The 230686-nt window shown below is 64.0% G+C and carries 199 protein-coding genes, 6 tRNA genes and 1 pseudogene (2 of these 206 only partly in view); 136 read left to right on the top strand and 70 right to left on the bottom strand.

What is annotated here, in order from left to right; genetic code table 11:
* The 3 genes in view from urtC to urtE are tightly spaced (at most 17 nt apart) and all read left to right on the top strand, a layout consistent with a single transcriptional unit that may run on beyond the window.
* Nucleotides 1-219, top strand: partial view of an urea ABC transporter permease subunit UrtC gene (urtC, locus tag OX460_RS00840; protein ID WP_180278740.1) — the 3' end only. The gene continues 903 nt to the left of window position 1, outside the view; the window shows 219 of its 1122 coding nt (coding positions 904-1122); the start codon falls outside the window, past its left edge; the stop codon is at nucleotides 217-219.
* Nucleotides 216-1046, top strand: coding sequence for an urea ABC transporter ATP-binding protein UrtD (urtD, locus tag OX460_RS00845; RefSeq protein WP_251348099.1), 831 nt, complete (start codon nucleotides 216-218; stop codon nucleotides 1044-1046). Before urtC ends, urtD begins: the two co-directional genes overlap by 4 nt.
* A gap of 17 nt (nucleotides 1047-1063) precedes the next feature.
* On the top strand, nucleotides 1064-1762 hold the full coding sequence (urtE, locus tag OX460_RS00850) for an urea ABC transporter ATP-binding subunit UrtE (RefSeq protein WP_289897304.1): 699 nt from the start codon (nucleotides 1064-1066) through the stop codon (nucleotides 1760-1762).
* A 2-nt stretch (nucleotides 1763-1764) separates the two neighbouring features.
* Here urtE and OX460_RS00855 read toward each other — a convergent pair whose 3' ends face one another.
* Both OX460_RS00855 and OX460_RS00860 read right to left on the bottom strand, forming a co-directional pair.
* Nucleotides 1765-2349 (bottom strand): chromate transporter, encoded by a 585-nt coding sequence (locus OX460_RS00855; RefSeq protein ID WP_251348101.1) that lies wholly within the window; start codon nucleotides 2347-2349, stop codon nucleotides 1765-1767.
* Nucleotides 2346-2933, bottom strand: a complete 588-nt coding sequence (locus tag OX460_RS00860) for a chromate transporter (protein WP_289897305.1) — start codon at nucleotides 2931-2933, stop codon at nucleotides 2346-2348. Before OX460_RS00860 ends, OX460_RS00855 begins: the two co-directional genes overlap by 4 nt.
* A gap of 219 nt (nucleotides 2934-3152) precedes the next feature.
* On the opposite strand from OX460_RS00860, the gene OX460_RS00865 reads away from it, so the two are divergent.
* Nucleotides 3153-3374, top strand: a complete 222-nt coding sequence (locus OX460_RS00865) for a hypothetical protein (protein WP_099667305.1) — start codon at nucleotides 3153-3155, stop codon at nucleotides 3372-3374.
* A 417-nt stretch (nucleotides 3375-3791) separates the two neighbouring features.
* Here OX460_RS00865 and OX460_RS00870 read toward each other — a convergent pair whose 3' ends face one another.
* Both OX460_RS00870 and OX460_RS00875 read right to left on the bottom strand, forming a co-directional pair.
* Nucleotides 3792-4391: a response regulator gene (locus tag OX460_RS00870; RefSeq protein ID WP_251348103.1), complete on the bottom strand. Its 600-nt coding sequence runs from the start codon at nucleotides 4389-4391 to the stop codon at nucleotides 3792-3794.
* 362 nt (nucleotides 4392-4753) lie between these two features.
* Nucleotides 4754-5296, bottom strand: coding sequence for a phosphohydrolase (locus OX460_RS00875; RefSeq protein ID WP_289897306.1), 543 nt, complete (start codon nucleotides 5294-5296; stop codon nucleotides 4754-4756).
* 200 nt (nucleotides 5297-5496) lie between these two features.
* Here OX460_RS00875 and OX460_RS00880 point away from each other — a divergent pair, with 200 nt between their 5' ends.
* Both OX460_RS00880 and OX460_RS00885 read left to right on the top strand, forming a co-directional pair.
* On the top strand, nucleotides 5497-8634 hold the full coding sequence (locus OX460_RS00880) for an NAD(P)-binding protein (RefSeq protein ID WP_289897307.1): 3138 nt from the start codon (nucleotides 5497-5499) through the stop codon (nucleotides 8632-8634).
* Nucleotides 8635-8680: 46 nt separating this feature from the next.
* Nucleotides 8681-9592: an alpha/beta hydrolase gene (locus OX460_RS00885; protein WP_289897308.1), complete on the top strand. Its 912-nt coding sequence runs from the start codon at nucleotides 8681-8683 to the stop codon at nucleotides 9590-9592.
* Here OX460_RS00885 and OX460_RS00890 read toward each other — a convergent pair.
* Entirely contained in the window at nucleotides 9577-12468 is a 2892-nt protein-coding gene (locus OX460_RS00890) for a hybrid sensor histidine kinase/response regulator (protein ID WP_289897309.1), read from the bottom strand. The genes OX460_RS00885 and OX460_RS00890 overlap by 16 nt on opposite strands.
* A 156-nt stretch (nucleotides 12469-12624) precedes the next feature.
* Here OX460_RS00890 and OX460_RS00895 point away from each other — a divergent pair, with 156 nt between their 5' ends.
* Nucleotides 12625-13254: a LysE family translocator gene (locus OX460_RS00895; RefSeq protein WP_289897310.1), complete on the top strand. Its 630-nt coding sequence runs from the start codon at nucleotides 12625-12627 to the stop codon at nucleotides 13252-13254.
* On the opposite strand, the gene OX460_RS00900 is transcribed toward OX460_RS00895, so the two are convergent.
* Entirely contained in the window at nucleotides 13217-13951 is a 735-nt protein-coding gene (locus OX460_RS00900; RefSeq protein ID WP_289897311.1) for a YceI family protein, read from the bottom strand. The genes OX460_RS00895 and OX460_RS00900 overlap by 38 nt on opposite strands.
* A 582-nt stretch (nucleotides 13952-14533) precedes the next feature.
* Between OX460_RS00900 and OX460_RS00905 the strand changes: the two genes are divergently transcribed.
* Genes OX460_RS00905 through OX460_RS00915 form a run of 3 tightly spaced genes read left to right on the top strand, consistent with a single transcriptional unit; the run spans nucleotide 14534 to nucleotide 30637 of the window.
* Nucleotides 14534-26176: a hypothetical protein gene (locus OX460_RS00905; protein ID WP_289897312.1), complete on the top strand. Its 11643-nt coding sequence runs from the start codon at nucleotides 14534-14536 to the stop codon at nucleotides 26174-26176.
* Nucleotides 26177-26228: 52 nt separating this feature from the next.
* A complete protein-coding gene (locus OX460_RS00910; RefSeq protein WP_289897313.1) occupies nucleotides 26229-29534 on the top strand; it encodes a hypothetical protein in 3306 nt (1101 codons plus the stop codon).
* Nucleotides 29535-29542: 8 nt separating this feature from the next.
* Nucleotides 29543-30637, top strand: a complete 1095-nt coding sequence (locus OX460_RS00915) for an OmpA family protein (protein WP_289897314.1) — start codon at nucleotides 29543-29545, stop codon at nucleotides 30635-30637.
* Between the two features lie 116 nt (nucleotides 30638-30753).
* On the opposite strand, the gene OX460_RS00920 is transcribed toward OX460_RS00915, so the two are convergent.
* A complete protein-coding gene (locus OX460_RS00920) occupies nucleotides 30754-31146 on the bottom strand; it encodes a hypothetical protein (RefSeq protein ID WP_289897315.1) in 393 nt (130 codons plus the stop codon).
* Nucleotides 31118-33811, bottom strand: coding sequence for a M1 family metallopeptidase (locus tag OX460_RS00925; RefSeq protein ID WP_289897316.1), 2694 nt, complete (start codon nucleotides 33809-33811; stop codon nucleotides 31118-31120). The genes OX460_RS00920 and OX460_RS00925 overlap by 29 nt, the downstream gene beginning before the upstream one ends.
* Nucleotides 33812-34063: 252 nt before the next feature.
* Between OX460_RS00925 and OX460_RS00930 the strand changes: the two genes are divergently transcribed.
* Nucleotides 34064-34687 carry a glutathione S-transferase family protein gene (locus OX460_RS00930; protein ID WP_099667313.1) on the top strand — a complete coding sequence of 208 codons (624 nt, stop codon included), beginning with the start codon at nucleotides 34064-34066 and terminating at the stop codon, nucleotides 34685-34687.
* An 83-nt stretch (nucleotides 34688-34770) separates the two neighbouring features.
* Here the strand turns inward: OX460_RS00930 and OX460_RS00935 are convergent, their stop codons facing one another.
* From OX460_RS00935 to OX460_RS00950, 4 genes are all read right to left on the bottom strand, one after another.
* A complete protein-coding gene (locus tag OX460_RS00935; protein ID WP_289897317.1) occupies nucleotides 34771-36876 on the bottom strand; it encodes a prolyl oligopeptidase family serine peptidase in 2106 nt (701 codons plus the stop codon).
* Nucleotides 36877-37055: 179 nt separating this feature from the next.
* A complete protein-coding gene (locus OX460_RS00940) occupies nucleotides 37056-37715 on the bottom strand; it encodes a hypothetical protein (protein WP_289897318.1) in 660 nt (219 codons plus the stop codon).
* 12 nt (nucleotides 37716-37727) lie between these two features.
* A complete protein-coding gene (locus OX460_RS00945; protein WP_289897319.1) occupies nucleotides 37728-38357 on the bottom strand; it encodes a DUF4304 domain-containing protein in 630 nt (209 codons plus the stop codon).
* A gap of 130 nt (nucleotides 38358-38487) precedes the next feature.
* Entirely contained in the window at nucleotides 38488-38916 is a 429-nt protein-coding gene (locus OX460_RS00950) for a RidA family protein (RefSeq protein WP_289898398.1), read from the bottom strand.
* Between the two features lie 128 nt (nucleotides 38917-39044).
* On the opposite strand from OX460_RS00950, the gene OX460_RS00955 reads away from it, so the two are divergent.
* Nucleotides 39045-39977, top strand: a complete 933-nt coding sequence (locus tag OX460_RS00955) for a LysR family transcriptional regulator (protein WP_289897320.1) — start codon at nucleotides 39045-39047, stop codon at nucleotides 39975-39977.
* Here the strand turns inward: OX460_RS00955 and OX460_RS00960 are convergent.
* Nucleotides 39961-41649, bottom strand: coding sequence for a CehA/McbA family metallohydrolase (locus tag OX460_RS00960; protein WP_289897321.1), 1689 nt, complete (start codon nucleotides 41647-41649; stop codon nucleotides 39961-39963). The two genes, OX460_RS00955 and OX460_RS00960, sit on opposite strands and share 17 nt — an antisense overlap.
* A gap of 324 nt (nucleotides 41650-41973) precedes the next feature.
* Here OX460_RS00960 and OX460_RS00965 point away from each other — a divergent pair, with 324 nt between their 5' ends.
* The 7 genes from OX460_RS00965 to OX460_RS00995 all read left to right on the top strand — a co-directional run bounded on the left by OX460_RS00965 (nucleotide 41974) and on the right by OX460_RS00995 (nucleotide 52745).
* Complete coding sequence (locus tag OX460_RS00965; RefSeq protein WP_289897322.1) at nucleotides 41974-43284, top strand: MFS transporter; 1311 nt, start codon at nucleotides 41974-41976, stop codon at nucleotides 43282-43284.
* A gap of 10 nt (nucleotides 43285-43294) precedes the next feature.
* Nucleotides 43295-45859 carry a nitrite reductase large subunit NirB gene (gene nirB, locus OX460_RS00970; RefSeq protein WP_289897323.1) on the top strand — a complete coding sequence of 855 codons (2565 nt, stop codon included), beginning with the start codon at nucleotides 43295-43297 and terminating at the stop codon, nucleotides 45857-45859.
* A 12-nt stretch (nucleotides 45860-45871) separates the two neighbouring features.
* The gene (nirD, locus tag OX460_RS00975; protein ID WP_099667321.1) at nucleotides 45872-46225 is read left to right on the top strand and encodes a nitrite reductase small subunit NirD; all 354 of its coding nucleotides are present in this window, start codon (nucleotides 45872-45874) and stop codon (nucleotides 46223-46225) included.
* Nucleotides 46222-47460: an FAD-dependent oxidoreductase gene (locus OX460_RS00980; RefSeq protein WP_289897324.1), complete on the top strand. Its 1239-nt coding sequence runs from the start codon at nucleotides 46222-46224 to the stop codon at nucleotides 47458-47460. The genes nirD and OX460_RS00980 overlap by 4 nt, the downstream gene beginning before the upstream one ends.
* A gap of 22 nt (nucleotides 47461-47482) precedes the next feature.
* Complete coding sequence (locus OX460_RS00985; protein ID WP_289897325.1) at nucleotides 47483-50152, top strand: nitrate reductase; 2670 nt, start codon at nucleotides 47483-47485, stop codon at nucleotides 50150-50152.
* Nucleotides 50153-50214: 62 nt separating this feature from the next.
* On the top strand, nucleotides 50215-50745 hold the full coding sequence (gene cysC / locus OX460_RS00990) for an adenylyl-sulfate kinase (protein WP_289897326.1): 531 nt from the start codon (nucleotides 50215-50217) through the stop codon (nucleotides 50743-50745).
* The gene (locus tag OX460_RS00995; protein ID WP_289897327.1) at nucleotides 50742-52745 is read left to right on the top strand and encodes a diguanylate cyclase; all 2004 of its coding nucleotides are present in this window, start codon (nucleotides 50742-50744) and stop codon (nucleotides 52743-52745) included. Before cysC ends, OX460_RS00995 begins: the two co-directional genes overlap by 4 nt.
* 7 nt (nucleotides 52746-52752) lie before the next feature.
* Here OX460_RS00995 and OX460_RS01000 read toward each other — a convergent pair whose 3' ends face one another.
* The 3 genes from OX460_RS01000 to OX460_RS01010 all read right to left on the bottom strand — a co-directional run bounded on the left by OX460_RS01000 (nucleotide 52753) and on the right by OX460_RS01010 (nucleotide 55372).
* The gene (locus OX460_RS01000; RefSeq protein ID WP_251348125.1) at nucleotides 52753-53670 is read right to left on the bottom strand and encodes a pyridoxal-phosphate dependent enzyme; all 918 of its coding nucleotides are present in this window, start codon (nucleotides 53668-53670) and stop codon (nucleotides 52753-52755) included.
* Between the two features lie 84 nt (nucleotides 53671-53754).
* Nucleotides 53755-54258 carry a MarR family transcriptional regulator gene (locus tag OX460_RS01005; RefSeq protein ID WP_077406479.1) on the bottom strand — a complete coding sequence of 168 codons (504 nt, stop codon included), beginning with the start codon at nucleotides 54256-54258 and terminating at the stop codon, nucleotides 53755-53757.
* Nucleotides 54259-54613: 355 nt separating this feature from the next.
* A complete protein-coding gene (locus tag OX460_RS01010) occupies nucleotides 54614-55372 on the bottom strand; it encodes a DeoR/GlpR family DNA-binding transcription regulator (protein WP_180278743.1) in 759 nt (252 codons plus the stop codon).
* A 225-nt stretch (nucleotides 55373-55597) separates the two neighbouring features.
* Here OX460_RS01010 and glpD point away from each other — a divergent pair, with 225 nt between their 5' ends.
* The 8 genes from glpD to glpK all read left to right on the top strand — a co-directional run bounded on the left by glpD (nucleotide 55598) and on the right by glpK (nucleotide 64788).
* Nucleotides 55598-57121: a glycerol-3-phosphate dehydrogenase gene (gene glpD / locus OX460_RS01015; protein ID WP_289897328.1), complete on the top strand. Its 1524-nt coding sequence runs from the start codon at nucleotides 55598-55600 to the stop codon at nucleotides 57119-57121.
* 106 nt (nucleotides 57122-57227) lie between these two features.
* Nucleotides 57228-58322 (top strand): ABC transporter ATP-binding protein, encoded by a 1095-nt coding sequence (locus tag OX460_RS01020; RefSeq protein ID WP_099667328.1) that lies wholly within the window; start codon nucleotides 57228-57230, stop codon nucleotides 58320-58322.
* 1 nt (nucleotide 58323) lies between these two features.
* Nucleotides 58324-59424, top strand: coding sequence for an ABC transporter ATP-binding protein (locus OX460_RS01025; RefSeq protein WP_289897329.1), 1101 nt, complete (start codon nucleotides 58324-58326; stop codon nucleotides 59422-59424).
* A complete protein-coding gene (locus OX460_RS01030) occupies nucleotides 59424-60308 on the top strand; it encodes a sugar ABC transporter permease (RefSeq protein WP_070256601.1) in 885 nt (294 codons plus the stop codon). Before OX460_RS01025 ends, OX460_RS01030 begins: the two co-directional genes overlap by 1 nt.
* Nucleotides 60305-61111: a carbohydrate ABC transporter permease gene (locus OX460_RS01035; protein WP_099667331.1), complete on the top strand. Its 807-nt coding sequence runs from the start codon at nucleotides 60305-60307 to the stop codon at nucleotides 61109-61111. Before OX460_RS01030 ends, OX460_RS01035 begins: the two co-directional genes overlap by 4 nt.
* Nucleotides 61112-61139: 28 nt before the next feature.
* Nucleotides 61140-61415 (top strand): DUF2160 domain-containing protein, encoded by a 276-nt coding sequence (locus tag OX460_RS01040; protein WP_099378823.1) that lies wholly within the window; start codon nucleotides 61140-61142, stop codon nucleotides 61413-61415.
* A 63-nt stretch (nucleotides 61416-61478) separates the two neighbouring features.
* Nucleotides 61479-63206 carry an extracellular solute-binding protein gene (locus tag OX460_RS01045; RefSeq protein WP_034779106.1) on the top strand — a complete coding sequence of 576 codons (1728 nt, stop codon included), beginning with the start codon at nucleotides 61479-61481 and terminating at the stop codon, nucleotides 63204-63206.
* Between the two features lie 88 nt (nucleotides 63207-63294).
* The gene (gene glpK / locus OX460_RS01050; protein ID WP_289897330.1) at nucleotides 63295-64788 is read left to right on the top strand and encodes a glycerol kinase GlpK; all 1494 of its coding nucleotides are present in this window, start codon (nucleotides 63295-63297) and stop codon (nucleotides 64786-64788) included.
* 19 nt (nucleotides 64789-64807) lie between these two features.
* On the opposite strand, the gene OX460_RS01055 is transcribed toward glpK, so the two are convergent.
* Complete coding sequence (locus OX460_RS01055) at nucleotides 64808-65368, bottom strand: YdcF family protein (RefSeq protein ID WP_289897331.1); 561 nt, start codon at nucleotides 65366-65368, stop codon at nucleotides 64808-64810.
* 54 nt (nucleotides 65369-65422) lie between these two features.
* Complete coding sequence (locus OX460_RS01060; protein WP_289897332.1) at nucleotides 65423-66067, bottom strand: cysteine hydrolase family protein; 645 nt, start codon at nucleotides 66065-66067, stop codon at nucleotides 65423-65425.
* Nucleotides 66068-66179: 112 nt separating this feature from the next.
* Here OX460_RS01060 and OX460_RS01065 point away from each other — a divergent pair, with 112 nt between their 5' ends.
* Nucleotides 66180-67172: a helix-turn-helix domain-containing protein gene (locus OX460_RS01065; protein ID WP_289897333.1), complete on the top strand. Its 993-nt coding sequence runs from the start codon at nucleotides 66180-66182 to the stop codon at nucleotides 67170-67172.
* Here OX460_RS01065 and OX460_RS01070 read toward each other — a convergent pair.
* The 4 genes from OX460_RS01070 to OX460_RS01085 all read right to left on the bottom strand — a co-directional run bounded on the left by OX460_RS01070 (nucleotide 67155) and on the right by OX460_RS01085 (nucleotide 69821).
* Nucleotides 67155-68015 carry a tetratricopeptide repeat protein gene (locus OX460_RS01070; protein ID WP_289897334.1) on the bottom strand — a complete coding sequence of 287 codons (861 nt, stop codon included), beginning with the start codon at nucleotides 68013-68015 and terminating at the stop codon, nucleotides 67155-67157. The two genes, OX460_RS01065 and OX460_RS01070, sit on opposite strands and share 18 nt — an antisense overlap.
* 135 nt (nucleotides 68016-68150) lie before the next feature.
* Nucleotides 68151-68717 (bottom strand): carboxymuconolactone decarboxylase family protein, encoded by a 567-nt coding sequence (locus OX460_RS01075; protein WP_289897335.1) that lies wholly within the window; start codon nucleotides 68715-68717, stop codon nucleotides 68151-68153.
* A 108-nt stretch (nucleotides 68718-68825) separates the two neighbouring features.
* On the bottom strand, nucleotides 68826-69173 hold the full coding sequence (locus OX460_RS01080; RefSeq protein ID WP_099667338.1) for a hypothetical protein: 348 nt from the start codon (nucleotides 69171-69173) through the stop codon (nucleotides 68826-68828).
* 147 nt (nucleotides 69174-69320) lie between these two features.
* A complete protein-coding gene (locus OX460_RS01085; RefSeq protein ID WP_070222192.1) occupies nucleotides 69321-69821 on the bottom strand; it encodes an Lrp/AsnC ligand binding domain-containing protein in 501 nt (166 codons plus the stop codon).
* A 106-nt stretch (nucleotides 69822-69927) separates the two neighbouring features.
* Between OX460_RS01085 and OX460_RS01090 the strand changes: the two genes are divergently transcribed.
* The 16 genes from OX460_RS01090 to OX460_RS01165 all read left to right on the top strand — a co-directional run bounded on the left by OX460_RS01090 (nucleotide 69928) and on the right by OX460_RS01165 (nucleotide 86301).
* Complete coding sequence (locus tag OX460_RS01090; protein WP_099667339.1) at nucleotides 69928-71217, top strand: D-amino acid dehydrogenase; 1290 nt, start codon at nucleotides 69928-69930, stop codon at nucleotides 71215-71217.
* A 13-nt stretch (nucleotides 71218-71230) separates the two neighbouring features.
* Complete coding sequence (gene alr / locus OX460_RS01095) at nucleotides 71231-72349, top strand: alanine racemase (protein ID WP_289897336.1); 1119 nt, start codon at nucleotides 71231-71233, stop codon at nucleotides 72347-72349.
* 88 nt (nucleotides 72350-72437) lie between these two features.
* Nucleotides 72438-72995 (top strand): NAD(P)H-dependent oxidoreductase, encoded by a 558-nt coding sequence (locus OX460_RS01100; protein ID WP_099667341.1) that lies wholly within the window; start codon nucleotides 72438-72440, stop codon nucleotides 72993-72995.
* Nucleotides 72996-73147: 152 nt separating this feature from the next.
* Complete coding sequence (locus tag OX460_RS01105) at nucleotides 73148-74722, top strand: sensor domain-containing diguanylate cyclase (RefSeq protein WP_289897337.1); 1575 nt, start codon at nucleotides 73148-73150, stop codon at nucleotides 74720-74722.
* 154 nt (nucleotides 74723-74876) lie between these two features.
* Nucleotides 74877-76310 (top strand): cytochrome ubiquinol oxidase subunit I, encoded by a 1434-nt coding sequence (locus OX460_RS01110; protein ID WP_099667343.1) that lies wholly within the window; start codon nucleotides 74877-74879, stop codon nucleotides 76308-76310.
* Nucleotides 76300-77307 (top strand): cytochrome d ubiquinol oxidase subunit II, encoded by a 1008-nt coding sequence (cydB, locus tag OX460_RS01115; protein ID WP_289897338.1) that lies wholly within the window; start codon nucleotides 76300-76302, stop codon nucleotides 77305-77307. Before OX460_RS01110 ends, cydB begins: the two co-directional genes overlap by 11 nt.
* 44 nt (nucleotides 77308-77351) lie before the next feature.
* Complete coding sequence (locus OX460_RS01120; protein ID WP_306558458.1) at nucleotides 77352-77444, top strand: DUF2474 family protein; 93 nt, start codon at nucleotides 77352-77354, stop codon at nucleotides 77442-77444.
* A complete protein-coding gene (locus tag OX460_RS01125) occupies nucleotides 77444-77977 on the top strand; it encodes a hypothetical protein (protein WP_289897339.1) in 534 nt (177 codons plus the stop codon). The genes OX460_RS01120 and OX460_RS01125 overlap by 1 nt, the downstream gene beginning before the upstream one ends.
* A gap of 45 nt (nucleotides 77978-78022) precedes the next feature.
* Entirely contained in the window at nucleotides 78023-78448 is a 426-nt protein-coding gene (locus OX460_RS01130) for a hypothetical protein (protein WP_289897340.1), read from the top strand.
* Between the two features lie 127 nt (nucleotides 78449-78575).
* Nucleotides 78576-78917 (top strand): hypothetical protein, encoded by a 342-nt coding sequence (locus OX460_RS01135; RefSeq protein WP_289897341.1) that lies wholly within the window; start codon nucleotides 78576-78578, stop codon nucleotides 78915-78917.
* Nucleotide 78918: 1 nt separating this feature from the next.
* Nucleotides 78919-80277, top strand: coding sequence for a TolC family protein (locus tag OX460_RS01140; RefSeq protein WP_289897342.1), 1359 nt, complete (start codon nucleotides 78919-78921; stop codon nucleotides 80275-80277).
* 2 nt (nucleotides 80278-80279) lie between these two features.
* The gene (locus OX460_RS01145) at nucleotides 80280-81662 is read left to right on the top strand and encodes a copper oxidase (RefSeq protein WP_289897343.1); all 1383 of its coding nucleotides are present in this window, start codon (nucleotides 80280-80282) and stop codon (nucleotides 81660-81662) included.
* A gap of 196 nt (nucleotides 81663-81858) precedes the next feature.
* Nucleotides 81859-83514 (top strand): methyl-accepting chemotaxis protein, encoded by a 1656-nt coding sequence (locus tag OX460_RS01150; protein ID WP_289897344.1) that lies wholly within the window; start codon nucleotides 81859-81861, stop codon nucleotides 83512-83514.
* Between the two features lie 78 nt (nucleotides 83515-83592).
* A complete protein-coding gene (locus OX460_RS01155; RefSeq protein WP_289897345.1) occupies nucleotides 83593-84366 on the top strand; it encodes a transporter in 774 nt (257 codons plus the stop codon).
* A 93-nt stretch (nucleotides 84367-84459) separates the two neighbouring features.
* Nucleotides 84460-84987, top strand: coding sequence for a hypothetical protein (locus OX460_RS01160; protein ID WP_289897346.1), 528 nt, complete (start codon nucleotides 84460-84462; stop codon nucleotides 84985-84987).
* A gap of 15 nt (nucleotides 84988-85002) precedes the next feature.
* A complete protein-coding gene (locus OX460_RS01165) occupies nucleotides 85003-86301 on the top strand; it encodes an NAD(P)/FAD-dependent oxidoreductase (protein WP_289897347.1) in 1299 nt (432 codons plus the stop codon).
* Nucleotides 86302-86357: 56 nt separating this feature from the next.
* On the opposite strand, the gene OX460_RS01170 is transcribed toward OX460_RS01165, so the two are convergent.
* Nucleotides 86358-86873: a DUF6265 family protein gene (locus tag OX460_RS01170; protein ID WP_289897348.1), complete on the bottom strand. Its 516-nt coding sequence runs from the start codon at nucleotides 86871-86873 to the stop codon at nucleotides 86358-86360.
* A 147-nt stretch (nucleotides 86874-87020) separates the two neighbouring features.
* On the opposite strand from OX460_RS01170, the gene OX460_RS01175 reads away from it, so the two are divergent.
* Nucleotides 87021-87620, top strand: a complete 600-nt coding sequence (locus OX460_RS01175; RefSeq protein WP_289897349.1) for a hypothetical protein — start codon at nucleotides 87021-87023, stop codon at nucleotides 87618-87620.
* A 27-nt stretch (nucleotides 87621-87647) separates the two neighbouring features.
* On the opposite strand, the gene OX460_RS01180 is transcribed toward OX460_RS01175, so the two are convergent.
* Nucleotides 87648-88361: an ATP-binding protein gene (locus OX460_RS01180; RefSeq protein WP_099667356.1), complete on the bottom strand. Its 714-nt coding sequence runs from the start codon at nucleotides 88359-88361 to the stop codon at nucleotides 87648-87650.
* Between the two features lie 282 nt (nucleotides 88362-88643).
* Here OX460_RS01180 and OX460_RS01185 point away from each other — a divergent pair, with 282 nt between their 5' ends.
* Nucleotides 88644-89039 (top strand): hypothetical protein, encoded by a 396-nt coding sequence (locus OX460_RS01185; protein ID WP_077406391.1) that lies wholly within the window; start codon nucleotides 88644-88646, stop codon nucleotides 89037-89039.
* 83 nt (nucleotides 89040-89122) lie between these two features.
* On the opposite strand, the gene OX460_RS01190 is transcribed toward OX460_RS01185, so the two are convergent.
* Nucleotides 89123-90106: a diguanylate cyclase gene (locus tag OX460_RS01190; RefSeq protein WP_077406388.1), complete on the bottom strand. Its 984-nt coding sequence runs from the start codon at nucleotides 90104-90106 to the stop codon at nucleotides 89123-89125.
* 306 nt (nucleotides 90107-90412) lie between these two features.
* Nucleotides 90413-92902, bottom strand: coding sequence for an ATP-binding protein (locus OX460_RS01195; RefSeq protein ID WP_289897350.1), 2490 nt, complete (start codon nucleotides 92900-92902; stop codon nucleotides 90413-90415).
* 427 nt (nucleotides 92903-93329) lie between these two features.
* Here OX460_RS01195 and OX460_RS01200 point away from each other — a divergent pair.
* The 3 genes from OX460_RS01200 to OX460_RS01210 all read left to right on the top strand — a co-directional run bounded on the left by OX460_RS01200 (nucleotide 93330) and on the right by OX460_RS01210 (nucleotide 93720).
* A tRNA-Arg gene (locus OX460_RS01200) sits at nucleotides 93330-93406 on the top strand.
* Between the two features lie 82 nt (nucleotides 93407-93488).
* A tRNA-Arg gene (locus tag OX460_RS01205) sits at nucleotides 93489-93565 on the top strand.
* A 78-nt stretch (nucleotides 93566-93643) separates the two neighbouring features.
* Nucleotides 93644-93720 (top strand) — tRNA-Arg (locus tag OX460_RS01210).
* Between the two features lie 113 nt (nucleotides 93721-93833).
* Here OX460_RS01210 and OX460_RS01215 read toward each other — a convergent pair.
* Complete coding sequence (locus OX460_RS01215; RefSeq protein ID WP_289897351.1) at nucleotides 93834-96002, bottom strand: hypothetical protein; 2169 nt, start codon at nucleotides 96000-96002, stop codon at nucleotides 93834-93836.
* Between the two features lie 270 nt (nucleotides 96003-96272).
* On the opposite strand from OX460_RS01215, the gene OX460_RS01220 reads away from it, so the two are divergent.
* Nucleotides 96273-96349: transfer RNA gene (locus tag OX460_RS01220), tRNA-Arg, on the top strand.
* 55 nt (nucleotides 96350-96404) lie between these two features.
* On the opposite strand, the gene OX460_RS01225 is transcribed toward OX460_RS01220, so the two are convergent.
* Nucleotides 96405-97280, bottom strand: a complete 876-nt coding sequence (locus tag OX460_RS01225) for an AraC family transcriptional regulator (protein WP_289897352.1) — start codon at nucleotides 97278-97280, stop codon at nucleotides 96405-96407.
* Between the two features lie 114 nt (nucleotides 97281-97394).
* On the opposite strand from OX460_RS01225, the gene OX460_RS01230 reads away from it, so the two are divergent.
* Both OX460_RS01230 and OX460_RS01235 read left to right on the top strand, forming a co-directional pair.
* Complete coding sequence (locus tag OX460_RS01230) at nucleotides 97395-98351, top strand: phytanoyl-CoA dioxygenase family protein (protein WP_289897353.1); 957 nt, start codon at nucleotides 97395-97397, stop codon at nucleotides 98349-98351.
* 94 nt (nucleotides 98352-98445) lie between these two features.
* Nucleotides 98446-99591 (top strand): alpha-hydroxy acid oxidase, encoded by a 1146-nt coding sequence (locus OX460_RS01235; protein WP_289897354.1) that lies wholly within the window; start codon nucleotides 98446-98448, stop codon nucleotides 99589-99591.
* Here the strand turns inward: OX460_RS01235 and OX460_RS01240 are convergent.
* The 3 genes from OX460_RS01240 to OX460_RS01250 all read right to left on the bottom strand — a co-directional run bounded on the left by OX460_RS01240 (nucleotide 99588) and on the right by OX460_RS01250 (nucleotide 101752).
* Nucleotides 99588-100094 carry an ATP-binding protein gene (locus tag OX460_RS01240; protein WP_289897355.1) on the bottom strand — a complete coding sequence of 169 codons (507 nt, stop codon included), beginning with the start codon at nucleotides 100092-100094 and terminating at the stop codon, nucleotides 99588-99590. The genes OX460_RS01235 and OX460_RS01240 overlap by 4 nt on opposite strands.
* 192 nt (nucleotides 100095-100286) lie before the next feature.
* Entirely contained in the window at nucleotides 100287-100943 is a 657-nt protein-coding gene (locus OX460_RS01245; protein WP_289897356.1) for a hypothetical protein, read from the bottom strand.
* Between the two features lie 41 nt (nucleotides 100944-100984).
* On the bottom strand, nucleotides 100985-101752 hold the full coding sequence (locus OX460_RS01250; protein WP_289897357.1) for a CPBP family intramembrane glutamic endopeptidase: 768 nt from the start codon (nucleotides 101750-101752) through the stop codon (nucleotides 100985-100987).
* 179 nt (nucleotides 101753-101931) lie between these two features.
* On the opposite strand from OX460_RS01250, the gene OX460_RS01255 reads away from it, so the two are divergent.
* The 7 genes from OX460_RS01255 to OX460_RS01285 all read left to right on the top strand — a co-directional run bounded on the left by OX460_RS01255 (nucleotide 101932) and on the right by OX460_RS01285 (nucleotide 107047).
* The gene (locus OX460_RS01255; RefSeq protein WP_289897358.1) at nucleotides 101932-102495 is read left to right on the top strand and encodes a GNAT family N-acetyltransferase; all 564 of its coding nucleotides are present in this window, start codon (nucleotides 101932-101934) and stop codon (nucleotides 102493-102495) included.
* A 62-nt stretch (nucleotides 102496-102557) separates the two neighbouring features.
* Nucleotides 102558-103097 (top strand): GNAT family protein, encoded by a 540-nt coding sequence (locus OX460_RS01260; RefSeq protein WP_289897359.1) that lies wholly within the window; start codon nucleotides 102558-102560, stop codon nucleotides 103095-103097.
* A complete protein-coding gene (locus OX460_RS01265; protein WP_289897360.1) occupies nucleotides 103094-103804 on the top strand; it encodes a response regulator transcription factor in 711 nt (236 codons plus the stop codon). Before OX460_RS01260 ends, OX460_RS01265 begins: the two co-directional genes overlap by 4 nt.
* The gene (locus OX460_RS01270; protein WP_289897361.1) at nucleotides 103801-105024 is read left to right on the top strand and encodes a HAMP domain-containing sensor histidine kinase; all 1224 of its coding nucleotides are present in this window, start codon (nucleotides 103801-103803) and stop codon (nucleotides 105022-105024) included. Before OX460_RS01265 ends, OX460_RS01270 begins: the two co-directional genes overlap by 4 nt.
* A gap of 72 nt (nucleotides 105025-105096) precedes the next feature.
* Complete coding sequence (locus tag OX460_RS01275; RefSeq protein ID WP_289897362.1) at nucleotides 105097-105972, top strand: alpha/beta hydrolase-fold protein; 876 nt, start codon at nucleotides 105097-105099, stop codon at nucleotides 105970-105972.
* A gap of 89 nt (nucleotides 105973-106061) precedes the next feature.
* Entirely contained in the window at nucleotides 106062-106538 is a 477-nt protein-coding gene (locus OX460_RS01280) for a hypothetical protein (RefSeq protein WP_289897363.1), read from the top strand.
* Nucleotides 106535-107047, top strand: a complete 513-nt coding sequence (locus tag OX460_RS01285; protein ID WP_289897364.1) for a DUF1993 domain-containing protein — start codon at nucleotides 106535-106537, stop codon at nucleotides 107045-107047. The genes OX460_RS01280 and OX460_RS01285 overlap by 4 nt, the downstream gene beginning before the upstream one ends.
* A gap of 3 nt (nucleotides 107048-107050) precedes the next feature.
* On the opposite strand, the gene OX460_RS01290 is transcribed toward OX460_RS01285, so the two are convergent.
* From OX460_RS01290 to OX460_RS01300, 3 genes are read right to left on the bottom strand one after another with little or no spacing between them, the layout of a single operon-like run.
* Nucleotides 107051-107506 carry a hypothetical protein gene (locus tag OX460_RS01290; RefSeq protein ID WP_251348169.1) on the bottom strand — a complete coding sequence of 152 codons (456 nt, stop codon included), beginning with the start codon at nucleotides 107504-107506 and terminating at the stop codon, nucleotides 107051-107053.
* Nucleotides 107503-108480: a D-2-hydroxyacid dehydrogenase gene (locus tag OX460_RS01295; protein ID WP_289897365.1), complete on the bottom strand. Its 978-nt coding sequence runs from the start codon at nucleotides 108478-108480 to the stop codon at nucleotides 107503-107505. The genes OX460_RS01290 and OX460_RS01295 overlap by 4 nt, the downstream gene beginning before the upstream one ends.
* On the bottom strand, nucleotides 108477-109439 hold the full coding sequence (locus tag OX460_RS01300) for a LysR family transcriptional regulator (protein WP_289897366.1): 963 nt from the start codon (nucleotides 109437-109439) through the stop codon (nucleotides 108477-108479). Before OX460_RS01300 ends, OX460_RS01295 begins: the two co-directional genes overlap by 4 nt.
* Before the next feature lie 190 nt (nucleotides 109440-109629).
* On the opposite strand from OX460_RS01300, the gene OX460_RS01305 reads away from it, so the two are divergent.
* From OX460_RS01305 to OX460_RS01330, 6 genes are all read left to right on the top strand, one after another.
* On the top strand, nucleotides 109630-109800 hold the full coding sequence (locus OX460_RS01305; RefSeq protein WP_156894740.1) for a hypothetical protein: 171 nt from the start codon (nucleotides 109630-109632) through the stop codon (nucleotides 109798-109800).
* Nucleotides 109797-110657, top strand: coding sequence for an alpha/beta hydrolase (locus OX460_RS01310; RefSeq protein WP_289897367.1), 861 nt, complete (start codon nucleotides 109797-109799; stop codon nucleotides 110655-110657). Before OX460_RS01305 ends, OX460_RS01310 begins: the two co-directional genes overlap by 4 nt.
* Before the next feature lie 271 nt (nucleotides 110658-110928).
* The gene (locus OX460_RS01315) at nucleotides 110929-112173 is read left to right on the top strand and encodes an efflux RND transporter periplasmic adaptor subunit (RefSeq protein ID WP_289897368.1); all 1245 of its coding nucleotides are present in this window, start codon (nucleotides 110929-110931) and stop codon (nucleotides 112171-112173) included.
* A gap of 2 nt (nucleotides 112174-112175) precedes the next feature.
* The gene (locus OX460_RS01320) at nucleotides 112176-115376 is read left to right on the top strand and encodes an efflux RND transporter permease subunit (RefSeq protein WP_289897369.1); all 3201 of its coding nucleotides are present in this window, start codon (nucleotides 112176-112178) and stop codon (nucleotides 115374-115376) included.
* Nucleotides 115377-115420: 44 nt separating this feature from the next.
* Nucleotides 115421-116866, top strand: coding sequence for an efflux transporter outer membrane subunit (locus OX460_RS01325; protein ID WP_289898399.1), 1446 nt, complete (start codon nucleotides 115421-115423; stop codon nucleotides 116864-116866).
* A 265-nt stretch (nucleotides 116867-117131) separates the two neighbouring features.
* Complete coding sequence (locus OX460_RS01330) at nucleotides 117132-117608, top strand: fasciclin domain-containing protein (RefSeq protein WP_289898400.1); 477 nt, start codon at nucleotides 117132-117134, stop codon at nucleotides 117606-117608.
* A gap of 79 nt (nucleotides 117609-117687) precedes the next feature.
* Here OX460_RS01330 and OX460_RS01335 read toward each other — a convergent pair whose 3' ends face one another.
* From OX460_RS01335 to OX460_RS01360, 6 genes are all read right to left on the bottom strand, one after another.
* The gene (locus tag OX460_RS01335) at nucleotides 117688-117954 is read right to left on the bottom strand and encodes a hypothetical protein (RefSeq protein WP_152257397.1); all 267 of its coding nucleotides are present in this window, start codon (nucleotides 117952-117954) and stop codon (nucleotides 117688-117690) included.
* 55 nt (nucleotides 117955-118009) lie between these two features.
* The gene (locus OX460_RS01340) at nucleotides 118010-118348 is read right to left on the bottom strand and encodes a hypothetical protein (RefSeq protein WP_099667380.1); all 339 of its coding nucleotides are present in this window, start codon (nucleotides 118346-118348) and stop codon (nucleotides 118010-118012) included.
* A gap of 115 nt (nucleotides 118349-118463) precedes the next feature.
* Nucleotides 118464-119486 (bottom strand): serine hydrolase domain-containing protein, encoded by a 1023-nt coding sequence (locus OX460_RS01345; protein ID WP_289897370.1) that lies wholly within the window; start codon nucleotides 119484-119486, stop codon nucleotides 118464-118466.
* 205 nt (nucleotides 119487-119691) lie between these two features.
* Nucleotides 119692-120024 carry a hypothetical protein gene (locus tag OX460_RS01350; protein ID WP_289897371.1) on the bottom strand — a complete coding sequence of 111 codons (333 nt, stop codon included), beginning with the start codon at nucleotides 120022-120024 and terminating at the stop codon, nucleotides 119692-119694.
* 41 nt (nucleotides 120025-120065) lie between these two features.
* The gene (locus tag OX460_RS01355; RefSeq protein ID WP_289897372.1) at nucleotides 120066-120419 is read right to left on the bottom strand and encodes a hypothetical protein; all 354 of its coding nucleotides are present in this window, start codon (nucleotides 120417-120419) and stop codon (nucleotides 120066-120068) included.
* Nucleotides 120420-120641: 222 nt separating this feature from the next.
* The gene (locus OX460_RS01360) at nucleotides 120642-120953 is read right to left on the bottom strand and encodes a hypothetical protein (RefSeq protein ID WP_099667384.1); all 312 of its coding nucleotides are present in this window, start codon (nucleotides 120951-120953) and stop codon (nucleotides 120642-120644) included.
* Nucleotides 120954-121264: 311 nt separating this feature from the next.
* On the opposite strand from OX460_RS01360, the pseudogene ligD reads away from it, so the two are divergent.
* A pseudogene (gene ligD / locus OX460_RS01365) lies at nucleotides 121265-122155 on the top strand (non-homologous end-joining DNA ligase); the annotation flags it as partial.
* On the opposite strand, the gene OX460_RS01370 reads toward ligD, so the two are convergent.
* Entirely contained in the window at nucleotides 122139-124472 is a 2334-nt protein-coding gene (locus OX460_RS01370) for a PAS domain S-box protein (RefSeq protein WP_289897373.1), read from the bottom strand. The pseudogene ligD and the gene OX460_RS01370 overlap by 17 nt on opposite strands.
* 141 nt (nucleotides 124473-124613) lie before the next feature.
* A complete protein-coding gene (locus OX460_RS01375; protein WP_289897374.1) occupies nucleotides 124614-125591 on the bottom strand; it encodes an SDR family oxidoreductase in 978 nt (325 codons plus the stop codon).
* A 127-nt stretch (nucleotides 125592-125718) separates the two neighbouring features.
* On the opposite strand from OX460_RS01375, the gene OX460_RS01380 reads away from it, so the two are divergent.
* The 6 genes from OX460_RS01380 to OX460_RS01405 all read left to right on the top strand — a co-directional run bounded on the left by OX460_RS01380 (nucleotide 125719) and on the right by OX460_RS01405 (nucleotide 129219).
* Nucleotides 125719-126300 carry a TetR/AcrR family transcriptional regulator gene (locus tag OX460_RS01380; protein ID WP_289897375.1) on the top strand — a complete coding sequence of 194 codons (582 nt, stop codon included), beginning with the start codon at nucleotides 125719-125721 and terminating at the stop codon, nucleotides 126298-126300.
* A 67-nt stretch (nucleotides 126301-126367) separates the two neighbouring features.
* Nucleotides 126368-128020, top strand: a complete 1653-nt coding sequence (sulP, locus tag OX460_RS01385) for a sulfate permease (RefSeq protein WP_289897376.1) — start codon at nucleotides 126368-126370, stop codon at nucleotides 128018-128020.
* On the top strand, nucleotides 128017-128406 hold the full coding sequence (locus tag OX460_RS01390; protein ID WP_289897377.1) for an Imm1 family immunity protein: 390 nt from the start codon (nucleotides 128017-128019) through the stop codon (nucleotides 128404-128406). The genes sulP and OX460_RS01390 overlap by 4 nt, the downstream gene beginning before the upstream one ends.
* Before the next feature lies 1 nt (nucleotide 128407).
* Nucleotides 128408-128692, top strand: coding sequence for a hypothetical protein (locus tag OX460_RS01395; RefSeq protein ID WP_289897378.1), 285 nt, complete (start codon nucleotides 128408-128410; stop codon nucleotides 128690-128692).
* Nucleotides 128682-129059: a DUF2750 domain-containing protein gene (locus tag OX460_RS01400; RefSeq protein ID WP_289897379.1), complete on the top strand. Its 378-nt coding sequence runs from the start codon at nucleotides 128682-128684 to the stop codon at nucleotides 129057-129059. Before OX460_RS01395 ends, OX460_RS01400 begins: the two co-directional genes overlap by 11 nt.
* Entirely contained in the window at nucleotides 129052-129219 is a 168-nt protein-coding gene (locus OX460_RS01405; RefSeq protein WP_289897380.1) for a hypothetical protein, read from the top strand. Before OX460_RS01400 ends, OX460_RS01405 begins: the two co-directional genes overlap by 8 nt.
* A gap of 4 nt (nucleotides 129220-129223) precedes the next feature.
* On the opposite strand, the gene OX460_RS01410 is transcribed toward OX460_RS01405, so the two are convergent.
* Nucleotides 129224-129703, bottom strand: coding sequence for a GNAT family N-acetyltransferase (locus tag OX460_RS01410; protein WP_289897381.1), 480 nt, complete (start codon nucleotides 129701-129703; stop codon nucleotides 129224-129226).
* Between the two features lie 260 nt (nucleotides 129704-129963).
* Between OX460_RS01410 and OX460_RS01415 the strand changes: the two genes are divergently transcribed.
* The 11 genes from OX460_RS01415 (at nucleotide 129964) to OX460_RS01465 (ending at nucleotide 143476) form a co-directional block, all read left to right on the top strand.
* Complete coding sequence (locus tag OX460_RS01415) at nucleotides 129964-133026, top strand: PAS domain-containing hybrid sensor histidine kinase/response regulator (protein WP_289897382.1); 3063 nt, start codon at nucleotides 129964-129966, stop codon at nucleotides 133024-133026.
* On the top strand, nucleotides 133023-135188 hold the full coding sequence (locus OX460_RS01420; RefSeq protein WP_289897383.1) for an ATP-binding protein: 2166 nt from the start codon (nucleotides 133023-133025) through the stop codon (nucleotides 135186-135188). The genes OX460_RS01415 and OX460_RS01420 overlap by 4 nt, the downstream gene beginning before the upstream one ends.
* A 175-nt stretch (nucleotides 135189-135363) precedes the next feature.
* Entirely contained in the window at nucleotides 135364-137586 is a 2223-nt protein-coding gene (locus OX460_RS01425) for an EAL domain-containing protein (RefSeq protein WP_251348195.1), read from the top strand.
* Nucleotides 137587-137727: 141 nt separating this feature from the next.
* The gene (locus tag OX460_RS01430; RefSeq protein ID WP_289897384.1) at nucleotides 137728-138594 is read left to right on the top strand and encodes an urease accessory protein UreD; all 867 of its coding nucleotides are present in this window, start codon (nucleotides 137728-137730) and stop codon (nucleotides 138592-138594) included.
* A gap of 25 nt (nucleotides 138595-138619) precedes the next feature.
* Nucleotides 138620-138922 carry an urease subunit gamma gene (locus tag OX460_RS01435; protein WP_034751936.1) on the top strand — a complete coding sequence of 101 codons (303 nt, stop codon included), beginning with the start codon at nucleotides 138620-138622 and terminating at the stop codon, nucleotides 138920-138922.
* A 94-nt stretch (nucleotides 138923-139016) separates the two neighbouring features.
* A complete protein-coding gene (locus tag OX460_RS01440; protein ID WP_289897385.1) occupies nucleotides 139017-139346 on the top strand; it encodes an urease subunit beta in 330 nt (109 codons plus the stop codon).
* Nucleotide 139347: 1 nt separating this feature from the next.
* Nucleotides 139348-141048: an urease subunit alpha gene (gene ureC, locus OX460_RS01445; RefSeq protein ID WP_289897386.1), complete on the top strand. Its 1701-nt coding sequence runs from the start codon at nucleotides 139348-139350 to the stop codon at nucleotides 141046-141048.
* 13 nt (nucleotides 141049-141061) lie between these two features.
* Nucleotides 141062-141577: an urease accessory protein UreE gene (ureE, locus tag OX460_RS01450; protein WP_251348199.1), complete on the top strand. Its 516-nt coding sequence runs from the start codon at nucleotides 141062-141064 to the stop codon at nucleotides 141575-141577.
* Complete coding sequence (locus OX460_RS01455; protein WP_289898401.1) at nucleotides 141577-142257, top strand: urease accessory protein UreF; 681 nt, start codon at nucleotides 141577-141579, stop codon at nucleotides 142255-142257. The genes ureE and OX460_RS01455 overlap by 1 nt, the downstream gene beginning before the upstream one ends.
* A 23-nt stretch (nucleotides 142258-142280) precedes the next feature.
* On the top strand, nucleotides 142281-142916 hold the full coding sequence (gene ureG, locus OX460_RS01460) for an urease accessory protein UreG (protein ID WP_289897387.1): 636 nt from the start codon (nucleotides 142281-142283) through the stop codon (nucleotides 142914-142916).
* Nucleotides 142916-143476 carry a HupE/UreJ family protein gene (locus OX460_RS01465; protein ID WP_289897388.1) on the top strand — a complete coding sequence of 187 codons (561 nt, stop codon included), beginning with the start codon at nucleotides 142916-142918 and terminating at the stop codon, nucleotides 143474-143476. Before ureG ends, OX460_RS01465 begins: the two co-directional genes overlap by 1 nt.
* On the opposite strand, the gene OX460_RS01470 is transcribed toward OX460_RS01465, so the two are convergent.
* Nucleotides 143473-144084 carry a 1-acyl-sn-glycerol-3-phosphate acyltransferase gene (locus OX460_RS01470; RefSeq protein WP_077406249.1) on the bottom strand — a complete coding sequence of 204 codons (612 nt, stop codon included), beginning with the start codon at nucleotides 144082-144084 and terminating at the stop codon, nucleotides 143473-143475. The genes OX460_RS01465 and OX460_RS01470 overlap by 4 nt on opposite strands.
* A gap of 249 nt (nucleotides 144085-144333) precedes the next feature.
* On the opposite strand from OX460_RS01470, the gene OX460_RS01475 reads away from it, so the two are divergent.
* The gene (locus tag OX460_RS01475) at nucleotides 144334-144555 is read left to right on the top strand and encodes a hypothetical protein (protein WP_077406246.1); all 222 of its coding nucleotides are present in this window, start codon (nucleotides 144334-144336) and stop codon (nucleotides 144553-144555) included.
* Nucleotides 144556-144721: 166 nt separating this feature from the next.
* Here OX460_RS01475 and OX460_RS01480 read toward each other — a convergent pair whose 3' ends face one another.
* The 5 genes from OX460_RS01480 to OX460_RS01500 form a co-directional block, all read right to left on the bottom strand.
* Nucleotides 144722-145786 (bottom strand): alkene reductase, encoded by a 1065-nt coding sequence (locus OX460_RS01480; protein WP_099667401.1) that lies wholly within the window; start codon nucleotides 145784-145786, stop codon nucleotides 144722-144724.
* A 68-nt stretch (nucleotides 145787-145854) separates the two neighbouring features.
* A complete protein-coding gene (locus OX460_RS01485; protein ID WP_034751927.1) occupies nucleotides 145855-146151 on the bottom strand; it encodes a helix-turn-helix transcriptional regulator in 297 nt (98 codons plus the stop codon).
* 140 nt (nucleotides 146152-146291) lie between these two features.
* Nucleotides 146292-147464, bottom strand: coding sequence for a helix-turn-helix transcriptional regulator (locus tag OX460_RS01490; protein ID WP_289897389.1), 1173 nt, complete (start codon nucleotides 147462-147464; stop codon nucleotides 146292-146294).
* A 73-nt stretch (nucleotides 147465-147537) separates the two neighbouring features.
* Entirely contained in the window at nucleotides 147538-148113 is a 576-nt protein-coding gene (locus OX460_RS01495; RefSeq protein WP_099667403.1) for a hypothetical protein, read from the bottom strand.
* 158 nt (nucleotides 148114-148271) lie between these two features.
* The gene (locus tag OX460_RS01500; RefSeq protein ID WP_150131136.1) at nucleotides 148272-148631 is read right to left on the bottom strand and encodes a DUF1304 domain-containing protein; all 360 of its coding nucleotides are present in this window, start codon (nucleotides 148629-148631) and stop codon (nucleotides 148272-148274) included.
* A gap of 211 nt (nucleotides 148632-148842) precedes the next feature.
* On the opposite strand from OX460_RS01500, the gene sugE reads away from it, so the two are divergent.
* Nucleotides 148843-149163 (top strand): quaternary ammonium compound efflux SMR transporter SugE, encoded by a 321-nt coding sequence (gene sugE, locus OX460_RS01505; RefSeq protein ID WP_034783172.1) that lies wholly within the window; start codon nucleotides 148843-148845, stop codon nucleotides 149161-149163.
* A 23-nt stretch (nucleotides 149164-149186) separates the two neighbouring features.
* A complete protein-coding gene (locus tag OX460_RS01510; RefSeq protein WP_289898402.1) occupies nucleotides 149187-149516 on the top strand; it encodes an SMR family transporter in 330 nt (109 codons plus the stop codon).
* A gap of 161 nt (nucleotides 149517-149677) precedes the next feature.
* Here OX460_RS01510 and OX460_RS01515 read toward each other — a convergent pair whose 3' ends face one another.
* A complete protein-coding gene (locus OX460_RS01515) occupies nucleotides 149678-150631 on the bottom strand; it encodes a succinylglutamate desuccinylase/aspartoacylase family protein (RefSeq protein WP_289897390.1) in 954 nt (317 codons plus the stop codon).
* A gap of 147 nt (nucleotides 150632-150778) precedes the next feature.
* Between OX460_RS01515 and OX460_RS01520 the strand changes: the two genes are divergently transcribed.
* Nucleotides 150779-151891: an acyltransferase gene (locus OX460_RS01520; protein ID WP_289897391.1), complete on the top strand. Its 1113-nt coding sequence runs from the start codon at nucleotides 150779-150781 to the stop codon at nucleotides 151889-151891.
* 3 nt (nucleotides 151892-151894) lie between these two features.
* On the opposite strand, the gene OX460_RS01525 is transcribed toward OX460_RS01520, so the two are convergent.
* On the bottom strand, nucleotides 151895-152359 hold the full coding sequence (locus OX460_RS01525) for a hypothetical protein (RefSeq protein ID WP_099667406.1): 465 nt from the start codon (nucleotides 152357-152359) through the stop codon (nucleotides 151895-151897).
* A 137-nt stretch (nucleotides 152360-152496) separates the two neighbouring features.
* Here OX460_RS01525 and OX460_RS01530 point away from each other — a divergent pair.
* From OX460_RS01530 to OX460_RS01585, 12 genes are all read left to right on the top strand, one after another.
* Nucleotides 152497-152573: transfer RNA gene (locus tag OX460_RS01530), tRNA-Val, on the top strand.
* A gap of 89 nt (nucleotides 152574-152662) precedes the next feature.
* A tRNA-Val gene (locus OX460_RS01535) sits at nucleotides 152663-152739 on the top strand.
* A gap of 210 nt (nucleotides 152740-152949) precedes the next feature.
* Nucleotides 152950-154857, top strand: coding sequence for a threonine--tRNA ligase (gene thrS / locus OX460_RS01540; RefSeq protein WP_289897392.1), 1908 nt, complete (start codon nucleotides 152950-152952; stop codon nucleotides 154855-154857).
* Between the two features lie 51 nt (nucleotides 154858-154908).
* Nucleotides 154909-155430: a translation initiation factor IF-3 gene (gene infC, locus OX460_RS01545; protein WP_071650129.1), complete on the top strand. Its 522-nt coding sequence runs from the start codon at nucleotides 154909-154911 to the stop codon at nucleotides 155428-155430.
* Nucleotides 155431-155656: 226 nt separating this feature from the next.
* On the top strand, nucleotides 155657-155854 hold the full coding sequence (rpmI, locus tag OX460_RS01550; protein ID WP_038493025.1) for a 50S ribosomal protein L35: 198 nt from the start codon (nucleotides 155657-155659) through the stop codon (nucleotides 155852-155854).
* A 26-nt stretch (nucleotides 155855-155880) separates the two neighbouring features.
* On the top strand, nucleotides 155881-156240 hold the full coding sequence (gene rplT / locus OX460_RS01555; RefSeq protein ID WP_010399214.1) for a 50S ribosomal protein L20: 360 nt from the start codon (nucleotides 155881-155883) through the stop codon (nucleotides 156238-156240).
* Nucleotides 156241-156387: 147 nt separating this feature from the next.
* Complete coding sequence (pheS, locus tag OX460_RS01560; protein WP_034751917.1) at nucleotides 156388-157404, top strand: phenylalanine--tRNA ligase subunit alpha; 1017 nt, start codon at nucleotides 156388-156390, stop codon at nucleotides 157402-157404.
* 78 nt (nucleotides 157405-157482) lie between these two features.
* Entirely contained in the window at nucleotides 157483-159909 is a 2427-nt protein-coding gene (pheT, locus tag OX460_RS01565) for a phenylalanine--tRNA ligase subunit beta (RefSeq protein WP_289897393.1), read from the top strand.
* A 170-nt stretch (nucleotides 159910-160079) separates the two neighbouring features.
* Nucleotides 160080-160427, top strand: coding sequence for an integration host factor subunit alpha (locus OX460_RS01570; RefSeq protein WP_010399205.1), 348 nt, complete (start codon nucleotides 160080-160082; stop codon nucleotides 160425-160427).
* Nucleotides 160428-160437: 10 nt separating this feature from the next.
* Nucleotides 160438-160842 (top strand): MerR family transcriptional regulator, encoded by a 405-nt coding sequence (locus tag OX460_RS01575; protein WP_077406208.1) that lies wholly within the window; start codon nucleotides 160438-160440, stop codon nucleotides 160840-160842.
* Between the two features lie 210 nt (nucleotides 160843-161052).
* Nucleotides 161053-161685: a response regulator transcription factor gene (locus OX460_RS01580; protein ID WP_034783185.1), complete on the top strand. Its 633-nt coding sequence runs from the start codon at nucleotides 161053-161055 to the stop codon at nucleotides 161683-161685.
* Nucleotides 161686-161829: 144 nt separating this feature from the next.
* Nucleotides 161830-163245: a CHASE3 domain-containing protein gene (locus OX460_RS01585; RefSeq protein ID WP_077406205.1), complete on the top strand. Its 1416-nt coding sequence runs from the start codon at nucleotides 161830-161832 to the stop codon at nucleotides 163243-163245.
* A 95-nt stretch (nucleotides 163246-163340) separates the two neighbouring features.
* Here OX460_RS01585 and OX460_RS01590 read toward each other — a convergent pair whose 3' ends face one another.
* Together OX460_RS01590 and OX460_RS01595 are read right to left on the bottom strand one after the other, a co-directional pair.
* Nucleotides 163341-164150: a Crp/Fnr family transcriptional regulator gene (locus OX460_RS01590; RefSeq protein ID WP_034783188.1), complete on the bottom strand. Its 810-nt coding sequence runs from the start codon at nucleotides 164148-164150 to the stop codon at nucleotides 163341-163343.
* A 226-nt stretch (nucleotides 164151-164376) separates the two neighbouring features.
* The gene (locus OX460_RS01595) at nucleotides 164377-166434 is read right to left on the bottom strand and encodes a methyl-accepting chemotaxis protein (RefSeq protein ID WP_289897394.1); all 2058 of its coding nucleotides are present in this window, start codon (nucleotides 166432-166434) and stop codon (nucleotides 164377-164379) included.
* Nucleotides 166435-166620: 186 nt separating this feature from the next.
* Here OX460_RS01595 and OX460_RS01600 point away from each other — a divergent pair, with 186 nt between their 5' ends.
* Nucleotides 166621-168297, top strand: coding sequence for a peptide chain release factor 3 (locus OX460_RS01600; RefSeq protein ID WP_077409182.1), 1677 nt, complete (start codon nucleotides 166621-166623; stop codon nucleotides 168295-168297).
* A gap of 48 nt (nucleotides 168298-168345) precedes the next feature.
* Here OX460_RS01600 and OX460_RS01605 read toward each other — a convergent pair whose 3' ends face one another.
* Complete coding sequence (locus OX460_RS01605; protein WP_289897395.1) at nucleotides 168346-170238, bottom strand: EAL domain-containing protein; 1893 nt, start codon at nucleotides 170236-170238, stop codon at nucleotides 168346-168348.
* A gap of 739 nt (nucleotides 170239-170977) precedes the next feature.
* Between OX460_RS01605 and rnk the strand changes: the two genes are divergently transcribed.
* Nucleotides 170978-171385, top strand: coding sequence for a nucleoside diphosphate kinase regulator (gene rnk / locus OX460_RS01610; RefSeq protein ID WP_162835757.1), 408 nt, complete (start codon nucleotides 170978-170980; stop codon nucleotides 171383-171385).
* A 65-nt stretch (nucleotides 171386-171450) separates the two neighbouring features.
* Here rnk and OX460_RS01615 read toward each other — a convergent pair whose 3' ends face one another.
* The 3 genes from OX460_RS01615 to OX460_RS01625 form a co-directional block, all read right to left on the bottom strand.
* On the bottom strand, nucleotides 171451-172479 hold the full coding sequence (locus tag OX460_RS01615; protein ID WP_175444840.1) for a transporter: 1029 nt from the start codon (nucleotides 172477-172479) through the stop codon (nucleotides 171451-171453).
* Between the two features lie 126 nt (nucleotides 172480-172605).
* Entirely contained in the window at nucleotides 172606-173304 is a 699-nt protein-coding gene (locus OX460_RS01620; protein WP_251348214.1) for a YXWGXW repeat-containing protein, read from the bottom strand.
* Between the two features lie 199 nt (nucleotides 173305-173503).
* Nucleotides 173504-173740 (bottom strand): hypothetical protein, encoded by a 237-nt coding sequence (locus OX460_RS01625; RefSeq protein ID WP_251348215.1) that lies wholly within the window; start codon nucleotides 173738-173740, stop codon nucleotides 173504-173506.
* Nucleotides 173741-174062: 322 nt separating this feature from the next.
* Between OX460_RS01625 and OX460_RS01630 the strand changes: the two genes are divergently transcribed.
* The 5 genes from OX460_RS01630 (at nucleotide 174063) to OX460_RS01650 (ending at nucleotide 180898) form a co-directional block, all read left to right on the top strand.
* A complete protein-coding gene (locus tag OX460_RS01630; protein WP_289897396.1) occupies nucleotides 174063-176384 on the top strand; it encodes a hypothetical protein in 2322 nt (773 codons plus the stop codon).
* Nucleotides 176385-176403: 19 nt separating this feature from the next.
* Nucleotides 176404-178737 (top strand): SUMF1/EgtB/PvdO family nonheme iron enzyme, encoded by a 2334-nt coding sequence (locus OX460_RS01635; protein ID WP_289897397.1) that lies wholly within the window; start codon nucleotides 176404-176406, stop codon nucleotides 178735-178737.
* 65 nt (nucleotides 178738-178802) lie between these two features.
* Nucleotides 178803-179522 (top strand): SIMPL domain-containing protein, encoded by a 720-nt coding sequence (locus tag OX460_RS01640; protein WP_289897398.1) that lies wholly within the window; start codon nucleotides 178803-178805, stop codon nucleotides 179520-179522.
* A gap of 78 nt (nucleotides 179523-179600) precedes the next feature.
* Entirely contained in the window at nucleotides 179601-179999 is a 399-nt protein-coding gene (locus tag OX460_RS01645) for an OsmC family protein (RefSeq protein WP_034783198.1), read from the top strand.
* On the top strand, nucleotides 179996-180898 hold the full coding sequence (locus tag OX460_RS01650) for a pirin family protein (RefSeq protein WP_289897399.1): 903 nt from the start codon (nucleotides 179996-179998) through the stop codon (nucleotides 180896-180898). The genes OX460_RS01645 and OX460_RS01650 overlap by 4 nt, the downstream gene beginning before the upstream one ends.
* Nucleotides 180899-180905: 7 nt before the next feature.
* Here the strand turns inward: OX460_RS01650 and OX460_RS01655 are convergent, their stop codons facing one another.
* From OX460_RS01655 to OX460_RS01675, 5 genes are all read right to left on the bottom strand, one after another.
* The gene (locus tag OX460_RS01655; RefSeq protein ID WP_289897400.1) at nucleotides 180906-183383 is read right to left on the bottom strand and encodes a TonB-dependent receptor; all 2478 of its coding nucleotides are present in this window, start codon (nucleotides 183381-183383) and stop codon (nucleotides 180906-180908) included.
* A 115-nt stretch (nucleotides 183384-183498) separates the two neighbouring features.
* Nucleotides 183499-184491 carry a FecR domain-containing protein gene (locus OX460_RS01660; protein WP_099667416.1) on the bottom strand — a complete coding sequence of 331 codons (993 nt, stop codon included), beginning with the start codon at nucleotides 184489-184491 and terminating at the stop codon, nucleotides 183499-183501.
* Nucleotides 184467-184985 (bottom strand): sigma-70 family RNA polymerase sigma factor, encoded by a 519-nt coding sequence (locus OX460_RS01665; RefSeq protein WP_289897401.1) that lies wholly within the window; start codon nucleotides 184983-184985, stop codon nucleotides 184467-184469. Before OX460_RS01665 ends, OX460_RS01660 begins: the two co-directional genes overlap by 25 nt.
* A 105-nt stretch (nucleotides 184986-185090) precedes the next feature.
* A complete protein-coding gene (locus tag OX460_RS01670; protein ID WP_289897402.1) occupies nucleotides 185091-185693 on the bottom strand; it encodes a metal-dependent hydrolase in 603 nt (200 codons plus the stop codon).
* A 486-nt stretch (nucleotides 185694-186179) separates the two neighbouring features.
* A complete protein-coding gene (locus tag OX460_RS01675) occupies nucleotides 186180-187778 on the bottom strand; it encodes an FHA domain-containing protein (protein ID WP_289897403.1) in 1599 nt (532 codons plus the stop codon).
* 346 nt (nucleotides 187779-188124) lie between these two features.
* Here OX460_RS01675 and OX460_RS01680 point away from each other — a divergent pair, with 346 nt between their 5' ends.
* Nucleotides 188125-188544: a DUF2177 family protein gene (locus OX460_RS01680; RefSeq protein ID WP_099667419.1), complete on the top strand. Its 420-nt coding sequence runs from the start codon at nucleotides 188125-188127 to the stop codon at nucleotides 188542-188544.
* Here the strand turns inward: OX460_RS01680 and OX460_RS01685 are convergent.
* From OX460_RS01685 to OX460_RS01695, 3 genes are all read right to left on the bottom strand, one after another.
* Nucleotides 188525-189475 carry a protein phosphatase 2C domain-containing protein gene (locus OX460_RS01685; RefSeq protein WP_289897404.1) on the bottom strand — a complete coding sequence of 317 codons (951 nt, stop codon included), beginning with the start codon at nucleotides 189473-189475 and terminating at the stop codon, nucleotides 188525-188527. The genes OX460_RS01680 and OX460_RS01685 overlap by 20 nt on opposite strands.
* A gap of 149 nt (nucleotides 189476-189624) precedes the next feature.
* The gene (locus OX460_RS01690) at nucleotides 189625-190077 is read right to left on the bottom strand and encodes a glycine zipper domain-containing protein (RefSeq protein ID WP_099667421.1); all 453 of its coding nucleotides are present in this window, start codon (nucleotides 190075-190077) and stop codon (nucleotides 189625-189627) included.
* Between the two features lie 120 nt (nucleotides 190078-190197).
* The gene (locus OX460_RS01695; RefSeq protein WP_099378762.1) at nucleotides 190198-190728 is read right to left on the bottom strand and encodes a GNAT family protein; all 531 of its coding nucleotides are present in this window, start codon (nucleotides 190726-190728) and stop codon (nucleotides 190198-190200) included.
* 173 nt (nucleotides 190729-190901) lie between these two features.
* On the opposite strand from OX460_RS01695, the gene OX460_RS01700 reads away from it, so the two are divergent.
* On the top strand, nucleotides 190902-192350 hold the full coding sequence (locus OX460_RS01700; RefSeq protein ID WP_099667422.1) for a M20/M25/M40 family metallo-hydrolase: 1449 nt from the start codon (nucleotides 190902-190904) through the stop codon (nucleotides 192348-192350).
* A gap of 56 nt (nucleotides 192351-192406) precedes the next feature.
* On the top strand, nucleotides 192407-193312 hold the full coding sequence (locus OX460_RS01705) for a LysR family transcriptional regulator (RefSeq protein WP_289897405.1): 906 nt from the start codon (nucleotides 192407-192409) through the stop codon (nucleotides 193310-193312).
* 110 nt (nucleotides 193313-193422) lie between these two features.
* Here OX460_RS01705 and OX460_RS01710 read toward each other — a convergent pair whose 3' ends face one another.
* From OX460_RS01710 to OX460_RS01725, 4 genes are all read right to left on the bottom strand, one after another.
* On the bottom strand, nucleotides 193423-194868 hold the full coding sequence (locus tag OX460_RS01710) for an MFS transporter (RefSeq protein ID WP_289897406.1): 1446 nt from the start codon (nucleotides 194866-194868) through the stop codon (nucleotides 193423-193425).
* Between the two features lie 160 nt (nucleotides 194869-195028).
* Nucleotides 195029-196357, bottom strand: coding sequence for a virulence factor (locus OX460_RS01715; protein WP_289897407.1), 1329 nt, complete (start codon nucleotides 196355-196357; stop codon nucleotides 195029-195031).
* Between the two features lie 130 nt (nucleotides 196358-196487).
* Nucleotides 196488-198617 (bottom strand): DUF3274 domain-containing protein, encoded by a 2130-nt coding sequence (locus tag OX460_RS01720; RefSeq protein ID WP_289897408.1) that lies wholly within the window; start codon nucleotides 198615-198617, stop codon nucleotides 196488-196490.
* 139 nt (nucleotides 198618-198756) lie between these two features.
* On the bottom strand, nucleotides 198757-199614 hold the full coding sequence (locus OX460_RS01725; RefSeq protein WP_289897409.1) for an MBL fold metallo-hydrolase: 858 nt from the start codon (nucleotides 199612-199614) through the stop codon (nucleotides 198757-198759).
* A 187-nt stretch (nucleotides 199615-199801) separates the two neighbouring features.
* Here OX460_RS01725 and OX460_RS01730 point away from each other — a divergent pair, with 187 nt between their 5' ends.
* The 9 genes from OX460_RS01730 (at nucleotide 199802) to OX460_RS01770 (ending at nucleotide 211687) form a co-directional block, all read left to right on the top strand.
* Nucleotides 199802-200038: a hypothetical protein gene (locus OX460_RS01730; protein WP_152283466.1), complete on the top strand. Its 237-nt coding sequence runs from the start codon at nucleotides 199802-199804 to the stop codon at nucleotides 200036-200038.
* A 122-nt stretch (nucleotides 200039-200160) separates the two neighbouring features.
* Nucleotides 200161-200409, top strand: coding sequence for a hypothetical protein (locus OX460_RS01735; protein ID WP_034751890.1), 249 nt, complete (start codon nucleotides 200161-200163; stop codon nucleotides 200407-200409).
* A gap of 359 nt (nucleotides 200410-200768) precedes the next feature.
* Nucleotides 200769-201656, top strand: coding sequence for a methylisocitrate lyase (prpB, locus tag OX460_RS01740; protein ID WP_289897410.1), 888 nt, complete (start codon nucleotides 200769-200771; stop codon nucleotides 201654-201656).
* Between the two features lie 69 nt (nucleotides 201657-201725).
* Nucleotides 201726-202880, top strand: a complete 1155-nt coding sequence (gene prpC / locus OX460_RS01745; protein ID WP_289897411.1) for a 2-methylcitrate synthase — start codon at nucleotides 201726-201728, stop codon at nucleotides 202878-202880.
* A gap of 11 nt (nucleotides 202881-202891) precedes the next feature.
* Entirely contained in the window at nucleotides 202892-205486 is a 2595-nt protein-coding gene (gene acnD / locus OX460_RS01750; protein ID WP_289898403.1) for a Fe/S-dependent 2-methylisocitrate dehydratase AcnD, read from the top strand.
* Between the two features lie 61 nt (nucleotides 205487-205547).
* The gene (gene prpF, locus OX460_RS01755) at nucleotides 205548-206747 is read left to right on the top strand and encodes a 2-methylaconitate cis-trans isomerase PrpF (protein WP_289897412.1); all 1200 of its coding nucleotides are present in this window, start codon (nucleotides 205548-205550) and stop codon (nucleotides 206745-206747) included.
* Nucleotides 206748-206916: 169 nt separating this feature from the next.
* Nucleotides 206917-208470 carry an MBOAT family protein gene (locus OX460_RS01760; protein WP_251348234.1) on the top strand — a complete coding sequence of 518 codons (1554 nt, stop codon included), beginning with the start codon at nucleotides 206917-206919 and terminating at the stop codon, nucleotides 208468-208470.
* A gap of 12 nt (nucleotides 208471-208482) precedes the next feature.
* Entirely contained in the window at nucleotides 208483-209709 is a 1227-nt protein-coding gene (locus OX460_RS01765; protein ID WP_251348235.1) for a hypothetical protein, read from the top strand.
* Nucleotides 209710-209800: 91 nt separating this feature from the next.
* Nucleotides 209801-211687 (top strand): propionate--CoA ligase, encoded by a 1887-nt coding sequence (locus OX460_RS01770; protein ID WP_289897413.1) that lies wholly within the window; start codon nucleotides 209801-209803, stop codon nucleotides 211685-211687.
* 44 nt (nucleotides 211688-211731) lie between these two features.
* Here the strand turns inward: OX460_RS01770 and OX460_RS01775 are convergent, their stop codons facing one another.
* Nucleotides 211732-212445 carry a S24 family peptidase gene (locus OX460_RS01775; RefSeq protein WP_099667431.1) on the bottom strand — a complete coding sequence of 238 codons (714 nt, stop codon included), beginning with the start codon at nucleotides 212443-212445 and terminating at the stop codon, nucleotides 211732-211734.
* 149 nt (nucleotides 212446-212594) lie between these two features.
* Between OX460_RS01775 and OX460_RS01780 the strand changes: the two genes are divergently transcribed.
* From OX460_RS01780 to OX460_RS01865, 18 genes are all read left to right on the top strand, one after another.
* Nucleotides 212595-213005 (top strand): hypothetical protein, encoded by a 411-nt coding sequence (locus tag OX460_RS01780; protein ID WP_289897414.1) that lies wholly within the window; start codon nucleotides 212595-212597, stop codon nucleotides 213003-213005.
* A gap of 24 nt (nucleotides 213006-213029) precedes the next feature.
* Complete coding sequence (locus OX460_RS01785; protein WP_289897415.1) at nucleotides 213030-213572, top strand: hypothetical protein; 543 nt, start codon at nucleotides 213030-213032, stop codon at nucleotides 213570-213572.
* A 337-nt stretch (nucleotides 213573-213909) separates the two neighbouring features.
* Nucleotides 213910-215115: a phage tail tube protein gene (locus OX460_RS01790; protein ID WP_289897416.1), complete on the top strand. Its 1206-nt coding sequence runs from the start codon at nucleotides 213910-213912 to the stop codon at nucleotides 215113-215115.
* Between the two features lie 76 nt (nucleotides 215116-215191).
* Entirely contained in the window at nucleotides 215192-215644 is a 453-nt protein-coding gene (locus OX460_RS01795; protein WP_099667435.1) for a hypothetical protein, read from the top strand.
* 8 nt (nucleotides 215645-215652) lie between these two features.
* Nucleotides 215653-215988 carry a hypothetical protein gene (locus OX460_RS01800; RefSeq protein ID WP_289897417.1) on the top strand — a complete coding sequence of 112 codons (336 nt, stop codon included), beginning with the start codon at nucleotides 215653-215655 and terminating at the stop codon, nucleotides 215986-215988.
* A gap of 115 nt (nucleotides 215989-216103) precedes the next feature.
* Nucleotides 216104-220657 (top strand): tape measure protein, encoded by a 4554-nt coding sequence (locus OX460_RS01805; RefSeq protein ID WP_289897418.1) that lies wholly within the window; start codon nucleotides 216104-216106, stop codon nucleotides 220655-220657.
* Nucleotides 220654-222147, top strand: coding sequence for a hypothetical protein (locus OX460_RS01810; RefSeq protein WP_289897419.1), 1494 nt, complete (start codon nucleotides 220654-220656; stop codon nucleotides 222145-222147). Before OX460_RS01805 ends, OX460_RS01810 begins: the two co-directional genes overlap by 4 nt.
* An 8-nt stretch (nucleotides 222148-222155) precedes the next feature.
* Nucleotides 222156-222998, top strand: a complete 843-nt coding sequence (locus OX460_RS01815) for a hypothetical protein (protein WP_289897420.1) — start codon at nucleotides 222156-222158, stop codon at nucleotides 222996-222998.
* The gene (locus OX460_RS01820; RefSeq protein ID WP_289897421.1) at nucleotides 222991-223281 is read left to right on the top strand and encodes a hypothetical protein; all 291 of its coding nucleotides are present in this window, start codon (nucleotides 222991-222993) and stop codon (nucleotides 223279-223281) included. The genes OX460_RS01815 and OX460_RS01820 overlap by 8 nt, the downstream gene beginning before the upstream one ends.
* Nucleotides 223278-224006, top strand: coding sequence for a hypothetical protein (locus OX460_RS01825; RefSeq protein ID WP_289897422.1), 729 nt, complete (start codon nucleotides 223278-223280; stop codon nucleotides 224004-224006). The genes OX460_RS01820 and OX460_RS01825 overlap by 4 nt, the downstream gene beginning before the upstream one ends.
* On the top strand, nucleotides 224006-224875 hold the full coding sequence (locus tag OX460_RS01830) for a hypothetical protein (RefSeq protein ID WP_289897423.1): 870 nt from the start codon (nucleotides 224006-224008) through the stop codon (nucleotides 224873-224875). The genes OX460_RS01825 and OX460_RS01830 overlap by 1 nt, the downstream gene beginning before the upstream one ends.
* Nucleotides 224875-227031, top strand: coding sequence for a hypothetical protein (locus OX460_RS01835; RefSeq protein WP_289897424.1), 2157 nt, complete (start codon nucleotides 224875-224877; stop codon nucleotides 227029-227031). The genes OX460_RS01830 and OX460_RS01835 overlap by 1 nt, the downstream gene beginning before the upstream one ends.
* A 14-nt stretch (nucleotides 227032-227045) precedes the next feature.
* Nucleotides 227046-227228 (top strand): hypothetical protein, encoded by a 183-nt coding sequence (locus OX460_RS01840; protein ID WP_289897425.1) that lies wholly within the window; start codon nucleotides 227046-227048, stop codon nucleotides 227226-227228.
* 76 nt (nucleotides 227229-227304) lie between these two features.
* Nucleotides 227305-227733, top strand: coding sequence for a hypothetical protein (locus OX460_RS01845; RefSeq protein ID WP_099667445.1), 429 nt, complete (start codon nucleotides 227305-227307; stop codon nucleotides 227731-227733).
* Between the two features lie 14 nt (nucleotides 227734-227747).
* A complete protein-coding gene (locus OX460_RS01850; protein ID WP_289897426.1) occupies nucleotides 227748-228245 on the top strand; it encodes a glycoside hydrolase family 19 protein in 498 nt (165 codons plus the stop codon).
* Nucleotides 228242-228568: a hypothetical protein gene (locus OX460_RS01855; protein WP_289897427.1), complete on the top strand. Its 327-nt coding sequence runs from the start codon at nucleotides 228242-228244 to the stop codon at nucleotides 228566-228568. The genes OX460_RS01850 and OX460_RS01855 overlap by 4 nt, the downstream gene beginning before the upstream one ends.
* Nucleotides 228569-228711: 143 nt before the next feature.
* Nucleotides 228712-228876, top strand: a complete 165-nt coding sequence (locus OX460_RS01860; RefSeq protein WP_180278751.1) for a hypothetical protein — start codon at nucleotides 228712-228714, stop codon at nucleotides 228874-228876.
* Nucleotides 228877-229456: 580 nt separating this feature from the next.
* Nucleotides 229457-230686, top strand: the 5' portion of a protein-coding gene (locus tag OX460_RS01865) for a nucleobase:cation symporter-2 family protein (RefSeq protein ID WP_289897428.1). Its footprint extends 270 nt past the window's final position; only the first 1230 of its 1500 coding nucleotides appear in the window; it begins with the start codon at nucleotides 229457-229459; the stop codon falls past the right edge of the window.

The raw sequence follows: 230686 nt of genomic DNA on the forward strand, positions 1-230686 counted from the left end.
GCGGTAGGCGGGCGCGGCACCTTGCTCGGCCCGATTTTGGGCGCCTTCACCGTCAACGGCTTGAAAAGCTGGTTCACGGCCGCCATGCCGGAACTGTGGCTGTTCGCGCTGGGCTTGCTGTTCATCGTCGTCACCCTGTTCATGCAGCAAGGCATGCTGGGCGTGTTGAGCAAGCTCAAACGTAAAAAAGCCGCCGTCGTGGCAGAGGAGGCCGCATGAGCATCCGCATGCTGCCCGGCATGGCCAGCGCCGAAGCGGGCCCCACGTATGCGCGCGTGAAGGGCGAGGGCGTCGACACGACGCATGGCGCCATTCTGTATCTGGAAGATATCAGCGTGTCCTTCGACGGCTTCAAGGCCATCAACAAGCTCAGTCTCGATATTTCCGTGGGCGAATTGCGCTGCATCATCGGGCCTAACGGCGCGGGCAAGACGACGATGATGGATGTGATCACGGGCAAGACGCGGCCCACGTCCGGCACGGCCTGGTTCGGGCAAACCATGAATCTGGCGACCATGACGGAAGCGCAGATCGCCCACGCGGGCATCGGCCGCAAGTTCCAGCGTCCCACCGTGTTCGAGCAGCACACGGTGTTCGACAACCTGGAACTGGCGATGAAGATGGACAAGCGCGTGGCGCCCACCCTGTTTGCGCGCCTCACGTCCGAGCAGGCAGGCAAGATCGAAGCGGTATTGCGTTTGATCCGCCTCAATGGCCACGAAGCGCGGCCGGCCGGTTTGCTGTCGCACGGGCAAAAGCAGTGGCTGGAAATCGGCATGCTCCTGATGCAGGAGCCGCAGCTGATACTGCTCGATGAACCGGTGGCCGGCATGTCGGATGCGGAAACGGCGCGCACGGCGGAATTGCTCAATGAATTACGGGGCAAACATTCGATCATGGTGGTCGAGCACGACATGGGTTTCGTGACGGAAATCGCCCGGCAAGGCATCGTCACCGTGCTGCACGAGGGTTCCGTGCTGGCGCAGGGCCGCATGGACGAGGTGCAAGCCGACGAGCGGGTCATCGAAGTCTATCTGGGAAGGTAATAGGGAGATCGCAGACCATGCTGGAAGTCGAACAATTGAATCAATACTATGGTTCCTCGCATACCTTGCGCGGCATCAACTTGTCGGCGCGCAAGGGCGAGTGCCTGGCCTTGCTGGGCAGGAATGGCGTGGGCAAGACGACCTTGCTGAAATGCCTGATGGGCGTGCTGCCCGTGGCGCAGGGCAAGGTGCTGTTTCACGGGCACGATATCACGAAGCTGGCGCCGCATGCGCGGGCCAAGCTGGGCATCGCCTACGTGCCGCAGGGGCGCGACATCTTTGCGCGCCTGACGGTCGAGGAAAACTTGCTGATGGGCATGGCGGTGAAGCGGGGCAGGCAAGCTGCGCGCATCGATCCCCACGTGTATGAACTGTTTCCGGTATTGAAAGAGATGCTGCAGCGGCGCGGCGGCGATTTGTCAGGCGGGCAACAGCAGCAACTGGCCATCGCCCGCGCCCTGCTGGCCGAGCCGCAGCTGATCATCTTCGACGAGCCGACGGAGGGCATCCAGCCGTCCGTCATCAAGGATATCGGCAGGGTCATTTCCTTGCTGAAACAGCGCGGCGACATGGCCATCGTGCTGTGCGAGCAATATTTCGATTTCGCCCGCGAACTGGCCGACGAATTTATCGTGCTGTCGCGCGGCAGTGTCGTGGCCAGCGGCAATGCAGAACAGATGGATGGCGAGGAGGTGAAGCGGCACCTTGCCGTGTGAGGTCAGATGAGCTGGAACCAGCCCAGCACGGCGCCGGCCGCCAGCAGCCACAATAAATGGATCTTCGTGCGCCAGATGATGAGGCCAGCCACGATGGACAGGGTCCACAGGGGCCAGTCGGTGCGCCATTGGTGGTTGGCGCCGCCCAAAATCATGCCCGTGGAAATCAAGAGGGCGACGACGATGGGCGCCATGCCTTGCTTGAAGGCGCGCACGGGGCGCAGGTCGCGGTTGCGGTAGCCCCACTGGGCTGCCACGTAGGTGAGGGTGGTGCTGGGCAACATGATGCCCACCATCGTGATGAACACGCCAAGCCAGGCGGCCGTGTAGCTGCCCGCGTTCATGCCCACGTTCCAGCCCATCAGGGCGACGAACAGCACGTTCGGGCCGGGTGCGGCCTGGGCGATGGCGATCGACTCGTTGAATTGCGCCTGCGTCAGCCAGCCATGCTGCTCGACGAGGAAACGGTGCATTTCGGACGTGGTGGAAATGGCGCCGCCGATCGACATCAGCGACAGCATCAGGTAATGGCCGAACAGGTTCAGCCAGTCGCCCGCGCTCAGCACCAGTTGCAGGGGCGGCGTCATGCGGACAGCTTTCGATACGTGAGCAGGCAGCCGATGCTGCCCAGGCCCAGCAGGATGTACAGCAGGGGCCAGCGGAAGATCGCCACCATCAGCACGCCCAGCACGGTGATGGACAAGGTCAGCCACAGGGGCAGCGGATGCCTGACCAGCGCGGTCGCCAGTTTCACGCCCGTGGCGGCGATCATGCCGGCCGAGACGGCCGCCATGCCGCGCAGGGCACCCGCCATCTGCGGATTGTCGCCGAAGCGCGTGTACAGCACGCCCAGCACGAGCACGATGACGAGGGGCACGGCCAGCATGCCGGCCAGCGCCGTCAGCGCGCCTTTCAAGCCGAAATAGCGCCCGCCCACCATCAGGGACAGGTTGACGACATTCGGCCCTGGCATGATTTGCGCCACGGCCCAGTCTTCCAGGAATTCCTCCTGCGTCAGCCAGCGCTTGCGCTCGACCATCTCGCGCTGGATCACGGCCAGCACGCCGCCAAAGCCTTGCAGGGCCAGCCAGGTGAACGAGAAGAACAGGTCGGCAAGCGAGGCGGGCTGGGGGCGGGGGAGGTCGGGCTGGGTGGTGGCGGGGGCAGGCATGGCTGATTATCGCCGTGGCTGCTCGCGCTTGTCCATCGCTTTCGGCTGCGGTTGTGCCTGGAAGAAAAAAACCGTGGCTCATGTTTCCCTGCCATTGACATCGAGAGTTTATCGGCAATACTTTTATCGGCACCATGATCGCTGTCCCTGTCCGCGCTGTCGCGGTTCGCACCGCTACGCCGTCTCCCCCCTCCGTCCCCTTCGCAGGAGTTGTCCATCATGCCTCAATCCACAGAAACGCTGCATATGCCCGTCAAAACCGTGGTGCCGCATGCCCGGGTCGACCAGAAGATGTGCGATATCGTCAATCTGGGCATCGCCGTGCAGGCGGCCTTCAGTACCTTGTGCGCACTGGAATACCTGAAGTCATACAATGTCGCCCCGGAACTGATCGAGCGCGTGCTGCTGCACCCGGAGCAGCGCCGGCAGACCGTGCATTGAGTATCCGCACGGCAACTGTGTTGCCGGCGGCCGCGATCCGCTGTTGTCGGATTGATCATTACGGCTCAGTTATGCACAAATGATGAGTTAACGAAATTGGCGAAATAATTTTCTTGTGATTATGTGTGAGTTTCTAAGTGATTGATTTTAATGGATTTTATTTTTGCTGTTTGATTGAGCAGTTTATTGAAAGCCGCACGGGCTGTGGCTTTGAAGGCTGTCAATAGGCGCTTATCCACAAAGATATCCACAGTCCGTGTGGATATCTGAAAAAGCGCTTAACAATCCGCCACTTAGGAAATTGACGCCGCTCAGCCCATGCAATCGGCGGGCAAGATGGGCCGGAATGGGGCATGCCGCAAGCCTGTATGCCTATCCAGTGCTCTTGTTTTTATGACTGAAAGTAGCGGCGCAGGGTCAGGGCGTGCCGCCGGCCGGCGCCGCTGGCGTATCGCCGCACTGGGCCAGGGCGGCGGCCAGTTCGGCGACCTGTTGCTGCGCTTCGCGCAAGGTGGCGTAGGTGCGCAGCGAGGCGATCACGGTGGTAAACAACTTGCGCGTGGTGAGGTCGGTCTTGCACCAGAAATCGTTGATGTCGTAGTCGATGATGATGCGGTGTTCCAGCGCCTGGCCGGGCTGGCCCGTGCGCAGGATGATGCGCACGGCGCTGTTGTGCAAGTCTTCGCGTACCTGGCGCGCCACTTGCAGGCCGGCATCCTGGGTTTCCATGATGACATCGAGCAGCACCACGGCGATATCTTGTGTGCCACGCAGCAAGGCCAGCGCCTCGGCGCCAGAATACGCGTGCAAAAAGCTCAGCCGGCGGCCCTGGAAGCTGGCCTGGCTGAGGGCGAACTTGGTCACCACATGCACGTCGACATCGTCATCGACGATCAGCACGCGCCAAGGCGCCGCGTTGGCGGGTTCCGCCGCCGCTTCTGCCCGTTCCAGCGGTTCGTCGACCAGCCAGTCGGGTTCGTCCGCCCCCTTGGCGGAATTATCGCTATCCATATTCATGCGTTTATCCACCGTTGATCGTCGTCGCTACTCCACACTATGCCAGTCTGCGGGGTTTGTCAAAACAATGCTGTTCAAGCAAGACGGCCTGGGCCAGGGATTGCCAATGCACCGCAAAATATATTTTCATGGTGACAGAGAAAGTTTGTTCTAGCGCAAACTCCTGATTGCAAGTCATTGATTTCATTGGGGTAAAAAATTGCCTGTGAAATCAGCAAATTGTTGAAACCCGCATCAATACTGGTGTTGCGGCTTGTCAAGAGGGGCTTATCAACAACTTTATCCACAGTTGCTGTGGATATCTAAAAAAGCCGTGCAAAAACCGGGGCTTAGCGCCCGTTCGTGCGGCTGGGGGCGAGCATTCATGCGGCGAGCCCGAGGCCGCCCAACTGGGCAAACGCCTGCAGGAAGCGCTGCTTGGCTTCGGCCGGACCCATGGCCTCGATTATACCGGGCAAGGGGGCGATGCCGTCAAGGTAAGCCCAGCGCTCGGCCGAGTGCGGCATCAGGTCGCGCTTTTCCGTGGCCAGCGCGATCAGGTCGGCCCGTTTGATGGGCGCGTAATCGGAAAAGTCTAGGCCATACGTGGCGGCGATGATGGCGCTGACCTTGTCTTCCAGCACGGCAAACTCCGGCAGCAGTACTTTCAGGGGCTTCACCATGTCACCCAGGTAGGCTTCGGCCGCATCGTGCAGCAGGGCGGCCAGGCGCAAGGGGGGCGGCACCAGCTCGGCGACGATCAGGCTGTGCTGGGCGACCGAGTAGAACACTTGCGTCTGTCCATTGAAGCGGCACTGGTAAGCGAGGCCGTGGGCGATGTCTTCGATGGCGACCTTGTCGATATGCGGGCGCAAGGGATAAAAACGGTTGCCTGAATAAGTGGATACGTAGTCGGTAGTAATCATTTCTGGATCAGCTCGCCTGCTTTGCACGGATGATCCATCCTACACCGGATGGCCGCCGCTTGCCTCCCGCCTGTCCTGCCCCCTCCCGACCGAGCCTATGCATCTTGGCAAATCCTTTAATTTATTTCATATCATTCATTGATATTTCTCAAATACACTGTGGAAATCTTGTTTGAATGAAACTTAAGGGGGGCAGGGCAATGACGGCGATACCTACGGCAAGACCTTCGTATATCTATCAGGGCGGTTCGGTGATGATGCACTCGCCGCTGCAATTGAAACAGTCGGAAATGTACGGCTATTTCGTCCGGGGCGACCTGGCGAAGCTGCAAGCGACCGTGAATACCACCCTGAACCAGGTGGCGGGCAGCAAGATGACACTGAAAGCCCTGTCGCCGTATGTGATGCTGACGTTTACGCGCGTCAACCATGCGGATTCCGCCAACCCCGTCGACCAGGCCAAGGGCTGGATCACGGAAGTCGATATCGTCACCTGGATCATGGTCGGCCAGATGGATGCCGCCGGCAAGCTCGCGCATATCTACTGGTATCCGTGCCATATCTTCGTCGATGACGCCATGGCCCTGATCAACGGGCGCGAACTGTTCGGTTATCCGAAGTATCTGTGCGACTACGAGATCCCCGCCGCCGGCAGCGAACCGCTGCGCTGCTCCGTGGCCGCCAAGGGTTTCCAGCATTTTTCGCCGGAAACAAAACTGGCCCTGCACCCTTTGCTGGAAGTCAACGCCACCGTGCAGACGGGGCAGCACAAGCCCATCAACAGTTTCCTGGAACTCATCGAGCAGGCGTTCCAGATTTTCCTGTCCATCCCCGATTTCTTTGACATGGATCAGGCCGGCTGGGCCGATGTTTTGTCGCTGCTGCGCAACCCGCGCATCGACCAGATTTTCCTCAAGCAATTCCCCGACAGCGCGGGCGTGAAAGCCGTGTACCAGGCCCTGGTGGCTGCGCCGGCCGAGATCAACCGCCTGCACAGCGCGCGCCTGCTCGGCTACGAATACGAATGCACGCTGCACGCCTTCGACAGCTTCCCGCTGGATCAGACCTTGGGCCTGAAACTGGGACCGCAGGCGGCGATCTTGCCGTTCCAGGTGAATTTCGATTTCACGGCCATGCCGGGCGAGGAACTGGTCGACAATTCCCGCATCGCGCCGGAAAAGATCGCCATCCTCGGCGGCGGCGTGGCGGCCATGACCACCGCGTACTATCTGACGAACCAGCCGGGTTGGCAAAACCGGCACGCCATCACCGTGTACCAGCTGGGCTGGCGCCTGGGCGGCAAGGGCGCCAGCGGACGCAATGCGCAAGCGGGCCAGCGCATCGAGGAGCACGGCCTGCACATCTGGTTCGGCTTTTACGCGAACGCCTTCAGGATGATCAAGGAAGCGTATGCGAGCCTGGACCGTCCTCCCGGCGCGCCGCTGGCCACCTGGCGCGACGCTTTCAAGCAGCACGATTACGTGGCCCTGTCGGAAGACGTCAAGGGCAAGTGGCGCAACTGGTCCATCGTCTTTCCCACCTTGCCGGGCGAGCCGGGCGAGGGCGGCGAAGACATCACCCTGTGGCAGATGGCCGTCGCCATGGTGGGCTGGATCGAGCAATGGATACGCCAGATCCGGCAAGTGGCGGACGCCGATGCGCGCATCGTGCGCGCCAGCGCATCGCAAGGCGAGGGCGTGTGGCCGGGCTGGCTGCGCCGCCTGGCCGATGAAGTGGTGGGGCAGGCCGATGAACTGGGACTGGACGTGGGCTTGTCCGTGGGCGCGCTGGCGGCGCTGGTGGCCGACCTGGCGCCGGACTCCACGCGCCACGACCAGGCCCGCCATCAGCTGCTGGCCAGCACCCTGAACGGCATCCGCGCCTGGCTGCGCCTGCGCTACCGCGCGCTGATCGATGGCGACGACGAATTGCGCCGCCTGTTCATTTGCCTGGACCTGGGCATCACGGTCATGAAGGGCATGTTCCAGGATGGCGTGTTCAAGAACGGCTTCGACGTCATCAACGATATCGACTTGCGCGACTGGCTGCGCAAGCATGGCGGCGACGAGCAGTTCAGCGTCAACTCGGCGCCCGTGCGCGGCTTCTATGACCTGGTGTTCGCCTACGAGGGCGGCGATTTCGCGAAACCGAACATCGAGGCGGGGACGCTGTTGCGGGCGATGGCGCGCATCGGCCTGGCCTACAAGGGCGGCATCATGTTCAAGATGCAGGCCGGCATGGGCGACACGATCTTCACGCCGCTGTACCAAGTGTTGAAAAAAAGGGGCGTGGAATTCAAATTCTTCCAGCGCGTGGAGGAGCTGGTGCCGGGCGCGGGCGACATCGACAGCATCCGCATCACCGAGCAGGTGCAATTGAAGGACCCCGCCGCCGGCTATGCGCCGCTGGTCGACGTGAAAGGCCTGGCGTGCTGGCCCAGCGCGCCCGATTACGCGCAGATCGAAGCGGCGCAGGCGGCGCTGCTGCAGGCGCAGGACGTCAACCTGGAATCGTACTGGAGCGACTGGCCGCAGCAGTACCAGCAAGCGTTCGGCCGCGCGCTGCCCGCCACGGTATTGAAGAAGGGCGTCGATTTCGACAAGGTGGTGTTCGGCATTTCCATCGGCTCGCTGCCCGCCTTGTGCCCGCAACTGCTGGCGCAAAGCCCGGCCCTGCAACTGGCGGCCGACAAGGTGAAAACCGTGGCTACGCAAGCCTATCAGGTGTGGCTCAACAAGGATTTGCGCCAGATGGGCTGGACCACGCAACCGAAGGGCCAGCAGCCCGTGCTGTCGGCCTTCACGGAGCCGTACGACACGTGGGCGCCGATGGATCAATTGTTGGCGCGCGAGGATTGGCCGGCGGGACTGGCGCCGAAAAACGTCTCCTACTTTTGCAGCGCCTTCCCCGTCGACAGCTATCCGCCCGTCACCGACACGGATTTCCCGGCCCGCTGCGCGGCCAGGGCGAAGCAGGGCGCGCTGCACCAGCTGGAGCACGAGATCGGCGCGCTGTGGCCCGAGGCGGGCGGGCCGGGCGCGTTTCCATGGCAATGGCTGGTCGACGCGAAGGCGGCCACGGGCGCGGCCCGTTTCGACAGCCAGTACTGGCGCGCCAATGTCGATCCGTCCGAGCGCTATGTGATGTCGGTCGTGAACAGCACGCAGTACCGGCTGGCCACCGACCAGTCGGGGTTCAGCAACCTGTTCCTCACGGGCGACTGGATCAAGACGGGCATCAACGCGGGCTGCGTGGAGGCGGCCGTCATGGCCGGCATGCAGACGTCGCGCGCCATGACGGGGTATCCGGCCGTGATCCAGGGGGAGACGGATTTTTAGTGATTTCGCTATGATGGCGTTTCATTGTTCCCTGCGCGAGCGAATCATGCAACGCCTGATGCTGTTGTTTCTGATCTGTATCAACCTGCACGCGGTCGCCGCGCCGCCCGGCGCGATCATGCTGTGGCCCGGCGCGCCGCCTGGTGGCGCGGCGCCCGGTCCGCAGCGCGACAGCGCCAAGGGTTCCATCACGCAGGTCGAACAAGCGTATCTGATCGCGCACCGCCCGGCGCAGCCGAACGGTATCGCCATGCTCCTGGTCAGCGGCGGCGGCTATGCGCATATCGAGGCGGGCAAGGAGAGCGGCCCCACCGCCCGCTGGCTGCAGGCGCAGGGCGTCACGGCGTTTGAACTCGTGTACCGCCTGCCGCAGGAGAGGGGAGGCGTCAGCGCGCCGTTCCAGGATGGCCAGCGCGCCATGCGCGTGATCCGTGCGCGCGCGGCGGAATGGGGCATCGACCCGGCGCGCATCGGCATGCTGGGATTTTCCGCCGGCGCGCACCTGGCCGGCATGACGGCCGTGCAGCCCGACGCGGCCCGCTACGCGCCCGTCGATGCGGTCGATGCCGTCTCCGCGCGCCCCGACTTTGCCGTGCTGCTGTATCCCGTGCTGACCATGCAGGCGCCATTCGACACGACGCACGCGAAAAAGCAGTTGCTGGGACGTCACCCCGCGCAGGCGGCGCGCGACGCGCTGTCGGTGGAATTGCACGTCGATGCGCGCACGCCGCCCGTGTTCATTGCGCAGGCGCTCGATGACCCGATTGCGCCGCCCGAGAACAGCCGGCTGATGGCGGCCGCCCTGCGCCGCGCGGGCGTGCCCGTCGAACTGCATTGGTTCCAGCGCGGCGGCCATGGCTGGGGCCTGGGCAAGCCGGGCAGCGAGCCGGCCGCCTGGCCGCGGCTGTTGCTGGCGTGGCTGCAAGCGCATGGCTGGATGGCTCAGCCAGCGGGCTGAGTTTCCAGGTCGCGCCGCGCCACGCTCAGCGCCTCCTGCAACTGCGGCAGGAACTGTTCCACGTTATCGAGCTGGCCGTTCGAGGCCAGGGTTTCCATCTGGTGGCACAGGCCGTGCAGGGTGGGGCGGCTCAGGTAGCCGGCGCTGCCCTTCAGGGCGTGGAAGGCGGCGGCGGCCGCGCTGGCGTTGCCATCGCGCACGGCGTGGCAAGCCAGGTCCAGGCGCCGCGGCGCTTCCGTCAGGAACGCTTGCGCGATGCGCTGCAAATGCTGCGGCGACAGGCCGGCCAGCGGCAAAATATGCACGGGCGCCGTCATGGGATCGGCCGGCGCGGGAGGTGCGTCGTCGGCGTCGTCCAGGCCGAACTGGCGCGCCAGGCTGTCGTCCCCGGTGGGCGCCGCTGGCGGCAGCGCGTGGCCGCGCGCCAGCAGCAGGTCGATGAGGGCGTCGATTTTCTCGAACAGCAGCGCTTCGTCGACGGGTTTGCTGAGGAAGTCGTCCATGCCGGCGGCCAGATAGCGTTGCCGGTCATGTTCGCTGGCGTTGGCCGTCAGCGCGAGGATGGGAATGTGTGCGTCGGGAATGGGGAATTCGGCGTTGCCGCCGTCGCGGATCAGGCGCGCGGCCTGTTCGCCATCCATCAGCGGCATGCGGCCATCCATCAGCACGCAATCGTAGGTGCCCGCACCCAGCGCGCGCAGCGCCTGCTCGCCGTTTTCCACGATGGTCACGGCATGCCCCATGCTTTCGAGCAGGGTGCCGATGATGATCTGGTTGGTGCGCACATCTTCCGCGCACAGGATGCGCAGGCGGCAGGCGTGACGCGCGTGGCGTGCCGGCCGGCGCGCGTCGGCCGCCGGCGCGCTGCCCGGCGTCAGCGGCAAGGTGAAATGGAAGCGCGAGCCGATGCCGACGCGGCTTTCCACGCCGATCGTGCCGTTCATCAGTTCGACCAGCTCCTTGCAGATGGCCAGGCCCAGGCCCGTGCCGCCGTAGCGCCGCGTGGTGGAATGGTCGGCCTGCTCGAATTTCTGGAACAAACGGGGCAAGGTGTCCGCGTCGATGCCGGGGCCCGTGTCGCTGATGATGAATTCGATCTCGCTGCGGCCGTCGCGGCGCGGCGGGGTGCGGGCGCGCCGCACTTCCAGCAGCACTTCGCCATTCGCCGTGAATTTCAGCGCATTGCCCAGCAGGTTGATGAGGATTTGCCGCAGGCGCGTGGGATCGGCGCGCACGTAGCGCGGCAAGTCCAGCGCCAGTTCGCGGCGCAGCAGCAGGCTCTTGGCGTCGGCCTGGCCCTGCACGATGCCGGCCGCGTCGCCGATCAGCGCCAGCAGGTCGAAGTCCACGGTTTCCAGGGTCAGCTTGCCGGCGTCGATCTTCGAGAAATCGAGGATGTCATTGAGAATGGTCAACAGCGACACGCCATTGTGCAAGCCGATGCGCAGGTATTCCTGCGTGCGGCCTTTGACGGACTGGTCGCGCAGGGCGAATTTCAGCATGCCGATCACGCCGGCCAGCGGCGTGCGGATGTCGTGGCTCATGGCGGACAGAAAATCGATGCGGTGGCGGCTGACCACTTCCGCGTGCTCCTTGGCTTTCAGCAGGGCGTCGTTGCTGAGGGTGAGCGCCAGGGTGCGCTCCTGCACGCGCTGTTCCAGGTTGTTGCGCAGCAGGCGGATCTGGTCGGCCAGGGCAAAGGCCAGCAGCAAGCCGTCGAACGTGCCGCCGAGCAGGGTCACCAGCTGGGCGTTGGCCACCATGGCGGGCATCAGGCCCAGGTTGGCCGGCAGGATCAGGAAGCCGGGCAGCATCAGGGCGACGAAGGCCAGCACGAAGAAGCGCGCCGGCTGGTAGCCGCGGCACCAGACGACGATGCCGCAGACGAGCGCCAGCAGCATCCAGATGCTGATGACGATGGTGGCCAGCGTGTGTGCATACGACAGGGCGAAGAAGCAGCTGGGCAGCAGCAGCAGGGGCAGCACCAGGTTGACCTTGCTGATGCGGTGCAGCAGGGGCGAGTAGTCGCGCAGGCGCAGGAAATGCGTGTAGAACAGGGTGCTGAAGACGGGCAGCAGGAAAAACGGCACGTAATGCAGCTGCAGCAGGCGCCAGTCGAACAGGTCGGCAAAGACGTGGAAGGTCATGGCCCAGGCCAGGCCATAGGTCAGCACGTACAGCGCGTAATAGGCCGAGGCTTTTTCCAGGGTGATGGAAAAGATGAAGAAATTGAACAGGCCCAGCGCCAGCAGGGCGCCGATCGACGCCACCATCAGGAAGTTTTCCTTGCCCACCAGCTTGCGGTAATCCTGCTGCGTCTGCACGCCGAACAGCGGCGCGCGCGCGTAATAGGGGCTGGAAAAGCGGATCAGGATGTCATACGTGGCGCCGGGCGCCAGTTGCACGTTCCTGCCGTAGTGCAACAAATATTCGTGCGGACGCTGGTAGCCCGTCAGCAAGGTCTGCGGCGCCGTCTGCGGCCCGGGGCCATACACGTACACGTCGACCAGGTCGATCAGGGTGTCGTTCGGGTCGATGACCCAGGACGTTTCGCCGCTGTCGTTGCGCACCTGCGCGTGCAGCCAGTAGGCGCCGCCGAACAGGTCGACCTGGCTGGCCGGGCGCTGTTGCGCCAGCCAGGCGGGCAGGGCGGCCGCATCGGCGGGTGCGGCGTCATTTCCGGCGAGAAACAGTTGCCCACCGTTGCCCAGGTGCTGGATGCCTTGCTTGCTCAGGGGCAAGGGCGCCGCCTGCGCCCCACCCGCCAGGCCCAGCAGGCCGATCAGCAGGCCGACCAGGAGCGGCCAGCCGCATAGCCAGGCGCAGACGCGGGAGCTGGAAGCGCGGTGGCGGGAAAGGGGCGGGTGGGCTGGCATCGATGGGTTTGGTGATGGTCGCGCGGGAAGCGGCGGCAACGCCGTTTGCTGTGGAGTGCCCATTTTAATCGACTCTTGCTGGCATACGGACAATTTCATGTCCTGTCGGCATGACGCCCGCTCCGGTATCATGGCGCCTTTGCCCGCGAGATATTCATGCTCAGTCCCGACCAGTTCCTGGCCTTCCTGGCCGCCGCCGTCCTCATTACCGCCAGTCCCGGCCCCGACAATCTGATGGTGCTGGGCGTGGGCATGTCGCGCGGGCGCCGCCAGGGCATGGCGTTCGGCCTGGGCTGCGCCCTTGGCTGCCTCACGCACACCGTGCTGGCGACCATCGGCGTATCGGCCCTGCTGGCCGCCTCGCCCACGGCCTTTACCGCGCTGAAAGTGGCCGGCGGGCTATACCTGGTGTGGCTGGGCATCGGCGCCTTGCGCAGCCGCGGCGGCGCCAAAGTCGATGGCGCGGCGGCCTTGCCGGACGAATCGCTGCTGCGCCTGTTCGGCAAGGGATTGTTTGCCAACAGTATCAATCCGAAAGTCGTGCTGTTTTTCCTGTCGTTCCTGCCGCAGTTCATCGTCGCGGGCCAGGGCAATGCCAGCTGGCAAACGGCGCAGCTGGGCCTCGTCTTCACGGCACAGGCTTGTGTGCTGTTCGGCCTGCTCGGCTATTTTTCCGGCGCCGCGGGACACTGGCTGAACCGCCGCCCGCGCGCCGGCCTGTGGCTCGACCGCGTGGCCGGCACCATCTTCATCGGCCTGGGCTTGCGCCTGATCCTGGCGCGCTGAGTTCTTGCCTGGCGGTAATGCGAAACGCCAGTTCCATCTGATCCTGCACGGCCATGGCGCCGCCCAGGACGGCGAAGGGCACGATGCCGAAGTCGCTCTGTTTCAAGAGCAGGCTGCCGCTGGCCTGCAGCTGGCGGCCATCGGCCGTTTCCTCAATCCGCACCGGCAGTTGCAGCGTGCGCGTCACGCCATGCAGGGTGATGTCCGCCTCGAGCACTTCCTTGTCGCCCGTGCGGCGCGCCTCGATGTTCACCCACGGATAGCGTTCCGCCTCGAGCACGCGCACCAGCATGTTGTGGCGCGTGCCGGCGATGGCGTCGGCCGACGGCGTCGTCGTCAAGCCGGCCGCCTGGCGCAGGCCGGCTTCATCCACACTCATCTCGTCGAGCCGGAAACGGAACTGCGCGCGTCCCGGCGCGGGCGCCACCACGCCCTGCAGGCTGCGGCTGGCCACCACGTGGTCATGCCCGAGCCGCGCCAGCGCGCCGCCGCGGCGCACGGTGATGGTCAGCAGGGATTCCTGCGGGGCGATGTGCAGGATGCGCACGCCCGGCTGTTGCCAGGGCGGCGCCTGCATGGCCGGCGCCGCTGCCGGCGCGGCCGGGAGCGAGGCGGCGGGCGGCGGGGCGAACGGGCTGCAGGCCGCGAGCAAGGCGCAGGCGCAGGCCAGCAGCAGGCGGCGGTGGGCAAGTGGCATCAATGAGGACTCCTGGCAAAGGGATGGCGCAGGGCGCGATGGGGCGATAGTAAGCGATCCGGGCACCGGTGCGATAGCCGCGACGCATGCGCTCCCGTTTTGCAAGACCAATTCCTCCAGCCGCATGCCAGCTCTTGCAGGGAAATGGACGTGAATGCAATGGAATTGGTATTAACAGCAGGCGCCAGAAAATGAATGTGCGGCGGTAAAAAATCGAATGGCGGAATTGCCGCGCATGCCGGGAAAAGGCATATTCGAATTAATGCTGTTAATTAGCATTAATAGTTTCTTTTGAAAAACAAACTACGCGTTTGATAGTTTCGCATGATTATGTAAATGATAATTTAAATATAATGCCGAGCTAATCAGTATGCGGTAAAAATAGAATGTCGGCGTGTCTACACGATGAATTCGATGAATGTGTTGTGAAATATCAACGAGATAATTTAATTTCATTGTTGGAAACAAAAAAACCACTGTTGTCGTACGCTTGAAGTGTTACTTGTTCATATAATCATGACAAATAAATGTCATTTTTATATTTGTCTGCATCTTGCAGCGGTACATTTCTTAGCGAACAACATGATCAAAACACACCAGGAAACGGCAGGCCGTTCCGGCCGCCACGCAGCTTTTTCGTCCGCCGGGCGCTATCTGGGGATGCTGGCCGCGCTTGTCGGCCGCGCCCGCCTGCCTCATCTTTCCAAGTGTCATGTTGCGCCGCTGGCGCTCGCTTCGCTGCTGCTGGGCGCCGCCGCGCCCGCCGCCGCACAGGTGTTGTGGGAGGATTACCGCGGCATCGAGCGGGTGCCGGCCAATCCGCCCGCGCCCAATTACAACAACGGCTTCAACGCGGGCAGCACGGGCCGGCTCGCCAGTCTGGCGGCGCTGGCCGCCAATCCCGCCGCCAACGCGGCGCGCACGGGGACGTCGGCGCAGCTGGACTGGGCCAATGGCACGACCGCCAATCCCGGACAGTTATGCAACTTCGATACGCAGCAAACGTCGGCCGCCTGCCGGGCCTGGATCATGGGCCGCGTGATGTACACGCTGGTGGTATTTCCCCAGGCGGGCAATTACAAATTCAGCGTCGCGCACGATGACGACGTGAAGGTGGATTTCTCGACCCAATATTCGACCAATTACCGCAATACCGTGTACAACGTGGCCGTGGGCAGCGTGGCCGAATATTCGAATAATGAAACGGATTTCCAGAATTTGGCCGGCAATTTCAATAGCGCCACGCCCGGCGGCTGTTATCTGGCCCGCGTCCTGTGGAATAACGTGGGCGGCATCAATTATCTGCACATGCGCTGGACGCGTCCTGACAATGTGACGGAAATTATTCCCGCTGCGCAATTGCGCGATCCCGGCCTGGCCAGTTCCTATGCCGACTGTACCAATAGCAAGACGGACCTGGCCGTCAGCAAGGTGGGCCCGGCGCAGTTTTCCGTCGGCAAGCCCCTGAGCTACACCATGAAGGTGTGGAACCGCGGCCCGGCCCTCAGCACGGGCGCCACCTTCAGCGACGTGCTGCCGGCCAGCCTGAGCAATGTCAGCTGGACCTGCGCCGCCAGCGGCAGCGCTTCCTGCGGCACGAAAACCTCGGGTGCGGGCAGCAACAACGTGAGCATTACCATGGGCAACCTGCCCGTGAATGGCGCCGTCAGCGACCCTACCGCGGGTGCCTACCTGACGGTGACGATCACGGCCACGCCGGGCGACGCCGCCAGCATCGTGAATACGGCCAATGTGACCGTCTCGCCCAACGAAACGGATAGCGATCTGAGCAACAACAGCAGCAGCACCACGGCCACGGTCAGGACGAATACCTTGACGGTGCTCAAGGTGCTGGCGCCGGTCGGCGACAGCGGCCTGTTCATCATGAATGCCAACGGCACGGCCGGCGTGCAGGGCGGCAACGGCGCCACGGCCAGCGCCGTGGTGCGCGTGGGCAACCTCGTCACGTTTGCGGAAACCGCGGGCACGGCCACCGTGCTGGCCCAGTACCAGAGCAGCTACAGCTGCGTGCGCACGGATACGGCCGCCGTCATTTCCAGCGGCGCGGCCAACGCGGGCAATTTCACCATGCCCGAGGCGCCCGTCACGTGTACCATCAGCAACCGCCGCCTGCAGGCGGACATGCAAGCCGTCACGACGGTGCCGGCCGGTCCCTACAATGCCGGTTCGCCCGTGACGGTGACGGGCGTGTGCACGAACAACGGCCCCGACAGCGCGGCCGCGCCCACCTGCGTGATGAGCGGCTTGCCCGCCGGCGCCACGGCCAGCTGCAGCGCGCCCGTGTCGCCGTTCATTCCCGGCTCGCGCATCAATTGCAGTTCCACCTTCAACCTGCCCGCCAGCGGCAGCCTGACGATCACCACCACGGCCGGCGCGAGCACGCTGGACCCGATCCCCGCGAACAACGTCGACAGCGATACCCTGGGCATCGTCAGCCCGCTCGTGCGCGTGCAAAAAAGCGTCGACAAGACCAGCGCCTTCATCGGCGACACCGTGCAGTGGACTTTGACGGCGAACAACACCGGCACGGGCGCCACCACGGCCATCCTGACCCTGACCGATACCTTGCCGGCCAACCTGGCCAGCATCGTCGTCACGCCCACGGCGCCCGCCACCTGCGCGCCGCTGGCCGGCAATACGCTCAGCTGCACCGTGCCGGCCGGCCTGGCGCCGGGCGCCAGCGCCCAGGTCAGCATCACTGGCGTGCCGACGGCGGCCGGCAATTTCATCAACAGCGTGGCGCCGTCCGGCGGCAATGGCGCCAGCTGCGCCACGGCGGGCGCCTGCCAGACCACCACCGTGGTCAGCAAGGCGCTGGTGGACGTCACCACTACCCTGAACGGCTTTCCCGGCTCGACGAATGCGGGCGATGCCATCAGCGGCACGGTTACCTACCGCAACATGGGACCGGGCGCGGCGGAAAACGTCACATACACGCTGCAATTGCCGCCTGGCTTGACGGGCGTGTCCGTCGGCGGCGTGACGGGTGTGTACAACGCGGGCACGGGTTTCATCGTCCTGTCGGGGCTGCCGCCGAACCTGGCGGCCGGGCAGGGCGTCACCTTCAATCTCAGCTATACGCAGCCCCCCACGAACAGTTCGTTTGTCACCAGCGTGATCGGCACCACCTCCGTCGAAGTGGCCAACGACTTGCCGAATACGGCCACCGTGATGGTGCCGGGGCCGAACGTGCGCGTCACCAAGGTGGCCGACAAGCTGACGGCCAACGTGGGCGAAAACATCACGTGGACGATTACGGCCAGCAATACGGGCAATATCGCCAACCAGGGCGTCGTGAGCCTGGCCGATTTGCTGCCGCCCAACCTGATGGTGACGAACGTGGTGGCGGCACCCGGGGTGACCTGCCCGCCGCTGGCGGCCTGGGTGGCGTCGAGCACCCAGACGTGCACCATCGCCGCCGGCCAGCTGGCGGCCCTGAACGGCAGCCGCAGCGTCAGCGTCACGGCGCATGCGACGGCGGGCGGCAGCCTGGCCAACCGCATCATGCCGGCCGGCCCCGATAATCCATCCTGCGCCACGGCGGAAAATTGCAGTACGGTCACTGCGATCACCAGCCCCAAGGTGGCGGTGACGAAAACCGTCGACCACGCCAGCATCAATATCGGCGCCACCCTGACCTGGAGCGTCACGGCGACCAATAGCGGCGATGGCGCGAGCACCGCGCCCATCACCCTGACCGACACCTTGCCGGCCAACCTGACGGGCGTGAACGTGGCGCTGGTCGGCAGCGCCACGTGCGCCGCGCCGGTGGGCAATACCCTCACGTGCACGGTGCCGGCCGGTCTGGCCGCGAATGGCGGCGTGGCCGGTTTCACCGTCACGGCCCAGCCTGCTGCAGCGGGCACCTACAACAACAGCGTCGTGCCGTCCGGCGCCGACAACCCGGCCTGCGCCACGCCTGCCGCCTGCGCCACCACCAGCACGGTGACCAGCCCCAGCGTGGCCGTGACGAAAGGCGTCGACAGGACCACCGTCAACCTCGGCGACACCATCACGTGGACCCTGAAAGCCATCAACAGCGGCAGCGGCCCCACGAATGGCCCGATCACCCTGACCGACACCTTGCCCGCCAACGTGGGCGCGCTGCAGATACTGCCCGTGGCGCCCGCCAGTTGCGGCGTGCCCGCCGGCAACACGCTGACGTGCACGGTGCCGCCAGGGCTGGCCAGCGGCATGCAGGCAACGGTGACCATCAAGGCTGTGGCGAATGCGGCCGGCACGGTGGCCAACAGCCTCCTGCCGGGCGGCGTCGACAATCCTGCCTGCGCCACGCCGGGCGATTGCCAGACCACCACCACCGTCACCAGACCGAACGTGGCCGTGAAGAAAACCGTCGACAAGGCCAGCGTCAACGTGGGCGACACGCTCACGTGGACCTTGACGGTGAGCAATAGCGGCACGGGCGCCAGCACGGGTGCCGTCACCTTGGCCGACACCTTGCCGGCCGGCCTGGCGAACGTCGTCGTCAGCCCGCAGGCGCCTGCCAGCTGCGCGCCCGTGGCGGGCCAGAACCTCGCATGCAGCGTGCCGGCCGGCCTGGCCCCAGGCGCCTCGGCGAAAATCGTCGTCAGCGCCACGGTCACCGTGGCTGGCGCCGCCGTCAACAGCGTGCTGCCATCGGGTCCCGACACTCCCGCCTGCGTACTGCCCGGCGATTGCGGCACCACCACCACGGTGGTCAAGCTGCTGGTCGACGTCACCACCACCCTGAACAATTTCCCGCCGAATACCCTGGCGGGCGACATGATTTCCGGCACCGTTACCTACGCCAACGTGGGACCGGGCCCGGCCGAAGGCGTCACGTACACCCTGCAACTGACGCCCGGCTTGAGCAATGTCACCCTGACGGGCGCCGTGGGCAGCTACAATTCCGCCACGGGCGTCGTCACCCTCAGCGGCTTGCCCGTGGGCCTGGCGAATGGCCAGAGCACCAGTTTCAACGTCAGCTACACGCAGCCGGCCGACAACCTGTCGATGGTGACGTCGAGCATCGCCACCACCTCGGTGGAAGTGGCGAACCACTTGCCGAACACGGCCACGGCAACCGTGCCCGGCCCCATCATCCGCGTGACGAAACTGGCCGACAAGACGACGGCCAACGTGGGCGAGACGATCACCTGGACCATCACGGCCACGAATACGGGCAGCCTGGCCAACCTGGGCGTGCTGACCCTGACCGACATCCTGCCCGCCAACGTGGCGGTGCTGTCCGTCACGCCGGGCGCGGGCGTCAGCTGCCCGCCGCTGGCCAGCTGGCTGGCCAACAGCGCGCAAGCGTGTACCGTCGCGCCAGGCCAGCTGGCCGCCGTGAATGGCAGCCGCAGCATCATCATCACGGCCAGGGGCACGGCTGGAGGCAGCCTGGGCAATAAAGTGCTGCCGAGCGGGCCAGACAATCCCGCCTGCGCCCAGGCCGCTTCGTGCCAGACGACGACCACCATCCTCAGCCCGCAGGTGGCTGTGCGTAAAACCGTCGACAAGAGCAATATCAACGTGGGCGAGGCGCTGACGTGGACGATAGCCGTGGCCAATACGGGCACGGGTGCGACCATGGGCATCATCACCCTGACGGACACCTTGCCGGCCAACCTGACCCTGTGGCAAGTGTTGCCCGCGTCGCCCGCCACGTGCGCGGTGCCGAACGGCAACCAGCTCGTGTGTTCCATTCCCGCCGGCATGGCGGCGGGCGCCACGCTCAATATCGTCGTCAAGGGCGTGGCCAATGCGGCCGGCGCCTATGTCAATACGGTCGTGCCGAGCGGTCTTGATAATCCCGTCTGCCCGCAGCCCGGCGATTGCAGCACCACCAGCACGGCCGTGAAACTGCTGGTCGACGTGACCACCACCCTGAACGGCTTTCCCGGCAGCACGCATGCGGGCGACACGATTGCGGGCACCGTCAATTTCAGCAATATCGGCCCCGGCCCGGCCGAAGGCGTGACGTACAGCCTGCAACTGGCGCCCGGCCTGGTCGGCGTCAACCTCGGCGGCGTGACGGGCAGCTACAACGGCGGCTCCGGCCTGGTGACCTTCAGCGGCGTGCCCGCCACCCTGGCGGCGGGGCAGGGCTTCAGCTTCCAGCTCAGCTACATCCAGCCTGCCAGCAACCTGTCGACCGTGGTCAGCCGCATCGCCACGACATCGACGGAAGTGCCGAACGACCAGCCCAACGTGGCCACCGTCACCATGCCCGGTTCCATCATTCGCGTCAGCAAGACGGCCAACAAGGCCGTGGCGAATGTCGGCGAGGAAATTATCTGGACGATTACGGCCAGCAACACGGGCAGCCTGGCCAACCAGGGCGCCGTGATCCTGACGGACTTGCTGCCAGCCAATATCGTCGTGACGAATGTGGCGCCCGACAGCGGCGTCACCTGTCCGCCGCTGGCCAGCTGGGTGCCCAACAGCAGCCAGAGCTGCAGCGTGGCCATCGGCCAGCTGGCGGCCGGCAACGGCCAGCGCCAGATCGTGCTGACCGGCAAGGCCAGCGCGGGCGGCAACCTGGCCAACCAGGTCATGCCGAGCGGTCCGGACAATCCAGCCTGTTTCCAGGCCAACAGCTGCCAGACGCAGACCACCATCACCAGCCCCAGCCTGGCGCTGAGCAAGAGCGTCGACAAGCTGGCCCTGAATATCGGCGACAGCCTGACATGGACGGTCACCCTGGCCAATAGCGGCACGGGGGCCAGCACGGCCGTCGTCACCCTCACCGACACCTTGCCGGCCGGCCTGGCGAATATCGTCGTCACGCCCGCCGCGCCCGTCACCTGCGCGCCGCTGGCCGGCAATGTGCTCACGTGCAGCGTGCCGGCCGGCCTGGCCGCCGGCGCCAATGCCACGCTGCAAGTGACGGCGCGTGCCGCCGCCGCTGGCAGCCTGGTGAATGGCGTCAGCGCCAGCGGGACGGATAACCCCGTCTGCCTGCAGGCGGGCGATTGCAGCACCACCAGCACCGTCAGTTCGCCGCTGCTGCACGCCAGCAAGACGGTCGACAAGACGGCGGCCAACGTGGGCGATACCCTGACGTGGACCTTGACTTTGCGCAATACCGGCACGGGACCGAGCACGGCCATCGCCACCCTGACCGATACTCTGCCTGCTGGCTTGGCGAACGTGCTGGTGACGCCGGTGGCGCCCGTCACCTGCGCCGCGCCGGCGGGCAATGTCGTCAACTGCAGCGTGCCGGCCGGCCTGGCCGCCGGCAGCGCCGCCACCGTCAAGCTGAGCGCCACGGCGACCCTGTCGGGCAGCCTCGTCAATGCGCTGCTGCCGGGCGGGCCGGACAATCCCGTCTGTGCCGTGCCCGGCGATTGCCAGACCACCACGGTGGTATCGAAACTGCTGGTCGACGTGACCACCACCCTGAACGGTTTTCCCGCCAGCAGCAATGCGGGCGATGCCATCCGCGGCGTGGTGACGTTTGCCAACGTCGGGCCGGGCGTGGCGGAAACGGTGACTTACAGCCTGCAACTGGAAGCGGGTCTGGGCGGCGTCTCCGTCAGCCCCGTCAGCGGCGCGCCCGGCATCAGCGGCGTCTACAACAGCGCCACGGGCTTGTACGTGCTGAGCGGCTTGCCGGCCACCTTGATCGCCGGGCAGAGTGCCAGTTTCAATTTGTTCTACACCCAGCCGGCCAGCAACAGCTCGCGCATCACCAGCGTGGTGGGAACCAGCTCCACGGAAATCGTCAACGACTTGCCGAATACGGCGACGACGAACTTGCCCGGCCCCGTGATTCGCGCCAGCAAGACGGTCGACAAGGTGAACGCGGCCGTCGGCGATATCCTGACCTGGAGCATCACGGCCACGAACACGGGCAACTTGCCGAATCAAAACGCCGTCGTCATCGCCGACGTGCTGCCCACCAATATCGTCGTGCTCGGCGTGACGCCCGATGGGGGCGTGAGCTGTCCGCCGGCCGCCAGCTGGACGGCAGGCAGCGTGCAGTCATGCACGATTGCGGCAGGTCAATTGGCCGCTGGCAATGGCAGCCGCAAGGTCGTCATCACGGGCCGCGGCACTGCGGGCGGCAGCCTGTCGAACCGCGTCGTGCCCAGCGGCGGCGACAATCCCGCCTGCGACACGGCCAGCGCTTGCCAGGCCACGACGACCCTCGTCGCGCCGCAAGTGACGGTGCGCAAGAGCGTCGACAAGAGCAGTGTCAGCGTGGGCGACTTGCTGACCTGGACCATTACCGCCAGCAATGGCGGCACGGGCGCAACCAAGTCCGCCATCGTGCTGACCGACAACCTGCCAGTGGGCGTCAGCGGCGTGCAAGTGCTGTCCACGCAACTGGCCACCTGCGCGCCCGTGGCGGGCAATATCGTCACGTGCAGCGTGACGGCCGGCCTGGCGCCGGGCGGACAGGCGCAAGTGGTGCTGCGCGCCACGGCCAGCGCGGCCGGCGTGTTGCAGAACACGGTCTTGCCTAGCGGCCCGGACAATCCTGTCTGTGCACAGGCGGCGGACTGCACCACCACCACCACGGCCATCAAGCTGCTGGTCGACGTGACCACCACCCTGAACGGTTTCCCCGGCACCACCAGCGCCGGCGACCAGATCAACGGCATCGTCAGCTACAGCAATGTGGGTCCCGGCACGGCCGAGAACGTGACGTACAGCCTGAAACTGGCGCAAGGCCTGATGGGCGTGACCCTGAACGGCGCGGCCGGCAGTTATGACGCCGTCAGCGGCATGCTGACGGTGACGGGCTTGCCCGCCAGCCTGGCGGCCAACGAACTGCACAGTTTTGGCCTGTCGTATATCCAGCCAGCCAGCAATGTGTCGACCATCGTCAGCATCATCGCCACCAGCTCGACGGAAGTGCAGTACGACTTGCCGAACACGGCCACGGTGACCATGCCTGGTCCCGTGATTCGCGTCAGCAAGACGGCCAACGTCGGCAATGCCAACGTGGGCGACAGCATCATCTGGACCATTACCGCCATCAACAGCGGCGGCGTGGCCAACCTGGGCGTGGTGACCCTGGCGGACATCCTGCCGCCGAACCTGACGGTGCTGGCGGTCAACGCCGATGCGGGCGTGACGTGCCCGCCGCTGGCGAACTGGGTGGCGAACAGCGTGCAAAGCTGCAGCATTGCTGCTGGTCAATTGGCTATCGGCAATGGCACGCGCAGCGTGCGCGTGACGGCCACGGGCACGCTGGAAGGCGTGCTGTCGAACCGCGTCATGCCGAGCGGACCCGACAATCCAGCCTGCGCGCAGGCGAACAGCTGCGAATCGAGCGTCGTGCTGACGGGACCCAAGGTGGCGGTGCGGAAAAGCGTCAACCGTGCCAGCGCCAATGTGGGCGACACCGTCGTGTGGACCATCACGGCCAGCAATACGGGCACCGGCCCCACGCGCGCCGTCATGACCCTGGTCGACACCTTGCCGGCCGGCCTGGCGAACGTGGTGCTCACGCCCGTGCGCGCCACTTGCGCGCCCGTGGCCGGCAATGTGCTCACGTGCAGCGTGCCTGCCGGCCTGATCGGCAATGGCGGCGAAGCCAGCGTGGAAGTGTCGGCGACCGTCACCCAGGCGGGCGCGGCGCTCAACCGCGTCGTGCCGTCCGGGCCCGATGCGCCGCTGTGCCTGTCTCCGGCCGATTGCCAGACCACCACCAACGTCACCAGCCCCAGCGTGATGGTGAAAAAAGTGGCGGACAAGGCCAATGCCAGCATCGGCGACACCGTCAGCTGGACCATCACGGCCACCAACAGCGGCAGCGGCGCCACCACGGCGGCCATCACCTTGACGGACGACCTGGCCGCCAGCCTGGCGGATATCGTCGTCACGCCTGCCGCACCGACCACGTGCGCGCCGCTGGCGGCGAATAAACTCGTCTGCACGGTGCCGGCCGGCCTGGCGCCGAATGCCGTGGCCGCCGTCACGGTGAGTGCGAAAGTGGCGGCCAGCGGCACCCTGAGCAACACCATCGTGCCCACCGGTTCCGACTTGCCGCGTTGCGCGCAGGCATCCGATTGCACGGCCGTCACGGAAGTGGCGAATCCCGCCATCGGCGCGGCGCTGGGCGTGGGCAAGGTGACCCAGCTGTCGGCCAAGGTCTTCAACGTGCCGTACACGGTGGTGATCCGCAACGTGGGCAAGGGCGCGGCGCAAAATGTACAGGCGCTCGACAGCCTGCGTGCCGCCTTCCCTGAACCGGTCGCGTGCCGCATCATCGCGCCACCTGCCGCGCCCGCCATTGGCGGCAGCCGGCAGCTGGCCGTCAATCCGGGCTTTACGGGCGGTTGCGGCGGCAGCGACTTGCGTTTGCTCAATGGTGATGCTGCCTTGGGCGAGGGCGAGTTGAGCGTCATTACTTTCACCGTGGAAATCACGGTGCAGGAGACGACCTTGCCGCAGTACAACAACAGCGTGTTTGCCAGCGCGCTGGGCGGCAATGTCGCCAACGGAGGCGGCGCCATCAGTGTGCCGCCCGCCCCGGCGGCAGGCGTGATCGCCGCCAACCCCACGTATACGCCGCCCGTGGGCAGCCTCGTGTTCGATGCGTCCAACAATGGCGGCAGCCATGCGGGCGCCGTGGCCACGGCGGCGGAGGTGGCCGCGCTGGCGGACAAGGTCGATCCTAACCGCAACGGCAATGCCTCGGATACCGTGGGCGGCGTCGCCTTCACGGGCGAAGACACGCCCACGCCCGTAGTGTTGCTGCGGCAAGTGGTCGATGTCATCAAGGCCGTGTCGGCGCAGCAGCAGGTCGATGCCAGCAAGTTCGAGATCAGCTACACGGTGCAGGCGGCCAACCGCTATCCTGCCGGCTATCCGACCTCGACCATGGTGCAGGTGGCGGAAAACCTGAAGGCCGTCTTCCCCACGGCCACGAACGTCACCTTCAAGCCGGGCAGCCTGGCCGTCACGGCGCGGCCCGCCGGCGCCACGGCTTGCGTGGCGAATGCCGACTTCAACGGCGTCACCGTGTTTGGCTTGCTGAGCGGCCAGGGCGACTTGCAGCCGCAGGAAAGCTGCAACATCGTCTTCACGGTACTGGTCGACTTCGGCAGCGTGGCGGCGATTCCCACCGTGCCGCAATTGAACCAGGTATATGCGAGCACCATGCTGGGCACGGATGGGAGCGGGCGCAACATCGGCCACAGCTACAGCGGCGCCGGCGGGATCAGCACGCCGGTGGCGCCGGCCAGCGTGCTGGCCCTGGCCAGTTCGGCCGACACCTTGCTGCTGCCGGCCACGCCAGGCGCCACGCCGCCCAGCTTTACGCCCGTCGTGTTCAACACGAAGGACAAACCGATGTTGTTGATCAGCAAGAGTGTCAACAAGACGCAGGCCGAGATCGGCGACAGCCTGCAATACACGATCGAGGTGAAGAACACGGGCCTGGCGACGGCGTTCGGCGTCAGCGTGCTCGATAAACTGCCGGCCGGCTTCCGCTACATCGACGGCACGACCACGCGCAACAATGTGCTGCAGCCCGATCCTTCCGGCAAGCCCGGTCCCCAGCTGAACTTCAAGCTGGAATCGCTGGCCCCGAACGCCAGCGCCAGCTTCCGCTACCGCCTGCGCGTGGGCGTCGGTTCGCTGCAGGGCGACGGCATCAACCGGGCCCAGGCAACGACCACCAACGGCCCGCCCTCGAACGAGGCGCGCGCGAAAGTGAAGGTGATGGGCGGCGTGTTCACGACGGATGCCTGTATCGCCGGCAAGGTGTTTGTCGACTGCAACAACAACCACGTGCAGGACGGCGAGGAACTGGGCATCCCGGGCGTGCGGCTGTATATGGAGGATGGCACGAACTTCACCACGGACGTGGAAGGCAAGTACAGCTATTGCGGCATCACGCCGAACAGCCATGCGATCAAGGTCGATGGCGCAACCTTGCCGCGCGCCAGCCGCATGATGGAAGCGTCGAACCGCAACCTGGGCGATCCGCACAGCCTGTTCCTCGATACCAAGAACGGCGAGCTGCTGCGCGCCGACTTCATCGAAGGTTCGTGCTCGAATCCCGTGCTCGAGCAAGTCAAGGCGCGCCGCGCGCAGGGCGAGGTGCGCAGCGTGGAAAGGGAGGGCGGCAAGGGAGGGGGCTTGAGTTTCAGCAGCCAGCCGGCCGCCGCGCCGGCCCAGGCAACGGACAGCGCCAACCAGCCTGTCGTCGCACCGCGCGTACCTGCCGCCGCGCCAGCCGCAGGAGGCAGCCATGCGAAATAAGCCCCTGTCACCTTACTTGCCGCTTGCCAATGCTGCTAAAGAGAAACAAGCCATGAAGAGAACTCTGCCCGCGCCCCGGCGCATGGCCGCCGCGCTGGCCCTGCTGGCCTTGCCGGCGGCCAGCCTGGCGCAATTGCCCTTGCCGGACCATGCGGCAGGCTCCGCTGTGGCGGCGCCATCCTTCCTTGCCGGCAAGGTGGGCGCCACCGATTACGCCATCAACCGGGGCGTGGCGCGCATCGCCGTCGAGACGGACGGGAACGGCGTGCCGGCCGATGGCCAGAGTCCCGTCAAGGTGACGGTGAGCCTGTTTGACGAGCAGGGCCAACCCCTGACGGGCAAGGCCTTGCTGACCATCGAGGCCAGCGGCGGGCGCATCCTGCTGCCCGGCGCCCGCACCGATGAACTGGGTCCGGAACGGCGCGACGCCGACAAGGTCACGCCCGGCACGCAGCTGGCGGTGGAAAACGGCGTGGCGACGTTCAGCCTGCTGGCTCCCGCCACGCCGCAGGACGTGTTGCTGCGCGTCTCGGCCGGGGCCGTGGCGGCACAGGGCACGATCAGTTTCTTGCCGGAATTGCGCGACATGCTGGCCGTGGGCTTGATCGACGGCATCATCAGCAAGCGCAGCCTGTCGAGCAGCGACATTGCGCCGTCGCGCTTCAATGACGGTTTCGAGCGCGACATCCAGCGCTGGAGCCGGGCGTTCAACAATGGCAAGGCCAACGTGGCGGGCCGGGCGGCGATGTTTTTGAAAGGAACCATCCGTGGCGACGCCTTGCTGACGGCCGCCTACGATTCGGACAAGGACACGCGCGCGCGCCTCTTGCGCGATGTCAATCCGGAAGAGTTTTATCCCGTGTACGGTGACAGTTCCGTGCGCAATTTCGACGCCCGCTCCAGCGACCGTTTATATGTGCGCATCGACCGGCAAAAAAGCTATGTGCTGTACGGCGACTTTGCCACGGGAGACGGCTTCAGCCAGATGACGGGCGGCGGCGCCGTGGCGAACTTGCAGCAGAGAAAACTGGGCCAGTACAACCGCACGGCCACGGGCGGGCGCGGCCATTACGAACAGGATGGCATCGTCGCGAATGCGTTTGCCATCAACGATAGCCTGAAGCAGGTGGTCGAGGAATACCGGGCGAACGGCACGTCGGGGCCGTTCGCCGTGCGCAACAACAACGCCATCGAAAACTCGGAAAAGATCGAGATCGTCGTGCGCGACAAGAACCAGAACGGCAATATCGTGCAGGCGACGCAGTTGCGCCGCTTCGAGGATTACAGCTTCGAGCCGTTCAGCGGGCGCATCCTGTTCAAGCAGGCGATTTCCGCGCTGACGCCGAATGGCGACCCGCAATCGATACGCATCAGCTATGAGGTGGATCAGGGCGGCGAGAAATTCTGGACCGTGGGCGTGGATGGGCAAGTGCAGCTGGGCAAGATGGTCTCGCTCGGCGGCTCGGCCGTGGAAGACAGGAATCCCTTGTCGCCGTACAAATTGCATAGTGTCAATGCGGGTGTAAGCCTCGGCGAGCACAGCCTGCTGGTGGTCGAGGTGGCGCGCACCACGTCCACCAGCTACAGCGCGGGCGGCAGCATCTACACGACGCCGTCGGGCCAGGCGGGCGAGTTGCGCGATGAAGTCAGCGGCAACGCGGCGCGGGTCGAGTTGCAGTACAAGGATGAGAAGCTGGAAGCGAAAGCCTTCTGGAGCCGTTCCGACCAGGATTTCAATAACACGGCGGCCGGCATCACGGGCGGGCGGGGCGAGGCGGGGCTGAAAGCGGGCTACAAGCTCAGTCCCGCCGTCACCGTGTATGGCGAGGCCATCCGCAGCGACGAGCGCAGCACGGATGCGCGCCGCGATGCGCAGCGCCTGGGCGTGGCGTGGAATGCCAGCGAGCGCTGGCTGCTCGACGTGTCCGTGCAGCACATGAAGGAGAGCGGCGGCATGCCGTCGACGGCCGGCATCGCGCCGAACACGTCGCCGCTGGGCACGGGCTTGAATCCCACGGGCGGCTTCTTCGGCAACGGCACGGCGAACACGGCCATCGACCCCGTCACGGGCGGCAGCATCACCACGTTTGCGCCGATCAATCCCGGCGTGGGCGCGGGCGCGACGGTGCCGCTGGACGCCACCACCGTGCGCCTGGGCGCGCAATACAAGGCCACGGACCGCTGGACCCTGAATGGCGACGTGGAAAAAAGCATCGCCGACGCGGACCAGCACCGCTACGGCCTGGGCGCGCAATACCAGCTGGCCGAACGCAGCCGGCTGTATGCGCGCTATGAAAACCAGACGGGGCTGGCGTCCGCGTATTCGCTCAATCCGGCCGACCGCAGCACCAGCTTTGTCGCCGGCGCCGATACGGGCTACATGCCGGGCGGCACCGTGTTCGGCGAGTACCGCATGCGCGACGCCATGGATTACAGCCTCAGCAACCAGCGCGACTTGCAGCTGGCGTCCGGCTTGCGCAACACGTGGAACCTGGGCGAAGGGCTGGCGGCGAACACGAATGTGGAATACCTGAAAGTCATGAACGGCCAGCAACAGCAAGCCGTGGCTGTGGCGGCAGGCTTCGACTATGCCGTCAATCCCCTGTGGCGCGGTTCCGTCAAGCTCGAGTACCGGCGCCTGTTCGACAGCGACATCGCGCCGGGCAACCAGCGCCAGGATCAATGGCTCAATACCATCGCCTGGGCGCGCAAGCTGAGCCGCGACTGGACTTTGCTTGCACGCAACTACCTGCTGTACACGCGCAACAACGACGACGCCAGCGGCGCGCCCGTGGGCAATGTGCTGCAGGACCGGGCGCAACTGGGCTTTGCGTGGCGTCCCGTCGACGACAACCGTTTCAACGGCCTGGCCCGCTATGAGTACAAGACGGTGCGCGACCAGTCGCAGATCGATGGCGACAATTACCGCGCGCATATCGTTTCCACGCACCTCGATTACCACCCCAGCCGTCCGTGGTGGTTCACGGGCAGGGTTGCCGCCAAGCACAATAACGACAGGAACCTGCCCGCCGGGCAAGAGAAATACACGGCGTGGCTGTTTTCCGGGCGCACCGTGTACGACATCAGCAAGAACTGGGACATCGGCGTGCTGGCGGCCGTGATGGGCAGCCCGCAAGGGGGCAGCCGCCAGTGGGCCAACGGCGTCGAAGTGGGCTATCTGCTGGCGCAAAACCTGTGGCTGTCGGCCGGCCACAACTGGTCGGGCTTTTCCGACCGCGACCTGACGGGCGCCGACTACACGGCCCGCGGCCCCTATTTGCGCCTGCGCTTCAAGTTCGATGAAAACTTGTTCAAAGGCAAAGACGCCACCATCAACCGTACCCTGGCCCGGCCATGAAAGCTACCATGACTCCCTCACTGATACCGACGATGACACCGATGATGACCACGACGATGAAACTGCTGCCGCTGGCCGGCCTGTTGGCCATGGGCCTGGCCCAGGCGGCCACGCCGACCCTGCCGGCGGCGCCGCTGGCCATGCCCCAGCTGCGCATCAGCGACCAGGCCGTTTCTGCCGACCAGCAGGCGTACCGGCTGCTGCAGGAGCGCATCAAGAAGCTCAACGACGGCGGCGTGCGCGTGGGCGACTATTACCTGTCCAAGGCGCAATGCTGGCTCGACGTATCATTCCACGAATACACGCGCAACGACCGCTCGGCCTTTCCCCTGCAGGCGCTGCAGGAATCGGCGAAGATTGTTGCCGCGCTGGAAGACGGCAGCACGCCCAATCCCGGCGATGCGACGCCGCTGGTGAACGACGCCACGCGCTTGCGCGACGACCTGTGGGCCGGCTTCGGCAAGTTGCGCGCCTCGCCGGGCTTTGCCTGCGCGGCGCAAAAGGTGGCGTGCGGCGAAGTGGAGCTGGCGCATGCGGGCAATGAATACAAGCAGCAGGGCTGGCGCCACGCGAACCCGTACGTGCAACTGGCCGAGGATGCGCAGGCGGCCGCCCAGTCCGCCGCGGCATCCTGTCCTGCCGACCAGCCGAAGCGGGTAACGCCGCCGGACATCTTGCCGCCGCGCATCGGGCATGAACGCATCACCCTGGACATGGACGCCCTGTTCCGCTTCGACAAGGCGGGCGCGGCCGACGTGCTGCCGCAGGGCATCGAGAAAATCCGCGACCTGGCGGCGCGCCTGAAGCAGGGCTATGTGCAGATCGATACGCTGTCCGTGACGGGGCATACTGACCGCCTGGGCTCGGACAGCTATAACCAGGCCTTGTCCGAGCGGCGCGCCCTGACGGTGAAACAGTTGCTGCGTGAACAGGGCATCGCCAATGTCATCAGCGCGTATGGCAAGGGCAAGGCGGAACCCGTTGCGGCTTGCGAGAAGGTGGCGCCGGGCGCGGCCCTGATCGCCTGTCTGCAGCCGAACCGCCGCGTGGAGATCGAGTTGACGGGTATCAAGAGTTCCGCAAGGGAGGGCGGCGCACCTTAGCGCTACGTCATAAGGCGGTCATATGCCGCTGTTATGATGCTTTTGTTGGCACACAGCATGCGGTGCGCAAATCACTACGTTCCGGGAGCGATAGGATGCAGGCATGACTCAACAGCTTAGCCGGTGAGCTCAACCATCGGCACCAGACAGGCCGGCGCAGCGTAAAATTGCTGCGATGGCAAGGCATGCAGGGTGAAAGCGGGAAAATGAAGGGGCTTTAATGAAGTCCTAAGCCTGACTAAGTGAAGGGCTGGCATAGTGGATACATGGCGCACGGAAACCCCGGGCGCAAGGTTGCCGGACACCTCAATGACCGGCACGATTTCCACTTTTTCATGTGTTTTCCGTTTTATCCCTGCGCTCTGAAACAGCGTTTCAACCGGCTGCCGCGACTTGCGAAGCCGGTTTTTTTTGCCCGGATTTTCGTGCAGGGCCGGAAAATGCCCGGCGCCGCCATACTGCGGCGCCGGGCGCGGGCGCTTAACCCGTTTGCTTGGCCAGCCATGCATCGACAGCCGGCAGGCGCTCGGTACGCACCTTGATGCGGTACTTGATGCCAGCCACGGAACTGTCGGCGTCGCCGCGCGCGCTGGCCGGCAGGTTGGCCTGCGCATACGCTTCCAGCTTGGCGATCATTTCCGGCTGCGCCGAGCCGGCGGCCAGGCGGGGGAAGTAGCGGCTGCGCGAACTGGCGTCGATGCGCGCATTGACCTGCTCCAGGTGGGCCAGCGCGAAGTCGAACGCCAGTTCCGGATGCCTGCGCGACACGCGCGAAATCATGGCCGGGCTGTTGGTCACGCCAGGTTCATCCGTCAGCGCCAGCGCCAGCGCGCGCTGCGCCAGGGCCGCGTCGTCGGTCGAGGCCAGCAAGTCGTACAGCTGGTTCTTGACCAGCGGCGTCTTTTCCTGCTGCGCCCTGGCGTGCAGCTGTTCCCAGGTGGCGGCGTCCGCATGCTGGGCCACGACGCCCAGGATGGTGCGGCGCAGCGGTGCGGGCATGGCGGACGGATCCTGTTCGCTGGCCGCGTAGCGGCGGCGCGCTTCCGCGATCACGCCGGGCTCGCCCATGTCGCCGAGGATGGCAATCAGGCGGCCGCGCAGGGTCGCCACGCTCGACGCTTCGCCCGCGCGCGCTTCCCAGCCCGTCTGCGCCATCATCGGCGCCAGGCGCGCCATGGCAAAGCGGGCGAAAGCCTGCTGGCGCGCCGTGTCGCCTGCATACTGTTCATACAGGCCGTTCAGCGCGCCGGCCACGCGGCCCAGCACTTGCGGGTCGGCCGACAGGGGCGTGGCCTTCACCAGTTCCAGGAAAGCGGCCGGGTCTTGCAAGCCCGCCATGCCCAGCGACTGGCTGTCCGCCAGCAAGCCCAGCTGGTCGATCGGCGCCAGGCGCGCGAAGCTGCCCGCCAGCGCGTGCGTGCCGGCCGGCGCATACAGGGTGCGGTAGTAGCCGCTCTGGCCCGCGTTCACCAGCAGGGCGCCGCAACCGGGCACGTTCAGGGTGGCCTTGCCATTCTTGACCAGCACGCGGGCCAGCTTGCCGTTGCCGACCGTCGACGCGATGACGGGCACTTTCCACGACAGCGGTTTCTTGTCCGGCTGGTCCTTGGAAAATTCCGTCTGCGTCAGGGTCACGCGCGTATTGCCCTTCCTGCACACGGCGTCGCCCACGGTGATCATGGGCACGCCCGGCTGCAGGGTGAAATCATGGGCGATGGCGCTGACAGGCTTGCCCGCGGCCGCGTCGACTTCGCGCCACAGGTCGTCGGATACCGTATTGCCATACGCATGCTTGCGCATGTAGCTGCGCACGGCCGTGCGCCACGTGTCGGCGCCCACGTACGCTTCGAGCATGCTGATCACGGCCTTGCCCTTTTGATAGGTGATGCCGTCGAAGGCCTGGCTGGCCTGTTCCACGGTGGCGATGCGCTGCACCACCGGATGCGTGGTGCGCAGCGCATCCTGGCTCATGGCCGATTCGCGCCCGCCCACCTTGGACAGGGCCGTGTTCCATTCCGGGTGCAAACGCTCCGTAGTGCGGCTTTCCATCCACGAGGCAAAGCCTTCGTTGAGCCACAGGTCGTCCCACCAGCGCATGGTGACCAGGTCGCCGAACCACTGGTGCGCCATTTCATGCGACAGGGTGGTGTAGATGTTTTCCTTGTCCGACTGGGTCGAGATGGCAGCGTCGAGCAGCAGGCCGTATTCGAAGGTGAACACGGCGCCCCAGTTTTCCATGGCGCCGAAGAACTGGCTGCGGCCCGGCGCGGCGATGTTGTCGAGCTTGGGCAGCGGGTAGCGCACGCCGAAATAATCGTTGTATTCGCGCAGCAGGGCGGCCGATTCGTCGAGCGCGAAGCGGCTTTGCGCCAGCGCGCCCTTCTTCGTGATGACGCCCAATTCCGTGCCGTCGGCCATCTTTGTCGCCCGCTCGAAGTCGCCCAGGCCGAAGAACAGCAAATACGTCGACATGCGCGGCGTGGTGGCGAAATACACGTGCTTCATGCCATTGCCCAGTTCTTCGCTGCTGGCGATCGGCATGTTACCGACGGCCATCTGGCTGCTCGGGACGACCACGTCCAGCGCGAAGGTGGCCTTGTAGTCCGGTTCATCCCACGACGGCAGCATGCTGCGCGCGTCCGAATTCTCGAACTGCGTGTACAGCGCGCGCTGGCGTCCTTGCGGCGTGTCGTAGTCGAGCGAGAACAGTCCCGTGGCCTGCGTGCCGATCTTGCCGGTGTAGTCGATGCGCAACAGGTACTCGCCCTTGGCCAGAGGCTCGGCGAAATGCACGGTGGCCGTCTGCTTGTCCGCGTCGATATCGATCTTGCGCGTCACCTGCTTGCTGCCGCCCGCGCCTTCGATGGCGGCGGCGGCAAACGCCAGGTTCAGGGCATTGAAAGTGATGCTGGCCGTCGGCGTGTCGACGGCCACCTTGATGGCGGCTGCGCCCTTGAAGGTGGAGGCGGCGGCGTCCGGCGTGATCGACAGGATGTAGTGCAAGGGCGTGACGCCGCGCGGCAGCTGCGTGGTGGTGCCAGGGGAGTGGCTGGCCGAGGCGTACTTGGCGGCGGGTGCGGCGTGGCCAGGGCTAAAGGCCGTGACGGCGGCCAGGGCCAGGACGGCGGCGGCCAGTTGGCTGCGGCGGAAACGCGGAGTCGGTGTGCGATGCATGGTATGCCCTTCGTTCATGGGTAAAACGCCCGCCGGCCGGGTAGGCTGCGAGCGTTGATGGCGGTTGGGGGACATCGCTGGAACTGGAAGCCAGCGTTCCCGTACAGCAATCTAAGTGGAAACGGGGGCAAAGTCAACGCGCCGGGACTGCCGCACCATCACGGTGCGCTGGTATGATGGGCGCCTGACCGCCTTGCCACAGGCCGGTGCCGCACCTGATTGTCAACCACCCTAACGAGACGAGACTTGCACATGAAACTGTATATCAGCCCCCGCACGCCGAATCCACGCCGCGTCACCATGTTCATCGCCGAAAAAGGCATCACCGGCATCGAGGAAGTGGCGCTCGACCTGATGGCGGGCCAGCACCGCGATCCCGCCTTCCTGGCGAAAAACCCGCTGGGCCGCGTGCCCGTGCTGGAATTGGCGGACGGACGCGTGTTGACCGAGACGCGCGCCATCTGTACTTACCTGGAAGGCTTGCAGCCGCAGCCGAACCTGATGGGCGAAGGTTTCGAGGAGCGCGCGTTCATCGAAATGGCCGACCGTCGCGTGGAACTGCATTTGTTCAGCGCCGCCGCCAACTGGGTGCGCCACGGCCATCCGGCCCTGGTGGCGCTGGAAAACCCGCAGTTTCCCGATTTCGCCACGGCGCAGGCGGGCAAGCTGCGCGAGACGGCGCAATGGCTGGACCAGGTGCTGGCGCAGCAGCCGTACATCGCCGGCGAGCGCTTCACCATTGCCGACATCACGGCTTTCTGCGCGCTGGAGTTTGCGCGCGGCCTGATGAAATACCGCCCCGGCGCGGAAGGTTTGCAACACCTGCAGGCCTACCGCGACCGCATCGCCGAACGCCCCAGCGCGCAGGCGAAGTAGGCCCATGAAAAAAACGCCTGCGCCGGAATCCGGTGCAGGCGTTCTGTCTTGCGGGGGCCGTCAGGCCGGGTTTGTCGACTTTCTTACTTCAGCTGCTCCAGCAGGAAGGTGTAGGTCAGCGCCCACATCAGCGCCTGCTGGTCGTTATTGGCGGCGCCCGCATGGCCGCCTTCCGTGTTTTCCCAGTACAGCACGTCGTGGCCTTGCTCTTCCATCTTGGCCACCATCTTGCGCGCATGGCCGGGGTGGACCCGGTCGTCGCGCGTCGAGGTGGTAAACAGCACGCGCGGATATTTCTTGTCCTTGAAGACGTTCTGGTACGGCGAGTACTTGCTGATGTACGCCCATTGTTCCTGCACGTCCGGGTCGCCATACTCTCCCATCCACGAGGCGCCCGCCAGCATCTTGTTATAGCGGCGCATGTCGAGCAGCGGCACCTGGCTGACGACGGCGTTGAACAGGTCGGGACGCTGCACCAGCACGGCGCCCGTCAGCAGGCCGCCATTGCTGCCGCCCATAATGCCCAGGTGGCGCGGACTGGTGACCTTACGCTGGATCAAATCCTGCGCCACCGAGATGAAATCGTCATACGCGCGCTGGCGGTTTTCCTTCAGCGCCGCCTGGTGCCAGCGGGGGCCGAATTCGCCGCCGCCGCGGATATTGGCCAGCACATACACGCCGCCTTTTTCCAGCCACGCGACGCCCGTGGTGCCGCTGTAGCTCGGTTTCAGCGACACTTCGAAGCCGCCGTAGCCATACAGCACGGTGGGGTTGCTGCCGTCGAATTTCGTCTTCTTGCCCATGATGGCGAAATACGGCACCTTCGTGCCATCCTTCGACGTCGATTCGAACTGCTCCACCTTGTACGGCGCCGCGTCGTAGTAGGCGGGCAGCGACTTGATCTTCGTGCGCTTGTCGCTTTGCGCCGTGGCCAGGTACAGGGTGGTCGGGTTGAGGAAGTCGGTCACCGTCAGGAAGTACTGGTCCGAGTCGACGGGATCGAGCGCGCTGACGGCCAGGGTGCCCAGCTTCGGCGCATCGACGGCGCGGCGCTGCCACTTGCCGTTCACGTGGCGCAGTTCCGTCAGGCGGTTCTTGACCTTGTCCAGGGTAGTGACGAGGATGGCCGATTTCGTCGCCGTGACATTGTCCAGCGACGACGTGGCCGTGGGCGCGTACAGCACTTCCAGCACCTGCTTGCCCTGCATGAAGGACTTGAAGTCGGTCGCCAGCAATGAGCCTTGCGCATAGGTCTTGCCGTTGACTTTCCAGTCCGAGCGCAGGGTGATGACCAGCTGGTCGCGCACGGTGAAGGCCGTCGCGTCGTCCGGTTTCGGCACTTTCTTCAGCTCGGCGCCGTCGCGCAGGAACATTTCGCTGCTGTAGAAATCGATTTGCCGCTCGATGAACTGGTGTTCGTGGCCGGGCGTGAAATCCTTGTAGGCACCCGCGCTCAGGTCGTCGGCTTTGGCTTCATACAGCGTTTGCGCCTGCGCCAGCGGCGTGCCGCGCTGCCACTGCTTGATGATGCGCGGGTAGCCGGAGCTGGTCATCGAGCCGGGGCCGAAATCCGTGGAGACGAACAGGGTGTCCTGGTCGATCCAGCTGGCGCTGCCCTTCGCTTCGGGCAGGGTGAAGCCGCCCTCGACGAAGGCGCGCCTGGCCACGTCGTATTCGCGTACCACCTTGGCGTCGCCGCCGCCGCGCGACAGGGAAATGAGGCAGCGTTCGCCCTTCGGATACAGGCAGGAAGCGCCGCCCCAGACCCAGTTTTCACTCTCGCCGGCGGCCAGCTGGTCGAGGTCGATCACGGTTTCCCATGCGGGTTCGGCCTGCTGGTACTGCGCCAGCGTGGTGCGGCGCCAGATGCCGCGCACGTGCTGGGCGTCGCGCCAGAAGTTGTAGTAATACTCGCCTTCCTTGCTGACGTAGGGAATGCGTTCCTTGGAATTGAGGATGGTTTTCAGGCGCGCCTGCAGGGCCGAAAAGCCGGGCTGGGCTTCCAGTTCCTTGGTGGTGACGGCATTGTGCTGCTTGACCCAGGCCAGCGGCTTGTCGCCGAGGACTTCTTCGAGCCACAGGTGGGGATCGGTGTTGGCGGCGGCGGGCGCGGGGGCTTGTGCATGGGCGATGCCCGCTGCGGCCAGGCCGAGCAGCATGCTGCTGGCGAGAATGCGATATGACGACATGTAGGGTTCCTGGTTGGTCCGATGGAGGCCGCGTTGCAGGCAAAACGGCGCAGCCATGGTGCCATGGATTGCTGTGAGGAACCAGTGTCTATGGGCGACTACTTAAAAAATAGCATGCTTTTCCAATATTGTTTGCTGGAATGGACGCCGGCCGCAGAATCTGCGGCGTGTCGCGCCTTTCAGCATACGCCAGGCCCGATCAGCGAGGTCAAGGTGAGCCGCGTCGGTTCGACATCGCCGCCGTCGCAGTGATAGATCCACAGTGCATCGTTGTCGCGGCTGTCGATGAACAGGATGCGCGTGTTTTCCTCGCCGATGGCCAGGCAAGCCGCCAGCTCGGCAAGGCTGAACGGTGCTGCCTGCTTCGACCCCGTTCCCGCCGCTTGCGCCAGGGCCTGCGCAAAGCCGGCCAGCTGCCTGACTGCCAGGTAGCTGGTTCCATCCACATCGACGTCCTGGCACAGCGCGTCCAGGCTGTACAGCGTGAAGGGCTCTTCGTCCTTGAAAATCGCCACGCCGGGTAGTGACGTTGCGCTGCGAAGGTGCGCGAGATAGGTCCGGGGCACGGTCACTTTTTCCCTGGCCAGCAATTTTTCCAGCTGCTTGCCGTTTTTCTTCGCGACTTTGGCGGCCCTGGGCGCAGCCGTCTCGCAAGCCTGGGCTATCCAGGCGACCGGATTGAACTGGAACATCCTTGCACATGCGGGGCAGTGCAGGAACATGAACGTCATTTTCTTGCCGATGGCCGTGTTTAAAAACGCAGCATCCGGGGCATCCATGGCGCTGCTGTCGAAGCGGCGCCCGCAGTCGCCGTCGTAGGGACAAGTAATCTCGGTCATGGCGTAGCGTGTTTAGGCATTGAAGTATTTCTCCATCCGTAAAGCGATTGCTTCTTTTTCTTCGGGAAAAGAGGCGCCGGGATTTTTCTTCCAATAGGCAAGGCCCTCGTTCAGTGCCCACAGGGCTTTTTCCTGCTGGCCCGCCATCAGATAAAAATCGCAGGCCCTGGCATGCGCGTCTTGCGCTTCGACCAGGCTCAGAGCGGCATTTTCCCAATTGGACAGGCGCTCAAGCCAGGGCAGGGCCAATGTGTGCAGATTGTGCCGCAGGCAGTGCATGACTGTCGCACTCCGGGCCGGATCGACGAGCTGGTGATGCGCTTCGCCGTCCACGCTCGCGCATTGCCAGTTCGGAATATTCCAGTCCGCCACGGCGCCAACGATGTGATTGGCAGGTTCATGACCGTAGCGCGCCTTGTGCCACGAGGTGTAGGATCTGGATGACACCTGATAGTGGCTCCAGAATGCCACGCAGACATGCTCTTCGTTATGGCGGTTGGCCTGGAAATGGATGGTCTGGACGAATTCGTTCCGCGCGCGCTTGAAGGTCAGCTGGCCTGGCGAGAACTTGAAGCCCGCTGCGGTCAGCGGTTCCAGCAAGAACGCTTCAATATTGGCGATGATCAGCGCTTTTGGCTTCATTCCGTTTCCTGGCATTCGTCGGTTGCGCCGCCTTGCTGTCAACATGCTGTCCAAACGGCGCTGCCATGTTGCCATAGATCAGCGCCAGCGCACCTTGCGGCGGGCAATCGTGCGAGGGGAAAACCTGCCGCTATTTTTCCTGCGCGCTTCCGGGGGCAGTGTGGTGGCCAGGCAGCCTGGCCACTACCTTGATCTCGAACTGGAAACCATACAGCCACGTCACGCCAACGGCCGTGACGGTGGGGTGGGGGGCTTCGCCCCAGTAACCGGCTTGCACGATATCCCAGATGCGCTGGAAGTTGGCCTGCGGGTCGACGATAAAGATGGTCACGTCCTGCACGTCGTCGAACGAGCAGCCGGCCGCTTGCAAGATGGCATTCAGGTTGTCGAAGGCGCGCCGGACCTGGGCTTCGAGCCCGGGTTCGGGCGAACCGTCTTCGCGGCTGCCGACCTGTCCCGACACGAACAGCAGGCCGTTGGCGCGCATGGCGGGCGAATAGCGGTTCTGCTCATACAGGGCTTGGCGGCCCGGAGGGAATACGACGTCGCGTTTCATCAGCTTTCCTTTGTCGATGCAGCGAAGTCGCTGCCTGGAGAACACTTTATCTGCTGCCAGCCTGCTGATAAAGCGGCCAGAATCGCCTGCACTGTTTGTATAATCCAAACAATCGGGTGGCGGAGGTGTGGATGGATAAGTTGGATACGATGCGGGCATTCGTGCGGGTGGTCGAGACGGGCAGTTTTACGCGGGCGGCCGCGACCTTGCATATGAGCCGCACGACGGTGACGCAGCTGGTGCAGCAGCTCGAGGCACGGCTGCGCCTGAAGCTGCTGAACCGAACCACGCGCAAGGTCAATGTGACGGCCGATGGCGCCGCCTACTACGAGCGCATCGTGCAGGTGCTCGACACCCTGGAAGAAATCGAAACGAGCTTGCCGCATGCCGCTGCCTTGCCGCGGGGCCAGTTGCGCGTGGACGTGCCCAGTCCGCTCGCCGCTTTGCTGCTGGTGCCGGCGCTGCCCGGGTTTCATGCGCGGTATCCCGATATTGTGCTCGACATGGGCGCCAGCGACCGCATGGTCGACGTGATCGGCGACAATGTCGATTGCGTGATACGTGGCGGTGACATCACCGATCAGTCGCTGATGGCGCGCAAGCTCGCCGACTTGCCGCTGGGCGTGTATGCGGCGCCTGCCTACCTGCAACGGGTGGGCACGCCCTTGCATCCGCTGGACTTGCAGGACAGCGCGCACCGCATCGTGCGCTTTCGCTGGGGACGCAGCGGCAACGGCTTTCCGTACGTGATGCACCGCGAGGGCAAGAGTGTGAAGATCCACGGCCAGTACGTGCTGTCGATCGACGATGGCAACGCCTACCTGGCGGCCGGGGTGGCGGGGCTGGGCGTGCTGTGGCTGCCCGATTATATGGCGCGGCCGCACGTGGCCAGGGGCGAGCTGCTGCCGCTGTTCCCCGCATGGACGGTCGACGCCATGCCGCTCTATCTCGCCTATCCGCCGAACCGCCATGTCAGCAAGAAACTGCGCGTCTTCATCGACTGGGTCGCCGAACTGATGGCCCGGCATGCCGCCCCCGCTGTCACCGTCACGGCAACTGATTGACCCACACGGGCGCCGACCAGACGATATTGCCGTCGTCCTGCGTCAGCCGCGCGTAATAGAAATGGGGGCCGGGCGCGGGCGTGAGGGTGAGTTCGGCCTGGTCCGATACCTGTGTGACGGAGCCATTGCTTCCCGGCACGCCGTGGAAGATGGCAACGGCGGCCGCTTGCCGCCCCGCGCTGTTGCTGAAGCTGATGGCCAGGTGCAAGGGGCCGTGGTTGTCGAAGCGCTCACCCATCAGCTTGCCGTTGGCCGTGAACAGCAGTTGCGCGTGCTTGTCCATGGTGGCAAACACGCGGCGCGCGCGCAGCGCTTCGAGGAAGCCGTCGCGTGACACGGGCGTGCCGGCGGCCGGGCTGGCCACCAGTACGGCCGTGCGGTTGCCGTAAGCCGCACCCCAGTTGGCGCAGTGGTTGTCCTGGTTGCTGCTGAAGGCCACGTGGTAGCCGGCCGCCAGGGCCCGGTTGCAGGCCGCCTCGTAATTGCTGCGCCGCGTCTCCGTTTCCTCGTCGTTGGTGGAAAAAGCGGACGTGTTCATGACTTCGCACAATACCATGGCCGCGTCGCCATCCGGCGTGTAGCCCAGCGGCTGGCCATCGACGAGAAACTGGCCCGCATAGGCGGGGTGGTTGAATTGCCCGATCCAGCCCCGTTCGCGCATCAGCGCGTACAGGCCAGCGTAATCGCTTTTCGGCGTTTCCACGTCGGCCAGCAGCTCGCCCAGGGCATTCCTTTCCCAGCCCAGCAGCTGGTCGCTATTGAAGATGTTCAGGTGGCCGCCCTTGTTGATGACGCCCCACTCCATGCCGTACAGGGCCAGGAAGCCGGGATGGGCGGCCGTATACGCGGCCGCTTCGGCCAGTCCTGTCTGGTACAAGGCTGTCGCTTCGGCCGGGATGGCAGCGGCGTTGGTGCCATCGGAACCGTCATACATATGGTTGTGCTCGGATGTCAGCAGGGCGTCGAGCCCATGTTGCTGCGCATATTTGTAGGCATCGATGGGACCGAAGGGCGCCGTTTGCGGTTCCTGCGCGCCATGGCAGGCATCGAGCGCCGCGCCGCCGTCGCTGTGGCGCGTCTGGCTGTGCAGGTTGGCGTAGACGATGCGGTACGCAAGCTGGCCATCCAGGCTGGGCAGTTGCTGCAAGCCGGCCTGGAAGGCGGGCACCCTGGGCGGCGCGCCGCCCCCCCGCTGCACCTGGATGTGCCATTGCTGTTCCACCTGCGCTTCCTGCGGCGTGCCGGCATCGGCCACGGCCAGCAGGCGCAGTTCATATAAACCGTCCGGGACCGGCACGCGCCGTGCGCGCGCATCGGCGTCGGCGCGGCCATCCCAGGGTAAGGCGACGCTCTGGCCGCCGGCCCCCACCTGTTCCGTGCCCGACCAGCGCCGCAGCAGGGCGCCTTGCGGGCCGGGGCCGGACAAGGTCAAGGTCCAGCGCACCGCATGCGCGCGCCCCGCGTCGGGATAGGCGAGGCGGATCAGAAAGGTGCGCGCCTGCGTTGTCCGTGCCCCGGGCGCGGCGCGGAAGGGCGCGACGACAGTGGCGTCGAGTTCGCTGTGCTCCTTCGGCTCTTGCGCGGCGACACTGTTGCTCCACGTTATGAGCAACACGCCGGCACACACGCAGGCGAGCCATGGGGGCCGCCAGCGGCGCAGTGTCTTGAGCATCGTGGCCTCCCGCAACTGCTTCAGATGGTAAGTTAGACAAGAGTTGCCACGTGCCGGTTCCCGCATGCACCAGCAAGTGGCGTGCTTGCACCGTGATTGGCCATGATCTGGCACAAAGCCAGTGCAAATGGCGTCGCGTACCCCTGCAAAAGCTGGCACGGCGCTTGCTACACAAGAGATACGGATCAACGGCGATCCCCTGAATAAACGCACAACGGTCCAACGACGGACCACATGGACAACGGCGTCCGCCCAGGCTGATTTTTTTGATCGGCGGGGGCGGGCGCCGTTTTGTTTTATCAACGGGATACTTCGGGAACCATCATGGCCAGCCAAAAAGCAACGCGCATCGCGCTCTTCTCCCTCGCCACGCCGCCCATGCGCGCATTCCACCTGACGTGGATGGCATTTTTCGTGTGTTTCTTCGCCTGGTTCGCCTGCGCACCCCTGATGCCTGTCATCAAGGGCGAGTTCGGTCTTTCCTTGGCGCAAGTGGCAAATATCAATATCGCGGCCGTCGCCATCACCATCCTCGTGCGCCTGATCGTGGGGCCCTTGTGCGACCGCTACGGCCCACGCAAGACCTACACGGGTTTGCTGCTGCTGGGCGCCATACCCGTGCTGGGCGTGGCCGCGTCGCAAAGCTATGAAAGCTTCCTGTTCTTCCGCCTGGGCATCGGCGCCGTCGGCGCCAGCTTTGTCATTACGCAATATCACACCTCCGTGATGTTTGCGCCCCGCGTGGTCGGCACGGCGAATGCGGCTGCCGCCGGCTGGGGCAATGCGGGCGGCGGCGCGGCGCAGGCGCTGATGCCGCTGTTGCTGGGCGCCGTGCTGATGCTGGGCGTGTCCGAATCGCTGGGCTGGCGCATCGCGCTGCTGGTGCCGGGCGTGCTGATGCTGGTGATGGCTGCCCTCTACTGGCGCTTTACGCAGGATTGCCCGGAAGGCAATTACGCGGACTTGCGCGCCGCCGGCGTGGCTATCGAGGGGGGAAAGGCCGGACATGCTCCGGCCGGTGGCTGGGCCAGCTTCAAGGCCGCCAGCAGCAATTATCGCGTGTGGCTGCTGTTCGTCACCTACGGCGCCTGCTTCGGCATCGAGATTTTCATCCACAACATCGCCGCCGTGTACTACGTCGACCATTTCGGCCTGTCCTTGAAATCGGCGGGACTGGCCGCCGGCAGCTTCGGCTTGCTGGCCCTGTTTTCCCGGGCTTTGGGCGGCTGGATGTCGGATAAATTGGCCCTGCGCGGCAACCTGAACAGCCGCGTGACCCTGCTGTTCATGTTGATGATCGGCGAAGGCGTGGGCTTGCTGTGGTTTGCCAAGGTCGACAGCGTCACGTACGCCGTCATCGCCATGCTGGTCTTCGGCCTGTTCACCCACATGGCCTGCGGCGCGACCTATGCGCTGGTGCCCTTCATCGACAGCCGCGCGCTGGGCGGCGTGGCCGGCATCATCGGCGCGGGCGGCAACGTGGGCGCCGTGGCGGCCGGCTTCCTGATGAAGGGCACGGGCGATATCCGCCAGACCTTGATTATCCTCAGCGCGCTGGTGGTGATCTCGGCCCTGTGCGCCATCGCCGTGCGCTTTACCCGCGAAGCGGCCGAACCGAACATGGCCGCGGCCTGAGGAGACAGCAATGAATCACCCCTTGAACATCGTCGTCCTTGGCCATGGCATGGTCGGGCATAAATTCCTCGAACGCCTGGCCCTGGAAAACGCGCCGCACCTGCACGTCACCGTACTGTGCGAAGAGCCGCGCCCCGCCTACGACAGGGTGCACCTGTCGGAATTTTTCAGCGGCAAATCGGCCGACGACCTGTCGCTGGTGGCGCCCGGCTTCTTCGACAAGGGCAACGTCGTGCTGAAGCTCAATGCGCGGGCCGTGTCCATCGACCGTGCCGCGAAAACCGTCACGGCCAGCACGGGCGAAGTCTTGATCTACGACAAACTCGTGTTCGCCACCGGCTCGACGCCGTTCGTGCCGCCGCTGCCGGGCAAGGAGCGCGACGGCTGCTTCGTCTACCGCACCATCGAAGACCTGGAAGCCATGCTGGCCTGGGGCGGCAAGTCAAAAACTGGCGTGGTGATCGGCGGCGGGCTGTTGGGCCTCGAATGCGCGAAGGCCTTGCGCGATCTGAAGCTCGACACCCACGTGGTGGAATTCGCGCCGCGCCTGATGGCCGTGCAGGTCGATGAAGGCGGCGCGCGCGTCCTGCGCCGCAAGATCGAGGAACTGGGCGTGACCGTGCACACGCAAAAGAATACCTTGGCCATCGTCGACGGCGAAGCGGCCACGCACCGCATGCAGTTCGCCGACGGCAGCCACCTGGAAGCGGACATGATCGTCTTCTCGGCCGGCATCCGCCCCCGCGACGAGCTGGCGCGCGCCTGCGGCCTGGAGGTGGGGCCACGGGGCGGCATCGCCATCGACGACAGCTGCGTCACCTCCGACCCGGACATCTACGCGATCGGCGAATGCGCGCTGTGGGGCGGCCTGGTCTTCGGCCTGGTGGCGCCCGGCTATGAAATGGCGCGCATCGCGGCGCGCCATGTGCTGCAGGAGGAAGAAGGAGAAGCGGGCGAAGCATCGTTCAAGGGCGCCGACATGAGCACCAAGCTCAAATTGATGGGCGTGGACGTCGCCAGCCTGGGCGACCCGCACGGCAATGCGCCGGGCAGCCGCTCCTACCAGTTCATGGACGAGCGCAAGCAGATCTACAAGAAAATCGTCGTTTCCGACTGCGGCAAGTACCTGCTGGGCGGCGTGATGGTGGGCGACGCCAGCGAATACGGCACCTTGCTGCAGATGATGCTCAACAAGATAGAGCTGCCGGCATCCCCCGAATTCCTGATCCTGCCGCAGGCGGACGGCCAGCAAAAGGTCGGCCTGGGCGTGGACGCCTTGCCCGAATCGGCGCAAATCTGCTCGTGCAACGACGTGTCGAAGGGCGCGCTGTGCGCGGCCGTCGCCGGGGGAGCCACCAGCATCGGCGCATTAAAATCCTGCACGAAAGCCGGCACCGCGTGCGGCGGCTGCGTGCCGCTCGTGACGCAGATCATGAAGGCGGAAATGCAAAAGCAGGGCCTGGCAGTCAACAACCACGTGTGCGAACACTTTGCGTACTCGCGTCAGGAATTGCACCACTTGGTGCGCGTGGGCAAGATCCGCAGCTTCGGCGCGCTCCTGGGCGCGCATGGCCAGGGTTTGGGGTGCGACGTGTGCAAGCCCGTGGCGGCGAATATCCTCGCCTCTTGCTGGAACGATTTCGTGCTCTCTCCTGTGCACGCCAGCTTGCAGGACAGTAACGATTATTTCCTTGGCAATATCCAGAAGGATGGCACGTATTCCGTCGTACCCCGCATGCCGGGCGGCGAAGTGACGGCCGACGGCTTGATCGCCGTGGGCATGGTGGCGAAAAAATACGGTCTCTACACGAAAATCACGGGCGGCCAGCGGGTCGACCTGTTCGGCGCGCGCGTCGACCAGTTGCCTGCCATCTGGGAAGAGCTGATCGCGGCCGGCTTCGAGTCGGGCCACGCCTACGGCAAATCCTTGCGCACGGTCAAATCGTGCGTCGGCTCCACCTGGTGCCGCTACGGCGTGGCCGACAGCGTGGGCTTTGCCATCCAGCTGGAAAACCGCTACAAGGGCTTGCGCACGCCGCACAAGATCAAGTTCGGCGTTTCCGGCTGCACGCGCGAATGCGCCGAGGCGCAAGGCAAAGATATCGGCCTGATCGCCACGGAAAAGGGCTGGAATCTGTACGTGTGCGGCAATGGCGGCATGAAACCGCGCCATGCGGAATTGCTGGCGTCCGATCTCGATGAAGCCACCCTGGTGCGCTACGTCGACCGCTTCCTGATGTTTTACGTGCGCACGGCCGACCGCCTGCAGCGCACCAGCGTGTGGCGCGACAACCTGGAAGGGGGCCTCGATTATCTGAAGTCCGTCGTCGTGGCCGACCGCCTGGGCATCGCCCACGAACTGGAGGCGGACATGCAGCACGTGGTCGACACCTATGCGTGCGAATGGAAAGCGGCCGTCACGGACCCCGCCGTGCGCCAGCGTTTCCGCCATTTCGTCAACAGCGAAAAGAACGATGAAAACGTGGTGTTCGTCGAAGAGCGGGGCCAGATCCGGCCCGCCACGCTTGACGAACGCCGCGGCACCGTGATCCCCATCCTTGCCGTGGAGGCTTGAGCCATGAATGCGATGAATGAACTTTCCGGCGCTACCGCCGACAACTGGGTGGCCATCTGCCCCTTGACCGACATCGTGCCCGACACGGGCGTGTGCGCCTTGCTCAATGGGCGCCACGTGGCCGTGTTCCGCGTCGGCGATGCCGCGCCGCGCGTGTACGCCATCGACAATATCGACCCGAACGCGGGCGCTTCCGTGCTGTCGCGGGGCCTCGTGGGCAGTATCGGCGAGCGCGTCGTCGTCGCCTCGCCCATCTACAAGCAGCATTTCGACCTGGCCAGCGGCGAGTGCATCGAAGCGCCGGAACACTCGGTCGCCGCCTGGCCGGCGCGCGTGTTTGCGGACATGGTGTGGGTGGCCTTGTGAATCCGCCAGTCAGGGCCACTGCGCGTCCCTCGCTGGTCGTCGTCGGCAACGGTATGGCCGGCATGCGCACGGTCGAGGAACTCTTGAAACTCGCGCCGGACCTGTACGACATCACCGTGTTCGGCGCCGAACCGCACGGCAATTACAACCGCATTCTGCTCTCCCCGGTGCTGGCCGGCGAAAAGTCGGTGGACGACATCATGCTGCATACGCGCGACTGGTATGCGCACAACGGCATCACCCTGCACGCGGGCGACCCCGTCGTGCGCATCGACCGCCAGGCGCGCACGGTACAAGCGCTGTCGGGCATCGAGGTGCGCTACGACCGACTGCTGCTGGCCACGGGATCCACGCCCTTCATCGTGCCCGTGCCGGGCCACGCGCTGCCCGGCGTGATCGGTTTTCGCGATATCAGCGATGTCGACACCATGCTGCAGGCGGCGCGCCAGCACCGCCACGCGGTGGTCATCGGCGGCGGCTTGCTGGGGCTGGAAGCGGCCAACGGCTTGCAGCGCCAGGGCATGGACGTCACCGTGGTGCACATGAGCGGCGCCCTGATGAACCAGCAGCTGGACGCACCCGCCTCGATGCTGCTGAAAACGGCGCTGGAAGCGCGCGGCCTGCGTTTCCTGATGCAGGCGCAAACATCCTCCATTCTGGGCAGCACCCGCGTGGAAGGCGTGCAGTTTGCGGACGGCAGCAGCATTCCCGCCGACCTGGTGGTGATGACGGCCGGCGTGCGGCCCAACATCGCCTTGGCGCAAGCGGCCGGCCTGCACTGCGAACGGGCCATCGTCGTCGACGACTGCCTGCAAAGCTATGACCCGCGCGTGTACGCCGTGGGCGAATGCGTGCAGCACCGGCGCGCTACCTTCGGCCTGGTGGCGCCCATCTGGGAACAGGCGCGCGTGTGCGGCGCGCACCTGGCCGGCGCGGGCCACCGCCGCTACGTGCAGCAAGCCAGCGCCACCAAACTGAAAGTGACGGGCATCGACCTGTATTCGGCCGGCGACATCATCGGCGGCGAAGGCAGCGAAGACCTGGTGCTGCGCGATCCGCGCCGCGGCGTCTACAAGCGCCTGGTGGTGCAGGGCAGCCGCCTGACCGGCGCCGTGCTGTATGGCGACGTGCAGGACGGTCCCTGGTATTTCGACCTGATCCAGCAGCGCCGCGACATCAGCAAGCTGCGCGCCCATTTATTGTTTGGCCAGGCGCTGTGCGCCCAGGCCGCCTGACAGCGACCAACAGGATACTTTCATGACTAGCTGCACGCCCGTGAAAACCACTTGCCCGTACTGCGGCGTCGGCTGCGGCGTGGAAGCGACACGCCTGCCCGACGGCGCCATCCGCATCGCTGGCGACACGGCCCACCCGGCCAACCTGGGCCGCCTGTGCGTGAAAGGCTCGGCGCTGGGCGACACCCTGGACCTGGAGAACCGTTTGCTGCAGCCGCAGGTGCGCGTCGACGGCGTGCTGCGGCGCGCCTCCTGGGACGCCGCGCTGGACCAGGTGGCCGGCGGCTTGCGCGCCATCATCGCCGAGCACGGCCCCGACGCCGTGGCCCTGTATGTCTCGGGCCAGCTGCTGACGGAAGATTATTATGTTGCCAACAAATTCATGAAGGGCTATGTGGGCAGCGCGAATATCGACACCAATTCGCGCCTGTGCATGTCGTCCGCCGTGGCCGGCCACAAGCGCGCGTTCGGCGAGGATATCGTGCCGGGCTGCTATGACGACCTGGAACTGGCCGACATGGTGGTGCTGGTGGGCTCGAACACGGCCTGGTGCCACCCGATCCTGTTCCAGCGCATCGCCCGCATCCGCGAAACCCGGCCGCACATGAAACTGGTGGTGATCGACCCGCGCCGCACGGCCACCTGCGAGCTGGCCGATTTGCACCTGCCCGTGAAACCGGGCACCGACGTGTGGCTGTTCAACGGCTTGCTGTGCTATCTGGCGAAGGAAGGCGCGATCGACGACGCTTTCGTCACGCAGCACAGTGCGGGCCTCGACGACGCGCTGGCGGCCGCCCACGTGGATTGCGGCGACCCCTTGCAGGTGGCGGCCATCTGCAAGGTCGACCCGCACGCCTTGCTGGCGTTTTACCAGGCGTTTGCCGCCACGCGCAAGGTCGTCACCGCGTTTTCCCAGGGCGTGAACCAGTCATCGAGCGGCACGGACAAGGTCAACAGCATCATCAACTGCCATCTGGCGACGGGACGCATCGGCCAGCCCGGCATGGGGCCGTTTTCCCTCACGGGCCAGCCGAACGCCATGGGCGGGCGCGAAGTGGGCGGCCTGGCCAACATGCTGGCGGCGCACCTGGAGCTGGACAAGCCGCTGCACCGCGAGGCCGTGCAAACCTTCTGGGACTCGCCGCGCATGGCAAGCAAGCCTGGCCTGAAGGCCGTGGAACTGTTCCACGCAATCGAGGCGGGTAAAGTGAAAGCCGTGTGGATCATCGCCACCAATCCGCTGGTCAGCATGCCGGACGCGGACCAGGTGCGCCGCGCGCTGGCCAAGTGCGAACTGGTGGTGGTGTCGGACATCAGCGCCGGCTCGGACACGAACGTCCATGCCGACGTGCTGCTGCCGGCCCTGGGCTGGGGCGAAAAGGATGGCACGGTGACCAATTCGGAGCGCCGCATCTCGCGCCAGCGGGCGTTTCTGCCGGCGCCCGGCGAAGCGCGCGCCGACTGGGACGTGCTGTGCGACGTGGCGCGGCGCATGGGTTATGCCGGCTTCGATTTCGCGGCGCCGCAGGCCATTTTCGACGAACACGCGCGCCTGTCCGCCTTCCGCAACGAGGGGGAATTGGCGCGCCTGTTCAATCTGTCGCACCTGGCGGCGCTCAGCGCCGCGCAATACGACGCGCTGGCGCCGCAGCAGTGGCCGCAGGGCCAGGCGAGGTTGTTCGGCGACGGCCGCTTCGCGCATGCGGACGGGCGCGCGCGTTTCGTGCCCACGGTGCCGCGCGCGCCGCGCAACATGCCCGACGAAGATTATCCGCTGATCCTGAATACGGGCCGGGTGCGCGACCAGTGGCACACGATGACGCGCACGGGCAAGGCGGCGAAACTGTCGGGGCATATAGCCGAGGCCTTCATCGACCTCCACCCGCAGGATGCGCTGCTGTACAGCGTGCGCGAAGGCGAGCTGGCGCGCATTTCCAGCGCCTGGGGCGCGATGGTGGCGCGCGTCGTGCATGGCGGCGGCATCGCGCGCGGCCAGGTCTTCGTGCCCATCCACTGGAGCGACGCGAATGCGTCCGACGCGCGCGTGGGCGCCGTTGTCAACCCGGTCGTCGACCCCGTCTCGGGCGAACCGGAATTCAAGCACACGCCCGTGCGCATCGAGCAATTCCGCGTGCACTGGCATGCGTTTGTCCTGAGCCGCACGCCCTTGAACCTGGACGGCGTGGCGCACTGGACGCGCATCCAGGGCGAGCAATTCCTGCGCTACGAACTGGCCGGCCGCCAGCGCATCGAGGATCTCGGCGCTTGGGCGCGCGCGCTGCTGGGCGTGACGGACGAGAATGCCGACTGGCTCGATTATGCGGATGCCAGCGCGGGCGTATACCGCGCCGTGCACCTGGACGAGGGGCGCATCGCGCAATGCGTGTACGTGTCGCCGCGGCCCGACCTGCCGTCGCGCAGCTGGCTGGCTGGCCTGTTTGCGCACGCGCAAATGGATGCGCTTGATCGCGCCGGCGTGCTGCTGGGCCAGCCCATCGGCAAGGGCATGGACGCCGGCCCCACCGTGTGTTCGTGCTTTGGCGTGGGGCGCAATACCATATGCGCGGCCATCGTGGAACAGAAGCTGACGACGACGGCGCAGGTGACGGCCTGCGTCAAGGCGGGCGGCAATTGCGGCTCCTGCGTACCGGAGATACGACAGTTGCTGCTTGAGGCGCGCAGCGCGGCCTGAAAATCTGTCCTTTCCGGCACGGCTTTGTTATATTGCCAGCTCTATAACAGAGAGGCAGTGTGATGACAGCAGTACAACACCCGACGGTCTGGCTGACGGGCTTGAGCGGCGCCGGCAAGACCAGTATCGCCCTGTCGCTGGCGCAGGCGCTGAAGGCGCAGGGCCGCGCCGTGGCTATGCTCGACGGCGACCAGCTGCGCCATGGCTTGAACCGCGACCTGGGTTTTACGCCCGAAGACCGGCATGAAAACATCCGCCGCGTGGCCGAAGTGGCGCGCCTGATGAACGGCGCGGGCTTGACCGTCATCGCCGCCTTCATTTCCCCCAGCCGCGCCGACCGGGCCATGGCCGCCGCCATCGTCGGCACGGCGCATTTCATCGAAGTCCACGTCAGCACCCCGCTGGCCGTGTGCGAGGCGCGCGACGTCAAGGGCCTGTACGCGAAGGCGCGCGCGGGGCAGATCGCCGAATTCACGGGCGTGTCCGCTCCCTACGAAGCGCCGCTGGCGGCCGCGCTGACCCTGGACACGGGCGCCCTGGCGCTGGAAGAGTCGGTCGAGCGTCTGTGCCGGCATTTGCAGCAGCGGCCGTGACGACCTGGCGCAAATGGCTGCGCCGGCACTTGCCCGCCAGCCTGAAGGCGCGCATGAGCGTGGTCGTCTTCCTGCTCGTGCTGGGCGCGGTCGCCTCGCTGGCGCTGGCCACCCTGGCCGTGGCCGAGCGCGGCATGCGCGATGTGACGGGGCGCCAGCAGTACGTATCGCTGTCCAGCGCCGCCGTCTTCATCGATGAAGAACTCGACGCGAAGCGCAATGTGCTGCGCGCGATGGCGGACAGCCTGGCGGCCGGCGGCGCGCACGACGGCGCCAGCCTGCAGCGCTTCCTGGCCGCGCAAACGGTGCTGAGCAAGGAGTTTTATTCGGCCGGCGTGGTCGGCATCGACGGCGTTGTCCTGGCCAGCGTGAGTCCCTTCAAGCCGCAGGCGGGGTTGAACGTCAAGGGCCGTCCTTACTTCGAACAGACGCTGGCGACGCGGCGCTCGGTGATTTCCGCGCCGCTCAACGGCAGCATTTCCGGCATGCCCATCGTCGTGGTGACCCAGCCCGTGTTCGACGCGCAGGGCGGCGTGCGCTATGTGCTGGCGGCCAGCGTGAACCTGCGCCAGCCCGATTTCCTGGGGCGCCTGGGCGCGCTCAAGCCGGGTCCGGGCGGCTACCTGTACATCATGACCAGCGCAGGCGTGATCGTCGAGCATCCCGACAAGTCGCGCATCATGCAGCATATCGAAGCGCATGGCCCGATCAGCATACCGACGCGGCGCGCCATGCAGGGTTTCGAGGGCTGGCTGACGGGCACCACCTCGCAAGGCGTCGATGCCCTGTTTGCCTACCACCGCATCGCCTCGACGGACTGGATACTGGCCTCCGTCTATCCCATGAGCGACGCGTTCGCGCCGCTGCATGCCATCCGCAGCAAGATCCTGCTGGCCGCCGTGCTGCTGGCAGCGCTGGCGGGCCTGGCCGGCTGGCGCGTGGTGCTGCGCCTGTTGCAGCCTTTGGCGCGCCTGCGCCACCAGGTGCATGAGATCCGCCGTCATCGCCTGGGCATCGATGTGCTGCAAATCGAGCGGCGCGACGAAATCGGCGACTTGAGCCGCGACTTTTATTCGCTGGTGGCCGAGCGCGAAATCGCCGAGGCGCAGACGCGCGGCAGCGAGCGGCGCCTGAAACTGCTGACGGACCATGTGCCCGTGGTGATCGTGTATATCGACCGCGAGCACCGCTACCAGTTCATCAACGCCACGTTTGAAAAATGGTTCGGCAGGTCGCAGCGGGAAAGCCTGATGCAGTCGATCCGCGACGTGCTCGGCGAAGAGGCGTATCAATTGCGCGAAGCCTACCTGCGGCGCGCTTTCGCGGGCGAGGAGGTCGAATATGAATTTACCATCGGCGGTGAAGGGGAGGCCGGCCCGCGCGCCTTCCAGACCAGTTACGTGCCGGACGTGGGCGAGAGCGGCGCGGTGGAAGGCGTGTATGGCCTGATCCACGAAATCACCAAGACCAAGGCGGTGCACACGGCGCTGCAGTCTGCCGCCGCCACCGATACCCTGACGGGCATCGCCAACCGGCGCCGCTTCGACGAGCAGCTGGCGCAAAGCATGCAGCGCACGCGGGCCGCGCGCGCGCCGATGGCGCTGGCCTATCTCGATATCGACCGTTTCAAGGCCATCAACGACAGCCTGGGACACAAGGCGGGTGACGAGGTGCTGAAGGAATTCGCCGCGCGCCTGGTGCGCAGCGTGCGCGCCAGCGATCTGGTGGCGCGCCTGGCCGGCGATGAATTCGTGATCATTCTCGAAGGCGTGAACGGCGCGGCCGAAGTGCGCCAGGTCGGCGCCAAGATCATCGACGCCATCCGCCAGCCCTTCGCGCTGGCCAGCGGCCCGCTGCCGGTGACGACCAGCATCGGCATCGCCATCTTCCGCGAAGGCGCGCTGACGCCGGCGCAGTTGCTGGACCTGGCCGACCAGGCCCTGTATGCCGCCAAGGGGCAGGGCCGCGACGGCGTGGCGCTGCTCGAGGCGGCGCCGTAGGTTTTACTTACAGGGTGGCGCTCCAGTGGTCGAGCTGCTGCGTGGTGGCCGTCACGCCGCCGCAGACGATGACGAGCACCTTGCGGTAGGGCGCCAGTTCCGGCGCCTTGCCGTAGACGGCCGCCAGTGCCGCGCCGCAGGCCGGCTCCACCACCAGGCGCTGGTCGGTGATGAAGCGCTGGCAGGCGTCGACGGCGGCCCGGTCCGACACCACCACGCTGTGCAGCAGGCGCGTCTGGCTGATGGCAAACGCCTGCGCGCAGACCTGGCGCGCGGCCAGCGACGTGGCGATGCTGCTCACGGCCGGCAGGGCCACGTGTTCGCGCGCGGCCACGGCCGCCGCCAGCGAGGCGGCGCCTTGCGTTTCCACGGCCACCAGGGCCACGTCATTCCAGCCATTGCGCTGCAAGCCTTCGGCCACGCCGGCCAGCAAGCCGCCGCCGCCCACCGACAGCACCACGGCGTCCGGCTTCAGGCCCGCGCGCGCCACTTCATCGATCATGCCCGCGTGACCCTGCCACAGCAGCGGGTCGTCGAACGGATGCAAAAAGGCGTCTTGCGGCGTGAGCATCGACTGCGCCAGCGCGTTCGCTTCCTGCCACGCGGCGCCGTGCACGATGACTTCGGCGCCTTCCTGCGCGATCAGGGCCTTGGCCCGTTCGCTGGTCGTTTCCGGCACGACGACGATGACGGGGATGCCCAGCTGGCGTCCCGCATAGGCGACGGCGATGCCGGCATTGCCGCCGGAAGAGGAGATGAAACGGCTGGCGCCGCGCCGCGCGTATTCTTCGCAGGCCAGGCCGATACCGCGGATCTTGAAGGAGCCGGGCGGCTGCAAGGCTTCGAGCTTGAGCCAGATGGCGCGTTCGCTGTGCAGGCTCAGGGCGCGCGAGTTGAGCAAGGGAGTTTCGATGTGCAGGGCCATGCGGGTTCCTGGTAAACGGTCAGGCCAGCATCATAGCCGAAGCGCCCGTGCCACCGCGTCACCCTTGCTGATACATGACTGCTGCTAGTTCAGCGGGGCGTTCTTGAGCTGGTGCGTGCGCGCCACTTCCTTCATCGCTTCGAGCAGGTCGTCGCGCAGCTGGCGCGGCAGCTTGCCGAAGAATTCCTCGTCGTTCTGGTCGGCCATCCCGGCCAGCACGGGCACCAGCGCCTCGCCTTCCGTGGTCAGTTCGATCGAATGCTGGCGGCGGTCGGCCAGCAGGATCGATTTGCTGACCATGCCCTTGCTTTCCAGGCGGTCGATCAGTTTCGATACGGCGCCCTTGCTCATGCCGGACACTTGCGCCAGCACCGTGGGCGAGGTGCAGCCCAGGCGGAACATTTCGCGCAGCACCACCCATTCGGAGACCGTCACGCCATTGGCCTCGGCTTTTTTCTGGAAGCTGTGGGAAACGTGGTTGGAGACGAAACGCAGCCAGTAACCGAGATGGGCTTCCAGCTCGCTGACGGGGACGCTGTTGGGGTGGGCGGCTTGCGGCATGGCGGCCGTTTCAAAATTATGGCTCATTTCTTTTCCTTCACTGGGCGGCGTTGCCGGCATGGTTAAGGCCTTCACGCTTGCTGTCGAGTGGTTTGTTTGGGAACAATCATCGTGCTTGAGGTATTTCTAACACTGTTTTCACAGGAAATCACTTACCGGCAAAGAGTTTTTCCTTTTTTCTTGCTCTGGATAGATAAAAAACAATATCAAGCGAATAATCGTATTGCCAGAGAGGAAGATTAAAAAAATAACTCATGTTGCATCAATGGTAACAGGATTTTTGCCGAATTGATAAATATTTCATATCATTCCGTGTGCTTGCCCACATACGACGTATTGCCCACGCGACAGTGCGAGGTTTTGATGCAGAAATGCGGCCCGCTCAGGCCAGCACCACCTTCACGCCCGCTTCGCGCAGTACTTCGGCAAAGCGGGGCGGCGGCGGCGCATCCGTAAACAGGATATCGACTTGCGCCAGGTCGGCCAGCCGCACCAGCGCCTTGCGGCCGAATTTGTGCTGGTCGGCCACCAGCCACACTTCGCGCGACTGCTCGATGATGGCTTGCGCCACCTTCACTTCGCGCGCGTCGAAGTCGCGCAGGCTGCCATCCTCGTCGATGCTGGAAATGCCGATGATGCCGATGTCGACCTTGAACTGGCGGATGAAGTCGATGGTGGCTTCGCCCACGATGCCGCGGTCGCGCCCGCGCACCACGCCGCCGGCCACGATGACTTCGCAGGCGGCGTTGTCGGCCAGGATGGCGGCCACGTTCAGGTTGTTCGTCACCACGTGCAAGCCCGTGTGCCGGCCCAGCGCGCGCGCCACTTCCTCCGTCGTCGTGCCGATATTGATCAGGAGCGAGCAGCCGTGCGGCACTTGCGCGGCGACGGCGGCGGCGATGCGCCGCTTGGCCTCGCTGTTGAACACTTGCCGCTGGCTGTAATCGATGTTTTCCACGGACGAGGGCAAGCCGACCCCGCCGTGGTAGCGGGCCAGCAGGCGCGCTTCTTCCATCTGCTTGACGTCGCGGCGCACGGTTTGCGGCGTCACGCCCAACTGCTGGGCCAGCTCTTCGACGGACATGGTGACCTTCTGGCGCACCACTTCGAGCAGGCGGCGCTGGCGGGGATTCAAAATCATGGGCTTGTCTCTTTAAAAATCAAAAACGAACAGAAACGAACAAATAGTGATGAAAATATGTTGCTATGAGTTCGCATTCTGGCGTATCTTATTCATATTGCATGCGTATTACTAGATGGTGATCTTAACGACAGTCGCCGGCGATGCCTAGTCTTTCCTCGCCGCCCTTTCCCCGACAGACACGGAGTCCCGATGGCCGCAGCACAGCAAGGTGTGGAGACAGCGATGGCATACGACGTGCTGGTGGTCGGCGGCGGCATCAATGGCGCCGGCATCGCGCGCGACGCGGCCGGACGGGGCCTGTCCGTGCTGCTGTGCGAAAAGGACGACCTGGCCGCGCACACCTCGTCCGCGTCCACCAAGCTGATACACGGCGGCCTGCGCTACCTCGAATACTATGAATTCGGCCTCGTGCGCAAGGCGCTGATCGAGCGCGAAGTGCTGCTGCGCTCGGCGCCGCACATCATGTGGCCGCTGCGCTTCGTCATGCCGCACGCCAAGGGCCAGCGCCCGGCCTGGCTGATACGCGCCGGCCTGTTTCTCTACGACATGCTGGCGAAGCGGGAAATCCTGCCGGCCTCCAGCGGCATCGACCTGACCCGTCACGTGGCCGGCACACCGTTAAAACCCGAGTTCAAGCGGGGTTTCGTGTATTCCGACGGCTGGGTCGACGATGCGCGCCTGGTGGTCCTGAACGCCATCGACGCGGCGGACAAGGGCGCGCAGGTGCTGACGCAGACGCGCTGCACGGCCCTGTCACGCGACGGTGCGGGCGGGGACGCTGCCTGGCTGGCCACCTTGCAGCACGCCAGCGGGCGGCAGAGCACGGTGCGCGCGCGCAGCATCGTCAACGCGGCCGGGCCGTGGACGGCCGAGTTCCTGCAGCAGGCCGCGCCCGGTGGACAGGGCCGGCATTTGCGCCTGATCAAGGGTAGCCATATCGTCGTCAAGCGCCTGTTCGAGCATGATCATGCCTACATCTTCCAGCATCCGGACGGGCGCATCGTGTTTGCCATTCCGTATGAGCACGATTTCACCCTGATCGGCACTACTGACCTCGACTATCACGGCGACACGGGCAAGGTGGAAATCGATGACGAGGAAATTCGTTACTTGTGCGAGCTTTCCAGTTACTATTTCAGCAAGCCAATCTCGCCGGCCGACGTGGTCTGGACGTATGCGGGCGTGCGCCCGCTGGTGGAAGATGCGGCGGCCGACGCCAAGGCCGTCACGCGCGATTACCGCTTCGAGCTGGACCAGGAAGGTGCGCCGCTGCTCAGTGTTTTTGGCGGCAAGATCACCACCTTCCGCAAGCTGGCCGAGGAAGCCATGGACATGCTGGCGCCCTTGCTGGGCAATACGTTGCCGGCCTGGACAGCCAGCGCCTGCCTGCCCGGCGGCGACGTGTTCGGCAGCACGCCGCAGAACCGGTCCGTGCGCGAGTTCGGCCAGTTCGTGCAAGGCTTGCAGCGCGAGTACGCGTGGCTGCCGGCGGCGCTGGTGGCGCGCTATGCACGCGCCTACGGCACGCGCATCCACGTGCTGCTCGCCGGGCGCAGGGATGTGGCGGCCATGGGCGAGGAAATCGCCGCCGGCCTGTACGCGGCGGAAGTCGATTATGTGCGGCGCCACGAATGGGCCGTCAGCGCGGCCGACATCCTGTGGCGGCGCTCCAAGCTGGGCCTGCACCTGCCGCGCGATACAGCGGACACGCTCGACGCCTGGCTGTTGCAGCATCCTTTGTCATAAGCAGCACCTTTTGCCGTAAGCAGCGGCCGTAAGCAGCACACGTTGGCGACCGCGCCCCGCAGAGGGTGCGGCGAAGAACAAGAAACCATCACTGGAGGAGAAGCGCGTGCAACTGGTACTGGACAAGATCAGCAGGAAGCAGGGGGCTGACGACTTTTTATATCCGATGTCGCTGGCCCTCGTGCCGGGCGCCATCAACGTCTTGCTGGGCACCACGCGTGCCGGCAAGACGACCCTGATGCGCGTGATGGCGGGCCTGGACAAGCCCAGCGGGGGCACCGTCACGGCCGATGGCGTCGACGTGACGGGCGTGCCCGTCAGCAAACGCAACCTGGCCATGGTGTACCAGCAATTCATCAATTATCCGGCCTTCACCGTCTACGACAATATCGCTTCGCCTTTGCGCTTGCGCAAGGAACCCGAGGAACAGATCCGCACGAAAGTGCTGGCGCTGGCCGAGCGCCTGCACATCACGCCGTATCTGCAGCGCACGCCCGGAGAATTGTCCGGCGGCCAGCAGCAGCGCACGGCGCTGGGGCGCGCGCTGATCAAGGATGCGTCGCTGCTGCTGCTCGACGAGCCATTGGTCAACCTCGACTATAAATTGCGCGAGGAATTGCGCCGCGAATTGACGGAACTGTTTTCCGGCGGCAGCACGACGGTCGTGTACGCCACCACGGAACCGCTGGAAGCGCTGCAGCTGGGCGGCCACGTGGCCGTGCTGCACGAGGGACGCCTGCTGCAGCAGGGGCCGACCCTGGACGTCTTCAACGCCCCCAATTCCATCGATGTGGCGCGTACCTTCAGCGATCCGCCCATCAACCTGATCCCCGCGCGCGTGGATGCGCACGGCGTGGCGCAGGCGGCCGACGGTCTGGCCATCCACCTGAGCGGCGCGCAGCGCGCCCGCCTGGGCGACAGCACGGAGGTGATCCTCGGCGTGCGCGCGCACAGCCTGCATCTGTCTCCCCAGTCCGATGGCGACGTGCCCATCGCGGCGCAGGTGGACCTGGCGGAAATCAGCGGCTCGGAAACCTATGTGCATGCGCGCCGCGGCGAGCTGGCCCTGGTGGCGCAGCTGGGCGGCGTGCACAACCTGGAGATCGGCAGCGCCTGCACCGTGTATTGCCAGCCGCACGCCTTGCTGATCTTCGCGCAAGACGGCGGGCTGCTGTTTGCTCCAGAACAAGGAGGAGCTTGACATGGCGCGCATCGAACTGGTCGACCTGGCGCACGCCTACAAACCGAACCCGACGGCGCCAAGCGACTATGCGCTGCGGCCCATGAGCATGGAGTGGCATGACGGCGGCGCTTACGCCTTGCTGGGGCCGTCCGGCTGCGGCAAGACGACCTTGCTCAATATCATTTCCGGTCTGGTGAAACCGTCGCATGGCAAGGTGCTGTTCGACGGCAAGGATGTGACGCAGCTGCCGACCGAGGCGCGGAATATCGCGCAAGTGTTCCAGTTTCCCGTCATCTACGACACCATGACCGTGCACGACAATCTGGCCTTTCCGTTGCGCAATCGCGGCTGGAAAGAGATCGAAGTCAAAAAGCGCGTGCAGCAGGTGGCGCAGATGCTGGAATTGACGGGCGACTTGAAATTGCGCGCCAGCGGCTTGTCCGTGGATGCCAAGCAAAAGATTTCGCTAGGGCGCGGTCTCGTGCGCCCGGACGTGGCGGCCGTGCTGTTCGACGAACCGCTGACGGTGATCGATCCGCACCTGAAATGGCTGCTGCGCCGAAAACTCAAGGAAATCCACCACGAGCTGAAATTGTCCTTGATCTATGTCACGCACGACCAGGTGGAAGCGCTGACCTTTGCCGACCAGGTGGTCGTCATGACGCAGGGCGAAGTGGTGCAGACGGGTAGCGCGCAAGCGCTGTTCGAGGAACCGGAACACACGTTCGTCGGCTATTTCATCGGTAATCCGGGCATGAACTTGCTCGATTGCACCTTGGACGATGGCGGCGTGCGCGTGGCGGGGCAGGCGCTGGCCGTATCCGCCGCCGCCCGCGCGGCGCTTTCCGGGGCGCAAGGGAAAATCACGGTGGGCGTGCGGCCCGAATTCGTCGAGTGCGTCAAGGCGTATCCGGGAGAAGAGGGGGGCGACCATTGCCTCGACGCCACGGTCACGGCCGTGCGCAACATGGGTACGCATTACCTGGCGGAATTCCAGCTGGGCGGCGCGACGGTGGCGGCCAAGCTGCGCGCCATCGACACGGTGGCCGGGAATGCCGTGCGGCTGCGCTTCCCGCCGCAACGTACCTTGTTCTATGTCAACGATAAGCGGGTGGCCTGATGATACATAACGGTAAAACCGATAACAACCGCCGCGCCTGGCTTTTGATCTTGCCCGTGCTGCTGTGCGTGGCCTTTTCCGCCATCCTGCCGCTGATGACGGTGGTCAACTATTCCGTGCAGGATATTCTGAGTCCCACGCAAAAAGTGTTCGTGGGTACGGAGTGGTTCCGCATGGTCATGCTGGACGGCGACTTGCACAGCGCCTTGCTGCGTCAGCTGCTGTTTTCCGGCTCCGTGCTGGCGATCCAGATTCCGCTGGGCATCTTGATTGCCCTGTGCATGCCGGCCGATGGCTGGAAGGCGTCGCTGGCGCTGGTGCTGATCGCGCTGCCCCTGCTGATTCCCTGGAACGTGGTGGGCACCATCTGGCAAATCTTTGGCCGCGGCGACATCGGCCTGATGGGCTATACCTTGAATCAATTGGGCTTAGCCTACAATTACAACGGCAATTCGCTCGACGCGTGGCTGACGGTGATGGTGATGGATATCTGGCACTGGACGCCGCTGGTGGTGCTGCTGTGCTATGCGGGCTTGCGCGCCATTCCCGACGCGTATTACCAGGCGGCGCGCATCGACGGCGCGTCGCGCCTGGCCGTGTTCCGCTACATCCAGCTGCCGAAACTGCGCAATGTGCTGATGATCGCCGTGTTGCTGCGCTTCATGGACAGTTTCATGATCTACACGGAACCGTTCGTGCTGACGGGCGGCGGTCCCGGCAATGCGACCACCTTCTTGTCGCAGTATCTGACGCAAAAGGCCGTGGGCCAGTTCGACCTGGGGCCGGCGTCCGCGTTTTCCCTGATCTATTTCCTCATCATCCTGCTGTTCTGCTTTGTGCTGTACACGTGGATGCAGAGAGTTGGCACGGGAGACCAGAAATGATGCACAAGAAAATGAGCAGCGCCATCCTGATCGTCTTCCTGCTGGGCTCCTTGCTGCCCATCTACTGGATGCTCAATATGTCGCTCAAGACCAACGAGGAAATCGTCGGCGTGCTGAGCCTGTGGCCCCAGCAATTGACGTTCGCCAACTATCACACGATTTTTACGGACCGTTCCTGGTACAGCGGCTACATCAATTCCATGATTTACGTGGCCTTGAACATGGTGATGTCCGTCACGGTGGCCTTGCCGGCAGCGTATGCTTTCTCGCGCTACAACTTTGTCGGCGACAAGCATCTGTTCTTCTGGCTCTTGACCAACCGCATGACGCCGCCCGCCGTCTTCCTCGTGCCGTTCTTCCAGCTGTATTCGACGGTGGGCCTGATGGATACGCATCTGGCCGTGGCGCTGGCGCACATGGTCTTCAACGTGCCGCTGGCCGTGTGGATATTGGAAGGCTTCATGTCCGGCGTGCCGAAGGAAATCGACGAGACGGCGTATATCGACGGCTACAGCTTTCCCCGCTTCTTCATCCGCATCTTCTTGCCGATGATCAAGTCTGGCGTGGGCGTGACGGCCTTCTTTTGCTTCATGTTCAGCTGGGTGGAACTGTTATTGGCGCGCACCTTGACGTCCGTCAATGCCAAGCCGATTGCCGCCACCATGACGCGCACTGTGTCGGCGGCCGGCATGGACTGGGGCGTGCTGGCGGCGGCGGGCGTGCTGACCATCGTGCCCGGCGCGCTGGTGATCTGGTTCGTGCGGCATTACATAGCCAAGGGTTTCGCGATGGGGAGGGTGTGACATGGAAAATACCGATAGCACAGCCAGCCTGTTCGGCTGGATGGCCTGGACGCCGGAAGTGGCCATCTTCTTCATTTGCATCGGCTTGATGCTGGCCGGCATGACGGTGTGGCAAATCCGTTCGCCCAGCATCGAACGAAAAGGTTTCCTGCCGATGCCGACCACGCGCGGCGACCGTTTGTTCATCGGGCTGTTGACGGCTGCGTATGTCAATCTGGCGTGGGCGGGGTTCACGGAAATGCAGCAAGCCATCGGGGCTGGCATCAGTTTTGTAGTGTTGTTGGTGGTAATGCGTTGGGGATAAGTCGTAGATGAGAATACCGGCCCGCCACCGCAGGCCGGATGACAACTAAAAAGGAGATTCACGATGAAATTGAAGTTCACGGTCTTCGCGGCTGCGGCCATGCTCGTGTCGAATGCGGCCCTGGCGGACGCCAAGCAGGCGCAAACCTGGATCGACAAGGAATTCCAGCCATCCAGCCTGAGCAAGCAGCAACAGCTTGCTGAAATGAAATGGTTCATCGATGCGGCGGCCAAGCTGAAAGCCAAGGGCATCAAGGAAATTTCCGTGGTCTCGGAAACCATCGACACCCACGTCTACGAATCGAAGACCCTGGCCAAGGCCTTCGAGGAAATCACGGGCATCAAGGTGCGCCACGACATCATCCAGGAAGGCGACGTGGTGGAAAAGCTGCAAACGTCCATGCAGTCCGGCAAGAGCATCTATGACGGCTGGATTTCCGATTCCGACCTGATCGGCACGCATTACCGTTATGGCGCCGTGGAACCCCTGTCCGACTACATGGCCGCCAAGGGCAAGGAATTCACGAATCCGGGCCTGGACTTGAAAGATTTTATCGGCATCAGTTTTACGACGGCGCCGGATGGCAAGGTGTATCAATTGCCCGACCAGCAATTCGCCAACCTGTACTGGTTCCGCGCCGACTGGTTCGCGCGCAAGGATTTACAAGCCAAGTTCAAGGCCAAGTATGGCTACGAGCTGGGCGTGCCGCAGAACTGGTCCGCGTATGAAGACATCGCCGATTTCTTCACGAATGACGTGAAGGAACTGGATGGCAAGAAAGTCTACGGCCACATGGATTACGGCAAGAAAGATCCTTCGCTGGGCTGGCGCTTCACCGATGCGTGGCTGTCGATGGCTGGCGCGGCCGACAAGGGCATTCCGAACGGCATGCCGGTCGACGAGTGGGGCATCAAGGTGGCGGCCGACAAGTGCACGCCCGTGGGCGCTTCGATGTCGCGCGGCGGCGCCACCAATTCGCCGGCGGCCGTGTTTGCGCTGACGAAATACATCGACTGGATGAAGAAATACGCGCCGCCGCAAGCGAACGGCATGAATTTCTCGGAATCGGGTCCCGTGCCGGCGCAGGGTGAAATCGCCCAGCAAATCTTCTGGTACACGGCGTTTACGGCCGGCATGACGAAACCGGGTTTGCCAGTGGTCAACAAGGACGGCACGCCGAAATGGCGCATGGCGCCGTCGCCGCACGGTCCTTACTGGAAAGAGGGCATGCAGAACGGCTACCAGGACGTCGGTTCCTGGTTCCTGTTCAAGTCAACGCCGGACGACCGCAAGGCCGCCGCCTGGCTGTACGCGCAATTCGTCACGTCGAAAACCGTGTCGCTGAAGAAATCCATCGTCGGCCTGACGTTTATTCGCGATTCCGACATCCGCCACGATTATTTTACGAAGCACGCGAACGAGTACGGCGGCTTGATCGAGTTTTACCGCAGCCCGGCCCGCGTGGCGTGGACGCCGACCGGCAACAACGTGCCCGACTATCCGAAGCTGGCGCAGCTCTGGTGGAAGAACGTGGCCACGGCGATTACGGCGGAAAAAACGCCGCAGGCCGCCATGGATAACCTGGCCGAGGAAATGGACCAGGTCATGGCGCGATTGCAGCGGGCCGGCATGAAGGCGTGCGCGCCCAAGCTCAATCCGAAGGTCGATCCGAATCAGTATCTGTCGGACCAGCATGCCCCATGGAAAAAGCTGGCAAATGAAAAGCCGAAGGGTGAAACGATTGCCTACGATAAATTATTGCAGGCTTGGAAAGAAGGCAAGGTAAGGTAGTCGTGTAAGCTTCTGCCGGGGCTGTCCCGAGGGCACGGAGCGAATCGGCTCCGTGCCTGTTTTTACCCGATTTTCGCACCACCAGACAATGACCAAATACATACTTGCTTTAGATCAGGGCACCACCAGTTCGCGCGCCATTTTGTTCGACCATGCGGGTCGGCCGCACGCCAGCGCGCAGCGCGAGTTTCGCCAGATTTTTCCCCAGCCGGGCTGGGTCGAGCATGACGCGAACGACATCTGGGCCTCGCAAGAGGCCGTGCTGCAGCAGGTGTTGCGCGACAGCGGCGTGGCGGCAAGCGACGTGGCCGCCATCGGCGTGACCAACCAGCGTGAAACGACGGTGCTGTGGGACCGCGCCACGGGCGAACCCGTCGCCAACGCCATCGTCTGGCAAGACCGCAGAAACGCCGCTTACTGCGAGCAACTGGTAGAGCAGGGCAAGGCGGACGTGATCCAGCGCAAGACGGGACTCGTGCTGGACGCCTACTTTTCCGCCACCAAGTTGAAATGGCTGCTCGACAACGTTCCCGGCGCCCGCGCGCGCGCGGAACGGGGAGAGCTGGCCTTCGGCACCGTCGACAGCTGGCTGATCTACAAGATGAGCGGCGCCCACTTGACGGACACGAGCAACGCGGCGCGCACCATGCTGTTCAATATCCATACCTTGCAGTGGGATACGGACTTGCTGGCGCTGCTCGACATTCCCGCCTCCCTGTTGCCCGACGTCGTGCCATCGAGCGGCGTGGCGGCGCACACGCATGCCGACTTGCTGGGCGTGTCCGTGCCGATTGCCGGCATCGCGGGCGACCAGCAGGCCGCCACTTTCGGCCAGGCCTGCCTGAAACCGGGCATGGCAAAGAATACCTACGGCACGGGTTGCTTCATGCTGATGAACGTGGGCAAGCGCCCCTTGCCATCGAAAAACCGGCTGTTGACGACGGTGGGCTGGAGCCTGGGCGCGGGCAGCGACCAGACCGATTATTTGCTGGAAGGCAGCGCCTTTATCGCTGGCGCGGCCGTGCAATGGATGCGCGACGGCATCGGCATCATCCGCGACTCGTCCGAAGTGGAAGCCTTGGCCACCAGCGTGCCCGATTCGGGCGGCCTGGTCTTCGTGCCCGCGTTCGCGGGCCTGGGTGCGCCGTACTGGGACCCGTATGCGCGCGGCACCCTGATCGGCATCACGCGCGGCACGGGCAAGGCGCACATCGCGCGCGCGGCATTGGAGGGTGTGGCGTACCAGAACGTGGATGTGCTGTCCGCCATGCAGGACGATGCGGGCATCGCGCTATCCGAGCTGCGCGTCGACGGCGGCGCGGCCCGCAACGACATGCTGATGCAGTTCCAGGCCGACATCTTGAATGTGCCCGTGGTGCGCCCCGTGGTGACGGAAACGACGGCCCTGGGCGCCGCCTACCTGGCGGGCCTGGCCGTGGGTTTCTGGGACTCGCAGGAAGAAATCGCCGCCCAGTGGCAGGTGGGACGCCGCTTCGAACCGGCCATGGCGGCCGACGAGCGCCTGACGCGCTTGCATAAATGGCAGCGCGCCGTGGAACGGTCGCGCGACTGGAGCGAGTGAGCCAGGGAATCAGCCGGGATCAGGGCCGCGCGTAATACACGGCATAGCCCACCGTTTCGCGCGGCACGGAATACAGGTCGCGCAGTTCAAAATACGGCGCGTGCACCTGGCCGCTGACGGCGATGCCGCTGCGCTCCAACGCCAGCTTGAAGCGGGGCACGTGAAAATATTGCGTCGCGACCATGGCCGTCGTCCAGCCGTGCTCGTGCATCAGGGCCGCCGCGTTGCGGGCCGTGGCCTCCGTGGTCCAGCCTTGATTATCCTCAAGGATGGCGCTGGACGGCACGCCGCGCGACTGCAGGTAGCGGGCCATCGATGCGGCCTCGTCAAAACCTTCCTTGCCCGTGGCCCCGCTGACGAGGATGCGCGGCGCCCGGTGTGCCTGGAATTGCTGGAGCGCCACGTCGAGCCTGGCCTGCAGGCGGGGGCTGGGTGTGCCGTCGGGCAAGATCGTATTGCCGGGCACGACGATCACGTCGGCGGGCGCCAGCTTGTCGTTGAGTCCGGCCAGTACCAGGGCGGCGGTGGCCAGCAGGAACAGGCCGGCAACGCTTGAACCCAGCAGTATTATTTTTCGCATTGCGCATCATCAAGTAAGGAATGGACGCATGATACCCGTCCATTCCCGCCGGCGTCAGTTCGCCTGCGCCTTGCGCGCGCGCTGGTTCGACAGGTAGATATTGTCCTTTTCCAGCGGCTTGCCCTCGCGCACGGCAGCGAGCCAGTCCTGCGTGCTGGTGACGGCGGCGAAATTCGAGTGGAATACGGCGCTGAAGACGCGGTGGATTTCCTCGGCGCTGGCCGTGCCGCCCGCATTGGCGTAGGGCAGGGTGCCGGTGGCGTCCTGCAGGAATTCGACCTGCAAGCCGTCGTGCGCGGCGTGGAAGATCGTGGCGGCATCGCAATTGTGCGTCATGTAGCCCACCACCGTCAGGGTGTCGATGCCGTGGCTGCCCAGCCAGGCCTGCAAGTCCGTGCCCGCAAAGGCGCTGCCCATGACCTTGTTGATGCGGTGGTCGGCGGTGAAGGCGGCCACTTGCGGATGCAGTTGCCAGCCGTCGCTGCCCTTGGCAAAGATGGGGGAAGCTTCCGGCGCATCGTGCTGGACGACGATGACGGGCACGCCAGCGGCGCGGGCGGCAGTCATGGCGGTGACGATGTTCGGCAGGGAAATATCGACGGACGGATATTCGATCGGCAGGTCGCCCGTGAAGTATTCATTTTGCACATCGATGACGAGCAGGGCGCGGCGTGGGGCGGTGGAAGCGTAGGTGGACATGGTTTCTCCTGGAACGGTTGAAAGAGGATGGACTTTCTCGATAGCGCCATTTTCAAGCCGCGCGCCGCAAATAAAAAGTGGCCCGAAGGCCCATGTGCGATAAAATCGGGCCATGCCTACCATTCCTGCACCTTCCTCCCCCTTGAGCGTGGCCGTGATCGCCTTCGACGGCATGACGCCCTTCCACCTGTCCGTGCCTTGCCTCGTGTTTGGCGCCCAGACGGACGAGGCCGATCTGCCGCCCTTTCACGTGCGCGTGTGCGCCGCCGATCCCGCACCCCTGCGCACGGCGGCCGGCTTCGGCATCACGCCCGAGTTCGGCCTGGAAGGGTTGGAAGATGCCGATATCGTGATCATGCCGGCCTGGCACGACGATTGCCGCGCTGCGGCGGCACCGCTGGTCGCTGCGCTGCAGGCAGCCAGCCGGCGCGGGGCGCGCATGGTGGGCCTGTGCCTGGGCGCATTTCCCCTGGCGCAGGCGGGCTTGTTGGATGGCAAGAGCGCGGCCACGCACTGGGGCATGGCGCAGCGGCTGGCGGCCCGCTATCCCAGGGTCAGGGTGGACCGGGAAGTGCTGTACGTGGACGACGGCGGCGTGCTGACGTCGGCCGGCGTGGCGGCCGGCCTCGATTGCTGCCTGTATCTGCTGCGCCAGCTGGCGGGCGCCGAGGTGGCCAACCGGGTGGCGCGCCGGCTGCTGGTGGCGCCGCACCGCCAGGGCGGGCAGGCGCAATTCATCGAGCGCCCGCTGCCCGTGTCCGGCAGCGAAGGGCGCTTCGCCGAGGTGCTGGCTTGCGTGACGGCCAATCTGGGCATACCCCACAGCATCGATGCGCTGGCCGAACGGGCCGCCATGAGCCGGCGCAACTTCACGCGCCATTTCCGCCAGGCGACGGGAACGTCGTTCAAGCAGTGGCTGCTGAACCAGCGTCTTGCGCATGCGCAAGGCTTGCTGGAAAAGAGCGGGGCGTCGATCGACGTCGTGGCGCAGGAGGCCGGCTTCGGCACGGCCCTGTCCCTGCGCCAGCATTTTCGCGCGAACCTGCAGACGTCGCCCTCGGCGTACCGCAAGCTGTTCCGCCAGCAGCTAGGCCAGCTCGCTTGACCAGAGCAGCGCCGGGTCCCGGCTGCCCTGGGGCAGCATTACGCTGACGGCGATTTGCCGCGCGATGAAGGCGGCCGGCTCGAAGGCATGGCGTTCCTGGAAGGAGACGGTTTCCGCGCTCATCAGTTCGGCATAGGTTTGCATCAGGGTCGCGGCGCAAACATGCTTGCCCTGCGCCAGGTAGGTATCGATGGCGGCCAGCAGCACGGGATAATCGGCATTGTCCTTGCTGCCGCCGAAGTTGAACGACAGCTGCCCGCAGGCGCGCCAGATGGGGTCTCGTTCATTCTGCGGCACAGGCTGCGTGCGCAGCCATTGCAAGGCTTTCAAGGGCGGGCCGCCGAACGAGGGGGGCGAAATGATGGCCTGGATCGCCACCTTGACGGCCTCATCGATTCTTCCTGCGCGCACATACTGGCCGTGCAGCAGCACCAGCGCGTCCGTATATTCGGGCAGGAGGGCCAGCGCCGCTTCCAGCAGCGCGATGGCCGCGTCCGGGTTGCGCTGGGCGATATGCTCCTTGGCCGCCAGGAAGGCCGCGCGCGGCGAAGCGGGGTCGTCGTCCAGCGATGGCGCGGCGACATACTCGTCTTCCGCTGCCGCGAGGGCTTGCAAAAATGCCGCCAGGCTGGAAAAGTGCGGCTGGAGGCGCCACTCGTCATGCCACGTTTCGACGACGATGGGTTCGGACGCTTCACGGCCGATGGGCCAGTACAGGCCGAACGTGTCGCCATTGCCCAGCGCGCCTTCGGAAAACGGGGTGAAGCCGAGCGGTGGATACGCTGTCGTGTGTTGCCAGTCTTGTTCCGCCGAAATGTGGGCGAGGCTTGCGGGTAGTTGCATGGAGGCACCGGAGAATAAAACGCCAGTGTAAAACAAGAGGGCGCGGCGGGCGCGCACCGTCGAACCGCGCGGAGGCACGCCAGGCCAGGCGGACCGCCGCGCCGAAGCGGCATGAGCAGTGCAGGGCCAGGCCCTTCAGTCGCGTTCCGGCACCGGCACGTTGAAGCCGTTCAAGGTGGTCGATACCAGTGCGTACAGGCCCACGAGGTAGATCAGCTCGTTGATGCCATGCTGGCCGAAGGTGGCCAGCGCCAGCCGGTACAGCGGTTCAGGCAGCGTGCCGCCACGGCTGAGCGCGTAGGCCAGGTCGTAGGCCACGCTTTCCTGCTTGTCCAGGTCGAGCGGCTTGACGTCCGCTACCAGCGTGGCGAGGCGCTCGGCAGGCATGCCTTCGCGTTCCGCGACGGCGATGTGGGCGTAGATTTCATAGGCGGCGTTGTAGCGCGCGCCAACCACCAGGATGGCAATCTGGCGCACCTTGTCGGGCAGCGTGGCGTTGGCCGTCATGGCCAGGGTCAGGTTCCAGATCGCCTTGCCGATGGCCGGTTCGTGCAGCCACGGATTCCACGGCCCCATCAGGGCGCCATCTTCGCGTACGGCGATGAAATCGTTGAAATTGCTGGTGATGCCTTTGCGCATATCGTCGTACAGCGGCTGTTGTTCTTGTGTCAGGTCTTTCGGAGCGATCAGGGGCAGGCGCATGGAAACTCCTTGCAGGGTAGGTGGGCGGTGGGCGGCGGGAGCCAGCAGCCAGTATAGCCATCTGGCTGGCGGCTGCCTTACGCTGTCGCACACGTGCGCGGCCTGCGCCTACCTGCGCGGTTCGTGGATGCGGAATTTCTTGACGATGCCGGCCTGGTCGAACATGACGGCCACTTCGCGCGTGCCTTTTTCGCCCAGCAGGGGGATCAGTCGCGTCACGCTGGGTGTTTTCAGCTGGTTCTTGTAGACCCAGACTTCATAGCCGGGATCGAAGCTGACGACGGTGGCGTTGCCCAGGGCCGCGTCGAGGTCGAGGCGGGTGGTCTTGCCGACCTTGATGTTTTGATAGATGGCGCCATTGTCCGGCGCACGGTTGACCTTGTATTCACTGGCGGTGCACATGGCCACGGCCAGGCCCGCGAGGCAGGAAGCTGCCAGTTTTATCAATGTGTTCATATGGACTCCCAGTGTGCATCACTGCTTCCAATCTCAGAGGGGACGGGCGTGATGTCAGGAGGGAGTGTGCTTGTGTCGCCGCGAATGTGCTACAAGATTATACAAAGGTGCAAAATTTGATGCTGTCGGTACCGGCAGGCGGTACCTTCAGCGATTTTGCAGCACGTCGGTCGACAGCGCCAGGGTTTCCTTGATTTCTTCCATCACCACATAGCTCTTCGATTGCGCGGCGCCCGGCAACTGCAGCAGCATGTCGCCCAGCAGCTTGCGGTACTCGGCCATTTCATGGATGCGCGCCTTGATCAGGTAATCGAAGTCGCCCGACACCAGGTGGCATTCCTGCACTTCGGGAATCTGCAGCACTTCGCGGCGGAATTGCTCGAAGGCGGACGCGGATTTTTGATTCAGCGTAATCTCTACAAAGACGAGCAGCTTGGCGCCCAGCGCGGCCGGGTTCACCTTGGCGTGGTAGCCCGTGATGACGCCGTCGCGCTCCATGCGCTTGACCCGCTCGATGCAGGGCGTGATGGACAATCCCACCTGTTCGCCCAGGTCTTTCATCGAGATGCGGCCATCCTGTTGCAGGATGCGCAGGATGTGGCGATCCAGCTTGTCGAGGCCACGTGCCGATTCTTTAAGGATTCTCATGATTTATTGCTGAATATCTCGATTTATACGTGAACAAATACTGGCTCTTTCCCAATATGATAGCGGTTAATCTGGCGTCAGCCTAAAAAAATATAATGAGGAAACTATGCGTATTGTGATTCTGGGTAGCGGCGTCATCGGCGTCACCAGTGCTTACTATCTGGCCAAGGCAGGACATGAGGTGACCGTCATCGACCGCCAGCCGGGCCCGGCACTGGAAACCAGCTTCGCGAATGCGGGGCAAATCTCGCCCGGCTACGCTTCGCCATGGGCTGCGCCCGGCATTCCCCTGAAGGCCGTGAAGTGGATGATGCAGCGCCACGCGCCCCTGGCCATCTCGCTCGACGGCAGCGCCGCCCAGCTGAAATGGATGTGGCAGATGTTGCGTAATTGCACACCGGAAGCGTATGCCGTGAACAAGGAGCGCATGGTGCGCCTGGCCGAATACAGCCGCGACTGCTTCAAGGTGCTGCGCGCCGAGGCCGGCATCACGTATGAAGGCCGCCAGCAAGGCACGATGCAATTGTTCCGCACCGAAAAACAATACAACGACGCCGCCAAGGATATCGAAGTATTGAAAGACGCGGGCGTGCCGTACGAAGTGCTGCAGCGCAACGAACTGTCGCGCGCCGAGCCGGCCCTGGAAGCGGTCAAGGATAAACTGTTCGGCGGCTTGCGCCTGCCTAACGATGAAACGGGCGATTGCCAGCTGTTTACCACGCGCCTGTCCGAGATGGCCGAGGCGCTGGGCGTGAAGTTCCGTTATGGCGTGTCCATCGATGCATTGCTGACACAGGGCGACGAAATTGCTGGCGTGCAATGCGGCGCGGAAATCGTCAAGGCCGATTCCTACGTCGTGGCGCTCGGCTCCTACTCGACGGGCTTCATGAAGCCGCTGCTGGACATTCCCGTGTATCCATTGAAGGGCTATTCGATCACCGTGCCTATCGTCAACGCGGCCAAGGCGCCCGTGTCGACCATCCTCGATGAAACCTACAAGATCGCCGTCACGCGTTTCGACGACCGCATCCGCGTGGGCGGCATGGCGGAAATCGCCGGCTATAACCTGAACCTGAACCCGCGCCGCCGCGAAACCCTGGAAATGGTCGTCAACGACCTATTCCCCGGCGGCGGCAACACGGCTGAGGCTACCTTCTGGACGGGCTTGCGTCCGATGACGCCGGACGGCACGCCGATCGTCGGCCGCACGCCGCTGCGCAATCTGTTCCTGAATACGGGCCACGGCACCCTGGGCTGGACCATGTCCTGCGGTTCCGCGCAATTGCTGGCCGACCTGATGTCGTCGAAAAAGCCGGCCATCCTGGCCGACGACCTGTCCGTCAGCCGCTACAGCGGCGCGCAGGGCAATGGCAAACTGCAGCACGCGGTGGCTTGAGATGGGGGCCAGCATGCCTCCCAAGGAACGTAGCGGCGCCATCCTGACGGTGGACCTCGGTGCCGTGCGCGCCAACTACCGCTTGCTGCGCGACAAGGCGCACCCGGCCGCCTGTTCGGCTGTCGTCAAATCCGACGCGTATGGCCTGGGCGCCGCGCAAGTGGGCGCGGCCCTGTATGAAGAAGGTTGCCGCCATTTCTTCGTGGCCCACCTGGAAGAGGGCATCAGCCTGCGCCCGCACGTGGCGCCGGACGCGTCCATCTTCGTGCTGCACGGCCCGCCCGTCGGCACGGAAGGCGAATTCACGGCCCATGGCTTGACGCCGGTGCTCAACAGCGAGCCGCAGGTGGCGGGCTGGCGCGCGCATGCAAAAGCGCTGGGCAGCACCCTGGACGCCATCGTGCAAGTCGATACGGGCATGTCGCGCATGGGCTTGTCGCCGCAGGAAATCGACGCCTGGCTGCTGGACCCGCACTTTCTTGACGGCATCAAGGTGCGTTACCTGATGAGCCACCTGGCGTGCGCCGACGAGCGGAGCAACCCCATGAATGGCGAGCAGCTGGCCCGTTTCATCGCCATCCGCGCCCGTTTGCCGCAGTACCGCGCCAGCCTGGCCAATTCATCGGGCATCTTTTTGTCGCCCGATTATCACTTCGACCTGGTGCGCCCGGGCGCGGCCCTGTACGGCATCGGACCGCAGGGCGGCGAACCGAACCCCCTGCGCTCGGTCGTGCGCCTGCAAGGCAAGGTCTTGCAGACGCGCACGATTGCCGCCGGCGACCACGTGGGCTACAGCCGCCGCTACACGGCCAGCGAGCCGCGCCAGGTGGCGACGGTGTCCGTCGGCTACGCCGATGGCTGGCTGCGCAGCATGAGCAACCAGGGCCTGGCCATCGTCGACGGCGTGAAAGTGCCGCAGATCGGCGCCATCTCGATGGATTCCATCACGCTGGACGTGAGCGCCATCGCCGGCGACCGCGTCGCACCGGGCAGCCTGGTTGACCTGATCTGCGCCGAACACCCGGTCGACGCCGTGGCGGCCATGGCCAATACCATCGGCTACGAGGTGCTGACCAACCTGGGCGGGCGCTATTACCGCGAGTATCAAGGCCTCGCGCAAGCCGCACGCTAAACAGCGCAAACCCCATGATTGTGTGGCAAGATAGTCCTGCAGTGAAGTTCACTCCAGGGCTATTTTTTCACCATCATCGGGGATATATATGAGTCAATATAACGTTGCTATCATCGTCGGCAGCCTGCGCAAGGATTCCTTCAACCGCAAGCTGGCCGACGCCATCATCAAGCTGGCGCCGCCCGAGTTTTCCTTCAAGCACATCGAGATCGGCGACTTGCCGCTGTACGACCAGGATGACGACGGTGCGCAGTCCGAGCAAGTGCTGCGCCTGAAATCGGAAATTTCTGCATCGCAAGCCTTGCTGTTTCTTACCCCCGAATACAACCGCTCGATTCCCGGCGTGCTGAAAAACGCCCTCGACCAGGGCTCGCGTCCGTACGGCCAGAGCGTGTGGGGCGGCAAGCCGGGCGCCGTGCTCGGCGTTTCCGTCGGCGCCACGGGCACGGCCCTGGCGCAGCAGCATTTGCGCAATGTGCTCGCCTACCTGGACGTGCCGCTGCTGGGGCAGCCAGAAATGTTTATCCAGGCCAAGGAAGGCTTGTTCGACGAGCATGGCGGCATCGGTCCGGCCAGCCTCGGTTTCTTCCAGGGCTGGATGCAGCGCTACGTGGACTGGGTCCGCAAACACGCCATCCACGCTTGATGCATGTCAAGGCGGCAACGCTCGGCGTTGCCGCTTGTACACATTCTTTGACCATTGATGCCAAGATTTCAATATTGGCACGGGTGTCTCGGTATAATGCGCCCTTTCTTTAGCGCAATACTTTCCCGACCATCCCATTTCTTGTCGACCCCATGTGGACCAAACCTGTTCTGCGCATGAATTTGCGCCGCTTGATCGTGCTCGTGGCCTTTACCAGCGCCCTGGTGTCCCTGGCCAATACCTTCTACGCCAGCTACAGCGTGCAGCGCCAGCTGCTGATCGATACCACCCTGGAAGCGAACCACGCCTACGCCAGCAAGCTGGCCAGCACGGCCGAGGACTTCCTGCAATCGGCGCGCCAGCAACTGGCCTACAGCGCCGGCAGCCTGCCCTCGCGCATGGGCGACGAGCAATGGCTGACGGACGAGGCGCAACGCCTGCGCCTGCAAACGAACAGTTTCAATTCCGTGCTCATCGTCGATGCCCAGGGCAAGGTGCTGGGCGTGTCGCCGGAAACCCTGGCCCTGAAAAACCGCACGCTCGATTCGGCCGGCGCCATCCAGGCGCTGCGCGAGCGGCGCCCGCTGGTGACGCAGCCGTACGTGTCGTCGGTCGGCAATCTGGTCGTGTTCATCTCGCATCCCATCCTGGGCAAGGATGGCCGCTACCTGGGCTACGTGGGCGGCAGCATTTACCTGAAACAGAAAAACATCCTGTACACCATGCTGGGCCAGCATTACTACCGCGACGGTTCCTACCTGTACGTGGTCGACCAGAACCGGCGCCTGCTGTACCACCCGGACCCCGACCGCCTGGGCGACGTGGCCGGCAGCAATGACGTCATCGACGCCATCATCGCCCAGCAGGGCGGCGGCAACCGGCGCATGAACAACAGCCTGGGCGTGGACATGCTGGCCGGCTATGCCATCATGCCGTCGACGGGCTGGGGCATCGTGGCGCAGCGCCCGACGGCCATGACCCTGGCCCCGCTGAACCAGCTGATGGCCAATACGGTATGGCACTCGCTGCCCATCGCCTTGCTGAGCCTGCCATTCATCTGGTGGCTGGCCAGCCTGATTTCGCGCCCCCTGGTGCAGCTGGCCGAAGGCGCGCGGAACATGGATGCGCCCGGCACGGCCGAGCACATCGCCGCCATCCGCTCGTGGTACGTGGAAGCGGCGCAAATCAAGAAAGCCTTGCTGAAGGGCTTGGCATTGTTGCAGAACAAGATCGGCAAGTTGAAGACCGATGTGCAGACGGACCCGTTGACGGGCCTGTCGAACCGGCGCGGCATGGCGGCGGCGCTGGAAGGGTGGCAGGCGCAGGCGCGGCCGTTTTCCGTCATCGCCATCGACATCGACCATTTCAAGCAAGTCAACGACCGCTGGGGCCATGCCGTGGGCGACGAAGTCATCCTGCGACTGGCGCAGCTGATGCGCGCCTGTTCGCGTGATGCCGACGTGCTGTGCCGCAATGGCGGCGATGAATTCATCATGCTGCTGCCCGATGCCGACCTCGACGTGGCCATGCAGGTGGCCGAGCGCTTGCGCGCCAAGGTGGCCGCCGCCGTGATTCCCGGCGCGGGCCTGGTCACGATATCGCTGGGCGTCGTGTCGTCGGAACAGGAAGCGGGCAACACGGACGCCGTGCTGCGCGCCGCCGATGCAGCCCTGTACGTGGCCAAGGAAAACGGCCGCAATTGCGTGGGCATCACGGAACCCGCCTGAGGCGGTTTTCCGTTGGGCCGGTTTGATCTTGTCATTCGGAAAACATCAAACTGATCCTATGTTTTCTCCCGTTTCTGAGTCTGTTATGTTTTACCCGGAAAGCCTAGAGTGGAGGCCTGGGTAAAACAGACGTCACACGTCGGGAAGGCAACACATGTTAGGGCTTACGGCACTGGAACTGGCGCGCGTCCAGTTCGGCTTCACCATCTCGTTCCACATCATTTTTCCTGCAATCACGATCGGCCTGGCCAGTTACCTGACGGTGCTGGAAGCGGCGTGGCTGCGCACGCAGGATGGCGTGTACCGCGACCTGTACCATTTCTGGTCGAAGATTTTCGCCGTCAATTTCGGCATGGGCGTCGTTTCTGGCCTCGTCATGGCTTACCAGTTCGGCACCAACTGGAGTTTCTTTTCCGATTACGCGGGCAGCATCACGGGGCCGCTGCTGGCCTATGAAGTGCTGACGGCCTTTTTCCTGGAAGCGGGTTTCCTCGGCGTGATGCTGTTCGGCTGGCACCGCGTGGGACCCGGCCTGCACATGTTCGCCACGGCCATGGTGGCGCTGGGCACCCTGATTTCCGCCACGTGGATCATCGCCTCGAACAGCTGGATGCAGACGCCGCAAGGCCATGAAATCATCGACGGGCGCGTCGTGCCCGTGGACTGGCTGGCCGTCATCTTCAATCCCTCGTTCCCGTACCGGCTGCTGCACATGAGCGTGGCCGCCTTCCTCGCCACGGCCTTGCTGGTGGTGGCGTCGGCCGCCTGGCATTTGCTGCGTGGCAACGACAACGCGGCCATCCGCAAGATGATGACCATGGGCTTGTCCATGCTGCTGGTCGTCGCGCCCATCCAGGCCGTCATCGGCGACGTGCACGGCTTGAATACCCTCGAGCACCAGCCGGCCAAGCTGGCCGCCATGGAAGGCCACTGGGAGAATACGGGCAACGAAGGCACGCCGCTGATCCTGTTCGGCTGGCCCGACATGGCGCGCGAAGAAACCCTGTACAAGGTGGAAATCCCCCGCTTGGGCGGCCTGATCCTCGCGCACGACTGGAATGGCACGATTCCCGCCCTGAAGGAATTTGCGCCGCGCGACCGGCCCCCTTCCGCCGTCGTATTCTGGTCGTTTCGCCTGATGGCGGGGCTGGGCATGCTGATGATCGCGCTGGGCATCTGGAGCGCATGGTTGCGCTGGCGCAATACCTTGTGGCGCTCGCGCCTGTTCCTGCGCTGCGCCCTGTGGATGGGACCGAGCGGACTGGTGGCCATGCTGGCCGGCTGGTACACGACGGAAATCGGCCGCCAGCCGTGGACCGTGTACGGCTTGCTGCGCACGGAGGATGCCGTCTCGGCCCACGGCGCCACGCAGCTGGGCATCACCTTGCTGTTGTTCATTGTCATCTATTTTGCCGTGTTCGGCACGGGCATCGGCTACCTGCTGCGCCTGATCCGGGTGGGGCCGCAGCCGCACGAAGGGGAGAGCGTCGAGCATGGCGGCCCCGGCCAGGAACGCACGCCTGCACGGCCGATGTCGGCCGCGCATCTGGAAGAGCAAGCGCAAGGAGGACATTCGCATGGGCATTGATCTACCTCTACTGTGGGCCATTATTATCCTGTTCAGCATCATGATGTACGTGGTGATGGATGGCTTCGACCTGGGCATCGGCATCCTGTATCCGTTTTTCCAGGACAAGAGCGAGCGCGACGTGATGATGAATACGGTGGCGCCCGTCTGGGATGGCAATGAAACCTGGCTGGTGCTGGGCGGCGCCGGCATGCTGGCGGCCTTTCCGCTCGCGTATTCCGTCGTGCTCAGCGCCTGCTATCTGCCGCTCAGCTTCATGCTGATGGGCCTGATCTTCCGCGGCGTGGCCTTCGAATTCCGCTTCAAGGCGCGCGAGCACGAGCGCCACGTGTGGGACAAGGCCTTCATCGCCGGCTCTGTGGCGGCCGCCTTCTTCCAGGGCGTGACCCTGGGCGCCTACATCCAGGGCATGCCGGTGGTCAACCGCAGCTATGCGGGCGGCGCGCTGGACTGGCTCACGCCGTTTTCCCTGTTCACGGGCGCCGGGCTGGTGGCGGCGTATGCCTTGCTGGGCAGCACCTGGCTGATCATGAAGACGCAGGGCCGCCTGCAGGCGCGCGCCGTGCGTCTGACGCGCGTGCTCGTCTGGCTGCTGCTGGGCGTGATCGCCGTCATCAGCGTCTGGACGCCGCTGGTCGATCCGGCCATCGCCGCGCGCTGGTTTGCGCTGCCGCAATTGTTCTGCTTCCTGCCCGTGCCGCTGCTGGTGCTGGGCGCGGGCTGGCTGCTGCTGCGCTCCCTGCGGCAGGGGCGGCAGGCGGCGCCGTTCCTGTGCACGCTGGCGCTCGTCTTTCTCGGCTATACGGGCCTGGGCATCAGCGTGTGGCCGCACATCATCCCGCCATCGGTCTCGATCTGGGAAGCGTCGTCGCCGCCGCAAAGCCAGGGCTTTACGCTGGTGGGCGCACTGTTCATCATTCCCGTGATCCTGATGTATACGGTGTGGTCATATTATGTGTTTCGTGGCAAAGTCCTGCCGGAAGATGGCTATCACTGATGCAAGGACAAGGACAACAGACATGGTGGAAACGACTGGCCTGGATGGCCGGCCTCTGGCTGGCCAGCGTGGCGACCCTGGGCTTGGCGGCCTGGGCGATGCGCCTGCTGATGCGGGCAGCGGGGATGGGCAGCTGATGGCGGACGGGCAAGCATCCGGCATCCGCTGCGAGGTCGGCGGCCGGCGCCATCCGCTGGCCTTCCTCGGCTGCCGCGGACTCAATTACGGCCAGCACAGCGCGCTGCCGCTGCATCCATTTCGCCTGAGCGTGCCGGAAACGGCGCTGGCCGGCCTGCTCGACGAGCCGTTCAACGGTTTTCTCCAGACTTGCCGCGAAGACGATTTGCTGTACGAGGAAAGCGACTTGCCCGAGCTGATGCATGCTGGCTATCCCGACATCACGGCCATGCTGGCGGGCCACCGGCCGCTGCTGGCCGGGATGCTGCTCGACTTCATGATCGGAGACGTGATGGATGCGATCGGGCGCGCCAGCGGCTACCGGCCCCTGCACGCGCGCTACTGGGGCGATGTCGAGGCGGCGGACGCCCGCGCGTACTTCACCGTGAATCAAGTGCAGACCGTGTCGTTTGCCGATGGCCAGGTCATCTTCGAAGGGCAGGGCTACTACGGCGTGTACGTGATCTGGCTGACGCATGGCCGGCGAGCGTGAATAGGGACTTGACCTTCCTCATGTGGGAAGGTTTATAGTGGCACCATGAACCGTGCCTTTTCCCGCTTTCTCGCCCACTCGCTGCTCTGGCTGCTGGCCGTCACGCTGCCCATGCAGGGCTTTGCGTCGGCCATGCGCAGCTGCTGCGTGGACGAGCTGGCGGCGGTGGTCACGGTCGCCGTCGAGGCAATGTCTACGCCCCAGTGCCACAGTATGGCCGACATGGCCGACATGCGGATGGCGGACCAGCCGATGAAAATGGCCATGGACGATGGCGGCGCCATGCGCCATGGCCACGATTGCAGCAACCATGGCGCCTGCACCGTGGGCGCTGCGGCGCCGCCCGGCATGCCGCCCCTGCATGCCCTGACCCTGCGCGCGCCGCCCCCGGCGCTGGCGCCCGATTCCCTGTTCGCCGGGCATATCCCGTCCGGTCCCGAACGTCCCCCGAGAAGCACGCGCTCCGCCTGACCGCCCGTTGAACCTGGCGGTGCCGCCGTCGCACGTCCCTGCAGCTTGTATCGTGCACCGTGCTCCGGCCGCGCCAGCGTTCCAGTCGCGCGCCCGCCGCGCCATACCCTGTTCTTCAAGGAATACCATGAAATACCTGTTCAGCTTTGCGCTGGCTGTGCTGCCGCTGGCCGCCGCAGCGCAGTCACAGCCCGCCCCGCAAGAGGCGCAAGCCTCCGTGCCGGCCACCACTTACCGCTCCGCCTTCGCCGGCTACCGTCCCGCCGCCGAGGACGAGGCCACGCCCGATCAGGCCTGGCGCGCCGTCAACGACAAGGTCGGCAAGGCCGGCGGCCACATGGGCATGATGAAGATGGACGGCCACAAGATGGAAGGCCATGCCATGAAGGGCCACACGATGCCGACGGATAAGCCCAGCCCCAGGCCCGATGCCCAGCCCGCCCCGCAACATCAGCACGAAGGACACTGACATGCCACGTTTCACCAAATCAACTTGCCTCACGCCGCTGGCGCTGGCGGCCGTCCTGCTGCTCAGCGGCTGCGCCAGCTTCAGCGCCGATGGCGGCATGCAGGCCGTGTCCGCGCTGGCCGACGCCCGCACGGGCGCGCCCGACGCGCTGGCCGACAAGGGCGGCGAGGAAAAACTGGCGACCTTGCTGGCCCAGCCCCTGGACGCGGACAGCGCCGTGCGCATCGCCCTGATGAACAACCACGGCATGAAAGTGGCGCTGGCCGAACTGGGCGCGTCCGAGGCGGACCTGGTGCAGGCGGGGCGCTTGCGCAATCCCGGCCTGTCGTTCGGTCGTTCGCATGGCAGTCACGGCAATGAAATCGACCGCGGCGTCAGCTTCGACCTGGCCGGCTTGCTGACCATGCCGATGCGCGTGAACATCGAACGGGGCCGTTTCGAGCAAGCCAAGCTGCAAGCGGCCGGCAGCGCCGTGCAACTGGCGTCGGATACGCGCCGCGCCTACTTCAACGCGGTGGCCGCCGTGCAGACGGAACAGTTCATGCAGCGGGCGCTGCTGTCGGCCGAGGCGGGCGCCGAACTGGCCACGCGCTTGCAGCAGGCGGGCAACTGGAGCCGCCTCGACCAGGCACGCCAGCAAGTGTTTTACGCGGACGCCGTCGGCGACCTGGCCCGCGCGCGCCACCAGGCCACGGCCACGCGCGAGCATCTGACGCGCTTGCTGGGCCTGTGGGGCAAGCAGACGACGTTCACCTTGCCGTCGCGCTTGCCCGATTTGCCGGCCAAGCCAGCCGAGGCGGGCAATATCGAGGCGCAAGCCATGGAGCAGCGCCTCGACGTGCAGATGAGTAAACTCGACGCGCATGCGACGGCCAGCGCGCTGGGCCTGTCCAAGGTGACGGGTTTCATCAACGTGCTCGACGTGGGCTACACCAACAAGAGCACGAGCGAGGCGCCGCGTGAAAACGGCTACGAAGTGTCGCTGGAGCTGCCCCTGTTCGACTGGGGTTCGGCGCGCAATGCGAAGGCGCAAGCCATGTATGAGCAGTCGCTGCAGCGCACGGCTGGCACGGCCGTACGGGCCCGCTCGGAAGTGCGCGAGGCGTATTCCAGCTACCGCACGGCCTATGATCTGGCGCGCCACTACCGCGATGAAGTCGTGCCGCTGCGCAAGACGATTTCGCATGAAGTATTGCTGCGTTACAACGGCATGCTGGCCAGCGTCTTCGAACTGCTGGCCGATGCGCGCGAGCAAGTTGCCAGCGTCAACGGCGCCATCGACACCCAGCGCGATTTCTGGATTGCGCAAACTGAATTGCAAGGCGCCATCAATGGCAGCGGCCCTGCCAACAAGGAATAATGATGATTACACGTAGAAACTTTTTCATGAATGCGGGCGCGGTCGCCCTGAGTGCGGCAGCGGTGAGCCGTGTCGGCGCGGCATCGTTGCCGGAAGCCGTCAGCATGGCTGGCGCGGAGACGAAGGCGCCGACACCGCCGCCGAACGGACGGCCGTACAACCCCGTCGTCACCCTGAATGGCTGGTCCTTGCCTTGGCGCATGAATAACAACGTCAAGGAATTCCATCTGGTGGCCGAACCCGTCGTGCGCGAACTGGCGCCCGGCATGATGGCCAATCTATGGGGCTACAACGGCCAGTCGCCCGGTCCCACCATCGAAGTGGTGGAGGGCGACCGGGTGCGCATTTTCGTCACCAACAAGTTGCCCGAACACACGAGCGTGCACTGGCATGGACAGCGCTTGCCCAACGGCATGGATGGCGTCACGGGCCTGACCCAGCCGGGCATTCCTCCTGGCAAGACCTTCGTCTATGAATTCGTCGCCAGGCGGCCCGGCACCTTCATGTACCACCCGCACGCGGATGAAATGACGCAGATGGCCATGGGCATGATGGGTTTCTGGGTCACGCACCCGAAAGACCCGAATTTCATGAAGGTGGACCGCGATTTCGTCTTCTTGCTGAGCAACTACGACATCGACCCCGGCAGCTACACGCCGAAGATCATGACCATGACGGATTTCAATCTGTTCACCTTCAATAGCCGCGTCTTCCCCGGCATCGACCCGATGGTCGTGCGCCAGGGCGACAAGGTGCGCGTGCGCGTGGGCAATCTGACCATGACGAACCACCCGATCCACATGCATGGCCATGAATTCGAAGTGACGGGCACGGATGGCGGCTGGACGCGCCCCGAATCGCGCTGGCCCGAAGTGACGACGGACGTGGCCGTGGGCCAGATGCGCGCCGTCGAGTTTACTGCCACGGACCTCGGCGACTGGGCTTTCCACTGCCACAAGTCGCACCACACGATGAATGCCATGGGGCACGACGTGCCCACCATGATCGGCGTCGACCACCAGGGCGTGGCGGCGAAGATCAATCAATTGGTGCCCGGCTACATGGTGATGGGCGAACGGGGCATGGCCGACATGGGCGAGATGCAGATGCCGATCCCCGACAATACCTTGCCGATGATGGCGGGCGACGGCCCCTTCGGCGCCATCGGCATGGGCGGCATGTTTACCACGGTCAAGGTGCGCAAGGATCAAAAAACCGGCGACTACCGCGATCCGGGCTGGTACAAGCACCCGGCCGGCAGCGTGGCGTATGAATGGACGGGCGCCTTGCCGGAACCCGTGCGCGGCCAGGGTACGGGCAAGCTGCCGGCCAAGGGCAGCGTCGAGATGACGGTGCGCAAACCTGGCGCGCACGCGGGCCACTAACGCGGGCCATTAACGGAGGGGCGCCAAGCCCATGCCCGAACGGCTTGCCTAGCATGGCAAGCCGTTTTGCATGTTGCTATAAATCAAGGAATTGTTGTTTGGTGACAATCCGAGCATTTTTTTCCGTGTTTTTTCTTTATATTCAAGCCAGTACGCTCCAGTTGCATCGAGTATCGGCCAGTCTATGGGAGAAATCATGTTGAACCGGATGAAGGTGGGAACGCGCTTGCTGGCGGCATTCTTTTGCGTCGCGCTGATGGGGGCCATCGTGGCCGGCATCGGCATCTTCAACATGGGCAAGATCGATACCATGGCGGGGCAGATGTACAACCATGAACTGTTGGGCTTGTCGTACATCAAGGAAGCCAACATCGCCTTGATCAAGGTGGGCCGCGCGCGCAGCAATTTCTTGCTGGCCACGACCGCAGAGGAGCGCGCCACGCGCCAGGCCGACATCGCCAAATTCCTCGACTTGAATAAAAGCTATTTGGCCAAGGCGGAACCGCTGTTCGTCACGCCGGCCGCCAAGGAACTGTTTGCGCGCTTCGCCGCCGTCGAAGCGGAATATATTGCCACCATGCAGCAGGCGCTGACCCTGGCGGCGGCCGAACCGCTGGCCCAGCGCAGCGCGCAACTGGTCGATCTGCTCAACAAGACGCGCCAGCATGCCGATGAACTCGACGGCGTGCTGGACAAGCTGTCGCAGCAGAAGGAAGAGCGCGCCAAGGCCGCTTCCGAGCAGGCATCCGGCGTGTACCAGGCCAGCCGCAGCTTCATGATCGCGCTGGTGCTGGGCAGCATGGCGGCCGGCCTGGCGCTGGGGGCGCTGATTACGCGCGGTCTGACGCGCCAGCTCGGTGGCGAACCGGCGTATGCCGTCAAGATCGCCGGCGCCATCGCCGAGGGCGACCTCACCGTCGATATCCGCACGGCCAGCCACGACAGCGCCAGCCTGCTGTTTGCCATGAAAACCATGCGCGACAAGCTGGTGGGCATCGTCAGCCAGGTGCGCTCGGGCACGGACACCATCAACACGGCCTCGGGCGAAATTGCCCAGGGTAACCTCGACTTGTCGTCCCGCACGGAAGAGCAGGCCAGTTCGCTGGAAGAAACGGCGTCGTCGATGGAAGAGCTGACGTCGGCCGTGCGGCAGAATGCGGACAATGCGCGCCAGGCCAATGCGCTGGCCGGCGCCGCGTCCGACGTGGCGGGCAAGGGCGGCGCCGTGGTGGGGCAGGTGGTGCAGACGATGGAATCGATCAACGCATCGTCGCGCAAGATCGTCGACATCATCAGCGTCATCGACAGCATCGCCTTCCAGACGAACATCCTGGCCTTGAACGCGGCCGTGGAAGCGGCCAGGGCGGGCGAGGAGGGGCGGGGGTTTGCCGTCGTCGCGTCCGAAGTGCGCAACCTGGCGCAACGCTCGGCCAGTGCCGCCAAGGAAATCAAGATTCTGATCGGCGACTCCGTCGAGCAGGTGGAAATCGGCTCCAGACTCGTGCATGACGCGGGCAAGACGATGGATGAAGTGGTCACCAGCGTGCGCCAGGTGGCCGACATCATGCAGGAAATCACGGCCGCCAGCGCCGAGCAAAGCGCCGGCATCGAGCAAGTCAACCAGGCCGTGCTGCAGATGGACCAGGTGACGCAGCAAAACGCGGCCCTGGTGGAAGAGGCGGCCGCCGCCGCCGAATCGCTGCAGGACCAGGCGCAAACCCTGACGGAACTGGTGGGCGTGTTCCGCCTGCATGCCCAGGCGCAACAGATGGCCGTGCCGGCGTCCAGCAATGTCACGCCGCTGCGCCGGCCGGTGCCTGCCGCCAGGCAGGGCGTGCGGCGCCTGGCCTGAAATGGGGCGGGCCCGGGCGCAATCGGCGCGGCGGTGGTAGGCTGTCGTTATTGCGCGTTTGCCACTTCCGGGTTTCCCATGCCGTCTTCTTCCCTGCCGCTGTTGTGTTTCTCCGTGTTATTGCTCTCCCTGCCGCCGCTGGCGCAGGCGCAGGAGGGCGATCCCGTGCTGCCGTACCGGCCTTCCGTGGCCAGTCCCGCCCAGCTGCCCGTGCCGGGCCAGCTGGAATTCGAGGCGGGCGGCCTGCTGTCGAAAACGGACGACACGCGCCGCGCCAGCCTGCCGTACACGTTCAAACTGGCGTTCAGCCCGGAATGGGGCGTGTTGCTCGAAGGCGAGGGCTTCGTGCGCGCGCGCGACGACACGGGGCGCCGCGAAACGGGCGTGGGCGACACGACGGTCGTGCTCAAGCGCGCCTTTTTGCTCGACAGCGCCACGGCGCTGGGCCTGGAACTGGGCTGGAAGTTGCCCACGGCCAAGGACAGCATCGGCAGCGGCAAGAGCGACGTGTCGCTGAACGGCATTTTCAGCCGCGACCTCGGCGCCGTGCACATGGACGCCAACCTGAACGCCACGCGCCTGGGCGCAGCCGACCCGCATACCGGCAGGGTGCAAACGGGCTGGGCGACCTCCTTTTCCACGCCCGTCAGCGAGCGCTGGGGCGCCACGGCGGAAGTGTCGGGCACGCGCTTGCGCGGCGCGCCGGCCACGGCGCAGCTCTTGCTGGCCGCCACCTACAGTCCCACGCCGCGGCTGGCCATCGACATCGGCATGGCGCGCGGCTTGACGGCGGCATCGCCGGACTGGTCGCTGTTCAGCGGCGTGGTCGTGCCTTTGGGCAAGCTGTGGTGAGATTGCCACGGCAATCCTTATGTGTCCTTGCGAACAAACAGTTGGTTGCACAAGGTCTACAATTGCGGCATAACTGATAAAAGGAGTGTCCCCATGAAAACCCTGATTCTTGCCGCCGTCTTGCTGTCGGCCGCTACCGCTGCCGTCGCCCAGGTGGGCGTCTCCGTCACCGTCGGCCAGCCGGGCTTTTACGGACGCATCGACATAGGCGACTATCCCGCGCCGCAATTGATCTATGCCCAGCCCGTCATCGTGCAGCGCCCGCAATACTATTCGGCGCCCCCCATCTATTTGCGCGTGCCGCCTGGCCATGCGAAACACTGGTCCAAGCACTGCCGCAAGTATAATGCCTGTAACCAAGAGGTATATTTTGTCCAAGATAGTTGGTATAACAACCAATATGTGCCCCGTTACCGCCAGCAGCATGGCGACCATGGCCGTCCCGACTACCGGGACCATGACCGTGATCGCGGCTACTATGACAAGCATGATGACAAGCGCGACAAGCACGAAGGCAAGCGCGACAAGCACGAAGGCAAGCGCGACAAGCATGATGACAAGCCAGGCAAGGGCCATGGAAACGGTCATGGCAATGGCAATGGCAACGGGCACAGGGATTAACAAGCAGGAGGATCTTTGCATAGTAAAATCGTTATCGTAGGGGGAGGTGCAGGCGGCCTGGAGCTGGCCTGCAAACTCAGCCGCAAGCTCGGCGCCGGCCAGGTCACCCTGGTCGACAGCCGCCTGTACCATATCTGGAAGCCGTCGCTGCATGAAGTGGCGGCCGGCACCCTGGACATTCATCAAGAGGGCCTGTCGTATCAGATGTTGGCGCATGACAATGGTTTCACCTATGTCTATGGCCCCCTGATCGCACTCGACGCCGCGTCGAACAGCCTCACCGTGGGCGCCATCGCCACGGACAAGGATGAGCAACTCTTGCCGCAGCGCACTGTCAGCTACGACCAGCTGGTGCTGGCCGTGGGCAGCACCTCGAATTACTTCGGCGTGCCCGGCGCCCAGGAAAACACGATTTCCCTGAATGCCACGGAAGACGCCGAACGTTTCCGGCTGACCCTGCTGAAACTGCTGGCCATGGCCGAACAGCGCCAGGGCGACGCGGGCCATCCCGGCGTCGACATCGTCATCATCGGCGGCGGCGCCACGGGCGTGGAACTGGCGGCCGAATTGCGCGAAGCGAGCGGCGTGTATGCCGCGTATGGTTTCCAGAATCTCAACGCCATCAAGGATGTGCGCATCACCCTGCTCGAAGGGGCGCCGCGCATCCTGGCGCCGCTGCCCGAGCGCGTCTCCATCGCCGCCTCGAAATTGCTGCACCAGCACGGCATCACCGTGGTGACCGATACGCGCGTCACCACCATCGAAGCCGACAAGGTGACGGTGGCCAGCGGCACCAGCTATGCGGCCGACATCTGCGTGTGGGCGGCCGGCATCCGCGCGCCGGAATTCCTGTCTACCCTGGGCTTGCCGACCAACCGCGCCGGCCAGCTGGAAGTGACGGGCATGCTCAACGTGCAGGGCCATGCGAATATCTTTGCGCTGGGCGACTGCGCCGCCTGCATGGGGCCGGACGGCAAGCTGGTGCCGCCGCGCGCCCAGGCTGCCCACCAGCAAGCCGATTACCTGCTGAAAACGTTCCTGCTGCAAGCGAAGGGCAAGCCGCCGCAAACCAAGTCGTATGAATACCTGGACTACGGTTCGCTCGTGTCCTTCGGCCGCACCACCTCGGTTGGCACCCTGATGGGTTCGCTGAAGGGCCTGAGCTGGTTCGTCGAAGGATTTGTTGCGCGCATGATGTATGTGAGCCTGCACCTGATGCACCACAATGCCGTGCTGGGCAGCGTGCGCACGGCCGTCATGGCCATGGGCCGCTTCCTGATCAAGCGCAGCACGCCGCAAGTCAAGCTGCACTGATCGCGCTGTAGTAAACGGTTTGCGCCGGATCAAACAAGGGGCCTTGCGGCCCCTTTTTATTTGCCGCGCGCGACAGGCGCCGCTTCGCAACGGCCCCGCGTCATGGGAAAGTCGATGGTGGTGAATTTGCCCTTCAAGGTGCCAACGATGCTGGCATGCAAGATGCGCTCGCTGTCGCGGCGGTAGATGATGCGGCTCGGAAAGTCGTTGTCCAGGTTGGCGAAGATGAATTCATTCGGCTTGTCCTGACGCAGCAGGTTGAAGATGACGGGCGGCTGTCCCGACGGCTGCACGATGTAGGCCAGCTGGCCCGGTTCCGTGAGGCGGATCTGCACGAATTCAAAGGCCGTCGTCTTGCCGCCCTTGACGGTGCGGCTGGTGCCGAGGATGGTGCCGCCGGCGGCCGTGCTCCATTGTTCGCCGGAACCGGGTTCGGCGCCGTCGACATTCCAGCAGCCGGCCAGCCAGGCCAGCTTGTCCACGGTTTCCGGCGGCGGCACGGTATTGTCGGCGGCCTGGGCGGCGCCCATGGCCAGCAGCGCTGCCAGCAAGGTCGTTGCGAATCGTTGCATGCCATCTCCTGTCGTTGCGATGTTAGCGGTTGCTGGGGCACGCCGGCGGCGCGCCTGCCCAGTGTAGCCGATGCTGGGCTGCACACGGCAAACACTTTATACTCGGGAAAGATGCCGACCGTCACCACCATCACGCCAAGGACAATCATGCACGATACTTCCACGCAGCCGCACGGCGCCGCCGGGCCGGGCCAGTTCGACGATCGCTACATCAGCCTGAAAAGCCTGGGCCTGGACCCGGAGCAGCTCGATTTTTACCAGCTGCTGCTGGCCTGCAGGGCCAGGGGGGACGCCGGGGAAAGCCTGCGGCAGGTCGTGCGTTTCCGCACGGATGGCTATGGCAAGTCCCGCTTCATCAGCAGTCTGGACGCGTTGCCGGCGCCGCTGGCCACGTTTCCCCTGTGGCGTGCCGAGCTTGACGGCTGGCCCGGCGAACTGGCGCGCGAGGACTTGCTGGCGCGGGCCAGTGCAGCGCTGGAGCAGCCGGTCGGCGTCTTTCTCGCCTCGGCCGGCTGGCGCACGGCATTGCCCGACATTTGGCAAACCCTGCTGGCGCTGGGATGGCGGCAGGCGGGTTCCCCGGCCGATGCCGCCCTGGCGGCGCAATTGACGGATGTGTTGCGTGTTGGACATTTCTTGCAGGTGCTGGAAGGCGATCGCACCAGCCTGGCCGGGCATGGCGCGCGCCGCGATGTGCTGGGGGCGCAACTGCTGTTGCCGGAAGAGGGCATGCCGCTGCCCCGTTGAGGCGGGCAGGGCGCCCGCTGCGGGAAATTATTCTTTTGGCGTAATGCGCGGCAAGACGACGGTCAGGGCCGTGCCGCCTTGCGGATTGGCCGTCAGGCTCAGGGTGCCGCCCAGGTAATGCACGCGCTCGCGCACGGAGCGCAGGCCGTGCTTGCTCATTTCGACGGGCTCGTTGGCCGGCAAGCCGCTGCCGTTATCCTTGACCGTCATCATCAGCGCCTCGTCATTGTCGTCGATGATGATGTCCACCTGCGTGGCGTGGGCGTGCGCGGCGATGTTGCCGAGTGCTTCTTCCAGGGTACGCAGCAGGGCCACGCCCACGTTGCGCGGGCAAATCAATTCATCTTCGGGCAGGCTGCAGCGCACGGTGATCTTGTGCTGTTCGGCAAATTGCGCGGCCAGCTCACCCAACGCGACATTTACGCCGAGAAACTCGAGCTTGTCGTTCCACAGCTTCATCTGCATCTGGCGGTTGGTCTCGATTACATTCAGCAGCAATTGCTTCATCGTCGCCGCGCGGTCGAGCAAGGCGGCTTCCTGCGGCATCTTTTGCGTCAGCAGCGACAGGTGCATGGTGAGCGCCGTCAGCGAGGAGCCGAGGCTGTCGTGCAACTGGCGCGACAGGGCGCGCCGTTCATTGTCCCAGCTGGTGTTGACATGGCCGAGCAATTCGCTGAGGTCGGCGGCGCGTTCCGCATCGGCCTGGGACGCTTCCTTGTTCGGATCTGTTTGTGCGGACATAGCGCCCCGTGAATGGTGAAAGGTAAGGACCAAATTCAAGTTGTGGATCATACATGAGGATTTCATCGCGGGGCGCATGGATGAAAAATTTCTGTCTTTTCGGCAATTTTAATCTCCTTCCATCATTTTTATGTGATAGACAATATTATCGTTTGCGCCAGCGGGCATCGTTCCCGTCGTTACGTACGGCTGCGCACATACCGGGGCGCGCTACGCTGCCATAGTGGGGCCGTGCCTCCCCCATGCAGCACTGGCCCGCTTACCGAAACGAAAGGACATGCCATGAATATCGATACCATCGTCGACAAGGAATACCTCGACAAAAGCTTCCGCGACATCGTCAATGCGCCCATCAGCGCCCTGCGCGGCGTCAGCGCAAAAGACGCCAAGGCCTTGCAGCAGGCGTTTGGCGTGACCACCGTGCGCGAATTGTCCAACCTCAACTTCGTCAAATGGGCCAGCGCGCTGGCCATCCTGGCCGATGAAGAGGGCATGAGCGGCGAAGAGCGGGCCAAGGAAGAATTGCTCGACGACGCCGTGGAAATGACCTTCCCCGCCAGCGACCCGATCTCCGTCGATGCGGGCATCACGCGCATCGAAGTGTCGCCCGACACCGTCAATGCGCAAACGGACCACCAGCATGCGGGCCAGCATGAAGTGACGGCTGGCAAGAAATAAAGCCTGCAGGACATGAAAAAACCGGCTGGCCGCGAGGCTCGCCGGTTTTTTTACGCGCCTTTACGTGCCGCGCCGCGTCACCGTCAGGCGATCGATGGAATGCTGCTTTTCTGCATGTTGACCTGCGCCGCGATCACTTCGTGCGGCGTGCAGCAAAAGCGGTTCTTGCCGGCGCGCTTGGCTTCATACAGGGCCGTGTCCGCCGCGCCGAGCAGGGATTCGACGGTGCTGGCGTCGTCCGGGTAGATGGCGATGCCGATGCTGGTCGACAGGCGCAGGGTCAGGTCGTTGATGAAATACGGCTCGGAAATGACTTCGATCAGCTTGGCGGCCGGTTCGCGCGCGTCGCCCTTGCCAGCCAGGTTGCCCAGCACGATGACGAATTCATCGCCGCCGATGCGCGCCACCGTGTCTTCCTTGCGCGACGCGCCCACCAGGCGGGCCGCCACCATTTTCAGGATTTCGTCGCCATAGCCGTGGCCGTAACTGTCGTTGATGGCCTTGAAGCCGTCCAGGTCCAGGTACAGGATGGCCGACTTGCCGCGGCTGCGGGCCGATTGCTGCAGCGTATGCTCGATGCGGTCTTCCAGCAGGCGCCGGTTCGGCAAGCCCGTCAGCGGATCGTGCAGCGCCAGTTCCTGCTGCTGCTTGCTGTATTGCGCCAGTTCCTTGTACAGCAGGCGCACTTCCAGCATGTTGTGGATGCGCTTGTGCACTTCCATCAGGTCGAAGGGCTTGCTGATGAAGTCGCGCGCGCCCGCTTCCAGGGCGGCGATCTTGAAACTCGGTTGCGCCGTCAGGGCCAGCACGGGCAGGTAGCCGCCATGTTCGATTTCTTTCAAGCCTTTCATGACCTGGAAACCATTGAGTTCCGGCATTTGCAGGTCGAGCAAGATCAGGTCGTAGCAATGCTCCCGGTGCAGGGGGCAAACCTGGGCCGGACGCATGGTGGCCGTGACGTTGGTATAGCCGGCATCGCGCAGGATTTCCAGCATCAGGTCGACATTGTCGGGTGAATCGTCGACGACCAAAATTTTGGCTTTCAAAATCTCATCTTGGCTGGGCATGTAAGGTCTCGGTTATACGGTCTATGCAACGCTGGCTTCTACCGCAGATGATGGGCTGACGGCGGTGGAAAAGATAGTAGCGCCTTGCAACAAGATAGGGCGCACAACTGCGCATGAACTCGCTTCTGCCGTTCTCCCCGGCCAAGGTCGCCGCTTCCAGCCTGCCGTGCAGGTGTGCTTCTGCATTTCAGTGTAGCAAACTTCAGCTTAGTTGCTTGTAGGACAGTGCCGCGTCTGAAAGTAGGAAGGCTAACCCATGAAAATAGTCATTTTGTACTGCACTATTTATTTCTTTGCATCATCTTTTTAAGATGGTGTTTTGCGCTCCCGTCCCGGGCGCGCAGCGGCCAGCTGCGCCACGGCCGCCACCAGTCCGGCCGGGTCGAGCGGCTTCGAGATCCAGGCCTGGAAGCCGCTGTCGAGCGCCCGCTGGCGATCTTGCGGTTGCGCAAACGCCGTCAGCGCCAGCGCGGGCAGCCGGGCCAACTCCGGGGCGGCGTGCGCGCGCACTTGCGCCAGCAAGTCGAAACCGTCGGCGTAGGGCATGCCGATGTCGCTGACCAGCACATCCGGGCGCACCTGCTCCAGCAGTTGCAGCGCTTGCGCCACGCCGCCGGCGCCGTGCACTTCGGCATTGTTGTCGCGCAAGATGCGTTCCGTCAGTTCGCGCGCGTCGGCGTCGTCATCGACCAGCAGCACCTTGACGCCGCGCAAGTCATGGCTGGAGGGCGGGGCGCTGCCCGCCTGGCGCGCGGCGGCCGGCGTGCCCAGCGGCAGGCGCACGGTAAAGCTGGCGCCCTGCATGTCGCCGGCGCTGCTGACGGTGACCGTGCCGCCATGCTGCTCCACCAGATGCTTGACGATCGCCAATCCCAGCCCCAGGCCGCCGTGCCGGCGCGTGGTGGAGGCATCGGCCTGGCGGAAGCGGTCGAACACGTGCGGCAGGAAATCCTTCTTGATGCCGACGCCGTTGTCGGCCACCGTGATGGACAGGCGCGACGCCTCGCGGCGCACGCCGATATCGACCCGCCCCCCTTGCGGCGTGAACTTCAGTGCATTCGACAGCAGATTCCAGATCACTTGCTGGATACGGCTGGGGTCGCCCGTGATGGTGCCCGCATCGCTGGCGATGTTGCAGTGGATGGCGATGTGCTTGGCGTCGGCCGCCGGGCGCAGGGTTTCGATGGCCGAGGCGATGATGCTGGCGGGCGCCAGGGTTTGCAGGTCTAGCAATACCTTGTCGGAGGTGATGCGGCTCATGTCGAGCAAGTCCTCGATCAGCTGCGCCTGCGCGCGCGCATTGCGTTCGATGCTTTGCAGGCCGCGGTGCAGGTCGGCCTGGTCGCGCGTGCCGCGCCGCAGCACCTGGGCCCAGCCGAGGATGGCCGACAGGGGCGTGCGCAGCTCATGCGACAGGGTGGCGAGAAAATCGTCTTTCAGCTGGTTGGTGCGCTCGGCTTCGGCGCGCGCCTCGCGTTCGCTGTCGAGCAGTACCTTGCGCTCTTCGGCGGCCCGCGTGGCGGCCGCGTACAGGCGCGTATTGTCGAGCGCGACGGCGGCCTGGGCCGCGATGGCCGAGACGATGCGTTCGCTGCGCGCGCTGAACATGCCCGCCTGCGGATGACCGAGCAGCAAGCGCCCCAGCAACAGGCCCGAGCGCGAGCTGACGGGCAGGCTCAGGCAGCTGCGCAGCGGCGGCGCGCCATCGGCGCTGGCATCGGGCGCGGCCAGCAAGTCGTTCTGGCGCATGGCCGGCCCCTGGCGCAGTTCGGTGGCGATGGCATCGGCCTGGCGCAGGCTGATGCCGTTGACGGCGCGCGCCGAGGGCAGGGGCGCGGCGCTGTCGGGAATCTCGCCCGCATCGTCATAATAGAAGGCGCCGAAGCGCGCGCCGCTGATGCGCGTGGCTGCATCGACGGTTTCCTGCAGCAGGGCGGGCAAGTCGAGGGTGCCGGCCAGGGCCGCCCCTGTATTGTTGAGCAATTCGAGCACGCGCGTTTCATCGCGCAAGGCTTCCTGCGCGCGCTTGACCTGGTCGACGTCGGTGCTCGTGCCAAACCAGCGCAGCAGCTGGCCGCCCCGGTCGCGCACGGGATTGGCGCGCGTCAGGAACCAGCGGTACTGGCCGTCGGCGCCGCGGATGGGAAATTCCATTTCGAAGGGCGTGCCGTCGCGCAAGGCGGCCTTCCACGCGTGCAGCATGGGTGGCAAATGCTGCGCGTGATAGGCGATGCTCCAGCCGTCGCCCGCCATCTGTTCGGCGCTGGTGCCCGTGTAGTCGTGCCAGCGCTGGTTGTACCAGGCAATGGTGCCGTCGAAGCTGGCGATCCAGGCCAGTTGCGGGATGGAATTGGCCAGCGCGCGCAAGTCTGCCTCGCTGTGGCGCAAGCTTTCCTCGGCCGCCTTGCGCTGGCTGATGTCCTGGATGTACGTGGTCAAGCCATCGCTGGAAGGGAAGATGCGCACTTCCAGCCAGCGCCCCAGCGGCCGGTACAGCAGTTCGAAGCTGCTGCTGTGCTGCTGCGCCATGGCGCGCCGGTATTGCACTTCCAGTTCCGTCCCCTGCAGGGCGGGGCAGGCTTGCCACAGGCTGCTGCCCGCCAGGCTGGCGCCGGGCGGACGCTGCGGTGCGAGCATGTCGGCGCCGCGCGTGTTGATATAGCGGATGGTCCAGTCGCGGTCGAGCAGGCAAAAGCCATCGGTGATGCTTTCCATTAAGTTTGCCAGGCGCTCGCCGGAGAGGCTCAGCGGCGCTGATGGGGGCAGCAGATCTTGCGTGCGGTCAGGCTTGGCCATCGGAAATCCTGCAACAGTGAGTCTGCCGCACGGGCTCTTGCCCCGCCGGGCCGCCGCCGCTAAGCTCAGTTAAATGGGTCATGATGGTCAATGCCCGCGCCATGAATGAGGGGAGGCACAAGCGCCCCTGTCTGGCTGGTATTGTAGCCCCAAGCGGCGCAGCGCCACCGCACGCTTGCGCGTTGCCTGCAGATAGCACTGGACAGGCTGGAAAGCAGTCCCTATAATCCCGCTTCTTTCGAGACAGCAACTTCTCGATTCGCTGGAAGCTCCTGTGAAAGCAGAAGTATCCATCGATAAAAAGGCGTCAGCTTTTTAGCAGTGAAAAGGTAGTCGATCATGCGGGGCGGTATTCTGCAAAATCAGCTAAGCGATTGAAAAATCGAACTTTTCAAAGCGAAATGAATACGCTATAATGTTTGCCTGCGCGGCTGTAGCTCAGCTGGATAGAGTACTTGGCTACGAACCAAGGGGTCGTGGGTTCAATTCCTGCCAGCCGCACCAGAATACTGAAAATCAGACTTTGCCTGGTTTTGTTGTAACAAGTTTCACCTCCATGTTGTTAATGGAATGTTGTAGAAGTTTTGCGGCTGTAGCTCAGCTGGATAGAGTACTTGGCTACGAACCAAGGGGTCGTGGGTTCAATTCCTGCCAGCCGCACCAGTATTGCCAGCATCGGGTTTTTCCCGTGCTGATGAAAGTTTCAAGCTTCGCGCCGTCCGGCGAAGTGTGTCAGAGTTTGCGGCTGTAGCTCAGCTGGATAGAGTACTTGGCTACGAACCAAGGGGTCGTGGGTTCAATTCCTGCCAGCCGCACCAGTATTTGCAGTAAAGAAAAACCCGGAAAGTTCGCTTTCCGGGTTTTTTTTCGTCCGGTGCAACTGCAGCGGGCCGCCGACGGCGCGGCCTGCCGCAGTTGCGCCAATATCCCATCAATTCGGATACGGCTGGCCCGAGGATGCCTGGTTGCCCAGGACGATGGTGGTCACCCACAGCCCGCCATTCGTCACGGGGCCGGTGAACTTGAACAGCGAGCTGCCCGATTGCGCCGGGTCCGCCACATTCGACGCCAGGCTATTCAAGCCCGAGGTCGTGAAGGTGCACGCGGTTTCTTGCCCAACAGCATTTTGTTCCGCGTTCAGCACGGGCGTGGCGCCATTGAACAGGTACAGGCCGCAATTGTCCATTTTCGATCCGTAGGTGGCGGACTGCGTGTAGTTGAAGGTCACCGCGCCATCGAGCAGGGTGGCGGCCGGGATGGACGACAGTTTCGCCGGCGTGATGCTGGTGATCGTGGCGAACAGGCTGGCCTGGTTTGCCCGGGCAAACACTTTCGACAGCGGCACGGCATTGATCTGGAACGGGAAGGCGCTGACGGGGCCGTTCGCTGTCTTCAGGGTCCAGACATACACCTTGCCCGGCGCCACTTTCGTCTCGTCGATGCAGGCCGTGCCGGCGCCCAGGCCCGGCGTGCCGGCGGGCAAGCTGGCCAGGTCCTGGCAGCTCTGGATCGCTTCCGCGTTATTGTAGAAAGCGCTGGCAGCGCCATTGCTGTCGGCAATCCGCATGTGGGTGTAGCCCGTGGCTGGCAGGATCAGCTGCAATTTGCTGCCGGCCGTGCCCGGTGTCTGGAAGTCGCCGAATGTCGTCAGGCCCGGTCCCCGCACGTCGATCTTGTTGATGGCCGGATTGTCCTGCAGCACGGTGTCGAGCTCGACGTGCGCGGCCCATTCGCGCGCAAAGGTGGCCGCGCCCGCACCGTCGAGGCTGCGCTGGATGCGCGCATTCATGTGCATGTCCAGGTGGCCGCTGCCGGCCAGCTTCCAGCCGCCGGCGCAGGCGCTGGTATCGCTCGTCTTGACCAGCTTCCAGTTGAGCATGCCCGCATCTGTTCCTATGCGCAACTGTACCCAAGCGCTGCTCGGCTTGCCTGCGGTGAAGCCGATGGCCGTCGCCCCGGCGCCCAAGCGATTGTTGATGAAGTCGGCGACGCGCGATGTCGAGGTGCTGCTCGACGACGTCAGCGTGGCGATTTCATCCGTGCTTAACGGTTGCATGTTGACGCTGGCCAAGCCCAGCGCTTCAATCGTCAGCCCGGCATGGGCGGCCTGGTCGGTGCTGGTCAGGGCCGACACGATTTCCGCCTGGCCCACACCCGTCCCCATATTGAAGGAGCTGTCGATGAACGGCGACACGGCCGCCGTCGACGGCGCGACGAAGCCCGTCTTCGGATACAGGGCGCTGAGCGAGGCCATGCAGGCGCGGATTTCCGGCAAGACGCTGGCCGCGGCATTTGCCTTGAGCAAGTCGGCATCCGATGGCGGCGTCGCTGCGGGGATGGTGGCGGCGCCGCCGGCGGCGGCGGGCAAGGTCACGCTGCCCAGCGTGCTGTTGGTGGCAATCAGGGTGACCGTCGCCATGGCGCCTTGCGCTTCCGCGGGCGCGACGAGGATCTGGTCCAGCACGGCATCCATGCCCGTACCGTTGGCAACAAAGGCGCCCGTCAGCGGATTGGTGTTGCTGGCGTTAATCGGTTTGATCATGGCGACGACTGCGGCGATGGCCGCATCGAGCCGTTGCTGGGTCGCGGCACTGGCCAGCGCCGCGGTGCAGGCGGCCGGGACGGCATTGGCGACGGGCGCGCAAACGCTTGCCAGGGCGGCGCCGCCGGGCTGGCCCGACGCCGTGGAAACGATCAGGTCGGTCAGCGGCGTGATATTGACGGTTTGCCCCGCTGCCGTGGCGATGGAATTCATGGTCACTTGCTTGCCGCCGGCCGTGCCGGTGATGCTGAGGAGAAAGGGCGCCGTCATGCCGCCCACGTCGAGCGTGTATGCCCCGCCGGCGCCGGTACTGACCGCCACGGATACTTTGCCCTTGCTATCGATGGCAATCACGCTGCCCGCGACGGGCGCGCCGACGGCGGCGGTGCCGCTGAGCGTCGTGGCTGGCGGCGGGACAACGGGCACGACGGGAGGGATGGGTGCAACGGGTGCGACCGGGTCGGCGGGGCTGCTGCTGCCGCCGCCGCACGCGGCCAGCATGAGGGCGGCCGCGCAGGCGGCAGCCAGAGGCAATAATTTGTGCAAGTTCTTCTTCATGGTATCCCCTTAGTATTTTTATTAAAATTACTGCTAGTAAACATTCTCAAAGTTTTCCATGAATTGCAATTTATTTTTCTTGGATGCATTAATAATGAGCAACAAGTAACAAAGCTGTCGGTTTCGCGCCGCAGTCTGAAAAGAAATGTGATGAAATGAGCAAGAGTGCGGCGTGCGTGTGCCGCTGCAAGACAGGAGTGGCCGCCAATTGTGAAATATCGCCGCCACGGCTTTGCCATTCTGCAAAGCCCTGCTATAATCTTGTCTTAGGCGGCTGTAGCTCAGCTGGATAGAGTACTTGGCTACGAACCAAGGGGTCGTGGGTTCAATTCCTGCCAGCCGCACCAGAATATCGGGGGTCAGATTGTAAAATCTGATCCCCTTTTTCGTTTCCGAATGGATTTACGCTGCGCCTGTGGCGCCGCGCCGGTATTGCTGGCGAAACGCGCGCGGCGTCACCTGCCTGGCGGCGCGGAACTGGCGGTTGAAATGCGCGAGGTTGCGGTAACCCGCCTCTTGCGCGATGACGGCGATGGCCAGATTGCTTTCGATCAGCTGTTGGCAGGCGCGGCCGATGCGCAGCCGCGCCAGGTACTCGCCGGGCGTGCAATGCGCGTGGCGCTTGAAACAGCGGTGGAAGGCGCCCTGCGACAGGGCCGCCCGCTGCGCCAGCGTTTCCAGTGCAATCTCTTCCCGGAAATGCGCGTGCATGAAGTCAAACACGATTGCCATGCGCTTTTGCTGCGCATCGGCATGCACCGGCGCCAGCGCCTCCGAAGCCAGCGGCTGCGCACCGCCATCGCCAGCCAGGTCCAGCAGCACGTCAAGCAACAGCGGCAGGCGCTGCGGCACGGGCAGCGCATTCAATTGCAGCAGTTTCTCTGCGCTGCGCGCGCTCGTTGCCGGCGAAAAATGCAGGGCAGGGCCGGCGCGGCGCGCCAGTTGCCGCACGCCATGCAACTCCGGAAAACAGGCCGCCAGCTGTTCCACCCATTCCAGCGAAAACCACACGACGACGGCCAGCATCGGCTGCGTGCCGTCGATGCGCTCGCTGGCCGACCAGGTGTGCGGCAAATTCGGCCCCAGCAGCACCAGGTCGCCCGGTTCGAAATCGCCCAGGTGGTCGCCGATATAGCGTTGCCCCCGCGCATTGACCGTCAGGGTCAGCTCGAATTGCGGGTGGTAATGCCAGAGGAAGGGAATCGCATCGAGTTCGCGCCACAGCAAGCCCCAGGAGTGGCCCGTCGGAATCGTGACTTGTTCAAATAAAGGCGTCATTGTGACGTTTTAAAGAGTGTGATGGTCAGGATAGTATCAGTTTTGGTTGCTGCGCACGCATTTTACGCGGCACTGCCGGAGCACAATCTGTCCACACCAACACAGGAGACAGCGATGCAAAACCGATATCAGTACGGCGAAGACCGTCCCGGCAATCCATCCGTGGCTTACACGGAACAAACCCAGTTGCGCGACATACAAAAACAGCTGCCCCTGCGCGTGCTGTCCGACAGCGATTTCCTGCACTGGCAAACCTACGGTTACGTCATCGTCAAGGATGCCGTGACGCCGGAACAGGTGCGCCGCACGACCGATTTCCTGTGGGAATTCCAGGGACTCGACCAGCACGATGCCTCCACCTGGAACCGGGACCAGCTGCGCGACCACGCGATGAAAGAGCTCAACGGTTCCGGCATGGTCGAGGCCTATCACAACCAGACCCTGTGGGATAACCGCCAGACCCAGCGCGTGTACGACGCCTTTGTCGACATCTGGGACCGTCAGGATCTGTGGGTGACCATCGACCGCGCCAACCTGAACACGCCGAACAATGGCAAGCGCAAGTTCGGCGGCTTCATCCACTGGGATGCCGACACCACGCTCGACCCGCTGCCCGTCAACGTGCAGGGCGTGCTGGCCCTGTCCGACACTTCGCCCGACAGCGGCGGCTTTCAATGCTATCCGGAATTGTTCAACAACTTGCTGGCGTGGCGCAAGACCGTGCCGCAAGACCGCAACCCGTGGCAGCCTGACTTGGCGACGGTGCCGTATCCGATGGAATTCATCGCCATGAAGAAAGGGGAGTTGTTGATCTTCAACAGCTTGCTGGCGCACGGCATCCGCCCGAACACGTCGACGGACCAGGTGCGCCTGGCGCAATACATTTCCTTCACGCCAGCCCAGGAAGACAATCAAGCCTTGCGCGACTGGAGAGTGCAAAGCTGGCGCGAGCGCAGCGCGCCGCAAGGCTATGCATTCCCTGGCGATCCCGAGGAAAAGGAACAGCTGCGCTATCCGCAGGCGCAGCTGACTGCGCTGGGCGAGAAGATCCTCGGCGCGCGCGGCTGGTAAGCGTGGCGCCACGTCCGATGGCATTGCCTGCCGGATAGACAATTGCCAGCAAATGCACGATCATGGCTTGACTTGCCATCGACCGAGGAAACGCATGAGTATCATCACCTGCATCGAAGACTTGCGCGTGCTGGCCCAGAAACGGGTGCCGCGCATGTTTTACGACTACGCCGATTCCGGTTCCTGGACGGAATCGACGTACCGCGCCAACAACAGCGATTTCGCCAAGATCAAGTTCCGCCAGCGCGTGGCCGTTAACCTGGAAAACCGCAGCCTGGCCTCGACCATGGTGGGCCAGCACGTAGCGATGCCGGTGGCCCTGTCGCCCACGGGCTTGACGGGCATGCAGCATGCGGATGGCGAAATCCTCGCGGCCCAGGCGGCCGAGCGCTTCGGCGTGCCGTTCACCCTGTCGACCATGAGCATCTGTTCGATCGAGGACGTGGCGGCGAACACGACGAAACCGTTCTGGTTCCAGCTGTACGTGATGAAAGACCGCGAATTCATCAACCGCCTGATCGACCGCGCCAAAGCGGCCAAGTGCGGCGCGCTGGTATTGACGCTGGACTTGCAGGTGCTGGGCCAGCGCCACAAGGATTTGCGCAACGGCTTGTCGGCGCCGCCGAAACTCACCATCCCCAACATCCTCAACATGGCCACCAAGCCGCGCTGGGTGGCGGGCATGCTGGGCACGAAACGGCGCGGCTTCGGCAACATCGTCGGCCACGCCACGTCCGTGTCGGACATGTCGTCCCTGTCGGCCTGGACGCAGCAGCAGTTCGACCTGAGCCTGTCGTGGGCGGACGTGGAATGGATCAAGCAGCGCTGGGGCGGAAAACTCATCATCAAGGGCATCATGGACCCGGAAGACGCGCGCCTGGCAGTGGAAAGCGGCGCCGACGCGCTGATCGTCTCTAACCACGGCGGGCGCCAGCTCGACGGCGCGCAATCGTCGATCGAAGCCTTGCCGGCCATCGTCGACGCCGTCGGCAGTCAGATCGAAGTGCACATGGACGGCGGCATCCGCTCGGGCCAGGACGTGATCAAGGCCGTGGCCCTGGGCGCGAAAGGCGTGTACATCGGCCGCCCGTTCCTGTACGGCCTGGGCGCCATGGGCGGGCCGGGCGTCACCAAGTGCCTGGACATCATCCGCAATGAGCTGGACCTGACGATGGCGTTTTGCGGCTTGCGCGACCTGCAGCAGGTGGATAAAAAGATCCTGCTGCCGGGGACGTTTTAAGCGGCAATCCGCACGATTTCAAAACCTTCCGATGCCTGGGGCGGCACGAAGTGGCGCGTGATGTCATCAAATTGCGCGTCGCTGGTGGAAAACGGGTGCAGCCCGCTGGCATTGCGCTGGCGCAAGCGCGCCTTGCATTCCTCATCCGTCACGTCGAGGTAATGCAGCACGTGCGGCGTGCCCGCCTGCTGGAACAGGTCGCGCATCCAGGCGCGGCTGGCCGGCGTATTCGCGGGAAAATCGAGGACGACGGACACGCCCGCCTGCAGCATCTGCAGGGCCAAGGGGGCGATGGCCGCGCGCAGCCGCGCCGCGCAAGCCGCGTAGTCGGCCAGGCTGGCGATCTGGCCCGGATACAGCTGCGCCAGCAAGCTGTCTTCGCTGATGCGCACGGTGTGCGGCGCCGCCGCAAGGCGGGCGGTCAGGGTGGATTTGCCCGAGGCAATCTTGCCGCACACGAGGTGCAGGGTGGGGGAAGCGGTGGTGCTGGAGGTAGGGGACATGGTCGCTCGCTAAAAAGAAATAATACCTGCGAGACGTCTTGATCTATTGCTGCAAATCAAAGCCGCCTCCCGGGCGGCTTTGGCAATCACACTGCTGCTAAGCCACCATCGTTGGAATGGCGGCAATAATCGACGGCAGGGGCGGGAATGGCGATTGCATGACTGAACGATGCCATGGAATGGCGGGCGCTGTCAATTGCCCAGGCGCGTCCACGGCTCGCGAAACGTGGCCGCATCGAGCGGCTGCGCATGCGGGTCGTCTTGCCGGAACAGGCCGCCGATCAGCATATCCTGGATGGCGTCCGTGAAACCGCCGTATGGCGAGGCGCTACCCCACTGGCGTTGCGTGTGGGCAAAGACGGCGGCGTCTTGCTGCGCCGCCAGCTGCGTCAAGGCGTGCCGCAAGGCGGCGGCCGCTTCCAGACCCATGTCCGTGGCGATGGCGCACACCAGGCGCTGGCCAAATTGCAAGGGCTTGTCCGCCAGTCCCAGCAGCGACTCATTGGCCAGGGCGAGGAACACATCGGGCGCCTGGTCGTCCTTTTCACAAATGGTCCAGGTGGGCGCCCACGCTTCCAGGCTCATGAAGCGGGCGTCGCGTGTTTCCGGCGTATGCGTCCACTTCGCGTGCGACTTGTCGTCCCAGCCCAGGCGGCCAAAGGAAATCGGCTTGCCCTTGGGATTGTATTGATGGCTGCGCACGCCGGGCTTGCCCCTCGCGCTTGCCTGCGCCATGAGGCCATCGAGGCTGGCTGCAAACGGCATCCATTGCGCCGCATCCCACAGCGGCGCCGCAGCGGGCGCGGCCAGCAGCAGGAATACCTCGTAATCACGTGAAAAAAACGCCATGCAGCTTCCTCGGCAAGTGGATGGAAAATTGTGTCGCAATATTATAGTGGCGCTTGCGACAGGACGGCGCGCTGGCTGGGGCGCAGCAGGTAGACGCCGTACAGGCACAGCGGCAGCACGGCCAGCAGGGCGATATACGGCAGGATAGACGCGCCGTCTTCGGCCGGGTTGGGCAAGGTGGCCGTCACCAGCGCGTAGTCCCACAAGCCATGCACGAGCACCATGGGCCAGATGGAGCGGGTGCGCAGGCGGATGGCCGCGTAGCCGACGCCCTGCAAGGTGGCGGCCACGGCTTGCCACAGGGCGCCGCTGACGTCGCCCGTGGCCAGACCGTTGGCCGTATGGGCCAGGCCGAACAGTGCCGAGGACATCAGGACGGCGGGCCAGACGGCGTAGCGCTCCAGCATGCCTTGCAGCAAGATGGCGCGGAACATCAGTTCTTCCGAGACGGCCACCAGGGCCGCATTGCAAGCGACGATCAGCAGCACGCGCGGTTGCGGCCAGCCGCCGGCCCAGGCCAGCAACAGCATCAGCAGCGCATACAGCAGGGGCGGCGAGACGAGCCACAGCGTTTTCCATGGCTGCGGCGCGCACAGGCCCGCCGCGCGGCGGCGGCTTGAGGCCAGCAGAAGCGCCAGCGCGAACAGGGCGGCCAGCGCCCACGACAGGCCGATGCGGCCGGTGACGGCGGCGCCCGGCAAGGCATAGCCGGCCGCTTCCAGCCAGCGGCCGCCCAGGCTCAAGCCCAGCCAGATGGCCAGTGCGATGAGGGTGACGGGCATGGTGAGGGCGATTCTAGGGAAGGGCATGGTTGGCTTCGGTGTTGGCCGCGTCGGCTACTGCGTACATGGGCGAATCATGAAGTTGCATCAATGATATGGTGGAAATATTGCCATAGTACATTAAAAGCAGGCGTACAAAATTGCCACATCGTTATAGTTGCATGGAATAATAAGCCTTCGTCCGTTTGCCGCCAGACTGGAGAGCCATGACCTACAGCAAGACCATCACCACTGAACGATTGATCCTGCGCAAGCCGCAACCATCGGATGAGGCGGCGCAGTTCGCCATGCATTCCGACCCGGAAGTGATGCGCTATTTCAGCGAACCGCCCTGGGAAGACACGGGCCGCGCCGGGCGCCAGATTGCCGAGGACATCGCCGCTTTCGAGAAAGAGGAATTCTTCCGCTTCGCCGTCGAGCTGAAGGCGACGGGCGAATACCTGGGCAGCTGCAGCCTGTTTTCCGAGCACCGCCAGAACCGCCGCGCCGAGATCGGCTACGCGCTGGGCCGCCCGTACTGGGGCAAGGGCTATATGCACGAAGCGCTGTCGGCGCTGCTGGAATTCGCCTTCATCGAGCGCGACCTGAACCGCCTGGAAGCCGATATCGACCCGCACAACGCCGGTTCGGCCAGCGCCCTGGAACGCCAGGGTTTCAACAAGGAAGGTTTTTTGCCCGAACGCTGGATCGTCGGAGGCCAGGTCAGCGACTCGGCGCTGTATGGCTTGCTGCGCCGCGAGTGGGAAGCGCGGCGCAAGGGCGCCGCGTGAGCGGACAGGTTGGCGACGCGTTCCAGCAAACGCCAGGCCGCAGCTGAGGAGGATGCCAGGCGATGATCGCTGTCGATTTACCCGTTTCAGGCCACCCGCTGGTGACCTTGCGCCCGCTGGAATACAGCGACGCGTCCGCCTGGTATGCCTACCTGGCCGACCCTGCCGTCGTGGAGCACACGAGCTGGAACTTGCAGTGCGCCGACGATCTGCAGGCCAATTTCGATGACTATGCATCGGCCCAGCCATCGTCGTCCCTTCGTCTGGCCGTCGTGCTGCGCGACGGTGGCCGGCTGGTGGGCACGGTCGGCTTCAATGCCATTTCCCCGCAGCACCGCACGGCTGAAATCGCCTACGATCTTGCTCCTGCCGTGTGGGGGCAGGGCGTGGCCACGTCCGTCGTGAACGCTGTCGTGGACTGGGGTTTCCAGCGCCTCGGCTTCCTGCGCATCCAGGCAACGGTGTTGGAAAGCAATGAGCGTTCGATGCGCGTGCTCGAACGCTGCGCTTTCGAGCGGGAAGGCTATCTGCGCTGCTACCGGCAAATTCGCGGAAGATCCGGCAATTTCTGGCTGTATGCGCGCATTGCCGGCGTGCGATGAATAAACTTCCCTTGAATATCCTGCTGGTGGAAGACCACCTGGCCATCGCGCGCCAGGTGCTCGATTTCCTCGATGGCTTGCGCTGGCAGACGGACCATGCGGGCACGGGTGCGCTGGCCGTGCAATTGGCCACGCGCAACAGCTATGACGTGGTGCTGCTGGACCTGAACCTGCCCGACATGGATGGTTTGCAAGTGTGCCGCGCCATCAAGGCGGCCGCGCCCAGCAATGTGCCGATTTTGATGCTGACGGCGCGCGACGCGTATGAAGACAAGGCACGCGGTTTTCGCGACGGCGCCGACGATTATTTGACCAAGCCGTTCGACTTGCGCGAAGTGGCCTTGCGCTGCGAAGCGCTGGCGCGCCGGCAGCAGTTGCACGTGCACCAGGAAATGCGCGTGGGTCCGTTTACCTTGCAGACGCGCGCAGGGCGCGCCCTGTATGGCGACGCACTCCTGCCATTGACGCAGACGGGTTTTAAAATTCTGCTGCTGCTGTGCCGCGAATACCCGCACGCCGTCTCGCGCTCGGCCTTGCTGCAGCAGCTGTGGGGCAGCCAGCCGCCCCACAGCGATGCGCTCAAATCGCACATCTATGCGCTGCGCAAGCAGCTGGAGTTGCTTGGCGGGGTGGGCGCGGCGGGCATGCTGGTGACCATACCGCAGCTGGGCTACCGCCTGGCCTTCGACGCGGCGGCATCGCCATGAACCAGTCGATCCGGCAGCGCCTGTTTGCCGCCCTGGCCGGCTTCACCGTCCTGCTGTGCCTATGCTACACGGGCCTGGCGCTGGTGATTGCCTACGTCACGGAAGACATGCTGGTGCAGCGCCTGCTCGAGCGCGAAGCGGCGGCCGTCAGCATGCGCTGGCAGCAGCACGACAAGCTTACGCCTTCTGGAAGCGACCTCATCACGGTTTATGGCAGTTACCTTGACTTGCCTCAAGCGGTGCGCTCGCACGTGCCGCCGTCCGCCCCGCGCGGGGAAGTGTTTACGACGACGGGCCAGCATTATCACGTGCTGGCGCTCGATATCGTTGCCGCTGGCAAGCCGCAGCGCGCATACCTGCTGGCCGACGTGGCGCCCGTGCTGGTGGTCTCGCGGCTGGCGCGGGAAGTGGGCGGTGTCGTGGCTGGCGTGGCGCTGGCGCTGATCGGCCTGGCCCTGCTGCTGGCGTACTGGCTGGCGCGGCGCCTCGTGCTGCCCTTGCAGAGATTAGCCCAGGAAGCGCGCCGGCTGGCGCCCGGCGGCGCCGTCCATTTCAGCGAGCGCGACCGCCCCGACGAGATCGGTTTCCTGGCGCGCCGCCTGGAAACCACCTTTGCCGAATTGCAGGCGGTCTTGCGGCGCGAACAGGCTTTCGCCCGCGACGTCAGCCATGAATTGCGCACGCCGCTGACCCTCATGTACAACACCCTGGCGCTGGACTATGTGCAGCCGCTGGGCAAGCAGGAGCAGGCGCAGCTGCGGCAATCCACGGACGAGATGCGCGCCACCATCGACGTGCTGTTCGCGCTGGCGCGGGCCGAGCAACTGCCGGGCGACGTGGTCGAATTGCGCGGCTGCATCGAGCAATGCCTGCTGCGCCTGCTCGATGAATACCCTTGGGATGCCAGCCTGCTGGCCCTGGACTTGCCGGAGCGGCTGGAGGCGGTCGGCAACCCGCAGCTGGTCATGTTGCTCCTGAATAATTGCCTGGCGAATGCGTTGTTCCATGGCGGCCCCGATTGCCGCATCGGTATTGCGTTTGCGCAAGGTTGCCTGAGCATCCAGAATACCGTGCAGCCGGGGCAAGCGCCACGCATCCACGGTTTCGCGCATGGTCAGGACCTGCTGCTGCGCCTGGCAAAAGCCATGCACTGGGACATTGTTTTCCATCCGGGCGCGACGCAGTTCCGTGTCGCCATCGTGCCGGCCCGGGCGCGATAAAGTCGGCGGATTTCACCGCGATTTCACCTGCCCCTGCTTATGCTGGCTGCTCTTTTACTTGAAGGGAAGCCCATGAAAATCGCCGTCAGCCTGTTCATCCTGTCCTGCCTGTCCATGCCCGTGCTGGCCCAGGTGCAATCGCTGCAGCTCAAGGACGACAAGCGCCGCTACATTGTCTACACGCCGGCTGCGTATCAAAGCCAGCCTCACAAAACCTTTCCCGTCGTCTTCAATTTCCATGGCGGCGGCATGAGCATGGCGGAACAAATGCTGTACACGCAGATGAACAGGACGGCCGAGCGGCACCAGTTCATCGTCGTGTATCCGCAAGGCATCAAGCAGGATTGGAACGTGGGCTTCGGCATGGATTACCTGGCGGGCACGGACGACGTCGGCTTTACGCAAGCGATGTTGAGCAAACTCAAACAGGATTACCGCATCGACGAGCAGCGCGTGTATGCCACGGGCCTGTCGCGCGGCGGTTTCTTTGCCCTGCGCCTGGCGGCCGAGCTGCCGCAGCAGTTCGCCGCCGTCGCCTCGGTGGGCGCGCCCATGCCGGAACCGGTGCGGCAGCATCACAGGAAGACGGACAAGGTCGGCATGCTGCTGATACAGGGCACGGCCGACAAGGTGGTCGCGTATGGGGGCAAGGATGGCGGCTATCTGTCCGCCGAGGATACGTTCGATTACTGGCGCCAGCACAACGGCATCGAAGGCGCCAGGCCGCAGCCGCGCCTGCTTCCTGGCCCCGCGGGCGACGCCACGCAAGTGAGCTGGCTGGAGCAGGGCACCGCTGGCGCCAGCGTGGCCTTGATCACCGTCAAGGAGGGCGGCCACACGTGGCCGGGCGCCGATGCCTTCAACGTCGGTCTGCCCATCGGCAAGACCACGCGCGCCATCGATGCGAATGAGGTCATGTGGGAGTTTTTCAGCCGCCATCGCCGTTGATGCCATGCTAGGATGGCGGCGCATGGCGTAACCATCAGGCAACAGGAAAGGCAGACACAGTGGCATTATCAACAGCAGGCATCGCGGCCATGGCCGCGGCAATCTTTGCCAAGCCCGGCGCGGCCGTGGCGCAGGCGTATTCGCAGGCGGAACGGGAAACGCTGTATTTCCACTCGCCTGCCGAGCTGTGCGCGTATGCGGCCAGGCTGGAAGCCGAAGGGGCCGGCGAGGTGCTCCTGGCCGTGCATTACCCGGACATGGCCGGACACTTTGCCCCGCGCCGTATCGCCCTCGACCCGGCCAAGTGCGGCGGCCTCACCTACCGTTACGTGTGCGAAGGCTGGGGCGTCATCCGCGTCTACCTGCGCCTGTCCAGCGGCAAGGGACTGGCCTCGCATGTGAGCGCCAATTCGCAAAAGCGGGCGGAAAAATGGCAGTGCCATTACCCGGAATTCGGCCCGACCGATGCCTGGGACTGGGCCGCCGTGGGCCGCCATGAACGCCGCCTGATCCGCGTGCTGAAGCAGGCCGTGGCGCACGATGCGGCGGCAGGAGGCTCGGCATGACAGGCGTGACGCCCATCCACCCGGCCGCCATCTTTTGCCGTTCCCTGGCGCAGCTTTCCGCCATGCTGGACAAGACCGGCACCGCGCCGCACATGCTGGCGGCGCGCCTGCACCCCGACATGCTGCCGTTCGCCCAGCAAGTGCGCGCGGCCGTGAGCTTTTCCCTGCGCGGCTGTTGCCCGCTGGCGGGGTTGGAGGTAGCCGATTTCAGTGCCGCCGCCAGCCTGCAGGAACAGATCGCACACACCATGCGTTACCTCAAGGACATTCCCGTGGAGCGCTTCGACGGTCCGCCGGACCGCATCTGCCGCGACCGCGCCGGCTTCGCCGACATCGCGCTGCCGGCCGATGAATTCTTGCAGCTGTACATACTGCCGAATTTCTACTTTCACTTCAGCATGGCGTATGCGATTGCGCGCAGCGCCGGCGCGGCCATCGGCAAGGGCGATTTCGACGGTTATCACGCGTATGCGCCGGGTTTCAGCTTTGAGCGGCCTGCAGCGACGTAGTTCCTACAAGCCCGCGTCTTTCCACGACGCCAGTCCCAGCCGCTTCAACAGCCGGCCCGACAGCCCGCAGCTCCAGCAACTGATCTGGATTTGCCGCTGCCGCGCCGGGTCCGCATGCCAGGCTTGCTCGGCGTAGTCGAGCAGGGCGTCGCTGAGGGCAGAGTTGTCGGCGACGGGCGGCAGGCGCGACATCAATTCAAGCACGCCGTGGGCGGGCTCCTTGATCTGCAGCAAACCCGCCAGCAGGGCGCGCAGGACGGCGCCGTCGATGTTGCTGCTTGCTTGCGTGAAACGCTGCTGCCAGTACGGGCTGCGCGCCCACCACAGCGCCAGCAGCGGGGGCACGTCGGCGGACTGCAGTTGCCCGATCAGCTCGTCCGCCTCGAGAAACAGGTCGAGGCGGTCGTATTCATCGTCGTCGCTGCACAGCAGTTCATCCAGCTCGTTTAACAAACTCATGCCACCACGTTCGTGGGCGCACCCCGTTCGAACGCTTCCACGTTGCCGATCAGGATGTCGGCCAGTTTCTGCATGGCTTCGCCGCTGGCCCAGGCCGTGTGCGGCGTGAGGATGAAGTTGGGCAGGCGCAAATTGAGCAGCGGGTTGTCGGGCGGAGGCGGCTCCTTTGATAACACGTCGAAACCGGCGCCGGCGATCACGCCGTTCGTCAATGCCTCCGCCAGCGCCGCTTCATCGACGAGGCCGCCCCGCGCCGTGTTGATCAATAGCGAGGTCGGCTGCATGCGCGCCAGTTCCTTTGCTCCGATGATGTTGCGTGTCTTGTCCGTCAGCGGCAGGTGCAGACTCAGCACGTCGGAACTGGCCAGCAATTCGTCGAAGCCCACTTCCTTCACTCCATCTTCATTGATGGGCGAACGGTTGTGCACGATCACCTGCATGCCGAAGGCGCGGCCCAGCTGGGCCACGGACTTGCCCAGCGCGCCGTAGCCCAGCAAACCCAGGCAGCTGCCGGCCAGGTCGCGGATCGGGTGGCCGAACAGGCAGAAGCGGTCGGACGCCTGCCACAGGCCCGCTTCCACGTCCGCGCGGTAAGCAACGAGCTGGCGGCGCAGGGCCAGCATCAAGGCCAGGGTATGCTCGGGCACGGTGGCGCGCGCATAGTCGCGGATATTCGCCACGACGATGCCCCGCTCGCGGCAGGCGGCCAGGTCGAGGATATCCGTGCCCGTGGCGGCCACGGCGATCATTTGCAGGTCCGGCAATTGCGCCAGCTCGGCCGCGCGCAGCGGCACTTTATTCGTGATGGCGATGGTGGCGCCTTGCAAACGGGAAACGGTCTCTTCGCTGCCCCGCGTGTGCGGGTATTCCTGCCAGCGGTGCGCGAAGGCGGGCGGGCGCACGGTGGCGATCAGGCTGTCGCGGTCGAGAAAGACGATGCGGTGCGGGTGCGGTGATGCGCTTGCTGCGGTCATGGCTGGGCCTCGGTCGGGGTGGCGCGCGCGCTGGGAAGGCTGCTCTTGCCCTTGAGCTGCGTGGCCGGGTGGTTGGTAAACATGTCGGCGACCCATTCGACAAACACGCGCACCTTGGCGGACAGATGGCGGTTGGGCGGATAGATCACGTGGATGGGCAGCGGGTCGGATTCCCATTCGCTGAGCAATTCCACCATTTTGCCTTGTTCTATCAGGGGCGCAAGCATGAAATGCGTCATTTGCACGATGCCCAGGCCCGCCAGTCCGGCGGCCGTGTAGGCATTCGAGTCGTTCAGGGCGATATGGCTGGGCATGGCGATCTGGATGCGGTCGCCGGCGCGCGTGAAATCCCAGTCGAAGGTTTTACCGGTCTTGGCGGAGAAAAAATTCACGCCCCGGTGCTGCGCCAGGTCGTCCGGGTGCAGCGGCGTGCCGTGCTGCGCCAGGTAGCCGGGCGAGGCGCACGTCATGAAATGCAGCACGCCGACCCGGCGCGCGATCAGGTTCAGGTCGCCCAATTCGCCGCCGCGCACGGCGCAATCGACGCCTTCCTCGATCAGGTCGACGGGGCGGTCGCTGCAACCCAGTTCCAGCGAGATGTCCGGGTAGCGGGCAAAGAAGTCGGGCAGGGCGGGGATGATCAGTTCGCTGGCCAGGGCCGTGGGCGCATCCACGCGCAGCCGCCCGCTGGGGCTCAAACGCGTGCGCGACAGCGATTCCTCGGCCTCGCGCACGTCCGACAGGATGCGCACGCAGCGTTCGTAATAGGCGGCGCCGTCGGACGTGATGCTGACATGGCGCGTGGTGCGGTTGAGCAACTTAACCGACAGGCTCGCTTCCAGCGACTGGATCAGGGTCGAGACGGTGGCTTTCGGCAGCTGCATGTTTTCCGCCGCGCGCGTAAAGCCGCCCGCATCGACGACTTGGATGAAAACTTCCATGGCTTGCAGCTTGTTCACTTGATTCCTTATCACTTTATGCTTGATTATTCATAATCCTGAACAATCAATTCGTCATTGCACTCTTTATCAGATTGTAGATCAAGTCTATAGTTGTTGTACTGCAGCATAAATGTAGATGCCGCAGGAAGTTCACAGGAGAAAAATCATGGGTCATCGGAATGGAATCTTTGCAGTGCTCGCTCTCGCTATGAGCTCGCTCGCTCTGGCCGCGATGGTATCGACGGATGCATACTCGATGGCGGCGCAAAGCGAAGCCAGCGGTTATAGCGCCCTGACCCATGAAGTGGGCGGCGTCGCCCTGTTGTGCCTGAACGACACGGTGCTCGATGCTGCGGTGCAGCCGGTGGTGGCGCAATGAGTTTTGCCGACACCGCTGCCGAACTGGCACCTGGCCAGGCGCTGAAGATACGCGACATCCAGGTGCAGGGCGCGCAGGATGCGCTCGGCGCGCGCGTCTACACGGCCGGCGTGCCGGGCGCCAGGCAGCCGAACCTGATGGTTTTCTTCCATGGCGGCGGCTTTGTCGACGGCGACCTGGACGATGCAGACGACTTCCTGCGCTGCCTCGTGCTGAGCAATCCCGACCACGTGGTGCTGGCCGCGAACTACACCCTGGCCCGCGTGCGGCCATTTCCCGCCGCCGTGGAAGACGCGCATGCCGTGCTGCTGTGGGCAAAAAAGAACAAGTCCAAGCTGGGCTGGACGGGCAAGCAGATGGTGGTGTCGGGCATCGAAGCGGGCGCCAACCTGGCCGCCGTATGCGCCATGATGTCGCGCGACCGGGGCGGACCGCCCCTCGCGGGCCAGGTGCTGATCATGCCCATGCTCGACCCCGGCCTGTCGACCTGCTCGATGCGCTCCTTGCCGACCTGTCCCGACCTGGCCGAAGTGGCGGACCAGTGCGCCGCCGCCTACCGCGGCTACCTGCCGAATGCCGCTGACCGTACCCACCCGTACGCGTCGCCATTGCAGTCGAGCCGCCTGAAGAACCTGCCGCCAGCCTTGATCTTGTCCAGCGAAGACGACCCATTGCGCGACGAGGCTGAACAATACGGCAGCAAATTGATCGCCTGCGGCATCAAGACGACCGTGCGGCGCATGGCCGCCGCGCCGCTGCAAGACGCCACCGCCCGCAATGAGTGCGCGTGCAAGGTACAGGTATTAAGCGAAATTAGCAGTTTCGTCGCCGGACTGGGGCAGGAGCCCGAGTCATGACGCCGCCATCCGCGGCACCGCAAAAAAACTTACACTAATCAGTTTACTTTTTGAGTTTTGGTTGCTACACTACGCAGTGTAGTTCCCTTCCTGCCTGAGTTGTGCGTTCGCACAGCCAGCTTCGTCGTCCCCGTCCGCTTTTAAGCAGCTGGCGGCCTGTTTACCTTTGATCGAGCGCCGTCGGGCGCCATGGCACCACCATTCACTTTTTCAGTTGGGTTGCTTCCTGCCGCCCATACCATTAGAAATTTTCATAAAACAGGGAAATAAAATGAAAAACGTTCAACAATTTTCCACTCTGCTGAAGCCCCTGGCTGCCTCGCTCGCGCTGGCAGGTCTGGTGGCCGTGAGCCTGGCCGGCTGCGATTCGGCCAATAGCAAGGTGCCCGACGCGCCAGCGGCCGGCGGCCCGCCCATCTCGGCCGCCGCCGTGGTGGAAAAACAGATCACGGAAACGCAGGAATTCTCGGGCCGCCTGGAAGCGATCGAACGCGTGGAAATCCGTTCGCGAGTCGGCGGCTTCATCACGGCCGTCAACTTCAAGCCGGGCAGCGAAGTCAAAAAAGGCGACGTGCTGTTCGTCATCGACCCGCGCCCATTCCAGGCCGAAGTGTCGCGCGCCGAAGGCACGGCTGCCTCGGCCCGCGCCAAGGCGGAACTGGCCAAGCTGGAACTGTCGCGCGCTGAAAAGCTGCTGGCGGAAAAAGCCATCGCCCAGCGCGAATTCGATGAAAAAGCGTCGGGCTTGAAAGAGCTGGACGCGAACGCCCGTTCGGCGCAAGCCGCCTATGAAGCGGCCAAGCTGAACCTGTCGTACACGCAGGTGCAGGCGCCGATCAGCGGCCGCGTCAGCAAGGCGGAAATCACCGTCGGCAACCTGATCGACGCTTCCGCCATCCTCACCTCCGTGGTGTCGACGGACCGCATCTACGCCAGCTTCGACGGCGATGAAGATACGTACCTGCGCGTGGCCGGCACGGCGCAAAAGGGTACGCCCGTCACCGTCAAGGTGGGCCTGGCCAACGAAACGGGCTTCCCGCATGAAGGCAAGCTGGAATTCGTCGACAACCAGCTCGATCCGGCCACGGGCAGCGTGCGCATGCGCGCCACCTTCGCCAACGCCGAGCGCCAGCTGGTGCCGGGCCTGTTCGCGCGCATCCAGCTCGACGGCGGCAACGGCCCGCAGGCGCAAAGCACGGCGCTGTTGATCAGCGACCGCGCCGTCGGCACGGATCAAAGCCGCAAATACGTGTACGTGGTGGGCGCCGACAACAAGGCCGAATACCGCGCCGTCAAGCTGGGCCCGAATTCGGACGGCTTGCGCGTGGTGCGCGAAGGCTTGAAGGCGGGCGAAAAGATCGTCGTCAACGGCTTGCAGCGCGTGCGTCCAGGCGCCCCGGTGACGCCGCAGATGGTGGCCATGGATTTCGACCCGACCGCGCCTGCCGCTCCCGCAAAACCTGAAGTAAAAGACGCCAAGATCGCCGCGAAAGCAGCATCGACTTCCAAGGAATAAACATGAATTTTTCCCGCTTTTTCATCGACAAGCCGATTTTCGCGGCGGTGCTGTCGATTGTCATATTCGTGGCCGGGCTGCTGTCGATTTTCGGCCTGCCCATCTCCGAATATCCCGACGTCGTGCCGCCATCCGTGGTGGTGCGCGCGCAATACCCTGGCGCCAACCCGAAAGTGATCGCCGAAACCGTGGCCGCGCCGCTCGAAGAGCAGATCAACGGCGTCGAGAACATGCTCTACATGTCCTCGCAAAACACGTCCGATGGCGCGATGATGCTGACCGTGACCTTCAAGATCGGCACCAACGTCGAGCAGGCCGAGACGCAGGTGCAGAACCGCGTGCAGCGCGCCTTGCCGCGCCTGCCCGAGGAAGTGCGCCAGATCGGCGTGACGACCGTCAAATCGTCGCCCAACCTGACCATGGTGGTGCATCTGGTCTCGCCGAACAAGCGCTATGACGACATGTATCTGCGTAACTACGCGGTGCTGAACGTCAAGGACCAACTGGCACGTCTGCCCGGCATGGGCGACATCCAGATCTTCGGCGCCGGCGACTATGCCATGCGCATCTGGCTCGACCCGCAAAAGGTAGCGGCGCGCGGCATGACGGCCAATGACGTCGTCGACGCCATCCGCGAGCAGAACGTGCAGGTGGCTGCCGGTGTCATCGGCGCTTCGCCGGCGAAAAACTCGGACTTCCAGCTGACCGTCAATACCCAGGGCCGTTTGCAGACGCCCGAGGAATTCGGCGCCATCATCGTGCGCACGAATGCCGACGGCGCCGTCACGCACCTGAAAGACGTGGCGCGCGTGGAAATGGGCGCCAACAGCTACTCGCTGCGCTCGCTGCTGAACAATAATCCGGCCGTCGGCATGGGGATTTTCGAAGCGCCGAACGCCAATGCGCTGCAATTGTCGTCCGACGTGCGCGCCAAGATGGACGAACTGAAGAAAGACTTCCCGCAAGGCGTGGAATACCGCATCGAGTACGACCCCACGCAGTTCGTGCGCTCGTCCATCGAAGCCGTGATCCATACCCTGCTGGAAGCCATCGCCCTGGTGGTGCTGGTGGTGATCATCTTCCTGCAAACCTGGCGCGCCTCGATCATTCCGCTGCTGGCCGTTCCCGTCTCGATCGTGGGCACCTTCGCCGTGATGCTGGGCTTTGGCTTCTCGATCAACACGCTGTCGCTGTTCGGCCTCGTGCTGGCCATCGGTATCGTCGTCGATGACGCCATCGTGGTGGTGGAAAACGTCGAGCGCAACATCGAGGAAGGCTTGTCGCCGCGCGACGCCACCATCCAGGCCATGAAAGAGGTCAGCGGTCCTATCGTCGCCATCGCCCTGGTGCTGTGCGCCGTGTTCGTGCCGATCGCCTTCGTGCCCGGCCTGTCCGGCGAGTTCTATCGCCAGTTCGCGCTGACCATCGCCATTTCGACCGTGATCTCCGCTTTCAGTTCGCTGACCCTGGCGCCAGCCCTGTCGGCCGCGCTGCTGAAACCGCACGATGCACCGAAAGACGCGCTGACGCGCGGCATGGACATGGTCTTCGGGCGCTTCTTCGCCTGGTTCAACCGCTTCTTCGGTCGCGCTTCGCACCGCTATGAAGCGGGCGTGAAGGGCGTGTTGGGCCGCAAGAGCGCGTCGCTGGGCGTGTATGCGCTGCTGGTCGTTGCCGCCATCTTCACCTTCAAGTCCGTGCCGGCCGGCTTCGTGCCGGCGCAGGACAAGCAATACCTGGTGGGCTTTGCGCAATTGCCTGACGCCGCTTCGCTGGACCGCACGGAAGATGTCGTGCGCCGCATGTCCGACGTCATCAAGTCGGTGCCTGGCGTCGAATCGACCATCGCCTTCCCCGGCCTGTCGATCAACGACTTTACCAATGCGCCGAACGCCGGTATCGTGTTCGCCACCCTGAAGCCGTTCGATGAGCGCAGCAGCAAGGAATTGTCGGGCGGCGCCATCGCGGCCGAGATCAACAAGCGCCTGGGCGGCATCCAGGACGCCTTCATCATGGTCTTCCCGCCACCGCCCGTCAACGGCCTGGGCACCATCGGCGGCTTCAAGATGATGATCGAAGACCGCGGCAACCTCGGTTACGACGCGCTGTACAACGCCACCCAGTCGCTGGCCGCGAAAGCGTACCAGACGCCGGAACTGGCGGGCGTGTTCTCGGGCTACCAGATCAACGTGCCGCAGCTGTTCGCCGACGTCGACCGCGTGAAAGCCAAGCAGATGGGCGTGCAGCTGCAAACGATTTACCAGACCTTGCAGATCAACCTCGGTTCGCTGTACGTGAACGACTTCAACCAGTTTGGCCGCACCTACCAGGTGCGCGTGCAAGCCGATGCCGCGTTCCGTTCACATGCCCAGGATATCGCGCAGCTGAAAGTGCGTAATGACAAAGGCGAAATGATCCCGCTGTCGTCGTTGATGCGCGTCAAGGATAGCTATGGTCCGGACCGCGTGCAGCGCTACAACGCGTATGCCGCAGCCGACTTCAATGGCGGCGCAGCACCTGGCGTATCGAGCGGCCAGGCGCAAGCCGCGCTGGAACGCATCGCCAAGGAAGTGCTGCCGCAGGGGATCGCGTATGAATGGACGGAGCTGACCTACCAGGACATCTTGTCCGGCAATACGATGATCTATGTCTTCCCTCTGTGCGTGCTGCTGGTGTTCCTCGTGCTGGCCGCCCAGTATGAAAGCTGGACCCTGCCGCTGGCCGTGATTTTGATCGTGCCGATGTCCATCCTGTGCGCCTTGCTGGGCGTCAAATTGACCGGTGGCGACAACAACGTGTTTACCCAGATCGCGCTGTTCGTGCTGGTGGGGCTGGCGTCGAAGAATGCGATCCTGATCGTGGAATTTGCCCGCGAACTGGAAGAGCATGGCCGCACCGTCGTGCAAGCGGCGCTGGAAGCGTGCCGCCTGCGCCTGCGTCCGATTTTGATGACGTCGATCGCCTTCATCATGGGCGTGGTGCCCCTCGTGTTCTCGCACGGCGCCGGTTCGGAAATGCGCCATGCGATGGGCGTGGCGGTCTTCGCCGGCATGCTGGGCGTGACCTTCTTCGGCCTGTTCCTGACGCCCGTGTTCTACGTACTGCTGCGCACCCTGGCGCAGCGTTTTGAGAAAAAACCAGCCGATGCTGCCGCCAAGCCTGCCGCCGCGCCAGCATTGAACCTGGAAGGAGATATATATTGAAAACCAAGGAAATCATCTGGCGCGTCAAGCCTGTGCTGACCGCCATGGCCGCAGCCGTGCTGCTGGCGGCCTGCGCGGCGCCGGAGTTCAAGCAGCCGCAGATCGAGACGCCGACGGCGTTCAAGGAAGCGCAAGCCTTGCCCGCCGTGCAGACGGCGGCCGACGGCACGCGCTGGAAGCAGGGCGTGCCGGCCGAGCGCCAGGCGCGCGGCGAGTGGTGGCTGGCCTTCAATGATCCGGCCCTCACAAGCCTGATCAACGAAGCCACGCAGGCCAATGCCAACCTGGCCGTCGCCGCCGCCCGCGTCAAGCAGGCGAGGGCGATTGCCGGCATCGCCGAAGCGGACCGCATCCCGCAAGTGGGCGTGAACGTGGGCGGCCAGCGCAACCGCGCTTCCGCCGTGTCGCTCGGCTTGCCGAACGGCGCGCCGGTGGCCGCCACGAATGTCTACCAGGCGAATCTGACGGCCAGCTACGAAGTCGACCTGTTCGGCAGAGTGGCGGCTAACGTCAGCGCCTCGCGCAGCGATGCGCTGGCCGTGGAAGCGACCTATCGCTCGGTGCTGTTGTCCTTGCAGGCCGACGTGGCGCAAGCCTACTTCCAGCTGCGCGCCACGGATGCGGAACTGGCGACCCTGGCCCAGACGGTGAGCCTGCGCGAGGAAAGCGTGCATGTGAACCAGCGCCGCTATGACCTGGGCGACATCGGCGAATTCGACTTGTCCCGTGCCCGCACGGAGCTGTCGACCACGCGCGCCGAAGCCATCGGCCTGCAGCGCCAGCGCGCGACCAGCGAACATGCGCTGGCCGTCCTGCTGGGTAAACCGGCCGCCAGCTTCACGGCGACCGTCAACCCGCTGCAGGACAGCGGCTTCCTGCCCGTGATCCCGGCCGGCATGCCGTCGTCCCTGCTGGAGCGCCGTCCCGACATCGCGTCGGCGCAGCGCACCATGGAAGCGTCGAATGCGCGCATCGGCGTGGCGAAATCGGCCATGTTCCCCGCGTTGACCTTGAATGCTTCCGGCGGCGGCGCGTCCGATACCTTCTCGGACATCTTCAAGTGGAGCAGCCGCTCCTGGCTGCTGGGCGCCCTGATGTCGATGCCGATCATCGACGGCGGACGCAACAAGGCGGCCGTGAGCCGCAGCGAAGCGCAGCTGGAAGAATCGGTGGCGACGTATCGCCAGAGCGTGCTGGTGGCCTTCGCCGAGGTGGAAGACAACCTGGCCGGCCTGCGTATCCTGTCGGGCCAGACGCAGCAGATCGACGAAGCCGTCGTCTCGGCGCGCCGCTCGGCCGACCTGGCGCAAAAGCTGTACGACGCGGGCCGTTCCAGCTACCTCGATCTGCTGGACGCGCAGCGCAACCTGGCGGCCATCGAGCGCAATGCCGTGCAATTGCGCGGCAACCGCGCCGTCACCACGGTGGCGCTGATCCGCGCCCTGGGCGGCGGCTGGGGCGAGACGGAGCCGCAGGTGGCGGCCAACTGATTTCCGGCACCGCGGGCTGGCATGTCCGGCCCGCGACAAGGAAAACATCGTCAAAACGGCGTCGTGCGCTTGCACGGCGCCGTTTTTTTGTTTTCAGCGAGTTGAATCCGTTTGCGGCAAGGCCGCGTAAGTACTCCTGCAATCACGCAAATGCAGTCATCCAGGAGATACCATCATGCGCACCTTTATTCCCGCAGCACTGTTTGTCACCGCCTTTACTTCCCTGCTGGCCGCCAGCGCCCCGTTTGCCGCCGACATGACGACCATGGTGGGCGGCCAGAGCATGTACCCGAGCAAGGACATCGTCGACAACGCCGTCAATTCGGCCGACCACACGACCCTGGTGGCCGCCGTCAAGGCCGCCGGCCTGGTCGATACCTTGAAAGGCAAGGGCCCGTTCACCGTGTTCGCGCCGACGGATGCGGCCTTTGGCAAGCTGCCGGCAGGCACCGTCGACACCCTGGTGAAACCGGAAAACAAGGCGACCCTGACGAAAATCCTCACCTACCACGTGGTACCGGGCAAATACGACTTCAAGGCGCTGGCGAAGGAGATCAAGATGCATGATGGTAAGGCGACCCTGCCCACGGCCAGCGGGGGCAAGCTGATGTTCGCCATGAACGGCATGCACAACATCGTCGTGATGGACGAGGGCGGCAATAGCGCCAACATCAGCACCTATGATGTGTATCAATCGAATGGCGTGATCAATGTCATCGACACGGTCTTGATGCCGAAATAAGCGGACGAAAGAGAGTACGAAATAGCGGACGAAAAAAAAGACAGGGAAGACCCTGTCTTTTTTGCCTGCATGGCGCCGATTACTTGGCTGGCGCTGCTGCTGGTGCGGAAGCTGCCGCTGCGGCCGGAGCTGCTGGCGTTGCCGGTGCTGCTTTCTTCGCCTTGTGATGCTTGGCTTTCTTGTGCGCGGCCGGTTTGACGGCGGCTGGCGCTTCAGCCTTGGCTGCCGGTGCGACGGCGGCGGCAGAAGCTGCTGGAGCGGCCGGTGCTGCAGGTGCGGCTGGCGTCTGGGCGAAAGCGGCGGTGGCGAACAGGCTGGCGATCAGGGTGGCGATAACTTTTTTCATGATGAAATCCTATAAGGTAATGGTGCGAATAAAAATCGGGTGCTGACGGACTGGATTACTTGCTTGCTGCAGGCGCTGCTTCAGCGGTGGCCGACGCCAGTTTGGCATCTGCCTTGGCCTTGGTTTTTTTCGCAGTGTGATGCGCCTTGGCCTTGGTGGTGGCAGCTTCCGTTTTTGCGCTGGCGACTTCCGTTTTGGCGGCGACGACAGCTTTCGCTTCCTTGGCGTCCGCTTTCACGACGGCTTGCGCTTCCTTGGCGTCAGCCTTGACGACGGCCTTGGTGTGGGCTGCTTCCACTTTGGCGGGAACCGAGGCTGCGGGAGCTGCTGGCGTTTGAGCAAAGGCAGCGGTTGCGAACAGGCCGGCGATCAGGGTAGCAATTACTTTTTTCATGGTGCAGTCCTCAGTGGTGGTTTGTCTGGTATGTCTGTTGGTGCCGGGATGATTCCCGTGTCACTGAGCATAAAACGCGCCCCCGGACGCTTGCGTTGACGGTCATTACAATCGCTTACATCTGCGTGGCATCCGCGGCCAAAATGGCTTTCAGGATGTCTTCCGAACGGCGCTGCCCGTAGCCCTTGCCGTACGCGCTCGATGCGATGCTCACCACCATGCGGCGCGCCGGTATCACGTAGATCTTGTTGCCGCCATTGCCCGAGGCGAAATGCACGGCGATCTTTTTCCCGGCCACGTCCTGCGTCTTCGCGTACCAGAAATAGCCGTAGCTGTCGGCATAGCGGTCGACGGCGCCGATGGCCACGCGCGGCGCCAGCGCTGCCTTGAGCCAGGCGGCGTCGATCACCCTCTTGCCGTCAAATACGCCGTCGTCCAGCACCATCTGGCCGATTTTTGCCGTGTCGCGTGCGCGCAGCGACAGGTTGCCCTGGCCTTTCGGGTGGCGTGCCACGTCGCGGCCCCAGCTCCAGCGCGTGATGCCCAGCGGCGCGAACAGCGCCTTGGCGGCGTAGTCTTCCAGGTCGGCGCCGCTGGCGTTTTCCACCACGCGCCCGGCAATGTAGGAACCCAGCGAGTTGTAGCGGTAGATGCTGCCCGGCTTTGTTGCGGCCGGCACGCCGCGCACGAAGGCGGCGGGGTCGGGCGCTTCATCGAGCTTGTCTTCATTGCCGGGCGAGTGTTCGTCTTCATCGAAGGCGGCCAGGCCCGAACGCATGGTCAGCAAGTCGTCGAGGACGACCTTGCCCGCCGGGCTGGCAGCGACTTCGGGCCAGTAGCCGCCCACCGTTTTTGTTGTCGCCAGCTGGCCGCGCGCCACGGCCGCACCCACCAGCAGCGCGGTGATGCTCTTGCCGGCCGAGCGGATGTCGTGCAGGGTGTCGGCCGTCTCGCCGTTGTAATAGCGCTCGGCGACGATGGCCCCGTCGCGCAGCACGACGACGGCGCGCAAGTCGCCATGGCTGTCGCCGTCCCGGGCTTGCAGGACTTGATCGAGGGTGGCGGGGGCGCTGTCCTGCGCCAGGACAGGGCATGACAGGAAGAGGGCACTCAATAGTGAGAACGGCAGGCGGCGCATGGACAGCTTTCGTGGCGATGGTCGGATTGCCAGTGTCGCCCAATTGCGCCGTTTTGTCGCGCGCAAGCTGGCCTGTTCGATGAAGTTTGCGTGAAGGCGCGCCGGACGAGCGCCAAGCAAAAAGGACAGCCGAAGCTGTCCCTGGTACTGGAAGTGGCCACGCAAGCGCAGACCCGGCGGATGCGCTCCCGTGGCTACATCTGGCTTACTTTGCCGGTGTGGCAGCAACTGCGGCGTCCGCTTTTGCCGCATCCGCTTTTACCTTGGCTTTGGCGGCCTTGTGATGGGCCTTGGCCTTGGTGGCTTTGGCGTCGGCCTTCGCGCTGGCGACATCGGCTTTCGCATCGGCTGCGACGACCGCTTCCTTGGCGTCGGCTTTCACGACAGCCTTGGTTTCCTTGGCTTCTGCCTTGGCGACGGCTTTCGTGTGGGCTGCTTCCGCCTTGGCGGGAACCGACGCTGCCGGGGCGGCAGGGGTTTGGGCGAAGGCTGCGGTAGCGAACAGGCCGGCGATGAGGGTAGCGATAACTTTTTTCATTTTATTTTCCTGGCAAGTGGTAAGTGATGGTGTGTCGATGATTACTTGGCGGCTGCTGGCGCTGGTACAGATGCTGGCGCTGCAGCGGTGGCCGAAGCCAGTTTTGCGTCGGCCTTGGCCTTGGTTTTCTTGGCTTTGTGGTGCGCCTTGGCCTTGGTGGCAGTTGCTTCCGTTTTTGCGCTGGCCACTTCCGTTTTCGCGGCGACGACGGCTTTCGCTTCTTTTGCATCCGCTTTCACGACGGCTTGCGCTTCCTTGGCGTCGGCTTTGACGACAGCCTTGGTGTGCGCCGCTTCCACTTTGGCGGGGACCGACGCTGCCGGGGCGGCAGGGGTTTGGGCAAAGGCTGCGGTAGCGAACAGGCCGGCGATCAGGGTAACAATTGCTTTTTTCATGGTGCAGTCCTCTGTGGTGGTTTGTCTGGTAAGTCTGTTGGTGCCGGGATGATTCCCGTGTCACTGAGCAGAAAACGCGCCCCGAAAGGTTATGGTTGACCTTGTTTACACTTTCTTACAATCATGTGATTTAGGAGACGTTCATTGAAGAAGGCGGCATGAAAATGCAAAAAGACAGCCGAAGCTGTCTTTTTGTGTGGCGCTGAAAATGCGCGGACGGAATTACTTGGCTGCTGCTGCGGTTGCTTCAGTCTTGGCTTCGTCAGCCTTGGCTTTGGCTTTTTTCGCTTTGTGATGGGCTTTTGCCTTGGTGGCGGCTGCGTCGGCCTTGGCGCTGGCGACATCGGCCTTGGCATCGGCGGCGACGACTGCTTCTTTCGCATCGGCTTTGACTACGGCTTTGGTTTCCTTGGCTTCCGCTTTTGCCACTTCCTTGGTGTGCTTGGCTTCGGCCTTGGCAGGCACGGCTGGCGTTTGAGCAAAGGCTGCGGTAGCGAACAAGCCGGCGATCAGAGTAGCGATTACTTTTTTCATGGTGCAGTTCCTCGAGAAGTGGGGTTGTAGTTCAGGAGATGCATTTCCCCTGTCACTGAGCCAAAAACGCGCCGTATGGCAATCGCGTTGACAACGATTTGATCTAATTACAAACACTTACATTTGCCGGGGCAGGCGCTCTGTTAGCTGGCGTACCGCGCCAGGTGCCGCGGCGGCCCAGACTCAAGGCCACGCGCCGTTCCGGGGACGGTGTCAAGCTCAAATGCGGGCTGCGCCAGGAATTCGTCACCAGCGGCGGCCCGATCGACAGGGAGAAGACGATGCAGAACACATCCACGCCGGACAGCGCCTTGCCGGCCAGTTTCAGGGTCAGCCATGCGGACCGGGTGATCGACAGGGACAGCGGCGCCAGGAAGATCGACCTGGTGCGCTATTACGCGCTGGTGGGCAAGCTGATGCTCGTGCACCTGCGCGGCCGGCCCGTGTCGCTCGTGCGCGCGCCGGCGGGCGTGGGCGGCGAGCTGTTTTTCCAGAAACATGCGGAGTCGTCGGCCATGCCAGGCGTCAAACAGCTCGATGCCCGGCTGGACCCCGGACACCCGCCCATGCTGGCAGTGGCCAGCCTGCAAGGCTTGCTGGCGGCGGCGCAGTGGAATGTGGTGGAATTCCACACGCAAAATGCGCTGGCCAGCGCCTACGACACGCCGAACCGCCTGGTGTTCGACCTGGACCCGGGCAAGGGCGTGGCCTGGCCCGCCATCCGGGAAGCGGCCGTGCTGCTGCGGGCCTTTTTGACGCAGCTGGGCTTGCCCGCGTTCCTGAAAACCAGCGGCGGCAAGGGGCTGCACGTGGTCGTGCCGATCCGCCCGCAACACAGCTGGGAGACGGTGAAGGCGTTTTCGCAAACCGTCGTGGCGCACATGGCGCAGCAGATCCCTGCGCGTTTTGTCGTCAAGAGCGGTGCCGCCAACCGGGTCGGCAAGATTTTCATCGATTATTTGCGCAATGGCCGGGGCGCCACCACTGTGTGCGCATGGTCGGCCCGCACGCGCTCCGGGCTGGGCATTTCCGTGCCGCTGGCCTGGGAGGAGCTCGACCAGCTGAAGGCGGGCGATCAATGGAACGTGGGCAATGTCCACAGCCGCCTCGACATGGGCAACGCGCCGTGGAATGGCTATGCGCGCAGTGCGAAGGGACTCGATGCGGCGATGAAAAAGCTGGCCTTCAGTCCTCCTGCCTGAACGGCACGACGGCGCGCGCCAGCTGCAGCGCTTCGTCGATGGCCGCGTTGAGCTGGGGAATCTCGACGGGTTTGGTCAGGTAGCGGAAAAAGCCCGCGGCCAGGCCATGCCGGATATCGCCCTTCATGGCATTGGCCGTCAGGGCGATGACGGGGATGTGCGCCGTGCGCGTATCGTTGCGCAGGATGCGTTGCGCCTGGTTGCCATTCATGCCGGGCAGGTTGATATCCATCAAGATCACGTCCGGGCGGCGTTCCAGCGCCAGCGCGATGCCCTGGCGCGCATCGGTGGCCGAGATCATGCGCAGGTGGGGCAGGAAGCTGACGATGTCTTCCACCAGGCGCAGGCTGGCCGGATTGTCTTCAACGTACAGCAGCAGCGCCTGGCCGCCGGCGTCGTCCCCGGCGTCGCTGGCATCGCCGGCGGTTTCGGGCACATATTCCGTTGCCGGCTGCCCGGCGGGCGGCGCGGCCATGGTGTCGAGTTCGATCCAGAACACGCTGCCCACGCCGAGGCAGCTGTGCACGCCCATGCTGCCGCCCATCAGCTCGACCAGGCGCTTGGTGACGACCAGGCCGATGCCCGTGCCTTCCTCGCTGCCCGCCTCCTGTCCCAGGCGGTTAAACGGCTGGAACAGCTCGGCCATCTGCGCGTCGTCCAGTCCCTTGCCCGTGTCGCGGATGGCGATGCGCACGCGCTGCGCCTCGGGCTGCGAGACTTCCAGCTCCACCTTGCCGGCCGGCCGGTTGTACTTGATGGCGTTTGACAGCAGGTTCAGCAGCACTTGCTTGAGGCGCGTATGGTCGGCCCTGAGCGTCAGCGCCTCGCAGGCCGGAAACACCAGGTGAATCTGGCGCTGCTGCGCCTGGTCTTCCACCATCACGCGCACTTCCTCGAGCAGCACGGGCAGCGCCACCGCTTCCATCGACAGGCTCAGGCTGCCCGATTCGATCTTCGCCAGGTCGAGGATTTCATTGATCAGGGTGAGCAGGTGGCGGCCCGAGGTGATGATGTTTTGCACGAAGGTGCGCTTTTGCAGCGCGGTCGCGGGCAGGGCTTCATTGGCCAGCAGCTGGGCGAAGCCGAGGATGGCGTTCAGCGGCGTGCGCAGTTCGTGCGACATGCTGGTGAGAAAGCGGTCCTTCGCCTGGCTGGCCCGTTCCAGTTCGATTTTCTGTTCGTTCAGCGTGCGCTCGATGCGCTTGCGCTCCGTGATGTCGCGGATGGCCGACGAGACCAGCACGCCTTCCTCCGTTTCCAGCGGCGACAGGCTGATTTCGACGGGAAATTCGGTGCCGTCGCGGCGCAAGCCGTACAGTTCCAGGCCCGCGCCCATGGAGCGGGCGCGCGGCGCCGCGGAAAAGGACTGGCGGTGATGCGGATGATCGTGTGCATAGCGGGCCGGGATCAGCACTTCAACATTGCGCCCGAGCAACTCCGCGCGCGAGTAGCCGAACAGGCGTTCCGTTTGCGAGTTGACGAGCACGATCTCGCCATCGCCGTTGACGATGACGATGGCGTCCGGCGCCGATTCGAGCAAGCCGCGGAACTTTTGCTCGGCCCGGCGGCGGTCGCTGACGTCGCGGATGGCGCTGATGACGAAGGTGCCGATTTCCGTCTGGATGGGCGACAGGCTGATTTCCACGGGGAATTCGACGTTGTCTTTGCGCAAGCCCAGCAATTCCAGGTCGGCGCCCATGGTGCGCGTGCGCGGCTGGTCGAAATAGCGCGCGCGGTGCCCCACGTGCGCATGGCGCAGGCGTTGCGGCAGCAGGCTATCGATTTGCCTGCCGCTCAATTCGCCTTCCGCATAGCCGAACAGGCGCTGCGCCTGCTGGTTGGCCAGCACGATGGCGCCCGTCGCATTGACCATGATGACGCTGTCCGGCGTCGATTCGAACAGCACGCGGTAGCGCACGTCGACGAACTGGGCGTCGCGCGCCGCCTTCAGCAAGGTCGTGTCCTTCATGGTGGAAATCAGGTAGCGGGGGCCGTCCGGCGCGACTTGTGCGGCCTGACAAGCCACGTCGACGTAGATGAGCTCGCCATCCTTGCGCCGCCGCAGCGATTCGCGGTCGTAGCTGCCGTGCAGGGTCAGCTGCTCGGCGATCAGCGGGCCAGCTTCGGCCTGTCCCGGCAGCGAGATCAGTTCCCACAGTGTGCGGCCCAGCGCTTCGTCGCTGGCATAGCCGAAAATGCGCTGCGCCCCCGCCGTCCAGCGCACGACGACATGGTCTTCGCTTGTGATGACAACGCCGCCAGGGGCGCCGCTGAGGATAAGCTGATCTAACTCGGCATCCATTTTTTCCGCACGCATGACAGGGCTTGCCGGGCGGCAGGCTGTGTGCATAACGTAGCGAGAAGCTTGACCAAAGTCAATGCATTTATCTTCCTGGCGATGCTGCCGCAGCGGGTGCGTGGTTCAGGCCGTCTTGTGCAAGTTCCCGCGCGCCATCGCTCAATCCCCTGCGCTGCCGGTGACGGGCAGGACGATGCCGCTGATATAGCTGGAACAGGCGGGGGAGGCCAGGAAGACGTAGGCGGGCGACAGTTCCTCGGGCTGGGCCGGGCGGCGCATGTCCGTGTCCGCGCCGAATTGCCGGATGTCCTCGGGCGACTTGTCGGCCGGGTTGAGGGGCGTCCACACGGGGCCGGGCGCGATGGCGTTGACGCGGATGCCCTTGTCCAGCAAGTTGCCGGCCAGCGCCATGGTGAATGCATGGATGGCGCCCTTGGTGGTGGAATAGTCGAGCAAGTGCTTCGAGCCGTGCAAGCCCGTCACGGAGCCCGTGTTGATGATGGACGCACCGCGCTGCAAGTGGGGCAGCACGGCCTTGGCCATGTGAAAGTAGCCGTAGACATTGGTTTTCATGGTGAGGTCGAAGCGTTCCTCGCTTAGCTCCAGCAGCGTTTCGGCGTGTTCCTGAAAGGCGGCGTTGTTGACCAGCACGTCGATATGGCTGAACTTGTCCAATACCTGGCTGACGGCTTGCTGGCAAAAGCCCTGGTCGCGCACGTCGCCGGCAATCAACAGGCAGCTCTGGCCTTCCGCTTCCACATAGCGCTTGGTTTCGTGGGCGTCCGCGTGTTCGTTCAGGTAAATGATGGCGACGTCGGCCCCTTCGCGCGCATACAACACGGCCACGGCGCGGCCGATGCCCGAATCGCCGCCCGTGACGATGGCCACCATGCCGGCCAGCTTGCCGCTGCCGCAGTAGTCGGGCGCCAGGAAGCGCGGTTTCAGCTGCATCTGCGCCTCGCTGCCGGGCTTGTCCAGGTGCTGGGCGGGCAGGGGAGGCGCCGGCTGGCTGCGGCTGCCCGTCTGCACGGGCGGCTTGCTATCGCGTTTGTCTTGCCTGGCGGCATCGCGGCCGTCCTGCTCTTGCTGGATGCTGCGCTGCAAATTGCCGGCGGACTGGTCCTTGTTCTCGTTCATGCTGGCCTCCCTGGAAACGACTATCCAGTATCGGCGCGGCACCCGCATCGCACGGTGCGCTTGCTAACAGAGTGGCGCAAACGGGCGCAAAGTTATATGATGGTTGACATAAATGTGGGAGGGCAGCATGAAAGTGAGCAGGGAGCAGGCGGCGCTGAACCGCGAGCGCATCGTTGAGGTGGCGGCAAGGTTGTTCCGTGAAAAGGGCTATGACGGCATCGGCGTGGCCGACCTGATGAAGAACGCGGGCCTCACGCATGGCGGCTTCTATGGCCATTTCGCGTCCAAGGAAGACTTGATGATCGAGGCGTGTCAGCATGCCTTGAATAAGTCGCTGGAAGGCTGGCGGGCCAAGGTCGCCAGCGATCCGCAGCGGGCGCTGCCGGCGATTATCGACAATTACCTCACCCCGAAACACCGCGACCAGCCCGGCGGCGGCTGCCCGGCGGCGGCCATGGGCGTCGACGTGGCGCGCATGTCGCCCGGCGCGCGTCCCGCGTTTACCCAGGCCACGCAGCAGCAGTTCGCCTTGCTGCAGGGCTTGCTGCCCGACGGCGCGCCGGATTGCACGCAGGAGCGGCGACGCCAGCAGGCCATTGCCACGTTTGCCGCCATGGTGGGCGCCATGGTACTGGCCCGTTCCGTCGATGACGCATCCCTGTCGGCGGAAATCCTCGATGCCGTGAAGGCGCAATTGCTGCAAGACTGATCCCGTGCCCCCTGTCAGCCGGCCTCGTCACATGATAGGCTTCGGTTTTCAGATTTCGGGATCATTCATGCTGCTCTGGCTCAGGCAATACCGGCGTCCTCTGTTGGCCGGAGACATCACCGCCGGTATCGTGGTCGCCATGATGATGGTGCCGCAAGGCATGGCTTACGCGCTGGTGGCCGGCTTGCCGCCCGTGGTGGGCATCTACGCCAGCATCCTGCCGCCCGTGCTGTACGCCCTGTTCGGCAGCAGCATGACGCAATCGGTGGGGCCCATGGCCATCGTTTCCCTGATGACGGCCGCCGCCCTGGCGCCGCTGGCCGACCCCGGTTCCTCGCTGTATATCGTGCTGGCCGCCCAACTGGCTTTCATCAGCGGCCTCGTCCTGCTGCTGTGCGGCGTGCTGCGCCTGGGTTTCATGGCCAGTTTCCTGTCGCGCCCCGTGATCAGCGGTTTCAGCAATGGCGCCGCGATATTGATCATCTGGGGGCAGATCACGCCCTTGCTGGGGGCGACGCTGCCCCACTGGCATGCGCCCAGCCTCGTGCTGGGGCTGTCCGGCCTGCTGTTCCTGTGGCTGTCCAAGCGCTACGCGTCGCGCCTGCTGCGGCGCTGTGGCCTGAACCGGGTGGCGGCCGACGTGGGCGCGCGCCTGGCGCCGATGGCGCTGGTGCTGGCCGGCATCGCGCTCGTCGCCTATGGCGGCCTGGAAGCGATGGGCGTGCAGACGACGGGCCACGTGCCCAGCGGCTTGCCGGGCCTGAACCTCGCCACCTCCGGCGCCCATTGGCGCACATTGCTGTCGCCCGCGCTGCTGATCGCCTTCATCATCTTCCTGATGAGCATGTCCGCCGCCCAGACCCTGGCGCAAAAACGGGGCGAAAAGCTGCATACCAACCGCGAACTGCTGGGCCTGGGCGCGGCCAACGTGGCCAGCGCGCTGTCGGGCGGCTTTCCCGTCACGGGGTCGATTTCGCGCTCGGCCGTCAATTTTCAGGCGGGCGCCAACACGCCGCTGGCCAGCATCATCACGGCCGGCTTGCTGGCGCTGGCGCTGGTGGCGCCCACGGGCTGGCTGGCCCTGCTGCCGCTGCCCGTGCTGGCGGCCACCATCATCTTTGCCGTGTCCAGCCTGCTGGACTGGGATACCTTGAAACTGTCGTGGCGCTACGACCGCAGCGATGCGCTGGCCCTGCTGGCGACGACGGCCGGCGTGCTGGTGCTGGGCGTGGAAGCAGGCGTGGTGATCGGCGTGCTGTTGTCGATGGGCACCCTGATCTGGCGCGCCAGCCGCCCGCACATCGCCGTGCTGGGGCGTATCCCGAACAGTGAGCACTTCCGCAACGTGGAGCGCTATGAAGCGCAAACCTTGCCGGACGTCTTGCTGTTGCGCATAGATGCAGGCTTGTTCTTCGGCAATGTCGAGGCCGTCACGGAGAGGGTGGAAGACGAATTGCGCGGCCACCCGACGGCGCGCCACCTGGTGCTGGTGTTGTCAGCCGTCAACCAGATCGACAGCACGGCTTTGCTGGGCTTGATCGAACTCAATAGCGCGCTGGCCAAGCGCGGCATCAGCCTGAACCTGGCCGAAGTGAAGGGCCCTGTGATGGACCGTTTGCGCCAGAGCAGTTTATTGAAAGACTTGAGCGGCAAGCTGTACCTGAGCACGGCGCTGGCGACAAACGATTTGAGCGGGAAAAAGAGTGGAGAACCGGCATGACGATGGAATTGAATCTGCATGGCGAACCGCGCGCCGTTGACACCATCGCTGCGCTGGAACAGGCGCTGCAGGAGGCGCGCGCGCTGGCCCAGTGCGAACTGTGGCTGACCCTGGCCATGGATGCGGAGCAGGGCCCGGCCCTGTGCATGCTGCGCAATGGCGGCAATGCCTGGCTGATGTATCTGTCGGGACAGGACGACCTGAGTTTTCACTCGCTGGGCGACGAAGAGGCGGACGGCGCCTGCAGCTACCTGCTGGCCAATGGCCAGGTGGATGTGTATCCGGAAAGCTGGTGCGTGGACGTGGAACACTGCCAGCAGGCTTTCGTCGCGTTTTTCAGGACAGGCGGGGCGCGGCCGGCCGCCATCGAATGGGAGGCCGATTGACATGCCGCAAACCATCATCGCCGACATCGACAAGGACTTGCTGGCCGCGCTGGACGCCAGGGCAGAGTTATTGACGCTGCACGCCATCCTGCTGCGCTACAAGGCCGGCGGCGTGACGGCGCAGCAAGTGGCCGCCTTGCTGCAGGAATTGCGCCCGTCTATGGAGGACGGCGCTCAGGAAGGGCCGCTGGAAGACGTGATACTGGACGCCCTCGACATGGTGACGGGCTGGTGCACGCCGCAACTGCGGGTATGGGACGAGGCAGGAGGCGAGCATGCATCCTGACAAGTTCAAGCAGGTGGCGGGGCTGCCGTCCGCCGAGCGTCATGCCTACTTTGTGCGCAAGGTGGCCGATACGCAAGAAGTGTGGGGCTTGCACCATGACGGCTGGGCCACGGCGCAAGCCGACGGCAAGGTCGCCATCCCGTTCTGGCCGGAAGCCGCGTTTGCGCAGGCGTGCGCCAGCGGCGACTGGGAACATTTCCAGGCGCGCGCCATCGGGCTCGATGATTTTCTGGCTAAATGGCTGCCCGGCATGGCGAACAATAAGCAGCTGGCTTTCGTGTTTCCCGTGCCGCAAGGCAGCGCCAGCATCGCGGCGCCGGGCGACTTGCTGGCCGACCTGCGAGAGGAAGCCAGACAATATGAATAATCAGGAAGAGCGCCTCGACGCCTGGTACGACGGCTCGGCCATCTGCCTGATCGCCGTCGGCGCGCAAGGCGACCCGCTGAACCTGGGCGGCGACGAGGTGCGCGCCCTGATCGCGAAACTGCAGCAATGCCTGGCCGAGTCCGAAGCCGGCCAGGACTGAAGGCTCAGGCGGCCGCCAGCGCCTTTTCCATCGCCACGCTGGCCAGGCTGATGCCGCTGGGGTGCGCATACGCTTCCTCGCGCAAGGAAATAAACCCTGCGGCCCGGTAAAACGGCACGGCGTTCAGCGACGCGGACAGGTGCAGACGCGCAATGCCGTGTCCGCGCGCCAATTGCTCCAGCGCCGCCAGCAGCCGCTTGCCGATGCCGAGTCCCGCACGCGCCGGATCGACGAACACGGCCTCCACTTCCTGCTTGTCCGCATCGAGCATGGCGTAGCCGGCAATGGCTTCTCCCTGCATCGCCACGACGCCACCACCCGCGGCCAGCATGGCGGCATACGCCCGCGGCACAGGCGTAGCCGTCCACGCAGTAATTTGCTCCGGCGCATAATGCGTGGCGCAACTGACGCGCACGGCCACCGTGCGCAGGGCCCACAGGGCGCCGATGTCGGAATCAAGGGCGGGGCGCAGGGTGATGGTCATGGACGCTTTCCGGGCAAAAGGCCATGCTAGCGCAATGGCTGGCAGCACGCCAGCCAGAGTTCATGCCGCGCTCAGCCAGCAGATGAGCGGCGGCGCCTGGGTCATATAGAAAGACATGGCAATCGCCAAAAGATTGCCCTAAGGAATAGACTTGCCCCTGCAGTTGACGTTATCATGTTTTTGTAAGTGTCGGTGGCTGAGCAGTCAGCGCATAGTTGAAACATGGTGACAGGCGGGGGTGAGCATGGGCATGGCGAAGGATGCGTGAGGTGCCTGGCGGCGGGCTGGGCAGGGCAGCGGTGCGCCGCTGTGGCTGCGCATTGCTGCTGGTATGCTGTGTTGCCGCGGCCCCGGCCGCCGTGCCGGCCGCGACGCCGGACTCGGCGGCGCCGCACCAGGGGCAGCGCGTGCTGTTTCTCAACGCTTACGATTACGGCCGCGCCGGCGTGGAATCGTACACGCGCACCTATGTGGCCGCCATGGCCGCCGCGGGCCTGGCCAGCGAAGACATCATGGTCGAGCACCTGAACCTGAATACCCAGGGCGACCCGGCGCTGCGCAATGAGATGCGTGATTTGTTGCTTTTAAGATACACCAAGATGATGGGCCGCAAGGCCGACCTGATCATCGCCATGCAGCAGCCGGCGCTCGATTTGTTGCTGTCGGACCTGGCGCCGCTGGCGCGCGGCGTACCCGTGCTGGCGATTAACACTTCGGGCAAGGCCTTGCCGGCCGGCAGCCCGTCTTCCATCTGGCAGCAAAAGGTGAACGTCGATTTTGCCGGCACGCTGGCGCAAGCCATGGCGCTGTTCCCGGAGACCAAGACCATCGTCATGGCCGTCGGCGCCAGCGAGGCCGACCAGGCCCTGAAGCGCAACATGCAGCAGGCGGCGCAGGCGTGGCAGGGCAAGGTGGTCATGCGCTACCTCGATGACCTGACCCTGGAACAGATGCGCGCGGCCGTGGCGCACTTGCCCGCCGATACGCTGCTGGTGGCGGGCAATGTCAACCGCGACGTGGACGGCAATATCGCCACGCCGGTGCAGTTTGCCGCCCAGCTGGCGCGGCTGGCCAATGTGCCCGCCTTTGGCATGTATAACGCGACGGTCGGCAAGGGCATCCTGGGCGGCTCCATCCTGCACATCGAGCGGGCCGCGCAGCAGGTGGCGCAGATGTCGCTGGCCGTGTTGGCCGGCAAGGCGCCTGCCGCGCCGGGCGCTTTGCTGCCGCCGGCGCGCCCGGTGCCCATGTATGACTGGGAACAGCTGCAGCGCTGGGATGCGGATATCAGCCGGCTGCCGCCGCACACCCTGTTCTTCAACCGTCCGCCGCAGCTGTGGCAGGAGCACCGCGTCGCCGTGCTGTCGGCCGGCGCCGTGTTTCTCGCCATGGCGTGCATGCTGAGCGCCTTGCTGCTGCAGCGCCGCCGCCTGCGCCGCGCCGAGAGCGATGCGCGCGAAAGCGAGCAGCGCTTCCGCATCCTCGTCGAGCATGCGCCCGAAGCCATCGTCGTGTATGACCTGGACCTGGACCGCTTCATCGACGCCAACAGCAGCGCGCAGCGCATGCTGGGGATGTCGCGCGAAGCGCTGCTGGCGCGCGGGCCGTTCGACCTGTACACGGGCGAGCAGCCCGATGGCCTGCCGCTGGGACTCATGATGGAAGAGCATCTGCGCCGCGCCATGCTGGGGGAACCCATCCTGGTCGAGCGCAATGTGCGGCGCGCCGACGGCAGCATCTTTCCCTGCGAAGTGCGGCTGGTGCGCTTGCCGATGGAAGGGCGGCGCCTGGTGCGCAGCGGCATCGTCGACATTTCCGAGCGCAAGCACAGCGAGCAGGAACTGCTCGGCTACCGCGACCACCTGGAAGAGCTGGTGCAGCAGCGCACGGCGGCCCTGTCGGTGGCCGTCACCGAGGCCGAATCGGCGAACCGCGCGAAAAGCGTCTTCCTGGCCAACATGAGCCACGAATTGCGCACGCCCTTGAATTCCGTGATCGGTTTTTCGCAGATGATGGCCGATTCGAGCAGCATGTTCGAGGAAGAAAAGCATAACCTGGCCATCATCAACCGCGCCGGCCATCATTTGTTGACCTTGATCAACGATATCCTCGAATTGTCGAAAATCGAGGCGGGCCGCATGCAGCTGCAAGCGGGGCCCGTGGACTTGAACGGCTTGCTCGACGAGGTGCTCGAGATGGTGCGCATGCGCTCCGGCGACCAGGGCATCGCGCTGCGGCTGGAGCGTTCCGGCGTGCCGCCGCTGGTGCGCCTCGACGGCGCCAAGCTGCGCCAGGTGCTGCTCAATTTGCTGTCGAATGCGCTCAAGTTCATCGAGCAGGGCAGCGTGACCCTGTCGCTGGCCTGCCAGGCAGACGATGATGGGCAAGTGGCGCTGGCGTTTGCCGTGCGCGATACGGGCAGCGGCATCGCGCAAGAGGACCTGGAACGCATCTTCGAACCGTTCGTGCAGGCCGACAGCGCCGTGGCGCAGGCCGGCACGGGACTGGGGCTGACCATTTCGCGCGAATTCGTGCGCCTGATGGGCGGCGAGCTGCGCGTCGAGTCGACCTTGGGGGCCGGCTCCGTGTTCCACTTCGACTTGCGCGCCCCCTGCGTGCAGTGCCCTGCCGCCGCACCGCTGGCGCCGGGCCGCGTGGCGCGCCTGCCGGCGGGCCAGCGCGGGCGCACGGTGCTGCTGGTCGACGATGACGACAACTGCCGCAAGCTGCTGGCCGGCTTGCTGGCGCCGCTGGGCTTCCAGCTGCAGGAGGCGGCCGGCGGCGTGCAGGCGCAAGCCATGCTGGCGGCGCAGCGCTACGACATCGTGCTCAGCGACTGGCGCATGCCGGACATGGACGGCCTGGCGCTGACGCGCTGGCTGCGCGCGCAGTCGGCGCTGGTGCAGCCGCGCCTGGTGATCATGACCGCCTCCGCCTTCGAGGAAGAAAAGCAGGAGGCGCTGGCCGCCGGCGCCGACGGCTTCCTGCGCAAGCCGATCGAACAGGAACACCTGTTCGCCATGCTGGAGCAGCAACTGGGCGTGCGCTTCCAGCGCACCGCCGCCGCGCCGCCGCGCGTGCCGGCGGCCGCCTTCGACCTGCAGCAGGCGCTGGGCCAATTGGGCGCGGCCGAACGGCAGGCGCTGCTCGAATCCGTGCGGGCCCTCGATTTGCGGCGCAGCGCCATCGTGCTGGCCGGTGTGGCGACCAGCCTGCCGCAGCTGGCCGCGCACATCGCCGCCATGCTGGAACAGCATCAGTACCAGCCGCTGTGCGCCTTGCTGGCGCAGCTGGCCAGCGAACCACAGGGCGAAGACGCATGACGGTTCACGCATCCAAGGGCGCGCGCCTGGGCGGCGTCTCCATCGTGCTGGCCGTCAGCGTGGCGCTGACCTTTGTCGTCACCGCGCTGCTGCTGGTGTTTGCCGTGCTGTTTTACCAGTCCGAACGCGAGCAGCGCTGGCAGCAGCTGCACCGCAGCCTGGCCCTGAGCGCCGACCAGCTGGCCGTGGCCATCGAACTGCCCTTGTGGAATCTCGATGAAAAGCAGATGCAGGCCATCATGCGCAGCACGCTGGGCAAGCGCGACCTGGTGGCCAGCTCCCTGACGCCGGGCATTGGCAAGGAAGCGCTGGTCCTGCGCCGCACCGCGGCCGGCGCCATCGGCAGTTTTTCCTCGCTGTCCGCGGAACCCGGCTGGCTGGTGCAGCGGCGCCCCGTGACGATGGGCGGACAAGTCATCGGCAACGTGGCCGTGTATGCGACGCCGGCCCTGCTGCACGCGCAGCTGCGGCAGCGCGCGCTGGGTATCGGTGCCATGATCGTGGCGCTCGACGTGATCCTGGTGGCCAGCATCTGGCTGCTCATGTGGTGTCTGATGCTCAAGCCCCTGAAGGCGATCGGCCAGTATGCGGCCGGCGTCCAGGCAGGGCAGAGCGAAGCGGCCGGCACGCCGCCGAAAGCGTGGTTCCTGGGCGAGCTGCGCACGCTGTACCGTTCCATCCGCGACATGGTGGCGCTGCTCGACAGCCGCTACCGCGCCTTGCAGCGCAGCGAGGAGCGCGTGCAGATGGCCACCGGCGCGGCCAGCATCGGCATCTGGGACTGGAACGTCATCAACGATGCCTTGCAGTGGGATGAGCAGATGTATGCGCAGTTCAAGGCCGATGCGGACAGCGCGATGGCGCCGGCGGCGATCTGGCGCGCGGCGCTGATGCCGGACGATGTGCCGGCCGCCAAGGAGGCCCTGCGTGCCGCGCTGGGCGCCGGCCAGGCCTTCACGCACGAGTACCGCATCCTGTGGCCCGATGGCGCCATCCGCTACATCAAGGCCGATGCCGTGATCTTCCGCGACGGGCAGGGGCGGCCCATGCGTCTGGTGGGTTCGAACTACGACATCACGGCGCACCGCGAGGCCGAACTGGAATTGCTGCGCCACCGCCATCACCTGGAAGAACTGGTGGCCGAGCGCACGAGCGCCCTGTCGGTGGCCGTCAGCCAGGCGCAGGCGGCGAACCGCGCCAAGAGCACCTTCCTGGCGAACATGAGCCACGAACTGCGCACGCCCTTGAATTCCGTGATCGGCTTTTCGCGCCTGATGGCCGCCTCGCCGAACATGCAGGACGATGAAAAGCGCAACCTGGCCATCATCCACCGCTCCGGCAATCATTTATTGACGTTGATCAATGAAATCCTCGAACTGTCGAAGGGCGAGGCGGGGCGCCTGCACGCGCAGACGGCCGTGGTGGCGCTGGCGCCCCTGCTGCAGGAAGTGATGGACATGCTGGGCATGCGCGCCGAGCAGCAGGGGCTGGCCTTGCGCCTCGATTGCGCCGACGTGCCGGCGGCCGTGCTGCTCGACGCGACGCGTTTGCGCCAGGTGCTGCTGAACCTGATGTCGAACGCCGTCAAGTTTGCCGGCGGCGGCGAGGTCGCCTTGCGCGTGCGCGGCGAGCGGCGCGATGACGCCACGTGGCGCCTGTCGTTCGCCGTCAGCGACACGGGCATCGGCATCGCCCCGGAAGACCAGCAGCGCATCTTCGAGCCCTTCGTGCAGGCCGACAGCGCGGGACCGAAGGATGGCACGGGCCTGGGCCTGGCCATCTCGCGCGAATTCGTGCAATTGATGAAAGGCGAACTGACGGTGGAATCCATGCCGGGGCAGGGCGCCACCTTCCGTTTCAGCATACCCGCGCAGGCGGCCGAGGCGCCCGTGGCGGCGCCCGTGCCGCTGCCCGCAGTGCCGGCGCCCGAGGCGCCGCCGGCATTGCGGGCGCAAGACTTGCTGCTGCTGGCAGGGGAAGAGCGCGCCGCCTTGCTGGTGGCGCTGCGCGAATTGAACCTGGCCAGGGTGGCCCTGCTGCTGGGCGCCTTGCCGCCGGCGGCCGCGCCCGTGCTGGCGCCGCTGCAGGCGATGCTTGACCAGCATCAATACCGTCAGCTGTGCGACTTGCTGGAGAATGAGGGCGCGCTGGCGCACGCTTGAAAAGTGTGGGCTGACAACATCGGATTCGCTGAAAAGACGGACTAAGTGCCGCCGATGGATGGTGCTAAATTGCAATAAAGATTATGATGATAGTACGTAGTTCATCGCAAAGAAATGTCTTGTCCAGCGCGGCAACGGACCGCCGCGCCTCATCCAAAGCTGAGAGAACTGCTACATGCACCGCGATTTTTCGGAAGTGAATTCGAAGGGCGAAGTACTGATCGTTGAAGATACGCCGGCTTCGCTGAAGCTGTTGAGCGATTTGCTGGGCGGCGCCGGCTATGCGGTGCGCCAGGCGCCGAACGGCGAACTGGCCCTGTGGACGGCCCAGGCGCGCCCGCCCGAGCTGATCCTGCTCGACGTACGCATGCCCGGCCTCGACGGCTTTGAAGTGTGCCGCCGCCTGAAGGAGATACCGTCCTTGCGCCAGGTACCGGTGATCTTCCTGTCGGCCCAGTACGATACGGACGACAAGGTGCGCGGCTTCGCGCTGGGCGCCGTCGATTTCATCGCCAAACCCTTCCAGGCCGAGGAAATCCTGGCCCGCACGGACGCCCACGTGCGCCTGGCGCGGGCGCAGCTGCAGCTGGCGCAGGAGCGCGCCAACCTGGAACGGCGCGTGGCCGAACGCACGGCCGAACTGGAGCAGGTGGCCAGCACCTTGGCGCGCGAAGTGCAGATCCGCCGCGCCAATGAAGAATTGCTGCGCCTGTCCGGCCAGGTCTTCGAAGCGACGCAGGACGCCATCCTGATCACCGATCCGGCCGGCGTCATCGTCACGGCCAATCCCGCCTTTACGCGCATCACCGGCTACGCGGCGCAGGAAGTGGTGGGCACGGACATTTTGCGCCTGCACGCCGAATACACGGGCGAGGCGGTGCTGCTGGCCCTGCGCCAGGGCTTGCGCAGCAGCGGCTGCTGGTCGGGCGAGGTGCAGACGCGGCGCAGGAGCGGCGACACCTATCCCTGCCTGCTCAGCGTCTCCACCGTGCACGGCCCCGACGGCGCCGTCGTCAACTACATCGGCGTCTTCCTCGACATCAGCGAGCGCAAGGCGGAGCAGCATCTGATCGATTTCCTCTCCTACCACGACGCGTTGACGGGTTTGCCGAACCGCGTGCTGCTGCGCGAGCGCTTTGAACAGGCGCGCGCGAACGCCCTGCGCGACAGCCAGCAAGTGGTGCTGATGTGCCTGGACCTGGACCGCTTCAAGAACATCAACGATTCGCACGGCCAGGCCGTGGGCGACAAGGCGCTGCAAGTGGTGGCGCGTTTCCTGTCCGGCTGCGTGCGCGAAGGCGACACGGTGGTGCGCCAGGGCGGCGACGAATTCCAGATCCTGCTGCAGGACGATGCCCTGCTGGGGCGCACGCTTGCGCTGGCGCAAACCATCCTGGCCGGCTTGCGCGAGGAACTCAGCGTCGATGGCGAGCGTCTGGCGCTGACGACCAGCATCGGCATCGCCATGTGTCCGGCCGACGGCGACAGCCTCGACGACGTGCTGCGCCACGCCGACACGGCCCTCGTGCGCGCCAAGGAAATGGGGCGCGACCATTACGCCTTCTTCACGGAGCGCATGGGCAGCGACATCCGCGCCCGCCTGGCGATGCAGCAGCAGCTGCGCGGCGCCATCGGCCGCGATGAATTCGAAGTGCACTACCAGCCGCAGATGTGCTTGCGCACGGGCGCCTTGCTGGGCGCGGAAGCCTTGCTGCGCTGGGATAACCCGGTGCTGGGCAAGGTGCCGCCCGGCCTGTTCATCGCGCTGGCCGAGGAATATGGCTCGATCACGGCCATCGGCGAATGGGTGCTCGAAAGCGTCTGCGCGCAAATCCGCGCCTGGCACGACGCGGGCCTGGGCAGCATCAAGGTGGCCGTCAACCTGTCCGGCAAGCAGTTCGCGCAAGACCGCACGGTGCCGTTCGTCGAGGCGGCCCTGCGTAAATACGCCATCGCGCCTGCCTGCCTGGGCATCGAAATCACGGAAAGCACGGTGATGGGCGACCCGGACAAGGCGGTGGCGGCCCTCACGCGCCTGAAGGATATCGGCGTGGGCATTTCGCTTGACGACTTCGGCACCGGGTATTCCAGCCTCGGCTACCTGAAACGCTTCCCCATCGACGTGCTGAAGATCGACAAATCGTTTGTCGACGACGTCACCACCAGCAGCAGCGATGCGGCCATCGCCCGTTCCGTCATTTCGCTGGCGCATAACCTGGACATGCGCGTCATCGCCGAGGGCGTGGAAACGCGCGAACAGGTGGATTTTTTGACGGAACACGGCTGCGACGAAATGCAGGGCTATTACTTCAGCCGCCCCCTGGCCGCGGAAGCCTTCACGGCCTTGCTGCGCGAACGGCGCGTGCTGACGGTGGCGCCGGCAGCCGTGTCGGCATAAGCACACCCCGCGCCGCGCCTGCACGATAACTGCACTGATATGGTGCGGGCGCCGCAATGCGGTGCATGATTCTCACGTTTCTTCCCTCTGACGCTGGCATGCATCCTGCTTTGTAGATCGTTATTTACACGATTGCAGTGCATGCCAGACAGCCCACATTTCGCAACGCCTTCTGCCGCCAGCGCGCACAGCGCCTGGCAGGCGCATTTGCGCCTGGGCTTTGCGCTGCACGATGGCGTCAGCCGTCTCGTCGAGCGCACGCACAGGGGCCCCCTGCGCGTGCAAAAGCCCCTGTATCCGGAAGGCGATGCCGTCTGCCACGCCATCGTCATCCATCCGCCCGGCGGCGTGGTGGGCGGCGACCAGCTGGCCGTCGACGCCACGGTGGGCGAGGGCGCGCACGCCTTGCTCACGTCGCCGGGCGCCGCCAAGTGGTACCGCGCGAACGGCCATGTCTCGGGCCAGCACCTCGTGCTGCGCGCCGGCAGCGGCGCCGCCATCGAGTGGCTGCCGCAGGAAAGCATCTTCTTTGACCAGGCTTGCGTGCGCCTGCGCCACGAGGTGGAACTGGCGCCGGACGCCCGCTACATCGGCTGCGACATCGTCTGCCTGGGCCGCAGCGCCTCGGGCGAAATGTTCAATACGGGCAGCATCAGCCAGCAGGTGCAGATCCGCCGCGGCGGCAAGCTGCTGTGGTGGGAGCAGGGCGTGCTGGCCGCCGGCGGCGCCCTGATGGCCAGCCCGCTGGGATTGGGGGGGCACACGGTGTGCGCCACCCTGATCGCCGTCGGCATGCCCGTTTCTCCCGCCGTGCTGGCGGCCGTGCGCGAGATCGCCGTGCCGGCCGGCGCCGCGTTTGGCGCCACGCACATGAAAGCGCTGGTGGTGGTGCGCCTGCTGTGCGGCGACAGTGAGGCGGCGCGCCGCATCATGCTGGCCGCCTGGCAGCTGCTGCGTCCCGCCATGCTGGGACGCGACGCCGTCGTGCCCCGCATCTGGAACACTTAATCAGGAAAGAAGCGCAAGGAAAACCATGGACCTGACTCCCCGCGAAAAAGACAAGCTGCTCATTTTTACGGCCGCGCTGCTGGCCGAACGGCGCCTGGCGCGCGGCTTGAAGCTCAATTATCCGGAAGCGGTGGCCCTGATCAGCGCCGCTATCATGGAAGGGGCGCGCGACGGCAAGTCGGTGGCGCAGCTGATGTCGGACGGCACGAAGATTCTGTCGCGCGCCGACGTCATGGACGGCATCGCCGAGATGATCCCCGATATCCAGGTGGAAGCGACCTTCCCCGACGGCAGCAAGCTGGTGACCGTGCACCACCCGATACCGTAGTTTTGATTGCATGGCAGGGCGCCATCCGCGCCGTGCCTGTGTGGCGCCGGCGATCCGCCGGCCAGCGTAGAGCGCTTTGACGAAGGAAAACATTATGACCCCAGGCGAATACAAATTGGAAGAAGGCGAAATCAGCCTGAATGCGGGCCGCGCCACGGCTACCGTGGTGGTGGCCAACCGGGGCGACCGGCCGATCCAGGTGGGCTCGCATTTCCACTTTTTCGAAGTCAACCCGGCGCTGGCCTTCGAGCGCTGGCGCGCCTACGGCATGCGCCTCAATATCACGGCCGGCACGGCCGTGCGTTTCGAACCGGGCCAGCAGCGCACGGTGGAACTGGTGGCGCTGGCGGGCGAACGCAAGGTCTACGGCTTCAATGGCGCAGTGATGGGTGAACTGCAAGACATTCCACCGGGAAAGGATTGAGATGGCCAGCATTCCCCGCAGCGCGTACGCCGAGATGTTCGGCCCCACCAAGGGCGACCGCATCCGCCTGGCCGACACGGAACTGTTCATCGAGATCGAGCATGACTACGCGATCTACGGCGAAGAGGTGAAATTCGGCGGCGGCAAGGTGATCCGCGACGGCATGGGCCAGTCGCAGCGCTGCGCGGCCGAGGTGATGGATACCGTCATCACGAATGCCGTCATCCTCGACCACTGGGGCATCGTGAAAGCGGACATCGGCCTGAAAAACGGCCTGATTTTCGGCATCGGCAAGGCGGGCAATCCGGACATCCAGCCCGGCGTGACCCTGGCCATCGGCGGCGCGACGGAAATCATCGCCGGCGAAGGCATGATCGTCACGGCCGGCGGCGTCGACACGCATATCCACTTCATCTGCCCGCAGCAGATCGAGGAAGCGCTGATGAGCGGCGTGACCACCATGCTGGGCGGCGGCACGGGGCCGGCCGTGGGCACGGCCGCCACCACCTGCACGCCGGGGCCGTGGCATTTGCACGCCATGCTGGCCGCCGCCGACGCCTTCCCGATGAACCTGGGCTTCATGGGAAAAGGGAACGTCAGCCTGCCGTTGCCGCTGGAAGAGCAGGTGCGCGCGGGCGCCATCGGCCTGAAACTGCACGAAGACTGGGGCAGCACGCCGGCCGCCATCGACAATTGCCTGTCCGTGGCCGACCGCATGGATATCCAGGTGGCGCTGCACAGCGATACCCTCAACGAGGGCGGCTTCCTGGAACACACGCTGGCGGCCTTCAAGGACCGCACCATCCACACGTTTCACACGGAAGGGGCGGGCGGCGGCCATGCGCCCGACATCATCGCCGCCGTCGGGCAAGCCAACGTGCTGCCTTCGTCAACCAACCCCACGCGTCCGTTCACCGTCAACACGCTCGACGAGCACCTGGACATGCTGATGGTGTGCCACCACCTGGATCCGGCCATCGCCGAAGACGTGGCGTTCGCCGAGTCGCGCATCCGCCGCGAAACCATCGCCGCGGAAGACATCCTGCACGATATCGGCGCCATCTCGATGATGTCGTCCGACTCGCAGGCGATGGGCAGGGTGGGCGAAGTGATCATGCGCACCTGGCAGACGGCGCACAAGATGAAGGTGCAGCGGGGCGCGCTGGCGCCCGACACGGCGCGCAGCGACAATTTCCGCGCCAAGCGCTATATCGCCAAGTACACGATCAATCCGGCCATCACGCATGGCATTTCGCACGTGGTGGGCTCGATCGAGGCGGGCAAGATCGCCGACATCGTGCTGTGGAAGCCGGCCTTCTTCGGCGTCAAGCCGTCGATGATCTTAAAAGGCGGCATGATCGCGGCGGCGCAGATGGGCGACCCGAACGCCTCGATTCCCACGCCCCAGCCCGTGCACTACCGCATGATGTTCGGCGCCTTCGGCGGCGGCCTGAAAAAGTCGTTTACGTTTGTCTCGCAGGCGGCCTACGAGCTCGATATCGGCCACCAGCTCAAACTGAATAAATCCGTCATCGCCGTGAAGAACATGCGCGGCTTGCGCAAGCACGACATGGTCCACAACAGCGCCACGCCGCACATGGAAGTAGACCCGGAAACCTACGCCGTGCGCGCCGACGGCCAGCTGCTCGTGTGCGAGGCGGCCGCTGTGCTGCCCATGGCGCAGCGCTATTTTCTATTTTAGGCAGGAGACAAGCATGCTCACTTTGCATACCAAACTGACGGCAGACGATCATCGCGCCGCCGTTGCCCAACTGGTGCTGCCCTACGACCAACGCGAAAAATGCCGGCTGCGCGCCGTGCTGTCGAATGGCGAGGACGTCGCCGTGTTCACCGTGCGCGGCACGGTGCTGCGCGACGGCGAACGCATGACGGGGCCGGATGGCCAGGTGGTGCAGATCGTCGCCGCGCGCGAACCGACCTATCTGGTGCAGTGCGCGGATGCGCATACCCTGCTGCGCTGCGCCTTCCACCTGGGGAACCGCCACACGCAGGCGCAGGTGGGCGACGGCTTTTTGCGCATCCGCAAGGACGTGGTGCTCAAGGAGATGCTGGAAGGCTTGCAAGCGACTGTGACGGAAGAAAGCGCGCCGTTCGAGCCCGAGGCGGGCGCGTATGGCGGCGGCCATGGTCACCACGATGGTCACGGCCAGCACTTGCTGGCGCCCGTGCCGCTGCGGCAAAAGATCCACCGCCCCGGTGACGCCGCATGATGCAGGCGTCGGCCCTGCTGCATTTGCTGCAGTTCGCCAGCCCGGCCTTGCCGATCGGCGCCTACAGTTATTCGCAGGGGCTGGAAGCGGCGCTAGAATCGGGCTTGGTGACGGATGCGGCCACGGCGCGCGAATGGATCGCCCAGCATCTGGCGCAGGTGGTGGCGCGCTGGGAGGCGCCCCTGTGCTGGCGCTTGATGCAAGCCTTCGAAGCGCAGGATCTGCACGCCGTGCAGCGCTGGAGCGAGCGTTTCATCGCTTCGCGCGACACGGCGGAATTTCGCGCCGAAACCATCCAGATGGGATATTCGCTGACCAAATTGCTGGCCGAGCTGGGCGTGGCCGACGGCGTGCTGATCGACATGCTGCAGGGCCAGCCGGAGGTGGCCCTGCCCACCGCGTATGCGTGCGCCGTGGCGGCGCTGGCCATTCCGCGCGAAGAGGCGCTGCTGGCCATGCTGTTCGCCTGGGCGGAAAACCAGGTGCTTGTCTGCGTGAAATCCGTGCCGTTGGGGCAGGTGGCGGGCCAGCGGCTGCTGCTGTCGCTGCGGCCGGACCTGGAAGCGGCGGCCTTCACGGCGCAAACCTTGCAAGACGACGAGATGGGCAACTGGGCGCCTGGCCTGTCGCTGCTGTCGATGCGGCACGAAGTGCAGTACAGCCGGCTGTACCGCTCCTGAACACTACCACGAGAGACTACAACATGACATCGATTACCTCAAACCCCCTGCGCGTAGGCATCGGCGGCCCCGTCGGCTCGGGCAAGACGGCCCTGTGCGAAATGCTGTGCAAGGGCATGCGCGAGCGCTACGACATGGCCGTCATCACGAACGATATCTATACCAAGGAAGACATGGAAATCCTGCTGCGCGCCGATGCCTTGCCGGCCGAGCGCCTGATGGGCGTGGAGACGGGCGGCTGCCCGCACACGGCCATCCGCGAAGACGCGTCCATCAACCTGGAAGCGATCGCGCGCATGCAGGCAGACTTTCCGAATCTCGACTTGATCCTGGTCGAATCGGGCGGCGACAACCTGGCCGCCACCTTCAGCCCGGAACTGTCGGACTTGACGATTTACGTGATCGACGTGGCTGGCGGCGAAAAAATCCCGCGCAAGGGCGGGCCCGGCATCACGCGCTCGGATTTGCTCATTATCAACAAGACGGACCTGGCGCCCTACGTGGGCGCCAACCTGGACATCATGGCGCAGGACGCCAAACGCATGCGCGGCGAGCGCCCCTTCGTGTTTACCAACCTGCGCAGCGGCGACGGCGTGCAGGTCGTCATCGATTTTATCCGCGAGCAAGGTTTGCTCGATCAACCAGGCAAGGAGCTGTAATGAGCGCAAGATTGATGAAGAAAACGGCCGCCGTGGCGGCGCTGTGCCTGCTGGCCTTGCCCGCCATGGCCCATCCCGGCCATGGCGAGAACGCCGGCTTCCTGGCCGGTTTCGCCCATCCGTTCACGGGCATCGACCATTTGCTGGCCATGCTGGGCGTGGGCATCTGGGGCGGCCAGCAGCGCGGCGGCCTGGCCCAGCCCGTCACTTTTCTCGGCATGATGCTGCTGGGCGCGCTGGCCGGCATGGTCGGATTGACGGTGCCGGGGCTGGAAACGGGCATCGCCGCCACGGTGGCGCTGGTGGGGCTGGCCATCGCGCTGGCGCTGGCCTTGCCGAACTGGCTCGGCATGGGCCTGGTGGGCGTGTTTGCCTTGGCGCATGGCAATGCGCATGGCCAGGAATTGCCGGCCGCCTCGGCCGCGTGCGGCTTCATGCTGGCCTCGGCTGTCTTGCTGGGTACGGGACGTTTCCTGGGCCAGGTATTGGCCGAGCGCATGCTGCGCGTGGCCGGCGTGGCCTTGACGGCCGCCGGCGTGGTGTTGCTGGGGCTAGCTTAAGCGCCGGGGCGCTTGTCGGACAGCACGATGGGCGCCGCCTTTTCCGGGTGCAAGCCCTGGTGGCCCGCATACACGGCGGCAATGGCGGCCATGTCGGCATCCTTGTCGCCCGTCAAATATAAATGGTCGACGACGCCCAGCACCTTGTTCGGGTAGTCGATGTACACCAGCAGCAAGGGCACCTTGGCCGCCACGGCCAGGTGATAAAAGCCGCTTTTCCAGTTCGGACGGTAGCTGCGCGTCGCTTCCGGCGTGATGGCCAGCCAGTACCAGTCGGCCGCCAGCATGCGCTCGGCCTGGCGCTGAATGGTGCCGCTGGTGGTGCTGCGGTCGACGGGTTCGCCGCCCAGGTAGCGCAGTACCTTGCCCATGGGGCCGCGGAACAGGGAATCCTTGGCCAGCCAGCGGAAGGGCAGCGACAGCGCCCATTTGCCGAACAGGCCCACCATGAAATCCCAGTTGGACGTGTGCGGGTAGACGACGGCGATGCCGCGCGGCCCCGGCAGGGGACGGAAGCGCATGCGCCAGCCAAACAGGTGCAGCACGCGCAGCGCGCAACGCTGGTGCCAGGTCGGCAAGTCGCCCGCTTGTACAAATAAATCGTCCATTGATACCCTTCAGTGACACTGTTCTTAATGGGATGGCGCTGGTGGCCATTTTCCTTGAAGCAAAATTCTGCGCAGGCATTCTATACGGGGCTGGCGATGGCGACAAGCAGCCGAGGCCGCTATTCATGCGGTGTCGGGGCCGTTGCTGCTGCTATTTTAACGATGCTTGACCTCCGTGTCGGGCACTAAATGCGCACAATGTGGTCAAAACTTCATGCAGTGTTGATCCACCCGACAGGGAGCCATGGCATGAAAAACAGCATCGACGAGGTGAATGGGGAGAATGTGCGAACGGACAAGGTGATGGCCGAGCTCGTCGAGCGGGGCGTTGCTTTTCACCACGCACTGGGGCGGACGGTGGCGACAGCGTATTTGCGCGAGCACGCGGTACCGGTCGAGGTGATACGCCGCGTCTTCAGCAGCGTGCAGGCGCGCCGTCCGGCCCGGCCGGCACGGCGCCGATGGCGCTGAAGGTGAGGGAACGGCGCGGCGGCGTCAATAAAAAAGCGGCGGACGCGGCGATCGTCACGCAGTCAGTGCGTTGGTATCGTCGCGTCCGCCGCCAGGGGGCATGGGCGGCGCAGTGCCGCTCAGGGTGCTTTCAGGGTGCCGCTCAGCTTGCCGCTCAGCTTGCCGTTCAGGCTTGTGCCGCCAGCGCCGGGTAGTCCGTGTAGCCGGCAGCGTCCGGCGCGTACAGGGTGTCCGGGTTCAGCGGATTCAAGGGCGCGTCGCTGTGCAGGCGGGTGGGCAGGTCGGGGTTGGCGATGAACCACAGGCCAAAGGCGACGGCATCGGCTTCGCCCTTGGCCAGCAGGGCTTCGGCCGCCGCCTTGTCCATTTTTTCGTTGGCGATGTACACGCCGCCGAACTCCTGCTTCAGGTACGGACCCAGGCGGTCTTCGCCCAGCGCTTCGCGGGCGCAGATGAAAGCGATGCCGCGCTTGCCCAGTTCGCGTGCCACGTAGCCGAAGGTGGCGCGCGGGTCCGAATCGCCCATGTCGTGCGCATCGCGGCGCGGCGCCAGGTGCATGCCCACCTTGTCGGCGCCCCAGACTTCGATGCACGCGTCCGTCACTTCCAGCATCAAACGGGCGCGGTTTTCAATCGAACCGCCGTAGTTGTCGGTGCGCAAGTTGGTGCTGTCTTGCAGGAACTGGTCGAGCAAATAACCATTGGCGCCATGGATTTCCACGCCGTCGAAACCCGCTTTTTTCGCATTTTCGGCGCCCAGGCGGTAGGCTGCCACGATGCCGGGAATTTCTTCCGTATCGAGCGCGCGCGGCGTGACGAATTCCTGCTTCGGACGTACCAGGCTGACGTGGCCGGCCGGCTTGACGGCGCTGGGCGCCACGGGCAAGTCGCCATCGAGGAAGACGGGGGCGGAAATGCGGCCCACATGCCACAGCTGCAGCACGATCAGGCCGCCAGCGTCATGCACGGCCCGGGTGATGTGTTTCCAGCCTTCCACCTGTTCCTCGGACCAGATGCCCGGCGTGTCGGCGTAGCCCACGCCCTGCGGCGTGACGGCCGTCGCTTCCGAGATGATCATGCCGGCCGAGGCGCGCTGCGTGTAGTACTCGGCCATCAGGGCGTTGGGCACGCGGCCCGGATTGCCGGCGCGCGAACGCGTCAGCGGCGCCATGATGATGCGGTTTTTCAGTTGCAGACTGCCAATGGTGATGGGGTCGAATAAAGTTGCCATGATTATCATTTCCTTGTTGGGGACGCTCGAGCGGCGTTGAGACGGAGTGATCGAGATGAAAGCTGTGCTTACAAACCTTGCTGCATGTGATCGAGAAAGGCCTGGATGGTGGCTTCGTTGCGGCTGAAGAAACTCCATTGGCCCACCTTGGTTGCGGAAATCAGGCCCGCCTTTTGCAAGCTGGCCAGGTGCGCCGAGACCGTCGATTGCGACAGGTTCAGGCGGCGGTCGATCAGGCCGGCGCACACGCCCAGGTGCAGCGGGTGGTCCTGCTCCTGGAAATACTGTTCCGGCTCCTTGAGCCATTGCAAAATCTGCCGGCGCACCGGATTGGCCAGCGCCTTGTGGATGGCGTCGATATCCATATTGTTTCTCCTGAACATACAATTCGCTTTTCAGCGATGTATATATCGTAGTTGTTCAATTCTAATATCGCTGTTTTACGATATATCTATCTTACGATATAAATGAAAAGCGTGCTGGCGGCGCGCGTTTTTGAACGGATTCAGGCGGGAAGGGGATTGCGCTGCAGCACGGCCGGGCCCGTCAGCACGATGCGCACCAGGTCCACCTGGCGCTGGGCGCCGGCCTTGGCGGTGGCGCTCTTGATCTGCGTGCGCGCCGTGTGGATGGAAATGCGTTGGCGCTCGGCGTATTCCTGCAGGGAATAGCCGTTGACGAGCGCTTCCGTCAGGCGCGCCTCGGCCACCGTCATGCCATAGAAATTGCGCAGGGTGGCGGCCAGGGAGGTGATCAGGTCGCTGCTGTCGCTGAGAAAGACGGCGATGGCGCTGGCCGAGCCGAACGGACTGTGCCAGGAGGGCAGGGGCGTGACGCGCAGGCGCAGCTGTTCTCCCGTCAAGCCGCTCAGGTTGAGCACGCCGCCGGGACCGCCTGCCGCCGTCGTGCCCGTTTGCGCCGCCTCGTGCAGCATGCGCCGCAGCGCGCCGTTGTCCGCTTCGCGCGGGCAATACAGGGGCGCGCCTTCACGCAACTGGAGCAGCCGCGTCGCAGCCGTCATGGCCAGCGCCCGCTCGTTGGCGTACAGCAATTGCGACGTGGCGTCGAGCAGCAGCACGCCAAACGGCAGCAATTCCAGCACCTGGGTGGAACTCCGGGACAGCACTTCCAGCCGGCGCAGCTTGCGCTGCAGGGCAAAGGCCGTCTGCAAATGCGGCATCAGGCTGCGGACCAGCGCCAGCTCGCCCGCCTCATAGGCGCCCGCCCGTTCGCGGCGCACCACGGTGACGTTGGTGGAACGCTCGGCGCGCAATTCGACGATGGCCGCCGCCGTATAAAAGATGTCTTGCGGGCGCAGCCAGTCCGTCCAGTATTCGGTTTTCTTCAGGCAATGGTCGGGAAACAGCATGGAGCCGGTGACGACGGCGCCTTCGTGGTGCAGGGTGGCGTCTTCCAGCCAGACATTGCGCGCGCCGTAATAGCTGGCAAAGCTGGCCATGGCATCCGTTTCGAAGCCATAGGTGGCGGACAGGCCGCTGCCGGGCAGCTGGACGTCGACCGAGCGGTTGTTGAAATCATTGGCCCAGATCAAACCCGCGTGCGATTTCAGCTGGCGTGCAAAGGCGGCAAGGAAATCTTGCCATTGGATATGTTGTGTGGCCGCTTCGTAGATCAGGGTAATCAGTGCCTGGCTGGCGACGGCGAGCGATGGCGTCATTGGCGATCCTCATGGCGGCAAGCGGTGGACAAGGCATGGCGCGGGCGGCCTTGGCAGCGGCCGCCCGGCTTCCCTAGCGCGATTCCAGCCAGCTTTTACCGCCGGAGGTGCACGTGCTGAGGCTGGCGTACTGGCTCACATAGTTATAACCGCTGCCGCAGCCCCCTTCGCCGGATTTGACAGGGCCGTAGCAAGCGCCTTCATAGCTGAGCTTACCATTGACGGTGGTGCTTTTGACACAGAAATTGTAGTTGCTGGCCACGGTGTTGTTGGGCAAGGTGGCGCCGTTGTTTTGCCCGCAGCCCAGTTCCTTGCTCACGGAGCGCGCGTAGTCGACCATTTTCTGGTACGTGCCGCTGTAGTAGGTATCCGCCTTGGCCTTTTCGCCCTGCTTGCAGGCGGCGATCACGCTGTCATAGCCGGAATCGGCCTGGGCGTAGTTGCCCGATACCTGGATGCCGCAGGCGCTGGCTTGCTTGCGTTCCGTATCGCTGATCAGATTGTTGTACTGGCAGGTGGACGAGGTGCCGCCGCTGGCGCTGGTGGAACCGCCGCCCGAGCCACTGTCGGCGCTGCCGCCGCCACCGCAGGCGGACAGCATGAGGCAGCCGAGCAAAGTGACGGCAAAGGTGGTTGGATGTGCTTGCATGATTTTCCCTGTGGACGGTGACTTGCCACCATGTGTCTGGTGGTATCTTTGCTACAAGGAATTGTATCGGGCATGTTTTTTGGAAACATCACCCATTTGGGGTATGCGCCGGCGGCACGGAGTGGGGTAGGGCGGCCGGCTGGCCGCCCCGGCGGGGATCAGGCGAAGTGGAACAGCAGCAAGGCGATGACGGCAGGCACCGTCTGCAGGTAGAGGATGCGCGTCATGACGGTGGCTGCGCCCCATGCGCCGGCCACGGCGATGCACGCCAGGCCGAACACGGTAAACGCATGGGCGATGGCCGCGTCCGGGTGAAAAAAGCCCAGCGCCAGCGCCGCGACGAGAAAACCGTTGTAGCAACCCTGGTTCGACATGGCGGGACGCACGATCTCCGCTTTTTCCTTCGACAGGCCAAACACCTTGCGTCCGCGCGCATCGAACAGCACGGTTTCCAGCAGCACGATATACACGTGCAGCAGCAGGATGAGGGCGGTAAGAATCTGGGCCAGAAGTAGCATCATTGTTCCCGAGAGTGAATGGATGCGGCAATTATGCGGCCATCAGCATGTTTTTTGGCAACTTTCGATTGGAGCGGCCGCACTAGAAAAATGTGCTGGCGGCAAGCCTTTTCACCCGATGGTATACTTTTCCTTTTGCTCCTGTGGGGACGACCCCGCTCGATGACGGGGCTGCATGGCGGGGACGACCCTGCCGCCTCAGGAGAGTACGATGGCGTGGATTATTTTGGTATTGGCTGGTTTGCTGGAAATCGGCTGGGCCATCGGCCTCAAATACAGTGCCGGCTTTACCCGCCTCGTGCCATCCGTGCTGACGGCTATTTCCATGCTGGGCAGCGTGGTGATGCTGGGCCTGGCCTTGCGTACCTTGCCGCTGGGCACTGCGTACGCCATCTGGACGGGCATCGGCACCGTCGGCACGGCCATCTTCGGCATCATGGTGCTGGGCGAGCCGGCCAGCGCCGCGCGCATCGCCTGCATCGCCCTGATCGTGTCGGGCATCCTGGGCTTGAAATTGCTCAGCCCCCAATAAAGGACGCCAGCATGAGCCTCGCCATGACGTATTTCTACCTTGCCATCGCCATCATCGCCGAAGTCATCGCCACCAGCGCCTTGAAGGCGTCCGAGGGCTTCAGCCGCTTGTGGCCCAGCGTCATCACCGTGCTTGGCTACAGCATCGCCTTCTGGTGCCTGTCCCTGACCTTGAAGGTCATTCCTACCGGCATCGTGTATGCGATCTGGTCGGGCGTGGGCATCGTGCTCATTTCCGCCGTCGGCTGGTTCTGGTTCAAGCAAAGCCTGGACACGCCGGCCCTGATCGGCCTGGGGCTGATCATTGCCGGCGTGCTCGTCATTAACTTGTTTTCAAAGTCCGTCGGCCACTAAGAGCCTATCCCAGTAGATGAATACATCCCCTGCCGGCGCCCCTCAGAAGCGGGGACTGCGTTGATCGTCGTCGCGTGGCTCGCCACGCGTCCTCCTCACGCCTTGTCCGCGCTCCTGATGAACTGCCAGCAGATGACGCTCCCTACTGGAATAGGCTCTAATCAAAAGCTGGCAGCCACGCGCGCCAGGTAATACCACTCCGCATTGGCCGCCGCATTGACGTCGGGGAACAGGATATAGGCGTCGAATTCGGCCGTCACGGGCGTGCCGTCTGCGCGCACGCCGATCTGCTCGCCCTGTTTGACCTTGTCAAAGCTGGACCAGGTCTTGATGAAGCGGTCGCTTGCATGCAGTTTGTCGTGCACGACGACCATGTTCAGCGCTTCCATGTCGGCGTCGGCGATGGCTTCCGGTTGCGGCGCGTCAATGAAACCGAGGAAAGCCAAGGTGTTCATGATGGCGCGGTAAGCGACATCCGGCGCGGCCGGGTCCGCGTGCTGGCCGCATTCCAGGGTGAGGGCGTAACCGCCCGTCGAGCGCATGTATTCGGTGGTGCCCACGCCGTAGCGCAAGACCAGGCCCACCTGGTCGCTATTGCCCAGGCGGCGCTGCACGCCCTGGCCATACGCATGCAGCCAGCCGTCGACGAAGCGGCGCACGCCCAGGCGGCGTGCCAGCGCGCGTTCCTTTTCTTCATGTTTGAAAGGTTGCAGCGGGCCGTCGTTGTTGCGCGGCCCCACCATGACGAAGGGTTGGCTGTCGGCATTGAACGAGTGCAAGTCGAGCAGCACGTCGTGCTGGCCCAGCAGCGGGCACAGCCAATTGGCGATGCGGTCTTCGAAATCTTGCGGATCGTCGTTCGGGAACAGGTTGCGGTTCAGGTTGCGGTCGCCGCTGCGCACGCCCTTGGCGTAAGCGAGCGGGTTGGTGATGGGCACGAAAGTGACGCTGCCGGCCACGATGGACAGGGCGCCGCTGTCGAGTTCAGCCATCACGCGGTGGATGCCCTTGGTGCCGCAGGTTTCATTGCCGTGCACGGCGCCGGTGACGATCAGGCGCGGGCCGCTGCCCTGGCCCGTGTAGTTGATGGACTTGAAGTGGAGTGCGCTGCTCATGCTGGACATATCCTATTGGTATCAGGGAAGGGAAGGCGGGGTCGGCATATTTTAGCGGGATTCGCCATGGACGCCTGTAAAAAGTTGGCCATGGCGGCGTGCGGCGTGGCATGATCGGCGCCACCGTTGTTTTCCCTTGCCGATTCCATGTCCAGTACGTCCCATCCTTCCCGCCTGTACGGCCTCGATACCTTGCGCGCGCTGGCCATCGTGCTGGTCTTCATGAACCATTATTTGTTGTTCGTCAGCGAGGGCGGGGCGTTTGGTTTCTGGGGAGAAATCGGCTGGACGGGCGTGGACCTGTTCTTTGCCCTCAGCGGCTACCTGATCGGCAACCAGATCTTTGCGGCCTTGCGCAGCGAGCAAGGCTTTTCCTTGCCGCGCTTCTATGCGCGCCGTTTCCTGCGCACCTTGCCCAGTTTTTATGCCGTGCTGGCCCTGTATTATTTGTGGCCCGCGTTTCGCGGCGATAGCGCGCTACTTCCCTTGTGGAAATTCCTGACGTTCACGCAAAACATCAATCTGACGCCGGGCACGGCGTTTTCCCATGCGTGGTCACTGTGCGTGGAAGAGCAGTTCTACGTGCTGCTGCCGGCCGTGGCGCTGGCGATCGCGGCTTGCCGCAAGTCCCTGCTGTGGGCGTGGGTGGCCGTGGCCGCCAGCTTTATCGTCGGCATGCTGCTGCGTGCTTATCTGTGGGATGAATATGTGCACGTGCCGCGAGGCGGCCTCGGCTATTACAAATACATTTATTACGCGTCGTGGTGCCGTTTCGACGAGCTGGTGGCGGGCGTGGCGCTGGCGCTGCTGAAAAACTACCACCCTGGCGCCTGGCTGCGCCTGACGTCTTATGGCAATCGCACCTTGCTGGCGGGAGTCTTTGGCACGGCGCTGATGTTTTACGTGTTTCTCGCCGATCACTATGGTTATTGGGTGACGGTGTTCGGCTATCCGGCCCTGGCCGCCAGTTTTACCTTATTGCTGATCGCCGCGCTAAGTCCTGCCAGTGTTTTATATCAACTGCGCGTGCCGGGCGCGGCCAGCCTGGCCCTGTGGTCGTATGCGATTTATTTGCTGCACAAGCAGCTGTGCATTCTGCTGCGACCCTTGTTGCAAGACTTTGGCCACGGGCCGGATGGCCTCACCGCAATACTGGTCAGTATCGCTGTCAGCATCGCCACGGGCTGGCTCTTATATAGATTGGTGGAAACGCCGTTCATGCGCTTGCGGGCGCGCTATGTTCCCGCGAATCATGCTTGACGATTACATGTCGATCACATCGAGTCCCCGCGGCGTGCCCACCAGCAGTTCCAGGATGGCATGCACGCGCAGATTCGTCTCTTCATGTGCCGTGTTGAAGATCAGGGCGCGCAGGCCAGGCACGGCTTCCATGATGTGCTCGCTGGCGTAGGCATTGATCAATAACAAGACCAGGTCGGTGGCGCCCGCGCCGGGCTGGCGCCGCAGCCGGTCGTGGATCACGTTCAGCAGTGCGCGCTGCATGCGCGGCGTGGGATTGGTGATGTAGGCGAAGACGCTCGGCGTGTTGGCGATGGCTGCGCAGAGGCGCCGTTCCATCTCGTCGGGTTTTACGTCGGAGGCGATATCGAAATACGCGGCATCCCAGCGCGTGCGCGCATACGGGTGGCCGGGCGGGAAAGAGTCGGCCGTTTCAAAACCGCAGATGCGGCTCAGGGTTTTCAGCCAGGCGAATAGGGTGGAGTTCATGCCGCGATTCTAGCGGCATTCCGCGTGTGCCGGGCCCTCTCCATATAAAGGGGGCTGACGCCCCGAGAAATGATTAAAGTTTCCTGTAAAAGAGCCCTTGTCATTCTGGGAAAGCCTCTCTATAATGCTGGTCTTCGGGGCGGTTAGTTCAGCTGGTTAGAATACTTGGTCGACATCCAAGGGGTCGGGGATTCGAATTCCTCACCGCCCACCAGAATTTAGTAGTAAGCAGTTTTCAAGAGTTTTAAGCTGGCGCAAGCCGCAAGCGGTCATTTGAAATACAATGATCAACAAAAGTTTTACGGGCGGTTAGTTCAGCTGGTTAGAATACTTGGTCGACATCCAAGGGGTCGGGGATTCGAATTCCTCACCGCCCACCAGAATGCAGTTAGAGAGAAAGGTAAAACCGGTTATGACACCGCGAACTACTACCAAGCTTTGGGAGTGACGCTAGTCGAACGGGTTTCCTTTGTCTCAAGAAAGTGAAAAACGCGGCTAGTCCGCGTTTTTTTGCGTCTGCGTTTTCCTTTCAGTTATTTACCCATCACATTGCAGTTTTACCTGGCGCCAGCGCCGATATGGAGATCAATATGCTTACAATCCGACTTCCCGATGGTTCCGCCCGTCAATTTGACGGCCCGGTCACCGTGGCCCAGGTTGCGGCCAATATTGGTACCGGCCTGGCCAAGGCTGCCCTGGCCGGCAAGGTCGACGGCAAGCTGGTCGATACTTCCTATCTGATCGAGCAAGACGCGGAACTGGCGATCGTGACGGACAAGGACGCCGATGGCCTGGAAGTGATCCGCCACTCGACGGCCCACTTGCTGGCGTATGCCGTCAAGGAATTGTTCCCGGAAGCGCAAGTGACCATCGGTCCCGTGATCGACAACGGTTTTTACTATGACTTCGCCTACAAGCGCCCATTTACGCCGGAAGACCTGGTCGCGATCGAAAAGAAAATGGCGGAACTGGCCAAGAAGGATGAGCAAGTCACGCGCAAGGTAGTCGCGCGCGACGAAGCCATCGAATACTTCAAGGGCATCGGCGAAGCTTACAAGGCTGAATTGATCGGCTCGATCCCGGCCGACCAGGAAGTGTCGCTGTATTCCGAAGGCAAGTTCACGGACTTGTGCCGCGGCCCGCACGTGCCATCGACGGGCAAGCTGAAAGTCTTCAAGCTGATGAAGCTGGCTGGCGCCTACTGGCGCGGCGACTCGAAAAACGAGATGCTGCAGCGTATCTATGGCACGGCCTGGGCCAAGAAGGAAGACCAGGAACTGTATCTGCACAACCTGGAAGAGGCGGAAAAGCGCGATCACCGCAAGCTGGGCAAGCAGCTCGATTTCTTCCATTTCCAGGAAGAGGCGCCAGGCCTGATCTTCTGGCACCCGAAAGGCTGGTCGATCTGGCAGCAAGTCGAGCAATACATGCGCAATGTGTACCAGGTCAATGGCTACCAGGAAGTCAAGGCGCCGCAAATTCTGGACCGTGGCCTGTGGGAAAAAACCGGCCACTGGGATAATTACCGTGAAAACATGTTTATCACGGAATCGGAAAACCGCGCTTATGCGCTGAAACCGATGAATTGCCCTGGCCATATCCAGATTTTCAACAATGGCATGCGCAGCTACCGCGACTTGCCATTGCGCTACGGCGAATTCGGCCAATGCCACCGCAACGAACCGTCGGGCGCCTTGCACGGCATGATGCGCGTGCGCGGCTTTACGCAGGACGATGGCCACATCTTCTGCCTGGAAGAGCAGATCGCCGGCGAAGTGACGGCGTTCCACCAGCAGGCGATGGATGTCTACACGGCTTTCGGCTTTACGAATATCGACGTGAAACTGGCCTTGCGCCCGGATAACCGCATCGGCACGGAAGAGTCGTGGGATTTCGCCGAGGAATCTCTGCGTTCGGCCTTGCGCGCCTGCGGCGTGGAGTGGACGGAATTGCCGGGCGAGGGTGCATTCTATGGTCCGAAGATCGAATACCACCTGAAAGACAGCCTGGGCCGCGCATGGCAAGTGGGCACCGTGCAGATCGATCCGTCGATGCCGGGCCGCCTGGGCGCCGAATACGTGGCCGTCGACAACACGCGCCAGGTGCCCATCATGCTGCACCGCGCGATCGTCGGTTCGCTGGAACGTTTCATCGGCATCCTGATCGAACACTATGCGGGCGCCATGCCGCTGTGGTTGTCGCCGGTGCAAGTGTCGGTGTTGAATATTTCCGACGCTCAAGCCGATTATGTACAGGAAGTTACAACAAAACTGCGCAAAGCGGGGCTGCGCGTACAGGCTGATTTGCGTAACGAGAAGATTACCTATAAAATACGTGAACATTCCGTACAAAAATTGCCTTACATCTTAGTAATTGGCGACAAAGAGCGGGATGCGAATACAGTGGCCGTGCGGGCGCGGGGCAATGTCGATCTGGGCGTCATGTCCGTCGATACCCTGATTGAGCGACTCAAACATGAAGTCGACACCAAGGCCTGACGAGGAAACTCGCTGCACGACCGTCTTACAAGATTTTTAAAGGAAATTACAATAGCTACTGACAAGTCACATCGCATCAATGGCGAAATCACTGCCCCTGAAATGCGTTTAAGCGGGGTCGATAACGAGCCACTCGGTATCGTAAGTTTGGCTGAAGCCTTCCGCCTGGCGGAAGAGGCAAACGTCGACCTGGTGGAAATTGCGCCTACCGCGCAGCCACCGGTGTGCCGTTTGATGGACTACGGCAAATTTAAGTATTCGGAGCAAAAGAAAGCTCACGAAGCCAAATTGAAGCAAAAGATCATCCTCGTGAAGGAAGTTAAATTCCGTCCGGGGACTGATGATGGTGACTACAATATCAAGTTGCGTAATCTCATCAAGTTCCTCGAAGATGGCGATAAAACCAAGATCACCTTGCGTTTCCGCGGTCGTGAGATGGCGCATCAGGATATTGGCTTCCGCATGCTGGAACGTCTGAAAGCCGATCTGGAGCCGTACGGCCAGGTTGAGCAGTTCCCGAAGATGGAAGGCCGCCAAATGATCATGGTTCTTTCGCCTAAGAAGAAGAAGTAAGATACAATAGCGTTTTACTGTGGGTGGAAACTGCTCGCGCCGGCATTGGCGCGGTGTCAAACCCCAGGCAGAATTTGCGCGGCTAAGGTCAAATGTCCGGGCCGCGTGAACTGTAGTGGACTCGCATCCGCTGCACAACATGTGAAAGCAGGCATCTAAGCGCAGCGTCGTGTTGCCACCTGCAATCCTGTTATAAATGGAGCTGTCCGTAAGAGGACAGATTGCTATGCCTAAAATGAAGACCAAAAGCTCCGCGAAAAAACGTTTTCGCGTGCGTCCAGGTGGAACAGTCAAGTCGGGTCACGCGTTCAAACGCCACATCCTGACCAAGAAAACCACCAAAAACAAACGTCAGTTGCGCGGTACCCGTAACATCAACGCATCGGATGTCACATCCGTCATGCGCATGATGCCGACTGCTTAATCTCACACTCAATTTAAGGAGTTACTATGCCTAGAGTAAAACGTGGGGTTACAGCTCGTGCCCGTCATAAGAAGATTCTTGTTCAAGCTAAAGGCTACCGTGGTCGCCGCAGCCGTGTATACCGTGTTGCCAAGCAAGCAGTTATGCGCGCTGGCCAATACGCTTACCGCGATCGCCGCAACAAGAAGCGCGTTTTCCGCCGCCTGTGGATCGCCCGTATCAACGCCGCTTCCCGTGAGCATGGCGTAACGTACAGCGTATTCATGAACGGCTTGAAAAAAGCAAATATCGAACTGGACCGTAAAGTCCTGGCCGATATGGCTGTGATGGACAAGCCAGCATTCGCTGCGATTGTCAACGCAGTTAAAGCAAAAATCGCTGCGTAAGCATCGGTCATTGCACAACGTCATCCGTAGGGTGACGTCATAAAGAGCGGGGCAGGGGTTTTAACACCTTATGCCCCGTTTCCGTTTTTGATTGTTGGATTTTAGATAACTGAGTCCAGAATTGATGTCCAAAACAGGAAATGCCGCATGAACTCCCTAGAAGAACTCGTCGTCTCGGCCCAGGCTGACTTTATCGCCGCCGCAGACGCTGCCGCACTTGAAAACGCCAAAGCCCGCTACCTGGGCAAGACTGGCCAGATTACTGAAATGATGAAGGGCCTGGGCAAGCTGGACCCGGACGCGCGCAAGGCGCAAGGCGCCCTGATCAACGCCGTCAAAGTGCAGATCGAGGACGCGCTGACGGCGCGCCGTGATGCACTGGCCGATGCCCAGATGCAAGGCCGCCTGAACGCCGAAGCGATCGACGTGACCCTGCCAGGCCGTGGCCGCATGCCCGGCGGCATCCATCCCGTGATGCGCACGTGGGAGCGTGTCGAGGAAATCTTCCGTTCCATCGGTTTCGACGTGGCCGACGGCCCCGAAATCGAGAACGACTGGACCAACTTCACGGCGCTCAACAGCCCGGAAAACCATCCAGCCCGTTCCATGCAAGACACTTTCTACATCGACGGCAACGATACCGATGGCAAGCCCTTGCTGCTGCGCACGCACACGAGCCCGATGCAGGTGCGTTATGCGCGCACGCACACGCCGCCGATCAAGGTCATCGCGCCGGGCCGCACCTACCGCGTCGACAGCGACGCCACCCATTCGCCCATGTTCCACCAGGTCGAAGGCCTGTGGATCGCCGAAGACATCAGCTTTGCCGACCTGAAGGGCGTGTACCTGAATTTCGTCAAGGCATTCTTCGAGACGGACGACCTGCAAGTGCGCTTCCGCCCGTCGTACTTCCCGTTTACGGAACCGTCGGCCGAGATCGACATCGCCTTCGGCTCGGGCCCGCTGAAAGGCCGCTGGCTGGAAGTGTCGGGCGCCGGCCAGGTGCATCCGACCGTGGTGAAGAACTTCGGCCTCGATCCCGAGAAATTCATCGGTTTTGCTTTCGGCTCCGGCCTGGAACGCTTGACGATGCTGCGTTACGGCATCAACGACCTGCGCCTGTTTTATGAAGGCGACTTGCGTTTCCTGAAGCAGTTCAACTAAGCATTGTTCCGTTTGATTCATGGCGCTTGAGCGCCTGTGCGCTCGCGCTGTGAGCTTTGACCCTTTGAAGGCTTGATTATGCAATTTTCCGAAAACTGGCTCCGTACCATGGTCGATCCGAAGATGACTTCGGACGAACTGGCCCATCTGCTGACCATGTCAGGTCTCGAAGTCGAGGACGTCGATCCTGTCGCGCCCCCGTTCTCGAACGTGGTGGTGGGCCTGGTCCTGGAGATGGAAAAACATCCGAACGCGGACCGCCTGAATGTGTGCCAGGTCGACGTCGGCACGGGCACCATGCTCAACATCGTTTGCGGCGCGCCGAACGTGCGCCCGGGCTTGAAAGTCGTGTGCGCCATGGCCGGCGCCGTGCTGCCGCCTGGCGCCGATGGCAAGCCGTTTGAAATCAAGGTAGGCCAGCTGCGCGGCGTCGAGTCGCAAGGCATGCTGTGCTCCGCGCGCGAACTGAAATTGTCGGAAGAAAACGCCGGCCTGATGGAATTGCCGGACGACGCGCCGATCGGCCAGAATTTCCGCGATTACTTTGCGCTCACCGACTTGAAATTCACCATCAAGTTGACGCCGAACAAGGCGGACTGCCTGTCCGTGCTGGGCGTGGCGCGCGAAGTGTCGGCCTTGACGGGCGTGCCCCTGAATGCGCCGCAGTTCCGCACCGTGCCTGTCACCAGCGATGAAGTGTTGCCAGTGAAAGTCAGCGCGCCGGACCTGTGCGGCCGTTTCACGGGCCGCGTCATCCGCGGCTTGAACGCCCGTGCCGCCACGCCGGACTGGATGAAGCAGCGCCTCGAGCGCAGCGGCCAGCGTCCGCTGTCGGCCCTGGTCGATATTTCCAACTACGTCATGCTGGAACTGGGCCGTCCCAGCCACGTGTTCGACCTGGCAAAGATCCACGGCAGCCTCGACGTGCGTTGGGGCAAGGCGGGCGAATCCGTCAAGCTGTTGAACGGCAACACCATCGCCGTCGACGAGTGGCTCGGCGTCATTGCCGATGAGCAGGAAATCGAATCCTTGGCCGGCATCATGGGCGGCGACGCCAGCTCCGTATCGGACGATACGGACAGCATCTACCTGGAAGCGGCCTTCTGGTGGCCGAACGCCATTCAAGGCCGCGCCCGCCGCTTGAATTTCTCGACCGATGCGGCGCACCGCTTCGAGCGCGGCGTTGATTTCGCCACCACCGTCGAGCACATCGAGCGCATCACGGCCCTGATCGTGGAAATCTGCGGCACGCCAGCCACGACCGTCGGCCCCGTCGACGACCACGTGGTGAACTTGCCGCAACGCCAGCCTGTGTCGATGCGCACGGCGCGCGCGCAAAAAGTCATCGGCGTGCCGCTCACCGATGAGCTGATCGCCGATATCTTCACGCGCCTGGCCCTGCCATTCACCCTGGCGGACGGCGTGTTTTCCGTGACCTCGCCCAGCTACCGTTTCGACATCGAGATCGAGGAAGACTTGATCGAGGAAGTGGCGCGCGTGTACGGCTTTGAAAACATCCCGACCTTGCCGCCCGTGGCAGCGAACGTGATGCAGATTGCACCAGAAAATACCCGCTCCTTGTTTGCGGTACGTCATGAGCTGGCCGACCTGGGCTTCCAGGAAGTGGTTAACATGAGCTTTGTCGATACGGCATGGGAGCGCGATTTCTCGGGCAACACGAATCCGATCAAATTGCAGAACCCGATCGCCAGCCAGATGAGCGTGATGCGCTCCTCGCTGATTGGCAGCCTGATCGCCAATGTGCGCTATAACCTGAACCGCAAGACGAACCGCGTGCGCATCTTCGAAGTGGGCGCCATCTACCAGCGCGACGACAGCGTGGAAAACGGTCCCCTGTCGGTGGCCGGTTACGCCCAGCCGAAGCGCGTGGCGGCCATGGCCTACGGCGCGGTGGCGGACGAGCAGTGGGGCCAGGCTGCCCGCACGGTCGACTTCTTCGACGTGAAGGCGGACCTGGAAGCGCTGTTCGCGCCGCTGGTCTTGCGTTTCAGCAAGGCGGAGCATCCGGCCCTGCATCCGGGCCGTTCGGCCAACGTGGAGCTCGATGGCAAGGTCATCGGTTTCATCGGCGAACTGCACCCGCGCTGGATGCAAAAGTATGACTTGCCGCTGGCGCCCGTGCTGTTCGAAGTCGATGCCGCTGCCCTGACGCAACGAGTCGTGCCCGTGTACCAGGAAATCTCGAAATTCCCTGGCGCCAGCCGCGACCTGGCCGTGGTCGTCAAGCAATCGGTGGCCGTGCAGGATCTGCTCGACAGCTTCCACGCCGCCGCCAAGTCGAGCCCGGCAGCGCGTATCGTGCAAGCCATTGTTTTATTTGATGAATATCGTGGAAAAGGGCTGGAAGCGGATGAAAAAAGCCTTGCTTTCCGGATTAGCTTGCAAGATACTCAAAACACCCTGCAAGACGATGTTGTCGATGGCCTGATGGCTGTCCTCATCGATGCGGCCAAGCAGGGCCACGACGCGAAACTGCGTTCGTAATTACCGGACTGGCCGTCGCCTTGCGTGACGGCCTTTCCGTCGTCAACCGTAGACGAGCTTGCCATGTGGCGGGCTCGGGCGCACAGAAAAGGCAGGGCAGGAAAATTAATAACAGCGACGTTGATTCCGCCGTACTGCAGTCCGCACTGGCCGCAGATCTGCATCGGGCCATGCTGGTTGCCAAAGTGCGCCAGGAAGCGGAAAAAGATTTACCCACCTTGACCAAGGCGGAACTGGCCGAACTGTTGTTCGAGCAAGTGGGCCTGAACAAGCGCGAAGCGAAGGATATGGTCGAAACCTTTTTCGACGAGATCCGCAATGCGCTCGAGCGGGGCGAGGCCGTCAAGCTGTCCGGTTTCGGCAACTTCCAGTTGCGCGACAAGCCGCAGCGGCCGGGCCGCAATCCGAAGACGGGCGAAGAGATTCCCATCACGGCGCGCCGCGTCGTGACCTTCCATGCGAGCCAGAAGTTGAAAAGCATGGTCGAAGAGACCAGTCCGCTGGCACGTGCTGCCTGAGTGAGTGGCGATGAACGAGCGCATCAGTAAAACCGAGTTGATCGCCTTGCCGCCCATTCCGGCGAAACGCTATTTCACGATCGGCGAGGTGAGCGAGTTGTGCGGCGTCAAACCGCATGTATTGCGCTACTGGGAGCAGGAGTTTTCCCAGCTCAAGCCGGTCAAACGACGTGGTAACCGCCGTTATTATCAGCACCATGAGGTGCTGTTGATACGCCGCATCCGCGAATTGCTGTACGAGCAAGGCTTCACCATCAGCGGCGCGCGCAACAAGCTCGATAGTCGTGGCGCATCGCATGCCATCGCCGACGAACTGCCAGTGCTGCCGGCCATGCCCGTCGCGCCGCAGGAAGCGCCGCTGGACCGCGTGTGGATACGCAATGAATTAATTGCGATTTTAAACTTGCTAAAATAAGATTTGTACCAATATAGGTGGGGTTGTCCGGTAGCAGTTGACTAAGTTGACTATACTGCATGGGCGCTCGGCCTTGGCGCTGACGCTACCGTACTGCGCGCCATATTTTGAATATAATGTTAATGTTGCGTTTTTGTTAGTGACGCTAAGCCGGAGCAGCGTTCAGGTTCCGGTAGTCTTTCCCAGGCCAGGAAAATTTAAGGGGAAACAATGATACGCGTTGCCATTTGTGATGATCACCAAATAGTACGAGCTGGATTCAAACAGATTTTTTCGTCGTCGAGCGATTTCAGTGTGGTGGCGGAAGCCGGTACGGGGCGCGAAGCGCTCGATATCGCCCGCCGCGAAATTTGCGATGTATTGCTGCTCGATATAGCCATGCCCGATCAGAGCGGCATCGATACCTTGCGCACGATCCGCCAGGGTCAGCCGGAATTGCCCGTGCTGATACTCAGCGGCTATCCCGCGCAGCAATACGCGTTGAACCTGTTCAAGATGGGTGCGAATGGCTATCTGAACAAGGAATGCGAAGCCGACGAGCTGATGACGGCCGTGCGCACCGTGTTCCAGGGGCGCCGCTATGTCAGCTCCACCGTCGGCGAGTTGCTGGCGCAATCGTTCGACCGCGACACGAATGCCGCGCTGCACACGGAATTGTCGGACCGCGAATTCCAGGTCTTCCTGCGCCTGGCGCGCGGCGCCACCGTGTCCGATATCGGTGTCGCCTTGTCGCTGAGCATCAAGACGGTGAGTACTTACCGTACGCGCATCATGGAAAAAATGGGCTTGCAATCCAACAGCGACTTGACCTATTACGCAATGAAAAACAATTTGCTTGACTAGCGCTGCGGTGCGATCATGGAAACATGATCGCTCAGCCAGCCAGCCGGCACGACTTGTGCAGTGCAGCAGTTTGTGGCGAGGACTATAATTGGCCGGCGCCGGCGCTCTTTCCCGCGCCGAACCTTGCTAAGGATGCACATCAGGATGTATTTCACCGCTGAACCGGCCCCGAATCACCGCCTGCCCCTCTACAAGACGATCCTGTGCGTGACTTGCGCCTTGCTGCTTGTACTCAATGGTTTCAGTCTCTATCATAATCTGCAGTCGCTGAAGGGCACGAACGCCCTGCTCAGCCAGAGCGCCCGCGTGGCGGACCGCCTGCAGTATTTGAACGTGCTCGTGCTCGATGCGGAAAGCAGCTTGCGCGGCTATTTCATTTCCGGCTCCGAAACCTATCTGGGGCCGTCGAAGACGGCGACCACGGAAATCGAAAACGAATTCAACGAGCTGCAAACCTTGCTCGCGGGCAGTCCTACCCAGCTGAAAAACCTGGGCCAGCTGAAAAGCTTGATCCGTCGCAAGATGTCGATGTTGCAACAGTCGATCGATGTCTACAAGCAGGGCGGGCTGGCCGAGATCGTCAACATTTCCCGCGTGACCGATGACCGCGCCACCATGGACGAGATCCGCCTGCAAGTGGTGATCATGACGCGCGAGCAGAATGAAGCGTTGTCTTCCGGCAGCGCCGCCTTTTACCATGAGTACCAGAAAGCCGTGCTGCTCGGCATCGGCATCAATGCCCTGGCCATCCTCGTGCTGATCATGTTTTACCAGCTGGTGCGGCGCAGCTTCCAGAACCGCGCGGCCGTCGAGTATGCACTGCAAAATGCCAACGACACCCTGGAGTCGACGGTCAGCAAGCGTACGGAGCAGTTATCCGTGCTGTCGCGTCATTTGATCAGCGTCAATGAAGTGGAAAAGGCGCGCCTGGCGCGCGAATTGCACGATGAACTGGGCGCCAACCTGACGTCGATCAGCATGGACCTGGGCGCCGTCACGCAGCAACTGGCGCACACGCAGCCGGAACTGGCCGCGCAATTGCGCCGCGCCAAGGCTACCTTGCTGGAAACGGTGGAACTGAAGCGCCGCATCGTCGAAGACCTGCGCCCCAGCCTGCTGGACAATCTGGGCCTGTGCGCCGCCATCGAAAGCTATTGCGAGGATTTTGCGCGCATGAGTTCCGTGCGCTGCGAAACGGACGTGGCCATCAATATCGACAACCGCGAAGCCACCCTGACGATTGCCCTGTTCCGTATCGTGCAGGAATCGCTGACCAACATCCTGAAATATGCGCGCGCCGGCATGGTCAGCGTGACCTTGAAGCGCAATGAGCACGGCCTGGTGCTGCGCGTGATCGACGATGGCATCGGCATCACGGAAGATGCGCTGCAAAAACCCATGTCGCACGGCTTGCTGGGCATGCGCGAGCGGGCCTTGTTGCTGGGCGGCACTCTCACCGTGCGCCAGGGGCCGGAAGGCAAGGGCACGTGCGTGGAAGCCGTGATTCCCCTGCCGCTGACGCCGGAGCCGGAAGACATCGATGCGGATGCCGAAGCGTAATTGAGGTTGCAGCTGAGGTTGCGGCAAAAAAATGGCCGGGCATGCAGCCCGGCCATTTTTTTTATGTTGCCTGGCTTTCGCGCATCAGCAGCGGATCAGCAGCGTGATACGTCGCGCAGCAAGCGGTCGTATTCCGTCTTGGCCACCTTGTAGCACTCGCCCGCATAGCATTCCAGGCCGGCGCGGTCCAGCACCGTGATATTGCCGCGGCGATAGTGGATCAAGCCTTCTTCCTGCAGCTTGCCGGCGGCGGCCGTGATGCTTTCGCGGCGCACGCCCAACATGATCGAGATCAACTCTTGCGTCACTTTCAATTCGTTCGATGGCGAACGGTCCAGGCGGTCCAGCAGCCAGCGGCACAGCTTTTGCTCGATCGAGCTGTGACGGCCGCCGACGGCGTTCTGCGCCATTTGCGCAAACAGGGCGTTGGTGTAGCGCATCAGCAACTGGGGCAGGGCGCCGCCCTGGTTGAAGGCGTCGCGCAAGCTTTGCGTCTTCAGGCGGTAGCCGTAGCCGGCGCTTTGCACGACAGCCGTGCACATGGCGCGTTCGCCTGCCAGCAGCGAGGCACCGGCCACGCCTTCATGGCCGACGACGGCGATTTCCGTCGTGGCGCCGTCTTCCATGACATACAGCAAGGAAATGATGGCGGTGGTAGGGAAGTAGCTGTATTCCAGGTTGTTACCGTAGGCATACAATTCCTTGCCGAAAGGCAGTTCCACCAGTTCCAGGTCTTCGAACAGCGATTCGAGCGCGGCGCGCGGCAGGGCGGCCAGCAATTCATTCTGTTGGGCACTGCTGAGGCTAACCCGCGACGCAAGCTTGATTTCCCGACCGGCCGCCGGCATGGCGCGCGGCAGCAACTGGTTCTTCTGGACCGGGGCGATAAGTTGAGTATGGCTCATAGTATTCCTCACAGGCTTTTTACATCGGAGTGCGACTGCCGCGTTGCTGGTCAAAAAAGTTGCCGCATCCGTCTGGGAACAGCGTTTTTTTTCGACCGCGCGGTGCAGATCGCGATGTAGCTACTTTAAAAGCTTATGTAAGTGGCGAACATAAGATTAGCAGTCGCCACTTTGTAGTCTCTTTTGAGGCGAAATTGTAGTCCTTGTCCTACGCGCACACTTTTGACTAGCTAGCCTTGCGCCGTTCCGCGCGATTTTGTGATATGACGCGCGGCTTGTTGGCGCTCCACAGGCCGGCCGGACGCACGCTGGGCAAGCCGTCGCGCACGGTTGCGGCGGGTGTCTGGCGCACGTTTGGCGCCTCGTGCTCCCCCAGGCGGAAGCGGCTGACGGCCTGCGTCAGCGCTTCGCCTTCCTGGTGCAGGCGCTGCGAACCGGCGCGCGCCTCGTCGACCAGGCTCGCATTCTGGCGCGTCATGTCGTCGATTTGCGCCAGCGCGCCGTTGATGCGGGCGATTTCGCCATTCTGCTCGGCGCCGGCGCTGCTGATGCGCCCGATGACGACGGACACTTGCTGCACCGCGTCGACGACTTGCCGCATGGTGCTGCCGGCCGCGTTGACCAGGTCGCCGCCCGCGTCCACGGTGGCCACGGAGTCGCCGATCAGGCGCTTGATCTGCTGCGCCGCCTCGCTGGAGCGCTGCGCCAGGCTGCGCACTTCGGACGCCACGACGGCAAAGCCGCGTCCCTGTTCGCCCGCGCGCGCCGCTTCCACGGCCGCATTCAGGGCGAGGATATTCGTCTGGAAGGCGATGCCGTTGATGACGCCGATGATGTCGACGATCTTGTGCGAGCTGGCCTTGATCGAGGCCATGGTCTCGACCACGGCGCTGACGGTCTCGCCGCCGCGCAGGGCCACTTCGGCGGCTGACGCCACCAGGGTGCGCCCCTGTCCTACGTGGGCTTCGTTGCGGCCCACGGTCGCCGTCAGCTCGCGCATCGAGTCCACGGTGGCGCCCAGCGCGTCCGCTTGCGTGGCCGTGTGGCCGGACAGGGCGGCGTTGCCCTGGGCGATATCGGCGCCGGCGGCCGCGATGACGGCCGCGCCGCCGCGGATTTCCTGCACCAGGGTGGCCAGGCCGTGCGTCATGGCGCCGAAGTCGCGTACCAGGTCGCCGATTTCGTCGTGCGCCTGCGAGGTGATGCGCTGCGACAGGTCGCCCGCCGCCGCCGCGCCCACGGCCACGCGCAATTGCTGCACGTCGCGCGCGAACGCGGCATAAAAGCCCGCGCACAGGTAGGCGGCGGCCAGCAGCACCAGCAGCATGGCCGCCAGGATCAGGGCGCGGCGCGCCTCGTCGCGCGCGATGCGCTGCGCCAGCAAGCCGTCCAGGGCGGTGGCCGAGGCGCCGGACAGCGCCTGCAGGGCATCGATCGCTTGCATGCCGGCCGCATGGAATTGCGCGCCCGACGTCTGGTCGTAGGAATTCGTCACTTCATTCTTCGTGCGTTCGAGGAAGGCCAGCGCGGCCGGCACGGCTTTCAGGGCCGGCTGCAGGCTGGCGCGCAATTCCGGCTTGGCCGCGATGATTTCGTCGAAGCGGGCCGGCAGGCGTTCCAGTTCGTGGCGCGCGATCAGGGCGTTGGCGTTGACGAGTTGATCTTCATTCGCCTCGAACAGGCCCGTGTCGATGTAGGCGGCGCCGCGCCCGCCGATATCGGACAGGCTCTCGGCCAGGTCGGGCAGGGTGGCGGTGAAGGCGGCGCTCAGGTGGTTGGCGCCCGCGTCCGGGTCCAGGCTCAGGTGCGAGCGGTCGGCCACCAGCTGGCCCAGCTTGGCCGCCTGGCGCAGCAGCGCCGTGTGCGCCGCGTAGCTGTCGCGCGCCGCGAGGCCCGTCTGGCGGCCCAGCAGGGCTTGCCACTGCTTCGTCAGTTCGGCCGCCTGGGGCAGGCCGGCGCCCGCCGGCAAGCGCGCCAGGGCGGCCAGCGCGGCCGTGATGCGCTCGTTCAGGGCCGTGTTGTCCATGCCCGCCTTGCCGCTCAGGCGCAAGTGCTCGAGGCCGCGCCGCTGTTGCAGCAGTCGCGTGCCTTCCTGCAACTGGCGCACATAGGCCACGCCCCGCTGCGCATCCTGCGCCTGGGCCAGCGACTTGCCCAGTTCCGAGATCAGCAGGGTGGTTGCCAGCGCCAGCGGCAGCAGGAAGACCAGGCAGACAAGCATGAATTTGGGCAGCAGGCGCAAGCGCTGCATGAGGCGGATGGCGGGGGTGAGGAGCATTTTCATCGGGTTTCCAGGGTAGGGTGACAACATTTCTGCAGTGCAATGTTGCCTGCGGATTGTGACCCCTTGATGAAGTGCGCCGCGATGCGGTCAGTTTTGCCGTTCGCCAGAGTGAAGCAGTTCACACGGAAGGCCGATCCTTCTGTAAAATCGAGGGTTTTTTGCGAGGGCCATATTATGGTCACCAATATGGCCAACGAGAACGACATCAACACCCCCGATTCCAGCGACAGCGCGGACAACGCCGCAGCGCCAGTAAGCAGCAAGGCGCCGGCCGTGATCGCGCGCGAAGTGCAGCGCCGCCGCACCTTCGGCATCATTTCCCACCCGGATGCCGGTAAAACCACCCTGACGGAAAAACTGCTGCTGTTCTCGGGCGCGATCCAGATGGCCGGTACCGTCAAGGCGCGTAAATCGGGCCGCCACGCGACGTCGGACTGGATGGAGATCGAGAAGCAGCGCGGCATTTCCGTCGCTTCCTCGGTGATGCAGTTCGAATTCCGCGACCACGTCGTCAACCTGCTCGACACCCCGGGTCACCAGGACTTCTCGGAAGATACCTACCGCGTGCTGACGGCGGTCGACTCGGCGCTGATGGTGATCGATGCGGCCAAGGGCGTGGAAGCGCAGACGATCAAGCTGCTGGCCGTGTGCCGCATGCGCAATACGCCGATCGTCACCTTCATGAACAAGATGGACCGCGAGACGCGCGATCCGCTGGACCTGCTCGACGAACTGGAATCGGTGCTGAAGATCCAGTGCGCGCCCGTCACCTGGCCTATCGGCATGGGCAAGAACTTCCGCGGCGTGTACCACCTGCTGAACGACGAAATCATGCTGTTCAAGGCCGGTGAAGAGAAGGCCGATGGCGCCTTCGAAATCATCAAGGGCATCGACAACCCGCGCCTGCAGGAGATGTTCCCGCTTGAGATGGATCAATTGCGCATGGAAGTGGAACTGGTGCACGGCGCGTCGAACCCGTTCAACCTGGAAGAATTCCTTTCCGGCGTGCAGACGCCCGTGTTCTTCGGTTCGGCCATCAACAACTTCGGCGTGCGCGAGATCCTGTCCGCGCTGGTCGACTGGGCGCCGGCGCCGCGCGAGCGCGACGCGACCGTGCGTTCGGTGGCGCCGTCCGAGCAGCCATTTACCGGTTTCGTCTTCAAGATCCAGGCCAATATGGACCCGGCCCACCGCGACCGCATCGCCTTCCTGCGCGTGTGCTCGGGACGTTTCGAGCGCGGCATGAAGGTCAAGCACTTGCGCCTGGGGCGCGAGATCAAGGTGTCGAACGTGGTGACCTTCATGGCTTCCTCGCGCGAACAGGTGGAAGAAGCGTACGCGGGCGACATCATCGGCTTGCCGAACCACGGCAACATGCAGATCGGCGACAGTTTTTCCGAAGGCGAGATGCTGACCTTTACGGGCATCCCGTACTTCGCGCCAGACTTCTTCCGCTCGGTGCGCATCCGTAATCCCTTGAAAATCAAGCAGTTGCACAAGGGCTTGCAGCAGCTGGGCGAAGAGGGCGCGGTGCAGGTCTTCAAGCCGGTGCAGGGCGGCGAGCTGGTACTGGGCGCCGTCGGCGTGCTGCAGTTCGAAGTGGTGGCCAGCCGTTTGCTCAACGAGTATGGCGTGGACGCCGTGTTCGAAGGCACCAGCATCAGCAGCGCCCGCTGGGTCAGCTGCGACGACAAGCGCATCCTGCAGGATTTCGAAAATGCGCTGGGCCACAACGTGGCCTACGATGCGGCCGGCAACATGGCCTATCTGGCGACATCCGGCGTGAACCTGCGCCTGACGGAAGAGCGCTGGCCGAAGCTGACATTCCACGCCACGCGCGAGCATTCGGCCAAGCTGGCCTGATGACTCTGAGGTAGCGACGAGGGGCAGAACCACTGGTTCTGCCTTTTTTTACGCCGGCAGGATCGTGCGCGTACTCCAGTCGCGCCGCTCCAGCAGCAATGCCGTCAACTGCGCCGCCGTCATCGGGCGGGCAAAGAAAAAGCCCTGCACGTTGTCGCAGCCCGCTTTGCGCAAGAACTCCACCTGCTGCAGCGTTTCCACCCCTTCGGCCACCACTTTCAGGTGCAGGCTGTGCGCCATGGCGATGATGGCCGTGACGATGGCTTCGCCCTCGCCGGGAAGGTCGTGCACGAAGCTGCGGTCGATTTTCAGCTGGTCGATGGGCAGGCGTTTCAAGTACGACATCGAGGAATAGCCGGTGCCGAAATCGTCGATCGACAGGTGGATGCCCGTTTCCTGCAGGCGCCGCATCAATTCCACGTTGGCGTGGACATTGTCCATCAGGACGCCTTCCGTGATTTCCAGCTCCAGCAAGCCATGCGGCAGCTGCGTTTCGTCCAGGATGGCGCGGATGTCGTCCATCAGGCCCGGATCGCGCGCCTGGCAGGCCGACAGGTTGACGGCCACGTGTTCGAGCGAGTCGAGCAGGCCCGCCTTGCACCAGGCGGCTGCCTGGCGGCAGGCGCTTTGCAGTACCCAGCGTCCCAGGTCGACGATGATGCCGCTTTCCTCGGCCACGGGGATGAATTCGGCGGGGCTCAGCTGGCCCATGTCGCGGCAATGCCAGCGTATCAGCGCTTCCACGCCGACGATGCGCCCGCTGCGCAAGTCGATCTGCGGCTGGTAGTGCAAATACAGTTCCTCGTTCTGCAGGGCGCGGCGCAGGTTCGCTTCCATGCGCAGGCGGCGCTGCGCGCGCAATTCCATTTCGGCCTTGAACACGGCGTAGCGGTTCTTGCCCTGGTGCTTGGCGTGGTACATGGCCGTATCGGCATTGCGCGTCAGGGTGGCCACGTCCTGCGCGTCGAACGGATACAGGCTCACGCCGATGCTGGCGCTGACGTACAGCTGGTGGCCTTCGAGGGCGAACGGCGCGGCCAGCACAGCGAGGATCTTGCGCGCCACGCTGGCCATCTCCGAGGCGTCGTCGGCCGGTTCCACGATGACGACGAATTCGTCGCCGCCGATGCGGCAGATGATGTCGGTGCCGCGCAGGATGGCCACCAGGCGCTCGGACACGAGCTTGAGCAGCTGGTCGCCGCAGTGGTGGCCCAGCGTATCGTTGACGATCTTGAAGTTGTCCAGGTCCAGCAGCAGCAGGCCTACGCTGCTGTCCTGGCGGTCGGCGCGCGCCAGCGCATAGGCCAGCGCATCGTTGAATTCATGGCGGTTCGGCAGCTGCGTGACGGGGTCGACGTGGGCCAGGTAGTGCAAATGGCGCTCCGCATGCAGGGCGGCGGTGCGCGTGCGGCGCACCATCAGGAAGGTCAGGCCGAACGCGCACAGGCAGACCAGCAGGGTGAAGGCGGCAAATTGCGCCAGGCTGGCGTACAGCGGCGCCAGGCTGGCGCGCAGGTACAGCGCGCCGCCGCCGGGCAAGGCCGTCAAGATGGCAGCGCTGCCGTCCAGGTAATCGATCTGCAGGCCGTTGCGCGGCGCCGTGGGCGCGGTATCGCTGCCGCTGCGCGCGTAGCGGGCAAACGGCGTGCCATAGGGGCTGTAGAGCAGTGCTTGCCGGATATGCGGGGCGGCGGCGAGGGAAGCGAGGAGTTGTTGCGCTGCAAGATGATTATCCTGGCGCATGGCCTGCGTGGCGGCGGGCGCCAGCATGTCGGCCTGGATGCGCAGCGTGCGCTGGAAGGATGCCTGGAGGGAAAACAACTGGAAGAGGATCAACAGCAGGCTGGCCATGGCCAGCATGGCCGCCGCGGCCAGCAAGTTCAGCCTGGCTATGCGGTCGCCGCGCAATTGCGCCGACGGCAGCATCAATGGCGCCATCATGACGCTTTCTCCTGCCGGCCCCGCTTGCCGCCGCCCCGTGTGATCCCGCCTCGCCCTGCCATACTTTACGTTCCAGTCTGATGAAAACCGAAGTGAGCCGGAACTCTCAACGTGTTGTTAAGGCCGACATATTGTCATTTTGCAGCGTGAAAGTACAGGGCGCGCGGCAATTTTGTCTGCATGCCACAGGCCGGTGGCAGCAGGCTAAGTAGGTCATAATAAATTATTGTGATTTCTGACTTTCATAACCGGCGCTCTGCGGCGTTACCCGCTGCTAGCAGTGCCTGCACTGCGTCGCAACGGGCGCCTTGCAGCGCATCCCGTTCTGTTAATCATAACTTTACAATAATTTCCCACGACCTACTTAGGCGACAAGTCAGGCGGAAAAGGTGGGGCGTGTCTTTCTAATAATAATCCAAGCTGAATTTTAATCCTTTTTTTGCCGGCTGTTTTTTTCCTTTAAAAACATGCTGACAATAAACAAAATGCCATCAAGAATAACTTCAATGGCCCCGGCATCGCGGCGCGGATTAACTTTTTGTCCGCATAAGCCATTGCAAGTCATTGATTTTAATAAATTTTAATGAAGAATGCGAGAACGCTATGGCCTTGCTCCGCGAGTTCGTCCATAATCCGCAGATGATGGACGTCCTGATGCTGTTTGTTTTGTCTGCCGCGGCCAGGCAAGCTGCCGCCAGCAAAACCGGACGTCGCCCTAATGATCAATAGTGAGGATATCTTGGAAAAAAAACCAAAAATTATTTTGTCGTCACAAGACCTGGAACGACTGGAAGCGTTGTTGTATGCCTTAGGTAATAATCTGTCGCCGGACAAGGCCGCCTTGCTCGACGAACTGGGCCGCGCCGAGGTGCTCGAGCCGCAAGAGATTCCCCCGACCGTCGTGACGATGAATTCTACCGTGCGCTTCACGGTGGAAAACAAGGAGGAATTCTGCCTGACGCTCGTGTATCCGAAGGATGTGGAAGGCCAGGCCGACCGTATTTCCGTGCTGGCGCCCGTCGGCAGCGCGCTGCTGGGCCTATCCGTGGGCGACAGCATCGCCTGGCCTATGCCGGGCGGCGTGGTGAAGGTCAAGATCGAGGAAATCGTTTACCAGCCTGAACGGGCTGGCGAATACCACCGTTAAGCGTAGCCAGCAGTAATGGCGGACGGCGCCCGCCGTTCGCTTGCCAGGCCGTGCCGGGAGCGGAGCTAACTGTTCCTCTGCACGCGCACCACCAGCCATCCCGCCACCACCGTGAACGTGACGATGATGGCGACGATGATCCAGAATCCCTGCGGATGCTGGGCCAGCGGAATTCCCCCCACATTCATGCCCAGCATGCCGGCGATGATATTGATCGGCAAGGCCAGCACGGTGACGATGGTCAGCACGAACAGGCTGCGGCTGTTTTCCTCGTTGACGCTGGCGGCAATTTCTTCCTGCAGCAGCTTGATGCGTTCCTGCAGGGACGACATATCGCTGAGGACCACCGAAAATTCCTCCGTCGACTGGCGCAATTCCAGGCTGTCCAGCTCCGACACCCACGCGGGCGGGCGTTGCAGCAGGCGGAACAGGGCGGCCGGTTCCGGCGCCAGCAGGCGCTGCAGCCGCACCAGCACGCGCCGCATGGCGCCCAAGTCTTCGCGTTTCGGCACCAGGCGCCCGGCCAGCAAGTGATCTTCGATATCGTCGACCCGCGCCACGGCGTCGCGCACGATGTTGACCAGCACGTCCGCCTGGTCGCGCAACAGGTGGATCAGCAGCTCCACCGACGAGCGGATCGGCTCGTGGTTCTTGATGACGGCCTGGCGCAGGCGTTCGATCGACTGCAGCGGCGCGCGGCGCGCCGTGATGACGAGGTTTTGCGCCACGCTGGCCCACATGGTGGAAATGTCGGACGCCTCGAACGAAAAATTGTGCACCACATCGTTGACCACGGCGATCAGGGTGTTTTCCGCCTGTTCGATACGCGTCGAGCGGGAACCCTGGTGCAGGGTTTCATAGAATTCGTCGGCCAGCTGCGTGTGCGTCATCAGCCATTTTTCGCTGGCCGCATGCGACAGGTTGAAATGCAGCCAGACGAATTCCTGCGCCGGGCGCGCCGCGCCATCGGCCAGCCAGGCCAGGGCTGCCGTCGAGTCGAGCGCCAGCGGCTGCGCCTCGCGGCCAAACAGGAAGCCCCAGACCAGGCCCGAGGTGTCCGAGCCGTAGGTGAAACCGGCAGTTTCCATCGCCATCGTGAATCTTTCTCGCGCAGTGTGATTGATCGTCGCGCGATTTTAATACACGGATGTGTCGGGAAAATGACAAGGCCACCGCGAGCGGTGGCCTTGGTGCTACTTGGTGCTGACTACAGCCGAGTATTAGCTGCGGTTCGGGTTGTCCGGACGCCGGTCGTCGCGGTTCGGCACGCCGTCATGGTCGCGGTCGTGGCGGTTGCCATTGTCGCGGTCATAGCGGTTGGGTATGCCGTCGCGGTCGCGGTCGCCGTTCGGGCCCCGTGGCGACCAGCGGCCTTGCTCCATCTGCCAGCGGCCGTCGCGCTGGTTCCAGGCGGGCGGCGCATACGCATAGCCGGGGCGTTCGGCGATCCACACGCCTGGCGTCCAGGCGTAGCGCTGGCTGCGCCATTCCCAGTGGCCGGGCGCCCAGATGTAGCCGTGGCGGGCGCGCGGGATGGCTTCGCGGCGCGGCGGCGGCGGGGCGATGCGGATCTCGTCGTAGCGCACGGGCTGCACTTGCGCGGCGACCCAGCCGCCGCGGTCCAGGCGCCAGCGGTTGTTTTCCTGTATCCAGGCGGCGCGGCGGTACTGATTGCCGCCCCGTTCGCGCAGCCATTCGCCATTGTTCCAGACATGGCGCTGGCCATCCCAGTTCCAGTAGCCGGGCGCCCAGACATAGCCGGCGCGCGGCGCTGGCACGCTTTCAAACCGTGGCGGAGGCGGGGCGTTGCCGACGACAATGCTGACGCCGAGCTGATTCTGGGCCATGGCCTGCGCGGGCAGGAAAGCCGCGGCGCTGATGGCAAGCATGGCTGCTGCGTAGAGTGTGATGGGTTTCATGGGTTGCTCCATTTCGGTGATTGCGTGAAATGGACTATAGGCGCTTGCCGGCGATTTTTCGCCTTTGATTCAACTTATTACAATTGACACAATGCTGTGTGTCCGTGTATCCGTTGCGGATACAAATCAGATGCCTATGGCGGCCTGGCGCGCCGACTGTCCGCTGTGTGCCAGGCGGCGTGGTGTCAGCATCGGCGGCTCACAGGGTGCTGGCGCTGGCGTTGCCCAGCATGGCTTGCCGCTCCTCGATCAGCGAGATTTTCTTTTCCTGTTCCGTCAGGCGCTTGGCGCTGACCACCACGACGGGGATGGCGCCCGCTTGCGCCACATCGGCGGCCTTGGCGGCCGATGGCTGCATGAAGCTGGCATAGCTGGCACCGCAGGCGATGGCGACGGCGACGGTGAAGATGGCTTCCATGTTTTTCAAGGCTTTCATGATGTTTCCTTTCGGGTGGCGGGTGGGTATGCATGCACTGTAGCCAGGCGCGGGCCGCTGCGCCATGCGGATGCGACCAGCCGTGGTTTTGGCGGGATGGCCTGCAAAAAAACGGCGCTGAAATGCCTGCGCACGGGGCTGGCAAGCCGACCGCTTGAATTGAGGCCTAAATTGCCCTGTATCCGGGCATATGAATGTAATTGCCGCGTGGCATTATTTGACGCTGCACACTGCCGCGCGCGGCAAGTGCAGGGCCAGCTGTCCTGCTAGAATCGGCATGGCGGCCCCGTCGCGTGGATAAAAATATCATCAGGAGTCACACATGTTCCAATTGTTTGGTTTTGGCGGCGCCCGCTGCCCGCGCTGCGAGCACAAGAACGGCGCTGCCGCCGGCTATTGCGCGCAATGCGGCTTGTCGCTGGGGGCACCCGACAGCGACGCGGTGCTGCATGCCAATCAATGGCATCTTGCTGATGGGCAACTTGCCCTGTTCTTCGGCGTGCGCGAACTGTCCTCGCTGTTCGGCAGCGCCGCGCGCCGCCTGCAGGTACCGGCCGAGTCGCGCGCCTGGATCGTGCAATCGGACGCTTTCACCTTGATACCGGCCGGCGACTACGACAGCGCCGCCTTCTTCGCGCGCCTGCCCGTGCTGCTGCCGGCGCGTCCGGCCGAAGTGCTGATCGCGCGCGCCGACGCCGTCAGCCTGGAATTCGACTTGCCCGGCCTGGCCAGCACGGAGTTGCTGAACGTCGCCGCGTCTCTGCGCGTGGATATCGCCCTGGGCCAGCCCGACGCGTTCGCGCGCCAGTTCATGCGCGCGCCGGGCGCCGTCACGCGCGCCCACCTGCACGCCTTGCTGCTGCCATCCGTGCGCCAGATCGCGCTGGAATTCATCGGCAGCCGCGCGCTGGGCGAGATGGACGCGAATGCGGACCTGCGCCCGGAACTGAACGAGCGCCTGCAATCGGCCCTGACGCAGCGCCTGGCGCCCAGCGGCCTGGCCGTGGCGCGCGTGGAAACCCTGGCGCTGCGCCACGACAAGCGCGAAGGCGACGCTGGCGCCAGCATCGGCACCCTGTGGCTGGGCGGCTTGCCGGCGCAGGAACTCGAGCAGCACAGCCTGGAACGCATGAAGCAGCTCGACCAGTTGTATGACGAGGAAGAGTGGCAGCGCATCCGCCGCGAGGAACTGGCGGCGCGCCATGCGCACCGCCGCGCCGAACTGACGCAGGATGCGACGGTGGAAAAGGCGGAGCTGAACCACCAGGAAGCGGAGCGCCTGCAAGCGCTGCGCGGGCGCCAGATCGACCTGTATGGCCGCATCCTGGAAGCGAAATCGCGGCGCCAGGCGCTCGACCATGGCGCCGCGCTGGCGCTGGGCGAGCTGGAACAGGAACTGGCGCAGAAGGGCGCGCAGCGCGCCGACGAAACGGCCAGCTGGGAACACGTGCGGGCGCTGGCCGCCATCAAGATGCGCAGCGAGCTGGAACTGTCGCAGCTGCATGGGCGCGAACAGATCCAGCTGGCGCAGCAGCGCTTTACGCATCAGGTGCACTTGCAGTCGATTGCGCAGCAAGTGGAAAGCGCGCTGCTGATCGATGACGAGACGGGCCGCCGCACCCAGTTGGCGCGCCTGCGCCAGGCGGAAGCGGATGCGGCCCAGCGCGAGGCGCAGCTGGAGGCGGAGCAGCACCAGGCCGCCTGGCAGGGCCTGATGCTGGCGAATGCGGCGCGCAAGCGCGAGGCGGAGCGGGTGCAGGAGTGGGAAGAGCAGATGCAGCTGGCGCGCCAGCGCGAATTGTTGCGCGCCGAGGCGCACAAGGATGAAGCGGCCCAGGTGCAGGCGGCGGAAATCGCCGAAAAAGTGGCGGCGTTGCGGCGCGGCGGCGCGCGCGAAGACGCCATCGCGCAGCAGGAAAAGCTGCTGCGCACCATCGAGGCCGACGGCGTGCACGCGCGCCAGCTGCAGCAGCAAGCGCAGCTGGCCCAGCTCGATGCGCTGGCCATCGAGGAACAGCGCCAGCAACTGCGCCAGCTGGAACAGGAAGCGCAATGGCAGCGCGACTTGCTGGCCATGGCGCAGCAGCGCGAAAGCGATTATGCGCGCTGGAAGGGCGAGTACGAGGCCCTGCTGGCGCAGCAGGCGCATGCGGCCGAACTGGCGCGCATCGACATCGACCGCATCGAGAAAATCGGCTCCCTGAGCGACACGGGCAAGGTGGCCATGGCCGCGGGACAGAACGCGGCCGCGCTGGCGCAGGTGCTGAAGGTGCAGCTGCAGGCGGGCATGAGCGCCGAACAGATCCACGCGCTGGCGGCGCTGGCGGCGGCCGAGAACAGCGTTTCTCCCGCCGAGGCGCTGCGCATGGCGCAGGACAGCGCGGCGCAGGAGCGCAGCTACCTGGAAGGCCAGGCGGAACGCGAACGGCGCCAGCAGCTGGACTTGATCAACCTGCAGAACGCGGCGCATGCGCATGGCCTGTCGGCGCAGGCGCAGCTGGGCGTGGCCGTGGCGCAGGCGCTGCAGCCAGGCGCGGCGTCTGCTGCCGGCGCGCCGCTGCGCTGCAAGAACGGCCATGCGCAGCGCGCGGGCCATCCTGAAGATAAATTCTGCGCCGCCTGCGGCGTCGCCTTGCAGCCTTGATGGAAGCGTTTTACCCCAGATGATGCAAAAAGCACGAGACAAACTGCGGGAACTGCGCGCCCTCCACGACGATGGGCTGCTCAGCGAGCAGGAATTTGAACGCCGCAAGAACGCCATCCTCGACGCCGAGTACGCGCCGCCCGGCGCCGCACCCGTGGCCGCGCCGCTGCCCGTGCGGCAGGGCACTGAGCTGGGCTTCATGACGGGCCAGGAAATCGGCCCGCAAAACCGCCGCTACCGGCTCGAACGGCTGATCGGCACGGGCGGCATGGGACAAGTGTGGCAAGCCACCGACCTGGCTACGCACGCGGAGCTGGGCAGCAGCGAAATGGTGGCGCTGAAGATCTTGCCGCCGCAGCTGACGCAAAGCGCCACGCACGCGAAACTGCTGATCGAGGAAGCGACCCAGGCGAGAAAACTCGCGCATGAAAACATCGTGCGCGTCTACGAGTGGGCGCAGGACCCGGCCACGGCCAGCTATTTCATCATCATGGAATGCCTCGATGGCGAAGACCTCGAACACTATCTGGGCCGCCAGGGCGCGCTGCCGCTGGCCGCCGTGCAGCAGCTGCTGCACCCGGTGGCCGAAGCCCTGGCGTATGCGTGGGAGAAGCACAAGCTGGTGCACCGCGATATCAAGCCGGGCAATGTCTTCCTGACGGCGAAGGGCGACGTCAAATTGCTCGACTACGGCATCGCGTCGCGCGTGCGCAATGCGGACAGCAGTCTGGCGCTGGAGATGCCGAATGCGGGCACGCACGGCTACCGGGCGCCCGAGGCCGGCGCCAACCAGCGCCAGCCCAGCCCGCGCCTGGACGTGTATGCCGTGGCCGTGATGATCTATCAGATGCTGGAAGGGCGCATGCCGTTCGACGATACGCGCAGCGCCAGCCACCTGCCGTCCGCGCCGCAGGCGCTCAACGCGCAGCAGTGGCAAGTGCTGCAGAACGGTTTTTCGCTGACGGCGGAATTGCGGCCGCTATCCGTGCAAGCCTTGCTCGAAGGGCTGGAGCGGGCAGCCGGGCCGTCGCCCGAAGAACTGGCGGAACAGGCGCGCCAGCAGCAGGCACGCCTGGCAGAGCAACAGCAGCAGGCGGCGCTGGCGGCGGAACAGGCCCGCGAAGCGGCGCTCAAGGAGGCGCGTGCGCGCCAGGAAGAGCTGGATCAGCGCCGCAAGGCGGAAATCCAGGCGGCCGCGCTGGAAAAGCAGCGGCAGGATAAGCTGCGCCGCGAGCAGGAGGCGCAGCGCCATTTCGAAGCGGAAGAGGCGCGCAAGCTGCGCAAGGAAGCGCTGCGCGGCCAGCTGCGCGCGCGCCGCGAAGCCGATGCCGCCACGGCCTTGCAGGAACACCAGGAATTGCAGCGCAAGGCCATCGTCGCCAAGGCGGAGGCGGCGTATCGGGCCGAGCAGGAACGCGCGCGCCGCGAAGAGGCCAGCCGCGCCGCGACCGCGGCTGTCCCTGCGCCGGCATCCGCGCCGGCGCCGGCGCCGGAACTGGAACCGGAACACGCGGAACCGGTGGCCAATGCCGAAGGCATCTTGCGCGATGATTGGCTCGATGGCTCGGGACAGGGGCCGGAACTGGTGCTCATTCCCAGCGGCCGCTTCCAGATGGGCGCGCACGAGACGGAGCACAAGGCGGCCATCCAGGCCGGTTCGCAGCAGTCATGGCTGGACCGCGAAACGCCGCAGCACTGGGTCGGCATCGAGCGTCCGTTCGCGCTGGCCCGGCACCCCGTCAGCGTGGGCGAATGGCGCGCCTTCGTCAAGGCGACGGGATGGGCGGGCGGGTCGGAAACGGACTGGGATAATCCCGGCTTCGTGCAGAACGACCAGCACCCGGTGGTCGGCGTGAGCTGGAATGACGCGCAGCTGTACCTGGCGTGGCTGTGCGAGCGCACGGGCCGGCAGTACCGCCTGCCCAGCGAAGCGGAATGGGAATACGCGTGCCGCGCCGGCACGCGCACGGCGTTCAACGTGGGCGACACCATCAGCACCGAGCAAGCCAATTACGACGGCTTGTACGTGTACAACGGCGGCCCGCGCGGCGTGTACCGGGGCGGCACCACGCCGCTGGGCACCTTCGCGCCGAATTCCTGGGGCCTGTTCGACATGCATGGCAATGTATGGGAATGGGTGCAGGACGTGGTGCACGACAATTACGAGGGTGCGCCCGTCGACGGCAGCGCGTGGGAAGAGGGCAGCGACAGCAGCCGGCGCATCCTGCGCGGCGGCTCCTGGTTGTACCACCCGCGCTATTTGCGCTCGGCCCTGCGCAACGGCTTTTCCACCGTGCTGTCGAACGACATCGTGGGCTTCCGCGTGGCGCGCACGCTCGACCAGGCCGGGTAGGCGGGGATTGTCATATTGCCCATCTTGACGGATACTTCATGCACCTTAACCGTGCCGGAGTGTCCGTGTTCAAACGCCGCCTGCTGTCCATCGTGTTCGCCTGCCTGCCCATCGCCGCCCTGGCCGGCGATTTGCCCTCTTATCCCTTCATCCATGCGACGGGCACGGCGTACAGCTTCGTCATGCCGGACCTGGGCGAGATCGACTTCGACGTCAGCGTCTTCGACCCGGCGCCGGACGTGGCCACCGCGCTGGTCCAGACGCGCATCGCGGAAATCAGGGCGCTGCTGGTGGAGCAGGGCTTGCCCGAGGCGGCCGCCGGCATCGAGGTGCGCGACGTGCGCAAGGAAATCCGCAAGGGCGCGGAGCAGGACCCGGCCAATCCGCAATACATGATCAAGGCGAGCGTGCATGTCAACGTGGCCGACTTGTCGAAATGGCCCGGCGTCATGCGTCCGCTGCTGGCCATGCCCAACCTCGATGCGTTTGCCGTCACCTTCGGCGCCACGCAGCGCATCCGCCTGGAAGAGGAGTTGATGGGCGAAGCCGTCAAGGATGCGCAGCGCAAGGCCGATGCCATGGCGCGCGGCTTCGGCAAGCGCGCGGGCGCCGTGGCCGGCATCTCGTCGGACCAGCTGAAAAACCTGGGCAATGCCGTGGGCCTGGTGCCGTCCGACCGCTACAACCGCGCGAACAGCCGCCAGCGGCAAAATCCCGACGACATGCTGATGGTCACCAGCCTCAAAATGGCGCAGACGGTCGACGCCCTGTTCCGTATCAAATGACCAGGTAGCAGGGGAGCAGGCTGCGCAAAGCGGGCAAACGGTGTAAATTGTGGCTTTCCAAACGCACCAAGGAACGCCATGACCATCAAAGCCATCCGCGACCAGTCGCAACCCATGCGCCACATCGTGCACGTGCGCGACCACATCATTTCCGCCGACGCCTCGGTGGCGGAAGGGGGCGGCGATGCCGGCCCGTCGCCGCACGACCTGTACGACGCAGCCCTGTCGGCCTGCAAGGCGCTCACCGTCGTCTGGTACGCCAAACACAAGGGCATCCCGCTGGAACACGTGGAAGTGAGCACGGAGCGCGATGCCAGCGAAGAGCGCAAGGGCGTGTACCGCCTGGCCGCCACCCTGCACCTGACGGGCGAGCTGACGGATGCGCAGCGCGAGGAATTGCTGGCCGCGGCCGGCAAATGCCCGCTGCATAAATTGATGACGGCGGTGACCACCGAAGTGACGACGGTGCTGGCATGAGCGCGGCCATCCTGAAAAGCCACGAGAAGGACCTGGGCGGCGGCTTCGTCGTGCGGCGCCTGCTGCCTGCCGCGGCAAAACAGGCCGTCGGCCCCTTCATTTTCTTTGACCATTTCGGCCCCATCGACGTGGCGCCCGACGCCAACCACGACGTGCGTCCCCACCCGCACATCGGCCTGGCCACCGTCACCTATCTGTTCGAGGGCGCGATCGACCACCGCGACAGCATCGGTTCGTACCAGCGCATCGAACCGGGCGCCATCAACTGGATGACGGCCGGGCGCGGCATCGTGCATTCGGAACGCACGCCGCACGACCTGGCGGGCCAGCCGCACCGCACGCACGGCTTGCAGCTGTGGGCTGCGCTGCCGAAGGCGCACGAGGAAGACGAACCGAGTTTCACGCACACGCCGCAGGCCGACATTCCCGTCGTGCCGCTCGATGGCGCCGTGGTGAAGGTCTTGATCGGCACGGCGTTTGGCCGGACCTCGCCCGTGCGCACCTACATGCAGACGCTGTACCTGGACGTGGCGCTGGAGGCAGGCAAGGAGCTGCGGCTGGAAGGCTTGCCGGCGGAAGCGGCGATTTACCCGATCAGCGGGGAAGTGCTGGTCGATGGCGTGGCGCTGGCGCCGCACACCATGGCCTTGCTGGAAGCGGGCGCCGTGCAAGCGGGCGCCGTACCGGTGGTGACGGCGGGCAGCGGCCCGGTGCAGTTCGTCGTCATCGGCGGCGAGCCGCTGGACGGCCACCGCTTCCTGTTCTGGAATTTCGTCTCGTCGAGCAAGGAGCGCCTGTCGCAGGCGGCCGACGACTGGAGCGCCCAGCGCATGGGACAGGTGCCGGGCGAAACGGAATTCATCCCGTTGCCGAAGGCGCCATTGCGCCCGGCGACCTGAGTCCCCCTTAGAAACGCGCGCGCAAGGTCAGTTGCGCCTTGCGCGGCTCGCCATAGAAATTGCCCCACGCAGGCGCGCCCACCGTCTGGTAGTAGCGCTTGTCGAGCAGATTCGTCACGGACAGCGACGCCGTCCAGTTACGGTCGATCTGGTAAGCGGCGCGCGCGCCCCACAAGGCATACGCGCCTTGCGCCACCGTGATGTTCTGCGTGACGCGCGAGCTCTCCGTCTGGAAGTTCACGCCGCCGCCCACGCTCCACTTCTGCAGGGCGCCGGACAGACGATAATCGCTCCACGCGCGCAGCATGTGGCGCGGCGAGTAGGTGCTGGCAAACATCACGCCCGCATTCGACGTCTGCTCCAGGTACTTGAAGTTGTTCAGGGTATAGCCGGCGAACAGCTGCCAGCCTGGCGCTACTTCGCCGCTGATTTCCGCATCGACGCCTTCGCTGCGTACCTTGCCCGCCGAGAAATAGCACTCCGTGCCGGACGAGCAGGTGTTGACCAGGTCGAGTTCCGCGCGGTTGCGCTGCTCGATGCGGAACAGCGCCAGCGAGGTATTCACCTTGCCGTCGAACAGTTCACCTTTCACGCCCACTTCCAGGTTGCGGCCTTTCAGCGGGTCGAGCAGGGCGCCGTCGGCCGTGCGCTGGTTTTGCGGCTGGAAGATGTCGGAGATGCTGGCATAGCCTGACCAGCGCTTGTCGAACGCGTAGATCACGCCGCCATACGGCGTGACGACGCCGTTTTCGCGATACGGGTCGATATACACCTCGCCCGTGTCGCGGTACACGCTGTTCGATTTGTAGTTCGACACGCGCGCGCCGGCCACCACGGTGAGCGGGTCGCTGACGCTGAAGCGGGCCACGCCGTAGGCGCCCGTCTGCGTCATGCTCGTCAGGCTGTGGGCGCCGCCATACTTTTCCTTGCGTATCCAGGCATCGCTCGGTTCCGCCACGCCGTGATTGGGTTGCAGCGCGCTATTGGGCAGTTTCATCATGGCCAGGCTGTAATCGCTGTCGCTTTCCAGCCGGTTCGTGCTGATGCCGGCGCTGAAGCCGTGGCGGCGGCCGAAGGCGTTGAATTTGCCATCGAGCGACAGGTCGACACCCTTGTTGGTGGTGCCGTAGTCGAACACGCCGGTATACATCATGATGCCGGCCAGGGTGGCGGGATGGAGCGCACCCAGGCTGAACATGTATTTCACGTCATGCCGCTCGCGCGTGTAGTTGGCGCTGGCCTTGAGCGACCAGTCGGCGTCGAAGCGGTGCTCGAATTCGGCGAAGACGGCCGTTTGCTTGCTATTCCAGCGGTTCCAGTCGGCGCCCAGGAAGGTCGAGCGGGGCAGTTTCGGGTCGCTGCCATCGCGGTAGCGGGGCATGCCGGAGAAAAACGGCGTCGAGTGCAGTTTTTCGTAGCTGGCGCCCGTCGTCAGCTTGCTGCCCGGCGCCAGGTCGAATTCCAGCACGCCGTACAGCACGTCCGTGCGGCTGTCGGCCACGTCATAAAAATAATCGCGCTGGTCATGCGCGGCCACGGCGCGGCCGCGGATGCTGCCCGACTCGTTCAAGGGGCCGGTGACATCGACTTCGCCGCGCACGTCATTCCAGCGTCCCGCGCCGAGCGCCAGCTGCACCTGCTTTTCCGCCAGCGGGCGCTTGCGCACCATGTTGATGGCGGCTCCCGGGGAACCCGTGCCCTGCAGCAGTCCCGTGGCGCCGCGCACGATTTCCACCCGGTCCAGCATGGCCGTATTGCTGGTAAAGCTGTTCGCCTGGGGGTAAAACATGGCGCGGTTGACGCCGTCGAACTGGTACGTTTCGACCATGAAGCCGCGCGAATACACATAGCGCCCGCCCATGGGGCTGTCGTACATGGTGATGCCGGTGGTATTGGCCAGCACGGCGTCGATGGTGTTGAGGTTCTGGTCGTCCATCTTTTGCCGTGTGACGACGCTGACGGATTGCGGAATCTCGCGCAGGGTTTGCACGCCCTTGCCGACGGTGACGGCGCGCGCCGCGTACGAGTTGCTGTGTTCACTGACGGGATCGCGCTCCATGCTGGCGCTGACCGTCACGGGCGCCATGGTCTTTTCCGCGCCGCTCGCCGCGGCGGAAGGCACGGCCGCCTGGCGCAGCACATAGGCGCCGTTCGGCAGCTGCACGGCTTCCATGCCGCTGCCGGCCAGCACCTGGGCAAACCCCTGCGTGACGTTGAAGCTGCCGCGCACGCCGGGCGAGCGCAGTCCCCGCGTCTGCGCGGGATCGGTCGACAGGCTGACGCCGGCGGCGACGGCGAAGTCGTTCAGGGCAGTGGCCAGCGGGCCGGCTGGCACGGCGTAGGTTTGCGGCGCCGTGGCGGCGGCCTGGCCTTGCGCCAGGGCGGGCGCGGCGATGAAGGCGGCGGGGGCGGCGCAAGCCATGGCGAGGACGGCCAGGCGGATGGCGCGCGCGGCGGGATGGAGGACAGGGGTGGTCAGCTGCATGCTCGGTCTTTCTGCTCAGAGGGATAAGAAAATGGCCTGTGAATCGGCTTCTTACTTGTCAAGCCGAAGCAGCGCATCGAAACACCAACCCCAAACGCAAAAAAACTGAAAATAATTATGCCGGCCGGGCCGATACCGTGGCCCAGTAGCGCGTGAAGTACGTCACTTGCAGCCCGTGCGAGGCGCACAGGCTTTCCAGCACGGCGTCGATATCGTCGAGGCGGTAGGTGCCCGTGACGGGGCGCCGCGCCACGGCGGCATCGCAGGCGAGACGCCCGCGCCGGTAGCGCGCCAGCTCCGCCACCAGCTGTTGCAGGGGCCAGTCGGCGGCCACCAGCATGCCGCGCAGCCAGCTGTCCTGGTGCGCGGGCGTGCTCAATACCTCATCCGCGCCGGTGGCGCCGAAGCGCAGCTGCTGCCCCGTTTCCAGGCGGTGCACGGCCTCCGGACGCGCCGCGCAGCGCACTTCCACGGCGTGTTCGAAGACGCTGACGGTGCTGTCATCGTCGTCGCAGCGTATGCCGAAGCGCGTGCCCAGCGCGCGGATCACGCCGTGCGGCGTATCGACGAGGAAGGGGCGCGGATCGGGCGCCGTCGTGATCATGATTTCGCCACGGTGCAGGCGGATGCGGCGGTGCGTGGCGCTGTAAGCGACATCCAGGGCGCTGGCAGTATTCATCTCCAGGCGCCCGCCATCGGCCAGCGTGACGTGGCGGCGCTGGCCCGGCGCCGTGCGCAAGGACGCCGTCAGGGCTTGCCATGGGCCGGATTGCCAGCCCGCCTGGCCCAGCGCGATGCCGCCGCCGGCCGCCACCAGCAGGGCGAGTATCTTGGCGGCCGCGCGCCGGCGCTGCTGCGCCGCCTGCAGCGCCGGCATCGCCAGCGCTGCCGGTATCGCGCCCAGCTGGCCGTCCATGCGCCGCAGCAGGTCCCAGGCCCGTTCATGCTCGGCGCTGGCGTCGCGCCATGCCTGCAGGGCGGCCGGGTCGGCGCTGCCGCACTGGAGCTCCACATGCCAGTGGGCGGCGGCGGCCAGCACCTTGCGGGCGATGGGGGCGGAAGGTGAGGTCGCGGGGCCGAACATCAGGCGGCCGCCAGCATCAGGCATTCCGTGTAGGCGCGCACCAGGTGTTTTTTCACGGTCGGCAGCGAGATGCCGAGGCGCCGGCTGATGTCCACGTAGCTGAGTTCTTCGATTTGCGCCAGCAGGAAGATGGTCCGCGTGCGCGCTCCCAGGCCGTCGAGCAGGCGGTCGACGGCGAGCAGGGTTTCGATGATGATGGCGTGCGTTTCGGCGCACATCGATGCTGGCTCGGCTTGCTGCGCCAGCGCTTCCAGGTAAGCCTGTTCCAGCGCCTGGCGCCGGTAGCGGTCGATCAGCAAGCCGCGCGCGATCGTCGCCAGGTAGCCGCGCGGCTCGCGCAGGGGCGCCAGCGGTGCCACCTCGCGCTTGCCCAGCAGGCGCAAAAAGGTGTCCTGCGCCAGGTCGGCCGCTTCGGCGCGGTTGCCCAGCTTGCCGCGCAGCCAGCCATACAGCCAGCCGTGGTGCTCGCTGTACAGGGTGCTCAGGTGGTTGGCGTGGACGGGACTGACGGTGCTCACTGCGTTCTCCAGGCAAGGGAAGGGCTGGGCTGACGGAACGCGGGGTGCCGGCTGGCTGGGCTGTTTGAGAATGATACTCATTATCACATTGCCGCGCCGCCTGCGTCAATTGGCGTCGCCGCCCAGGCGCCAGCGCAGCTGCCATTGTTGCAGATCCGCCCAGGCTTGCTGCAGCGCGGTGGCGGACCAGTGCAGCAAGCCGTCCAACGCCAGCAGGGTGCGGCGCAGGTGGATGCCGTCAAAAAACACATGGTCGGCCACGACGGTGGCGGCCAGCCAGGCGGCGATGATGACGATGATGTCGTGGCGGCCGCTCTTCCACCAGCGCAACGAGTGGCGGCGGAAGATCCATGGCACGCCCAGCGGATTGGGCCAGTCGGCCAGCAAATGCATGATGCCGCCGGCCGCAAAGCCGAACAGGGGCGGCGCCCAGAGGTGGTGCGGCAATTGCATCCAGGTATAGACGAGCAGGGCGATCCAGGCCAGTCCCCAGTGCGTCCACGTGCGGTGCGTGATCCACAGCCGGTGCGTGCGCGCCCACCAGGCCACTTCCAGCCAGTCCGGCGCCGTGCCGCCCAGCGCGCCCATGACAAAGGCGAGCATGCTCAGCACTTGATAGGGGCCGCCGGCGCCAGCGTGCGCGACCATGGCCGCGGCGATCACGCCGGCAGCCCAACCGGTCGCGTGATGCGCTTTGTTGGAAGCCATAGGAAATGTAAAACGCCGTGCGGGCGCTGTGTGAAGTGCAGGGAAATATTAACTGGATGAATATACAGTATCAAAGGGCAGGAAGGGGTGATATTTGCAGAATATCGGCGATTGAATTGTTAAATTGTGTGTCGGAATAGCCTGGCCAGCGAACTCGGCAACTCATGCCGGCCGGTCAAGTGTGTTGTGCGGCTGATAATGTAATCGGCGCAGGGCGCGCTATGCTGAAGGCAGTCCTGCGTTTTGAAGAGGTTTCGCCATGAAAATCCCACGCGAATTACAGATTCCCGCCATCGTGTTCACGCTGGAAGCGGTGTTCATACTCGGCCTGTCGATGATTTTTCTCGTGCTGGTGCCACGCTAGCGTCCGAAAAAAGGCCATAGCTGCGTTGCACTGCCTTGCCGTACATTCGTACTGTCTTCGGCAGCGCGCCTTGCTCTGACCATTTTTCAGACGCTAGCGGTCAGGTGGCGGGAGGCGTTGTATCAGGCAGTTTGCATGGTGCTATCGCACAGGGCCGCGCCTTCGGTGCGGATGATCCAGCATTCCGGATACGGTTCGCTGGCGAAGCGGTTGTGCCGCGCGAAGCCGCTGAGCTTGTCGAGCGCGGTGGCGGGCGCCAGCGCGGTTTCCTTGCCGCTGGCCGTGTCCAGGTGCCAGAAACCGCCATTGCGGTGGAATAGCACGGGCAGGCAGCTGGCTTGCGGCGTGGCAAGGTGGCTGGCCGGCGCAGGCTGGGCTTCCGGCAGCAGCAGGTAAAAACACTCGGCACGGGCGCCGTGGTCGATGCGGTGCAGGATCACGCCGTGCGCGAGCAGGGCCGTGACGCTGAGCACGACGATGCCCTTGATGCTGGCAGACAATTCGATGCGCATGCCCAGACGCAGGGCGACGGGTTTGTGCTTGCCGGGCCACACGCCATCGAGCAGCACGCCGTAGCGCGACACGTCCTCGATTTCAAAGCCTTGCTGGCCGCGCCGGATGATGGCGTGGCGGCCCGACAGGCGGCGCGTCAAGCCATTGTTGTCCTGGCCGTCGGGGCTGAAATGGCTGAGCAGCACATCGGCTTCCGGGTCCACCAGCTCAAAACGCCCCAGCATGCATTCTTCCAGCGCGAACAGGCGGATCTGGCGCTGTTCGCCCGCTTCCGGCGCCGCATTGACGAGGCAGGCGGCCTGGCTCGGGTGCGGATGGCAGTGGCTGGCGGCGGGCAGGTCGACTTCGATCAATTCCTCGTCCCAGGCGATGGTGGTAAAACCCATGTCGATCTTGCCCTGCGGCGCAGACAGATCCACGTGGGCGATGCCGGCATTGCGCGCCGTCACGTCGAGGTTGCAGCCGTCGCCGCCCGTCACGCGGGCGATCGAGGCGTCGTCGGCCATCACGCGCACGTTTTTGTGGGTGCTGAGGAAGATCTGGTGGATTTCCGTCAGGGTGGCGTCGCGGCGCGGCACGAGGATGACGAAGGTGCACACCCATTTCTGCGCCACGGCGCCATCGACGTGGCTGTGCACTTCGACTTCGATCTGGTATTGCCCGTGTTCCTTGTTGCGTGAGGAAAACTCGACAAACACGGGACGCCAGTCGCCGCGCGTGGCGCGCACGAAATCATGCTGGACGGCACCGCGCGGGATCAGGTCCGAGCGCAGGCGCAAGGTCAGCTGCGGCGCGCAGGCGGCGCTCATGCCGCGCAATTCCATTTTCAGGGTTTGCCGTCCGCCTGCCGCGCGGGGATCGAAGCCGCTGATGTGCAGGTGGGCTTGCACGGGCTGGTAGGCGGCGTGGGCGGCGGCGGTAACGACGGCAGGCGAGGCCGCTGGCGTGGAGGCCGGCATAGTCGCAGGAATGCGGGTGGGCAGCGCTGGCGCGGTTGTGCCCGTCAGCGGTGCGGTAACAGCGTCAGCAGCAGGGGCGTGCGGAAGCGCCGTTGCCGATGGCTCGGAACGGGCGCTGCGCAGTGCGGTCAACAGGTCGTAGCTGCTGGGGGCGGTCGTCGCTTGCGGGTGGTTGCCCGCGCAGACTGTTTCCCCAGGCAAGACCCAGAACGTACAGTGCGGGTGCTCCGGGTTGCTGCATTTTTTCATGACATTCTGACTCGAATCGAGCGGGGACATTTTGCCCTCTGTTATACATGAGAGCTTACGCGCTTTTGCGCTTGCTTGGCAACTTTCACGGCAGCGGAATGCGCTCTTTTTGTCCAAATTCATGTCCCTGGTCACACCTTGCAATACATGTCATGGAAACTATTGCCCAGAAACACATTTTATATCTTTCTGGATATGTTATTTTGATATTGTATGAAACAGGTTTTCCAGCCATGCACGTGGACGCCGGTCGCGCATGGTGATGCCTGCGGCAAGAGCTGGAAGGCGTTTTGTATTATGCTGGCACAGCCGTTCCCCCGATGCCGCCTGACTTCGAAAGACGACCATGCCTGCCCAACGCCCGCTCCAGCTTGCCATAGCCTATGGCGCCACCTTGTGCGTATTCCTGGCCATCGATGCCCTGTGGCTGGCGGTGCTGATGAAGCCGGTGTACGCCGCGGCGCTGGGGCCGCTGCTGGCGGAGTCTCCCCGCTGGGCGCCGGCGACGCTGTTTTATCTGCTGTACGTGGCGGGATTGCTGGTTTTCGCCATTTTGCCGGGCTTGCGTGCGCGCCGCGGGCGCACGGCGGCAGTGCTGGGCGCGCTGCTGGGCCTGCTGGCCTACGGCACCTATGATTTGAGCAACTATGCGACCTTGCGCGACTGGCCGCTGGCCTTGACGGCGATCGACATGGCCTGGGGCGCCGTGCTGTCGTCCGTGTCGGCGACGGCCGGCTACCTGGCAGCTAGCCGGCTGGGGCGGTGAATTCCGCATCGAAGCGCAGCGCCAGCACGGTAATGTTGTCGCTATGCAAGCCTTTGGGTGGATGCGAGAGAAAGTCGTCGAACAGGGCGCTGACGGCTTGTGCCGCAGTCTTGCCGGCGCACAAGGCGGGCCAGCGGGCCGTGAGGGCCAGCGGGTCCTCGCAGGCCCAGAAGCCGTCGCTGGCCAGCAGATAGTGGGCGCCGGGGCGCACGCGCAGCACGCGGCGGTCGCCCAGGTGCGCGAGGAAGGGCGGCAAGATGGCCGCATCGAGGCCGCGCAAGGGCTTGTCGAGCTGCAAGCTGTCGCCGATGGCATTGCCTAAAATGAATGCCTGCGAGATTTGCGGGTGGTGTTCGCCGTGCACGGCGGCCCGCCAGCGCGCCTCGTCGAGCGCGCCGCGCATGGCGTACACGGTGGCCGGCACGTGGTCCACGGTGAGGATGCTGGCAGCCCCGTCGGCAATTTCGTACAGGCGCGAATCGCCCACGTGATACAGCAGCGGCGCTTCGCCGGGCGGCACTTCCAGCAGGGTCAGGGTGGTGCCGGGCGGACGCGCCTGGGCTGGCGCGGCCTCGGCGAAACTGTCCTGCAGCCACGTGTGCAGCGCGTCGAGCCTGGCCGCCAGGCTGGCCGTGTCAAGGCAGGCGGGCATGGCCAGCAAGCCTTGCACGGCCGCTTCCGCCGCTTCGCGTCCGTGGCCGTGGCCGCCCATGCCGTCGAGCACGGCTGCGCGCACGTGGCCGCGCGGCCAGCCCGGCACCTGGCAGTGGAACGGCGCCTGCCGCGACAGGCAGACGGCGTGGCCGCTGGCATCGATCAGCAGGAAGTTGTCCTGGTTTTCGCGGCGCGGCAGGGGGCCGGCGCCCACGCTGGTGCCGGCGGCGGCGTCGAGCCAGGGGCCGAAGTCAAGTCCGTCTTTGATTAAATGCATCGGTCGGTGCGGTCCAGGCGGCCAGCAATGTTGATCATAGGACACAGCTTAGCCGATATTGTGCAGGGGCGATACCTTGCCTTTCACGCAAAAAAACCTGCGGCAGCAGGCTGGCGCAGGTTTTTCATGGAGCAAGTACATGGCGCTGCTTAACGGCGATGGCCCCAGCCACGGCCATGGTCATGGTAGTCTCCGCGGTCATAGTAGTCGCGGCGGCCATGGTCGCGGTAGTAGCCGCGGCCCGGTTGCACGTAGACGACAGCCGGCGGGCCGTAGTAGCGCGGTGGCGGTGCGTAATACACGGGCTGCGGGGCAGGGGCGTAGTACACGGGCTGCGGCGCCGGCGCATAATAGGTTTCGCGGTAACCGCCGCGATAGCCGCCACGGTCGTAATAACGGTCATTCGTACTGATGCTGTTGCCGACGGCCGCGCCCAGCACGCCACCGACGATCGCGCCATTGCGGCCGCCGGTGCTGTTGCCAATGGCCGCTCCGACAACGGCGCCTGCAACGGTATTGAAGTCGCGGTCACCGGCGACTGCGGCCGAAGACACAGCCACTGCCGCTACCATTACCGCACCCAGGAGTTTCTTGTTCAACATGGCATTTCCTTCCATTCCGGCGAGATCACAATGATCTGCATGGACTGGACTATATCTGCTGTCGCAACCGTGTTCCATGTCTAATACAACTTATTACAATCCTGCCCCGGCCGTAACAAGTCAGCGCAGGCGCGCCTGCCATTCCGGACGCAGCAGGCTGTACATTTTGACATCGCGCATCACGCCATTGATAAAGAAGGCCTGGCGCAGCAAGCCTTCCTGGGTAAAGCCGTTCTTTTGCGCGATGCGCTCGGAACCGATGTTCAGCGGGTCCATCAGCAGCTCCAGCCGGTGATACGGATAGGCGTTGAACAGGTAGTCGACCAGCAGGCGCGTCGCTTCGCTGATGTAGCCGCGTCCATCCCGCTGCCGGTCGAACAGGCGGTAGCCGATCTCGCGCGAGGCTGGCGTGCGGCTCTTGAAGTGCGTGATCGTGCCGATGATGTGCTGGGCGTGGTCTTCGATGAGGAACAATTCGCTGTCCTCGGTCACGAAGCCCGATTGCAGGAAGTCGCGCCGCATGGCCTCGGGCGACTTGAATTGCATCGAGAAAAACTCGCCGCGCGAGGGCAGGTCGTTGACGAGGGAAATATAGGTATTCAGGTCGGCGGCCTGCAGATGCCGGACGGTACAGAGTGTTCCCTTGAGCATGGCGGTTTCCGGTAGCGATCACGATTCTGATGGTAATCGAGTCTGGGGGGCGAGGCAATCGATCCCGTAAAAGTTGCTGCAATGACAGAATAAATACGCTATCGTAGAAAAAGTCGCGCCTTGCCCATGGCCACGGCGTACCCGCTCCGACCTCGTTGACTGGATTTGAACACATGCATAGCATCCTGACTGGCGCGCCATTGCGCCGTTCCGCCGTATCCCTTGCCCTTGGCTGCATCGTCAGCGCCGGCGCCTTTGCCGCCGCGCCGGGCAATGCGCCGCAAGCGCTGGCGCAGGTGCGCGACACCGCGCTGCAAAGCGACTGGGCGTACGCCCGCCTGGCCGACATGACGGATCTGATCGGCCCGCGCCTGTCCGGTTCCGCCGGCGCGGCCGCCGCCGTGCAGCAGGTGGCCGACACCATGCGCCGGCTGGGCGCCACCGTCACCTTGCAGCCCGTGAAAGTGCCGCACTGGGTGCGCGGCGTGGAAACGGCGGAAATCGTCGATTACGCGGGGCGTCCGCAGGGCGTGTCGCAGCGCGTGGTGCTCACGGCCCTGGGCGGCTCCGGCGCCACGCCGGCCGCCGGCCTGACGGCGCCCGTGATCATCGTCAGGAGCCTGGATGAACTCAAGGCGCGCGCGTCGGAAGTGAAGGGCGCCATCGTGCTGATCGACACGCCGTTCGACCAGGAGATGGCCGAGCGCGGCCTGGCCGGCGTCACCTATGGCCAGGGTTCGCGCGCGCGCTTCCTCGGGCCGAAGGCGGCGGCCGACCTGGGCGCGGCTGCCGCGCTGGTGCGCTCGGTGGGCGGCGCCGATTTCCGCATCCCGCACGCGGGCGCCACGGGCCTGGACGAGAATAAACGCATTCCCGCTGCCGCCGTCACCGTGGAAGACGCCTTGCTGATGGGCCGCCTGGCCGCGCGCGGCCCCCTGAAAATGCACCTGACCCTGACGCCGCAAAACCTGCCGGAAGCGGACAGCTACAACGTCATCGCCGACTGGCCGGGCACGGACAAGGCGGACGAAGTGGTGGTGGTCTCGGGCCACCTCGATTCCTGGGACCTGGCGACGGGCGCGCACGACGACGGCGCCGGCGTCGTGGCAGCCATGGGCGTGGTGGAAACCCTGAAAAAGCTCGACTACCGTCCGCGCCGCACCATCCGCGTAATCGCCTGGATGAACGAGGAAAATGGCGGGCGCGGCGGCCAGGCCTATTTCGAGGCCCACAAGCAGGCGCTCGGCAAACAATACGCGGCCATCGAGATGGATAGCGGCGCCGGCCGCCCGTTCGGCATCCTTGCCAGCGTGGGGCCGAAGTCGGAAAAACTGTTCGCGCCCCTGCGCGCGGCCCTGCTGCCGATGGGCGCGCACGCCTTCACGCGCCGCGATGCGCTGGGCACGGGCGACTTGCACCGCCTGGAAACGGGCGGCGTACCGAGTTTCGAGCCGCTGGTGGACAGCCACAGTTACTTCCACTACCACCACACGGCGGCCGACACGCTGGACAAGGTCGACCCGGAAAACCTGAAGCGCAACGTGGCGCTGATGTCGTCGCTGGCCTGGTTCCTGGCCAATATCGACGGCGAGATCGGCCGCGCGCCGGAGCAGGGCGAGTAAGCGCCAGTGCTGGCGCCGGCAACTTGGTGCCAGCAATGCATGCCAAGGTAAACACCATGTCGCTACCCGATCTGAATCTGTTGATCACCCTCGATGTCCTGCTGGCCGAAGGCAGCGTCACGCGCGCGGCGCGGCGCTTGCGTTTGAGTCCATCGGCCATGAGCCGCGCCCTGGCGCGCCTGCGCGAGACGACGGGCGATCCGCTGCTGGTGCGCGCCGGCCGTGAACTGGTGCCCACGCCGCGCGCGCTGGAGCTGCGCGCAAGAGTGGCTCCCCTGCTGGGCGAGGTGCTGGCCGTGCTGGGACCGGCGCAGCAGCTGGATCCGCGCCAGCTGGCGCAAACGTTTACGCTGCGTTCGAGCGACGGTTTCGTGGAAAATTTCGGCCCGGCGCTGCTCGCGCATATCGGCGCGCAAGCGCCAGGCGTGCGTCTGCGCTTCGTGCAAAAGCTCGACCGCGAAAGCGTGCAGCTGCGCGAGGGCAGCATCGACCTGGAAACGGGCGTGATCGGCAGCCTCACCAGCCCGGAAGTGCGCACGCGCAGGCTGTTCGGCGACCGTTTCGTGGGCGTGGTGCGCAGCGGCCATCCGCTGGCGCAGGGCGACATCAGCGCCGAGCGCTATGCGGCCGGCCGGCATGTGCTGGTGGCGCGGCGCGACCAGGAGACGGGGCCGATGGACGACGCGCTGGCCGCGCTGGGGTTGCAGCGCACGATCTCCAGCATCGTCGGCGGCTTCACGGCGGCGCTGGCGCTGGCCGCCGGCTCCGACCTGATCGCCACCGTGCCTGAACGGCATACGGGCAATCTGCGCGCCGGTATGTTCAGTTTTGCGCTGCCGCTGCGCATGCCCGACCTGACCGTGTCGCTGATGTGGCATCCGCGCATGGATGCCGACCCCGCCCACCGCTGGCTGCGCGGCTGCGTGGTCGACGCTTGCGCGGCCCGGATCAATGCCGGCTGACGCCGCCGGCGCGCCAGCTCAGGGCCAGCAGCAGCCGGACAGGGTGGCGCCGCAGGCCAGGGCCAGCAGCAACAGAGGGACAGGCAGGGATGGGATTGCACGGGTGCGTATCATGCGGAGTCTCCAGTTTTGCTCAGGGTGCGGCCAAGCACGAAAATGACCAGCGCGGCGAGTATCAGCGCGCTGGCCACGCCAAAGGTGGCGTGCATGCCGCCGATCATGGCGGCTGGCCGGGCGCTGGCGATATCGCCGGCGCCGGCAGCGAAGACGGCGCCCATCACGGAGGCGCCCGTGACGAGTCCCAGATTGCGCGACAGATTGACCATGCCGGAAATGACGCCGCGCTGCTCGGCAACGATATCGCCCATGACTGCCGTATTGTTGGCTGCCTGGAACAGCGCATAGCTGGCCGTGAGCAGCATGATGGGCGCGACGTAGCCGGGAATGCCCAGGCTGGCGGGCAGCAGGGCCAGCGCCAGGCAGGCGGCCGCCGCGCCGCACAGGCCCGCGCCGCCCATGCGCTGCGCGCCGTAGCGGTCCACCAGCCAGCCGGACGGCACGCCGCAGAACGCCGCCACCAGCGGCCCCGCCGCCAGCACCATGCCGGTAACGGCCGTGCCCAAACCCAGGCCGCGTGCCAGGTAGAAGGGGCCGACTACCAGGGTGGACATCATCACCGTCGCCACCAGCATGCTGGTCGCCAGGCCGGCGCTAAGCATGGGCGCGCGCAGCATGGCCAGGCGTATCAGCGGCGCCGGCGCCTTCAGCTCGACCCGGACGAACAGGATGGCGCCGATGCAGGCGGCCAGCAGCAGCGCTGCGTTGCGCACGCCGAAATGGCCGCGGCCCAGGGTCATGGCCAGCGCATAGGCACCCAGGGTCAGCGCCAGCAGCGCAGTGCCGCGGTGGTCGAACACGGGCCGTTTGGCGTGCGCGTCGCGCTGGTCCGCCGGCAGGCAGCGCCAGGCCAGCAGCAGCGCCAGGCCGGCCAGCGGCACGTTGATGAGGAAAATGGCTTGCCAGCCGAAGCGCGCGATCAGCAGGCCGCCCAGCGCGGGGCCCATCATGGTGCCGACGGCGGACATGGTGCCGAGCAGGCCCATGGCGCCGCCCGTCCTGGCCTTGGGGACGGTGCTGCCGACCATGGCCATGGTCAGCGCCATCATGACGGACGCGCCCAGGCCTTGCAGGGCGCGCGCGGCAACCAGCAGCCACAAGGTGGGCGCCAGCGCGCACAGGATGGAAGCCATGGCAAACAGCGCGATGCCGGCCAGCAGCAGGCGGCGCCGGCCGACCATGTCGCCGAGGCGGCCCACGCTGACGATCAGGGCGGTGATGGCCAGCAGATAGGCGAGCACGATCCATTGCACATCCTGGAACGGAGCCTGCAGGGCCCTGGCCATGTCGGGCAGGCCGACGTTGGCGATGCTGGTGCCCAGCGCGGGCAGCAGCATCGCCAGGGACAGGCTGGCAAGCGCGCCGCGCACGGGCATCGTGGCGCTGCCGGCCTGGGACGCCTGCTGGCTGGGTGAAGCGGGTTTTGACGGTGCATGCATGGCGTGGCTGATCCTCGAATGGGGTCATTACATGGTATCGAGGGATATGGCATGGCGGAAGGCGCATCATTTGCATTGTGTTGTTGCGTTTGACGCCATGTGTGCGGCGCGGCCGGTTCGCCTGGAAGCTCGCTGCGCGCCGGCGGCCAGTACTTGGACTTTATTTCGAGTAACCCTGCAAATTGTCCGCCGTGTCATGCCGGATGCCCCACCACGGCAAATACGCATTGTTTTCGCCGCGCGCGCGGAACCACGGTTTGTCGTGGGCGATGGGCCGCACCGTGGCTGGCGGCAAGACCAGCACGCCCGTGACGCCGTCAGGATCGCTGGTGCCCGCCACCAGCACGGGCTTGCCGACGTGGTTCGCATGGGCGATACCCAGGGCGACATTGGTCAGCGCCGTGCCGGCGCCCATTTCGCCCAGCAGGGCCGGCGTATTGAAGGTCTGCGGCAGGAAGTCGAATCCCGGTACTTCCAGGGTCAGCGCTTGCGCCAGCTGACCCAGACGGTCGGATGACGAGGGCAGGTTCTTGCTGGCGTCGTGGATGACGTAGCCGATGTCTTCTTCCGTCTTGCCGCCATGGCGCGCCGCCTCGGCAAATACCGCCTGCCACGCCTGCACGGCGCGCGGCGGCTTGTCCTTGCCCGCTTCAAAATCGGCCACCTTGCGCGTGGCCGGATAGCCTATCCACGCCAGCGCCGCGCGCTCCGTCTTGTAATCGGGGCCGGCCAGCACCAGCAGCACCAGGTTTTCATTGATCTGCATGGTCTTCGGCCGGCTCGGCGCATCCCAGTTCATCACCCACACGGTTTCCTTCGGATGCGCTTCCAGGTAGGCCAGCGCGGCTTTCAGTGAGGTAAAACCCGCGTTGTTGCCGCCCAGGGTGATGCGCACGTCGGGTGGGGTGGCGCGGGTCCAGAGGGTGGGGAAATTGACATTGCCGATGCTGAAGGTGTCGGTGATGGTTTGTTGCGTGAATTGGTGTACTTCTGCCAGATCGAATTTTTCGTCAGGCAGGGCATATTCCACGCGGATACCGGCCAATTCGCGCCAGTTCTGTTTTTTATCCTTGGGGTAGACGTGGTAGAAGTAGGTGGGACTGGAATAATAAATATCGTGGAAATTGCTCATCAGTTCGAGTAGATATTTATGGTGATAGCCCTTGAACGTTTCCCTTCCATTGATATCGTGGGCAATGGGGGCGACTGCCTGCAAGGTACTGAAACCCCTGGGATCCGTCCTGACCATATCGTCATTCTTGTTGGGTTTGGCCAGGCCGAGCGTCCAGAGCAGCTGCCACTCGGTGGGATAGTCGCGTCGTTGCAGAGGGTTGAGCCACTGCAGGCCCACGACCTGTGCCCGGAAGGGAGCTTGGACAGTGGTTTTTGGGAGACCGTCTTCTTTCTGCGCCGGCTTCACGGCGCAGGCTGTCAATAGCGCAAACATGGAGCTGGCGGCCAGCATGGGCAGCGCGAGGAACTGTTTCATGAAGTCTCCAGGAGAATGGACATGCTGGTGACCGGCATAGCCCGGCCAGGTGAAACCAAGTGCTAGGAAAATGACGCAGAGAAACGTGGCGATGGCCCAGGTCAGTCGCTGGCGCGGCGTGGCAATGAACTTATGCACAGTCAGTCCTTAGCGCAAAGTTGCTGGAAGTGCTGGCGGGCTTGGCGTTCTGGCGCTCGTCTATGATGCCTCTCGGCTTTCTGGCAGGGCTGTCTTTGTCATTTGCCCACGTAAATAGAGGGACAGTTTTAAATGTGCCATTGTCGTAGTATTCAAAGAATTCTCCAGACTCGAAAGAGGCGCCTTTCAATAGGCTCCAATCCGCCGCAACCCTTAATTCGCGCAAATCCTCCTGCCTGATCGTGCACACCCCCACCGCCACGTCATATGCCAGCGCCTTTTCCGCATGCTCGGGATTGGTCATGATGGTCGAGTGATCGGTGGCGTGGGTGTCGATATTGGCGGCCAGGTAGTTCCGGATTTCCTGCTTGCGCCAGGCATTGAATTTCGTGGAAGCCTCTTCCGGCTGGTCCACCGCCGTCACAGGCTTGCCATTTTCGGCCCAGCCGTCGCGCCTGGCCTGCATGCGCAGCATGCCGTTCTGTTCGTAGCGCAGCGTTGCCTCTGTGTGCACATCGCCCTTGCCCTGGGAACGGTAAGGCGCATACGCGTCATCGGCGTCGGCGGCGCGTTCCTTGTGCAGGGAGTCGGTCGGGGCATCGCAGTCTTCGTCAAATGCTTCGCCGATGTCGGCAAAACGCTTTGAATGCGGCAGGAAGGGCACGGGCAGCTTGGGCGCCTTCATCGGCAGCCGCCAGACCTTGGGCGGCAGGGCGTTGATGCGCGTGCCGGCCGTCCTGGCGAGAATGATGACGATGGGCGCGAACAAAAAAGTCAGTATCTTGCGGCCGATGCCTTTGCTGGCCCGCATGCCCTTTTCGATCGAGTACTCGGCGACCAGTGAGCGCGGGTGCCAGAAATCAAGGCTGTCCGGCGCCAAGGGCTGGCCATTGCGCTGCCAGATATCGTAGTCCTGTTCATTTTCCTGGCCGACGAGGTGGTTTTGCGCAAACACGCGCTGGGTGAAGACGCCTTCTCCGCCCGTATCGGCAATTTCCTGCGCCGACATGCCGCGCCAGCCTATGCCCTGCACGGGCGTGGCGGAAATCACCTGGTCGTGCGGATTGAAATACAAGGTGACCCTGCCATAGGTGGAGCCATGCAAGCCGTGGTCGGCACGGTCGAACGCGGCCGTATAGCTGTCCTTGCGTTCAGGCTTGCGATTGGCGCTGCACTCGTCGACCAAGGCGGCATCCTGCTGCATTGCCGAGCGGGTGCGCAGGATGTTGAAAAACGCTTTCAAGGTTTGCGTGCGCGCCGCGTATTTTTGCCGGCCCGTGTTGCCATGTTCGTCCGTCAAATGGCCGCTGACCCAGTTTTCCGTGAAGTTGCTGTCGAGCAAACTGTAGGGCGGATTGCACAGCACATAGCTGTCGGCTACGGCGGACGGTCCCAGGGTTTCGCCGAGAAAGGCGGCCGCCATGGCCACCATATTGCCCTGGCTATGGCAGACGATGGTGACGGGCGCGTCGTGCTGGCATGCCCTGATCGATTGCACGAGACGCGCCAGGCGCCAGGCGGCAAACACGAAATACGGGCGTGGCGGGCAGGCATACACTTGCCGGTCATTCGTCGGGTTCATGTGCTGGATATGCATCCACAGGAACAGTTCCTCGGACAAGCCCTGGCCCCACAGATCGGGCAGGGCGCTGCAGCCGTTGGCGAACGGTCCGCCGCCCCAGTAATTCTTTTCGTTGAGATAGATGCCGTCGCCAAATGCCTGCAACTCCTTGCCATTGGCCTTGTAGCCCCAGCGGAAGCGGATCACGGGTGAATTGGCATCGTCCGCCTGCAGGAAGGTGCTGGCGTTGCGCTTGGGATTGAGGAAGCCGTCATCCGTCAATTCGCGCGCGTAGGTGGCGGCCTGCATCTGTCCGGCCGCCGGGCCCGGGATCGCCAGATCCTCGTCGCGTCGCTTCAGGCGCGCATTCAGGCCGGCGCACAGCCCTTGTTCGGCCTGCTCATACCATTCGCCGTCGGAATTGACGCCATGCACGAAGATGACGAGGCCGGGACGGGGCAGGCGCGTGACGGCCTGGAGCAGCGCATGGCTGAACAAGGTCGTGCCTTCGGCTTCGGCGAGCAGGATGCAATTGCCAGCTAGCGTAGGGTCGGGCGACATGCGGGCGCTCCGTCAACGTTAAAGATGAAAAGCGGCGCCCAAGCGAACTCAGGCAATCTGCACTGTATGCGGATTGCCTGAGGTGGGACTTGCGTGGTGTCAAGAAAGGAGGCGCGGCGGGCGGGGAATGCCGGGGAAATCAGATCGCGTTCAGCGGTATTTTGAGGTAGCGCACGCCATTGTCTTCCGGCTCGGGCAGCTTGCCCGCGTTGATGTTGACCTGGATGGCGGGCAAGATCAATGTCGGCATGTCCAGGGTGGCGTCGCGGCTGGTGCGCATGGCCACGAATTGTTCTTCCGTGATGCCGTCGCGCAAGTGGATGTTGCCGGCGCGCTGTTCGGCCACCGTCACTTCCCAGCGCGGCGCGCGGCCGTTGGGCGGGTAGTCGTGGCACATGAACAGCCGCGTCTGCGGCGGCAGCGACAGCAAACGCTGCGCGGAGCGGTACAGCAGCGCAGCGGAGCCGCCGGGAAAGTCGCAGCGGGCCGAGCCCACATCCGGCATGAACAGGGTGTCGCCGACAAACACGGCGTCGCCGATCTGGTACGCCAGGTCGGCCGGCGTGTGGCCGGGCACATGCAGCGCGCGCACTTCCAATGCGCCGATATGGAATACCTGGTCGGGCGCGAACAGCTGGTCGAACTGCGAGCCGTCGGCCTTGGCCGCACCCTGGTGGTAGACGGCGGCGAACGCCTGCTGCACCGTCTGGATGGCGGCGCCGATGGCCACGTCGCCGCCCAGCTGCTGCTGCAGGTAGGGCGCGGCGGACAGGTGATCCGCATGCGCATGGGTTTCCAGCAGCCAGCGGCACTGCAAGCCGTGTTCGCGCACGAAGGCGATCACCTTGTCGGCCGAGGCGGTGGAGGTGCGGCCCGCCTTGGGATCGTAGTCGAGCACGGAATCGATGATGGCGCAGTCCCGCCCGTCGGCCTCATACACGATATAGGTGACGGTGGCGGTGGCGGGGTCGAAGAAGGCTTGGATTTGTGGGGTCATCGCGGCGGCAGGGGACGGGCAAGGGATGGACAGGGAAGGGCATTATAGCGCCAGAGTTCGCTGAAAAAATGTTGAAAATTGACATTTAACATGCGGAAAACAGATAAGCGGGCAGGCATGCGCCCGTCACAGTCGTGCGCACCCTGGCGCTTGCTGCATGGTAACCTCATCCTACAAGGAGGAATTCATGAACGATACCACTGCACGCAGCGAGCAATACCGCGGTTTTACGATTTCGGTGACCCCGCAAAAGGACAATGACGATCTATGGGATTTTACCTACAGCCTGCAGCGCGAAGGCGAGACGGCGGCGCAGGCGATCACGCGCAGCCGTACCCTGGGCGGCTATGCGGCGCCCGAAACGGCTTGCACGGCCGGCCTGGAAGTGGCCAAGACGGAAGTCGATAATCTGCTGCGCCCTTGAGCCAGCGTAAATCGTTTAGCCCGAAAGTGCGCCTGGCTACGGCTGGCGCGTGAAACACGTCGCTAGCGGCCCCGCTTCATGCTACGATTTCCCCATTGAGTCAGTCACGAAGGAGGCACCCCATGAACAGCAGTTCTAAAATTCACTATAAAGGCTGGGAAATCGTTCCCCTGGCCGTGCCCACCACCGATGGCAAATGGTCGGCCAGCTGCGACATCGAGCGCGCCACGGCGGAAGGCCTGGAAGTGTTCGAAGGCTCGACCATGCAGTTCGTGCGCGACGACGAGGAGGGCGCCATTGCCGCCGCCTGCGAAGAAGCCGTGCGCCAGATCGACAACATCATCGCCAACCCGCTGGTACGGCTGGCCTAGTTCTTCACTCTTTCACTGTTCCCGCAGCCGGCATCCGCCGGCTGTTTTTATTGCGCGCCACCGGCGGCACCTCTGCCTGCCTTCGTCTTTTCAGCCAGCGCTGTTGCATGTTTCAACATTGTGTTTCAAAATGAAATAGTGAAACAAAAATGAAACATCGCACTGGACAAACGTGACATCGCCGTTCCCTGGCGTGACAGCCCTGGAGCAGCGCTGGATGGCCTCTTTTCGCCGGTTTTCACTCTGCCGCCACGTGTTGCGGGCCGCGCCGCACCGGGCTGGCACGGCATTTGCACTACTGATGCTCATAGCCACTCCGTGAAACATTCGGGACCATCCGAAACCCATAAGGTGAACACATGACTCAATACTCCGCAGGTGCCGCATTCCGCAAGGCCGTCCAGGAAGAATCTCCGTTGCAAGTCGTCGGCGCCATCAACGCCAATCACGCCTTGCTGTCCAAGCGCGCCGGCTACAAGGCCATCTACCTGTCCGGCGGCGGCGTCGCGGCCGGCTCTCTGGGCTTGCCCGACCTGGGCATTTCCAGCCTGGACGACGTGCTGACGGACATCCGCCGCATCACCGACGTGTGCGACCTGCCGCTGCTGGTCGATGCCGACACGGGCTTCGGCGCTTCCGCCTTCAACGTGGCGCGCACGGTGAAATCGATGATCAAGTTCGGCGCGGCCGGCCTGCATATCGAAGACCAGGTGGGCGCCAAGCGCTGCGGTCATCGTCCGGGCAAGGAAATCGTGAGCAAGGAAGAAATGGTCGACCGCATCAAGGCGGCCGTCGATGCACGCACGGACCCGAACTTCGTCATCATGGCGCGCACCGATGCGCTGGCCGTCGACGGCCTGGAAGCGGCACTCGAGCGCGCCGTCGCCTGCGTCGAAGCGGGCGCCGACATGATCTTCCCGGAAGCCATCACGGACCTGGACATGTACGCCACGTTTGCCAAGGCCGTCAACGTGCCCATCCTGGCCAACATCACGGAATTCGGTTCCACGCCGCTGTTCACCCTGGACGAACTGCGCAGCGCCCACGTGGGCCTGGCGCTGTATCCGCTGTCCGCCTTCCGCGCCATGAACAAGGCGGCGGAAAACGTCTACCAGGCGCTGCGCCGCGACGGCACGCAAAAGAATGTCGTCGACACCATGCAGACGCGCATGGAGCTGTATGAATCGATCAACTACCACGACTTCGAGCAAAAGCTCGACGCGCTGTTCGCCGCGCAAAAGAAATAAAGAGAGAAGCAGGGGCCGCATGTCGGTCCCGCAGTGACGCACCCGAGACTATTCAATCTGGAGAACACAATGACCGCACCGCAAGCCGCCACTTTCAAGCCTAAAAAATCCGTCGCCCTGTCCGGCGTCACCGCCGGCAACACGGCGCTGTGCTCGGTCGGCAAGACCGGCAACGATTTGCACTACCGCGGCTATGACATCCTGGACGTGGCCGACAGCTGCGAGTTCGAGGAAATCGCCTACCTGCTCGTGCACGGCAAGCTGCCGACTTCCGCCGAATTGAAAGGCTACAAAGCCAAGCTGAAGTCCCTGCGCGGCCTGCCGTCGGCAGTGAAATTGGCGCTGGAAGCGCTGCCGGCCGCCGCCCACCCGATGGACGTGATGCGCACGGGCGTGTCTGTGCTGGGCTGCACCCTGCCGGAAAAAGACGACCATAACGCGCCGGGCGCGCGCGACATCGCCGACCGCCTGATGGCGTCGTTCGGCTCCATGCTGCTGTACTGGTACCACTACAGCCATAACGGCAAGCGCATCGAAGTGGAAACGGACGACGAGTCGATCGGCGGCCACTTCCTGCACCTGCTGCACGGCGAAAAACCGTCGGCGTCGTGGGAAAAAGCCATGCACACGTCGCTGATCCTGTACGCGGAACACGAATTCAACGCCTCGACCTTCACCAGCCGGGTCATCGCCGGCACGGGCTCGGACATCCACTCGGCCATCACGGGCGCCATCGGCGCGCTGCGCGGCCCGAAACACGGCGGCGCGAATGAAGTGGCGCTGGATATCCAGAAACGCTACGACAACGCCGATGAAGCGGAAGCGGACATTCGCGAACGCGTGGCCAACAAGGAAGTGGTGATCGGCTTCGGTCACCCCGTCTACACGATTTCCGATCCGCGCAATAAAGTCATCAAGGAAGTGGCCCGTTCGCTGTCGCAGGAAGCCGGTTCCACGAAAATGTTCGACATCGCCGAGCGCCTGGAGACGGTCATGTGGGAAATCAAGAACATGTTCCCGAACCTGGACTGGTTCTCGGCCGTGTCGTACCACATGATGGGCGTGCCGACGGCGATGTTTACGCCGCTGTTCGTCATCTCGCGCACGTCGGGCTGGGCTGCCCACATCATCGAGCAGCGCATCGACAACAAGATCATCCGCCCGAGCGCCAACTACGTGGGTCCGGAAGACCTGGAATTCGTCCCGATCAAGGACCGCAAATAATGAGCACCAACATGAACACCTTGCACCGCAAATCCTTGCCGGGCACCCAGCTAGACTACTTCGACACGCGTGCCGCCGTCGATGCGATCCAGCCAGGCGCCTACGCCACCTTGCCCTACACCTCGCGCGTGCTGGCGGAAAACCTCGTGCGCCGCTGCGACCCGGCGACCCTGAACGCTTCGCTGAGCCAATTCATCGAACGCCGCCGCGACCTGGACTTCCCGTGGTTCCCCGCGCGCGTCGTCTGCCATGACATCCTGGGCCAGACGGCCCTGGTCGACCTGGCCGGCTTGCGCGACGCCATCGCGGCCCAGGGCGGTGACCCGGCCCTCGTCAATCCGGTAGTTCCCACGCAGTTGGTGGTGGACCACTCGCTGGCCGTCGAATGCGGCGGTTTCGACCCCGACGCCTTCGCCAAGAACCGCGCCATTGAAGACCGCCGCAACGAAGACCGTTTCGACTTCATCGACTGGACCAAGAAGGCCTTTAAAAACGTTGATGTGATTCCGCCGGGCAACGGCATCTTGCACCAGATCAATCTTGAGCGCATGTCGCCCGTGATCCAGGTGCAAAATGGTGTAGCCTATCCCGATACGCTGGTGGGCACGGATTCGCACACGCCGATGGTCGATGCGCTGGGCGTGATCGCCATCGGCGTGGGCGGCCTGGAAGCGGAAAGCGTGATGCTGGGCCGCGCCTCGTGGATGCGCCTGCCGGACATCATCGGCGTCAAGCTGACGGGCAAACCGCAGCCGGGCATCACGGCCACCGACACGGTGCTGGCGCTGACGGAGTTCCTGCGCAAGCAGAAGGTCGTCTCGTCCTACCTGGAATTCTTTGGCGAAGGCGCTGCGCACCTGACCTTGGGCGACCGCGCCACGATTTCCAACATGGCGCCGGAGTTCGGCGCCACGGCCGCCATGTTCTACATTGACGCGCAAACCATCAAGTATTTGAAACTGACGGGCCGCGACGACGAACTGGTCAAACTGGTGGAGCTGTACGCCAAAGAGACGGGCCTGTGGGCCGACAGCCTGGTGGACGCGCAGTATGAGCGCGTCCTGAGCTTCGACCTGTCGTCCGTCGTGCGCAATATTGCCGGTCCGTCGAATCCGCACAACCGCGTGCCGACGTCGGAGCTGGCCGCGCGGGGGATTTCCGGCGTGGTGGAAAACGAACCGGGCAAGATGCCGGACGGCGCCGTCATCATCGCGGCCATCACCAGTTGCACCAACACGAACAACCCGCGCAACATGATCGCCGCCGGTTTGATCGCGCGCAATGCGAACCGCCTCGGCCTGACCCGCAAGCCATGGGTGAAATCGTCGCTGGCGCCCGGCTCGAAAACCGTGGAGCTGTACCTGCAGGAAGCGGGCCTGATGCCGGAGCTTGAAAACTTGGGCTTCGGTGTGGTGGCATTCGCCTGCACCTCGTGCAACGGCATGTCGGGCGCGCTCGACCCCGTGATCCAGGATGAAGTGGTGTCGCGCGACCTGTACGCCACGGCCGTCTTGTCGGGCAACCGCAACTTCGACGGCCGCATCCACCCGTACGCGAAACAGGCGTTCCTCGCCTCGCCGCCGCTGGTGGTGGCTTACGCGATCGCCGGCACCATCCGCTTCGATATCGAGAAGGATGTGCTGGGCCATGATGCGGATGGCAAGCCGATTCTGCTCAAGGATATCTGGCCGTCGGACGAGGAAATTGACGCCATCGTCGCTTCCAGCGTTAAGCCGGAGCAGTTCCGCAAGGTGTACATTCCGATGTTCGCCGCGCAGGCGGACGACGGCATCAAGGTCAGCCCCCTGTACGACTGGCGTCCGCAGACGACATACATCCGCCGTCCGCCATATTGGGAAGGCGCGCTGGCTGGCGCGCGCCCATTGAAAGGCATGCGTCCGCTGGCCGTCCTGGGCGACAATATCACCACCGACCACCTGTCGCCATCGAACGCCATCATGCTCGATAGCGCTGCCGGCGAATACCTGGCGAAAATGGGCTTGCCCGAGGAAGACTTCAATTCCTACGCCACGCACCGGGGCGACCATCTGACGGCGCAGCGCGCCACGTTTGCCAACCCGACCCTGAAGAACGAGATGGTCATCGAGGACGGCAAAGTGAAAGCCGGTTCGCTCACGCGCATCGAGCCGGAAGGCAAAATCTCGCGCATGTGGGAAGCCATCGAGGTGTACATGGAGCGCAAGCAGCCATTGATCATTATCGCCGGCGCCGACTATGGCCAAGGCTCCTCGCGCGACTGGGCCGCCAAGGGCGTGCGCCTGGCCGGCGTGGAAGCCATCGTGGCCGAAGGTTTCGAACGCATCCACCGCACCAACCTGGTGGGCATGGGCGTGTTGCCGCTGGAATTTTTGGCTGGCGTGAACCGCAAGACCCTGGGCCTGGACGGCAGCGAAACCTATGACGTCGTCGGCGAGCGCACGCCGCGTTCCACCTTGACCTTGGTCATCCACCGCAAGAACGGCGAAACGGTCGAAGTGCCCGTCACCTGCCGTCTCGATACGGCGGAAGAGGTGTCGATCTACGAGGCGGGCGGCGTTCTTCAGCGCTTCGCGCAGGATTTCCTCGAGTCGTCCAAGGCAGCGTAAGCAGTTCGTCATTCACCGGGTGGCGCGCAGGCGCGCGCTGCCCGGCTTTCCAGGAAACCCTATGACCCACGTACCCCAAATCAAAATCCCCGCCACCTACATGCGCGGCGGCACCAGCAAGGGCGTGTTCTTCCGCCTGCAGGATTTGCCGGCCAGTGCGCAAGTGCCGGGCGCCGCGCGCGATGCGCTGCTGCTGCGCGTGATCGGCAGCCCCGACCCCTACGGCAAGCAGATCGACGGCATGGGCGGCGCCACGTCCAGCACCAGCAAGACGGTGATCCTGGCGACAAGCACGAAGCCGGAGCACGACGTCGACTACCTGTTCGGCCAGGTCTCCATCGACAAGCCTTTCGTCGACTGGAGCGGTAATTGCGGCAACCTGTCCGCTGCCGTCGGCTCGTTCGCCATCGCCAGCGGCCTGGTGGACGCCGCCCGCGTGCCTGCAAACGGCATCGCCACGGTGCGCATCTGGCAAGCCAATATCGGCAAGACTATCGTCGCCCACGTGCCCATGACGCATGGCGAAGTGCAGGAAACGGGCGACTTCGAACTCGATGGCGTGACTTTCCCGGCCGCCGAAGTGAAACTGGAATTTCTCGATCCGGCGGCAGACGAGGAGGGCGGCGATGGGGCCAGCTCGGCTATGTTTCCTACCGGCAACCTCGTCGACGACCTGGACGTACCCGGCATCGGTGTTTTAAAGGTCACGATGATCAACGCCGGCATCCCGACGATTTTTGTCGATGCGGACGCCATCGGCTACACGGGCACGGAACTGCAGGACGCCATCAATGGCGATCCGGTGGCGCTGGCCCGCTTCGAAACCATCCGCGCGCATGGCGCCTTGCGCATGGGACTCATCGCGCATCTGGATGAAGCGGCGAAACGCCAGCACACGCCGAAGGTGGCATTTGTCGCCAGGCCTGCCGGCTATGTCTCGTCCAGCGGCAAGCAGGTGGCAGCGGGCGAGATCGACTTGCTGGTGCGCGCCATGTCGATGGGTAAATTACATCATGCCATGATGGGCACGGCCGCTGTCGCCATCGGCACGGCGGCAGCCATTCCCGGCACCCTGGTCAACCTGGCGGCCGGTGGCGGTCCCCGCAACTCGGTGCGCTTCGGCCACCCGTCCGGCACCCTGATGGTGGGGGCGGAAGCGGCGCTCGTCGATGGCGTGTGGAGCGTCACCAAGGCCATCATGAGCCGCAGCGCGCGCGTGCTGATGGAAGGGGCCGTGCGCGTTCCCGGCGACGCATTCTAGTCTGCGCAGCACGCACCTGGACTCGGCCTGACCGTGCACCTGCCGATAGATAGATACTTTTGCTGGTAAAAAAACTGAGCGGCAAGGAAAATGGCAGGGCGCCAGCCGCGATGCGCGTTAGCGTGTCGCGGATGTTGGCGGCCTCCCATGCTTCCTGACCGGTGAACAGATGCTATTTAACTCCTACGTCTTCCTTTTTGCTTTTCTACCCATCACGGTGGCGGGATTCTTCATCCTGGGCAGACGCAGCCAACTGGGGGCCGCCGCGTGGCTGGCGGGAGCATCGTTGTTCTTCTACGGCTATTGGGATTACCGCTACCTGCCGCTGCTGCTGGGCTCCATCCTCTTCAACTACGGTTGTGCGGCCTTGCTCGGCGCCAGTCCGCCATCACGCCGAAAATGGCTCGTCACCGCCGCCATCGGCGCCAACCTGGGCTTGCTCGCCTATTACAAGTACGCGGGATTCTTTGTCGCCAGCCTGGCGGAATTGACGGCGCAACCGATGCCCGCCCTGCATGTGGTGCTGCCGATCGGGATATCGTTTTTCACGTTTACCCAGATCGCTTTTCTGGTCGACACCTATCAGGGCAAGGCGCAGGAAAACCGCTTTGTCCACTATCTGCTGTTTGTCACGTATTTCCCCCATCTGATCGCCGGCCCCGTATTGCACCACAAGGAGATGATGCCGCAGTTTGCGGACAAGCGCATTTTCCGTCTCTCGGCCAGGAACGTCGCTATCGGCTCGACGATTTTCTTCATCGGCCTGGCCAAGAAAGTACTGATCGCCGACAGCATCGCCCCGTATGCGGCGCCGCTGTTCGACAACCCGGCTGCGCCATCGCTGCTGGTCGCCTGGGGCGGGGTATTGGCGTATGCCTTCCAGCTGTACTTCGATTTTTCCGGCTATTCCGACATGGCCATTGGCTTGTCGCGCCTGTTCGGCGTGCGCCTTCCCCTGAATTTCGACTCGCCCTATAAATCGCGCAATATCGCGCAATTCTGGCGCCGCTGGCACATGACGCTATCGCGCTTCCTGCGCGATTACCTGTATATCCCGCTGGGCGGCAACCGCTGCGGGTCCGCGCGGCGCTACCTGAACCTGATGATCACGATGGTGCTGGGCGGCTTGTGGCATGGCGCTGGCTGGAATTTCATCGTCTGGGGCTTTTTGCACGGCGCCTACCTGGCCATCCACAAGGCCTGGAGCGCGGTGGCGCAGCGCTTGCGCCTGCCGCTCGATAGCCGCGTCTGGAAAGTCGTGGCCACCCTCGTCACTTTTGCCTCCGTCTGCATTGCCTGGGTCTTTTTCCGCGCGCCGGACATGGCAACGTCGTGGCAGATACTGCAGGGCATGGCGGGTGCCCATGGCGTCGCGGCACCCGACGTGCTGGCCAGCCGTGTGCCGCCGCTGCAGCACCTGCTGGAGGCGACGGGGATGACGTTTTATCTGGGCAGTGGACGCCTGTTCGTCGAAACCTGGACGTGGATCGCCATCGCGGCGCTGCTGGCCTTTGCTTTCCCGAATACGCAGCAGATCATGCGTCGCTGTGGGCCTGCGCTGGACTTCCAGCGTGCCCACCCTGCAGGAATAACAGGCCCTGGCATGACGAGGCTGCTGACCTGGCGCGCTTCACCGGCGTGGGCTGCCGCCATCGCGCTACTGGCACTGGCGAGCATCCTGGCCCTGAACCGGCCCGCCGAATTCTTGTATTTTCAGTTCTAGTGGAGAAGGAAAATGACAAGAGCATCCTATAGGCGCTATCTGTCCACCTTGATGCTGGTGCTGCTTTCCTGCGCATGCCTGGTCTGCGCCTTCGTGTACATTGTCGACCCCTATAATCTGTATGGCGCGGTCAGGCGCGAAAACTTTAACGCCGTCAAGCCTGGCCTGAGCCGCTACCAGAGCCAGATCAAGCACGCACACGCGCTGCGTCTGCAGCCAAGCTTCATCATCCTGGGTAACTCGCGCGCCGAGATGGGTTTCGATCCGCGTGCCGCCGCATTTGGCGCAATGCAGGGTGATGGCTATAACATGGGGATACCAGGCACTGCGATGGCCATGGCCATCAGCCAGTTCGCCCAACTGACCCAGGCCGGTATCAAGCCGGGGACGGTGATCGTGGGAATTGAGTTCATTGATTTCCTGAAGCCGGCTGTCGCACCTCCGGTGCGCACAGAGGCGTCATCAGGCCATGTTCCGGGATTCTGGCGTTTCGATGCCTTGTTTTCTCTGGCCTCGGTGAAAGACGCCGTGAAGACTCCGTTCATCCAACATGACAGGGCGGCATTTACTATCGCGCCGAGCGGCCTCAATCCCGCGCTCGACTATGGCGCCCATGCGGTCCGCGATGGGTATTACAAGGTATTCAAGCATCGGGCGCAGAAAAGTGCCGCCAGATTTGTGAAAATGTCGAAGGCCGATTTTGCTGACGGCGATTTTCAGGCGATGCATGATTTTTTGGTGGCGATGTCGGCCACGCAAGCCGATATCAAGCTGGTGATCTATCCGTATCACGCACAGATGCTTACCCTGTTCGAAGGGGCTGGCCTGTGGCCCCTGTTCGAGGAGTGGAAACAGCAGGTCGTGCTGGAAGTGGCCTCCGTCAAGAAACAATATCCATCGGCCCGCATCAGCGTGACCGATTTCAGCGGCTTTGGCCTTTACAACTGCGAGCCGATTCCTACCCAACAACAACGCCATGCCAGTACGCGCTGGTACTGGGAAGCAGGACACTTCAAGAGGGCACTGGGCGACATCGTCATGCAGCGTGTGATGACGCAAAAGGATGAGGCGCCGGTGGACGGCCAGTTCGGCATGCTCCTGACCGGTGCCACGCTGGCGGCGAATCGCGACAGGATCGCAGCCGAGCGCAGCGCCTGCGTGGCAGCGCAGCCGGAGATGTTCCTTTTCTCCCAAAAACTGTTCGCAAGACCTTTGGAGGATGCACCAACAGATAACTAATAGTCAGCAGTACGCAAGCAGATAGTCCACATATCAAGGCCGGGCCAGTTCGCCCAAGCCGGAGACAGATTGCACGCACACCGGAGGAGACATGAATTTCGCAGCATTTTATCAACGCTCGATCGACACGCCTGACGCTTTCTGGCGCGAGGAAGCGGACAAGATAGCCTGGCATACCCCGTTTTCGCAAGTGCTCGATTATTCCCGCCCGCCGTTCGCCAAATGGTTCGTTGGCGGCACCACCAATTTGTGCCACAACGCCGTTGACCGCTGGGTGGAAAGCCAGGGCGATGCCGCTGCGCTGATCGCCATTTCCACGGAAACGAATACGGAGCGCAGCTACAGCTTTCGCGAACTGCAGCGCGAAGTGGAGCGCTGCGCCGCCATCCTGCTGTCGCTGGGCGTGGTCAGGGGAGACCGCGTCCTGATCTACATGCCGATGATCGCCGAGGCGGCGTTCGCCATGCTCGCCTGCGCGCGCATCGGCGCCGTGCATTCTGTGGTGTTCGGCGGCTTTGCCGCCAACAGCCTGGCCAGCCGCATCGACGATGCGCAGCCAAAACTGGTGTTTTCCGCCGATGCCGGTTCGCGCAACGGCAAGGCGATTGCCTACAAGCCGCTGCTCGACGAAGCCATCCGCATCGCTGCACACAAGCCGCAGCGGGTATTGCTGGTCGACCGCCAGCTGGTGCCGATGGAACTGACGCCGGGCCGGGACGTCGATTACGCTGCCCTGCGCGAGCAGCACCTGGATGCGCAGGTGCCCGTCACCTGGCTCGAGTCGAACGAACCGTCGTACGTGCTGTACACCTCGGGCACGACGGGCAAGCCGAAGGGCGTGCAGCGCGACGTGGGCGGCTATGCGGTGGCGCTGGCGTCGTCGATGCAGTACACATTTTGCGGCAAGCCCGGCGAAACCTTCTTTGCCACCTCGGATATCGGCTGGGTGGTGGGCCATTCCTACATCGTGTATGGCCCGCTGATCGCCGGCATGGCCACCATCCTGTACGAGGGATTGCCTATCTGTCCCGATGCGGGCATCTGGTGGAGCATCGTTGAAAAATACAAGGTCACGCGCATGTTCTCGGCGCCGACGGCCATCCGCGTGCTGCGCAAGCACCCGGTGGAACTGATGCGCAAATACGACCTGTCGTCATTGAAGGCGCTGTACCTGGCGGGCGAACCGCTCGATGAAACCACGTCGCAATGGATCGCCGATGAACTGAAAGTGGACATCATCGACAATTACTGGCAGACGGAGACGGGCTGGCCGATCCTGTCGGTGGCGAAAGGCGTGGCAGACACGCCCACGCGCCTGGGCAGCCCGGGCATGGCCATGTACGGCTATCAGGTCAAGCTGCTCAACGAGGCGACGGGCGAGGAGTGCGGCGCGAACGAGAAGGGCGTGCTGGTGCTGGAAGGCCCGCTGCCGCCCGGCTGCATGCAGACGGTCTACGGCGACGATGCGCGCTTCGTCGACACCTACTGGTCCACCTTCAGCGGCCGGCAAGTGTATTCCACGTTTGACTGGGGCCTGCGCGATGCGGATGGCTATTATTTTATTCTTGGCCGCACCGATGACGTGATCAACGTGGCTGGCCACCGCCTGGGCACGCGCGAAATCGAGGAAAGCATCACCAGCCATCCGAACGTGTCGGAAGTGGCGGTGGTCGGCGTGGAAGACAAGCTCAAAGGCCAGGTGGCGATGGCTTTCGTGATCCTGAAGGACTCGCGGGGCTTCGACAGCGTCGAGGCGAAAGCGCTGCTGGAGCGCGAAGTGATGGCCGTCGTCGACCGCCAGCTGGGCGCCGTGGCGCGGCCGGCGCGCGTGCTGTTCGTGCCGCAACTGCCGAAAACGCGCTCGGGCAAGCTGCTGCGTCGCTCGATCCAGGCCATCTGCGAAGGCCGCAGCCCGGGCGACCTGACGTCGATGGACGATCCGGCATCGCTGCAGCAGATCCAGGCGGCGCTGGCGTAAGCGCTATGTTGCGAGCGAAGTTTATCAAACGATAAACTTCGCTTTCAAATCCGGTCGCTTTCCTTGCGCACGACCCTGCCCACGATCAGGCATTCATTGCCGCGGCACAGCTTGCGGTGGTATTTGCGCTGGTCCGGGTTGTCCGACGTCAGCCACCATTCGCCGATATCGCGCGCCATGCGCTTGACCACCGGTTCGCCTTCGTAATTGATGGCAAACACGATGCCATCGGCCGGCCGGTTGTCGGCCGTATTGATGATCACCACGTCGTCCTCGTACAGGGCCGGTTCCATGCTCTCGCCCTTGACCTTGATCGCCACCAGTTTTTCCGGGTGGTAGCCATTGCGCTCGACCCAGCTGCGCGGCACGCTGATGGTGCTGCCGTCGTGCGTTTCCGGTTCGATGGCAAAGCCCGTGATGCCGGCCGACAGGCGCAGTTTCACCTTGCGGATCGGGTAAAAGCGTTCATCTTCGCCATCTTCCACGACCACCGGCTGCACGCCGGCCAGCGCGCGTGCCGTCAGTGCCGCCTGATCGGGCGCCGCGCCCTGGTCGAAATACATGCCGTCCAGTTGCAGATCCGCTTCCAGCTTGCGCGCGATCTTTTCGCTGAAAGCGCGCCCCTCGCGGTAGGTGGGCGAGAGGATTTGCGAGATGCGCGCCTCGCTCCAGCCGCTGACGTCGGAAATTTTCTTGCGCGTGTTGTCGTAGTGCTCGCGGATCAGGGCCAGCAGGCGGTCGCGTCTGTATTGATACATATTCATCTCCACATTAAACCTGAAATTTACCGTTTGATAAATTACCAAATGCTTGACTTTAACATTAGCGATTGATAAAGTCCACTCGTTGCCTGTCGCAAACGCACTACAGCGTTTGCCGGCGGGCAGCACCACGGGAGGTCAGGCAGATGTTGAACAGCAGTCAGTTGGTTGAAAGCAGGGCGGCGCCGCGGCAGGGGCGCCAGTTACAGGGACGCAGCAAGAAGTCGCAGCTGCATATCGCCCGCATCGCGCAGTACATCCGCGAGCAGGGCCAGGCCAGCGCGGCGCAGTTGTCCGCCTTGCTGGGACTCGATGCGGGCACCATGAGCCGCTATCTGCGCCACATGTGCGGCCTGGGACAGATCCACCTGGCGCAGCGCCATTGCACGGAGCCGGGGCGCCAGCGGCCCGCCCTGTACGCGCTGGGGGAGCAGGACGACGACGTCGATGGCTGGGCCGAATTGCCGCCGCAAGTGCGCCGCACGGCCAGCTGGGCGCGTGGCGCGGCGCGCCGCGATCCGCTGGTGGCGGCCCTGTTTGGCCCGGCGGGTAACTGAAACAAGAATCAATGAGGAGAAATCATGGGGTTTGCAGAAAAATTCATCGCATCGCTGTCGTCGCAGAACCTGCGCGACGATGCCGTCCACCACGACCTGGACGTGATCGCGGCCGCCGCGCTGGCCGGCGACATGGGCGCCTTGCTGTGCCGCGTCAAATACGCGGACGGCACCGTCAGCCGCCTGTTCGAAGGCAATGCGGGCAACCTGGCCCAATTGCTGCGCGCCTGGACGGCGGCCGTGACGCAGAAGGGCCGCGCGCGGCGCTGGGTCAAGGCGCAGACGGCCTGGGATGCGCAGGCGGCCAACACCTTGTACCGCCGCGTGGCCGAAGCGTCGCTCGCGCATTGGCTCGACAGCAAATGCAAGGTCTGCCACGGCACGGGCGTCGTCGCTGCCATGCAGGCCGGCGCGCCGCTCGTCTGCCAGGCTTGCCGCGGTGCCGGCGAAGCGGCCATCAGCTGCTCCGGCGGCTTCGAGCTCGAACGCATCAAGGATATGGTCAGCGAACTGGAAGCCATCTTCCAGTCGCACGGTGCCCGCGCCATGCGCCGCCTCGGTCACTAAAAAGTTTTTGCAATATGCCTGGCGCTGAAAAAAACGCCCCTACAATAGAGTCTCGATCACGCAGCAACAGCAACACAGGCAGTACCGCAGTACACCACATGCTTCTCCACTCGTAATAGACGCGCCCAAGGCGCGACACCGATAGGGGAAATCAGCGCAGCGAACGGCCTTCATGGCCCCTTCGCCCACCTTCCGTCCGGCATGGCCCCGCGCCATCCGGACGCCAGCCCGCCGCCTCACCGCGCGCGGGTTTTTTATTTTCCTGATGGTTGGCAGTTCCCCCACTCAAGACCGCACATGCGGTCTTTTTTTTCATCCCACGAAAGGTTTTACAACTATGGCATCGACAGCAAACGGCATCGACAGCTTGATCGTTATCAGCAAACAAAGCGCGGAAGGCAGCAAAGCCGCCGCCGGCGGCGGCCAGATTTATCCCCGCGTGACGGCCACTTTCGACACGGAAGCGGACAAATACGCCAGCGCCGAAATCGACGCCAGCCAGCAGCAGGGCGATACCCGCCTGGGCAATTTCCGCACCACGGGCGCCATCAAGGCCGAAGCGGCCTGCGGCACGTATGCGCCGCTGATGGCAGCGCTGCTGCGCCGCGACTTCACGGCAGGCGGCGTGGCTGCCGCGCAAACCACCATCGCGGCAGCCGCCTCCGGCCTGACGCGCAGCGCCGGCTCCTGGCTGAGCGAAGGCTTCCGCGCCGGCAGCGTGGTGCGCATCACCGGCATGACGGCGCCGGCCGCCGCCAACAACGCGAAAAACTTCTTCGTCACGTCGGTGACGGCCACCAACCTGAATGGCCAATTCATGGACGGCTCGGCCATGATCGTCAAGGCGGCCGGCGATTCGGTCGGCGTGGCGGCGGTCGGCAAGCGCAGTTTCACCCCGTTGACGGGCCACACCACCGACTGGTTCACGGCCGAAGTGCAGGACCCGAAGATCGGCGTGCACCGCAGCTTCATCGACCAGCTGGTCAGCAAGATGGATATCGCCGTGCAGCCGAACGGCATCACCAGCCTGGACTTCACCCTGATGGGCAAGGCGGAAGGCCCGACCACGGCCGTGCCGTACTTCCCCACGCCGCTGGCCGCGTCGGGCACCGGTAAATTCTCGGGCGCCACGGCGATGCTGTCCGTGAACGGCATCCCGTCGCAGATCTGCACCGGCATGTCCGTCTCGCTGGACGGCCAGGTCAAGGTCGACCCGGTGATCGGCTCAAAGTACGCCACGGCCGCCTCGCGCGGCAAGGTGATGGGTTCGGGCCAGTTCACGGTGCTGCTGCAGGACGCCACCTACCTCGACTACTTCAAGTCCGAGACGGAAATCCCGCTGGCCTACGCCATGGCGTCGGGCACGGCGCCGACCGCCGACGTGCTAGCGTTGGCCATGGGCCGCATCAAGATCACCTCGGCCAAGATCGACGACGGCGAGAAGAACAAGATCGTCACCTGCGCCTTCGACGTCCTGCGCTACAAGGGCGCCGACGCGCAGCACGAAGCGACCACCTTGAGCATCCAGGACAGCGCACTGTAAGCGGCTAGCGCCTGCACCGGGGCCGCCGTGATGGCGGCCCTTTTACTTTTACCCCAATCAAGAAAGAAAAATACATATGAACAACGCACAAATGATCGCCTCGGCTGGTTTTGATATCTCCCTGTTGAATGATGGCAACAAGGCTGTGGACCAGGTTCACCTGGTGTCGGTGTTGTTTGACGAAGACGGCGCGCACAAGGCGGGCTTTGACATCGTCAGCAAAAATTCTGACCAGTATCGTGCCGTGATTCGCGAAACGTCGGTGGTGGCGATCAAACGCTCGGTGCAAAAAAGCAAGCAGATCGATGCGAAGACCGATGAAGGCGCGGCGGAACTGTATGACCTGGCGGAAAACCGCAACATGAAGATCGCCATCGCGGTGGTGGTGGGCATGCCGGGTTTCGTCGACAAAGGCGTCCCGGTACAACCTTCCCCGGCTTTGCTGAAGGCGATTTTTGAAAAAATGCCGTCCTGGCAGGAAAAAGTGCTGGCTGCACTCGAGGCGGACGGCAATTTTTTGACGGTCTAGCCGCCGCCTTGCTGCTCTTTGCCGACGAACAGTTCGAGCGTTCGGCAAAGGCGGCCGATGGCAATGCGAAAGGCGAGCACCTGGATGCCGCGAAGCGCCATCCACTCTACCGGGAGCCGCAGGCTCCCGTTCGCGCGCAACTGCCGTTTGAACTGGCGCACGTGTGGCAGTTCTTCGTGCAGATGAGCCGCAAGCGGCAAAACGGCATGGCGGCCAATCCCTTGAGCAGCCTGGATATCCTGGCATGGCAACTGCGGCATCGTGTCCGTCTGACGGCATGGGAAGAGGAGCTGGTCGATCAGCTCGACGCTGCCTATATCTGCCATCAAAACAGTTCGCTTTAGCCCTGGTTTTGCCCTGATTTTTACAGCAGAGGTGACACGGAAAACACAACAGCCGTCGCGAAGGTGGCCTCGATTGCATGGTCACCTTTGCGGTGGCTTTTTTTATGGGTAAATTATGACCGTTGAAATTGAAACATTACAGATACGCATCGATACGCTCAATGTGCGTATCGCGGCAGATGACCTGGAACGCATGCGCGAGGCCAGCGAGCGGGCTGCCAAGTCGACTTTCAAACTCGAATATGTCACGAAAAAATACACGGAGATACTCTCCAACCTGGGTATTTCCAACAATATCGGCCAGATCGTCAAACTGTCTGATGAATATACGAAACTGACAGCGCAACTGCGCATGTCGACCAGCACCACACAGGAATATGGCGAGGCGTACGACAATGTCAAGCGCATTGCCGCCTCGGGGCAGACGGACCTTGCCGCCACGGCAGGGTTGTATGCCCAAATGAACGATGCGACCAAGAAACTGGGTATCAGCCAGGCCGAAGTGGCCGGCATCACCGAGGCGCTCAATCTTGGCGTCAAGATCAGCGGCGCCTCGGCGGCCGATTCCGCCACCGCCTTCAAGGGGCTGTCCAACGCCTTCGCCGATGGCGCCCTGAGCAGCCAGCAATTTAACGATATCAGCCAGGCCGCCCCCGAAGTCATGGCGGCCATGGCCGCCGGCCTGGGCGTGTCGAAAGAAGCGCTCGCCGGGCTTGCCGGCGCAGGATTGATCACTGCCGACGTGATGGCCGTCGCACTGCCGAACGCGCTGGGCGAGTTGCGCAAGGAAGCTGTGCAGTTCGAAACCATCGGTGGCAGCTTTACAGTCCTGAGCAATAACGTGATGGAGTTCACGGCGAGACAGGCGGAGTCGACCGGCGCCGTGCGCCTGATGACGAGCGGCCTCGAATTTCTGTCGAGTAACCTGACCCTGGTCGTTGGCGTGCTCGAAACGCTGACCACCGCGAAATTTGGCTCCTGGGCTGCCGGCGTCGTCGTGGCTACGTATAGCAAGGTCACGGCCAACCGGGCCTTGCTGGCATCCACCCTGGCGGCGGCGAATGCCGACGTGACGGCGACCGCCGCCACCTCCGCACTGGCGACCGCACGTGTTGCTGAATTACAAGCGACGATACGCGTCAGCCAGGCCGACGTGGCGCTGGCGCTGACCACCAATGGTCTGATCCCAGCCCAGGCTCGTGCCACAGTTGCCGCCGAAGCCCATGCCGCTGCATTGGTGGCGCAAACGACCGCAACGCGCGCCGCATCGGTCGCTGCAGGGGTACTGAAAGGGGCCCTGGCATTCATGGGTGGGTATATCGGTTTGCTGGTGACTGTCGTAGGGTTAGGTGTTACTGCCTGGAATATGTGGGGGAGTTCGTCGAAGGACAACGCGGAGAAAGCCGTAGAACCCATGCGCAAGAGCACCAAGGAAATCGTTGCTGAACTCGACAAGCAGATGGTCCAGCTTGCAAAGCGCAATGAGCTGGCAAAGCTGGGCGTTTCGGAGAAAGGACTGAATACCCCGGCTGGCGAACGCATGCTGGAGATTTCGACGGAAATGGATGCCGTGCGCAATCGCACGGGAAAATACCAGTCCCTGGACAAGGCCGGGGTGGACAGCAACCTGGCAAGGCTGCAGGGAGAGCTGGATATGGTGCACGGCAAGCTCAAGCAGCTTGAGCAGCAAGAAGCGCCCGGCAAACCGAAGAACGGGCCCGCTACAGGCATGCCGGCGCTTCCCGCTCCGCCCACGCCTTTCGAATCCATGGTGAAAGAGATGCACGGCAAGGCCCGCGACCTGAAGCGCGAAGCTGCCGGTTATGCCGAGATGAACGAGGCGCAAAAGTTCGATTTTCAGTTGAAGGAACTCCGCGAGAGTCAGACGAAAAAACTGACTGCGTCGGAGCTGGCGGGATTCGAGGTTGCGCGTAAGGTGCTTCAGGCCCGCGTCGATGAGATCGAGGTGGGCAAGCAAGCCAAGGCTGTGACCGAGCAGGCGCTGGCAGACGCGAAAGCGCTGTCCGATACACGGACACAGGCCGTCGCCGATGCCGTCAAGGAAGCCGAGGCTGGCGAAAAGCTGGTGGCGGTGTATGGCATGAGCAAGACCGCCATCGCGCAAAACGAAATGGCGCTGCTGAAGGAACAGCGCGCCGCGCTGGCGGTGGGCAAGGAAAATGCGGCGCAGGTCGAGTATTTGAATGCCTTGATCGATGCCAAGCAGCGCAGCATGACGGCGACGGAAGAATTGGCCGCCAAGGAGGCGTCTGCCGCGGCGGCCAAGAAGGCTTCCGATGACTGGGCCGCCAGCGCCAAGGATATCGAAAAGTCACTGACTGACGCGTTCATGAACGGCTTTGAAGGCGGCAAGAACCTGGCGACCATGTTCAGGGACAAGTTGAAGAGCATGTTCAACAACCTCGTGCTGCAACCGATCATGTCGCCGATCGCTGCCGGCTTTGCCTCGTTCCTGAATCCGGGCGCGGCGCAGGCGCAGGGCAGTTTGGCCAACGGTGGCGGCATCCAGTCGCTCCTGAGTTCGGCGAAGGGCATCTACGATTCGCTGTCCAGCGGACTTTCCGGTATTGGGAACTCGGTGGCCGATGGCGTGCAGCGCGGTATCAACATGCTGCAAGGTAATTCTTATTCTCCGTTTGTCAGTGCCAATGGGTCTCTCGCCACCGGTGTGGGCGCGGCGGCAAGCGTCGCCGCCGGCGTCATGGGCGGCGTGTATGGCGGCAAGATGATTTCGGGCGAATATGGCCGCAATGGTGTGGTCAATGCCGGTACGGCCGTTGGCGCAGCACTGGGAACCGTCGTCTTTCCCTTGGTGGGTACGGCGATGGGCGCGCTGGTGGGTGGCCTGCTGGGCGGCGCGGCGAACCGCCTGTTCGGCATGGGCGAGAAAAAGGTCAGCAGTGCCGGTATTTCGGGCAACCTCGGTGCCGATGGCTTTACGGGTGAGAGTTATTCGAACTGGACCCAGAAAGGCGGCCTTTTCCGCAAGAATAAGAAAGGTACGGACCGCTCTGAAGTCGATGCCGAGCTGGCGGCATCGCTAGGCGATACGTATGCGCAGATGAAGGCGGTGACGGGCGCCTTCGCCAGCACCTTGGGCGTCAACACGGATAGCCTGGCCACGCGCACGCAGTCGCTCAACATCGTCATGACCAAGGACGACGCGGCGAACCAGAAAGCGATTGCCGATTTCTTTACGGGCGTCGGTGATGCCATGGCAAAGGAACTGGTGCCATCGCTGTCGCAACTGAGCATGAAGGGCGAGTCGGCGAGCGCTGCGCTGCAGCGCCTGGCAGGCCACTACGCTGTCGTTGATGGCGTGCTGGCTACCCTGGGCAGCACCTCGCAGCAGGCATTCGGCGCCGTTGGCGTGGCCTCCCTGGCGGCACGTGAACAGTTGGTCAAGGCTGCCGGTGGCGTTGAAGCACTGGGCAATCGGTCTGCATTCTTTGCCGAAAACTACCTGACCGAAGCCGAGCGCCTGGCGCCCGTGCAAAAACACGTGACGGAACAGATGGCGGCCCTTGGCTATGCGAGCGTGACCACGCGCGCGCGGTTCAAGGATACGGTATTGCAACTGGTCAATTCTGGCGCATTGGCCACCAAGACGGGGGCCGACCAGTATGCGGGCCTGATGGCATTGGCCGATGCGTTTGCGAAGACGCATGCGGCGACGGAAGACTTGACCAAATCGGAGCAGGGCATTGCCGACGAGCGCAAGGGCATCCAGGAAAAGCTCGACCAGATGACGATGACTTCGGCGCAATTGCGTGCCAAGGAGCGTACTGCGGTCGATGCCAGCAACCTGGCCTTGTATGACCAGTTGCAGGCGCGGCAGGACATTGCCAGTGCCTATGAAACGGAGTCTTCGGCCCTCAAGTCCACCATCGATCGCCTGAAATCGTTTGGCGACGGCATCCGCTCGTTCAAGGATTCTCTGTTGTTGGGCAGCCTGTCGACCCTGACGCCGATGCAGAAGATGGCCGAGGCGCAGCGTCAGTATGAAGAGACGCTGGCGAAGGCGAAGACGGGCGATGCTGCGGCACAGTCGGCGTTGACGGCGGCGGCCACGGCTTACCTGACAGCGAACCAGGTAGTGAAATCGTCGAGCGACGCCTATGCCGCCGATGCGGCACGGGTGCAGGCCGACTTGGCGGCGCTCGCGGCGATTGCCGGCACGCAGCTTAGCGACGCGCAGAAGCAGTTGACGGCGCTCGATACGCAGGTGGGCCAGTTGATCAATCTCAACAAGACGGCGGTGGGCATCCAGAAGGCGGTCAATGCCTTGGGCGCCGCATTGCTGGCTGGTGGCAAGGTCGATATCACGCAGGGCATGCAGTTTGGTTCCGGTTTCGGTATGCCGCTCGCGGCCGCTTTTGACGAAGTGGTGGTCGATGCGCCAGCGGCGCAAGCCATGCAGCGCTATTTCAGTGCCGGCGACGGTGCCAACGAAGCGCTGGTGGCCGAGATCAAGGGCTTGCGCGAAGAAGTGCGCCAGCTGCGCGCCGACCAGGACCAGCAGACGGGCGCCATCATCAGCAGCAATTACGACGCCAATGAACGCGCCGCCGACAAGGTGTCGGCCGGTGCGTCGGAAGCGGCCCGGGCGTCGGTCTGGGCCAGTCAATCGAAAGCGAGCATAGTATGAACGAAACCTTGAATGAGGCCATGAGCGACGCGCAGTTCACCGCGTGGCTGCGCAACACCTCGGCGCGCCGTCTGGTGCTGATCGAGGTGGCCGTGTACAGCGGTGGCCAGCAGCGTACCCGCTTCCTGAGCACGGGGGCGTATGTCACGGCGCCCGATGATACGCCGCCGAACCTGGCGTACCAGTCCATCGTCTCGACGGGCATGCAGTTCACCGAGCAGCTGTCGCTGGGTGGCGAAGCCAGCCTGTCGGCGGGCGACATCGAGATAGACAATCCGTCCGGCATCCGTGACGCCTGGCTCAATGATGTGTGGATGAACCGTCCGATCCGCGCCTGGATCGGCGATCCGCGCTGGCGCCGAGGCGACTTTCGCCTGATCTTCAATGGCGTGGTGGCCGACATCGCGCCGAAAGGGCGCGACAAGCTGGCGCTGAAACTGCGCGACAAGCTGCAACGCCTGAATACGCCCGTCAGCGAAGCCAAGCTGGGCGGCGCGACGCCGAACAAGGACGCAGTGCTGCCGCTGGCCTTTGGCGAGGTGCACAACATCGCGCCGCTGCTGGCCGATCCGGCCCTGCTGCAGTATCAGGTGCATGGCGCCGCCATCGAGGGCGTCATCGAGGTGCGCGACAACGGGCTGCCGGTGCGGATAACGGCGGACAATGCCAGCGGCAGGTTTTTCCTGGCCGCGCCGCCCGCCGGGACGATCACCGTGACCGTGCAGGGCGACCGTCCCGGTACCTATGCCAACACGGTGGCCGCGTTGCTGCGGCGCCTGGCGACCGCTTACGGCAAGGCGGGCGACCGCTTTGTCGAGGGTGACCTCGATGTGGCCAACTTGGCGGCCTTCGACGCCGCGCATCCGCAGGCGGTAGGCCTGTTTCTCGCTGGCCGCACGAATGTGCTCAACGCTTGCCAGATGATCGCCTCCAGCCTGGGGGCGCAACTGGTGATGTCGCGCCTGGGGCAGCTGCGGCTGCTGCAAATCAGCCTGCCTCCCGTCGGCTCGCCGACGCAGGTGGGGCCGCAGCACATGGTGGCGGGCACCTTGACGCCAGTCAGCCGCAGCGCGCCGACGGCATCCGTCAAACTGGGTTTTTGCAAGAACTGGACGGTGCAAACGGGCCTGCAGACGGGGATTCCGGTCCAGCACAAGGATTTGTTTGAAACGGAATGGCTGACGGCCACCCTTGCGGACAGCGAGGTGCAGGCTGCCTACCGGCTCGATGCGGAACCGGTGCAGCAGGACACCATGCTGCTGCGCCGCGTGGATGCCGAGGCCGAGGCGCAGCGCCGCCTGGCGATTGGCCGGGTGCCGCGCACGGTCTACGAATTCGATGGCACGGCGGAAATGCTGGCGCTGGAACTGGGCCAGGCCGTGAGGGTCACCCATCCACGCTTCGGCATGGAGAAAGGAGTGGTGGGCCAGGTTGTTTCGCTGGCACCTGACTGGTTGACGGGACACGTGAAAGTGGGGTTTATCGTATGAGTACCATCATGAATGACCGTGACGTACTGCTGCAGGCGACGTCGCCACGGTTGACGGCGCCGGAAGCGGGAGCCGCGCTAATACTGACAGTGGACACCCCCGTGTTCCACGTCAGCACCAGTGGCGCCGGCGCGCCGGCCGCAGTCAATTTCAAGGCCACGCAAATCAATTTGCCCGGCACCGTGCAATTCAGCTGCAGCGCTGGCGGCGTCCTGAGTGGCAGCGGCAATACGCGTAGCCTCGCGTACAGCGCCATGTCGGTGCAGCAGGTGACCGTCACCGCCACCCTGTTGCATGACAGCGGCGTGACGTTCACGGCGCAGCAGGTCGTCAACAAGGTGCAGGACGGGGCGAATGGCGTGCCCGGTTCGAATGGCACGAATGGCAGCAGCGGCAGGTCGGCGCGTCAATGCTTCACGCTGATCGACGGCTATGCGCTGGCCTTCAACCCCGCCAGCGTGACGGTGCCTGGCGATACCTATCCGCCCGTTGGGACTTGGGGCGAGACGCGTGCCTGGGGGGCTGCCATCAATGGCGCCCCTGCGGAACGGCAGGTGTGGTTTCAGTCCAGCGGCAGCTACGATCCGGTGACGAATCAAACCGTATGGACGACCCCGTTCCAGAGCTATGCCAAGTTTGGCTCGCTGGAGGCGATTTCGACCAAGACGGGGGCGCTGACCTTCAGCGATACCTGCAAGTCGGCCAATGGAAATGTCGTCATCAATTCGGATGGCACTTTTTTCTTGCGCTCTGGCGCTTCCGCGAACCGCATCGAGATCAATGCCAAAGGCTTTTATGCCTTTAACGGCGGTGCCAAGCCAGTTATCGAGCTGGGGTGGCCATATGAGTGACGCCGTCCTGATACTCAGAACGGCAGCGGGGCAGCTGAAGTTCGATTCCCGCCATGCCGCGGGCGGTGTTTGCCTGGGTATTTTTGAGATTCCAGTGGAAGGTGTTTCTCTGGAATTTCGCACCCTGCCGCGCGGGAGAACGCCAATTGTCGTGTACGGCGATGGTCAGGGCCATGCGAAGTGGACATATGACGAAACACAAGGTTATCCCCGTTTTTCGTTCAAGGCCCTGGGATTCACCCCGGCCGCATACAGCGTGACAGCAGGAGTGTATTTAAAGTGAATAGCATTTTTCGAGTACGCAATACTGCGGGGGACCTCGTCGTTGATAGTGATACCCTGGGAACAGAGTGCATAGGCAAGGCTTCGTTCAGCCGCATCGTGCAGCCATATAAGGAGTTTTCCGCTCGCCAGTCAGGCTGGTCCAACTATACCTTTGCCAGTGACCGCCCGGTGCTCTGGGCGATGGATATGCCGCCTGGCCGGAGAGTCGGGATCCTCGGCACCGCCTATCGGAATGGGATACATACCGTGGCTGCTTATTGCGGGACGCATCCTGACCGGGATGGTTTTGACGTACAGGAACCTGTGGATATCTGGGCCTTTTCCACCTTATTGGATAGCCAGCCTTCGCCTTTCGGCCTGATTCTGCGGCATAGCGTGACGGGGAGGCTGACCCATGATTTTGGTCGCCCCAATGTCACGTTTCCCATCGGGAGCGGGGACCTGAATTCCCTCGTTCAACTGCCGGCAGTGGGGCGGCCTGTCGCCATCGGCAATAGCCCTTTCTATCATGTCAGTTTTTCCCCGTATGACCCTGATTATCCTGAAAACGGTTACGTCAAAACCGATACGCGCATGTTTTTGACCCGATATGGGAACAATGCCGTCGCGTATTCATCAGGTACGATACACCGTTCCAGTAATGATCGCGGGCCTGCGCCTGAGGACACTACTTTCACCGAGCCGTCGCCGTTTTTTATCATTGATGGCACTTTCTTGCCTTAGTGAATAAAACTTTGTTCAATCAAGGGAAAGAATATTTTATGACGAATTTACGCATCATCCACCACAATGCGGCTGACCTGGCCGCGATTTCGGCGTCTAGCCAGTCGGGCGCACTCTCCGTGACGAACCTGTTGACGGACATCAAGTCCGAAGTCTGGCGTTCCACGGGTACCCACGCCACTCTCAGCGCCGTTTTCCCCCTGACCTCGTTGATCGCTGCAGTGGCGCTGCCATTCTGTAACTTGAGCTCCGCAGCTACCTTGCGCGTGCGCGGCTATGCGCTGGCGGCCGATGCGGTACCTGCTTTCGATACGGGTACCGTACGGGCCTGCGCGCACCAGCCGCTTGGCGCTTGGGAGTGGGGCCTGGAACCCCTGGGTGTCAATGCATTCTCGTATGGCGGCGGCGCCTATGGGCGCATCTGGTTTTCGCCGGCATGGGTGGAGAAACTGGAAATTGATATCGACGACGCGCTCAACCCCGCCGGCTATATCGAGGCGTCGCGCTTGGTTGCCGGCATGTACTGGTCGCCTGAAAACAATGCCGATTATGGTGCTTCGGTGACGGCAGACGATGCCAGCCAGCATTACCGCAATGAAGGTGGCGATTTACTGACGAATGTGGGACCACACAGCCGCAAGCTTGCTCTGAGCCTGAATAACATGTCGCCGCAGGACCGCAGCAAGTTGATGGCCATTTTGCGCGGCAATGGCAAGTCGCGTCCGGTTTTCGTCAGTCTGTTTCCGGAATCTGATGACCCTTTGCTGGAGCAGGACCACCAGGTGTACGGCAAGCTGCCCGATGCGGTTGCTGTCGCCACGCCGCAATTCGAACGTTATTCGACATCTATTACTGTAGAGGAAATCTAATGCCAGCCAATTTCTATCCAGGGCAGACTGACTATCTGCGCAAGCTCAACGACTTGGCGCTAGCTAAGGACGTCGCGGATATTCCGCGCAATGCGGCTGCTGCTGCGGCCAGTGCGGCAGCGGCGGGACAGGCCGCTACTAGCGCCAGCGCAGATGCAGTTAAAGCATCCGCGCAGGCCGCATCCGCAGGCGCCGCGTTTGCTTCGTTTGACGCGCGCTATCTCGGTGCTAAAGCACTGGCGCCGACATTGGACAACGCTGGCGGTGCGCTGCTGGCTGGCGCGACCTACTGGGACACGGTGCTGAACGGCGGCTGCCTGCGAGTATTCCAGGCCGGCGCCTGGGTGACGATCACCACCAATGCGGCCTCGCAAGTTGTCAGCACGCCGGTGGGCGGGATCGTTGCGAAGAATGTGCAGGCGGCGCTGGCCGAGTTAGACTCCAAAAAAGCGGCGCGCGCAACGACGCTGGCTGGCTATGGTATTACGGACACGTCAGTCATCAAGGCCGATATTGGCCTGGGTAGCGTGGATAACACCAGTGATGTGAGCAAACCAGTAAGCATCCTCCAACAAGCTGCGCTTAACTTGAAAGCACCACTGGATAGTGCTGATCTTACCGGCACTCCACTTTCGACTAAACCCGAAAAGTTCAACAATTCTCGACGTATTGCCACGGTGGATTTCGTTAATAATGCAGGCTTGCATTATCAAGTTGGCCAAGGTATCGGCTTGGCCGCAGGTGCGAATGCATTCACAAAAGAACAGCTTGGTCATTGGTTGCAATTCAACTCCCCAAATTCGACACTTGCCGTAGGGCCATCGACTTATGAATATATGGGCTCCTCCTTCACCGTAAGGGCGCCATTTGGAGGAACCGTAAATTTTTCGGCGCCTGGCGTAGTTCTCGCTAACAGCGCGAACTTGACGACCACATACGTGATGCGGCCAGGCGAAGTCACCACGTTCACGAGTAACGGCGTGTCCGGCTGGTATGTCACTGCAGACAGCATCGCTCCGTCCGTTCTAGATGCCACTTACGCGGCGATAAATGGGGATGCAGCGCAGGACTTTAAAGTGGCCAGCATAAACGGTTCGTTCATCGGCGGTATGCAGAACCGGATTATCAACGGCGATATGCGTATCAATCAGCGTGGTGTACCTAATTCGGGAACGTATCTTATTGGTTATGGTTTGGATCGCTGGAACTACGATGCATTGGTGTCAGGTAAAGTTGCCTATGGCCCTAATTTTTACAATGTGGCAACTCGTGCCCCCGGCTTTCCTAATTACCTTGGCTTGGGTGCTCAAGGAGCCTATAACGCTGCTGCTGGTGAAGCATACCTGTTGCAGCAGGTAATCGAGGGTAATCATTTGGCTGACCTGCAATATGGCACCGCAGCCGCTAAAACCTGCACATTGTCTGCTTGGGTGTGCTCGAACATTGCGGGTATGCATTCGGGGGCTTTTTATAACATCTTGGCGAACAAAAGTTATGTGTTCTCGTTCCCCGTTCCTGTAGCGAACACATGGACAAAAATCGTTGTTTCTATTCCCGGTGATACTGTAAGTGCGATGAATACAAACAATATGCAAGGTCTGCATCTACGTTTTAACTTGGGTTCGGGTGCTAACTTCTTGCGCGCAGTCACTGGCACTTGGATTGCAGGAAATATTACAGGTGTAACTGGTGCTGTCAACATGCTTGGTAATAATGGCAACTTCCTAATCACAGGTGTGCAGTTTGAGGCAGGACAGGCAACATCATTCTCTCGTCGCTCAATGGCTGAAGAAATGCAGTTGTGTCTTCGCTATTACTGCAATTCCTTCGCTGAAGGTGCCGATGTGACTGCGCTTGCCGCTGATGCTCTAGCTTTACTGGGATCAGCTGGTGAATCTGTTGACTCTTTGGAGAATAATGGGCGCCATACTATTAAATTCCCCGTACCTATGCGCGCATCTCCTACTATTAATATGCGTGGCTATGTGACCGCACCGACTACGTGGGCATGTCAAGGAACCGACGCGCAAGGTGGCATTACTGGATTTCAGGGAACTATTGCTGAGGCTGCCAATAAGCGTATGAAATTGCGTTCTACTATAGCAGCACGACAATACAATATCCAAGGTAACTGGGAAGCCATCGCCGAAATTTAATAATAGGAGAACGCATGTACACCATCGTAGAAGAGGCAAACATAATCATACGTGAATCGGACGGGGCATTCATACCGATGGATTACCAGAACCTCGATTACATTAAATATACGGAGTGGCTTGCGGACGGGGGCGTGCCGAAACTGGTTGAATTCTCTTTACATGACGCAATGCCTGCGGGCGAACGGACGACCTAAATTCCTTCATTTCCTGTGCCTCACCAACAAACCCGCTTCGGCGGGTTTTTTCATTTCCACCACCTGAAAGGCAATCATGGCCCTCGAAACCACCGCCGCCGGCGGCGCATTGATCAAACTGTTTGGCGTGCCCGTGCTGGCCGGCGCCGCCGCCACGTCGCTGGGCTTCATGTTCATGTGGCCCCAGTCCACCAAGGAGGCATTCATTCGTTTTTGTTCCAGCATCATCATTTCCACCTTTCTCGGTCCCGTGCTCGTGGCCGCCGTGCTGTCGTGGTGGCCCAGCCTGTTCGACAGCGCGAAGACCGTGGCGGGGCTGTATGGCGGCGATCCGGCCACGGGGTTTTTGTTCATCGCCGCGCCGCTGATGGTGGCGGCCGGCTTGCCCGCCTGGTGGGTGCTGGGTGCCTGCGTGCGCTGGTTCGACAAGCGGCGCGGCAAGGATATCGGCGAACTGGCGGCCGATGCGGCCGCCACCGTCAAGGATGTGCGGGGCATGCTGTGACAGGCGCGCAATTGATGCAGATCATGCCGTTGGCCGGCCGCCGCGCTATGCTGTTCCTGGCGCCCTTGAATGCGGCGATGGCCGAATTCGGTATTGATACGCCGCTGCGCCAGGCAGCGTTCCTGGCACAGGTGGGCCACGAATCGGGACAGCTGCGCTATGTGCGCGAGCTGGCCAGCGGCGCGGCTTATGAGGGGAGGGCGGATCTGGGCAATGTGATTGTCGGCGATGGCGTGCGCTTCAAGGGGCGCGGCTTGCTGCAGGTGACGGGGCGCGCCAATTATGCGGCGTGCGGCGTGTCGCTGGGCCTGGACTTGCTTGCGGCGCCGCAGTTGCTGGAGGAAACGATGTTCGCGTGTCGCTCGGCGGGCTGGTTCTGGCAATCGCGCGGCTTGAACCGCCTGGCCGACGCGGGCGACCAGGAAAGGGTGACGCGCCGCATCAACGGCGGCGTGAACGGCCTGGCCGAACGCCTGGCCTTGTATGCAGCAGTGCGCAAGGTGCTGGCATGAAGCCGTCGTTGAGCATTATGGCCATGCTGCTGTTGCTGGGGGCAGCCGTGTTTTGCGCCCAGCGCTGGGGCCGCGAAGCCGGTCGCGCCGCGTGCACGGCGCAAGTGCAGGAGGTGCAGGGCCTGTTGCGGCGCCAGACCCAGGCGCTGAATGCGATGCGGGAAGAGGGCGCACGCCGGTCGGCGCGGGTGCGGCAGGCGCTGGCCACGGCGCAGGCCGGGCAGGCAGACGCCCAAGCGGCAGCGGCGCGCATCCTGGCGCTGCAGCCCGAAGGTGACGCCTGCCGTGCCGCCGAGGCGCTGATCGCCGGCGAAATGCCATGAGGCCGCCGCGTGCGAGTGCGGGGTGGCGGGCCAGGAGGACGGCAGGGCGGCGGTGTGCCAGGCGCGCCGCCGTGCTGTTGCTGGTGAGTTTATTGACCGGCTGTGCGGCATGGGTGCCGGCATCAAAGGTGGAAACTTGGCCGGTGAGCGTGCCATGTATCGCCACGCGTCCTGCCGCTCCCGCCTTGCCGGCGGTGCCATCCCACGGCATCTTCGAGCAAGTGCAAGCCTTGCTGGCGCGCGAGCAATTGCGTGCCGCCCATGTGCGCCAGCTGGAAACGCTGCTTGATGCCTGCTCTGGTGGCTAAACGCCTATCCCGATAGGACGCGTCTTCTGCTGGCAGCGCATCAGGAGCGCGGACAAGGTGTGAGGGGGACGCGTGGCGAGCCACGCGAGGACGATCAACGCAGTCCCCGCTTCCGAGAGGCGCCAGCAGGGGGGTATGCATCTACTGGGATAGGCTCCAAGCACCAGTCGCCAGGTTCCAGTTTCAGACTCCAGTTCTCAACGCCAACTCCAACTCCAGCTCCAACTCCAACTCCAACTCCAACTCCAACTCCAACTCCAACCATCTGCCAACCGCCATCCGCCATCAGCGACCTGCCAGCCCCGCCGCCTTGTGCCGCCTTCTGGTGCAGGTGCGGGGCGGTATGCGAGAAAACGGTGCATCCATCGTCAAATTGCCTGATCTCTGGCGATTTTCGGCACGATTCCTGTATACAATCGGTGCTGGCACGATGCGTGCATGGCATACCTTGGTCGTCCCATCCAAGGAGCTTCGCATGCCTCATCCGCCGCCAGTGTGTTCCTGTCGTCCCGTTTCTCTCTTGCTTCTCGCTTTCACCTGCGTCCATCCGGGCCGCGGTAACCCAGGAAATGGAGCGTAAATGGCCACTCCCCGTCTGAAATCCATCCACCGCAGCGTGCCCGGCACCGTGCCTGCCGCGCCATCGCCCGTCGATGAAATCCTGCCTGCCGGCAAACTGTTTACGCTGGGCTTGCAGCACGTGCTCGTCATGTATGCGGGCGCCATCGCCGTGCCGCTGATCGTCGGCCGCGCCCTCAAGCTGCCGCCCGAGCAGGTGGCGGCATTGATCAGTGCCGACCTGTTCTGCTGCGGCCTCGTCACCCTGATCCAGTCCCTGGGAATAGGCAAGTACTTCGGTATCCGCCTGCCCGTCATGATGGGCGTCACCTTTGCCGCCGTCAGTCCCATGCTGGCCATGGCGAACAATCCCGCCCTGGGCATCACGGGCATCTTTGGCGCCGTGATCGGCGCCGGCGTCGTTTCCATGCTGATCGCTCCCTTCATCAGCCGCCTGCTGGCCCTGTTTCCACCCGTGGTCACCGGCAGCATCATCGCCGTGATCGGCGTGTCGCTGATGCGCGTGGGCGTCAACTGGACCATGGGCGGGCCGCCCGCCATGGCGCAAATCGCCGATCCCGCCTTCCTCGAGATGGCCGCTGCCGCCACGGCGGCCGGCTTGCCCGCGCCAGCCGGTCCCGTGCCCCTGATCGCCAATCCCGGCTATGGGGCGCTGGATAACATGGGCATCGCGTTCTTCGTGCTGGCCGTCATCTTGCTGGTGGCCAAGTATGGCCGGGGTTTCCTGTCGAATATCGCGGTATTGATCGGCATCATCGCCGGCACGGCCCTGTCGTTTGCGCTGGGCAAGGCCGATTTCGCCAAGGTGGCCGGCGCCAAGACCTTTGCCATCGTCACGCCGTTCCAGTTCGGCATGCCGACCTTCGACGTGGTCGCCATCGTCACCATGAGCCTGGTGATGATCGTCGTCATGATTGAGTCCTTGGGCATGTTTCTGGCGCTGGGAGAGATGACGGACAAGCGCATCACGCAGGACGATATCAGCCGCGGCTTGCGCGTCGATGGCCTGGGCACCCTGATCGGCGGCATCTTCAATACCTTTCCCTACACCTCGTTTTCGCAAAATGTGGGCCTGGTGGGCGTGACGGGCGTGCGCAGCCGCTGGGTCTGCGTAGCGGCCGGCCTTATCCTGCTCGTCATGGGGGTGATTCCGAAGATCGCGCAGACGGCCGAAGCCGTGCCGGCGTTCGTGCTGGGCGGGGCAGGGCTGGTGATGTTCGGCATGGTCGCC

Source organism: Janthinobacterium sp. SUN033, assembly GCF_030397595.1.
GTDB lineage: Bacteria > Pseudomonadota > Gammaproteobacteria > Burkholderiales > Burkholderiaceae_D > Janthinobacterium > Janthinobacterium kumbetense.

Bases quoted from the DNA above. Each gene is read 5' to 3' on its own strand.
- urtD (WP_251348099.1), top strand. From the start codon at position 216: ATGAGCATCCGCATGCTGCCCGGCATGGCCAGCGCCGAAGCGGGCCCC.
- urtE (WP_289897304.1), top strand. From the start codon at position 1,064: ATGCTGGAAGTCGAACAATTGAATCAATACTATGGTTCCTCGCATACC.
- OX460_RS00855 (WP_251348101.1), bottom strand. From the start codon at position 2,349: ATGACGCCGCCCCTGCAACTGGTGCTGAGCGCGGGCGACTGGCTGAAC.
- OX460_RS00860 (WP_289897305.1), bottom strand. From the start codon at position 2,933: ATGCCTGCCCCCGCCACCACCCAGCCCGACCTCCCCCGCCCCCAGCCC.
- OX460_RS00865 (WP_099667305.1), top strand. From the start codon at position 3,153: ATGCCTCAATCCACAGAAACGCTGCATATGCCCGTCAAAACCGTGGTG.
- OX460_RS00870 (WP_251348103.1), bottom strand. From the start codon at position 4,391: ATGAATATGGATAGCGATAATTCCGCCAAGGGGGCGGACGAACCCGAC.
- OX460_RS00875 (WP_289897306.1), bottom strand. From the start codon at position 5,296: ATGATTACTACCGACTACGTATCCACTTATTCAGGCAACCGTTTTTAT.
- OX460_RS00880 (WP_289897307.1), top strand. From the start codon at position 5,497: ATGACGGCGATACCTACGGCAAGACCTTCGTATATCTATCAGGGCGGT.
- OX460_RS00885 (WP_289897308.1), top strand. From the start codon at position 8,681: ATGCAACGCCTGATGCTGTTGTTTCTGATCTGTATCAACCTGCACGCG.
- OX460_RS00890 (WP_289897309.1), bottom strand. From the start codon at position 12,468: ATGCCAGCCCACCCGCCCCTTTCCCGCCACCGCGCTTCCAGCTCCCGC.
- OX460_RS00895 (WP_289897310.1), top strand. From the start codon at position 12,625: ATGCTCAGTCCCGACCAGTTCCTGGCCTTCCTGGCCGCCGCCGTCCTC.
- OX460_RS00900 (WP_289897311.1), bottom strand. From the start codon at position 13,951: ATGCCACTTGCCCACCGCCGCCTGCTGCTGGCCTGCGCCTGCGCCTTG.
- OX460_RS00905 (WP_289897312.1), top strand. From the start codon at position 14,534: ATGATCAAAACACACCAGGAAACGGCAGGCCGTTCCGGCCGCCACGCA.
- OX460_RS00910 (WP_289897313.1), top strand. From the start codon at position 26,229: ATGAAGAGAACTCTGCCCGCGCCCCGGCGCATGGCCGCCGCGCTGGCC.
- OX460_RS00915 (WP_289897314.1), top strand. From the start codon at position 29,543: ATGACTCCCTCACTGATACCGACGATGACACCGATGATGACCACGACG.
- OX460_RS00920 (WP_289897315.1), bottom strand. From the start codon at position 31,146: ATGCATGGCTGGCCAAGCAAACGGGTTAAGCGCCCGCGCCCGGCGCCG.
- OX460_RS00925 (WP_289897316.1), bottom strand. From the start codon at position 33,811: ATGCATCGCACACCGACTCCGCGTTTCCGCCGCAGCCAACTGGCCGCC.
- OX460_RS00930 (WP_099667313.1), top strand. From the start codon at position 34,064: ATGAAACTGTATATCAGCCCCCGCACGCCGAATCCACGCCGCGTCACC.
- OX460_RS00935 (WP_289897317.1), bottom strand. From the start codon at position 36,876: ATGTCGTCATATCGCATTCTCGCCAGCAGCATGCTGCTCGGCCTGGCC.
- OX460_RS00940 (WP_289897318.1), bottom strand. From the start codon at position 37,715: ATGACCGAGATTACTTGTCCCTACGACGGCGACTGCGGGCGCCGCTTC.
- OX460_RS00945 (WP_289897319.1), bottom strand. From the start codon at position 38,357: ATGAAGCCAAAAGCGCTGATCATCGCCAATATTGAAGCGTTCTTGCTG.
- OX460_RS00955 (WP_289897320.1), top strand. From the start codon at position 39,045: ATGGATAAGTTGGATACGATGCGGGCATTCGTGCGGGTGGTCGAGACG.
- OX460_RS00960 (WP_289897321.1), bottom strand. From the start codon at position 41,649: ATGCTCAAGACACTGCGCCGCTGGCGGCCCCCATGGCTCGCCTGCGTG.
- OX460_RS00965 (WP_289897322.1), top strand. From the start codon at position 41,974: ATGGCCAGCCAAAAAGCAACGCGCATCGCGCTCTTCTCCCTCGCCACG.
- nirB (WP_289897323.1), top strand. From the start codon at position 43,295: ATGAATCACCCCTTGAACATCGTCGTCCTTGGCCATGGCATGGTCGGG.
- nirD (WP_099667321.1), top strand. From the start codon at position 45,872: ATGAATGAACTTTCCGGCGCTACCGCCGACAACTGGGTGGCCATCTGC.
- OX460_RS00985 (WP_289897325.1), top strand. From the start codon at position 47,483: ATGACTAGCTGCACGCCCGTGAAAACCACTTGCCCGTACTGCGGCGTC.
- cysC (WP_289897326.1), top strand. From the start codon at position 50,215: ATGACAGCAGTACAACACCCGACGGTCTGGCTGACGGGCTTGAGCGGC.
- OX460_RS01000 (WP_251348125.1), bottom strand. From the start codon at position 53,670: ATGGCCCTGCACATCGAAACTCCCTTGCTCAACTCGCGCGCCCTGAGC.
- OX460_RS01005 (WP_077406479.1), bottom strand. From the start codon at position 54,258: ATGAGCCATAATTTTGAAACGGCCGCCATGCCGCAAGCCGCCCACCCC.
- OX460_RS01010 (WP_180278743.1), bottom strand. From the start codon at position 55,372: ATGATTTTGAATCCCCGCCAGCGCCGCCTGCTCGAAGTGGTGCGCCAG.
- glpD (WP_289897328.1), top strand. From the start codon at position 55,598: ATGGCATACGACGTGCTGGTGGTCGGCGGCGGCATCAATGGCGCCGGC.
- OX460_RS01025 (WP_289897329.1), top strand. From the start codon at position 58,324: ATGGCGCGCATCGAACTGGTCGACCTGGCGCACGCCTACAAACCGAAC.
- OX460_RS01030 (WP_070256601.1), top strand. From the start codon at position 59,424: ATGATACATAACGGTAAAACCGATAACAACCGCCGCGCCTGGCTTTTG.
- OX460_RS01035 (WP_099667331.1), top strand. From the start codon at position 60,305: ATGATGCACAAGAAAATGAGCAGCGCCATCCTGATCGTCTTCCTGCTG.
- OX460_RS01045 (WP_034779106.1), top strand. From the start codon at position 61,479: ATGAAATTGAAGTTCACGGTCTTCGCGGCTGCGGCCATGCTCGTGTCG.
- glpK (WP_289897330.1), top strand. From the start codon at position 63,295: ATGACCAAATACATACTTGCTTTAGATCAGGGCACCACCAGTTCGCGC.
- OX460_RS01055 (WP_289897331.1), bottom strand. From the start codon at position 65,368: ATGCGAAAAATAATACTGCTGGGTTCAAGCGTTGCCGGCCTGTTCCTG.
- OX460_RS01060 (WP_289897332.1), bottom strand. From the start codon at position 66,067: ATGTCCACCTACGCTTCCACCGCCCCACGCCGCGCCCTGCTCGTCATC.
- OX460_RS01065 (WP_289897333.1), top strand. From the start codon at position 66,180: ATGCCTACCATTCCTGCACCTTCCTCCCCCTTGAGCGTGGCCGTGATC.
- OX460_RS01070 (WP_289897334.1), bottom strand. From the start codon at position 68,015: ATGCAACTACCCGCAAGCCTCGCCCACATTTCGGCGGAACAAGACTGG.
- OX460_RS01075 (WP_289897335.1), bottom strand. From the start codon at position 68,717: ATGCGCCTGCCCCTGATCGCTCCGAAAGACCTGACACAAGAACAACAG.
- OX460_RS01080 (WP_099667338.1), bottom strand. From the start codon at position 69,173: ATGAACACATTGATAAAACTGGCAGCTTCCTGCCTCGCGGGCCTGGCC.
- OX460_RS01085 (WP_070222192.1), bottom strand. From the start codon at position 69,821: ATGAGAATCCTTAAAGAATCGGCACGTGGCCTCGACAAGCTGGATCGC.
- OX460_RS01090 (WP_099667339.1), top strand. From the start codon at position 69,928: ATGCGTATTGTGATTCTGGGTAGCGGCGTCATCGGCGTCACCAGTGCT.
- alr (WP_289897336.1), top strand. From the start codon at position 71,231: ATGCCTCCCAAGGAACGTAGCGGCGCCATCCTGACGGTGGACCTCGGT.
- OX460_RS01100 (WP_099667341.1), top strand. From the start codon at position 72,438: ATGAGTCAATATAACGTTGCTATCATCGTCGGCAGCCTGCGCAAGGAT.
- OX460_RS01105 (WP_289897337.1), top strand. From the start codon at position 73,148: ATGTGGACCAAACCTGTTCTGCGCATGAATTTGCGCCGCTTGATCGTG.
- OX460_RS01110 (WP_099667343.1), top strand. From the start codon at position 74,877: ATGTTAGGGCTTACGGCACTGGAACTGGCGCGCGTCCAGTTCGGCTTC.
- cydB (WP_289897338.1), top strand. From the start codon at position 76,300: ATGGGCATTGATCTACCTCTACTGTGGGCCATTATTATCCTGTTCAGC.
- OX460_RS01120 (WP_306558458.1), top strand. From the start codon at position 77,352: ATGGCCGGCCTCTGGCTGGCCAGCGTGGCGACCCTGGGCTTGGCGGCC.
- OX460_RS01125 (WP_289897339.1), top strand. From the start codon at position 77,444: ATGGCGGACGGGCAAGCATCCGGCATCCGCTGCGAGGTCGGCGGCCGG.
- OX460_RS01130 (WP_289897340.1), top strand. From the start codon at position 78,023: ATGAACCGTGCCTTTTCCCGCTTTCTCGCCCACTCGCTGCTCTGGCTG.
- OX460_RS01135 (WP_289897341.1), top strand. From the start codon at position 78,576: ATGAAATACCTGTTCAGCTTTGCGCTGGCTGTGCTGCCGCTGGCCGCC.
- OX460_RS01140 (WP_289897342.1), top strand. From the start codon at position 78,919: ATGCCACGTTTCACCAAATCAACTTGCCTCACGCCGCTGGCGCTGGCG.
- OX460_RS01145 (WP_289897343.1), top strand. From the start codon at position 80,280: ATGATTACACGTAGAAACTTTTTCATGAATGCGGGCGCGGTCGCCCTG.
- OX460_RS01150 (WP_289897344.1), top strand. From the start codon at position 81,859: ATGTTGAACCGGATGAAGGTGGGAACGCGCTTGCTGGCGGCATTCTTT.
- OX460_RS01155 (WP_289897345.1), top strand. From the start codon at position 83,593: ATGCCGTCTTCTTCCCTGCCGCTGTTGTGTTTCTCCGTGTTATTGCTC.
- OX460_RS01160 (WP_289897346.1), top strand. From the start codon at position 84,460: ATGAAAACCCTGATTCTTGCCGCCGTCTTGCTGTCGGCCGCTACCGCT.
- OX460_RS01170 (WP_289897348.1), bottom strand. From the start codon at position 86,873: ATGCAACGATTCGCAACGACCTTGCTGGCAGCGCTGCTGGCCATGGGC.
- OX460_RS01175 (WP_289897349.1), top strand. From the start codon at position 87,021: ATGCACGATACTTCCACGCAGCCGCACGGCGCCGCCGGGCCGGGCCAG.
- OX460_RS01180 (WP_099667356.1), bottom strand. From the start codon at position 88,361: ATGTCCGCACAAACAGATCCGAACAAGGAAGCGTCCCAGGCCGATGCG.
- OX460_RS01185 (WP_077406391.1), top strand. From the start codon at position 88,644: ATGAATATCGATACCATCGTCGACAAGGAATACCTCGACAAAAGCTTC.
- OX460_RS01190 (WP_077406388.1), bottom strand. From the start codon at position 90,106: ATGCCCAGCCAAGATGAGATTTTGAAAGCCAAAATTTTGGTCGTCGAC.
- OX460_RS01195 (WP_289897350.1), bottom strand. From the start codon at position 92,902: ATGGCCAAGCCTGACCGCACGCAAGATCTGCTGCCCCCATCAGCGCCG.
- OX460_RS01215 (WP_289897351.1), bottom strand. From the start codon at position 96,002: ATGAAGAAGAACTTGCACAAATTATTGCCTCTGGCTGCCGCCTGCGCG.
- OX460_RS01225 (WP_289897352.1), bottom strand. From the start codon at position 97,280: ATGACGCCTTTATTTGAACAAGTCACGATTCCGACGGGCCACTCCTGG.
- OX460_RS01230 (WP_289897353.1), top strand. From the start codon at position 97,395: ATGCAAAACCGATATCAGTACGGCGAAGACCGTCCCGGCAATCCATCC.
- OX460_RS01235 (WP_289897354.1), top strand. From the start codon at position 98,446: ATGAGTATCATCACCTGCATCGAAGACTTGCGCGTGCTGGCCCAGAAA.
- OX460_RS01240 (WP_289897355.1), bottom strand. From the start codon at position 100,094: ATGTCCCCTACCTCCAGCACCACCGCTTCCCCCACCCTGCACCTCGTG.
- OX460_RS01245 (WP_289897356.1), bottom strand. From the start codon at position 100,943: ATGGCGTTTTTTTCACGTGATTACGAGGTATTCCTGCTGCTGGCCGCG.
- OX460_RS01250 (WP_289897357.1), bottom strand. From the start codon at position 101,752: ATGCCCTTCCCTAGAATCGCCCTCACCATGCCCGTCACCCTCATCGCA.
- OX460_RS01255 (WP_289897358.1), top strand. From the start codon at position 101,932: ATGACCTACAGCAAGACCATCACCACTGAACGATTGATCCTGCGCAAG.
- OX460_RS01260 (WP_289897359.1), top strand. From the start codon at position 102,558: ATGATCGCTGTCGATTTACCCGTTTCAGGCCACCCGCTGGTGACCTTG.
- OX460_RS01265 (WP_289897360.1), top strand. From the start codon at position 103,094: ATGAATAAACTTCCCTTGAATATCCTGCTGGTGGAAGACCACCTGGCC.
- OX460_RS01270 (WP_289897361.1), top strand. From the start codon at position 103,801: ATGAACCAGTCGATCCGGCAGCGCCTGTTTGCCGCCCTGGCCGGCTTC.
- OX460_RS01275 (WP_289897362.1), top strand. From the start codon at position 105,097: ATGAAAATCGCCGTCAGCCTGTTCATCCTGTCCTGCCTGTCCATGCCC.
- OX460_RS01280 (WP_289897363.1), top strand. From the start codon at position 106,062: ATGGCCGCGGCAATCTTTGCCAAGCCCGGCGCGGCCGTGGCGCAGGCG.
- OX460_RS01285 (WP_289897364.1), top strand. From the start codon at position 106,535: ATGACAGGCGTGACGCCCATCCACCCGGCCGCCATCTTTTGCCGTTCC.
- OX460_RS01290 (WP_251348169.1), bottom strand. From the start codon at position 107,506: ATGAGTTTGTTAAACGAGCTGGATGAACTGCTGTGCAGCGACGACGAT.
- OX460_RS01295 (WP_289897365.1), bottom strand. From the start codon at position 108,480: ATGACCGCAGCAAGCGCATCACCGCACCCGCACCGCATCGTCTTTCTC.
- OX460_RS01305 (WP_156894740.1), top strand. From the start codon at position 109,630: ATGAGCTCGCTCGCTCTGGCCGCGATGGTATCGACGGATGCATACTCG.
- OX460_RS01310 (WP_289897367.1), top strand. From the start codon at position 109,797: ATGAGTTTTGCCGACACCGCTGCCGAACTGGCACCTGGCCAGGCGCTG.
- OX460_RS01315 (WP_289897368.1), top strand. From the start codon at position 110,929: ATGAAAAACGTTCAACAATTTTCCACTCTGCTGAAGCCCCTGGCTGCC.
- OX460_RS01320 (WP_289897369.1), top strand. From the start codon at position 112,176: ATGAATTTTTCCCGCTTTTTCATCGACAAGCCGATTTTCGCGGCGGTG.
- OX460_RS01325 (WP_289898399.1), top strand. From the start codon at position 115,421: ATGGCCGCAGCCGTGCTGCTGGCGGCCTGCGCGGCGCCGGAGTTCAAG.
- OX460_RS01330 (WP_289898400.1), top strand. From the start codon at position 117,132: ATGGTGGGCGGCCAGAGCATGTACCCGAGCAAGGACATCGTCGACAAC.
- OX460_RS01335 (WP_152257397.1), bottom strand. From the start codon at position 117,954: ATGAAAAAAGTTATCGCCACCCTGATCGCCAGCCTGTTCGCCACCGCC.
- OX460_RS01340 (WP_099667380.1), bottom strand. From the start codon at position 118,348: ATGAAAAAAGTAATTGCTACCCTGATCGCCGGCCTGTTCGCAACCGCT.
- OX460_RS01345 (WP_289897370.1), bottom strand. From the start codon at position 119,486: ATGCGCCGCCTGCCGTTCTCACTATTGAGTGCCCTCTTCCTGTCATGC.
- OX460_RS01350 (WP_289897371.1), bottom strand. From the start codon at position 120,024: ATGAAAAAAGTTATCGCTACCCTCATCGCCGGCCTGTTCGCTACCGCA.
- OX460_RS01355 (WP_289897372.1), bottom strand. From the start codon at position 120,419: ATGAAAAAAGCAATTGTTACCCTGATCGCCGGCCTGTTCGCTACCGCA.
- OX460_RS01360 (WP_099667384.1), bottom strand. From the start codon at position 120,953: ATGAAAAAAGTAATCGCTACTCTGATCGCCGGCTTGTTCGCTACCGCA.
- OX460_RS01370 (WP_289897373.1), bottom strand. From the start codon at position 124,472: ATGCGTGCGGAAAAAATGGATGCCGAGTTAGATCAGCTTATCCTCAGC.
- OX460_RS01375 (WP_289897374.1), bottom strand. From the start codon at position 125,591: ATGAACGAGAACAAGGACCAGTCCGCCGGCAATTTGCAGCGCAGCATC.
- OX460_RS01380 (WP_289897375.1), top strand. From the start codon at position 125,719: ATGAAAGTGAGCAGGGAGCAGGCGGCGCTGAACCGCGAGCGCATCGTT.
- sulP (WP_289897376.1), top strand. From the start codon at position 126,368: ATGCTGCTCTGGCTCAGGCAATACCGGCGTCCTCTGTTGGCCGGAGAC.
- OX460_RS01390 (WP_289897377.1), top strand. From the start codon at position 128,017: ATGACGATGGAATTGAATCTGCATGGCGAACCGCGCGCCGTTGACACC.
- OX460_RS01395 (WP_289897378.1), top strand. From the start codon at position 128,408: ATGCCGCAAACCATCATCGCCGACATCGACAAGGACTTGCTGGCCGCG.
- OX460_RS01400 (WP_289897379.1), top strand. From the start codon at position 128,682: ATGCATCCTGACAAGTTCAAGCAGGTGGCGGGGCTGCCGTCCGCCGAG.
- OX460_RS01405 (WP_289897380.1), top strand. From the start codon at position 129,052: ATGAATAATCAGGAAGAGCGCCTCGACGCCTGGTACGACGGCTCGGCC.
- OX460_RS01410 (WP_289897381.1), bottom strand. From the start codon at position 129,703: ATGACCATCACCCTGCGCCCCGCCCTTGATTCCGACATCGGCGCCCTG.
- OX460_RS01415 (WP_289897382.1), top strand. From the start codon at position 129,964: ATGCGTGAGGTGCCTGGCGGCGGGCTGGGCAGGGCAGCGGTGCGCCGC.
- OX460_RS01420 (WP_289897383.1), top strand. From the start codon at position 133,023: ATGACGGTTCACGCATCCAAGGGCGCGCGCCTGGGCGGCGTCTCCATC.
- OX460_RS01425 (WP_251348195.1), top strand. From the start codon at position 135,364: ATGCACCGCGATTTTTCGGAAGTGAATTCGAAGGGCGAAGTACTGATC.
- OX460_RS01430 (WP_289897384.1), top strand. From the start codon at position 137,728: ATGCCAGACAGCCCACATTTCGCAACGCCTTCTGCCGCCAGCGCGCAC.
- OX460_RS01435 (WP_034751936.1), top strand. From the start codon at position 138,620: ATGGACCTGACTCCCCGCGAAAAAGACAAGCTGCTCATTTTTACGGCC.
- OX460_RS01440 (WP_289897385.1), top strand. From the start codon at position 139,017: ATGACCCCAGGCGAATACAAATTGGAAGAAGGCGAAATCAGCCTGAAT.
- ureC (WP_289897386.1), top strand. From the start codon at position 139,348: ATGGCCAGCATTCCCCGCAGCGCGTACGCCGAGATGTTCGGCCCCACC.
- ureE (WP_251348199.1), top strand. From the start codon at position 141,062: ATGCTCACTTTGCATACCAAACTGACGGCAGACGATCATCGCGCCGCC.
- OX460_RS01455 (WP_289898401.1), top strand. From the start codon at position 141,577: ATGCAGGCGTCGGCCCTGCTGCATTTGCTGCAGTTCGCCAGCCCGGCC.
- ureG (WP_289897387.1), top strand. From the start codon at position 142,281: ATGACATCGATTACCTCAAACCCCCTGCGCGTAGGCATCGGCGGCCCC.
- OX460_RS01465 (WP_289897388.1), top strand. From the start codon at position 142,916: ATGAGCGCAAGATTGATGAAGAAAACGGCCGCCGTGGCGGCGCTGTGC.
- OX460_RS01470 (WP_077406249.1), bottom strand. From the start codon at position 144,084: ATGGACGATTTATTTGTACAAGCGGGCGACTTGCCGACCTGGCACCAG.
- OX460_RS01475 (WP_077406246.1), top strand. From the start codon at position 144,334: ATGAAAAACAGCATCGACGAGGTGAATGGGGAGAATGTGCGAACGGAC.
- OX460_RS01480 (WP_099667401.1), bottom strand. From the start codon at position 145,786: ATGGCAACTTTATTCGACCCCATCACCATTGGCAGTCTGCAACTGAAA.
- OX460_RS01485 (WP_034751927.1), bottom strand. From the start codon at position 146,151: ATGGATATCGACGCCATCCACAAGGCGCTGGCCAATCCGGTGCGCCGG.
- OX460_RS01490 (WP_289897389.1), bottom strand. From the start codon at position 147,464: ATGACGCCATCGCTCGCCGTCGCCAGCCAGGCACTGATTACCCTGATC.
- OX460_RS01495 (WP_099667403.1), bottom strand. From the start codon at position 148,113: ATGCAAGCACATCCAACCACCTTTGCCGTCACTTTGCTCGGCTGCCTC.
- OX460_RS01500 (WP_150131136.1), bottom strand. From the start codon at position 148,631: ATGCTACTTCTGGCCCAGATTCTTACCGCCCTCATCCTGCTGCTGCAC.
- sugE (WP_034783172.1), top strand. From the start codon at position 148,843: ATGGCGTGGATTATTTTGGTATTGGCTGGTTTGCTGGAAATCGGCTGG.
- OX460_RS01510 (WP_289898402.1), top strand. From the start codon at position 149,187: ATGACGTATTTCTACCTTGCCATCGCCATCATCGCCGAAGTCATCGCC.
- OX460_RS01515 (WP_289897390.1), bottom strand. From the start codon at position 150,631: ATGAGCAGCGCACTCCACTTCAAGTCCATCAACTACACGGGCCAGGGC.
- OX460_RS01520 (WP_289897391.1), top strand. From the start codon at position 150,779: ATGTCCAGTACGTCCCATCCTTCCCGCCTGTACGGCCTCGATACCTTG.
- OX460_RS01525 (WP_099667406.1), bottom strand. From the start codon at position 152,359: ATGAACTCCACCCTATTCGCCTGGCTGAAAACCCTGAGCCGCATCTGC.
- thrS (WP_289897392.1), top strand. From the start codon at position 152,950: ATGCTTACAATCCGACTTCCCGATGGTTCCGCCCGTCAATTTGACGGC.
- rpmI (WP_038493025.1), top strand. From the start codon at position 155,657: ATGCCTAAAATGAAGACCAAAAGCTCCGCGAAAAAACGTTTTCGCGTG.
- rplT (WP_010399214.1), top strand. From the start codon at position 155,881: ATGCCTAGAGTAAAACGTGGGGTTACAGCTCGTGCCCGTCATAAGAAG.
- pheS (WP_034751917.1), top strand. From the start codon at position 156,388: ATGAACTCCCTAGAAGAACTCGTCGTCTCGGCCCAGGCTGACTTTATC.
- pheT (WP_289897393.1), top strand. From the start codon at position 157,483: ATGCAATTTTCCGAAAACTGGCTCCGTACCATGGTCGATCCGAAGATG.
- OX460_RS01570 (WP_010399205.1), top strand. From the start codon at position 160,080: ATGCTGGTTGCCAAAGTGCGCCAGGAAGCGGAAAAAGATTTACCCACC.
- OX460_RS01575 (WP_077406208.1), top strand. From the start codon at position 160,438: ATGAACGAGCGCATCAGTAAAACCGAGTTGATCGCCTTGCCGCCCATT.
- OX460_RS01580 (WP_034783185.1), top strand. From the start codon at position 161,053: ATGATACGCGTTGCCATTTGTGATGATCACCAAATAGTACGAGCTGGA.
- OX460_RS01585 (WP_077406205.1), top strand. From the start codon at position 161,830: ATGTATTTCACCGCTGAACCGGCCCCGAATCACCGCCTGCCCCTCTAC.
- OX460_RS01590 (WP_034783188.1), bottom strand. From the start codon at position 164,150: ATGAGCCATACTCAACTTATCGCCCCGGTCCAGAAGAACCAGTTGCTG.
- OX460_RS01595 (WP_289897394.1), bottom strand. From the start codon at position 166,434: ATGAAAATGCTCCTCACCCCCGCCATCCGCCTCATGCAGCGCTTGCGC.
- OX460_RS01600 (WP_077409182.1), top strand. From the start codon at position 166,621: ATGGCCAACGAGAACGACATCAACACCCCCGATTCCAGCGACAGCGCG.
- OX460_RS01605 (WP_289897395.1), bottom strand. From the start codon at position 170,238: ATGATGGCGCCATTGATGCTGCCGTCGGCGCAATTGCGCGGCGACCGC.
- OX460_RS01615 (WP_175444840.1), bottom strand. From the start codon at position 172,479: ATGGCGATGGAAACTGCCGGTTTCACCTACGGCTCGGACACCTCGGGC.
- OX460_RS01620 (WP_251348214.1), bottom strand. From the start codon at position 173,304: ATGAAACCCATCACACTCTACGCAGCAGCCATGCTTGCCATCAGCGCC.
- OX460_RS01625 (WP_251348215.1), bottom strand. From the start codon at position 173,740: ATGAAAGCCTTGAAAAACATGGAAGCCATCTTCACCGTCGCCGTCGCC.
- OX460_RS01630 (WP_289897396.1), top strand. From the start codon at position 174,063: ATGTTCCAATTGTTTGGTTTTGGCGGCGCCCGCTGCCCGCGCTGCGAG.
- OX460_RS01635 (WP_289897397.1), top strand. From the start codon at position 176,404: ATGATGCAAAAAGCACGAGACAAACTGCGGGAACTGCGCGCCCTCCAC.
- OX460_RS01645 (WP_034783198.1), top strand. From the start codon at position 179,601: ATGACCATCAAAGCCATCCGCGACCAGTCGCAACCCATGCGCCACATC.
- OX460_RS01650 (WP_289897399.1), top strand. From the start codon at position 179,996: ATGAGCGCGGCCATCCTGAAAAGCCACGAGAAGGACCTGGGCGGCGGC.
- OX460_RS01655 (WP_289897400.1), bottom strand. From the start codon at position 183,383: ATGCAGCTGACCACCCCTGTCCTCCATCCCGCCGCGCGCGCCATCCGC.
- OX460_RS01660 (WP_099667416.1), bottom strand. From the start codon at position 184,491: ATGCCTGATGCTGGCGGCCGCCTGATGTTCGGCCCCGCGACCTCACCT.
- OX460_RS01670 (WP_289897402.1), bottom strand. From the start codon at position 185,693: ATGGCTTCCAACAAAGCGCATCACGCGACCGGTTGGGCTGCCGGCGTG.
- OX460_RS01675 (WP_289897403.1), bottom strand. From the start codon at position 187,778: ATGAAAAAATGCAGCAACCCGGAGCACCCGCACTGTACGTTCTGGGTC.
- OX460_RS01680 (WP_099667419.1), top strand. From the start codon at position 188,125: ATGCCTGCCCAACGCCCGCTCCAGCTTGCCATAGCCTATGGCGCCACC.
- OX460_RS01685 (WP_289897404.1), bottom strand. From the start codon at position 189,475: ATGCATTTAATCAAAGACGGACTTGACTTCGGCCCCTGGCTCGACGCC.
- OX460_RS01690 (WP_099667421.1), bottom strand. From the start codon at position 190,077: ATGTTGAACAAGAAACTCCTGGGTGCGGTAATGGTAGCGGCAGTGGCT.
- OX460_RS01695 (WP_099378762.1), bottom strand. From the start codon at position 190,728: ATGCTCAAGGGAACACTCTGTACCGTCCGGCATCTGCAGGCCGCCGAC.
- OX460_RS01700 (WP_099667422.1), top strand. From the start codon at position 190,902: ATGCATAGCATCCTGACTGGCGCGCCATTGCGCCGTTCCGCCGTATCC.
- OX460_RS01705 (WP_289897405.1), top strand. From the start codon at position 192,407: ATGTCGCTACCCGATCTGAATCTGTTGATCACCCTCGATGTCCTGCTG.
- OX460_RS01710 (WP_289897406.1), bottom strand. From the start codon at position 194,868: ATGCATGCACCGTCAAAACCCGCTTCACCCAGCCAGCAGGCGTCCCAG.
- OX460_RS01715 (WP_289897407.1), bottom strand. From the start codon at position 196,357: ATGAAACAGTTCCTCGCGCTGCCCATGCTGGCCGCCAGCTCCATGTTT.
- OX460_RS01720 (WP_289897408.1), bottom strand. From the start codon at position 198,617: ATGTCGCCCGACCCTACGCTAGCTGGCAATTGCATCCTGCTCGCCGAA.
- OX460_RS01725 (WP_289897409.1), bottom strand. From the start codon at position 199,614: ATGACCCCACAAATCCAAGCCTTCTTCGACCCCGCCACCGCCACCGTC.
- OX460_RS01730 (WP_152283466.1), top strand. From the start codon at position 199,802: ATGAACGATACCACTGCACGCAGCGAGCAATACCGCGGTTTTACGATT.
- OX460_RS01735 (WP_034751890.1), top strand. From the start codon at position 200,161: ATGAACAGCAGTTCTAAAATTCACTATAAAGGCTGGGAAATCGTTCCC.
- prpB (WP_289897410.1), top strand. From the start codon at position 200,769: ATGACTCAATACTCCGCAGGTGCCGCATTCCGCAAGGCCGTCCAGGAA.
- prpC (WP_289897411.1), top strand. From the start codon at position 201,726: ATGACCGCACCGCAAGCCGCCACTTTCAAGCCTAAAAAATCCGTCGCC.
- acnD (WP_289898403.1), top strand. From the start codon at position 202,892: ATGAACACCTTGCACCGCAAATCCTTGCCGGGCACCCAGCTAGACTAC.
- prpF (WP_289897412.1), top strand. From the start codon at position 205,548: ATGACCCACGTACCCCAAATCAAAATCCCCGCCACCTACATGCGCGGC.
- OX460_RS01760 (WP_251348234.1), top strand. From the start codon at position 206,917: ATGCTATTTAACTCCTACGTCTTCCTTTTTGCTTTTCTACCCATCACG.
- OX460_RS01765 (WP_251348235.1), top strand. From the start codon at position 208,483: ATGACAAGAGCATCCTATAGGCGCTATCTGTCCACCTTGATGCTGGTG.
- OX460_RS01770 (WP_289897413.1), top strand. From the start codon at position 209,801: ATGAATTTCGCAGCATTTTATCAACGCTCGATCGACACGCCTGACGCT.
- OX460_RS01775 (WP_099667431.1), bottom strand. From the start codon at position 212,445: ATGTATCAATACAGACGCGACCGCCTGCTGGCCCTGATCCGCGAGCAC.
- OX460_RS01780 (WP_289897414.1), top strand. From the start codon at position 212,595: ATGTTGAACAGCAGTCAGTTGGTTGAAAGCAGGGCGGCGCCGCGGCAG.
- OX460_RS01785 (WP_289897415.1), top strand. From the start codon at position 213,030: ATGGGGTTTGCAGAAAAATTCATCGCATCGCTGTCGTCGCAGAACCTG.
- OX460_RS01790 (WP_289897416.1), top strand. From the start codon at position 213,910: ATGGCATCGACAGCAAACGGCATCGACAGCTTGATCGTTATCAGCAAA.
- OX460_RS01795 (WP_099667435.1), top strand. From the start codon at position 215,192: ATGAACAACGCACAAATGATCGCCTCGGCTGGTTTTGATATCTCCCTG.
- OX460_RS01805 (WP_289897418.1), top strand. From the start codon at position 216,104: ATGACCGTTGAAATTGAAACATTACAGATACGCATCGATACGCTCAAT.
- OX460_RS01810 (WP_289897419.1), top strand. From the start codon at position 220,654: ATGAACGAAACCTTGAATGAGGCCATGAGCGACGCGCAGTTCACCGCG.
- OX460_RS01815 (WP_289897420.1), top strand. From the start codon at position 222,156: ATGAATGACCGTGACGTACTGCTGCAGGCGACGTCGCCACGGTTGACG.
- OX460_RS01820 (WP_289897421.1), top strand. From the start codon at position 222,991: ATGAGTGACGCCGTCCTGATACTCAGAACGGCAGCGGGGCAGCTGAAG.
- OX460_RS01835 (WP_289897424.1), top strand. From the start codon at position 224,875: ATGCCAGCCAATTTCTATCCAGGGCAGACTGACTATCTGCGCAAGCTC.
- OX460_RS01840 (WP_289897425.1), top strand. From the start codon at position 227,046: ATGTACACCATCGTAGAAGAGGCAAACATAATCATACGTGAATCGGAC.
- OX460_RS01845 (WP_099667445.1), top strand. From the start codon at position 227,305: ATGGCCCTCGAAACCACCGCCGCCGGCGGCGCATTGATCAAACTGTTT.
- OX460_RS01850 (WP_289897426.1), top strand. From the start codon at position 227,748: ATGCAGATCATGCCGTTGGCCGGCCGCCGCGCTATGCTGTTCCTGGCG.
- OX460_RS01855 (WP_289897427.1), top strand. From the start codon at position 228,242: ATGAAGCCGTCGTTGAGCATTATGGCCATGCTGCTGTTGCTGGGGGCA.